226 protein-coding genes, 1 tRNA gene and 3 pseudogenes (1 of these 230 running past the window's edge) are annotated in these 227,330 nt (G+C 63.1%); 102 read left to right on the forward strand and 128 right to left on the reverse strand.

Annotated elements, in window-relative coordinates:
- Nucleotides 1–182 precede the first annotated feature (182 nt).
- Nucleotides 183–923, reverse strand: a complete 741-nt coding sequence (locus tag OB905_00005; protein ID MCU4924368.1) for an SDR family oxidoreductase — start codon at nt 921–923, stop codon at nt 183–185.
- 126 nt (nt 924–1,049) lie between these two features.
- Between OB905_00005 and OB905_00010 the strand changes: the two genes are divergently transcribed.
- From OB905_00010 to OB905_00040, 7 genes are all read left to right on the forward strand, one after another.
- A complete protein-coding gene (locus tag OB905_00010) occupies nt 1,050–1,346 on the forward strand; it encodes a hypothetical protein (protein MCU4924369.1) in 297 nt (98 codons plus the stop codon).
- A 36-nt stretch (nt 1,347–1,382) separates the two neighbouring features.
- Entirely contained in the window at nt 1,383–2,324 is a 942-nt protein-coding gene (locus tag OB905_00015; GenBank protein ID MCU4924370.1) for a VOC family protein, read from the forward strand.
- Between the two features lie 127 nt (nt 2,325–2,451).
- Complete coding sequence (locus tag OB905_00020) at nt 2,452–3,807, forward strand: divalent metal cation transporter (GenBank protein MCU4924371.1); 1,356 nt, start codon at nt 2,452–2,454, stop codon at nt 3,805–3,807.
- Between the two features lie 78 nt (nt 3,808–3,885).
- A complete protein-coding gene (locus OB905_00025; protein ID MCU4924372.1) occupies nt 3,886–4,935 on the forward strand; it encodes a zinc-binding dehydrogenase in 1,050 nt (349 codons plus the stop codon).
- Nucleotides 4,936–5,109: 174 nt separating this feature from the next.
- Entirely contained in the window at nt 5,110–5,601 is a 492-nt protein-coding gene (locus tag OB905_00030; protein MCU4924373.1) for an Lrp/AsnC family transcriptional regulator, read from the forward strand.
- Nucleotides 5,602–5,720: 119 nt separating this feature from the next.
- Nucleotides 5,721–5,972: a hypothetical protein gene (locus OB905_00035; protein ID MCU4924374.1), complete on the forward strand. Its 252-nt coding sequence runs from the start codon at nt 5,721–5,723 to the stop codon at nt 5,970–5,972.
- Nucleotides 5,973–6,815: 843 nt separating this feature from the next.
- Nucleotides 6,816–7,031 carry a hypothetical protein gene (locus OB905_00040; GenBank protein MCU4924375.1) on the forward strand — a complete coding sequence of 72 codons (216 nt, stop codon included), beginning with the start codon at nt 6,816–6,818 and terminating at the stop codon, nt 7,029–7,031.
- Nucleotides 7,032–7,077: 46 nt separating this feature from the next.
- On the opposite strand, the gene OB905_00045 is transcribed toward OB905_00040, so the two are convergent.
- Genes OB905_00045 through OB905_00080 form a run of 8 tightly spaced genes read right to left on the reverse strand, consistent with a single transcriptional unit; the run spans nt 7,078 to nt 11,766 of the window.
- A complete protein-coding gene (locus tag OB905_00045) occupies nt 7,078–7,368 on the reverse strand; it encodes a gas vesicle protein (protein ID MCU4924376.1) in 291 nt (96 codons plus the stop codon).
- The gene (locus OB905_00050) at nt 7,365–8,330 is read right to left on the reverse strand and encodes a GvpL/GvpF family gas vesicle protein (protein MCU4924377.1); all 966 of its coding nucleotides are present in this window, start codon (nt 8,328–8,330) and stop codon (nt 7,365–7,367) included. Before OB905_00050 ends, OB905_00045 begins: the two co-directional genes overlap by 4 nt.
- Before the next feature lie 40 nt (nt 8,331–8,370).
- Entirely contained in the window at nt 8,371–8,730 is a 360-nt protein-coding gene (locus tag OB905_00055) for a gas vesicle protein K (protein ID MCU4924378.1), read from the reverse strand.
- Nucleotides 8,727–9,236 carry a gas vesicle protein gene (locus tag OB905_00060; protein MCU4924379.1) on the reverse strand — a complete coding sequence of 170 codons (510 nt, stop codon included), beginning with the start codon at nt 9,234–9,236 and terminating at the stop codon, nt 8,727–8,729. Before OB905_00060 ends, OB905_00055 begins: the two co-directional genes overlap by 4 nt.
- Nucleotides 9,236–10,183 (reverse strand): hypothetical protein, encoded by a 948-nt coding sequence (locus tag OB905_00065; GenBank protein MCU4924380.1) that lies wholly within the window; start codon nt 10,181–10,183, stop codon nt 9,236–9,238. The genes OB905_00060 and OB905_00065 overlap by 1 nt, the downstream gene beginning before the upstream one ends.
- Nucleotides 10,176–10,886 carry an Hsp20/alpha crystallin family protein gene (locus tag OB905_00070; GenBank protein MCU4924381.1) on the reverse strand — a complete coding sequence of 237 codons (711 nt, stop codon included), beginning with the start codon at nt 10,884–10,886 and terminating at the stop codon, nt 10,176–10,178. The genes OB905_00065 and OB905_00070 overlap by 8 nt, the downstream gene beginning before the upstream one ends.
- Nucleotides 10,883–11,137, reverse strand: coding sequence for a protein gvpG (locus tag OB905_00075; GenBank protein ID MCU4924382.1), 255 nt, complete (start codon nt 11,135–11,137; stop codon nt 10,883–10,885). The genes OB905_00070 and OB905_00075 overlap by 4 nt, the downstream gene beginning before the upstream one ends.
- A 2-nt stretch (nt 11,138–11,139) precedes the next feature.
- Complete coding sequence (locus OB905_00080) at nt 11,140–11,766, reverse strand: GvpL/GvpF family gas vesicle protein (GenBank protein MCU4924383.1); 627 nt, start codon at nt 11,764–11,766, stop codon at nt 11,140–11,142.
- Between the two features lie 313 nt (nt 11,767–12,079).
- Between OB905_00080 and gvpA the strand changes: the two genes are divergently transcribed.
- From gvpA to OB905_00100, 4 genes and pseudogenes are all read left to right on the forward strand, one after another.
- Nucleotides 12,080–12,367, forward strand: coding sequence for a gas vesicle structural protein GvpA (gene gvpA / locus OB905_00085; GenBank protein ID MCU4924384.1), 288 nt, complete (start codon nt 12,080–12,082; stop codon nt 12,365–12,367).
- Nucleotides 12,368–12,372: 5 nt separating this feature from the next.
- Nucleotides 12,373–13,404, forward strand: coding sequence for a gas vesicle protein GvpN (gene gvpN / locus OB905_00090; GenBank protein MCU4924385.1), 1,032 nt, complete (start codon nt 12,373–12,375; stop codon nt 13,402–13,404).
- A 79-nt stretch (nt 13,405–13,483) separates the two neighbouring features.
- Nucleotides 13,484–13,609 (forward strand): annotated as a pseudogene (locus OB905_00095) (DUF5763 domain-containing protein).
- Nucleotides 13,607–14,023 carry a gas vesicle protein gene (locus OB905_00100; protein ID MCU4924386.1) on the forward strand — a complete coding sequence of 139 codons (417 nt, stop codon included), beginning with the start codon at nt 13,607–13,609 and terminating at the stop codon, nt 14,021–14,023. The pseudogene OB905_00095 and the gene OB905_00100 overlap by 3 nt, the downstream one beginning before the upstream one ends.
- Before the next feature lie 19 nt (nt 14,024–14,042).
- On the opposite strand, the gene OB905_00105 is transcribed toward OB905_00100, so the two are convergent.
- A complete protein-coding gene (locus OB905_00105; protein MCU4924387.1) occupies nt 14,043–15,434 on the reverse strand; it encodes a helix-turn-helix domain-containing protein in 1,392 nt (463 codons plus the stop codon).
- A 120-nt stretch (nt 15,435–15,554) separates the two neighbouring features.
- Between OB905_00105 and mutS the strand changes: the two genes are divergently transcribed.
- Nucleotides 15,555–18,305: a DNA mismatch repair protein MutS gene (mutS, locus tag OB905_00110; protein ID MCU4924388.1), complete on the forward strand. Its 2,751-nt coding sequence runs from the start codon at nt 15,555–15,557 to the stop codon at nt 18,303–18,305.
- A gap of 62 nt (nt 18,306–18,367) precedes the next feature.
- Nucleotides 18,368–18,733: a 4a-hydroxytetrahydrobiopterin dehydratase gene (locus OB905_00115; protein ID MCU4924389.1), complete on the forward strand. Its 366-nt coding sequence runs from the start codon at nt 18,368–18,370 to the stop codon at nt 18,731–18,733.
- A gap of 43 nt (nt 18,734–18,776) precedes the next feature.
- Here OB905_00115 and OB905_00120 read toward each other — a convergent pair whose 3' ends face one another.
- The 3 genes from OB905_00120 to nucS form a co-directional block, all read right to left on the reverse strand.
- Entirely contained in the window at nt 18,777–19,073 is a 297-nt protein-coding gene (locus OB905_00120) for a hypothetical protein (GenBank protein ID MCU4924390.1), read from the reverse strand.
- Between the two features lie 73 nt (nt 19,074–19,146).
- Nucleotides 19,147–19,845, reverse strand: a complete 699-nt coding sequence (locus OB905_00125) for a hypothetical protein (GenBank protein ID MCU4924391.1) — start codon at nt 19,843–19,845, stop codon at nt 19,147–19,149.
- Nucleotides 19,846–19,928: 83 nt separating this feature from the next.
- Entirely contained in the window at nt 19,929–20,666 is a 738-nt protein-coding gene (gene nucS, locus OB905_00130) for an endonuclease NucS (protein ID MCU4924392.1), read from the reverse strand.
- A gap of 414 nt (nt 20,667–21,080) precedes the next feature.
- Between nucS and OB905_00135 the strand changes: the two genes are divergently transcribed.
- From OB905_00135 to dhaM, 4 genes are all read left to right on the forward strand, one after another.
- Nucleotides 21,081–23,021, forward strand: coding sequence for a beta-CASP ribonuclease aCPSF1 (locus OB905_00135; GenBank protein MCU4924393.1), 1,941 nt, complete (start codon nt 21,081–21,083; stop codon nt 23,019–23,021).
- 363 nt (nt 23,022–23,384) lie between these two features.
- Nucleotides 23,385–24,386, forward strand: coding sequence for a dihydroxyacetone kinase subunit DhaK (dhaK, locus tag OB905_00140; protein ID MCU4924394.1), 1,002 nt, complete (start codon nt 23,385–23,387; stop codon nt 24,384–24,386).
- A 147-nt stretch (nt 24,387–24,533) separates the two neighbouring features.
- A complete protein-coding gene (dhaL, locus tag OB905_00145; protein ID MCU4924395.1) occupies nt 24,534–25,238 on the forward strand; it encodes a dihydroxyacetone kinase subunit DhaL in 705 nt (234 codons plus the stop codon).
- 37 nt (nt 25,239–25,275) lie between these two features.
- Nucleotides 25,276–25,665 (forward strand): dihydroxyacetone kinase phosphoryl donor subunit DhaM, encoded by a 390-nt coding sequence (gene dhaM / locus OB905_00150; protein ID MCU4924396.1) that lies wholly within the window; start codon nt 25,276–25,278, stop codon nt 25,663–25,665.
- Between the two features lie 103 nt (nt 25,666–25,768).
- On the opposite strand, the gene OB905_00155 is transcribed toward dhaM, so the two are convergent.
- The 7 genes from OB905_00155 to OB905_00185 form a co-directional block, all read right to left on the reverse strand.
- Entirely contained in the window at nt 25,769–26,065 is a 297-nt protein-coding gene (locus OB905_00155) for a hypothetical protein (GenBank protein MCU4924397.1), read from the reverse strand.
- 134 nt (nt 26,066–26,199) lie between these two features.
- Nucleotides 26,200–27,060, reverse strand: a complete 861-nt coding sequence (locus tag OB905_00160) for an endonuclease III (GenBank protein MCU4924398.1) — start codon at nt 27,058–27,060, stop codon at nt 26,200–26,202.
- 54 nt (nt 27,061–27,114) lie between these two features.
- Nucleotides 27,115–27,528: a DUF371 domain-containing protein gene (locus tag OB905_00165; GenBank protein ID MCU4924399.1), complete on the reverse strand. Its 414-nt coding sequence runs from the start codon at nt 27,526–27,528 to the stop codon at nt 27,115–27,117.
- Nucleotides 27,529–27,650: 122 nt separating this feature from the next.
- A complete protein-coding gene (locus OB905_00170; protein ID MCU4924400.1) occupies nt 27,651–28,019 on the reverse strand; it encodes a hypothetical protein in 369 nt (122 codons plus the stop codon).
- Nucleotides 28,020–28,069: 50 nt separating this feature from the next.
- Nucleotides 28,070–29,413, reverse strand: coding sequence for an alkaline phosphatase family protein (locus OB905_00175; protein ID MCU4924401.1), 1,344 nt, complete (start codon nt 29,411–29,413; stop codon nt 28,070–28,072).
- Nucleotides 29,414–29,508: 95 nt separating this feature from the next.
- Nucleotides 29,509–29,649, reverse strand: a complete 141-nt coding sequence (locus tag OB905_00180; GenBank protein MCU4924402.1) for a hypothetical protein — start codon at nt 29,647–29,649, stop codon at nt 29,509–29,511.
- A 109-nt stretch (nt 29,650–29,758) separates the two neighbouring features.
- Nucleotides 29,759–30,292, reverse strand: a complete 534-nt coding sequence (locus tag OB905_00185; GenBank protein ID MCU4924403.1) for an inorganic diphosphatase — start codon at nt 30,290–30,292, stop codon at nt 29,759–29,761.
- 202 nt (nt 30,293–30,494) lie between these two features.
- Here OB905_00185 and OB905_00190 point away from each other — a divergent pair, with 202 nt between their 5' ends.
- Nucleotides 30,495–30,854, forward strand: a complete 360-nt coding sequence (locus tag OB905_00190; GenBank protein ID MCU4924404.1) for a PadR family transcriptional regulator — start codon at nt 30,495–30,497, stop codon at nt 30,852–30,854.
- On the opposite strand, the gene OB905_00195 is transcribed toward OB905_00190, so the two are convergent.
- Nucleotides 30,848–31,477, reverse strand: coding sequence for a rnhA operon protein (locus OB905_00195; protein MCU4924405.1), 630 nt, complete (start codon nt 31,475–31,477; stop codon nt 30,848–30,850). The genes OB905_00190 and OB905_00195 overlap by 7 nt on opposite strands.
- An 82-nt stretch (nt 31,478–31,559) precedes the next feature.
- Complete coding sequence (locus OB905_00200) at nt 31,560–32,153, reverse strand: ribonuclease HI family protein (GenBank protein ID MCU4924406.1); 594 nt, start codon at nt 32,151–32,153, stop codon at nt 31,560–31,562.
- A 161-nt stretch (nt 32,154–32,314) separates the two neighbouring features.
- Between OB905_00200 and OB905_00205 the strand changes: the two genes are divergently transcribed.
- Complete coding sequence (locus OB905_00205; GenBank protein ID MCU4924407.1) at nt 32,315–33,277, forward strand: transcription initiation factor IIB; 963 nt, start codon at nt 32,315–32,317, stop codon at nt 33,275–33,277.
- 145 nt (nt 33,278–33,422) lie between these two features.
- On the opposite strand, the gene OB905_00210 is transcribed toward OB905_00205, so the two are convergent.
- A complete protein-coding gene (locus tag OB905_00210) occupies nt 33,423–34,037 on the reverse strand; it encodes a DUF4399 domain-containing protein (protein MCU4924408.1) in 615 nt (204 codons plus the stop codon).
- A 107-nt stretch (nt 34,038–34,144) separates the two neighbouring features.
- The gene (locus tag OB905_00215; GenBank protein ID MCU4924409.1) at nt 34,145–34,795 is read right to left on the reverse strand and encodes an orotate phosphoribosyltransferase-like protein; all 651 of its coding nucleotides are present in this window, start codon (nt 34,793–34,795) and stop codon (nt 34,145–34,147) included.
- 323 nt (nt 34,796–35,118) lie between these two features.
- Between OB905_00215 and OB905_00220 the strand changes: the two genes are divergently transcribed.
- Nucleotides 35,119–35,790: a helix-turn-helix domain-containing protein gene (locus OB905_00220; protein MCU4924410.1), complete on the forward strand. Its 672-nt coding sequence runs from the start codon at nt 35,119–35,121 to the stop codon at nt 35,788–35,790.
- A gap of 42 nt (nt 35,791–35,832) precedes the next feature.
- Here the strand turns inward: OB905_00220 and OB905_00225 are convergent, their stop codons facing one another.
- A complete protein-coding gene (locus OB905_00225; GenBank protein ID MCU4924411.1) occupies nt 35,833–36,066 on the reverse strand; it encodes a DUF5822 domain-containing protein in 234 nt (77 codons plus the stop codon).
- A 113-nt stretch (nt 36,067–36,179) separates the two neighbouring features.
- On the opposite strand from OB905_00225, the gene panB reads away from it, so the two are divergent.
- Nucleotides 36,180–36,980: a 3-methyl-2-oxobutanoate hydroxymethyltransferase gene (gene panB / locus OB905_00230; GenBank protein MCU4924412.1), complete on the forward strand. Its 801-nt coding sequence runs from the start codon at nt 36,180–36,182 to the stop codon at nt 36,978–36,980.
- A gap of 69 nt (nt 36,981–37,049) precedes the next feature.
- Here the strand turns inward: panB and OB905_00235 are convergent, their stop codons facing one another.
- Nucleotides 37,050–37,226, reverse strand: a complete 177-nt coding sequence (locus OB905_00235) for a hypothetical protein (protein MCU4924413.1) — start codon at nt 37,224–37,226, stop codon at nt 37,050–37,052.
- Between the two features lie 75 nt (nt 37,227–37,301).
- Nucleotides 37,302–38,066 (reverse strand): alpha/beta hydrolase, encoded by a 765-nt coding sequence (locus OB905_00240; GenBank protein ID MCU4924414.1) that lies wholly within the window; start codon nt 38,064–38,066, stop codon nt 37,302–37,304.
- A 295-nt stretch (nt 38,067–38,361) separates the two neighbouring features.
- Here OB905_00240 and OB905_00245 point away from each other — a divergent pair, with 295 nt between their 5' ends.
- From OB905_00245 to OB905_00255, 3 genes are all read left to right on the forward strand, one after another.
- Nucleotides 38,362–38,613 (forward strand): Hsp20/alpha crystallin family protein, encoded by a 252-nt coding sequence (locus tag OB905_00245; protein MCU4924415.1) that lies wholly within the window; start codon nt 38,362–38,364, stop codon nt 38,611–38,613.
- The gene (locus OB905_00250) at nt 38,610–40,874 is read left to right on the forward strand and encodes a CDC48 family AAA ATPase (protein MCU4924416.1); all 2,265 of its coding nucleotides are present in this window, start codon (nt 38,610–38,612) and stop codon (nt 40,872–40,874) included. Before OB905_00245 ends, OB905_00250 begins: the two co-directional genes overlap by 4 nt.
- 321 nt (nt 40,875–41,195) lie before the next feature.
- On the forward strand, nt 41,196–43,142 hold the full coding sequence (locus OB905_00255) for a PAS domain-containing protein (protein ID MCU4924417.1): 1,947 nt from the start codon (nt 41,196–41,198) through the stop codon (nt 43,140–43,142).
- Nucleotides 43,143–43,268: 126 nt separating this feature from the next.
- Here OB905_00255 and OB905_00260 read toward each other — a convergent pair whose 3' ends face one another.
- The 6 genes from OB905_00260 to OB905_00285 form a co-directional block, all read right to left on the reverse strand.
- Nucleotides 43,269–44,222 carry a hypothetical protein gene (locus tag OB905_00260; GenBank protein ID MCU4924418.1) on the reverse strand — a complete coding sequence of 318 codons (954 nt, stop codon included), beginning with the start codon at nt 44,220–44,222 and terminating at the stop codon, nt 43,269–43,271.
- Nucleotides 44,219–45,394, reverse strand: coding sequence for a DNA primase small subunit PriS (gene priS / locus OB905_00265; GenBank protein MCU4924419.1), 1,176 nt, complete (start codon nt 45,392–45,394; stop codon nt 44,219–44,221). Before priS ends, OB905_00260 begins: the two co-directional genes overlap by 4 nt.
- A 159-nt stretch (nt 45,395–45,553) precedes the next feature.
- Nucleotides 45,554–46,453 carry an acyltransferase gene (locus tag OB905_00270; GenBank protein ID MCU4924420.1) on the reverse strand — a complete coding sequence of 300 codons (900 nt, stop codon included), beginning with the start codon at nt 46,451–46,453 and terminating at the stop codon, nt 45,554–45,556.
- A 352-nt stretch (nt 46,454–46,805) separates the two neighbouring features.
- On the reverse strand, nt 46,806–48,245 hold the full coding sequence (locus OB905_00275; protein MCU4924421.1) for a Tat pathway signal protein: 1,440 nt from the start codon (nt 48,243–48,245) through the stop codon (nt 46,806–46,808).
- A gap of 10 nt (nt 48,246–48,255) precedes the next feature.
- Nucleotides 48,256–50,178, reverse strand: a complete 1,923-nt coding sequence (locus OB905_00280) for a hypothetical protein (protein MCU4924422.1) — start codon at nt 50,176–50,178, stop codon at nt 48,256–48,258.
- A gap of 317 nt (nt 50,179–50,495) precedes the next feature.
- A complete protein-coding gene (locus tag OB905_00285; GenBank protein ID MCU4924423.1) occupies nt 50,496–50,972 on the reverse strand; it encodes a GNAT family N-acetyltransferase in 477 nt (158 codons plus the stop codon).
- Nucleotides 50,973–51,129: 157 nt separating this feature from the next.
- Between OB905_00285 and OB905_00290 the strand changes: the two genes are divergently transcribed.
- The 3 genes from OB905_00290 to OB905_00300 all read left to right on the forward strand — a co-directional run bounded on the left by OB905_00290 (nt 51,130) and on the right by OB905_00300 (nt 54,319).
- Nucleotides 51,130–51,597 (forward strand): archease, encoded by a 468-nt coding sequence (locus OB905_00290; GenBank protein MCU4924424.1) that lies wholly within the window; start codon nt 51,130–51,132, stop codon nt 51,595–51,597.
- 58 nt (nt 51,598–51,655) lie between these two features.
- Nucleotides 51,656–52,756, forward strand: a complete 1,101-nt coding sequence (locus tag OB905_00295; protein ID MCU4924425.1) for a DoxX family protein — start codon at nt 51,656–51,658, stop codon at nt 52,754–52,756.
- 99 nt (nt 52,757–52,855) lie between these two features.
- Nucleotides 52,856–54,319 carry an RtcB family protein gene (locus OB905_00300; GenBank protein ID MCU4924426.1) on the forward strand — a complete coding sequence of 488 codons (1,464 nt, stop codon included), beginning with the start codon at nt 52,856–52,858 and terminating at the stop codon, nt 54,317–54,319.
- 14 nt (nt 54,320–54,333) lie between these two features.
- Here the strand turns inward: OB905_00300 and OB905_00305 are convergent, their stop codons facing one another.
- From OB905_00305 to OB905_00320, 4 genes are all read right to left on the reverse strand, one after another.
- On the reverse strand, nt 54,334–54,645 hold the full coding sequence (locus OB905_00305; protein MCU4924427.1) for an ArsR family transcriptional regulator: 312 nt from the start codon (nt 54,643–54,645) through the stop codon (nt 54,334–54,336).
- Nucleotides 54,646–54,722: 77 nt separating this feature from the next.
- Nucleotides 54,723–55,409: a helix-turn-helix domain-containing protein gene (locus OB905_00310; protein ID MCU4924428.1), complete on the reverse strand. Its 687-nt coding sequence runs from the start codon at nt 55,407–55,409 to the stop codon at nt 54,723–54,725.
- A 167-nt stretch (nt 55,410–55,576) separates the two neighbouring features.
- A complete protein-coding gene (locus tag OB905_00315) occupies nt 55,577–55,765 on the reverse strand; it encodes a DUF1328 domain-containing protein (GenBank protein ID MCU4924429.1) in 189 nt (62 codons plus the stop codon).
- A gap of 105 nt (nt 55,766–55,870) precedes the next feature.
- Nucleotides 55,871–57,718, reverse strand: a complete 1,848-nt coding sequence (locus OB905_00320) for a PAS domain-containing protein (protein MCU4924430.1) — start codon at nt 57,716–57,718, stop codon at nt 55,871–55,873.
- Nucleotides 57,719–57,807: 89 nt separating this feature from the next.
- Between OB905_00320 and OB905_00325 the strand changes: the two genes are divergently transcribed.
- Both OB905_00325 and OB905_00330 read left to right on the forward strand, forming a co-directional pair.
- Nucleotides 57,808–58,005 carry a hypothetical protein gene (locus OB905_00325; GenBank protein MCU4924431.1) on the forward strand — a complete coding sequence of 66 codons (198 nt, stop codon included), beginning with the start codon at nt 57,808–57,810 and terminating at the stop codon, nt 58,003–58,005.
- A gap of 126 nt (nt 58,006–58,131) precedes the next feature.
- Nucleotides 58,132–59,232 carry an archaeosine biosynthesis radical SAM protein RaSEA gene (locus OB905_00330; protein MCU4924432.1) on the forward strand — a complete coding sequence of 367 codons (1,101 nt, stop codon included), beginning with the start codon at nt 58,132–58,134 and terminating at the stop codon, nt 59,230–59,232.
- Nucleotides 59,233–59,301: 69 nt separating this feature from the next.
- Here the strand turns inward: OB905_00330 and OB905_00335 are convergent, their stop codons facing one another.
- The 4 genes from OB905_00335 to OB905_00350 all read right to left on the reverse strand — a co-directional run bounded on the left by OB905_00335 (nt 59,302) and on the right by OB905_00350 (nt 61,326).
- Complete coding sequence (locus OB905_00335) at nt 59,302–59,757, reverse strand: response regulator (GenBank protein ID MCU4924433.1); 456 nt, start codon at nt 59,755–59,757, stop codon at nt 59,302–59,304.
- 152 nt (nt 59,758–59,909) lie between these two features.
- Nucleotides 59,910–60,590: a phosphoribosylformylglycinamidine synthase I gene (purQ, locus tag OB905_00340; protein ID MCU4924434.1), complete on the reverse strand. Its 681-nt coding sequence runs from the start codon at nt 60,588–60,590 to the stop codon at nt 59,910–59,912.
- Nucleotides 60,591–60,842, reverse strand: a complete 252-nt coding sequence (gene purS / locus OB905_00345) for a phosphoribosylformylglycinamidine synthase subunit PurS (GenBank protein ID MCU4924435.1) — start codon at nt 60,840–60,842, stop codon at nt 60,591–60,593. It abuts the gene before it with no gap.
- Nucleotides 60,843–60,957: 115 nt separating this feature from the next.
- Nucleotides 60,958–61,326, reverse strand: coding sequence for a hypothetical protein (locus tag OB905_00350; GenBank protein MCU4924436.1), 369 nt, complete (start codon nt 61,324–61,326; stop codon nt 60,958–60,960).
- A gap of 105 nt (nt 61,327–61,431) precedes the next feature.
- On the opposite strand from OB905_00350, the pseudogene OB905_00355 reads away from it, so the two are divergent.
- From OB905_00355 to OB905_00365, 3 genes and pseudogenes are all read left to right on the forward strand, one after another.
- Nucleotides 61,432–61,775 (forward strand): annotated as a pseudogene (locus OB905_00355) (winged helix-turn-helix domain-containing protein).
- Between the two features lies 1 nt (nt 61,776).
- Nucleotides 61,777–62,085 carry a hypothetical protein gene (locus OB905_00360; GenBank protein ID MCU4924437.1) on the forward strand — a complete coding sequence of 103 codons (309 nt, stop codon included), beginning with the start codon at nt 61,777–61,779 and terminating at the stop codon, nt 62,083–62,085.
- A gap of 183 nt (nt 62,086–62,268) precedes the next feature.
- The gene (locus tag OB905_00365) at nt 62,269–63,216 is read left to right on the forward strand and encodes a formyltetrahydrofolate deformylase (protein MCU4924438.1); all 948 of its coding nucleotides are present in this window, start codon (nt 62,269–62,271) and stop codon (nt 63,214–63,216) included.
- Nucleotides 63,217–63,296: 80 nt separating this feature from the next.
- On the opposite strand, the gene OB905_00370 is transcribed toward OB905_00365, so the two are convergent.
- Both OB905_00370 and OB905_00375 read right to left on the reverse strand, forming a co-directional pair.
- Nucleotides 63,297–63,509, reverse strand: a complete 213-nt coding sequence (locus OB905_00370) for a hypothetical protein (protein MCU4924439.1) — start codon at nt 63,507–63,509, stop codon at nt 63,297–63,299.
- A gap of 128 nt (nt 63,510–63,637) precedes the next feature.
- On the reverse strand, nt 63,638–64,657 hold the full coding sequence (locus OB905_00375) for a phosphoribosylaminoimidazolesuccinocarboxamide synthase (protein MCU4924440.1): 1,020 nt from the start codon (nt 64,655–64,657) through the stop codon (nt 63,638–63,640).
- Nucleotides 64,658–64,872: 215 nt separating this feature from the next.
- On the opposite strand from OB905_00375, the gene cofH reads away from it, so the two are divergent.
- Nucleotides 64,873–66,276: a 7,8-didemethyl-8-hydroxy-5-deazariboflavin synthase subunit CofH gene (cofH, locus tag OB905_00380; GenBank protein ID MCU4924441.1), complete on the forward strand. Its 1,404-nt coding sequence runs from the start codon at nt 64,873–64,875 to the stop codon at nt 66,274–66,276.
- 626 nt (nt 66,277–66,902) lie between these two features.
- On the opposite strand, the gene OB905_00385 is transcribed toward cofH, so the two are convergent.
- The 3 genes from OB905_00385 to OB905_00395 all read right to left on the reverse strand — a co-directional run bounded on the left by OB905_00385 (nt 66,903) and on the right by OB905_00395 (nt 70,957).
- Nucleotides 66,903–68,006: a TrmB family transcriptional regulator gene (locus OB905_00385; protein MCU4924442.1), complete on the reverse strand. Its 1,104-nt coding sequence runs from the start codon at nt 68,004–68,006 to the stop codon at nt 66,903–66,905.
- Between the two features lie 667 nt (nt 68,007–68,673).
- Nucleotides 68,674–69,741 carry a glucose 1-dehydrogenase gene (locus OB905_00390; GenBank protein ID MCU4924443.1) on the reverse strand — a complete coding sequence of 356 codons (1,068 nt, stop codon included), beginning with the start codon at nt 69,739–69,741 and terminating at the stop codon, nt 68,674–68,676.
- A gap of 1 nt (nt 69,742) precedes the next feature.
- Nucleotides 69,743–70,957 carry an aminotransferase class V-fold PLP-dependent enzyme gene (locus OB905_00395; protein MCU4924444.1) on the reverse strand — a complete coding sequence of 405 codons (1,215 nt, stop codon included), beginning with the start codon at nt 70,955–70,957 and terminating at the stop codon, nt 69,743–69,745.
- A gap of 487 nt (nt 70,958–71,444) precedes the next feature.
- On the opposite strand from OB905_00395, the gene OB905_00400 reads away from it, so the two are divergent.
- From OB905_00400 to OB905_00425, 6 genes are all read left to right on the forward strand, one after another.
- Nucleotides 71,445–73,202: a PQQ-dependent sugar dehydrogenase gene (locus OB905_00400; GenBank protein MCU4924445.1), complete on the forward strand. Its 1,758-nt coding sequence runs from the start codon at nt 71,445–71,447 to the stop codon at nt 73,200–73,202.
- Between the two features lie 468 nt (nt 73,203–73,670).
- Nucleotides 73,671–73,793 (forward strand): hypothetical protein, encoded by a 123-nt coding sequence (locus OB905_00405; GenBank protein ID MCU4924446.1) that lies wholly within the window; start codon nt 73,671–73,673, stop codon nt 73,791–73,793.
- A gap of 57 nt (nt 73,794–73,850) precedes the next feature.
- The gene (locus OB905_00410; GenBank protein ID MCU4924447.1) at nt 73,851–74,024 is read left to right on the forward strand and encodes a hypothetical protein; all 174 of its coding nucleotides are present in this window, start codon (nt 73,851–73,853) and stop codon (nt 74,022–74,024) included.
- Nucleotides 74,017–75,624: a fibronectin type III domain-containing protein gene (locus OB905_00415; protein ID MCU4924448.1), complete on the forward strand. Its 1,608-nt coding sequence runs from the start codon at nt 74,017–74,019 to the stop codon at nt 75,622–75,624. Before OB905_00410 ends, OB905_00415 begins: the two co-directional genes overlap by 8 nt.
- Before the next feature lie 185 nt (nt 75,625–75,809).
- On the forward strand, nt 75,810–76,607 hold the full coding sequence (locus OB905_00420; protein ID MCU4924449.1) for a plastocyanin/azurin family copper-binding protein: 798 nt from the start codon (nt 75,810–75,812) through the stop codon (nt 76,605–76,607).
- 385 nt (nt 76,608–76,992) lie between these two features.
- The gene (locus OB905_00425) at nt 76,993–78,708 is read left to right on the forward strand and encodes a hypothetical protein (protein ID MCU4924450.1); all 1,716 of its coding nucleotides are present in this window, start codon (nt 76,993–76,995) and stop codon (nt 78,706–78,708) included.
- A 58-nt stretch (nt 78,709–78,766) separates the two neighbouring features.
- Here OB905_00425 and OB905_00430 read toward each other — a convergent pair whose 3' ends face one another.
- Nucleotides 78,767–80,545, reverse strand: coding sequence for a DUF4127 family protein (locus OB905_00430; GenBank protein MCU4924451.1), 1,779 nt, complete (start codon nt 80,543–80,545; stop codon nt 78,767–78,769).
- A 470-nt stretch (nt 80,546–81,015) separates the two neighbouring features.
- On the opposite strand from OB905_00430, the gene OB905_00435 reads away from it, so the two are divergent.
- From OB905_00435 to OB905_00445, 3 genes are all read left to right on the forward strand, one after another.
- Nucleotides 81,016–83,250, forward strand: coding sequence for an NEW3 domain-containing protein (locus tag OB905_00435; GenBank protein ID MCU4924452.1), 2,235 nt, complete (start codon nt 81,016–81,018; stop codon nt 83,248–83,250).
- A 176-nt stretch (nt 83,251–83,426) separates the two neighbouring features.
- Complete coding sequence (locus tag OB905_00440; protein ID MCU4924453.1) at nt 83,427–83,741, forward strand: hypothetical protein; 315 nt, start codon at nt 83,427–83,429, stop codon at nt 83,739–83,741.
- Entirely contained in the window at nt 83,738–85,105 is a 1,368-nt protein-coding gene (locus OB905_00445; protein MCU4924454.1) for a polysaccharide deacetylase family protein, read from the forward strand. Before OB905_00440 ends, OB905_00445 begins: the two co-directional genes overlap by 4 nt.
- A 52-nt stretch (nt 85,106–85,157) precedes the next feature.
- On the opposite strand, the gene OB905_00450 is transcribed toward OB905_00445, so the two are convergent.
- From OB905_00450 to OB905_00465, 4 genes are all read right to left on the reverse strand, one after another.
- Entirely contained in the window at nt 85,158–86,648 is a 1,491-nt protein-coding gene (locus tag OB905_00450) for a DUF1080 domain-containing protein (GenBank protein MCU4924455.1), read from the reverse strand.
- A 274-nt stretch (nt 86,649–86,922) separates the two neighbouring features.
- Nucleotides 86,923–88,677, reverse strand: a complete 1,755-nt coding sequence (locus OB905_00455) for a PQQ-dependent sugar dehydrogenase (protein ID MCU4924456.1) — start codon at nt 88,675–88,677, stop codon at nt 86,923–86,925.
- Between the two features lie 238 nt (nt 88,678–88,915).
- Nucleotides 88,916–89,098 (reverse strand): hypothetical protein, encoded by a 183-nt coding sequence (locus tag OB905_00460; GenBank protein MCU4924457.1) that lies wholly within the window; start codon nt 89,096–89,098, stop codon nt 88,916–88,918.
- A gap of 497 nt (nt 89,099–89,595) precedes the next feature.
- Nucleotides 89,596–89,769: a hypothetical protein gene (locus OB905_00465; protein ID MCU4924458.1), complete on the reverse strand. Its 174-nt coding sequence runs from the start codon at nt 89,767–89,769 to the stop codon at nt 89,596–89,598.
- Nucleotides 89,770–90,491: 722 nt separating this feature from the next.
- On the opposite strand from OB905_00465, the gene OB905_00470 reads away from it, so the two are divergent.
- From OB905_00470 to OB905_00495, 6 genes are all read left to right on the forward strand, one after another.
- Complete coding sequence (locus OB905_00470; GenBank protein MCU4924459.1) at nt 90,492–92,771, forward strand: malectin; 2,280 nt, start codon at nt 90,492–90,494, stop codon at nt 92,769–92,771.
- Between the two features lie 799 nt (nt 92,772–93,570).
- Nucleotides 93,571–96,144, forward strand: a complete 2,574-nt coding sequence (locus OB905_00475; protein MCU4924460.1) for a ThuA domain-containing protein — start codon at nt 93,571–93,573, stop codon at nt 96,142–96,144.
- A 523-nt stretch (nt 96,145–96,667) separates the two neighbouring features.
- Nucleotides 96,668–97,975, forward strand: coding sequence for an orc1/cdc6 family replication initiation protein (locus tag OB905_00480; GenBank protein MCU4924461.1), 1,308 nt, complete (start codon nt 96,668–96,670; stop codon nt 97,973–97,975).
- Between the two features lie 65 nt (nt 97,976–98,040).
- Entirely contained in the window at nt 98,041–99,003 is a 963-nt protein-coding gene (locus tag OB905_00485; protein MCU4924462.1) for a Gfo/Idh/MocA family oxidoreductase, read from the forward strand.
- Nucleotides 99,000–99,989: a Gfo/Idh/MocA family oxidoreductase gene (locus tag OB905_00490; GenBank protein ID MCU4924463.1), complete on the forward strand. Its 990-nt coding sequence runs from the start codon at nt 99,000–99,002 to the stop codon at nt 99,987–99,989. The genes OB905_00485 and OB905_00490 overlap by 4 nt, the downstream gene beginning before the upstream one ends.
- Before the next feature lie 93 nt (nt 99,990–100,082).
- Nucleotides 100,083–100,913 carry a PIG-L family deacetylase gene (locus tag OB905_00495; protein MCU4924464.1) on the forward strand — a complete coding sequence of 277 codons (831 nt, stop codon included), beginning with the start codon at nt 100,083–100,085 and terminating at the stop codon, nt 100,911–100,913.
- A gap of 116 nt (nt 100,914–101,029) precedes the next feature.
- On the opposite strand, the gene OB905_00500 is transcribed toward OB905_00495, so the two are convergent.
- Nucleotides 101,030–101,785 carry a hypothetical protein gene (locus OB905_00500; GenBank protein ID MCU4924465.1) on the reverse strand — a complete coding sequence of 252 codons (756 nt, stop codon included), beginning with the start codon at nt 101,783–101,785 and terminating at the stop codon, nt 101,030–101,032.
- 512 nt (nt 101,786–102,297) lie between these two features.
- Between OB905_00500 and OB905_00505 the strand changes: the two genes are divergently transcribed.
- The gene (locus OB905_00505; protein ID MCU4924466.1) at nt 102,298–102,594 is read left to right on the forward strand and encodes a hypothetical protein; all 297 of its coding nucleotides are present in this window, start codon (nt 102,298–102,300) and stop codon (nt 102,592–102,594) included.
- A gap of 80 nt (nt 102,595–102,674) precedes the next feature.
- Here the strand turns inward: OB905_00505 and OB905_00510 are convergent, their stop codons facing one another.
- Nucleotides 102,675–103,772: an Lrp/AsnC family transcriptional regulator gene (locus OB905_00510; GenBank protein MCU4924467.1), complete on the reverse strand. Its 1,098-nt coding sequence runs from the start codon at nt 103,770–103,772 to the stop codon at nt 102,675–102,677.
- A 128-nt stretch (nt 103,773–103,900) separates the two neighbouring features.
- Here OB905_00510 and OB905_00515 point away from each other — a divergent pair, with 128 nt between their 5' ends.
- Nucleotides 103,901–104,977, forward strand: a complete 1,077-nt coding sequence (locus tag OB905_00515; GenBank protein MCU4924468.1) for an anthranilate phosphoribosyltransferase — start codon at nt 103,901–103,903, stop codon at nt 104,975–104,977.
- A gap of 21 nt (nt 104,978–104,998) precedes the next feature.
- Here OB905_00515 and OB905_00520 read toward each other — a convergent pair whose 3' ends face one another.
- Nucleotides 104,999–105,994 (reverse strand): succinylglutamate desuccinylase/aspartoacylase family protein, encoded by a 996-nt coding sequence (locus tag OB905_00520; GenBank protein MCU4924469.1) that lies wholly within the window; start codon nt 105,992–105,994, stop codon nt 104,999–105,001.
- Nucleotides 105,995–106,116: 122 nt separating this feature from the next.
- Here OB905_00520 and OB905_00525 point away from each other — a divergent pair, with 122 nt between their 5' ends.
- From OB905_00525 to OB905_00545, 5 genes are all read left to right on the forward strand, one after another.
- Nucleotides 106,117–106,635 carry a peptidylprolyl isomerase gene (locus OB905_00525; GenBank protein ID MCU4924470.1) on the forward strand — a complete coding sequence of 173 codons (519 nt, stop codon included), beginning with the start codon at nt 106,117–106,119 and terminating at the stop codon, nt 106,633–106,635.
- A gap of 138 nt (nt 106,636–106,773) precedes the next feature.
- Complete coding sequence (locus tag OB905_00530; GenBank protein MCU4924471.1) at nt 106,774–107,721, forward strand: oxidoreductase; 948 nt, start codon at nt 106,774–106,776, stop codon at nt 107,719–107,721.
- 57 nt (nt 107,722–107,778) lie between these two features.
- Nucleotides 107,779–108,114 (forward strand): ferredoxin, encoded by a 336-nt coding sequence (locus OB905_00535; GenBank protein MCU4924472.1) that lies wholly within the window; start codon nt 107,779–107,781, stop codon nt 108,112–108,114.
- 173 nt (nt 108,115–108,287) lie between these two features.
- Nucleotides 108,288–108,842: a peptidylprolyl isomerase gene (locus OB905_00540; GenBank protein MCU4924473.1), complete on the forward strand. Its 555-nt coding sequence runs from the start codon at nt 108,288–108,290 to the stop codon at nt 108,840–108,842.
- A 57-nt stretch (nt 108,843–108,899) separates the two neighbouring features.
- A tRNA-Leu gene (locus OB905_00545) sits at nt 108,900–108,984 on the forward strand.
- 222 nt (nt 108,985–109,206) lie between these two features.
- Here the strand turns inward: OB905_00545 and OB905_00550 are convergent.
- The 5 genes from OB905_00550 to nadA form a co-directional block, all read right to left on the reverse strand.
- On the reverse strand, nt 109,207–112,629 hold the full coding sequence (locus OB905_00550; GenBank protein MCU4924474.1) for a PAS domain S-box protein: 3,423 nt from the start codon (nt 112,627–112,629) through the stop codon (nt 109,207–109,209).
- Nucleotides 112,630–112,845: 216 nt separating this feature from the next.
- Nucleotides 112,846–113,283, reverse strand: a complete 438-nt coding sequence (locus OB905_00555; protein ID MCU4924475.1) for a hypothetical protein — start codon at nt 113,281–113,283, stop codon at nt 112,846–112,848.
- 98 nt (nt 113,284–113,381) lie between these two features.
- Complete coding sequence (gene nadC / locus OB905_00560; protein ID MCU4924476.1) at nt 113,382–114,197, reverse strand: carboxylating nicotinate-nucleotide diphosphorylase; 816 nt, start codon at nt 114,195–114,197, stop codon at nt 113,382–113,384.
- Between the two features lies 1 nt (nt 114,198).
- On the reverse strand, nt 114,199–115,881 hold the full coding sequence (locus OB905_00565) for an FAD-dependent oxidoreductase (protein MCU4924477.1): 1,683 nt from the start codon (nt 115,879–115,881) through the stop codon (nt 114,199–114,201).
- Nucleotides 115,878–117,017: a quinolinate synthase NadA gene (nadA, locus tag OB905_00570; protein ID MCU4924478.1), complete on the reverse strand. Its 1,140-nt coding sequence runs from the start codon at nt 117,015–117,017 to the stop codon at nt 115,878–115,880. Before nadA ends, OB905_00565 begins: the two co-directional genes overlap by 4 nt.
- Nucleotides 117,018–117,237: 220 nt before the next feature.
- Between nadA and OB905_00575 the strand changes: the two genes are divergently transcribed.
- The gene (locus OB905_00575; GenBank protein MCU4924479.1) at nt 117,238–118,308 is read left to right on the forward strand and encodes a Gfo/Idh/MocA family oxidoreductase; all 1,071 of its coding nucleotides are present in this window, start codon (nt 117,238–117,240) and stop codon (nt 118,306–118,308) included.
- Between the two features lie 13 nt (nt 118,309–118,321).
- On the opposite strand, the gene OB905_00580 is transcribed toward OB905_00575, so the two are convergent.
- Entirely contained in the window at nt 118,322–119,080 is a 759-nt protein-coding gene (locus OB905_00580) for an E3 ubiquitin ligase family protein (protein ID MCU4924480.1), read from the reverse strand.
- Between the two features lie 136 nt (nt 119,081–119,216).
- Between OB905_00580 and hmgA the strand changes: the two genes are divergently transcribed.
- Both hmgA and OB905_00590 read left to right on the forward strand, forming a co-directional pair.
- On the forward strand, nt 119,217–120,449 hold the full coding sequence (gene hmgA / locus OB905_00585) for a hydroxymethylglutaryl-CoA reductase (NADPH) (GenBank protein ID MCU4924481.1): 1,233 nt from the start codon (nt 119,217–119,219) through the stop codon (nt 120,447–120,449).
- Nucleotides 120,450–120,654: 205 nt separating this feature from the next.
- Nucleotides 120,655–120,780, forward strand: coding sequence for a hypothetical protein (locus OB905_00590; GenBank protein MCU4924482.1), 126 nt, complete (start codon nt 120,655–120,657; stop codon nt 120,778–120,780).
- On the opposite strand, the gene OB905_00595 is transcribed toward OB905_00590, so the two are convergent.
- From OB905_00595 to OB905_00605, 3 genes are all read right to left on the reverse strand, one after another.
- Nucleotides 120,772–121,122, reverse strand: coding sequence for a hypothetical protein (locus tag OB905_00595; protein ID MCU4924483.1), 351 nt, complete (start codon nt 121,120–121,122; stop codon nt 120,772–120,774). The two genes, OB905_00590 and OB905_00595, sit on opposite strands and share 9 nt — an antisense overlap.
- Nucleotides 121,123–121,232: 110 nt before the next feature.
- Complete coding sequence (locus tag OB905_00600) at nt 121,233–121,766, reverse strand: DUF5817 domain-containing protein (GenBank protein MCU4924484.1); 534 nt, start codon at nt 121,764–121,766, stop codon at nt 121,233–121,235.
- A complete protein-coding gene (locus tag OB905_00605; protein ID MCU4924485.1) occupies nt 121,766–122,149 on the reverse strand; it encodes a helix-turn-helix domain-containing protein in 384 nt (127 codons plus the stop codon). Before OB905_00605 ends, OB905_00600 begins: the two co-directional genes overlap by 1 nt.
- 95 nt (nt 122,150–122,244) lie before the next feature.
- On the opposite strand from OB905_00605, the gene OB905_00610 reads away from it, so the two are divergent.
- Nucleotides 122,245–122,865, forward strand: a complete 621-nt coding sequence (locus OB905_00610; GenBank protein MCU4924486.1) for a hypothetical protein — start codon at nt 122,245–122,247, stop codon at nt 122,863–122,865.
- Between the two features lie 33 nt (nt 122,866–122,898).
- On the opposite strand, the gene icd is transcribed toward OB905_00610, so the two are convergent.
- On the reverse strand, nt 122,899–124,161 hold the full coding sequence (icd, locus tag OB905_00615; GenBank protein MCU4924487.1) for an isocitrate dehydrogenase (NADP(+)): 1,263 nt from the start codon (nt 124,159–124,161) through the stop codon (nt 122,899–122,901).
- Nucleotides 124,162–124,317: 156 nt separating this feature from the next.
- On the reverse strand, nt 124,318–124,578 hold the full coding sequence (locus tag OB905_00620) for a hypothetical protein (GenBank protein MCU4924488.1): 261 nt from the start codon (nt 124,576–124,578) through the stop codon (nt 124,318–124,320).
- Nucleotides 124,579–124,703: 125 nt separating this feature from the next.
- On the opposite strand from OB905_00620, the gene map reads away from it, so the two are divergent.
- A complete protein-coding gene (gene map, locus OB905_00625) occupies nt 124,704–125,600 on the forward strand; it encodes a type II methionyl aminopeptidase (GenBank protein ID MCU4924489.1) in 897 nt (298 codons plus the stop codon).
- A 54-nt stretch (nt 125,601–125,654) separates the two neighbouring features.
- Here the strand turns inward: map and OB905_00630 are convergent, their stop codons facing one another.
- Complete coding sequence (locus OB905_00630; GenBank protein MCU4924490.1) at nt 125,655–125,855, reverse strand: hypothetical protein; 201 nt, start codon at nt 125,853–125,855, stop codon at nt 125,655–125,657.
- A 216-nt stretch (nt 125,856–126,071) separates the two neighbouring features.
- On the opposite strand from OB905_00630, the gene OB905_00635 reads away from it, so the two are divergent.
- Entirely contained in the window at nt 126,072–126,611 is a 540-nt protein-coding gene (locus tag OB905_00635; protein MCU4924491.1) for an HIT domain-containing protein, read from the forward strand.
- Between the two features lie 192 nt (nt 126,612–126,803).
- Complete coding sequence (locus OB905_00640; GenBank protein MCU4924492.1) at nt 126,804–127,211, forward strand: hypothetical protein; 408 nt, start codon at nt 126,804–126,806, stop codon at nt 127,209–127,211.
- Nucleotides 127,212–127,383: 172 nt separating this feature from the next.
- On the opposite strand, the gene OB905_00645 is transcribed toward OB905_00640, so the two are convergent.
- Both OB905_00645 and OB905_00650 read right to left on the reverse strand, forming a co-directional pair.
- Nucleotides 127,384–128,637, reverse strand: coding sequence for a tRNA (N(6)-L-threonylcarbamoyladenosine(37)-C(2))-methylthiotransferase (locus OB905_00645; GenBank protein ID MCU4924493.1), 1,254 nt, complete (start codon nt 128,635–128,637; stop codon nt 127,384–127,386).
- A gap of 62 nt (nt 128,638–128,699) precedes the next feature.
- Nucleotides 128,700–129,722, reverse strand: a complete 1,023-nt coding sequence (locus OB905_00650; GenBank protein ID MCU4924494.1) for an AI-2E family transporter — start codon at nt 129,720–129,722, stop codon at nt 128,700–128,702.
- A 179-nt stretch (nt 129,723–129,901) separates the two neighbouring features.
- Between OB905_00650 and OB905_00655 the strand changes: the two genes are divergently transcribed.
- The gene (locus OB905_00655; protein MCU4924495.1) at nt 129,902–130,636 is read left to right on the forward strand and encodes a DUF547 domain-containing protein; all 735 of its coding nucleotides are present in this window, start codon (nt 129,902–129,904) and stop codon (nt 130,634–130,636) included.
- A gap of 127 nt (nt 130,637–130,763) precedes the next feature.
- On the opposite strand, the gene OB905_00660 is transcribed toward OB905_00655, so the two are convergent.
- The 8 genes from OB905_00660 to OB905_00695 all read right to left on the reverse strand — a co-directional run bounded on the left by OB905_00660 (nt 130,764) and on the right by OB905_00695 (nt 138,258).
- Nucleotides 130,764–132,002, reverse strand: coding sequence for a mandelate racemase/muconate lactonizing enzyme family protein (locus OB905_00660; protein ID MCU4924496.1), 1,239 nt, complete (start codon nt 132,000–132,002; stop codon nt 130,764–130,766).
- A 105-nt stretch (nt 132,003–132,107) separates the two neighbouring features.
- On the reverse strand, nt 132,108–133,178 hold the full coding sequence (locus OB905_00665; protein ID MCU4924497.1) for a glucose 1-dehydrogenase: 1,071 nt from the start codon (nt 133,176–133,178) through the stop codon (nt 132,108–132,110).
- A gap of 146 nt (nt 133,179–133,324) precedes the next feature.
- Nucleotides 133,325–133,981 carry a bifunctional 4-hydroxy-2-oxoglutarate aldolase/2-dehydro-3-deoxy-phosphogluconate aldolase gene (locus OB905_00670; protein ID MCU4924498.1) on the reverse strand — a complete coding sequence of 219 codons (657 nt, stop codon included), beginning with the start codon at nt 133,979–133,981 and terminating at the stop codon, nt 133,325–133,327.
- A gap of 137 nt (nt 133,982–134,118) precedes the next feature.
- The gene (locus OB905_00675) at nt 134,119–134,847 is read right to left on the reverse strand and encodes a nucleoside phosphorylase (protein ID MCU4924499.1); all 729 of its coding nucleotides are present in this window, start codon (nt 134,845–134,847) and stop codon (nt 134,119–134,121) included.
- Between the two features lie 116 nt (nt 134,848–134,963).
- Complete coding sequence (locus OB905_00680; GenBank protein ID MCU4924500.1) at nt 134,964–135,254, reverse strand: hypothetical protein; 291 nt, start codon at nt 135,252–135,254, stop codon at nt 134,964–134,966.
- A gap of 146 nt (nt 135,255–135,400) precedes the next feature.
- Complete coding sequence (locus OB905_00685) at nt 135,401–136,282, reverse strand: PfkB family carbohydrate kinase (protein ID MCU4924501.1); 882 nt, start codon at nt 136,280–136,282, stop codon at nt 135,401–135,403.
- A 105-nt stretch (nt 136,283–136,387) separates the two neighbouring features.
- Nucleotides 136,388–137,209 (reverse strand): DUF63 family protein, encoded by an 822-nt coding sequence (locus tag OB905_00690; GenBank protein MCU4924502.1) that lies wholly within the window; start codon nt 137,207–137,209, stop codon nt 136,388–136,390.
- An 83-nt stretch (nt 137,210–137,292) separates the two neighbouring features.
- Nucleotides 137,293–138,258, reverse strand: coding sequence for a ribose 1,5-bisphosphate isomerase (locus OB905_00695; protein ID MCU4924503.1), 966 nt, complete (start codon nt 138,256–138,258; stop codon nt 137,293–137,295).
- 71 nt (nt 138,259–138,329) lie between these two features.
- Here OB905_00695 and deoC point away from each other — a divergent pair, with 71 nt between their 5' ends.
- The gene (gene deoC / locus OB905_00700) at nt 138,330–138,968 is read left to right on the forward strand and encodes a deoxyribose-phosphate aldolase (GenBank protein MCU4924504.1); all 639 of its coding nucleotides are present in this window, start codon (nt 138,330–138,332) and stop codon (nt 138,966–138,968) included.
- Nucleotides 138,969–139,023: 55 nt separating this feature from the next.
- Here the strand turns inward: deoC and OB905_00705 are convergent, their stop codons facing one another.
- Entirely contained in the window at nt 139,024–140,205 is a 1,182-nt protein-coding gene (locus OB905_00705; GenBank protein ID MCU4924505.1) for an NAD-binding protein, read from the reverse strand.
- A gap of 117 nt (nt 140,206–140,322) precedes the next feature.
- On the opposite strand from OB905_00705, the gene OB905_00710 reads away from it, so the two are divergent.
- The 4 genes from OB905_00710 to OB905_00725 all read left to right on the forward strand — a co-directional run bounded on the left by OB905_00710 (nt 140,323) and on the right by OB905_00725 (nt 144,487).
- Nucleotides 140,323–140,598, forward strand: a complete 276-nt coding sequence (locus OB905_00710; GenBank protein ID MCU4924506.1) for a MoaD/ThiS family protein — start codon at nt 140,323–140,325, stop codon at nt 140,596–140,598.
- 83 nt (nt 140,599–140,681) lie between these two features.
- Entirely contained in the window at nt 140,682–141,533 is an 852-nt protein-coding gene (locus OB905_00715) for a VOC family protein (protein ID MCU4924507.1), read from the forward strand.
- Nucleotides 141,534–141,765: 232 nt separating this feature from the next.
- Nucleotides 141,766–142,194, forward strand: coding sequence for a universal stress protein (locus tag OB905_00720; GenBank protein MCU4924508.1), 429 nt, complete (start codon nt 141,766–141,768; stop codon nt 142,192–142,194).
- Complete coding sequence (locus tag OB905_00725) at nt 142,187–144,487, forward strand: amino acid permease (protein ID MCU4924509.1); 2,301 nt, start codon at nt 142,187–142,189, stop codon at nt 144,485–144,487. The genes OB905_00720 and OB905_00725 overlap by 8 nt, the downstream gene beginning before the upstream one ends.
- Nucleotides 144,488–144,569: 82 nt before the next feature.
- On the opposite strand, the gene gatD is transcribed toward OB905_00725, so the two are convergent.
- Nucleotides 144,570–145,814 (reverse strand): Glu-tRNA(Gln) amidotransferase subunit GatD, encoded by a 1,245-nt coding sequence (gene gatD, locus OB905_00730; GenBank protein MCU4924510.1) that lies wholly within the window; start codon nt 145,812–145,814, stop codon nt 144,570–144,572.
- Between the two features lie 101 nt (nt 145,815–145,915).
- Here gatD and OB905_00735 point away from each other — a divergent pair, with 101 nt between their 5' ends.
- Nucleotides 145,916–146,515, forward strand: coding sequence for a DUF456 domain-containing protein (locus tag OB905_00735; GenBank protein ID MCU4924511.1), 600 nt, complete (start codon nt 145,916–145,918; stop codon nt 146,513–146,515).
- A 13-nt stretch (nt 146,516–146,528) separates the two neighbouring features.
- Here the strand turns inward: OB905_00735 and OB905_00740 are convergent, their stop codons facing one another.
- Both OB905_00740 and OB905_00745 read right to left on the reverse strand, forming a co-directional pair.
- The gene (locus OB905_00740; GenBank protein MCU4924512.1) at nt 146,529–147,194 is read right to left on the reverse strand and encodes an ArsR family transcriptional regulator; all 666 of its coding nucleotides are present in this window, start codon (nt 147,192–147,194) and stop codon (nt 146,529–146,531) included.
- 93 nt (nt 147,195–147,287) lie between these two features.
- Nucleotides 147,288–147,929, reverse strand: coding sequence for a hypothetical protein (locus tag OB905_00745; protein ID MCU4924513.1), 642 nt, complete (start codon nt 147,927–147,929; stop codon nt 147,288–147,290).
- Nucleotides 147,930–148,183: 254 nt separating this feature from the next.
- Here OB905_00745 and OB905_00750 point away from each other — a divergent pair, with 254 nt between their 5' ends.
- The 3 genes from OB905_00750 (at nt 148,184) to OB905_00760 (ending at nt 150,591) form a co-directional block, all read left to right on the forward strand.
- A complete protein-coding gene (locus OB905_00750) occupies nt 148,184–148,561 on the forward strand; it encodes a DUF5802 family protein (protein ID MCU4924514.1) in 378 nt (125 codons plus the stop codon).
- A gap of 28 nt (nt 148,562–148,589) precedes the next feature.
- Nucleotides 148,590–149,534: a Vms1/Ankzf1 family peptidyl-tRNA hydrolase gene (locus OB905_00755; protein ID MCU4924515.1), complete on the forward strand. Its 945-nt coding sequence runs from the start codon at nt 148,590–148,592 to the stop codon at nt 149,532–149,534.
- 91 nt (nt 149,535–149,625) lie between these two features.
- On the forward strand, nt 149,626–150,591 hold the full coding sequence (locus tag OB905_00760; GenBank protein MCU4924516.1) for a hypothetical protein: 966 nt from the start codon (nt 149,626–149,628) through the stop codon (nt 150,589–150,591).
- Between the two features lie 211 nt (nt 150,592–150,802).
- On the opposite strand, the gene OB905_00765 is transcribed toward OB905_00760, so the two are convergent.
- Both OB905_00765 and OB905_00770 read right to left on the reverse strand, forming a co-directional pair.
- Nucleotides 150,803–151,072 (reverse strand): hypothetical protein, encoded by a 270-nt coding sequence (locus tag OB905_00765; protein ID MCU4924517.1) that lies wholly within the window; start codon nt 151,070–151,072, stop codon nt 150,803–150,805.
- Nucleotides 151,073–151,177: 105 nt separating this feature from the next.
- Nucleotides 151,178–152,230 carry a hypothetical protein gene (locus OB905_00770; GenBank protein MCU4924518.1) on the reverse strand — a complete coding sequence of 351 codons (1,053 nt, stop codon included), beginning with the start codon at nt 152,228–152,230 and terminating at the stop codon, nt 151,178–151,180.
- A 136-nt stretch (nt 152,231–152,366) separates the two neighbouring features.
- Here OB905_00770 and OB905_00775 point away from each other — a divergent pair, with 136 nt between their 5' ends.
- Nucleotides 152,367–152,888 carry an FxLYD domain-containing protein gene (locus tag OB905_00775; protein ID MCU4924519.1) on the forward strand — a complete coding sequence of 174 codons (522 nt, stop codon included), beginning with the start codon at nt 152,367–152,369 and terminating at the stop codon, nt 152,886–152,888.
- Between the two features lie 45 nt (nt 152,889–152,933).
- Here the strand turns inward: OB905_00775 and OB905_00780 are convergent, their stop codons facing one another.
- Nucleotides 152,934–153,488: a plastocyanin/azurin family copper-binding protein gene (locus OB905_00780; protein MCU4924520.1), complete on the reverse strand. Its 555-nt coding sequence runs from the start codon at nt 153,486–153,488 to the stop codon at nt 152,934–152,936.
- Nucleotides 153,489–153,615: 127 nt separating this feature from the next.
- Here OB905_00780 and OB905_00785 point away from each other — a divergent pair, with 127 nt between their 5' ends.
- A complete protein-coding gene (locus OB905_00785; GenBank protein MCU4924521.1) occupies nt 153,616–154,188 on the forward strand; it encodes an HPP family protein in 573 nt (190 codons plus the stop codon).
- A gap of 133 nt (nt 154,189–154,321) precedes the next feature.
- Nucleotides 154,322–155,035: a hypothetical protein gene (locus OB905_00790; GenBank protein ID MCU4924522.1), complete on the forward strand. Its 714-nt coding sequence runs from the start codon at nt 154,322–154,324 to the stop codon at nt 155,033–155,035.
- A 123-nt stretch (nt 155,036–155,158) separates the two neighbouring features.
- Here the strand turns inward: OB905_00790 and OB905_00795 are convergent, their stop codons facing one another.
- The 4 genes from OB905_00795 to OB905_00810 all read right to left on the reverse strand — a co-directional run bounded on the left by OB905_00795 (nt 155,159) and on the right by OB905_00810 (nt 159,577).
- Complete coding sequence (locus OB905_00795; GenBank protein ID MCU4924523.1) at nt 155,159–155,983, reverse strand: PspA/IM30 family protein; 825 nt, start codon at nt 155,981–155,983, stop codon at nt 155,159–155,161.
- Nucleotides 155,984–156,085: 102 nt separating this feature from the next.
- Nucleotides 156,086–157,966 carry an ATP-binding protein gene (locus OB905_00800; GenBank protein ID MCU4924524.1) on the reverse strand — a complete coding sequence of 627 codons (1,881 nt, stop codon included), beginning with the start codon at nt 157,964–157,966 and terminating at the stop codon, nt 156,086–156,088.
- Between the two features lie 87 nt (nt 157,967–158,053).
- Nucleotides 158,054–158,788: a cohesin domain-containing protein gene (locus OB905_00805; protein MCU4924525.1), complete on the reverse strand. Its 735-nt coding sequence runs from the start codon at nt 158,786–158,788 to the stop codon at nt 158,054–158,056.
- Between the two features lie 186 nt (nt 158,789–158,974).
- Nucleotides 158,975–159,577, reverse strand: a complete 603-nt coding sequence (locus OB905_00810) for an ArsR family transcriptional regulator (GenBank protein MCU4924526.1) — start codon at nt 159,575–159,577, stop codon at nt 158,975–158,977.
- A 172-nt stretch (nt 159,578–159,749) separates the two neighbouring features.
- Between OB905_00810 and OB905_00815 the strand changes: the two genes are divergently transcribed.
- A complete protein-coding gene (locus tag OB905_00815; protein ID MCU4924527.1) occupies nt 159,750–160,088 on the forward strand; it encodes a hypothetical protein in 339 nt (112 codons plus the stop codon).
- 142 nt (nt 160,089–160,230) lie between these two features.
- Entirely contained in the window at nt 160,231–160,746 is a 516-nt protein-coding gene (locus OB905_00820) for a hypothetical protein (GenBank protein MCU4924528.1), read from the forward strand.
- A gap of 47 nt (nt 160,747–160,793) precedes the next feature.
- Here OB905_00820 and OB905_00825 read toward each other — a convergent pair whose 3' ends face one another.
- On the reverse strand, nt 160,794–162,062 hold the full coding sequence (locus OB905_00825) for a DNA double-strand break repair nuclease NurA (protein ID MCU4924529.1): 1,269 nt from the start codon (nt 162,060–162,062) through the stop codon (nt 160,794–160,796).
- Nucleotides 162,063–162,167: 105 nt separating this feature from the next.
- Between OB905_00825 and gpmI the strand changes: the two genes are divergently transcribed.
- The 5 genes from gpmI (at nt 162,168) to OB905_00850 (ending at nt 166,671) form a co-directional block, all read left to right on the forward strand.
- Nucleotides 162,168–163,694 (forward strand): 2,3-bisphosphoglycerate-independent phosphoglycerate mutase, encoded by a 1,527-nt coding sequence (gene gpmI, locus OB905_00830; GenBank protein ID MCU4924530.1) that lies wholly within the window; start codon nt 162,168–162,170, stop codon nt 163,692–163,694.
- Nucleotides 163,695–163,828: 134 nt separating this feature from the next.
- On the forward strand, nt 163,829–163,996 hold the full coding sequence (locus tag OB905_00835) for a hypothetical protein (GenBank protein MCU4924531.1): 168 nt from the start codon (nt 163,829–163,831) through the stop codon (nt 163,994–163,996).
- 81 nt (nt 163,997–164,077) lie between these two features.
- Nucleotides 164,078–165,364: an O-acetylhomoserine aminocarboxypropyltransferase/cysteine synthase gene (locus OB905_00840; protein MCU4924532.1), complete on the forward strand. Its 1,287-nt coding sequence runs from the start codon at nt 164,078–164,080 to the stop codon at nt 165,362–165,364.
- 84 nt (nt 165,365–165,448) lie between these two features.
- Nucleotides 165,449–165,838 (forward strand): hypothetical protein, encoded by a 390-nt coding sequence (locus OB905_00845; GenBank protein MCU4924533.1) that lies wholly within the window; start codon nt 165,449–165,451, stop codon nt 165,836–165,838.
- A gap of 326 nt (nt 165,839–166,164) precedes the next feature.
- Complete coding sequence (locus OB905_00850; GenBank protein MCU4924534.1) at nt 166,165–166,671, forward strand: DUF5813 family protein; 507 nt, start codon at nt 166,165–166,167, stop codon at nt 166,669–166,671.
- 54 nt (nt 166,672–166,725) lie between these two features.
- On the opposite strand, the gene OB905_00855 is transcribed toward OB905_00850, so the two are convergent.
- Entirely contained in the window at nt 166,726–166,956 is a 231-nt protein-coding gene (locus OB905_00855) for an Lrp/AsnC ligand binding domain-containing protein (GenBank protein ID MCU4924535.1), read from the reverse strand.
- Nucleotides 166,956–167,675 (reverse strand): TrkA family potassium uptake protein, encoded by a 720-nt coding sequence (locus OB905_00860; protein MCU4924536.1) that lies wholly within the window; start codon nt 167,673–167,675, stop codon nt 166,956–166,958. Before OB905_00860 ends, OB905_00855 begins: the two co-directional genes overlap by 1 nt.
- A gap of 123 nt (nt 167,676–167,798) precedes the next feature.
- Between OB905_00860 and OB905_00865 the strand changes: the two genes are divergently transcribed.
- Complete coding sequence (locus OB905_00865) at nt 167,799–168,029, forward strand: Lrp/AsnC family transcriptional regulator (protein MCU4924537.1); 231 nt, start codon at nt 167,799–167,801, stop codon at nt 168,027–168,029.
- 81 nt (nt 168,030–168,110) lie between these two features.
- On the opposite strand, the gene OB905_00870 is transcribed toward OB905_00865, so the two are convergent.
- On the reverse strand, nt 168,111–169,823 hold the full coding sequence (locus OB905_00870) for a PQQ-dependent sugar dehydrogenase (GenBank protein MCU4924538.1): 1,713 nt from the start codon (nt 169,821–169,823) through the stop codon (nt 168,111–168,113).
- Between the two features lie 109 nt (nt 169,824–169,932).
- A complete protein-coding gene (tmk, locus tag OB905_00875) occupies nt 169,933–170,529 on the reverse strand; it encodes a dTMP kinase (protein ID MCU4924539.1) in 597 nt (198 codons plus the stop codon).
- 84 nt (nt 170,530–170,613) lie between these two features.
- Here tmk and OB905_00880 point away from each other — a divergent pair, with 84 nt between their 5' ends.
- The 5 genes from OB905_00880 (at nt 170,614) to OB905_00900 (ending at nt 175,387) form a co-directional block, all read left to right on the forward strand.
- The gene (locus OB905_00880) at nt 170,614–171,549 is read left to right on the forward strand and encodes a complex I NDUFA9 subunit family protein (protein ID MCU4924540.1); all 936 of its coding nucleotides are present in this window, start codon (nt 170,614–170,616) and stop codon (nt 171,547–171,549) included.
- Between the two features lie 224 nt (nt 171,550–171,773).
- A complete protein-coding gene (locus tag OB905_00885; protein ID MCU4924541.1) occupies nt 171,774–172,958 on the forward strand; it encodes a tubulin/FtsZ family protein in 1,185 nt (394 codons plus the stop codon).
- A 58-nt stretch (nt 172,959–173,016) separates the two neighbouring features.
- Entirely contained in the window at nt 173,017–173,679 is a 663-nt protein-coding gene (gene cofC, locus OB905_00890; GenBank protein ID MCU4924542.1) for a 2-phospho-L-lactate guanylyltransferase, read from the forward strand.
- 62 nt (nt 173,680–173,741) lie between these two features.
- Nucleotides 173,742–174,881, forward strand: coding sequence for a 7,8-didemethyl-8-hydroxy-5-deazariboflavin synthase subunit CofG (gene cofG / locus OB905_00895; GenBank protein ID MCU4924543.1), 1,140 nt, complete (start codon nt 173,742–173,744; stop codon nt 174,879–174,881).
- 179 nt (nt 174,882–175,060) lie between these two features.
- On the forward strand, nt 175,061–175,387 hold the full coding sequence (locus tag OB905_00900; GenBank protein ID MCU4924544.1) for a hypothetical protein: 327 nt from the start codon (nt 175,061–175,063) through the stop codon (nt 175,385–175,387).
- Nucleotides 175,388–175,411: 24 nt separating this feature from the next.
- Here the strand turns inward: OB905_00900 and OB905_00905 are convergent, their stop codons facing one another.
- The gene (locus OB905_00905; GenBank protein ID MCU4924545.1) at nt 175,412–178,516 is read right to left on the reverse strand and encodes an FAD-binding protein; all 3,105 of its coding nucleotides are present in this window, start codon (nt 178,514–178,516) and stop codon (nt 175,412–175,414) included.
- Nucleotides 178,517–178,684: 168 nt separating this feature from the next.
- On the opposite strand from OB905_00905, the gene OB905_00910 reads away from it, so the two are divergent.
- Nucleotides 178,685–178,858, forward strand: coding sequence for a hypothetical protein (locus OB905_00910; GenBank protein ID MCU4924546.1), 174 nt, complete (start codon nt 178,685–178,687; stop codon nt 178,856–178,858).
- A gap of 117 nt (nt 178,859–178,975) precedes the next feature.
- Nucleotides 178,976–181,459: a glycosyl hydrolase gene (locus OB905_00915; GenBank protein MCU4924547.1), complete on the forward strand. Its 2,484-nt coding sequence runs from the start codon at nt 178,976–178,978 to the stop codon at nt 181,457–181,459.
- A 96-nt stretch (nt 181,460–181,555) separates the two neighbouring features.
- On the opposite strand, the gene OB905_00920 is transcribed toward OB905_00915, so the two are convergent.
- The 3 genes from OB905_00920 to OB905_00930 all read right to left on the reverse strand — a co-directional run bounded on the left by OB905_00920 (nt 181,556) and on the right by OB905_00930 (nt 184,689).
- Nucleotides 181,556–183,496 (reverse strand): chromosome segregation protein SMC, encoded by a 1,941-nt coding sequence (locus OB905_00920; protein ID MCU4924548.1) that lies wholly within the window; start codon nt 183,494–183,496, stop codon nt 181,556–181,558.
- Between the two features lie 80 nt (nt 183,497–183,576).
- Nucleotides 183,577–184,191, reverse strand: coding sequence for a hypothetical protein (locus OB905_00925; protein ID MCU4924549.1), 615 nt, complete (start codon nt 184,189–184,191; stop codon nt 183,577–183,579).
- 51 nt (nt 184,192–184,242) lie between these two features.
- Complete coding sequence (locus OB905_00930; protein ID MCU4924550.1) at nt 184,243–184,689, reverse strand: universal stress protein; 447 nt, start codon at nt 184,687–184,689, stop codon at nt 184,243–184,245.
- A 234-nt stretch (nt 184,690–184,923) separates the two neighbouring features.
- Between OB905_00930 and OB905_00935 the strand changes: the two genes are divergently transcribed.
- Complete coding sequence (locus tag OB905_00935) at nt 184,924–185,583, forward strand: helix-turn-helix domain-containing protein (protein ID MCU4924551.1); 660 nt, start codon at nt 184,924–184,926, stop codon at nt 185,581–185,583.
- Between the two features lie 382 nt (nt 185,584–185,965).
- Nucleotides 185,966–186,562, forward strand: coding sequence for a hypothetical protein (locus OB905_00940; protein ID MCU4924552.1), 597 nt, complete (start codon nt 185,966–185,968; stop codon nt 186,560–186,562).
- Here OB905_00940 and OB905_00945 read toward each other — a convergent pair.
- Complete coding sequence (locus tag OB905_00945) at nt 186,528–186,992, reverse strand: hypothetical protein (protein MCU4924553.1); 465 nt, start codon at nt 186,990–186,992, stop codon at nt 186,528–186,530. The genes OB905_00940 and OB905_00945 overlap by 35 nt on opposite strands.
- Before the next feature lie 105 nt (nt 186,993–187,097).
- Between OB905_00945 and OB905_00950 the strand changes: the two genes are divergently transcribed.
- Nucleotides 187,098–187,829 carry a GNAT family N-acetyltransferase gene (locus OB905_00950; GenBank protein ID MCU4924554.1) on the forward strand — a complete coding sequence of 244 codons (732 nt, stop codon included), beginning with the start codon at nt 187,098–187,100 and terminating at the stop codon, nt 187,827–187,829.
- A gap of 89 nt (nt 187,830–187,918) precedes the next feature.
- Here OB905_00950 and OB905_00955 read toward each other — a convergent pair whose 3' ends face one another.
- A complete protein-coding gene (locus OB905_00955) occupies nt 187,919–189,265 on the reverse strand; it encodes a TIGR00341 family protein (protein MCU4924555.1) in 1,347 nt (448 codons plus the stop codon).
- 87 nt (nt 189,266–189,352) lie between these two features.
- Entirely contained in the window at nt 189,353–189,793 is a 441-nt protein-coding gene (locus OB905_00960; protein ID MCU4924556.1) for a DUF2267 domain-containing protein, read from the reverse strand.
- A gap of 153 nt (nt 189,794–189,946) precedes the next feature.
- On the opposite strand from OB905_00960, the gene OB905_00965 reads away from it, so the two are divergent.
- A complete protein-coding gene (locus tag OB905_00965) occupies nt 189,947–191,125 on the forward strand; it encodes a redox-regulated ATPase YchF (GenBank protein ID MCU4924557.1) in 1,179 nt (392 codons plus the stop codon).
- A gap of 36 nt (nt 191,126–191,161) precedes the next feature.
- On the opposite strand, the gene OB905_00970 is transcribed toward OB905_00965, so the two are convergent.
- From OB905_00970 to OB905_00980, 3 genes are all read right to left on the reverse strand, one after another.
- The gene (locus tag OB905_00970; protein MCU4924558.1) at nt 191,162–191,656 is read right to left on the reverse strand and encodes a hypothetical protein; all 495 of its coding nucleotides are present in this window, start codon (nt 191,654–191,656) and stop codon (nt 191,162–191,164) included.
- A gap of 127 nt (nt 191,657–191,783) precedes the next feature.
- Nucleotides 191,784–192,644 (reverse strand): UbiA family prenyltransferase, encoded by an 861-nt coding sequence (locus tag OB905_00975; protein MCU4924559.1) that lies wholly within the window; start codon nt 192,642–192,644, stop codon nt 191,784–191,786.
- 86 nt (nt 192,645–192,730) lie between these two features.
- Nucleotides 192,731–193,858 (reverse strand): pyridoxal phosphate-dependent aminotransferase, encoded by a 1,128-nt coding sequence (locus tag OB905_00980; GenBank protein MCU4924560.1) that lies wholly within the window; start codon nt 193,856–193,858, stop codon nt 192,731–192,733.
- A gap of 125 nt (nt 193,859–193,983) precedes the next feature.
- Here OB905_00980 and OB905_00985 point away from each other — a divergent pair, with 125 nt between their 5' ends.
- The gene (locus OB905_00985; protein ID MCU4924561.1) at nt 193,984–194,727 is read left to right on the forward strand and encodes a DUF6517 family protein; all 744 of its coding nucleotides are present in this window, start codon (nt 193,984–193,986) and stop codon (nt 194,725–194,727) included.
- Between the two features lie 117 nt (nt 194,728–194,844).
- On the opposite strand, the gene OB905_00990 is transcribed toward OB905_00985, so the two are convergent.
- Together OB905_00990 and OB905_00995 are read right to left on the reverse strand one after the other, a co-directional pair.
- A complete protein-coding gene (locus OB905_00990; protein ID MCU4924562.1) occupies nt 194,845–195,708 on the reverse strand; it encodes a 2-oxoacid:ferredoxin oxidoreductase subunit beta in 864 nt (287 codons plus the stop codon).
- Entirely contained in the window at nt 195,705–197,462 is a 1,758-nt protein-coding gene (locus tag OB905_00995; GenBank protein ID MCU4924563.1) for a 2-oxoacid:acceptor oxidoreductase subunit alpha, read from the reverse strand. Before OB905_00995 ends, OB905_00990 begins: the two co-directional genes overlap by 4 nt.
- A 153-nt stretch (nt 197,463–197,615) precedes the next feature.
- On the opposite strand from OB905_00995, the gene OB905_01000 reads away from it, so the two are divergent.
- Entirely contained in the window at nt 197,616–198,260 is a 645-nt protein-coding gene (locus OB905_01000) for an FAD-dependent oxidoreductase (protein MCU4924564.1), read from the forward strand.
- A 120-nt stretch (nt 198,261–198,380) separates the two neighbouring features.
- Entirely contained in the window at nt 198,381–198,764 is a 384-nt protein-coding gene (locus OB905_01005) for a hypothetical protein (protein ID MCU4924565.1), read from the forward strand.
- Between the two features lie 10 nt (nt 198,765–198,774).
- Here OB905_01005 and OB905_01010 read toward each other — a convergent pair whose 3' ends face one another.
- The 3 genes from OB905_01010 to OB905_01020 all read right to left on the reverse strand — a co-directional run bounded on the left by OB905_01010 (nt 198,775) and on the right by OB905_01020 (nt 200,438).
- Nucleotides 198,775–199,077 carry a hypothetical protein gene (locus OB905_01010; protein MCU4924566.1) on the reverse strand — a complete coding sequence of 101 codons (303 nt, stop codon included), beginning with the start codon at nt 199,075–199,077 and terminating at the stop codon, nt 198,775–198,777.
- A gap of 61 nt (nt 199,078–199,138) precedes the next feature.
- Nucleotides 199,139–199,522, reverse strand: coding sequence for a methylmalonyl-CoA epimerase (gene mce, locus OB905_01015; GenBank protein MCU4924567.1), 384 nt, complete (start codon nt 199,520–199,522; stop codon nt 199,139–199,141).
- 76 nt (nt 199,523–199,598) lie between these two features.
- Nucleotides 199,599–200,438, reverse strand: coding sequence for an aldo/keto reductase (locus OB905_01020; GenBank protein ID MCU4924568.1), 840 nt, complete (start codon nt 200,436–200,438; stop codon nt 199,599–199,601).
- Between the two features lie 78 nt (nt 200,439–200,516).
- On the opposite strand from OB905_01020, the pseudogene OB905_01025 reads away from it, so the two are divergent.
- Nucleotides 200,517–201,173: pseudogene (locus OB905_01025) on the forward strand (Vms1/Ankzf1 family peptidyl-tRNA hydrolase).
- Nucleotides 201,174–201,215: 42 nt separating this feature from the next.
- On the opposite strand, the gene OB905_01030 reads toward OB905_01025, so the two are convergent.
- From OB905_01030 to OB905_01075, 10 genes are all read right to left on the reverse strand, one after another.
- Nucleotides 201,216–202,898 (reverse strand): methylmalonyl-CoA mutase family protein, encoded by a 1,683-nt coding sequence (locus OB905_01030; GenBank protein MCU4924569.1) that lies wholly within the window; start codon nt 202,896–202,898, stop codon nt 201,216–201,218.
- A 48-nt stretch (nt 202,899–202,946) separates the two neighbouring features.
- Nucleotides 202,947–203,267 carry a hypothetical protein gene (locus OB905_01035; GenBank protein ID MCU4924570.1) on the reverse strand — a complete coding sequence of 107 codons (321 nt, stop codon included), beginning with the start codon at nt 203,265–203,267 and terminating at the stop codon, nt 202,947–202,949.
- Nucleotides 203,268–203,270: 3 nt separating this feature from the next.
- Nucleotides 203,271–203,882: a GNAT family N-acetyltransferase gene (locus tag OB905_01040; protein MCU4924571.1), complete on the reverse strand. Its 612-nt coding sequence runs from the start codon at nt 203,880–203,882 to the stop codon at nt 203,271–203,273.
- 139 nt (nt 203,883–204,021) lie between these two features.
- Entirely contained in the window at nt 204,022–204,531 is a 510-nt protein-coding gene (locus tag OB905_01045; protein ID MCU4924572.1) for a DUF892 family protein, read from the reverse strand.
- Nucleotides 204,532–204,640: 109 nt separating this feature from the next.
- Complete coding sequence (locus OB905_01050; GenBank protein ID MCU4924573.1) at nt 204,641–205,369, reverse strand: hypothetical protein; 729 nt, start codon at nt 205,367–205,369, stop codon at nt 204,641–204,643.
- 1 nt (nt 205,370) lies between these two features.
- Nucleotides 205,371–206,522, reverse strand: a complete 1,152-nt coding sequence (gene dnaJ / locus OB905_01055; GenBank protein MCU4924574.1) for a molecular chaperone DnaJ — start codon at nt 206,520–206,522, stop codon at nt 205,371–205,373.
- A 121-nt stretch (nt 206,523–206,643) separates the two neighbouring features.
- A complete protein-coding gene (gene dnaK / locus OB905_01060) occupies nt 206,644–208,575 on the reverse strand; it encodes a molecular chaperone DnaK (GenBank protein ID MCU4924575.1) in 1,932 nt (643 codons plus the stop codon).
- 162 nt (nt 208,576–208,737) lie between these two features.
- Entirely contained in the window at nt 208,738–209,112 is a 375-nt protein-coding gene (locus tag OB905_01065) for a cupin domain-containing protein (protein MCU4924576.1), read from the reverse strand.
- 138 nt (nt 209,113–209,250) lie between these two features.
- Nucleotides 209,251–210,507, reverse strand: a complete 1,257-nt coding sequence (locus OB905_01070) for an amino acid ABC transporter substrate-binding protein (GenBank protein ID MCU4924577.1) — start codon at nt 210,505–210,507, stop codon at nt 209,251–209,253.
- A 217-nt stretch (nt 210,508–210,724) separates the two neighbouring features.
- Nucleotides 210,725–211,339 (reverse strand): GAP family protein, encoded by a 615-nt coding sequence (locus tag OB905_01075; GenBank protein ID MCU4924578.1) that lies wholly within the window; start codon nt 211,337–211,339, stop codon nt 210,725–210,727.
- A gap of 505 nt (nt 211,340–211,844) precedes the next feature.
- Here OB905_01075 and OB905_01080 point away from each other — a divergent pair.
- Nucleotides 211,845–213,302 carry a DUF1214 domain-containing protein gene (locus OB905_01080; GenBank protein MCU4924579.1) on the forward strand — a complete coding sequence of 486 codons (1,458 nt, stop codon included), beginning with the start codon at nt 211,845–211,847 and terminating at the stop codon, nt 213,300–213,302.
- 103 nt (nt 213,303–213,405) lie between these two features.
- On the opposite strand, the gene OB905_01085 is transcribed toward OB905_01080, so the two are convergent.
- Entirely contained in the window at nt 213,406–214,293 is an 888-nt protein-coding gene (locus tag OB905_01085; protein MCU4924580.1) for a DUF4397 domain-containing protein, read from the reverse strand.
- 220 nt (nt 214,294–214,513) lie between these two features.
- Nucleotides 214,514–215,272 (reverse strand): nucleotide exchange factor GrpE, encoded by a 759-nt coding sequence (locus OB905_01090; GenBank protein MCU4924581.1) that lies wholly within the window; start codon nt 215,270–215,272, stop codon nt 214,514–214,516.
- 87 nt (nt 215,273–215,359) lie between these two features.
- Here OB905_01090 and OB905_01095 point away from each other — a divergent pair, with 87 nt between their 5' ends.
- Nucleotides 215,360–216,817, forward strand: coding sequence for a DEAD/DEAH box helicase family protein (locus tag OB905_01095; GenBank protein ID MCU4924582.1), 1,458 nt, complete (start codon nt 215,360–215,362; stop codon nt 216,815–216,817).
- A gap of 172 nt (nt 216,818–216,989) precedes the next feature.
- Nucleotides 216,990–217,916: an AEC family transporter gene (locus OB905_01100; protein MCU4924583.1), complete on the forward strand. Its 927-nt coding sequence runs from the start codon at nt 216,990–216,992 to the stop codon at nt 217,914–217,916.
- 26 nt (nt 217,917–217,942) lie between these two features.
- On the opposite strand, the gene OB905_01105 is transcribed toward OB905_01100, so the two are convergent.
- From OB905_01105 to OB905_01130, 6 genes are all read right to left on the reverse strand, one after another.
- Nucleotides 217,943–218,338, reverse strand: a complete 396-nt coding sequence (locus OB905_01105; protein MCU4924584.1) for a sensory rhodopsin transducer — start codon at nt 218,336–218,338, stop codon at nt 217,943–217,945.
- Entirely contained in the window at nt 218,335–219,618 is a 1,284-nt protein-coding gene (locus OB905_01110) for an FAD-binding protein (GenBank protein ID MCU4924585.1), read from the reverse strand. Before OB905_01110 ends, OB905_01105 begins: the two co-directional genes overlap by 4 nt.
- Nucleotides 219,619–219,620: 2 nt before the next feature.
- On the reverse strand, nt 219,621–219,989 hold the full coding sequence (locus tag OB905_01115; protein ID MCU4924586.1) for a sensory rhodopsin transducer: 369 nt from the start codon (nt 219,987–219,989) through the stop codon (nt 219,621–219,623).
- A 154-nt stretch (nt 219,990–220,143) separates the two neighbouring features.
- Complete coding sequence (locus OB905_01120) at nt 220,144–220,596, reverse strand: universal stress protein (protein ID MCU4924587.1); 453 nt, start codon at nt 220,594–220,596, stop codon at nt 220,144–220,146.
- 167 nt (nt 220,597–220,763) lie between these two features.
- Complete coding sequence (locus OB905_01125; protein MCU4924588.1) at nt 220,764–221,723, reverse strand: TIGR03885 family FMN-dependent LLM class oxidoreductase; 960 nt, start codon at nt 221,721–221,723, stop codon at nt 220,764–220,766.
- Between the two features lie 134 nt (nt 221,724–221,857).
- Nucleotides 221,858–223,915: a glycoside hydrolase family 15 protein gene (locus OB905_01130; protein ID MCU4924589.1), complete on the reverse strand. Its 2,058-nt coding sequence runs from the start codon at nt 223,913–223,915 to the stop codon at nt 221,858–221,860.
- 261 nt (nt 223,916–224,176) lie between these two features.
- On the opposite strand from OB905_01130, the gene OB905_01135 reads away from it, so the two are divergent.
- A complete protein-coding gene (locus tag OB905_01135) occupies nt 224,177–225,703 on the forward strand; it encodes a DUF790 family protein (protein ID MCU4924590.1) in 1,527 nt (508 codons plus the stop codon).
- Nucleotides 225,704–225,771: 68 nt separating this feature from the next.
- Here the strand turns inward: OB905_01135 and OB905_01140 are convergent, their stop codons facing one another.
- The 3 genes from OB905_01140 to OB905_01150 form a co-directional block, all read right to left on the reverse strand.
- Entirely contained in the window at nt 225,772–226,110 is a 339-nt protein-coding gene (locus tag OB905_01140) for a CHY zinc finger protein (GenBank protein MCU4924591.1), read from the reverse strand.
- 58 nt (nt 226,111–226,168) lie between these two features.
- Nucleotides 226,169–226,885, reverse strand: coding sequence for an energy-coupling factor transporter transmembrane protein EcfT (locus OB905_01145; GenBank protein MCU4924592.1), 717 nt, complete (start codon nt 226,883–226,885; stop codon nt 226,169–226,171).
- Between the two features lie 70 nt (nt 226,886–226,955).
- A protein-coding gene (locus OB905_01150) for a biotin transporter BioY (GenBank protein MCU4924593.1) crosses the window boundary here: on the reverse strand, nt 226,956–227,330 show its 3' portion. 210 nt of this gene lie beyond the right edge of the window; the window shows 375 of its 585 coding nt (coding positions 211–585); its start codon lies off the right edge, out of view; its stop codon occupies nt 226,956–226,958.

Raw genomic sequence — 227,330 nt, forward strand, 5'->3', positions numbered from 1 at the left:
TGATTAGCAGTCAGAACGCACGGCGTTCTGACGACATGAACGGGTTTTCGCCGAGCGGTGCGCGAAGCGCACCCGAGGCGAAAAGAGGTTCGCCTGTACTGAACGCGAGTTGCACAGAGAACGCCAAATAACGAAACTGTATTGCCAACTACTGGTACTCAGCCCGATTGCGGAGCAGAACGCTACTCGTCGGAGAGCTGATCTCGGGGATAGACGTCGATCTCGTGGACGGTCGCCGCCGAACTCTGTGAGCAGGCGAAGACGATACTCTCGGCGATCTCAGCCGGTTCGGGCGCCTCTCCCTCGTCGTAGCGTTCGGTCTGGGTCACGCTCCCGGCGAACTCGAAGGCGGTGCGGACGCCGCCCGGGTTGACCACGGTGACTGCGACGCCCTCCGAGCCGTAGCGCGCCTCGACGCTGTGGGCGAACTGGCGGACCCAGGCTTTCGTCCCCGCGTAGACCGGGTTCGCGGGAAAGGGAAACTGTGCGGCCATACTTCCCACGAAGACCAGGTTCCCGCCACTCTCGAGAAGCGTCGGAAGTACCTCGCGGGCGACGTAGAAGGTGCCGCCGACGTTCGTCTCGACCGCGCGGCGAAACTCCTCGTCTTCGATCTCGGTGACCTCGCCGTGGATGCCCGTCCCGGCGTTGTCCACGACGAGGTCGAGCCCGCCGTGGCGCTCGACTGCCGCCTCGACGAGTTCACGCACGGCCGTCGAGTCACGCACGTCCGTCGGAACCGGTTGGACGTCGACGTCGTGGTCGGCCCGAAGCTCCTCGGCGAGCGCCGCGAGTCGGTCGTCGCTTCGCGCGGCGATCGTCAGCGAGACGCCCTTGGCAGCGAGCGCGGCCGCGGTCGCCCGTCCGATCCCCGAACTCGCCCCGGTCACGATCCCGCACTGGCCTGCGAGCGTACTCATCATCGTCTCTCGTGGTTGTTCGTACGTCCCTATGGGTGCTTCGGACGGCTGGCTCCCAGCTCGTCTGCGTGGCCCGAGGGCCGCGCTCACCGAACGATTATCACACTCGAGTGCCTCCGCTACGGAACGATGGGACTCTTCGAATCGCTCGGGCGACGGGTCGAGCAGTTCAAACAAACGGCCAAAGAGGCCGCCGAGGAGAACGCGACCTACCGGTGTGCAGCGTGTGGCTCGCAGTTCAACGCTCACGACGGGACGTGCCCGAAATGTGGTGCAGATGCGGTCGTGACGGTCGAGACGGAGGCGGTTGAAACGGAGGAAGCTGAGCCAGAGAACGTTGGGACAGAGGAGGTTGAGACGGAGGAGACCGAAACGGAGGACGTAGGGATAGAGGAAGCCGAGCCAGAGGAGGGAGAACAAACGTAGCACAACTCCCTTGCCGACGCCGCCACAAGCGACCGTATGACTGATCGATCCGGCCACGGGCCTCCCGCCCGCTCCGACAGCGGAACCACCCCCCGCACCGACGGCGTTTCGATCGACCACGTCACGATCGCTGGCTCCTCACTCGCCGAACTCGAAACTGCCTTTTCCGACGCCGGAATCGACCCCGAGTACGGCGGCGAGCACGACGGGCTCCCGACGCATATGTCGATCGTCGGTTTCGAGGACGGCACCTACCTCGAACTGATCGCGAAGGCGGCCCCCGAGACCGCCCCGTTCTGGGACGACGCGATGGAGAACGACGCCGGTCCCTGTGCCTGGGCGGCTCGGTCAGCTGATCTCGACGCGGACATCGCCAGGCTCCGCGAGAACGGGATCGCGGTCGACGGCCCTCACCCATACACCAGGGATCGACCTGACGGCGAACCGGCCGAGTGGCGTCTCGCGTTCCTCGGCGACGGCGAACCCGGGAAGCTACTGCCGTTTCTGATCGAGGACGTGACGCCCCGCGAACGCCGTGTTTCGTCGACGCCGTCGGCTGCCGAGGCCGGACTCACCGGCATCGAAACCGTCGTCCTCGCGGTTGAGGACGTAGACGCCGCCGTCGACGCGGTCCGGCGCGCGTTCGACGCGCCAGACCCCGACAGACTGGTCGTCGACGCCGGTCCATTCGCCGGAACCGTCGTCGCGTTCGGGGACCTGCCGGCCGTCTTCGTCGAACCAAATCCCGACGATCCACTGGCCGAGCGTCTGGCTGCCCACGGCCCGGGTCCGTGCGGGTTCGTGGTGGAAACGGATGACCCCGAGACCGCCCGAGAACGGTTCGGTGCAGCCGACCGCTCCCAGCTCGGTGCCCGTGAGGTCGATGTAATCGAACCCGACTGTATCGGCGGGATCGAGTACCTCTGTCTGGGCGTGGATGGAGCTCCATCTGACCCGTCGCCAGCTCCCTCGAACTGAGGAAGCGACCGCCGACTTTCGTCTTCGAAGCTGTGATAGCAGATCATGGAGTCGATCGGCGTCAGCGATCCCCTACCTACGTTGCACACAACCCCGTCCTCATGTGGCTCCAGTGCCACGCGGGGGTATGGGATCCGAATCGACGACGTCGTGGAATCCACCGGATTCGCTGCTCCCGAAGATCAAGTACGTTCTGTTGGCTGTCGGGCCGATGGCGATCCTGATGAGCGCGTCGATGGGTCCGGGGTCCATCTCGTCGCTCGTGGTCGCCGGCTCTGAACTCGGCTACACCGCCGTCTGGCTCGCGCTTATCAGCGGCTGGCTGGCGGCGTCGGTCTACTACGTCAGCGGCAAGGTCTGTACCCTGACCGGGGAGACGCCGGTCGAGGTCGTGACTCGATACACCCACCTGATCGTCTCGATCTTGCTGTTCGCCGGGCTGCTGTACGCCTGGTACTTCGTCATCTCGGTGCAGGGGTACCTCCTGTACAGCACCACGGACGTGCTGCTCCCCGGACTCGGATCGCTCTTGCTCCCGCTCGTCCTGTTTCAGATTCTCGTTATTGCGGCAATATTCACCGGGGGCTTCGACATCGTCAAGGCCGTCCTCGGCACGCTCGTCGTCTCGCTCGCGATCATCTTCTTGGTCAACACCTTCTACATCGGCCCCGACCCCGCCTCCGTCGGTGAGGGACTGATGCCGACGCTGCTCGAGCCAGGAATCGGTCAGATTGGCTTCGCCGGCATTGTCGGCGGCTCGATCGGCGTGGGTCCGGTCTGGTACGCCTACATCGTCAAGGACAACGGGTGGGGTCGCGACGACCTCCCGTTCATGGCGTGGGACCAGGTGATCTTCTACGGGATCCTGTTCAGCGTGTTCAGCGTCGGAATCTACCTCTCGGCGGCCGCGACCCTTCAGGGCGTGGAGGTCGGCGGCGAGTTAGATGCTGCGACCTCGCTCGAACCGATCGCCGGCCAACTCGCCGCCACGCTGTTCACGCTCGGCCTGTGGGCGGCGGTCTTTACCACCATCGGCGGCATGTCCGCCATCGGCGCCTACCTGATCGGAGACGTGATCAACAACCTGCCAGGCGAGGTCGACATCGAACTGAGCCTCGACAACCGGGCCACGAAGGCGCTCACGCTCTTCGGCATCTTCCTCAGCACCGCCGGCATCTCCTTCGAGGGCCAGCCCCCGCTCGAGATCATGGCGGCCGGAATCGGGCTGCTCACCCTCGTCGCGCCCGTCACGATCTTCATCTTCACGGTCGCGACGCTTCGCTCCCAGGACGTCGGCGAACTCACCGGACCCTGGTACCTGATAGCTGCGCTGACTGCCGCCTTCCTCGTCTCGCTGTACTCGGCGTACCTGACGAACCAGTGGTTCGCGGTGATCGGGATCGTCCTCGTCGTCGCCGTCGCCGCGAACACGCTCTACCACGAGTGGCAGAACACCGATCACCTGGCGCCGACGGCCGACTGAACTCTCGGCTGTCTCCAACGCCGTCTCACCGCCCTTTCCGCCGGCTATATACTCCCGGAATCCGAACCCACACGGACGATGACCGAACACATGCAGGCCGTCGGATTTCACGAACACGGCCCCGTCGACAACTACGAACTGCTGACCGTCGACCGCCCGGAACCAGCCGCGGACGAGGTCGTCCTCGACGTGCGAGCGTCTGCACTCAACTACATGGATCTCTTCGCGGTCCGCGAACTCGACCACTACGTCCCCGACTACCCCTTCTGGACCGGCGGCGACGTCGCCGGCACCGTCGCCGAACTCGGCGACGATGTCTCCGGCTGGACGGCGGGCGACCGCGTGCTGGTCGACCCCTTCCTCTCCTGTGGCGAGTGTTCGGCCTGTCGCCGAGGCGAACGGCTCTACTGTGACGACTTCCGGATGCTCGGCGAGATGCGCCACGGCGGCCACGCCGAGTACCTCGCGATTCCCGCCGACGCGCTGTTGTCGATCCCCGAGGACGTCTCCTTCGAGACTGCGGCTTCGATTCCGACCGCCGGCGGAACCGCCTGGCGGGCGCTCACCACCCGCGGTGACCTCCGGTCGACCGAGGAGATGCTGATCGTCGGCGCGACCGGGGGCGTCGGCACCTTCGCCACCCAGATCGCGACCGAGGTGTTCAACGTCCGCAAGCTCTACGCGACGACGAGTACCGACCAAAAGGCCGACTTCCTCTCCGATCTGGGCGTCGACCACGTCATCAACTACACCGAGGAAGACTTCGACCGGCGCGTCTGGGAGCTAACGGACAAGACCGGCGTCGACGTCGTCTACAACTGCGTCGGCGGCCCCACCTGGACCCAATCGATGCGCGCGCTGCGAAACGGGGGCCGGCTGATCACCTCCGGCGCCACTGCCGGCCCGAACCCCGAGACAGAACTTCGATTGCTGTTCATCCGCCAGCTCGAACACATCGGCAGCTCGGGGGCGACCGCGACCGAGCTCGAGTCCCTCTGTGAGTACGTCTGGGACGGCACGATCGAGCCGGTGATCCAAGAGACGTTCTCGCTCTCAGAGTACGAGGAAGCCTTCCGGAAGATGGACGACCGCGAACTGTACGGCAAGGTGCTGTTCGTTCAGGACTGATCCGTCTCGGACCGGTCGTGGTCCGTCTCGACGCCGTAGATCCCGAACGTCGTGCTCTCCGTCTTCCTCCTCGGGAACCTCCGTTCTACGTGACAGGTACCGCTGTGACGGTTCGACCCGTCTCAGGCGGTACCGATAACTACCTGCACCGCAACACCACGTGGTACCTATCCGATGTCCCAGGACTGTCTTGAACTCGACGAGATCGATAGCGGTGTACTCCAACTGCTCCAGCAGGACGCGCGCAACTACACGACGCGGGAGATCGGCGAGCACATCGGTGTCTCCGGCTCGACCGTCAGCAACCGAATCTCGAAACTCGAAGACGACGGCGTTATTCTGGGGTATACGATCGATGTCGACTTCGAGCAGATCGGTGTCAACCCGAAGATGCTCCTCGTCTGTACTGCACCAGCTGCCGAGCGCGAGGCCGTGGCGAGTGAGGCGATCGATATCGACGGCGTCGTCGACGTCAGAACCGTTCTGACGGGGGCGCGAAACGTTCACGTTACCGCTATCGGCCGCGACATCGCGGCCCTCTCGACGGTGACGCAGGCGCTCGAATCGATCGGTCTCGAGATCGTCGATTCCGGAATCGTCAACGAACAGCATCGGTCCCCGTTCGACCACTTCGGCGAGGATGCAGTCGATGCGGGCTCGCTGTGACTGACGGCGGGATTGCGGGGCTTTCTTTCGTTGACGAGTGCTTGAAACGTAGATGTTTTCTTGCAACCCGTGATGGACCGCTCCAGAGCCTTCAACTGCGTTGGAGCACTACACACTCTATGACATCTCGCACAAGTCCTCCACCAAGCGTCGCGGTTGTACAGGAGGTCGCACGTCGGGAGGGCGTGTCCCCAACGGAGCTCCACCCCCCGCTGTGGAACGCGGTCGACTCCGATGCGCTCGACCGACTCGTTACCGGGACGGACGCACCGTGCGTCGTCGAGTTCTCCTACCGGGGCTACACCGTTCGCGTCGATTACACTGACGACGACCGCGTCCAAATTTCGACCCGCGCCGAATCGGCCGGCTGACGCGTCCCCACCCGAATGCGATAATCCCCCTCCCAAATGCGATAGCAGCCATCGACCGCGTGATAGCGTTATTCCCCACGACGGTTGCTGCTCACCGCTCACGAAAGACGTTTGTTCACGACAGTTTACGCGGCTGTACTGTCCGATAATTCTGGTAAAGTACGAATAATTCGGTCTCAGAATCACCCCCTTCAATATGGTGGCCTCCCCTCGGCGAATCTGCCCGCAAGGGCGCAGAGGAACTGGACCACAACCCACACCAGGGACCTTCCCCCACCATCACCATCAACACCTTCCCTGGATCACTCACTTCCCTCTCGGTACCCTCGTACGTACCAGCGTCGGCGATGTCGTCACTTGTTCGGATAGCAGAACGCGTATCATGGTGGGCACATCGACCCGACGGGCCACCTATCGATTCGTGCGTGAACCCGGGCGGGGGGACCGCCCTGGGCTGAGAGACATGAGCACACTCGAAGCGGGGCGAGTCCACTACCGAGCGATCCGGGCACGGCCGCGATCGGTTGTACGTCGCGGTCGGCGAGTGCGTACCCAGCGGGGCCTTTGGTCCCCGCATTCGAGACATTTCTGACGATGTGCTTTGTTATGGGGATGTTTGCTCGCTGTAGCCCCTCCAAACTGCCGTCGTGAGGAGCTGGACCAGACCGTCGCACGATTCCACTGTCTTGCGTAGTCGGCCCTTACTTCCCCTGAAGTGCCCGTCGAGGACACGTACGCCGGTGACTCGACAGGACCGGTGGCCGCCGGTAGGACGTCCATAGCGGACACTGCTTTCGGTTACAAGCCGGATAACTACAACTGGTCCCGGCGGACTCTCTCGCCATGATCACCTGCACTAACTGTGAGACGCCACAGTTCCTCCAGATCACGCAGAGCCGGGTGTACTTCGAGGACGGCGAGATGATAAACGAGATTTCAGAGCACTACGAGTGTACGCTCTGTGGCGGGACCGGCCAGTACGACTACGACGACGAGCGCAATGCGGGGAACGTAACTGGCGAGGTCGAACTGACCAAAGAACGGCCGAAACACGCCTGAGGGGTGGGGGCGGGGCTCGACTGTCGAACGCCGACTGCGCCGCCCCCTACTGACCCTCCCCTGGCGCCGGTCGCCGTGGACGAGGCCGACTCCGCGGTTCGTCCGGAAGCGCTCGCCGAACCCGCGACTCGGCTCGCGTCCGGTACTCGACGTCCCACTTTTCGAACAGTCCGTACTCGGTCATCGTTTCCATACCGGCGATGGCCGCCGACAGCCTGAGCCCGACCAGCGGGATCTCGGCGACCGTGACGATCACGTCGGCGCGAACGATGGCGCCGTCTCGCAAGATCACGTCGACGAGGTCGACGAGCGCCTCGTCGTCCCGCCGCGGCCTCATGCCTCACCCCCTTCGGTCGGCGCCTCGTCACTTCCCTCCTCCGCGTTGCCCAACTCGGGTGCGAAGGTGTACGGCGGCCAGGGCCCGGTAAACCGAACAGCGAGGGTCGGATTGGCGGCGACGTCGTCGAGTACGGACCCGATCGCTCCTTCGGACGCTTCGGGTGCTAGCAGCGTCAGCCGACAGCACGTCTCGCCGTCGAGCGCAGAGCCGTCGCCGCCCGACTCGCCCGCATCTCCCTGATCGAGCGAGACGCTCGGGCTCCGGTCGAGAGCGTGTACCTCGCGAGTGTGCGGTTCGAGTCGCTCGACGAGATCAGCCTCGACCGCGTCGCGGCGGGCCGCCCGCCGATCCGCCAGTCGCTGTTCATATCGTCGCTCTAGGAGGTACGCCGTCCCCTCGTCTGCGTCCTCGATGCGCGCGTTGAGGTCGGCTAACGTCTCGTCGCGCTCGAGAACCGTCTCCTCGTCTTCGGGTTCGGTCTCGACCACCGTGATGCGGTACTCGGCGTGGCCGGAAAGCGACTCGAGAGCCGGTCGTAGTCGGTCGCGTGCGTCTTCGAGCCAGTTTCGTAGTCCCGAATCGCCGCCGTCGACGATCGTGTCGAACTGGAACGGAATCGGCGTGCCAAAGGCCTCTGCGGCCGCATCGACGACCGACTGGTGGCGCACGAGCCACCGCGTCACCTGCGTCGGGTCGGCCGAGTCGTACAGTCCGTCGCAGGCGTGACAGACGATCCCGACGTCGCCGACCGCGACGACGGAGACGGGGCAGTCGTCGACGCCGGTCGCCTCGAACTCCGGATCCGCCTCGTCGACGCGAACCGCACAGTAGAGGTACCGTCCGTCGTCGATTTCGACCGAGGCGCCCGCCTCGCCATCGCGTTCGCGGTCGACGTCCGCGGCGGTGGCCGCGGTCCCAATGCCACGCCCGCCGCCCGAGCCCGGCTCGCCACCGCTCACGGACCGTCACCTCCGTGAACGACACGTCTCGTGTCTTCGATCACGCGTCCTCACCTCCAGCATTCGCTCCCTCAAACACGGAGTAGCCGGGCCCGCGGTGGTCCGAGACGTCGCCCTCGACTTGCTCGATCGCGTCCGAAACCAGCCCGTCTAGGTCGCCACGGAGCTCGTCAACGCCGTCTTCGATCCCCTCGTCGGCTTTTAGCTGCTCGACCTCGTCGACGATGGTCGCGATCTGTCGGCCGAGGCGTTCGATCTCCTCCTCGTCTAACGAGCCGGACTCCATCCGCCGGACGGCCTCGCGCTCTAGGGCCTCGACAAGGAGTTCGACGACCGTGATGACGAGCGTCATCAGCCCGTCGCGGGCGTCGTCGCCGTCGCCGACGTCGATCGTCGTCACGAGTCGCTCCCCTCCGTTTCGTCGTCTGCCGTCTCTGGCTCCTCGTCGCCCGTCCCGCCGCCTCCGGAGCCGTCGGCTCTGGCTTCCTCGGCCTCGTCAGACTCCGCGTCTTCGTCTTCGCCGTCAGCCTCGCCGTCTGCTTCGTCCTCGTCGTCCGGCTGACTCTCGTCGTCCTCATCCGTGTCGTCGGTCGCCGCTTCCTCGGCGGTTACGTTGACCCCCCGCGTCGGATCGATCGCCGGGTTCGGTCGTTCCATCTCGGCGAGCTCCGGGTCGCCAACCGCCTCCGCAAGGCGATGCATGTCGGTTCCCTCGGGGAACTCGAGGCCGTACTTCGCGGCGGTCTCGAAAGAGGCGATGGCGGCTCGGAGCTGAATGCCAAGCAGCTGTGTGTCCCCGATCGAGACCGCAATGTCGGCGTTGATGACGATCCCCTTGTCGAGGAGCATCTCGACGACCTCGGCGAGGTCGGTCTGCTGTCGACTCGGCTGGAAGTCGTCGACCATCAGTCGTACCCCCGTCGCTTTCGCTCGATTTCGAACCGCCGTCCGTAGATGCGCTTACGAGTGGGCGCGGTCGAGTACCGAACCTGGCGGGGAACCGTCGAGTGTCGCGCCCCACCACCCAAGTCACGCCTGTCGACCGGCATCGTCGACGTCGCGGTGGGATTGCGAGAGTTGGTACTCCGATCTTGCATGCGCATCTTCTCGCGGTTTACCTCGTAGAGGCGCTCGAACTTGCCGTGGGTCTTCAGGAGGGCGTCCCGGAAGGCGTCGATTCCCTCCATCGCCCCCTGCTGGATGAGTACCTGGTACACCTCGGGATCGCTCGCGACGTCGACGTCCCCGAGTGCCTCCATCGGGTCGACGTCGTCGACTAGATCACCCGCATCGTCGAGCAGACCGTCGTCGCCCATTACACCGCCGTCGTCAGTGAGTCCCCCCTCGCCGGTCAACCCGTCATCCCCGGTCAAGCCGTCTCCCCCCTCATCCGTCACGCTGGCGGCGACTTCGCCGATCACGCCGCCGTCTTCGTCGTCTGCGAGGTCCGAGACTGCAGCCTCGAGTTCGCGCGTGTCCTCCCAGAGGTCGCCGATGTCGGCCGCGTCCCAGACCTCGAGCAGATCGAGCGCGCTGACGACGTGTGAGAGGTCGACGGCGTCGAAGACATCGCCTTCGCCAGACAACGCGTCGGGGACTTCCTCCGTATTGACTGCCTCTCGGAGTTCGTCGGCGTCGATCGCCTCCGGTAGCGAGGCGGGATCGATCGTTTCGAACAGGTCGGCCAGTTCCTCGACGGCCGTCGCGAGCGTCTCGACGTCGCCGAGGAGCGTTTCGACTCCCTTGTCGTCGAGTTTGGAGAGCGCTTCCACGTCGCCGCCGTGTTCCTCGAGCGACGCGATCGCATCCTCGGCGTCCCCAAGCAGTGATTCGAGCTCCGGGTCGTCACTCACTCTCCTCACCCCCTGGCGTGATTCTCACCGAGAGCACACCGTTGTTGAGCTGTGCGTCCGTCGTCGGCTCCGGCCAGGGGACCGCTACACGCTCGATTTCCCCCCCTTCGACGCCGATGATCAGCCGATCCTCGTCGAATCCAACCGTCACCGAGTCGGGGTCGACACCGGCGAGGTCGGCGGTGACGAGCACCCCGTCGTCTCGGCGCTGGACGGTCGTGGGGATCGACGAGGCGGGACGGCGCCGGCGTGTCCGTCGGCTACGAGAATGATCGTCACCCCGACCGCCGGTTTCGCGTTCGGGGAGCCCTCCTCGTCCGCGGCCCGATTCGAGGTCGCCGATCCCGGTGTCGATCGAGATGTCGTACTCGAGTCGCCGATTCTGACCTCGATGGCTGCTTCCCGAGATTCTGTCTAACGAATCAAGCGCCCGTAGCAGGCTCGAGAGCAGGCTTCGGCCGTCGCCGCCGTCGTCGGCCCAACCGCCCGCCGGTCGCCCAGAGTCGACGGGTGAGACCGTTTTGTCTGGCTGCTCTCCATCCACGTCGCGGCGCCCGTCGGCGTCGTCGGATTCGGCTGGTGGGCTCTCCGCGTCGTCGTCGGATCGATCGGTCGGTGGGTTGTCCGCATCGTCGGTGGATCGATCGGTTGGCGGTTCGTCCGGATCGTCGTCGGGCGGGTGCCCGGGTTCTGGTGGCGTCATCGTTTCACCTCGATTCGACCGCTGGTCAGCTCCTCGTGGACCTCGCGGGCGATTTCGAGTTCGGCCTCGATCGCTTCTTTTCGGCTCTGGTACTCCTCCTCCGAGCGCTCGCCGAGTTCGTACAACAGCTGGTTCTCCTTTCGCTCCTCCTCTAGGGCCTCGACGTCGTACAGCTCCTCCAGCGCGAGGTCGTGGAGGGCGCTGACGATGCCCACGAACGGCCGGAACAGGAGATCGTCGAGGACGAACATCGTTACTGGGCTCCGATCGCGACGTCGACGAAGCTGTACGGTGCAAACGGGCCGGTGTACTGCACCAGCACGTCGTCTCGTTCCGCCTCGAAGCGCCCGACCGCCTCGTCGAACGCCTCTCGGTCCTCGCGCTCGACCAGGTACGACCGGTTGAGGACGAGGCGATCGCTGAACAGGTCGTTATCTATCGACTGGGCCGCGAGGGGGTCGAGATCCGCCGCCACGTGCTCTGTCACGGCCTCGGGGTCGACGTCAGCGTCCGTCTCGCTGACGAGCTTGAGTCCGAGTTCGACCCGGCCCTCGACGTCTCGCATCGCCCGGCGGAACGCGGACTGAGCGCCCCGGAGGACGTTCTTCAGCGCCCGCTCGCTCTCGAAGGCCATCCCGAACTGCATCGGGACGATCGCCGTAACTCCCTCACGATCCATAATCTCTCGGAGCAGGTCGTCGTGTCGCGTGGCCGCCTCGTCGGTCTCCTCCGGTTCTGTCGTCTCGATATCAGAGACGACGGCGCCGAGGCGACGGTGGGAGACGGTATAGATTCGGTCGCCGTCTCCAACGGGCTTGGTTTCCGGCTCGAACTCGACGCCGTCGCCCTCGAGGACGCCGTACACGTAGCGATTACTCACCGCGTACCACCTCCGGCTCGCCCTCGTTCCGGACTTGGAATCGGGTGTTGGATCATGGTTCGGATGGGTGCACGACGGGATCCCCCGCCGGCAGGGCTCACCGGGATCGCCGGCCCGCGCATCGATAGTGCGGGTCGACTCGACGCTCTTCGACCCGCGCCCCGGTGAGTCGGTTGCACGTGCAGTTCTCGCCCGGCCTGCCTCACCGTGGTGCTTGCAGGCGCAACCGAACGATGGCCGCGAAAACCGGCTCGAGGGGGCTTGCAAGCGCAGCGAAAGCCGTCAACCGAACGCGAGGCGGACGGTACGTCGCATGGCATCACCACAACGCAGACCCGACTCGTCGAGTCTCGCAGAGGTGCTCGACCGCGTCCTTGACAAGGGCGTCGTCATCGACATCTGGGCGCGCATCTCGGTCGTCGGGATCGAGCTGCTGACGATCGAAGCGCGGGTCGTCGTCGCCTCGGTGGACACCTTCCTGCACTACGCGGAGGAGATCGCCAAAATTGAGCAGGCGACGGCCGAGGGCGATCTGGAAGATCTCGAGGAGCTCGAGATCGAAGAGCGACCAGAATCGTCGCCACAGTCGGCCGCCCAGTAATCTCGATGGCCGACGACTCCTCGCGAAAGCGGAAGGTAAGAGGGACAAAGATCCGAAGCGACCGCAATCAGAAGCGCGGTCGCCGGGCAGAAAAGGAGCTGCGGCGGAAGGCAGCCGCTGCGGGCGAACGAGGCGGCGACGCGCCGCTGTCGGCGCCCGAAGAGGTTGCCCCCGAGCCGTTCGTCCGAACCGACGAGATCGAATCACTCGTCGGACGCGTGGGCGGCTGGCTCGACGCCGAGCTCCCGGTCCACCTGATCGGCCCCACCGGCTCCGGGAAGACGTCGCTCGCGCTGGCGGCGGCAGCCGATCGAGGCCGACCGGTCGTCTGGATCAACGGCGACGAGGCCGTCGACACCGAGGCGTTAGTCGGCGCCCACGCCGGCGGCGAGCGCTACCAAGAGCACGACCAGTTCGTCAGCGGGGTCAGCAAGAAGACCCAGATTGTCCGCGAGCGCTGGGTCGACAACCCGCTGTCGGTGGCCGCCCGCGAGGGCGCGACGCTCGTCTACAACGAGTTCTCCCGGAGCGACCCCGTCGCCCACAACGTCCTGCTGTCGGTGTTCGAGGAGGGCGTCCTCGAACGGCCGGGCAAGCGCGGTGAGGATCGGACGATCGACGTCCACCCCGAGTTCCGGGCGATCCTCACGTCGAACGACGTCGAGTACGCGGGGGTCCACCAGCCCCAGGACGCGCTGCTCGATCGGGTCGTCGGAGTCCACATCGAACCCTACGGCGCCGAGACCGAACGGGAGATCGTCGCCGCCCACGTCGACCTGCCATCCGGCGAGGTCGAGCGCATCGTCGCGGCGACCCAGGAGTTGCGCGACCAACTCGACGACTTAGACGTCGTGATCGGCACTCGCGCTGCCATTACGGCGGCGAAGGGCGTGGCGGCCTTCCGAAACGGCGACGACGAGGTGGCAGACGACGTCCTCGCGGACGTCTTCACCGACGTCCTCGCACCGAAAGCCGTCGGCGTCGAAGAGGGAGCCGGCGTCGGCGAACTCCGCAGTCGAATCGAGAGCACGCTCTGACGGTCCACCCTGGGCCGGCGTGTGAGAAGACGACAGATTGCGTTCGACGACGAACGCACCCGCCAAATCCACCCTGCACATGGCCGACGCCAAGACGGAATCGACCGACCGCTGCCTGGCGCTCACTGCGGACGACGAGCGCTGTGCTCGGCCCGCCCAGGAGGACGGATTTTGCTATCAACACGACCAGAGTGATCCAACCGTGAGCGACAGTCAAACCGCACAACAGGAGGAGCAAGAACAGGACAACCAGCAAAGCGAAGCCATCGCCCCCGAGGGAACGACCGATCCCGAGGACGTCGATGCGGACGAGCTTGCCGACGACGAGCTCGATCTCGACGACGCCGACGAGTCGAAGATCGAAGGTGTCCTCGCCATCCGTCGAACGGTCAAATCGACTGCAGGCGCCCTCGTCGGCCACCCCTTCGACGGTGTTAGCGAGATCACCCCGATCGACGACGGCTGGCGGGCGACCGTCGAGGCCGTCGAGCGCAGAGCCGTCCCCGACACCCAGGACATCATCGGTCGGTACGAGATCGAACTCGACGAAGATGGCGTCGTCCAGGGCTACCGCCGGCTCGACCGCTACCGCCGGGGCGACACCGCTTCCTTCGAGTGAGCGCCGCCGGCGACCTCGCTCAGTCGTCGGCGGGTAGCGACCGCTGTGTGCGCTCCGGTTGTTCCTCCTCGCGATCCTCTGTGTCGGCTCCGCAGGGCGGTTTCCTCTCTTCGCTGCCCTCGTCCTTCGAAGCATCCTCCTCGCGCGCTTCTGGAGTCGTCGGCTCGACGAACTCTCGTGCGATCGGCGTCAGCTCGTTGACCGTCGCACGCCCGTCGCGCTCGCGGGAAACCAGTCCGTCCTCGGATAGCGACGAAAGGTGGTGTGAGACCGTACTCGGGTCACGATCCAGTTCCTCCGCGAGGCGACCGTTCGGTACCGGCCCCAACTCCGCGAGTGCCGTCAACACGTCGCGTTTGGCCGGCTCCGCCATCACCGCTCGCACCTCGGCGTCGACGTCTTCGCCGATCGGGTAGTACCGCCGCTTTCCGTTTGCCTTCACCGAGGTGACGAGGCGCTCTTCTTCCAGAATTCGGACGTGGTGGCGGACCGTCGAGAGCGGAACGTCGCTCGCCTCGCTGACCGCAGAGAGGTACCGGCCGGGCTCGGCCGTAATCGTCTCGTAGACGGCGGCTCGGCGCTCGTTCTCGAGTGGGTCCGAGTCGTCGTACCGGCTGTACTTGAGGACCGCGAGCAGCTCCCAGGGAAGCCGTCGCAGCCGGGAGAGCGCCTCGCCAACCAGCGGCGATCGAATCCGCGAGCGCCACCCCGCCGTCGACCCACTGGCGGCGCTGGACGCTCCGCTCGCCCCACCGGCGGCCGCCCCCGAACCGCCAGCAGCCGCCCCCGTACCACCTGCGGTGGCGCCACCGGCGGCGGCTCCGCCCGCCGCCGCGCCGACAGTCGCAGAACCGCCGGCGAGACCGCCCGCGGCGCCGAGTGCCGTCGTCGCGCCGAGCATCCCGACGAGGACCGCGTCCGCCGTGGCGCTGGTGGCGACGCCGTCAGGTCCGGCGATCGCCTCGCCGACGTCGCCGAGATCGACGACGCCCGCGCCGGCGCCCGCAGCGTCGACACCGACCGGGAGGCGCTCTCCGAGGTCGGCTGCAAGGCCGCCGAGTTCGTCGCTCGTCTCGTCTGTGGCCCCTTCGATGTGGTCGCTTGCCGATCCCACAAGACCGTCAACCGCGCCACCGAGGCCACGCTCGTCGTCTCCATCATCGTCGGACCCGGCTCCACCGACCGTCTCATTGGTCGCGTTCTCGAGATCGTCAGTAGTCCCGTCGATGGTGTCTCCGAGACCAGCGTCCGACCCCGTCTCGTTGAGGGGACCGACATCCAGTTCCACCTCGTCCAGTGTGTCGACGTCATCCGACGGCGTGCCGACTGCCGCGACGGACCCGGCTGTGGCTCCGAGAACCACCACAACCAGCAGCGCCACAGCCACTCGCCGGAGGGATGACGAACGCATGGTTCGGAGAAAGACATGCGCGCCTGATTCTAATATCTTGTTACTCGTCAGGTGAGCAGAGGATGGCATCCCAGCACCGATCCAGCAAGCTATTTCCGCACTCGGCGGCCCCTGTGAGACATGGATCAGGCGTGTGGCCCGCCACCCGAGATGGCCGCAAAGCGCGACGAGCTCACGCCCATGATGGCCCAGTACCACGACCTCTGTGCGCGCTACGACGACGCGCTCGTGCTCTTTCAGGTCGGGGACTTCTACGAGACCTTCTGCGGGGCCGCCGAGCGCACCGCCCGCCTGCTGGAGATCGCGCTCACGAGTCGGGAGGATTCGACCGGCGAGTACCCGATGTCCGGCATTCCGATCGACAACGCGGAGTCGTACATCGAGGAGCTGTTAGACGCCGGCTACCGGGTCGCCATCGCCGACCAGGTCGAAGAGCCCGGCGAGACCGCGGGCGTCGTCGACCGCGCGGTAACCCGGGTCATCACGCCGGGAACGCTCACCGAGGACGAACTGCTCGCCGGCGACGACAACAACTTCGTCGCGGCGCTCTCCCGGGTCGGCGAGACGACCGGCCTTGCCCTGCTCGACGTCTCGACCGGCGACTTCCTCGCGACGAGCGCGACCACGGCGGACGCGATCGCCGACGAGATGAGCCGGTTCGACCCGGCCGAGGTCATCCTCGGTCCCAACGCCGACGCGGGGCTCGTTCCCGACACCTGTATGGTGACGCCTTTCGACTCCGCCGCCTTCGACACGGAGCGGGCGCGAGAGCACCTCTCGGTGTACTACGGCCGGCCGGAGTCGCCACTGGCCCACGACGCCGAGGTGCGGGCCTGTGGCGCCCTGCTCGCGTACGCCGAGTACGCCCGCGGCGGGGTCGGCGAGGCAGCTGACGGCGAATCGACGGGAGCGGAGGCCACAGATACGGAGACCTCCAATCCAGCCGCCGTCCTCGCGGAACCGAAACTCGAGTACCTCACCCACCTCACGCGGTACGATCCGCGGGAGTACCTGCTGTTAGACGCCGTCGCCTTGCGCAGCTTAGAGCTGTTCGAGCCCCGATCGGTCCACGGCCGCGAGGACGCAACCCTGATCGGCGTCCTAGACGAAACCGCGAGCGCGCTCGGCGGTCGAATGCTCCGCGACTGGCTGCGCCGGCCGCTGCTCGACCCCGACCGGATCGAGGCCCGCCACGACGCCGTCGACGAGCTCGTCGGCGCCGTCAGAACGCGCGAGCACTGTCACGACCGTCTGCGCGAGGTCTACGACCTCGAACGGCTCATCGGTCGGATCTCCCGCGAGCGCGCCAACGCACGCGACCTGCGCTCCCTCCGGGACACGCTCGCGGTCGTCCCCGAGGTCCGCGAGGCGCTGGCCGACGCCGAGTCGCCGCTGCTCCGGGACGTCCGCGAGCGGATCGAGCCCCTGTCGGACCTCCGAGAGCTGATTGAGGACGCAATCGTCACCGAGCCGCCAATCGAGATCACCGAGGGCGAAATCATCGCCGACGGCTACGACGCCGATCTCGACGAGCTGCGGTCGACGGCCCGCGAAGGAAAACGCTGGATCGACGAACTGGAGGCTGCCGAGCGCGAGCGAACCGGCATCGACTCACTGAAGGTCGGAGACAACGCCGTCCACGGCTACTACATCGAGGTGACCAACCCGAATCTCGATTCGGTGCCCGAAGACTACCAGCGACGCCAGACCCTCAAAAATTCGGAGCGGTTCGTCACACCCGAGCTGAAGGAGCGAGAGGAGGAGATCGTCGGCGCCGAGCAACGATCCGACGACCTCGAGTACGAACTCTTCTGTGCGGTCCGCCGCCAGATCGCCGACGAGGTCGAGCGCGTTCAGGCGCTTGCCGACGGACTGGCGACCCTCGACGCGCTCGTCTCGCTCGCGAGCGTCGCGGCCCAGTACGACTACTGCCGCCCGGAGCTGGTCGACCCTGACGCGGTCGACGGTGGCCAGCGGATCCGCATCGAGGGCGGGCGCCACCCCGTTGTCGAGCGCACCCAGGAGTCGTTCGTCCCTAACAGGGCCGACCTTGACGCCGGGAACCGGCTCGCAATCATCACCGGGCCGAACATGTCGGGGAAGTCGACGTACATGCGCCAGATCGCCCAGATCGTCCTCCTTGCCCAGGTCGGCAGCTTCGTTCCGGCTCGGACCGCCGAGATCGCGCCCGTCGAGCGGATATTCACCCGTGTGGGCGCCTCGGACGACATCGCCGGCGGCCGGTCGACATTTATGGTCGAGATGGACGAGCTCGCGACGATCTTAGAGCAGGCCGACGAGCGCTCGCTGGTCCTCCTGGATGAGGTCGGTCGGGGAACCTCGACGGCCGACGGGCTCGCGATCGCGCAGGCGATGGTCGAGCACATCCACGACGCGGTCGGCGCGATGACGCTGTTCGCGACCCACCACCACCCCCTGACTGAGCTCGCAGACGAGCTTCCAGGCGCCTTCGCCCTCCACTTCGAGACCACCCAGCAAGAGGGAGAGGTGGTTTTCGACCACGAGATCGCCCCCGGCGCGGCCGCGGGCTCCTACGGCGTCGCGGTCGCGACCGCGGCCGGCGTACCAGACGACGTCGTCGAGCGCGCCCGCGAGTTGGTCGATGCTGACGCAGCTACTCGCAATCCCGCCGCCGACGCGCCGTCCGCAGCCGCAGAGTCGTCAGCCAACCCCGCCGCGGACGGTGCGCAAGCCGCCGACGGCGGCGAGCCGGTATCCGATCTGAACCAGTCGGCTGAGGCCGAACTGGCGACCCTCGCGGCCGAACTCCGCGCCCTCGATCTGGCTCACCTTACGCCCGTCGAGGCGCTGACCGAACTCGATCGCCTCCAGCGGTTGGCAGAGGAGTGACGCCGACTGAGGGGCTTCGTTCGACCCCCACCGTTTTGCGACTGGGCGACACACAGTCAGGTATGAGCGACGTCGAACTCGCAGACCAGGAGTGTGAAGCCTGTACCAGCGACGACGAACCCCTCGAAGGCGAGGCGATTGAGGAACTGTACGAGCAGGTCGACACCGACGTCTGGGCGGTCGTCGACGAACACCATCTCGAAGGCACCTACGCGTTCGAGGACTTCCGAGACGCTCTGGAGTTCACCTACGAGATCGGCGAACTCGCCGAGGAGGAGTGGCACCACCCCGACATCCACCTCTCGTGGGGCGAGGTCGTCGTCGAGATGTGGACCCACAAGATCGACGGGCTCCACAAGACCGACTTCGTGATGGCCGCCCGGATGGACCGAATCCACGAGGAGTACGCGCCTGAAGGAGACGACTGATCGGTAGCTGGTTGTGAGCGCCGTTCTGTCCTTGCTGACGCACTCAGCCCAAGAGCCGTCTGAAATGCCAACCTGCAGCCGCGACTAATCCTGCACCGAGGGCAAAGAGCATCCCTCTGGCCTGTTCGAGACCACCGTCACCGGTCCAGTGACTCCCCGCTCCCTGAACGCGATAGTTGAAATAATACGTTCCCTCGTGTTCGATCACCTCGCTTTGCTCGAACGCTGCGACGTCTTCGCCGTAGACGGTAACTGATCCGGTTTCGATCGCTTCCTGAACGGCTGCCGATTGTTCGGCCGCGGGGACGGCGAGTTCTGAAACTCCCTCGAGCGGGCCCACTCACGTCTCTCGGCTCTCGAACGGAGTACTCACTCTTTCGTTGGTGCGAGTGAGACGAACTCAAGGCTGTTCGTCAGGAGTCGCGGTCGTTCCAGAAGCAAGGGGCGAAATCAGCCACGGTCTGTCCTACCGAGACGCCGTCGGCTGATACGGTGAGGTGTCCGCCGAGGAACGACTCGCTGACACGAAACGAGTCGGTGTGCGGCTCTCTGCTATCGGTCCGAACCGTAACGGTCAGTTCGTAGTTGCCGAACCGATCGGTTGCGTCGAGTTTCTTCCGGTCACCCGGTTCAACCGTTACGGTTTCGTCAACGAGCGTCTTCTCGCCCGTTAGCTCGATGTGAAGTTCGTGCGTCCGTTCGTCGATGTTTCTAATACTGAGTTGCCTGGGTTCCGGCGTTCTCATCGCCTCGACCGCCTGGAGGGCAAGCGTTTGCGTTTCACCGCTGCGCTCTACCGTCGGGGTGTACGGCGTCTCGTCGACGACGACGTAGGAGCGCCCCGGGTCGATGACCTCTGCCAGCAGCACCCGTTCTGCCTCGTACGCTCCCTCCGAGAGCGCGTCGTCGACTTCGTCTCGAATTGGCACGGGAAACCGTTCGTACGCAATCGCGACTCGCGAACACTGCTCGTACGTTCGCTCTGTGGCGGGTTCGGTCTCAGTCGCAGGCCGGTCTTTCGCTCGGTCGGGATCGTCTTCACTCCTGAGGTACCCTGCGAGGGGAACTGCGGCGGCGAATCCGCCCGTAGCCAGCAGCGTCCGGCGTTTCATACCGATTCCTTTCGGACAACGTCGAATAACCGTTCTCCAAGCTCAAATGGTTCTTTCACCGTCTCCGATCGACGCTCCCGCACTCACCCCTCCGTCGGCGCGAGTGAGACGAACTCGAGGCCGTGCTCTGCGAGCAGGCGCTCGGCCCGATCGGTGACCGAGGGCGCGACCAGAATCCCCCTGACTGCGGCGTCGGCGTGGAGGTCTCGAGAGAGCGCATCCACGTACCGCCGGAGCTGGCTCACCGCGTCGGGGCCGACCCGACGGCGCTTGAGCTCGACGACGACCGGTCGCCCCTCATCGTCCTCGCCGTAGATGTCGACCGCGCCGGCAGGGGTAGCGCGCTCGGTCGCCAGCGGACGAAAGCCTGCTTCGAGCAGGGAGGGGTCGTCGAGGATGCGCCCGCGGAGGTCGGCTTCGGTGCCGACGACAGACAGCTCGGCAGCCTCGCCGATCGGAAAGACGCCGACGTGTGCGACGTCCTCGAAACGGACGACCAGCCGCTCGTCGGGCGCTTGTCGCACGCTCTGGAGGGTGAGTGTGCCATCCTCGCGGAGGACGTCGTGCTCGCAGCCGGGGGGCTGCCAGTTGACGGGTTGCTGTCCCTCGCCGGTGTGGACCAGCGCGGCGCCGTCGGGTTTGCACATCACGTGGCGGTCGCCGGCGTCGAGTTCGCTCGCCGCCCGCCCCTCGTACTCGACCGTACACCGCCCGAAGACGGTGACGAGGGCGTTCCGGCTGAGTCCGTCCCCGATCGCTTCGGCGGCGGCGGCGAGCGACGGCTGATCTACCGTGACTGGCTCGGCGTGGTCGATCGTCACTGGCGGGAGTAGCGGCCGTCCGAGTAAAAAGGACGCGAGTGCCGACGCCGAAACGAACCGGTTACGGCAGGCTCGACCTCGATTCAGCGTGTTAGCTGACCGTCACCCTTTGCGAAGGCTTTTATACGACGCACGGGATAGGCTCAGGTAAGCGGGTTCTCCCTGGAATCTTCCCGCACGGACCAGGACAACCGACCTGGGAGCGTGCTCGTCACAGCATGGAGACGATTACGGAGCGATGATTCGAGACGATACCACTCAGACAGACCGCCGACGGCCGGCGGTTTCGTCTCGGGGGCGATCGTCCCGGCGCCGCGATTGTGGCGCGAGGCGAGTCGTCCTTCGATCCCGTCTGTCACTGTACGAGTGTCGCCCTCCGTCGGCGAGTTCACGCAAAGCCACATTCGGCGACCTATGAGCACTGTAGAGCAGCAACTCGACGATTTGGAAGCACAGATCACGAGCGAGCTACCGAGCGATATCTCGGTCTCCTCGGTGAAGTACGAAGGGCCGGAACTGGTCGTCTACACGCGCGACCCGAAGAAGTTCGCCCAGCAGGGCGACCTCATCCGTACGCTCGCGAGCAAGCTTCGCAAGCGAATCACCGTCCGCCCCGACCCGAGCGTCCTCTCACACCCCGACGAGGCACGCGAGCAAGTGATGAACGTCGTTCCCGAGGAGGCCGGCGTAACGGACTTAGACTTCCACGCCGACACCGGCGAGGTCGTCATCGAGGCCCAGAAGCCGGGCATGGTGATCGGACGCCACGGCTCGACGCTCCGAGAGATTACCAAGTCCGTCGGCTGGACGCCGGAGGTCGTTCGCACGCCCCCGATCGAGTCCTCGACGGTCTCCAACGTTCGAAACTTCCTCAAACAGGAGCGCGACGACCGGCGAGATATTTTAGAACGGGTCGGTCGGCAGATCCACCGCGAGGAGATGTCCGACGACGAGTACGTCCGCATCACGACGCTTGGGTGCTGTCGCGAGGTCGGTCGCGCTTCCTTTATCCTCTCGACGCCCGAGACGCGCATCCTCATCGACTGTGGCGACAAACCCGGCGCCGAGGGCGAAGTCCCGTACCTCCACGCCCCCGAAGCGCTCGGTGCGGGTCCACAGAACATCGACGCCGTCGTCCTCACCCACGCCCACCTCGACCACTCCGCGCTCATTCCGCTGCTGTTCAAGTACGGCTACGACGGACCGATCTACTGCACGGAGCCCACTCGGGATCTGATGGGACTGCTCACCCTCGACTACCTGGACGTCGCCGCCAAGGAGGGGCGAGCCCCACCCTACGAGTCCGAGATGGTCCGTGAGGCGATCAAACACTGCATCCCTCTAGAGTACGGCGACGTCACGGACATCGCGCCGGACGTCAAGCTCACCTTCCACAACGCGGGGCACATTCTCGGCTCGGCCGTCTCGCACTTCCACATCGGCGACGGCCTCTACAACGTCGCCTTCTCGGGTGACATCCACTACAAGGATACGCGGCTGTTCAACGGCGCGGTCAACGACTTCCCGCGTGTCGAGACGCTCGTTCTGGAGTCGACCTACGGCGGTCGAAACGACTACCAGACCGATCAGGAAGACTCAGAGGAGAAGTTAAAGAAGGTCATCAATGAGGCCTACGACAAGGGCGGCAAGGTCCTCATTCCGGCGTTCGCCGTGGGTCGCTCCCAGGAGATCATGCTGGTCTTAGAGGAGGCGATGCGGTCCGGAGATATTCCCTCGATGCCCGTTCACCTGGACGGAATGATCTGGGAGGCGACGGCGATCCACACCACCTACCCTGAGTACCTCCGGGACGATCTTCGAGACCGAATCTTCCACGAGGACGAGAACCCCTTCCTCGCCGAGGAGTTCAACCACATCGACGGCGGCGAGGAGGAACGCCAGGAGGTCGCCGACGGCGAGCCCTGCATCATCCTGTCTACCTCCGGGATGGTTACCGGCGGCCCGATCATGTCCTGGCTCGGCCACATCGGCCCCGACCCGGACTCGACGCTCGTCTTCGTTGGCTACCAGGCCCAGGGAACGCTCGGCCGACGCATCCAGAACGGTTGGGACGAGATCCCGACCAGCGAGGTCGGCCACAGCGGCGGTCGAAACAGCAACGGTCGCGGCACCCTCTCGTTGAACATGGACGTCGAGACCGTCGACGGCTTCTCCGGCCACGCCGACCGCGCCGGTCTGGAGAACTTCGTCAAGACGATGAATCCCCGTCCGGAGAAGGTGCTCTGTGTCCACGGCGACGAACGCTCCACGCAGGACCTCTCGAGCGCGCTGTACCACGAGTACAACATGCGGACGTTCGCGCCGAAGAATCTCGAAACGTTCCGGTTCCTCTGAGATAATCGTCGACACGAGTTCGGACTGTTCCCGACGACTCGACGTCGACGCACGGTATCGAGTCCAAACCGGTTTGAGACCGCGATCCGTTCTGTCAGTCTCGAAGTCCGAGCGCATCTCGAACCTCCGCGTGCGTCTCTGACGCCATCCGTCCGTTCGACGAGTTCTCGAGTGCGCTCGGCCCATCGTTCACACATGGCGTCCGTTAGACGAGGGCCGACACCGCACTCACGCAGCGTCCGTCGACGTTCAGTCCGACGAACTCGCACGGCGAGTTAGGCACCGACACGTTCCAGAGACAGTCTCTGCGCTGGCCAGTGCACCCCCCAAATCCTTATCGCATGGCAAGTGCAACAATTGTTGATGAAGAAACTGATCAACGATCCCGAGAACGTCGTCGACGAGATGCTCGACGGGATGGTCGCGGCCCACCCCGACCGGTTCCGGCGGCTCGAGGGGCTCGAAGTGATCGTCCGTGCGGATGGCCCGGTCGACGGAAAGGTCGGGCTGATCTCCGGCGGCGGCAGCGGGCACGAGCCGACCCACGCCGGGTTCGTCGGCGACGGGATGCTCGACGGGGCGGCGGCTGGCGACGTTTTCACCTCCCCGACGGCAGATCAGATCGCAGAGTTGATTGAGGCCTGCGACGGCGGCGAGGGGGTCCTCTGCGTGGTGAAAAACTACGAGGGCGACGTGATGAACTTCGACACCGCCGCCGAGATGGCGGAGATGGAGGGCGTCGACGTCCGGCAGGTGCTCGTCAACGACGACGTTGCGGTCGAGGACTCGCTGTACACGAGCGGTCGACGCGGCGTCTGTGGGACGATCCTCGTCCACAAAGCCGCGGGGGCGGCCGCAGCTGACGGCGCTGAGTTAGACGAGGTCGTCCGAATCGCCGAGAAGGTCGTCGACAACGTTGGCACCATGGGGACGGCGCTTACCTCCTGTATCACCCCCGAGAAGGGCGAGCCGACGTTCGACCTCGGCGAGGACGAGATCGAACTCGGAATCGGGATCCACGGTGAACCTGGGACTGAGCGCGTCGAACACATGTCTGCCGACGAGATCACCGATCACCTCACGGAGGCCGTTCTCGCCGATCTCGACCTCGAGGCCGGCACCGAAGTGTTGACGATCGTCAACGGGATGGGCGGAACGCCGCTCTCAGAGCTGTACGTCGTCAACCACCGGCTCCAGGAGCTCATGGGCGAGCACGAGCTCACGGTCTGGGACGCCTGGGTCGGCGATTACATGACGTCGCTGGATATGGACGGCTGTTCGATCACCGTCGCCGCTGTCGACGACGAACTCACGGAGCTGCTGGCGGCTCCCGCGGACACGCCAGCGTTGACGGTCCGAGAATGAGCCAATCGGCCGTAATCTCGCCGCTGTGCCATTGCGAGAACGCGACTGCGAGAGTTCCGCCACGTAGCTCCGTGAACACGACCGCGAGAGCGCCGACGCGAAGCTCCGGAAGTGCGCCTATACAGTTGCTCAAGCGGAGGTGTGCCCATGGTTGACGAGGCCACCCAGCGCGAGGCGATCCGGGACGCCGTCGAGGCGATCGCCGAACGAATCGAGGCCGAACGGGAGCACCTCACCGATCTGGACTCCGCAATCGGCGACGCCGACCACGGGGCGAACATGGACCGCGGGATGCGTGCCGTCGTCGAACAGATCGACGACCTGGACGACGCCGATCCGGCGACGATGGTCAAGACCGTCGGAACGACGCTGATCAGGGAGGTCGGCGGCGCTGCGGGACCGCTGTACGGCGGTTCGGCGATGAGTGCCAGCACCGCGCTGTCAGACGGTGTGACGGCTGACTCGACCGTCGCGTTTGCCGAGGCGTACCTCGAGAAGGTCCAGGATCGCGGCAATGCCCGCGTCGGTGACAAGACGATGGTAGACGCGCTGACGCCGGCGGTCCATACCTACAAGAAGTCGATCGAGCAAGACGACCTCGACCCCCTGGACGCGCTCGCCAAGAGCGTCGACGCGGCCGAGCGCGGCGTCCGGTTCACCACACCGATCCGCGCCTCGAAAGGGCGGGCGTCCTATCTGGGCTGGCGATCGGTCGGCCACCAGGATCCAGGGGCGACGTCGACGCTGTTGATCCTGGAGGAACTGCTCGCCGTCGCCGAGGAGTACCTCGACGGGGCGGGCGAGCGTGACGCGGCCTCTCCAACCGTTCCCGAGGAGGAACCGACCCAATGAGCATGACACGACCCGAGGACAGCCAAGGGTGGCGACCGTGATCGGACTCGTCGTCGTCTCTCACAGCGCGAGAGCCGCCGAGGGAATCGTCGAGGTCGCGACGGAGATGGGCGGTGACGCGCGACTCGTCGCGGCCGGAGGCGATCCTGGCGGCGGAATCGGGACAAGTGCTCCGGACATCGAAGCCGCCATTCTCGAGGCCGACGACGGGGACGGCGTCGTCGTGCTCGTCGATCTGGGGAGCGCGGTAATGAACGCCGAACTCGCGATCGAGACTCTCGAGGAACCCGTCGAGGTCCGGGTGGCCGACGCGCCGATCCTCGAGGGAGCGCTCAACGCCGCCGTCGCGGCGACGTCGCCGAAGGCGACGCTCGCGGAGGTCGTCGGACGAGCCGAGGAGGCACGGCAGTACCGAAAGCTCGATTGAGAGTCGTCGCCCTGCTGGACGACCCGTTCACGACGACACTCGTCGCCCGTCTCGGGATCGCTGCTTACCTCGCTCGGGTTTCTGTGCCCAGAACGCGGACGGTTCAGCGATTCTCGTCGAGTAGCTCCTCGACGTGACCTCGACAGAGGATCGGCTCTTGGTCAGTCACAATATCGATACCGCCGGAATCATTCGTCTCCGTCCGCTGGACGAGTGCGACGTACTCCGGTGAATCGGTACACGCCTCGTGGAATCCACACTCGGCCCCCTCGCTGCCGTTTTGTCCGAACAGTTCCTTGCAATCGTAACAGACGATGCCGACGGACTCTCCAGACTGCGGCTGAGCTGCAACCTCGTACATGTGTTTGGCGATGACGCCACAGTTCAGACACCGGGACATGCGTTCCCGTACGACCTGTTCGTCCTATATGATACCGATCTATGGCCGAGGGCTCACCACGGGACAGTCGTTTGGCTCATCTCTATCTGGGCGCCGTCTCCGCCTCCCTCACTGACGTTGCCTGCCTCGCCCGGTTACCTCTCACGTTCGGCGGTCACGGCCGGATCGACGACCGCACCAGTCGCCAGATCAACGCCGACCTGTTCGCACCGACCGGCCAGGGGACAGGCGTCTGCTCCCTCCAGGCAAGCCGGGGCTTGCGCCGTGCAGTACTCGCGACCGAACTGGATCGTCGCAGTGTGGCCGAAGCCGCACTTCTCCGGCGGGACGTCCCGTTCGAGAACTTCACGGACCGTCTCGTGATCGGCCTGAGCCGGCGCGATTCCCATGCGGCGATACAGCCGATGGACGTGCGTGTCGACGGGGAAGACGCCGTTTCGACCGCCAGCAAAGAGGAGGACACAGTCCGCCGTCTTCGGCCCGACACCGCGCACGCCGAGAAGAGTGTCGCGGACCGCCGCCGGATCCGCTTCCCGCACGAACGCGTCGAACGCCGCCGCCGAGCCGAACGCCTCGCAGACCCACTGAGCCGCCTCGACGATCATCCGGGACTTCTGGTTGTACAGCCCCGCGGATTCGATCGTCTCAGCGACCGTCTCTTGGTTTGCGGCGGCGAGTGCCGCGGCGAGATCTGCCGCCGGTTCGGCGCTCGCGTTGTCTTCGGTGGTGTGTTCCCCACCGCCCCCGTACCGCTCCATCAGCGCGTCGTGGGCAGGCTGGCTGGCGACGTCGCTCGTGTTCTGGCTCAGGATCGTCCGGACGAGGCAGGTGAAGGCGTCCTGTCCCCCGTAGCTCTTCTCCCAGTATAGCTCTCCGAGGCGATCGACGACGGCCTCCGCGCGCGTCTCGGCGGTCGCCGGGTCGAACGCCGCGGTCTCGCCGCCGCCGTCGAGCCCGCCGCTGATGTTTTCGGCCGGTTCGGGATCGTCGCTCATGCTCTGGAACGAGTACCGGACGGCCAAAGGTCCAGCGTCCACCGCACGGCTGCCCTACGAAACGGTGATCGTCACCGTCACGTCGGCGCCGTCGGCGAGCGTCTCGACGAGGTCGCGGTCGAAGCCTTCGGCGGCGAACTCGGCGCCCAGCAGGATCGTCCGGTCGTCGACGTAGTCGCTGGTTCGCCCGACGGCGCTTCGCTCGTTAGTGAACTCGAGATCCGGGTCACCGCGACCGGTCACCGAGTCGGTGTGGTTGCCGGCTTCGATCGTGACCTCGATTGTCGCCGCCTCGTCTCGACAGGCCTCTACGAATTCGGGGTCGAAGTCGGCAGGTGCGCGGTCGGCGTCGGTGGCGAGGATGCAGTCCCCGGCGGGGGTGAGGTAGTCGTCGGTTGTCACCTCGAACGTGCTCGCGTGCTCGGCGCTGACGTTCTCGTGACCGCGGGCGTGAATGACTTCTTCCATGACCGAGGGTACGCGGCCGGTCAGAAAACGGACTCGAATTCCGACACGGGTGGACGTCCTCGGTTCCTCGTGTCGCGCTCTTTCTCTGGTGTGGGATCGCAGAGCTGTCGTACGCCAGCCCGCTACGAGCGAGCCCGGTATCCGGCACGGAACTCCCGGACGATCGCACCTAACACGCTGCCGAGGACGACGACGAACAGCAGGACGCGGCCGACTCCCGTTTCGGCGGTCGCCGACCCGAGCGCGAGACTTCCCAGTATCGCGAGGACGCCGCCGGCGATCGAGAGCGCCGCCAGCCCAAGTTGGGCAGGGGAGCCAGTCTCACGCGAGAGGACGTACTGTGGCAGGGCGACTCCGACGACGAGGTAGATGGCGATTCCGATCGGTGTCGCGCCGAAAACCGTCGCAGTGCTCCCGAGCAGGAGTCCCGTCGCCCCGGCCGTCACTATCGCCAGCCCCAGACTGCCCCCGATGACGACGGCTTCTCTCATACGCGATGCTACCAGTCAGATTGTGTAAGAGTTTCGGTGCGAACCCTAGGTTAGACCAGACTTGCGCCGTCGAACTCGCCGCGGTTGTACTCGATATCGAGCAGATCGAGGATCGTCGGCGCGATGTCGAGCAAGTCGGCGTTTCCGATCGAGGCGTCGGGTGTGTCGATGTATAGTGAGGTGTCGTCGAAGCTGTGCATCCCGTTTCGCGGTCCTGTGTCGAATACCTCGGAGTCGGCCTTGAAGCCCGCCTTGAAGTCAAAGCCCTTGGCAGGAATCGCGACGAGGTCGGGAGCGATCTCGTCGTGGTCGCCGCGGAACGCTTCTTCTTTCTCGACGACGCGGTCGACGACGGGCTCGCCATCGGGGCCCTCGATGGCTTCGAGTTCGGCTTTGAGTTCGTCGCGGACGTCGTCGTACTCGTCTTCGGAAACCGAACCGCGGGGCTCGCGGCCCTCGAGATTCAGGTAGAACCGGCCAGGGATGAACGAGTACGCACGGGTATCGTCGCTGATATCGTCTAGCTCCTGGGGCTCGTCGGTTTGGAAGGAGAGCCAGCCGTTCTCGCGGAGCCACTCGTTGCAGTGGAACTCGTAGTCTAAGCTCGTAAAGCCGTGGTCGGAGGCGACGACGAGAGTGACATCCTCGGGGAGGGCCTCGCGGAGGCGGCCGACGTAGTCGTCGACCTTCTCGTAGAACTTGAGGAACTCCTCGCGGTACTCGCCGTCGCGCTCGTAGTCGCGAAAGAGGAAGTGGTTGACCCGGTCGGTCGTCATGAAGACGCCGAAAAAGAGGTCCCAGTCGTCTTCCTCGATGTAGTGGGAAAACGCCTCGAAGCGGGCGTCGAGCGTCGCGTGGGCGTCCTCGATGAACTCGGCTTTCTCCTGTTGGTGGCCGAGTTTCGGGTTGACGTCGATTCGGTAGTCGATTTCTTCGAGCGTCTCGCGGACGTCGTCGGGGTAGGCTGCCTTCTCGAGATCTGGCGAGAGAAAGCCCGAAACCATCCGCTGGACGTTTCGTTGTGGCGGAAAGGTAACCGGAACGTTGAACACCGACGCCTTGCGACCCGCCTCCTGGACGCGGTCCCAGACACGGTCGGCCTGGACCTCGTTGCCCATTGGAACGTACGTGTCGTACGTGCCGACTTCGCGGTCCTGGAAGCCGTAAACGCCGGTCTCACCGGGGTTCATACCGGTCGTCAGTGCCGGCCAGCAGGCGCTCGACTCCGGCGGGACGATGCTCGAAATCTCGCTTGCGGTTCCTTCCTCCGCGAGCTCGGCGAAGTTCGGGAACCGCTCTTCGTGTTGGCTCAACAGACTGTACGGCACACCGTCGACGCCGATAAACGCGACCCGAGGGCTCCCATCGCCCCGTAATCGGTCGAACAGACCCATGGCGGGTCGTAGTCCGAGGGGATACAAGAAGCTTCGTTTCGAGACACTGTTTCCGACACTAGCCGACGGGGTCAAGGGAGGGGCTACAGCGCCCGTCAGGGGGGTGACTCTTCCGACTCCGAGCGGGCGGTCTCAGGATCGAAGTTCGTGGGGACGACGGTCAGGTGTGCGATGCCGATCGCCGCGTCGGAATCGGTGTGGTGGGCCGTCGTGCGTCGGGGCGTGTTCGATGCCATTGCGGTAGAATAGACGCTACCGACGTGGATAAAATTACCCATGCTCATAATGCATCTCCGCCGCGGGGTCGGATAACCCGTACGAATCGAGAGAGTTGCCGGAACCGGATTAGCCGAAGTGCTCCTCGTAGAGCTCCTGTGCGTGTTCGATCGCGTCGTATGCAGCCTGCCGGTCTTCCCAGCCGAGCGTTTCGACTTCTTTGCCTTCCTCTAAGTTCTTGTAGGTCGCGAAGAACTCGTCAATCTCGTCGCGCTGTTGTTGTGGGATGTCTTCGAGATCCTCGATATGGTCGTAGCGGGGATCCTCGCTTGGGACGGCGATGACCTTGTCGTCCTGCTCGCCGTCGTCGTCCATCTTCATCAGCGCGACAGGCCGGGCCTCGATGACACAGCCGGGGAACGTCTGATCCTCGACGAGCACGAGCACGTCGAAGGGGTCCTCGTCGTCGTAGTACGATTGCGGAATAAATCCGTAGTCGGAGGGATAGTGAACGTTGCTGTGGAGCACGCGGTCAAGGACGACACCCGGTACGTCCTTATCGTACTCGTACTTGTTGCGCTCGCCTTTCAGACACTCGACGACGGCGTAGATCTCTTCCGGTGCGTTCGGTCCCGTCTCGAGGTCTTCCCAGAGATTTACCATACCGGAGCATCCACTGTCGATCAAAAAGTACTTTCCTAATCCCACTGAACCGAGTAAGCGGTGGCTACCGGCCGTCGACAGCGCGAGTGTCGTCACGAATCGACAGCTTGCCACACACCCAAAACAGAGGGAAGGCGGCCTGGCTGACCGAAATTGCGGATAGTTGGCAAGTCTTAAATAGCTTGGTGACATTTACAAACCTATGTCAGAGGCACGAACGATCAGCGGTGAACAGCGTATTGCGCGCGAGCTAACGGCCTTCCAGAACAACATTCTCGTTATCCTCGCCAGAGAACCGATGTACGGCCTGGCGATCAAGCGAGATCTGGAGGACTACTACGGAACGGAGGTCAACCACGGCCGACTCTACCCCAACCTCGACGAGCTCGTCGAGCTCGGCCTGGTCGAGAAGAGCGAACTCGACAAGCGAACCAACCAGTACTCGCTGACCGACGACGGCTACGCGGCCGTCTTAGACGGCGTCGAGTGGGCGCTCTCGAACATCGTCACGAACGAGGCGCGCGCCGACGAGATCCGCGAACTCGTCGACAGCAGCTACTGATACTCCGGTACCCGTTTTCCGGCCGTCTCGTAGACGAGTGCGATCGACCGGTCGATCGTCTCTCGCTGACGAGCTGACGGCCACGCGTTTCGAACGAAGTACTCGGTCCGAAACTCGGCGAGCTCCGCCGCCGTCGCCGACTCGATCGGCTTCGCGTAGTGGTTGCCGAAGAAGTCTGCAAGCGCCGCCGCGTTGTCGCCGTGGATCTCGCCGTGCTCGTCGCGAACTGCCTCGACCAGCGTCCGATTCTCGCGGTCGACGGCCGTCCAGTCGTCGGGATTTTCGGTTCCCTCGAGGGGAATCTCGATCGCCCGCGAGAGGTCCTCGATCCGGTCGGTCCGAATCACGTCCCCGTCTCGCCACTCCGCGGGATGACAGACGAGCACGTCCCCGCCATCGTCCTCGCGAATCCGCGCCGCAAACTCGTGGCGGTCGAGCAGGTCGTCCCGGTGGTCGCGATACTGTTCCGATTCCGCTGGATCTGCAACGGCTCGGGCCAGTCTAGTCAGTCGCTCTACTTCCTCGACTGCGTCGTCAGGGAGCGTCGATCCGTCCGTGGAGGTCGTCGACTCGTCGGCGTCGACTCCGTCTTCGGGTTCTCCGCCCTCGGTTGCGTCGCGCATACGCGTGGTTCTCATCTCGGCGCTCGAACGGTTTTCGCCTGTCGGTTGGCGGTCTCGTGTGGACGGGCGCTGCAGGATTGGCTCAGGCCTGATCCATCGCCTCGTTGGCCAGCTCGTCCGCGCGCTCGTTGACCGACCGAGGGACGTGTTCGAGTGTCCACTCGTCGAACGCAGAGAGCAACTCCAGGGCCGTCACGCGACGCTCGCGAAGCTCCGGGTTGTTGGTGTCGTACTCCCCGCGGACCTGCTTGACGATCAGTTCAGAGTCTCCTCGAACGTGGACTTCCTCGTAGCCGTAGTCCCGAGCCGCCTCGAGCGCCGCGATAAGCGCCTCGTACTCCGCCTGGTTGTTCGTCGCGCGCCCGATTGTCTCACAGCCCTCGCCGACGATTCCCTCGCTCGTCACGATCACCCAGCCGATTCCTGCAGGGCCGGGATTCCCGCGCGCGCCGCCGTCGAAGTAGACGTGTGCGCGTCCGCCGCCCTCCCGGAGCAACGCCTCGAGTGCACGCGGTTCGGCTCCCTGAATCACGACCTTGTTCTCGTAGGCAACCGCCGTCGCACCGTCGCGGCGCGCGCGCCACTGTTCGTGGTCGGTGTTTCCCGGCTCGACGGAGACGTCGGCGTCCTCGAGCCGGCGACGGGCCTCTTCAACGTCACACTGGATGACCGGCATTCGTCGGTTTCTCGGCCAGAACTGGATAAAATTGTTCTGGTTTCGTATCACAATTCTCGAGTGTGGTGTCCGCTATCGTCCGTTTTCAGCGGATTCGACGTGTACGGTTGTGTTTCGCCCCAAGGGTTTATATACTGTGGTGATACTACTATAAAAGTGCGATGACACGGTCCACCCGCCAGCGGGAGCGAACGCGTGAGATGGACGAGACCGAGGATCAAGAGGGGGTACGCGCCTGTCCTGAGTGTGAATCGGACAATCTCGTAAAGGACTCCGACCGGGGTGAGCTCATCTGTGAGGACTGTGGGCTCGTCGTCGAGGAGGAGAAAATCGATCCGGGTCCCGAGTGGCGAGCATTCAACCACCAGGAGCGCCAGCAGAAGTCCCGTGTCGGCGCGCCGACGACGCAGACGATGCACGACAAGGGGCTGACGACGACGATCGACTGGAAAGACAAAGACGCCTACGGCCGCTCTATTTCGTCGAAAAAGCGCAGTCAGATGCACCGGCTGCGAAAGTGGCAAGAACGGATTCGGACGAAAGACGCGGGCGAACGCAACCTGCAGTTCGCCCTCTCCGAGATCGATCGGATGGCGAGCGCGCTCGGCGTGCCGCGCTCGGTTCGCGAGGTCGCGTCGGTGATCTACCGGCGCGCGCTGAAAGAGGACCTCATTCGAGGGCGCTCGATCGAGGGAGTCGCCACGAGCGCACTCTATGCAGCCTGCCGAAAGGAGGGGATTCCACGCAGTCTCGAGGAGATTTCGGAGGTCTCGCGGGTCGAGCGCAAGGAGATCGGCCGAACGTATCGATATATTTCTCAGGAACTCGGCCTCGAAATGCGTCCCGTCGACCCCAAGAAGTACGTCCCGCGGTTCTGTTCTGAACTGGAGCTCTCCGAAGAGGTCCAGACGAAAGCCAACGAGATTATCGAGAAGACCGCCGAGGAGGGACTGCTCTCGGGGAAGTCCCCGACGGGCTACGCCGCGGCTGCGATCTACGCCGCCTCCCTGCTCTGTAACGAGAAGAAGACCCAACGCGAGGTCGCAGACGTCGCGCAGGTGACCGAAGTCACCATCCGGAATCGCTACCAAGAACAGATCGAAGCGATGGGTATTCACGGCTAACTCGGTCGCCCCACTCTGAGATCTTCGGTGTGATCGCCGCTGTCGCCAATCAGTGGCATCTCTCTGCGCGAGTGTGGGCCGGCAAACGGCGTCAGTGCCACTCGAATCCCGTCGTTACTCGTCTTCGACCGACGGGATTCGAGTGTTACTCGTCTTCGACCTCGATCGAGATCTCGTCGGTCATGTCGTAGGCGATGTGGTCGCCGTCGCTGGCCTGTGCACACAGGTCGTACTCGCCCGGTTCGAGGTCGAGCGTGATATCGGTCCCACCCTCTCCCAGATGGTGGTATCCCTCCTCGAACGGGATCGGTTCGATGGGCTCGACGCAGCCGACGTCGACCAGTACGTGGAGGTGGCCCTGCCCGTCTTGAACGGACTGCTCCTGGCCCTCCTCGTCTCCATTGGTCTCTCCGTTTCCATTGGCCTCTTCGTCCTCTCCAGTGGCCTCTCCGTCGTCGTCTCCTTCATCACCCGTCCCAGCTACCGGCTCTAGCTCGAACTCCTCGACGGCCATCGAGATCTCGACGGGACTGGACACGGTCTCACCGTCCTCTGGCTGTTCGAACCACACCTCGCCCTCCGGGTTCTCGTGGTCTACCTCTTCGTCATCCTCGCCGGAATCGTCGGCTCCGGGCTCCGTATCCGACTCATCCGGCGGTTCGTCCGAACCGGGGCCGCCGTCGAGACAGCCACCGAGTGCTGTCGCTCCGATTCCGGCCATCCCGGCGACGTACTGTCGTCGATCGAGGTGGCGTGTCATGGGTGAGTCGTTGGACAAGGAGGTGACCATCGCTCGCGATTCGATTGCAGTGACATTGCTGTCTTTCCGTGACCTGGTCAAAAAAGGCCAGAGCCTGCCTGTGACGGTCAGTCGCTCTTGCCGACGCTGATGACCTGTAACAACGAGTAGACCGGGACGCCGTCGATCTCGTCGATTCCCTGTTTGTCTGCGAGCACGACACAGGCCAGTGGCTCGCCGCCCTTCTCGCGGATTGCGTTGATCGTTTCCCGCATCGTCGTTCCGCTCGTGATCGTGTCGTCGACGACGTAACACTCTCGGTCGCGAATCGACGCGAAGTTCCGGCTGAAGGTTCCACCTAGGTCCTCGATATCGCCTTCTTCCCACTGGTGTTTTGCCGGCGTGTACGTCCCGAGGTCGCTCCCGAGTTCACGCGCGATCAGGGTCGCGATCGGACCACCTGCCTTCTCGATCCCGATCGTGAGATCGACTTCCTCACCGTGTTTCGCGAGCAGGTCGGCCATCGCCGCTGAGATAGCCTCCATGCGCTTGCTGTCCCGGCCGACTGCAGACCAGTCGACGTGGATGTCCTGTGGACTGCCACCGGCCGCCTCGTCGCCACGGCGGCGCCCCGTCGGCTCTGGCGCTGCGTCGCTGCGCTCGACCAGCCAACTGGCAGTCTCGCGCGAGACGTTCAGTTCGTCCGCAATCTCTCCCTTCGAGAGCCCCCGATTTGCGAGCTCCGATGCGCTCTCGATCAGATCGTCGACGTTCTTCATGGGCGTGAATTCGGTCGCCGTTTTTATAGGCGTATCGTCGTAGTAGCATTCCTGCAACCGTGACCCCGAACACCGAGTGTCCCATCGGCGCCGTCGTCTGTTCCTCGCGTCTGTGAGGTCCGACCCGGTTCTTAAACCACTGGAACAGACAAGCCTGCTTATCAAGCGTCTCGGAAGTGTCCGTTGGGACCAGTTCGATCCGCACTCGGCACGACCGGGCCACCCCCCAGCGGATCGAGTACGCCCACAATGATCTCACTCGAGCATCACACCCCTTGTACCCGAATCGCGTTCCGACCAGGGTCGCCTGGAGGTGAGTTGCGGTGACGACGATTACCGAAGTATCGATCTCGGCCGACGAGTTCGCTCTCGCCGAGACGTTGCGATCGGTTTCGGACCTCGAACTCCGCGTGGAGAGCGTCGTTGCCGAGGGACCGTCCCGGACGATGCCTCTCGTGTGGTTTTCGAACACCGACCGAGCGACACTCGAGGAGACGTTAGCAGCCGATCCGTCCGTCGAGACCCACCGGCGACTGCTCGAGGCGTCGGATGGCGAGGAGTGGTTGTATCGACTCGGATATACGGACCAGGTCGACGATATCTGCCACTGTATCTTCGACTACGACGGGGCGATCCTCGACGCGCGCGTCTCCGAAGAGCGATGGACGCTTCGACTCCTGTTTCCCCAGCGCGAAGACCTCTCAGACGCCATGGGAGCCGTCGAGGAACGAGGCGTCGTCACCGACATCAGACGGATGGTCGAAGCCGACCAAAACGCCGATCTCGAGGCGACCGCCGCGCTGACCGATGCCCAACAGGAGGCGATCAGCGAGGCCTACCGACAGGGCTACTACGACGTTCCTCGCGAGATATCGCTCGAGGATCTGGCAACGAAACTCGACATCTCTCACCAGGCGCTCTCCGAGCGGTTGCGACGGGCGAATCGTGTCCTGGCCGGCGAACAGATCGACGAACCGCCGAAAGCGTCTGATTGAGCGTCGCTCGAGAGGTGGGCTGTGGTATCCTCGAGACGACAGCTACCGGCCGGTTCGCTTAGCGTAGGCAAACACGGAAAGGGCGACGATTACCCAGACTACGGCCCCGACGCGAATCGCGAACTCTGCACGCGAACCCCAGGTCGGGAGGTCGGCGGGCAACGATAGGAGGGCGACGGCGGGTGCCCCGACGAGGATCGTGAGCACGAACGTCATCTGCATGACCCAGCCGTAGTCGAGGCCCTCGGGCGAACTCGTTTCGACGGGCTCTGGCACGGTCGATTTTCGGCCCGGAATCGTATTAAGTGCCTCGGGACCGCCTGCAGGCACCCCCAGTAGCGGCCACTCGAGAGCGGTGACGTTTACTTCCACGCGCCGAAGGGAGACGTATGGTAACCGTACGCAGCCTGCAAGAACGGGCGGGCTCGGAGCAGATCACCATGCTGACCGCCTACGACGCCCCGTCGGCCGAGATCGTCGACGCAGCCGGCGTCGACGTCGTTCTGGTCGGCGACAGCGTCGGAAACACGGCGATGGGCTACGAGACGACCCTTCCTGTGACCGTCGACGAGATGGCGAGCGCGGTCGGCTCGGTAGCGCGCGCGACCGAGGACGCGCTCGTCGTCGCAGACATGCCGTTTCTCTCGATCGGCGTCGACCGGGCGACGAGCGTCGAGAACGCGGGTCGGATGATCAAGGAGGCGGGTGCAGAGGCGGTCAAACTCGAAAGCGGGCCACACACCGTCGAGCTCACCGAACACCTCTCTCAGCTTGGTATTCCGGTCATGGCTCATCTCGGTCTGACCCCTCAGCACGTCAACCGATACGGTGGCTACCCCCGACAGGGAACCGACCGCGATGCTGCCGATAGAATTCTCGACCTCGCACGGGCCCACGACGAGGCGGGCGCGTTCTCACTCATTTTAGAGCACGTCCCCTCGAACGTGGCTCGCGAGGTCACCGACGCGATCGACTGTCCGACGATCGGAATCGGTGCCGGACCCCACTGTGACGGGCAGGTTTTGGTCTTCCACGACGCCGTCGGCCTGAGCGAGTGGACACCCTCGTTCTCGAAACAGTTCGGCGATGTCCGATCAGAGATGGAAGACGCGGTCGACGCCTACGTCGAGGCCGTCGAGAGCGGCGAGTTCCCCGCCGAGGAACATAGCCACGAGGTCGACGATCTATAGCAGCTCGGTCGCTGCGAGGCCAAAACTGATCCGCCACACCAGTCAGCAGTACGGCGCCAGGAAGCGCCGTCAGCAGTAGTAGATCCAGACGGTGTGCCCATTCGCGCATTCGACCGTGCTGTACTCCCCGAAGGCGGCCACGTACGGCCTGACCACCAGCTCCACGTCCTCGTCGGGAACCGGGACGGCTCGCTCCCGTCCACACGTTGGGCAGGTGATCTCCTGTGTTTGTACTGTTTGTGCCATCAGCTAGCGGACCACACGAGAAGAGATAAACCACACTCGTGATCTCCTGACAGGTGGTCGCCGCCGGCCCCGTGATTAGGATAGAAATGACCGTACGGCGTCGTTGAACGCCCCTGGACGCTCACACATCGGAAGGTGGGCAGCCTCCCGGACCTCGACAAGTGAGGCGCGCTCAAGCGCCGCTGCGAGGCGCTCGTGCTCGTGTGGGGGCGATAGCTGATCGTACGTCCCGTAGACGGCGAGCACGGGTACCGACACGGCGCCGAGTTCGCCCCGAGCGTCGAAGGCGTGGTAGGTCAGGAAGTCACGCTCCGTGACGGCTCGGCCGGTTTCGAACAGCTGCTCGATCGAGCGCTCTCGGAGCGCCGACTCGGGATCGTGAAAGAACCGATCCGGTTCGTGAAGGAACTCCACCGCGCGCTCGAAGTCGCGCGCGAGCCACTCGATGAGATCTTCGAGCACGCCGGGTCGGGGGCCGACCCCGGTGACGATCACGGCCTCGGGATCGAACTCGCGCTCGAGCAGGACGTGCAAGACGACGGCACCGCCCAGCGAGGCGCCGACCAGCACGTCGGCATCTGTCGCCCGCGCGACCGCGATCACGTCGTCGGCGTACGCCGACAGCGTCGTATAGCCCGGCGCTGCGTCGATATCTGCGGATGCGCCGTGGCCGCTCAGGTCGACCCCGACGACCGTGTGCGCGTCGGCGAGCGCGTCCTGCCCGGACCAGGTCGCACTCGACCCCCCACTTCCATGCACCAGACAGACCGTCGAGCCGTCGTCCGGGCCAGAAACGACCCGGTACGCCGTCTCACGCCCGTGGTGGTCGACGGTTTCCATACGTTTCCCAGGCGGACGACGAGTATAAACCCACGAGTCGGTTCCGGACCGCGGAGTCAAGTAGCCGACGCCGACGGCTCGATTCGACGGTCGCGTCCGGCCGACCCGATCGCGGGCGGTACCGTAGCCGAGAGAGGCCGATGGCGACCATCCTCCTCTCATGACCACATCGCGGTACAAACGGCTTCTATTCTCTCTGAACTGCGATCAATCCTTTATCGCTAGACCAGCCGCTGTACGGCGATTCTTCGGGGAAAGATATTTATACTAGTAGGACTAACATTGGGTTAGTTAGATGACTCAGAAGACCCCACTCAGTCGCGACGAACGGTTCGTCCGCCGATACGAGTACGGCGACGACTCGGTTCTCGCTGTCGACCTCGGTGCCGAGCGCGAAGACGTCTCGGCCGAGGTCCTCGGAACGACCGTCATCGTCGCCGACGACGACGAACAGTACGAGTTCGAACTCCCCGAGGCGGCCGACGCCGACGCGCACACGTTTATCAAAAACGGCGTGCTCACTATCGAACTGGAGGACACTGCATGAAACTCACGGTCAAACCCCTAAAACAGAAAGACGCCGGTCGCGGACTCGCCGCGATCGATCGCGTCGCGATGCGCGAACTGGATCTGGAGAACGGCGACTACATCGTGATCGACGGCGCTGGCGACGGGCAAGCGGTCGCCCGTGTCTGGCCCGGCTACCCTGAGGACGAGGGACGGGGCGTGATCCGGATCGACGGCCGCCTCCGACAGGCGGCAAACGTCGGGATCGACGACCGGATCTCCGTCGAGCCTGCGGACGTCCAGGCCGCCTCGACGGTCACCGTCGCGCTCCCACAGAACCTCCGTATCCGCGGCGACATCGGCCCGCTGGTCCGGGACAAGCTCTCCGGGCAGGCTGTTTCGGAGGGACAGACGGTACCGTTCTCGCTGTCGTTCGGTCCGATGGCGGGCTCCGGGCAAGAAGTACCGCTGATGATCGCAGACACCTCGCCGTCTGGCACCGTCGTCATCACCGACTCGACCGAGATCGAGATCTCCGAGACGCCCGCCGAACAGATCGCGGCGAGCGCTGGCGCCCCATCGGCCGACGGCGTTCCCAACGTCACCTACGAAGACATCGGCGGCCTGGACAACGAGTTAGATCAGGTCCGCGAGATGATCGAGCTGCCGATGCGCCATCCCGAGCTGTTCCAGCAACTCGGCATCGAGCCGCCAAAGGGCGTCTTACTCCACGGCCCGCCGGGGACCGGGAAGACGCTGATGGCAAAAGCGGTCGCCAACGAGATCGACGCGGACTTCCAGACGATCTCCGGACCGGAGATCATGTCGAAGTACTACGGCGAGTCCGAAGAGCAACTGCGCGAAGTCTTCGAGGAAGCCGAGGAGAACGCCCCGGCGATCGTCTTCATCGACGAACTCGACTCGATCGCGGCAAAGCGTGAGGAAGCCGGCGGCGACGTCGAGCGCCGGGTCGTCGCTCAGCTGCTCAGCCTGATGGACGGCTTGGAAGAGCGCGGTCGCGTCACCGTGATCGCCGCCACCAACCGCGTCGACGACATCGATCCCGCCTTGCGCCGCGGTGGCCGATTCGACCGCGAGATCGAGATCGGCGTCCCCGACAAGGATGGCCGCAAGGAGATCCTGCAGGTCCACACCCGCGGGATGCCCCTCTCCGAGTCCGTCGACCTCGATCGGTACGCCGAGAACACCCACGGCTTCGTCGGCGCCGACCTAGAGAGCCTCGCCCGCGAGGGAGCGATGAATGCCCTGCGCCGGATTCGCCCCGAACTCGACCTGGAGTCCGAGGAGATCGACGCGGACGTCCTCGAATCACTCGAGGTCACCGAATCCGATCTCAAAGAGGCCCTGAAGGGGATCCAGCCCTCCGCAATGCGCGAGGTATTCGTCGAGGTGCCCGACGTCACCTGGAACGACGTCGGTGGCCTGGGCGACACCAAAGAGCGCCTGCGCGAGACCATCCAGTGGCCGCTTGACTACCCGCAGGTCTTCGAGCAGATGGACATGCAGGCCGCAAAGGGCGTCCTCATGTACGGCCCGCCAGGGACCGGGAAGACGCTGCTCGCCAAAGCGGTGGCGAACGAGGCCCAGTCGAACTTCATCTCGATCAAGGGTCCCGAACTGCTGAACAAGTACGTCGGTGAGTCCGAGAAGGGAGTCCGTGAAATCTTCGAGAAGGCGCGGTCGAACGCCCCGACCGTGATCTTCTTCGACGAGATCGACTCGATCGCGGGCGAGCGCGGCCGGACGACCACCGACTCCGGCGTCGGCGAGCGCGTCGTCAGCCAGCTACTGACCGAACTCGACGGGCTCGAAGAACTCGAGGATGTCGTCGTCATCGCCACCACGAACCGACCCGACCTGATCGACGCGGCGCTGCTCCGACCCGGACGCCTCGACCGCCACGTCCACGTCCCGGTTCCCGACGAGGAGGGACGCCGGAAGATCTTCGACGTCCACACCCGCAACAAGCCCCTCGCCGACGCGGTCGACCTCGAGTGGCTCGCTGCCCAGACGGAGGGGTACGTCGGCGCCGACATCGAGGCGGTCTGTCGCGAGGCCTCGATGGCCGCCAGCCGCGAGTTCATCAACTCGGTCGACCCCGAGGAGATGGGTGACACGATCGAGAACGTCCGTATCAGCCGCGAGCACTTCGAGCACGCTCTCGATGAGGTCCAGCCGAGCGTGACTCCCGAGACCCGCGAGCGCTACGAGGAGATCGAAGCCGAGTTCCAGTCCGCCGAACCGGAGGGACAGGAACAGCTCGGTCGAACGTTCCAGTAGGCGACGCTCGTCGCAGACGGTGTGACAGCTCTTTTTGTTCTGTAATGGCGGCTCTGTTGAACATCTCTCTACCTGATAAGAGAGACGTGCCGAAGAGAGAGGATGTGTTCATCACGGACGACTTCGGTTGTTTCATCTCTGAACCCACGGATCACCCACGCGCGACACATCCACGAAACCAGACGTGCCTCGTCGTCCGCCAGCCTCCAACGGCGGAGCGCTTATCCGTTCGTGTTGCCACCACCTGAAGTAGTGACTGAGCCACAGTTGACCGACGTACTCCGAGAGACGCTTGCCCTCTTCGAAGCGGGAGGGGCACCAATGACGACAACCGAGGTAGCCAGCCAACTCGACCTCGGCCGCCGGAGTACCTACGAGCGACTCAAACGACTCGTCGATCACGACCGGCTCGAAACCAAGAAAGTCGGGGGGAACGGACGGGTCTGGTGGCAGCCAGTTACGGACGGACAAGCAATCACCACAGGACAAGAGATGGAGGCGCTAGACAGCGACCTCGGCGCAGTATACGATCGAATCTCGGACAGTTTCTACGCCCTCGACGAAGAACTCCGTTTTCGCTATCTGAACGATCACGCAGTGGACTTTCTGGGACTTGGTGCGGACGCAATTGGGTCTGACATTCGTGACCAGAAGCTCACAGAGACGTTCGAAAGCGCGCTGTATGAGGCGCTTGAGACACAAGAGGCCGTGGTCTTCGAAGACTACTATCCACCGTGGGACAAGTGGTTCCAGAACGCGATCTATCCCTCGGAATCTGGCCTGTCAGTCTACTCCCGTGATATCACCGAACGGAAACGACGTGAACGAGAGCTGTCTCGCTACGAAACGATCGTCGAAACGAGTCCGATCGGGATCACCATCGTCGGCAGCGACGGCAAGATGCAGTTCGCCAACGACCGCGCTGAGGAGATCTACGGGCGGAGCAAAGACCAGATCAACGAGCTCACCTTCGACGACTCCGACTGGAACGAAGTCAGCGTTGACGGTGAACCGATCCCTGATGACGAGAAACCCTTCCCGAAAATTATCGAGTCCGGTGAACCGGTGTTCGATTATGTTAGTGGCGTGTCCTGCCCGGATGGAGAGCGCGTCTGGATCTCCGTCAACGGAGCGCCGGTCTCCGACGACAGCGGAAAGATCGAGAGCGTCGTATTCGCCATCGAAGACATCACTGAACGACGGGACCAACAGCGCGCGCTCGAGGAGAGCGAACGTCGCTACCGGACACTCGTCAAAAACTTCCCGAACGGCGCAGTTGGGCTCTTCGACCACGACATGCAGTTTACGGCCGTCGGCGGGGAGTTGCTGGATGCAGTCGGTGTCTCTCCGGGAGATCGAATTGGAAACAGCATCTACGACAGTTACCCAGATGATCTGGTTGAGGAGATCGAACCATACTTCGAGGCCGCCCTGGAGGGTGAACCGAACTCGTTCGAACTCGAGTATTACGATCGAAACCTATCCGTCTACACCCTCCCCGTCAGAAGCGCCGACGACGAGGTCTACGCAGGGATGGTCGTCACACAAGACGTTACCGAACGACGGGAGTACCAGCGCGCTCTCGAGGAGTCGAACGAACGCTTAGAGCAGTTCGCCTACGCCGCGTCCCACGACCTTCAGGAGCCACTACGGATGGTTACGAGCTACCTCCAGCTGCTCGAGCGCCGACACGGAGATACGCTCGACGAAGATGGTGAAGAGTTCCTCGCGTTCGCCGTTGACGGCGCCACGCGGATGCGCCAGATGATCAACGGGCTACTCGAGTACTCGCGCATCGAAACGCGTGGCGATCCGTTTGAACCGGTCGATCTCAACGATGTCCTTGATGACGTTCGCAAAGATTTGCAGATGCAAATCGAGGAGCGTAACGCCGAGATCACAGCCGACGATCTCCCCGAGGTAGCTGGCGACGACAGCCAGTTACGCCAGGTCTTCCAGAATCTGTTGGGGAATGCGATCGAGTACAGCGGGGACGAGCTACCGCAGATCGACATTTCCAGCAGGCGTGATGACGACCAATGGATCATTTCAGTGGCGGACAACGGTATTGGAATTGATCAAGACGATCAGGAGCGTATCTTCGAGGTGTTCCAGCGACTCCACACACACGAAGAACATTCGGGGACGGGCATCGGCCTCGCGCTCTCCCGGCGGGTCGTCGAGCGCCACGGCGGCAAGATCTGGGTCGACTCTGAGCCCGGCGAGGGAGCAACGTTCTCGTTTACCCTGTCGGCTATCGATACCTAGACGGCCTGTGCTGACATTTCCATCTCGGTAATGTATATTCAGAGAGTGCTGTATTCGCGCTCTCTATGCAGCACGGTTGCTCAACCCTCTCTCCGATTGAGGGGTTCAACAAGGCCGTAAAATCGACTACTCGAGGGCCTCGGCCGCGTCGCGTTCGACCAGCGGTGTGGCGTTTCGCTCGGGGAGGGTGACGACGTCGTCGTTCGAGAGGGTGTACTCGCGCTCGTCGACGCCGAGGATGGAGCCGACGTCTCGCGTGATTCGGACGGTGACGCGCTCGATATCTGCGCCCGTCTCGGACGAGACGGTGTTTGCCGAGCGCTCCTGGGATTCGCCGGCCGACGTGTTTTGTGAGTCGTCCGACGATGCGTCCGAACCCGAGACGGATTCCGGTGTCGGGTCGGCCGGCGCTTCAGACCGCTCGGCCGGCGCCGGCCCCTCGCCGCCCATTACGTCGGCGGCAGTCACGCCCGTCTCCGATCCCGGAACGGCCGACTCTCCGTCAGGGCCGGTCGGCTCAGCGTCCGGAGCGTCGGACTCGCCCGCTTCCGCCGGCGGCGCAGGCGGCTCTTCCGGCGGAACCGGCGGTGCGTCGGCGTTGGCGCCCGGTTCCACAGTCCCCGCGTCCGGTGTGCTCCCGGCCGTCGCCGATTCGGCGTCCGGTTCGGGCCCGGCTTCCCTATCGTCCACCGTCGCGCCCTCTAAGACGTCGAGCACGCGGCCCTTGTTGTCTCGGATGTTTCCGACGAGCGTCTCGAAGAGTTCCTCCTCCTCGGCGGTAAGCCCCTCGGCGTCGGCAGACATGCCGGCCGCCGCGAGGCTCGCCTGCTTGACGAGCTTGCCCATCCGGCGCTCGTAGATTGCCTCGACGACGTCCTTGGCGGTCTCGATCTCGTCTGTGAGGCGGCTGACTTCCGGCGAGGCGAAGGGGTCGTCGGTGGCTGCGGCCGCGCGGTCGCGCTCGGCCTCTAAGTCGGCGATGTAGTCGCCGACTTCCTGGTAGAACGACGGGCGGAGCTGCTGGAGGCTATCCGTCCGGCGCTCTTTGCTCTGGACCGTGCGCAGCTCGTCTAAGTTCATTCTTTCTCCTTCTCGGCGCGGCCGCGAGCCATGAGGAACATGGCGACGTACTCTGGGAGTGACTGGTCACCCTCTGAGACTGTAAAGATATCGCCCCCGAGTTCGATCTCGCCGCCCTGATCGACGTCGACGGTAATCTCGTGGCCCGTGAACGTCTCGGGGACAGCGTCGACCAGCGGGTCGAACGCGTCGAGGTCTTCACGGGCGATACGCCGGGTTTCTAGGGCGCTGCCGCCGTGGAGACTCCCCGGCAGCCGGATGAGCCGGTTCGTGTCGGTCGTCACCGGCTCGTCGATCGGGGCGTTGTCGCGTTCGACCGCGAGCGCGGCGAAGCGCTCTGCGAGCTGGGCGACTGCGGTGTGGACCGTGACGTTGCCCGCCTCGAGCTCGCTGCGGTTGTTCCTGGCGGCGGCGAGCGTCGCCTGCGCTTTCCCCTCACCGATGCCGTCGAACTCGCGGAGCCGATCGATTGCCGCCTCCGCCTCGAGTTCGAGGAGGTCGTCGACGAACGCCATGAAGTGGTCGTGGGTCCGCGCGCCCCAGCCGCCGTCGATCCGGAGCGTTCGGCGCTCAGTCGGCGTCTTTCGGCCGAGTCCGGCGACCGTCTCGGTCTCGATCAGCTCCTCGAAGTCGAGGCCGATCCCGCGGACGTAGTCGACGATCTCGCGGCGGTGTTCTCGCTCTAAGTGCCGGACGCACTCGTCTCTGACGTGAACGTGGTAGCCTCTGCCCCCGGAGAAGACGACTTCGAGGTCGGTAAAGCCGAAGTCGTCTTCCAGAAAGTCGAGCAGCCGTCGCAGGGCGTCCTGGCACTTCGCGAGCATCTGGGCGTAGCTGTCCTCGCCGAGGGTGACCGAGGGGAGGTGGTCGGCGTCTAAGTCGAAGACGAGATCCGAGGAGCGCCAGTCTTTCTCGCTCATCGACCCAGCACCGGGGTCCCGATAGCGCCCCGCAGAGAAGTAGACGTGCTGGGGGCGCTTGCGGACGAGAAACTCGGAGAGGTCGCCGAGTTCGAGTAGCGAGCGGTGGCGAACCATCGTCGTCCCTGGCCCGTCCGTCCAGGGGATGAATCCCCACTCGCGCTCGTTTGCGTCCGGCGGCGGCGTGATCTCCGTGCGGCGGTAGTGATCCCGGAACCGCCCTCGGAGGTACGCTCTCGTCCGTTCTTCCATACGTCTCCGGTAGTCAGGGAGCGCGGACTATAGTCGTTTCCGAATGTACGCGATAGGAGAGACGGTGCCCCCGAGAGAGACCGGTCCTCCTGGCGACTGCCGAACCGACCGTTCGTACCCGGCGATCGCGAACACTGGTGGCTATCGACGCGGCGTGGGTTATGCCTCGCCAGGTGGTACGAGGTTCCGGCCAAATTCGTCGAACTCTTCGAAGGCGTCCGGGAATTCGCGATCGAGCGTCCGGCTCTCACGGTTGTCGGTCAGCGGGCCGAGATCGGCCGCGACCGCCTCCCAGCCCGGCTTCACTTTGACGCTCTTGGCAGGCGAGCCAGCAGCGATGTGGTGGGCTGGGACGTCGCCCAGCGTCATCCCGGACGCACCCACCATGGCGTTTTCACCGATTCGACAGCCGGCGCTGATCATCGCGCCGTAGCCCAGCCGAACGTCGTCTTCGAGGATCGTCTCGAAGGTCGTGACGTCGGTCTGGTCGACGGTGTCGTGGCCATGCGTGTGGACGTGGGCACGATCGGCGATGGAGACTCGGTCACCGATTGTGAGCTGCCCGCGGTCGTCAAGCAGGACGTCGTTGTGGACGACGGTGTTGTCGCCCATCACGATGTTGTTGCCACACTGGATCTTGATGCCGCCGAACAGCCGGAGATTGTCTCCCGCCTCGGCGAAGAGGTGGTCAGCGAGGAGCTGCCTGAACGGCAGCGCGAACGCGAGGTTGGTGGCCAACGGTGATCGATCGAAGCCGGCCCACAGGTATCGTAAGTACTTCGCCTCGCGGAGTTCCTCGAGTGGCTGTTCGGCCCAGTGTTCGGTCTCGACCAAGGCGTTGCGTGGATCGTAACTCGCCACCCGGATACGGGTCGTTGGCGACAGCTTCTCACTGCGTTGATAGCGCTCGTACGCCTGGAGATCTCCGAATAGTTCAGCCAAGAGTTCGCCGACCACGGCTGCCGTCTCCCCACTGGAGAGGCGCTCGTCGATCGATTCGATCGCCGCGTCGACGGTCGCTTCGACCGCATGCGGTGGTGAAACCTGCCGTTTGGTCATGGCACCTGCCTCCTTTCAGCCGAGTGACCTGGAGCTTCATACGTCCATTCTAGACTACTATCTGTGTATGATTGTGTATTCATATATCGATTAAGTGGTTATTTGGCATAACACTACCCCTAATACTGTTATTACCTCCTACGAGACCATTCATCGTGGGCAGTTGCGTGTTCCCGATCGATCACGGCAGACCACGGATCGGCCCTGGCGGAGCATCGATCTGGACCGCAGCGGAGCACCGATCTGATGGGGTCAACCCGGCACTCTCACAATAGCGTCCGTTCACCCGGGTGGCCGTCGCGCCAGGAACTCGAACGATCGTCCAGTGTGTGGAAATCAGACTCCCCCCTAACTAGCCGATTGGATTCGGGTTCGGGAGCGAGCGGTGCTCGCGCGGCGGGAGCAGGTAGTGGCCCCACTGGGAGACCGTGATGTACTGGAGGATGCCGTTGTTCTGGCGCCGGCCGACGGACAGTCCAATGCGGTCGTCGCCGTCGAGTCCCTCCTGAACGAACTCCTCGCCGGCCATCGCCGTCCTGAGACGGCGATACTCGCCGATATCGCGCTGGAGGGAGATGAAGTGCATGCCGGCCACGTCGTCGTCCGTCGAGTTGATGTCCCGACGTAGCAGTAACGGTTCACCGTCTTCGCGCTCTCGGGCGAGTTTCTGGGCGTGGCCAACGATTCCGTCCATCTCGGCGTGTTCGTCGATCAGATCGGCGACGTTGAGCGCACCGGTCTCGGTCTCGATGTGCTGGCCGTACGATCCGACGTCGCCCGTCGTGGCGTGGTCGGGGCTGAACATCCTCGCGATCCGACCGCTGTGCTCGTTGTCCTCGAACCAGATGTGTAAGTCGAGTTCGAGTGATTCGACGTGCTGAGTCGTTCCGCCGGCGAAGGGGCCGTCCTCGATGGTCACGCGGTCTTCGGTCGCCTGACTGGCGCGAAACCCCGACCGGAAGCCCATGAAAAACGGGGCCTCCTCGGGAACGGGCGCTCCGTCCGGGATTCCCTCGAGACCGTCCTGGTGGTCCGCCGGCAGGCCAGGGCCGACGAATCCGGTTCGCCGTTTCGTCCGTTCGAAGACCTTCTCGAGGGTCGCGTCCATCTCCTCACCGTTGAGTTCGTCGAGGGCACCGAACAGCGCCTCTTCGACGGCTAGCACGACAGTAGGGTCGTCGCTCGCGAGGTGTAACGCCGCGTCGTGGGTATCGATTCCGACGTCGTCAGTCGGTTCGATCGACGACAGCAGCGTCGGCTCGGGGAGATCGACGTGCTCGGTAAGGGGTTCGTCGAACCGGTCGAAATACGCCGGCGTGTATCCGATGGTGAACAGGATCCCGTCGGTGCTCCACGCCACAGCGCGTTCGACCGCACAGAAGGCACGCTCGAGGTCCTCGCGAGCGTCCGGGTCGTCTGGCTCGGCCACCAGCGAAAGGTCGAGCAGGACGTGATGTTCGGGTGGGAGCACGTTCCCGTCGTTGTCGGTTCCCAACACGTCGTTCCAGACGTGCTGACCGTCCGGCAACGACGTCGGATCGTCGACACCTGTCGGTGCGTTCAGATCAGACTCGTCGTCTCCAGTCGAACCGGTATCATCGGGGGTCGAATCGTCGGCTCCGTCGGACCGGCGGTCCTCACCGGCCTCGAGACAGGCTGAAAGTGCCGAAACGCCTCCCACGGCAACGGCGGATCGAGCGAACGCCCGCCGTGAGAGGGTCGTTTTGCCGGCGCAGGACTGGCTGTCGTCGTTGCCGTGCACATGGGATCGGTCGTCGTCGGGAGCCGTCATTTCAAGCGTCTCAGTACCCTAGGAGTCGAATCTGTTTGTTCGTCGCGAAGTTCGACGTACCGGAGGGGTACGGCATCTGATCGGTGGCACCCTGGATGAGCAACCAGACGATGACGCGCTCGCCCTGAATCGGATCGCCGTCGACGTACTGGGCCGGGTGGTACAGCTCCGACTGCTCCGCCTCGTCGACGCGCCGGTGTGCCGACGCCTCGCCAGGCCCAATCTCGTCTTCGTCCCGGGTGACGACGACCAGTTCCATGTCGTCGTCGAGTGGAACCTCGATCGTCTCCGGTCCGTCCGGGTTGCTAAAGCGGGCGACCATTCCACCTGCACCCTCGACGTAGAACTCCTCGTCGGGGTGACCCCACTCCTCGCCGTCGAAGAGTTCGATCTCGACGCCGTCTTCGGTCCCAGGAGTTACGTCCATCGCCTGGCAGGAGGTGTAGTGTTGGAGGACCGGTTGGACGTACTCGTCGCCGTCCATGTACGCCTCGCTGTCTTCGGTGACCATGTCGATGTACTCGGTGATGAATCCGGGTCCGGCACGCCTGAACAGCGGCATGAACACGCCGTCCTCGTAGAACTCGTAGGAAATGTCGTAGTTGTAGGGGCCGTACCGGAAACCCGCGTGGAAGTCGATGCTCTCGACTCCCTCCGCACCGGTGTGGTAGTGGCCCTTGAGCTGGAAGCCCGACGGCGTACCGTTGTCGGCGTCGAAGTCGAGTTTCCCCATGATTCCCGGCCCGCCAAAGTCACGCATGTGGATGTCCCAGAACAGCAAATCCCCGTTGAACATCGTATCGTGGTCCGGGAAGTACCAGTCGAGCGTGTTCCGGCCTTCACGGGGCGGCAGGTAGTAGCCCGTGTACGTAATCGGGCTGTTCATCGCCTCGAACACCGGCGAACCGTTGAAATCGGCCGAGACGGTAAAGCCCTGGTACTCAGCAGGATCGTACTCGATGCTCCAGCCGTCCTGTTCGAACTCCTCGTCGGGCCGTTCGATGCGATGCATCCCGTTGGGGGCGGTGTAGTAGGGGCGTTGTTCGAACTCGACATCCGGTACCACACCGAGGACGGACTCGTCGTACGGATCGACCGTCTCGGCAAGTTTCTGTGGCGGGTGTTCGACCTGATTGTCGACGATTCGAACGGTCAGCAGTTCAGCATCGTCCGCATCCGAGCCATCGATGAAGGCACTGAGAACTCTGACCTCGCCGTCGTCTTTGATGTACTGCACGGAGGTGTTGCCCTCCCCGTGAGCCAGCCCGAAGTTCCCCATTCCGCCGAAACCGCCGCCGCCGACGCCCTTCCAGGAGGGGTACCAGGTGTACTCCTCTAAGTCGCCGAACTCGTCTTCGACGTCTGGGTGCTCGTGGATCATCTTCCCGATCGCTATCTGCTCTTCGTCCTGCTCTTTCGTCCACTCGACATCCATTGGATCGGTGATCTCGAGCGCGAGAATCTCGTCCGTGTATCGATCGATCAGGCCGTACACGACCTGTCGGTCCTCCGCGGTCACGTCGAAGACGGCTTCGTCGGCGTCGTCGTAGAACCCACTCCGATCGACGCTAAAGTCGGGACATCCCTGAATGCTGATCGTCTCGATATGATTGTCCAACACTTCGTAGGCCTCGAACGAGACGATCCAGTCGCTGACGACGTCGTGAACCTCCGGATCTCGAAGGAGCGCTGTGATCGCCTCTGACTTGCGGTGGGTGTGAATGCGTTCGTACGAATGGGTGTCGAACGATCGAGCAGGGGCGTAGCCGGCCGTTTCGAGCCGAGGGGACGGCTCCATCTGCTCTGGTTCGTCGTCGTCGCCGTTGTCGTCGCCGTTGCCGTTCCCATTGCCGCCATCGTCGCCGTTTCCGCCGTCATCGCCGTTCTCGTCATCGTCACCGAGACAGCCAGCCAGCGCAGCGACACCACCCAAGGCACCCGCTAGCTGTAGATAGTCACGCCGTGGAACTCTTGACTCGTCGACAGTTGCTATTCTCTGCGAATTGTCATCTCTCTTTGACATCGGATAGGATCGGGTTTTTCTACTGTAAAGCCCTTATGTATGTTCAGTTTTATCTAGATTAGATCCAAGAACGTCTCAATACACTCTCTAGCAAACCGTGTTCGGAAAGTCCATTCATACACTGACCACATGTTTACTTTTGAGAAGTACAGCGGTAGCGGACCTACTCACGAATTGCTCGAACTGTACTTTCGCGGAAGCGTCGCCGTCGACACTGACCCAGCGCCTTATCGACGGATGAGTTCCGAGAGCCGATCGGTCAGACTACCGCTCGCACCGAGTTTGAGGTAGTAGGCGTCGCCGCCGTCCTCGTAGTAGCTGTCGATCTGGCGAGTGATTTCGAAGCCGAGGTGTTGGTAGAACTCCAGGGCCCCCTCGTTCGTGGTTCGGGCGTGGCAGGTGATCGTCTCGTGATCTTCGGCCACGCGGGCGAGCAGTTCCCGTCCAATTCCTTCGCCCTGACAGGACGGTGCCACGGCCAGAAAGAGCACGTAGCCGTCGCGTCGGACCGCCGCGAAGCCGATCAGCTCGCCGTTTTGTAACGAGCAGTGAACAGTCGACCGCCGGTAGGCGTTCGTAAAGAAGTTGCGCTGCTGCTTCAAGACACCCTCGAGGCGGTTGATCTCCTCTTTGAGCTCCCAGGCGTCGTCGACGAACTCGTCGCTTCCCGGAGAGACGACGCGACGGTCGATGTTGACGCTCACTACCACGACGTAACAGCGACGTCAATATAATTCCACCGGCAGCAGGGTGTCTACGGGTCGACGGTACGGATACCGATGGTCGACTCACCTTGCATACGACGGCACCGTCGGCGCCGAACCGACGACGCTACCACGGTGGTTCCCCAACTGGTGGTCGATGGGATTCGAACTCCGCGATCACACCGCCGACGTCGGCGTCGCCGCGACCGGCGCGGACATTGAGTCGGTCTTCGCCGCCGTCGCCGACGGACTGGTTGCCGCCTCCTGTGAGGACGTTCCGGCCGACGTGGGAGACCGCTTTTCGGTCTCCGTCACGGCCGAAAACCGCGAAGCGCTGCTGTTTGACTACCTCGACGAACTCATCTACCAGCGCGACGTTCGGGAGGTGATGCCGGTCGACAACCGGGTCAAGACGATCGAACAGGACAGTGACGAGACCCCGCCACACCACACTGACGAGACGGCCGAGCGCGAGGTCGACGCATCCCTCTCGATCGAAGCCAGCGCCCGCGCGATACCACTCGATCGCATCGACGCCCGCGAGGTCAAGGCGGTGACGTACTCCGAGATGCGACTGGAGCCCGTTGCGGACGGCTGGGAGGCCTACGTCGTCTTCGACGTCTGACTCGATCGGTAGCCGAACCAGTTCGTTTTTTCGCGCGGGCAGCGTACCGAACGATGTCATGTGCGTATTTCGCCCCGAATGGGGGTCGTCGCTCGGACGCAGACTCGTCGGTATCGTCGTCGCATCGGTCGCCCTGTTCGCTCTGTCGGGGACGGCAAACGCACACGAGGAGTACGTCGTCGACGAGGAGCGCGACGTTTCCGTCGGGGAATTCTTCGGTGATGCCCTCGCTGACCCCATGGTCGTCGCGCCCCTGGCTGTCGGCGGGTTGGCGGTGCTCGTCGTCGGCTTGGTCTACCTGCGCTACCAGCCGTTCTCGCGGGATCTTGCTGCCTTCCGGGCCGCGATGGCCGAGTACCACAGCTATGTCCCCTGGCTCCTGCGCATCTCGCTTGGCATTCCGCTGATTGGCGCCGGCTTTGCGGGCTACTTCATCAGTCCCGCTCTGGAGGTAGAGCTGCGGATTCTGCAGGTCGCACTCGGCTTTCTCCTGCTGTTCGGGCTGGCTACTCGGGTCGTCGCACTCTGTGCGCTGGCGACCTACCTCGTCGGCGTCGCAATATGGCCGATCCTCTTTCTCCAGTTCGAGTTCGTCGGCGGCCTGCTCGCGCTCGCGCTCGTCGGCAGCGGCAAGCCAAGCGCAGATCACGTCCTCCAGCGCGTCTCCGGCAGCCCCGAGACCGTCTACGGCCGGTTCGACGTCGTCTATGGGCCAGCTCGCTCGTTCCAGTCCTGGATCGAACCCTACGCACGGTATATGCCGACGGTTACCAGAGTCGGGCTCGGTCTGACCTTCATCTACCTTGGCGCGACCCAGAAGCTGCTCCAGCCCGGCCTCGCTCTCGCGGTCGTCGACCGGTATGACCTGACGGCCGTCGTCCCCGTCGCGCCCGAGCTGTGGGTCCTCGGCGCCGGACTGTCGGAGGTCACCCTCGGGATCGTACTCATCGCCGGCCTGTTCACTCGCGCGAGCGCCGCGACGGCGATCGCGATCTTCACGCTTACCCTCTTTGCCCTCCCCGACGATCCGGTTCTCGCCCACGTGGCGCTGTTCGGGATGGCGTCCGTGCTGCTGATCACCGGCGGTGGCCCTGCCGCCCTCGACAACCGGATCCAGGCGGCCGATCGGGACACCGCGTTCCGGCTGCCGACCCTCTAATGTGGCGACTGGGGCGGCTTCGAGGACCGACGGTCGGACATCGATCTCCGCCGCCTCTACGAAGGAACTTCTTTCAGCGTCGGCGTCGGATTGTTGGGTATGACCGAAACGTTCGACGCCGGCGACGTCACGCTCGAGCGAGTACGCGAGTTCGTCTGGGAGGTCCCCCAAGAAGGCGAAATGCGCGTCCCCGCCCGAGTGCTCGCGAGTCGCTCGCTCTTAGAAGAGATTGCCGAGGATAAGACCCTAGAACAGATCACGAACACGACCCACCTTCCGGGGATCACGAACTACGCGATCTGTATGCCCGACGGCCACCAAGGGTACGGCTTTCCCGTCGGCGGCGTGGGCGCGATGGACGCCGAGAACGGCTGTATCTCGCCGGGAGCGGTTGGCTATGATATCAATTGCGGCGTCCGGATGATGCGGACGAACCTGACCTACGACGACCTGAAAGGCCACGAGGAGGAACTCGTCGACTCCTTGTTTACCAACATTCCGTCAGGGCTCGGCGGCGGCGGGGTCGTCGAGGCGGGCGTCGATACTGTCGAGGAGATCCTTGCTCGTGGTGTCGACTGGGCGCTCGAGCACGGTCACGCCGTCGAGGAGGACCTGCTCCACTGCGAGGACGAGGGAATGCGGGAGGGGGCCGACCCCGACAAGGTGAGCCAGAAGGCCAAGGATCGGGGCAAGAACCAGATCGGCTCGCTTGGCTCGGGCAATCATTTCCTCGAGGTCCAGCGCGTGACGGACGTCTTCGACGACGAGGTGGGCGACGCCTACGGCCTCTCCGAGGACCAGATTGTCGTCCTCATCCACTGTGGCTCTCGCGGGCTGGGCCACCAGACCTGCAACGACTACCTTCGCCAGATCGAACAGCAACATCAGGGCCTGTTGAACCAGCTTCCCGACAAGGAGCTCGCCGCGGCGCCCGCGGGTTCGCAGCTCGCGGAGGACTACTATGGCGCGATGAACGCCGCAATCAACTTCGCGTGGGTCAACCGCCAGCTCATCATGCACCGCACCCGGAAGGTCTTCGAGCGGGTCTTCGACCGTTCGTGGGAGGAAATGGAGATGCACCTGCTGTACGACGTGGCTCACAACATCGCAAAGAAGGAAGTACATACAGTAAACGGCGAGCAGCGCGAACTCTACGTCCACCGCAAGGGTGCGACCAGGGCGTTCCCGGCAGGACACCCCGAGGTTCCAAAAGCGTATCGCGATGTCGGACAGCCCATCATCATTCCGGGAAGCATGGGTGCTGGCAGCTACGTCCTTCGCGGCGGCGAGCATTCGATGGATCTCACGTTCGGCTCGACCGCCCACGGTGCCGGCCGGCTGATGAGCCGTACACAGGCAAAAAACGAGTACTGGGGCGGTGACGTCCAACAGGAGCTCGAGGATCAACAGCAGATCTACGTCAAGGCTCAGTCGGGTGCGACCGTTGCGGAGGAGGCCCCGGGCGTCTACAAGGACGTCGACGAGGTCGTCCGCGTCTCTGACGCACTCGGCATCGGTGACAAGGTCGCGCGGACATTCCCCGTCTGCAATATCAAAGGGTGAGTGACTCAGCGGAACTACCGCCAGTCGTAGGGGAGCTCTTCGGCGTGTTCTTCGAACAGTTCGAGCATCGGTGTGATCTCTTCCCACTGCGGTCCGCGCTCGACTGTCCCCGCCTCACGGTTCCAGATCAGATATCCGCTGTCCTCGAGTTTCGGCAGGTGTGTGTGACGTAGCGCCACGGTTCGTCCATTCGCGTTCCCCAGCTTGGTTCTAAGCACTGTTACGTCGATCTCGTTGGTCTTCGAGGCGACTGTCCAGAGAATGCGCCGGCGGGATCGGTGGTCAAGTACCTTGAACGCTCGACTTGCGGCGGTCTGGTCCACCATTGTCTGGCTCTTGAAAAGACGCCCGGCCCAGGCATTTCAGTTACGGTGCATATGCACCTTCTTCTATACCTTTCTGTCTATGTTCGGTTTCCGGCTGACCGACCGAATTCACGTTCGAGAACCGCTGACAGCCCCCGATTCAGTCGCCGCGAGAACGCCTGTCGCGAAATCCCGACGAGCTCTGCGAGTTCGGTCAGATTCGTCTGACTCGGGACGTCGAAGTATCCGTCTGCCAGAGCCAACTCCAGCGCTTCGAGCTGTTTTTTCGTCGGATCGAACTGCAGGTTCGGTTCTTCCCGCGTTTCTGTGTAGAGGCGCTCAACGCTGATCTCTTTCGCGTTCGATCCGTCGACAGTATCGACAAAGCGATTGAGCGTTTCGCGCGACGGAAACCGCGCTTGAAGATGTAACCCTTCTGCAGTCCGCCTGGAATCAACGATAGTGACGTCTAGACGCCGACAGAGAGGGAAGACTAGCGGTTGATCGGGCGAAAACCGTTGTGTGTCGATCCGGTACAGCTGCCGGCCGTCGATCTCCGTGACCTTCCGAAACTCGTTGACGGTTTCGTCTACATCTAGCCCTTCTTCCCACTCTCTCACCGGACATCCGGACATCCAGATGAAGAATACGTACGCAGTTGCGCCGTTCTCATCGGAGAGATAATGGACGTCTTCAAAGGCGAACTCTGCTCTCGGAACCGTCTCGAACGTCGATTCGAAAAGAAGCAGTTCGCCAGAGAGCGTTATATCTGCAATGAGACTCACATTGGATAATGGATCTAAAGTCGTTTAGTCTTCTAGGCACACCCCTGACGTCTGGTAATTCTCTAGTCAGTTATATTGGCCCGGATTCGGCTTCGAGAAGGAGAGGTCGAACTCGGCACTTATCGCGTGTTCGTGGCGTTCGACTGACGGGCGCGAGCACGACTCGCCTACAACAACAGCGCGATAATCGCGAGCACCACGAAGATCAGCACGAAGATCCGTGCGATCTCCATCGAGACGCCGGCGACGCCGCGGGCGCCGACGGCGGCCGCGATGATCGCGAGGACGAAGAAGACGATCGCCCAGTACAGGAATCCACCGTCACCAACTTGAAACGGAACCGTCGACTCAATCATGATGGGACCCCACCACGACCCTGCTGATAAACGACGCCGACCGTCCGCGACCGTTCTCGCGACTAACCGCGGACTACAGATCAGTAAGACACCGTTCACCGCTCGCTACAGCCCGTAGTCGTCGCCAAAGAACGCCTGACACAGCTTTCGTTCCGCATTTCGCAGATGTTCGTGGAACGTCGGACGCGAGACGTCCATCGACTGGGCAACGTCCTCACCCGTCGCCGGCCGCGGCCACTCGAAGTAGCCTGCGAGATACGCTCGCTGTAGGGCGGTGAACTGCCGATCCGTCAGCTCGTCTTCGAGCTGGGCGATAAACTCCTGGCGAGTGTCCGGCTCGACCTCGCGGTGAGTGATCGAGACGACGTCACTTCCCTCGTAACGGTCCGAGATCGATTCGATGACCGAGCGAACGTTGGCCGATCGCGGCAGTTCGAGCGTCACCCGCGCCTGTCCGTCGGTCGCATCGATCGCCTTCGTTCGCACGCCTCGCTCTGCGAGCCAGGCGACGAGTCCATCCGCTTCGCTCACCTCGATCAAGCAGGCATCCTCTCGATCGACGAGTACGGATACGTCCAGTTCGTCCCGTTCGGCGCCCACCTCAACCAGCGTCGCCGCCGTGGCGCCCGTCGCAGTAAATAGCGATGCCGTCTGGGCACCGGTTCGGTGAACCGAGCGACGGTACTCGAGTCGGCAGTTGGCGGCCTCAGAGAGTGCGACCGGTGTGAGCGTCGGATCCGTCATATCGATGTCGACGGCGACAACCGCGTCGGTCGCGAGCGTCCGACTGGTCTCGCGGGCGTTGATCCCGCTGGCGACCGTCCGTGCAAGCGCCTGTAAGAGAGCGGTCTCTCGCTCATCGATCTCGCGGTCACCGCCTGTCAAGACGACTAACACGCCGTACTCGATCTCGTTGTACCGAAGCGGTACCGCGATGGTGGTCGTCTCGTCTTCGCTGCCGACAGCGACGTCGCCGGCCGCGAGCGCCTCGTCTGCGACGGGTTCGCTCGCCGGTAACGCAGGCGCCACGCCTGTGCTGGCCCGGATATCCATTGACGTCGTCCCCGGCTCACGCTCACCGATCCAGACGCCGTCGTAGGCCGGTTCGTCGGCGATTCGCTCACAAACTGCGGTCTCGAGGGTTGACCGGGAGGTCGAACCCGCAACGGCACTCGTTACGTCCTGAACGAGTCCGCCGACGCGTTCCAAGATGTACTCGAGTTGCTCGCGGCGCTGTTGGACCTCGAGTTCGGCCTCCTTGCGCGCCGTCACGTCGTTCTGGAACCCGACGTAGTTGGTGAGCGTGCCGTCGTCGTAGACGGGCGCGATCGTCACCTCGTTCCAGAACTCGGTGCCGTCTTTCCGGTAGTTTTTGATCTCAACGGTGATTGGTTCCTCCGCTTCAATCGCCTCTCGCATCTGCGTTACCGTCTCCGGATCCGTGTCTTCCCCTTGGAGGTATCGGCAGTTGCGTCCGATCGCCTCCTCGAAGCTGTAGCCGGTCACCGCTTGGTAGGCCTGGTTGACGTAGACGAGCGGATTGTCCTCCTTCGACGGATCCGAAATCACGACACCAACTGGCGTCTCGTCGACCACACGAGCCTTCGTTTTCACGTCTACTGCGTTCGAGGAGCGATCAGATGCACGCTCGTAGACGATCGTCGTCTCGCCGACCCCGCGGTAGATGCGCGCGTCGTACTGCTCCGTGGCACGGTCGACGGTGCGGATGGTTTCGGCGTCCATCTCGTCGATCGCTGCCCCGATTTGCTCCCAGCTAGGTAACGATCGTGGATCGGTTCCCTCGGATGCGTTCAGTTTCTCTCGCGCTGCTCGGTTTCCATACGTGACCGTCTTCCCGTCTACCCGGACGACCGGGTCCGTAATCGCCTCGAGCGTCATCGCTGCCTGCTCCGGCGAGCCCCACTCACCGTGCTCGCCATCGGCCGTGTCCATACGATGCATACGTGGACCAGCCTTTCAAACCGTCGCCTCCGCTACCCGTTCCCCCGATACTTATACTGACTCCGCGCCTATGATTGAGTATGTCTCACACGACTTACCGATCACCGTTCGACCGGCTTCGGCGAGCGCTTGACGACGCCGACTTTCGCTGTCTGGAGTGTGGTTTCGTCGATCAGGACGGGGGGTGGCGTGCGGTCACGACCGGGTCGGCCGTCACCTACCGCCGGAGCTGCCCCGGTTGCGGTGCGGTCGCCACGCGAGAGCTTCGCCTGCGGTGATAGCCTCGCCCGCTTTTTAAGGTAGGGTGCTCTCGCTGCCTACAGATAGCGGACGCCCGAGTGACACACACACGTTCGACGCCGAGCAACGAAGACGCTTTAGGCGCCGAGGCGCTTCTCTCGACAATGAGTACCCCCACGCCCGACGTTTACGAGCAGGGCAAGGGCATGGACGCCCACAACAAGGTGATGCGCGAGATCCGCTCGCGCAAAGAGGCCAGTTACGATCCCCACGAGCCCACTCGCGTCTGGCTCGACGAGGACAACACCCCCAACGGAGTCAAACAGAGCCTGACCATTATCCTCAATACGGGCGGCTGTCGCTGGGCCCGCGCCGGTGGCTGTACGATGTGTGGCTATGTCGCCGAGAGCGTCGACGGCGGCTCGGTCTCGCACGAAGCCCTGATGGACCAGATTCAGGTCTGTCTCGATCACGAGGACGAAAACGCGGACGAGCCAGCCGACCTGATCAAAATCTACACCTCCGGCTCCTTCTTGGACGAGCGCGAGGTGGGCGCCGAGACGCGGCGCACGATCGCCGAGACGTTCGCCGACCGCGATCGGATGGTCGTCGAATCACTGCCTGATTTCGTCGACCGGGAGAAGATCGCCGACTTCACCCAGTACGGCGTCGACACCGACGTCGCGATCGGTCTCGAGACGGCCACCGACCGCGTCCGCCACGACTGCGTGAACAAGTACTTCGACTTCGCGGACTTCGAAGACGCCTGCGCCGAAGCCGCCACGGCGGATGCGGAGGCGGGCGACGAGGCAGACGCCGGCATCAAGGCCTACCTGCTCATGAAGCCGCCCTTCCTCACGGAATCGGAGGCCGTCGACGACATGATCTCCTCGATCGAGCGCTGTGCCGACGTCGCCGGCTGTCACACCGTCTCGATGAACCCCTGTAACGTCCAGCGGTACACGATGGTCGACGATCTCTACTTCCGTAACGGCTACCGGCCGCCGTGGCTCTGGTCGGTCGCCCACGTCCTAGAAGAGACCGCAGACGTCGACGCAATCGTCGTCTCCGACCCTGTCGGTCACGGCTCCGATCGTGGTCCACACAACTGTACGGAGTGTGACGACCTCGTCCAGAAGGCGATCAAGGACTTCGGCCTCCGGCAGGACCCAACCGTCTTCGAGCAGGTCTCCTGTGAGTGCGAGTTGACCTGGGAGACGGTGTTAGAGCGAGAGACGAGCTTCAACCAGCCCCTGACCCGGTAACCCACTTCGAGAGCCCGCTTACACCGAGACTGGCGGAGAGCTATCGTCGAGGAGCGTTCGACGCACTCACTACTCCGTACGATCGGTACTTCTGGGGAGTGTAACGGCTGACAACCAGAAGTCTTCTAACGCTCGGATGGTCGCTTTTAGTTCGTCAGGTCCCGCCGGTTTCGAAATACAGGCGTTTGCGTTCGATTCGTAGATGTCACAGATCTCGCGTTCGGATACTGACCCGGTCGTGACGATCACGGGAATGTGTTTGTGGGCCGGATCACTCTTCAGTTTCGCTAGCACTTCGTTTCCAGCCATCTCCCGGAGGTGCCAGTCGAGGATAATGAGATCCGGTCGAGGAGTGTCAGCGTAGTCGCCGCGTTGAGTCACGGCATCGAGCGCGTCCGATCCAGTCGAGACGACGTGGAGAACCTCTCCGAGCCCCATCTCGTGACACACCTCCTCTACGAGTCGGGCATCACCCGAATTTGCCTCTACGAGCAGGACTTGCTCGACCTCGCTCGATCTGGTCATTAGTCCATAGTGACAGGCGCCACATATGGATGTTAGCATGCATCAGAACTGTTGAGAGCAGTGGTGAGTTGAGCGCCTCGTCTCGCGACAACTACTGACAGAACAACCGACACGGTGTCGGCTGCCGGGAGAACAAAACCGAGACGGTACGACTACGCCGTCTCGAACCCACACAGCACGCCCTGGCCATCCGTCTGTCCGATGTCGGGCAGCGTCGCGCGCTCGGGGTGGGGCATCAGGACCGCGACGGTGTCGCGCTCGCCTGTGACTCCCGCGACGTTGTGCTTCGAGCCGTTCGGATTCACGTCCGGTCCCACCTGGCCATTCTCGTCGCAGTATCGGAAAAGGACGCGACCCTCGGCTTCGAGTTCCTCGAGCCGACCGTCGTCGATCTCGTACCGGCCCTCGCCGTGAGCGATCGGTACCTCGATCACCTCGCCCTCATCGTAGGCCTCCGTCCAGGGAGTGTCTGTGCGCTCGACGCGCAGGTAGACGTGTTCACACTGGAAGCGGGCGCTCTCGTTGGTCGTGAACGCCCCCTCAGTGAGTCCGGACTCGCAGCCGACCTGGGCGCCGTTGCAGACGCCGAGGACGGGAACGCCGTCGGCGGCTGCCTCGCGGACCTCGTCCATGATCGGTGAGCGGGCTGCCATCGCGCCGGCGCGCAGGTAGTCGCCGTAGGAGAACCCACCGGGAAGCATAATCCCCGTCGTGTCTGCGGGAAGACCGTCCTCGTGCCAGACGATCTCGGCGTCGATGTCGAGGTGGGCGAGCGCGCGCAAGGCGTCACGGTCGCAGTTCGAGCCACCGAATCTGATGATCGAAACGGTCATCTACCGTTCTGCGACCTCCACGTCGTAGTCGTGGATGGTCGGGTTCGCGAGCAACCGTTCTGCCATCTCATCGGCCCGGTCGGCCGCAGCGTCTGCGTCCTCGGCGTCGAGGTCGACCTCGAACCGATCTGCAGAGCGCAGTCCCTCGAGCTCGAAGCCAAGCCGCTCTAGGGCCTGCTTCGTCGTCTCGGCCTCGGGGTCCAAGACGCCGTGTTTGAGTCGAACCGTCACCGTCGCGGTGTAGGCGGTCATCACTCGAAACCCCGTATCCGTGCTCAAAAACGCTTTCGGGTTTGATTTGTGATACACGTTCGTGGATATCGTCGGCAACCGGACGCTGGAAGCGGCTGTAAACGTAACCCAGCTCTTACGCCAGGGAAACGTTCAGGAGTACCAGCGCTACCTGGAGCGCCAGCAACACCACCAGGACGCTGGTTACGACCAGATCGTACACGAGGGCGGTTTCCGACGATCGGTCTCGGACCCGCGCGAAGGCGGCGGCGACCGCGAACGTCAGCACGGCCAGCAACGCCGACGGGAGCAGCACGGCCGAGCGAGCCGCCGTTCGCTCCGAGACCGTTCCGTCGAGCCCGAGTCGCCAGTGGATTGTCATCTGTTCGGGAACGGTGCCGTACCCCAGTACGGTCACCCCGACGACCAGTGCTGCGAGAGCGGCCCACGCCGTCGGGCCCGGGAGCGGAAACGGTACGCGCTGGTCGATTGATTCGTCCGTCACCATATTCGTCTCGACGGGTCGAAATCCAATAGGACGGTCCCCAGGGCTTCACGTGCTGAAGTTCCCATCACTCATTTATCAATGGCCCGTGTTAACGCAGACACTGTGAGTGAGGAGTGTGGGCTCGACGATCTCGCTGCCCTACTCGAAGATCCGACGGCACGGGCGATCCTCACCGAAACCGTCCGAGAACCCATGTCAGCACACGCACTTAGTGAGCGCTGTGACGCCTCGGAACCGACGATCTACCGCGACTCGAGGATCTGCGACAGTGCGATCTCCTCGTCGAGCAGACACGCGTCGACACCGAAGGTGGACACCATCACAGCGTCTACGCGACGAACTTAGCGCAAATCGTCGTCGATCTAGACGAGGACGGACTCACCGTTCGGATCGCACGACGCGAATCGATGACCGACCGGTTCACCCGGCTAATCGAGGGGATGTGACGTGGTCGACGCGCTCCTCGCGGTTGCGTCCGAACCGATCGAGCAGTTCAGCCTCGTCTCGCAGGTTCTGAAGGCGGCCCTCGGACTGACGATCGCGTATATCGCCTACCGCGGCTACCGATCGAATCGGAGTCGACCCATGCTCTTTCTCGCACTTGGGTTCGTGCTCGTCCTCGGTCTCCCGTTTGCGATCTTGCTCCTCTCGCTTTTCGTCCCCGGAATCTCGGAGTTGACGCTCGTCGCCGTGACTGAGGCGAGTCTGATTCTGGGTCTGCTCGTGATCCTCTCTGCCCTTCGAATGGACCCGTAATCGCTATCTGGTGGCCCCGTGATTGCTGTTTGGCTGACAGATGTGCGGGGGACACCCCTCGAACGAGGCTCTGTGGGACGACGCCTCCCCTCGCGAGACGCAACGAATGGCAGCGCTTTTCACGCTGCCCGCGCTCAGAAACGTACTAATGACTGCACACTCGCTCGAGTGGAGGTGGCTTCGGTGACGACCGACGTAACTGAGATCACGGTGATCGGAAGTGACGACACCGGACTCATCGCTCGCGTCACCAGCCTCCTGTTCGAGCGCGGGGTCAACATCGAGGACCTCGACCAGGCGGTTCGTGACGGCGTCTTCCGGATGTATCTGGCCGTCGATACGAGCGAGATGGTCTGTACCGAGGACACGCTCAGAAACGACCTCCACCAGCTTGGTGAGGATCTCGGCCTCGACGTTCAGGTGCGGTTCCCCGCCGATCGCGACCACCAGCAGATCGCCGTTCTCGTCACCAAAGAGAGCCACTGCTTAGAGGCGCTGTTCGAGGCGTGGACCAACGACGAGCTCGGTGCCGACATCGGTGTCGTCATCGGCAATCACGACGATCTGGAGCCGATGGCCGACCACTACGGCGTGCCGTTTCACGACATTGGCACCGAGTCGGGCGAGCAAAATGAGGACGAACTGCTCGAGGTGCTCGCCGAGTACGACGTCGATCTCATCGTCCTCGCGCGGTACATGCGCATCCTCGGACCGAACGTCGTCTTCCGCTACGAGGATCGAATCATCAACATCCATCCCTCGCTGCTGCCTGCCTTCCCCGGCGCAGAGGCCTACCGACAGGCCGTCGAAGAAGGGGTTCGCGTCGCGGGCGTCACCGCCCACTACGTGACGACGGACTTAGATCAAGGGCCGGTCATCACCCAGCGTGCGTTCGACGTCCCCGACGACGCCGACGTCGAGGAGGTAAAGCACCGCGGCCAGCCCCTAGAGGCCGATGCCCTGCTCGAGGCCGTCCAGTTGCACTTAAACGGCGACGTCTCCGTCCACCGCGGCCGGACGAAGGTTCGGGAGAACGGCGACCAGTATCAGCTGGGTCTCCCCGAGGAACTCGCGGAGTTTACGCCCGACCGCCCGATCGACGGAGTTGGCGACGTCCTCGAAGACCGATAGCACTAACGGTCGCGGCCTCTATAACACGCACTACGAAACGCTGCGAGGTAACTGAAAAATCGGCGGAGCGAAGCGGCCGATCAGTCGCCGCCGCTCGCGTCGCCGGTGGTCTCTACCGACGATCGCTCAACCTGTTCGCTTACCGAGGGTGAATCGACTGGTGCGAACGTGAGGTACGTCATGAACGCGACGATGAGCACGAGGGCGATACTCGCAACGACGGTGATGCCGACAGTTGGCTCGAACGGAAGGATGCTCGCCGTGAGCACGGTAGTGCTTTCAAGGGACGTCATGGTAGCCTAGTACCAGCTATCGACTGATCGTATATGGGCCTTACTTTCTCGATCCAGTCGTTTGGCACCTGTGAGAATGGTAGTGGATGATGAACCACTCTACCTGAACGCTGTCGGCGGCCAGAGAGTTACAGTCGACTCACGGCACCGACCGCTCTCGAGAGTGCGGGCGCATCGAAGAGCTCCCGTCCCGTGTAGGCGTTCGTTCCCGCGCAGTACATGTTGCGCGCCGTCTCGAGAATCTCGTCTGCGAGCGGTTCCGGGTCGCGGTCACAGAGGCGCTTCCAGTTGGCGACGTCCTCTCGTTTCGCCTGGACCTTCGCTGCTTCGAGCGCCTCGACCCACTCCGGTTGGGTCCGCTTGTGGTGCTGGCGCAACACCTCCTTGGACAGGGGCGTTCCCTCGTAGCTAAATCGGTTCTCGTCGAAGGTGCCGACGACGTCGGCCACCCGGATCTCTCCCTGGTAGTACAGACACTCGATCTTGCCGTCGTCGTGGGCGAGCCCTGCTGCCGTCGCCTGCTCGGTGACGACCTGGTTGACCTCACGAGCGCGTTCCTCGAGCGCTGCGATCGACGCCAGGCCGGCGATCTCGTCGGCTTCGTCCCGGCTGAGATATCGGTCGCCTTCCTCGTACTTCGTCGAGAACTCGACGATCGGTTCGTCCAACTCGACCGGTTTCTCGGGCCACTCGTCGAACGAGAGTCCGTGGTCTGCGGGGTCGGTGCGCCGGCGCAGGCTGGAGCCGATCGGAACGCGGTTGCGGAAGATGATCTCGAGTGGGATCAGGTAGTTCTCACCGGCCGCCTCGTGGTAGGCCACGTAGTCGTACTCTCGGCCCTCGTTTGGCAGCTCCGGTACCTGCGTGAGATCGATCGCCATCTCCCACGGTGGTCGCGTGGTTTCGTCGAGCGTTCGGACCTCGCCACCCTCGATAACGCCGCGGTAGTGAGTCGGGATTCCCGCAGCTTCGAGCAGTTCGAAGTTGTAGGCGCCCATTGTACAGAGGCTCGCACCCTTATCGGGGATCTGGTCGGGCATCTTCCCCCAGTCGAAGACGGAGTAGTCGTCGGTGAAGACGAACGCCCCTCGTCCCAGCTTCTCGGCGGTCGCCACCTCCTCGATTCGGAACTCCTTGACGCTCGTCATTCGAGACACCCCATCGTCGCGACACGCCGCGTCGTCGCCCGGTTTGCACCGGATCGACTCGGTCGACCCTCGATCATACTCGAACAGCCGGTGTCACGGCTCATGAAGGTTTCATTCTGTCCGTGCCGAGAGACAGCAGTCGATCTCAGCCGAATCGCGACCCGTGTGGACCCGATTCACCACGTTTTTCTCGTTGTACGCGGTTCGTTGTGACGATGGAGCGACCGGTCACTGACGCCGATCTCGCCTTCGAACACGTTCCCGAGACGGGCCAGTCTTTCGAGAACGCGCTCGCGAAGGCGCGAGACGGCGTCCGACTCTCGGTCGACGACGCGATCGAGCTGCTGACGACGGGGACGGAGGGCTCCGGAATCGATCCCCGGCGCAAGGAACAGGTGCTCGAGGCTGCCGACCGTCGGCGGGCCGAGGTCGTCGGCGAGGAGGTCACCTTCGTCGCGAACTTGAACAACAACGTCACCACCGCCTGTAACGTCGGCTGTCTGTTCTGTAACTTCAAAGATTCGGCCCATCTGTTCGAGTCGGACCGGCAAGAGGCATCCGGCCCCAAGACCGTCGGGTTCACCAAGACGCCCGAGCAGTCCCGCGAGATCGTCCGTGATGCGGTCGATCGCGGAACCTACGAGGTTTGCTCGGTTTCGGGCTTACACCCCGCGTTCGCCCTCGACGACGAGCACCGCGAAATTCTCGACGCCCGCGCGGCCGACGACCCCGAGGCGGCCGCCCGGGCGGTCAACTACAAATCCCCAGTGCGGTACGACACCGATCCCGGAACCTACGCCGACCAGATCGCGGCGATGAGCGTCGACGGTGTCCACGTCCACTCGATGACCCCCGAAGAGGCCTACCACGCCCGTCGAGGCACCGACTGGTCCTACGAGGAGGTCTATCGTCGACTCCGAGATGCGGGGCTCGATACGGTGCCGGGAACGGCCGCTGAGATCCTCGTCGACGAGGTTCGTGACGTCATCTGCCCGGGCAAGATCGACACTGACGGCTGGCTGCGCGCGATGGAGGCGGCTGCGAACGTCGGACTCGGGCTCACTGCCACGATCATGTACGGCCACGTCGAGAACGAAGCTCACCGTGCGATCCATTTACAACGGGTGCGGGACCTCCAGGAGCGCGTCGACGGCGCGATTACGGAGTTCGTCCCGCTTTCGTTCGTCCACCAGAACACGCCTTTGTACGAGCACGACGTGGTTTCGGGTGGTGCCTCCCAGGACGAGGACGAACTGATGATCGCCGTCTCGCGGCTGTTCCTCGACAATATCGAGCACATCCAGTCCTCCTGGGTCAAGTACGGCGACGAGGGTGGGCTGAAGATGCTCGCTTGCGGTGCCGACGACTTCATGGGGACGATCCTCTCTGAGGAGATCACCAAACGCGCCGGCGGCGAGTACGGCGAGTTCCGATCGGTCGCCGACTACGCCGATCTGATCTCCTCGATCGGGCGGATCCCTGTCGAGCGCTCGACGGATTACGAGCAACGCCGTGTCGTCGACCCCGACGAGTCGCCGCTTGGACCCCAACTCGGTCCGAAAGCCGACGGTACACCGCTGCTCGCACGTAACGAGCGCTCCCAGCTGGTCGACAATTGATCGCAACCGCTGTAGAGATCGGTGAGCCAAAGAGTGCCATCGTGATCCGATCGAGATTGTTATCGCTTTTAGTGTCGGTACTGGACGACCTACGCACCCACTCACAGCCGTCAGATCAGTGGCTGTGGCGGCTGAACAACGCGACCTAGAGAACCAGCGTTCTGTTACATAGGATTGTAATATGTCTACAATATCCTCTTCCTTGATTTTGAGGTGTTTCACCATTATCGGGGCTTTTCGGCAATTTTGGCAGTTTTATTGCGGTATCTCTAATCAAGGCATCTGTTCCGGACTGAATGATAGTGTACGAACTGAACAATTAAGAAGGGTGGTGTTGTTTCCCCTAGAACGAACTACCAGTTGCGTGGAAGAAGACAGGGAGTTCCCGAACGGGCGCCTTCAGAGCGCAACGCGTTTTGATGGACAACACGCGGGCTTCGATCTTGGGGACGTTTCTATCCGCTTGTTTTGCCACGTTTCTTCTAACTCTGCGTCGGAGCTCTCGTCAACCAGGTTTGCGAGTAACTGTTCAAATCAACTCAACGGCCCTGCTCACACACCTGAATGTCATACGGACCCCTTCTACGGAGGTGTGGACTGGAGCCAGTGATCTACTCTCCTCGCTTCTAGCTCACTCCTTCTTTGAGTTTCGTTTCGCTATACCGCTGTTCTTTGGCGTACGGCTGATCGTTGATCTCGATGGTTCTGGCTTCGACATCTTGGTGACTTGCGAACCGGTCGCCGATCAGCATCCTTTCGTTTCCGCTTTTGATGGCGAACGAATCGATGTGCGTATTGCCCGGATAGCCTTCGGAGTGGGTCAGTTCGACTTTTCCAGTGATTTCGCGCTGTTCACCGGTTAGTACGTCACGTCCGACGATTCGTGCGTACACGGGTTCGTCTAACACGGCGAGATCCCGCTTGCAGTGTTGGATGGACGCGTACTGTTGTGGAAATCCGATCTGTGTATTACTCGCCGAGAGTTGGCGCTCGGACGTCGTCCAAATAGTGCTCTGGAAGAACTCGATCGCGATCGACACCATCTCCGAGTCACAGAGGATGACTCCGTAGTCGTCGGTCTTGTTCTTGATCAATTCACGGGAAGCGTACACCAAGTAGCTGCCATCTGCGACGGCGACGACCGGGGTCGTGACACCACGGCGGGCACGAGCGTCTGTGGCGACACTATCGTAATCAAAGAATTCAGACGAGGATGCTCTGGAAGCCGGTGACACTATCAGACTCGTCGTGACATTCCGAGCTGCCGCGTCGCGAAGTTCGTCCTCGAACTTTTCTAGCAACCCAGGCGTAAGGGAGATGAACAACTCGCGCTCTGCGCTGGCAATCACTTCGTCGATATACCGGAGTATCGTCGACCGCGATTTCACGAGGGAGCCGTTCTCCATCTTTTCGGTCGGTGAATTATATTCCCGTTTCAGATCCTCGACAACGTTGTTCAACTCGCAGATATGCTTGGAAAAGGCTTCCTCAGGGTCAACTGCGACGATACGAATCGGTCTTGACTCGTGTACCTCCACCAATCCGGTCTCAGCCAGGCTTCGAGCGACGTCGTAGACGCGCGACTGTGGAATACTGGAGTGTTCTGCGAGTTCGCGCGCAGTCAACGCCCCGTGTTCGACGACCGTTACGTATCCCTCTATCTCGTATTTTTTGACGTCGAACTTCTGCATAATCTGCTGGAAGTCGGTCGATAGATCCTCTGTGGACATATGTTACTATTACACATACTATTCTATATAAAGATTTTGTCTAGATAAATATGCCATATTATACCACATCTCCAGTTCAGCGCTACGGACCTCGAGTTCCAGAGGGGTGATATAGATGACTTGAATTGGAGGGAGGAATCATTCGCAAATTTTCACCACAAGAAAATAACGAACATCGGCACGATGTGGGAAAAAGACGCCATCTCGCAACATACTGCGTTGCGCTTCACCAGCAAGCAGGGTGGTAGATTACCTCGAAACACTTCGATAGAGGGGTGTCAGTTGGAACGGCGGTGCGTGATGTCGCTGCTGCGGTGTGATCCCCTCCGATAACACTACGCAGATGCACCACACGCATATTTTCAGAATCTTCTCTACTCGCGGTAAAACTCTTAGCAACAGCTACCGTTTCCGTTCCTGGCTTGAGAAAACACATCGATAGGGGTGTGTGTGAAAATTGCCAAAACAATAGTTAAGAATCCTTCCACGGATATTTTCTCTCAAATAGTTAGAGATATTTTACTAGAGTGTGGTTGGCTCCTAGACACTGAATTGGGATTCGTGGACAATTCTTCGTAATATGACTTGGAGTAGATCTCTTTTTGGGTCTGGGAATTAGTCCGACATCAGAGAGATTTATTAACTGAATCTATATTATTTCGGTCTGTCACTCAAAAGAGACTGCGACCTTGATTCGGTCGTCACTGGTTTCGAAGGCAGTCGCGACATCGTCGGGTTCGACCACGTGAGTGATGATTTCGTCGGTAAACCAGTCCGGATAGCGCTGAAGCGTCTCGACAGCGGCCTCGAAGTGTGGGACGTGGGAGTTGACGCTGCCGACGAGGGCCTTGTTCTCGAGAACGAACTCCCGGTGGAACTTCCCACCGTCGATCTCGAACTCCCAGTCGCCCGGAATGCCCAGCAGGGCGCCGACGCCGTTTGGCGCCAGCGCCTCGACCGTCTCGAACGCGTGCTTCGCGTAGCCGGTCGCCTCGTAAACGAAGTCAAGTGGCTCATGAGCCTCGGGAACGTCGGTGACGGGCGTCTTCCGAGAGTCGACGTAGGTCGCCCCCAGCCGTTCGATGATGTCGATCGTCGGATCCGGCCGGTCGCGCCGGCCCAGACAGTACGTGCGCTCGAAGGGCTGGCCAGTGCCACTGAGCATCGCGAGCGTCAGGAGACCGAGTGGACCGTTACCCAAGACCATCGCGGACTCGGGCTGCCACTCGAACGATGACCGGGAGGCAGTTGCCAGCTCCAGGGCCTTCTCGGAGTTACTGATCGGTTCGACGAGGAAGCCGGTCTCTGCGAGTTCCTCGGGGATCGGAACCAGGAATTCGGGCTCGCTCGTGACGTACTCTGTCATGAAGCCGTGCGCACCGGCGATCCCGCGCTCGACGTACGCGCCGTCGGGAGCCATGTCGGGTTCGCCGCGCTCGAAGTACTCGTTGGTGCCGTCGGCCGGCGGACGCCGAACCGTCGGAACGACGTGCTGTCCTTCGGCGAGTGAGGTCCCGTTCGACTCTTCGACGACGCCGACGGCTTCGTGGCCGAGGATCTGGTAGTCCGACCCCTCGGGGTAGCCGCCGTGGTTGCCGTCGATGACCTCGTGGTCGGTTCCGTCGATGCCGACCCGGAGGATCCGTATCAGAACCTCCCCCTCCGATGGCTCCGGACGCTCGACGTCGATAACGCGAGGGCGACTCTCGCCCCGCTCGACGGCGATGGCGAGCATTTCAGCTTCCCTCCCCGTTTCGGAGATTCGTTTCGATTCGTTCGACGACGTACTCCGCCTCGGCGTCGGTCAGACACATCGGGCTGATGGTAAACCGACCGTCCGGGAGCGCGTCGGCGCCGACGAACACTCGCGGCTCCTCGCGACGGAGTGCGCCGACGAGATCGGTTGCAACCGCCGGGCCGACCTCGACTTGAACGTCGACTTCGGGGGCGACAGAAATGTCGGAGTTGTCGATCGACGGATCGAGGCCGTCGACGGTCTCGAGGCTGGTTGCGATTTCCTCGGCGCGAGCGAGCCACTCCTCACTGGTTGCCTCGTGGTCTTCCTCGCGGAACGCCTCGAGGGCCGCGAGGAGTCCGGCGAGTTCCTCCTTGCCGACCTTGAGCGGGCGGCCGATCCCCTGTTTGGGGACGCCATCGATCTTACTCGTGTCCATGAGTTCCTGTGGTGGTTCCCAGACATCCTCGGCGGCGTGCATGTCCAGGTGCTGGAAGGCGACGGACTCGATCAGGTCCGCTCGTCCAGCGAGGATCCCCGTGGTTTGGGGCCCGCGGATCCCCTTCCCGCCCGAGAACGCCACTAGATCCGCACCCTGCTCGGTGAACCACGAGAGGTTTTCGACCGGCGGTAGTTCTGCGGCAGCGTCGACGATCACCGGGAGGTCGTGCTCGTGAGCGATTTCACAGACTTCTGATAGCGGCGGCGTACCGTAGGCCTTGTAAATGTGGCCGATCGCGACGGTGTCCTCGGAGATTGCGTCCGCGTACTCCCAGGGTTCGACGTCGCGCGAGCCGGTACCGAGATACCGGTCGTTCGAACCGATATCGACGATCGTCGCGCCAGCCGTCCGCAGCGCGTGGTCGTAGCCGGTGCGGTGGGTTCGGGGCATGATGATCTCGTCGGCGACGCCCTCGGTGTCGGGCAGTCGCGCCATCGTTCCCGGATCGTCGCCCGCGATACAGGCGGCCGCCGAGAGGACGAGTGCCCCTGCGGCGCCGTTCGTGACGTAGCCGGCTTCAGCGCCGGTCACGTCGGCGATTCGCTCGCTAGCCGCAGCCTGAAGATCTGAGAGACGGACGAATCGCTGTGACGCGCGGGACATTGCGTCGACCGCCTCGGGACGGATGCGGCTCCCCCCAATTCGGGTTTTCGTTCCGGACGCGTTGATGACCGCAGGAACGCCGAACTCGTTGTATATATTCTCGTCTGGCATCTACTAGCCGCTTTTCTCCCACAGTAGTATAGTTTATCATATTTTGGTATCGGCTCGGAGATGAGTGCACATCAGTCACCGCGCTTCTCCACGTCCCGCTCCAGTCCGCTGGCTGGTTGGGCAATTATCTGCACTTGGTGAACTCACCAGCTATAAGAGTGGGACGCTCAGCCAGCGAGTCGTGGTCGATACTGTCGGTGCTGGAACCGATCCGGTCCGACCGTAGCCATTACAAACATAGGTGTGTAATTCACTCTGATTCAAATCCATCCTCTATGATCTGCCTTGAGACAGTTCTTTCACACGCGTCGTCACCCACTAACCGGCGCATAGCAACCGGCTATGACCGCACGCGAATAGTTTGTTGTGGCGGTACTACAATGCAGTTCAACTGAAATTAGACGGTGTTTTTCACAGAATAATATATATTCTATAGTGGTTGAATTATTATAAAATCTTTTTGATGAACAGCGGTAACTGATCTGATATGCCAAAGAGACCAATGGCTGATTCGGAACATACTGATTCTAATACGGGTCGGAGACTAGCCCAGGGGCTCGGTGGGCTGGGTGCGGTCGGACTGGCCGGCTGCCTGGGCGACAGCGACGACAACGGCGACGACGACAACGGAGAAGACGAGCCAAACGGGAACGGGCCAGAAAACGGTAATGGTCCAGAAAACGGCAACGGGAACGGTGAGCCCGAGCAGACGTACTGGCATCGGGAGCTGCAGCCCGAGTGGGGCGAGCCCGACCCAGAGGCGGCGACCGACTGGGATAACTACGAGATCAGCGCCGTCCTCGAGCAAGATTACCTGATGGCCATCGACACCGGCCCCGACGACCGCGTCTGGTACATCGAACGCGGCGAATCATTCCCCGTCTGGGGAGACGGGACGTGCGACGTGGGTTGGGTCGACCCCGATACCGAGGAACACGAAGCTGTCCTCGAACTCGACGTCAAATTCGGCTACGAGGACGGGCAAGACGTAGATCAAACGTCGCGTGAACTAGGCGGTCAGGGTATCGCGCTGGACCCGGCGTTCGGGGAGAACGGCCACGTCTACATCTGCTACCATCCTTCCTCGGAAGATATGGAAGACATCGGCACGAGCCCGTACGAAGAGTTCTACGACGGCGAGATCACATGGGGGTATATGCTGGTCTCACGCTTTGCGTTCGATGGCGACGTGATCGATCCCGCCTCCGAAGAAGAGATCATCCGCATTCCGATACAACTCGATGGCTGCTGCCACCACGGCGGCAGCATCCAGTTCGGCCCCGAAGGTCACCTCTACATCTCGACGGGAGATAATACGCAAGCAACACCAGATCTCGCGCCGCTTGACGACCGTGAAAGCGTGCATCCGGCGTTCGATGCGGCACGGACATCCGGAAATACGGCGGACCTCCGTGGCAAAATCCTTCGGATCACGCCCGACGAGGACGGGGGCTATTCCGTTCCGGACGGCAATCTGAAGGAGAAACACGAGGAGCATCTGGGCGAGGAGTTCGACGACGAGGAGTTCCGACCCGAGATTCACTCGATGGGCTTTCGAAATCCGTTCGTCTTCTCGATCGACGAACACACAGGAGCCATCTTCACCGGCGACTACGCTCCTGGGGGCGGTAATTGGAACACGGATCGTGGTCCAATGGGAATCTCCGGCTACCAGCTGATCTGTGAGCCGAGCAACGCGGGATGGCCGTTCTTCAAGGGGTACTATCCGTACCGTCGGTACGACTACGAAAGCGACGAGCTCGGGCAGCCGTACTGGATGGACAACCCGCGGAACGATTCGCGCAACAACACGGGGCTCGAGCGAATTCCACCGATCACGCCGGACTTGATCTGGCACCCCCAGACCGGCCAAGGCGAAGCGTATACTGACGCTCCCGCGTGGGTAGATATGCCCCGGCCTGGAGAGCGCACGTGGCCGATCGTCGAAGAGGCTGGCGGTGTGAACGGGGGACCGTCGTACCGGTACTCAGAGGAGTTCGGTGAGGGGGCGCTCGATCCGTACTTCGAGGGCAAGCAGTTCTTCATGGCGCCGTACGGGACGAACATCGGGCCGTTTTACATCACGTTCGCGGAGGACGGGAGTATCGAGATCGACGAGTTCTTGCCGGACGCGCCGTGGCACACACCGATGGAGATCAAGTACGATCCGCAGGGCCGTCTCTACGTGTTGAACTACGCTGAGGATGGCTCTGGTGCCATCTACATGGTCGAGTACGACGGCTGAGGAAACCGATACCGGCATCGGGAGAAAGGATCTTGTATCCTGAAAGAGAGCCACTGTGGGGACAGAATACACTTATACTCAGATCGACGTGAAATCAATCGATACACCACACGAGCCCAGCAAATAACCACAGTCAGGCTACCGATTTGCAAGTACAATTCGGTCAATTTCCAGCATAGAACCGTTCGATCAATCTGTACCGAGCTACTTTCGAGCGTTTCTCTGCAGACATACTCATCTGTTACCGGCGAGCGCCGATTGCTGGTTTAAACGAACCGAACAACTCTACCCGGTTCGTTCGTGGACTGAAGTTCTGAAAATAAGGAGTCTTATATACAATGAACAATTATGGCTAAAAGAGAGTTAGTAATGAACGACAGAGTATTTGACACGAGTACCGGAACCAACGACCGGACGGGGAAGCGTGACCGACGAACGTTCCTCCACGCACTAGGGATAACAGGCGTAGTGAGTAGTGCAGGATGCCTCTCCGACCTGAACGGTGACGAGAACGGTGACGATGGCGATGATGGAGAACCGTCCGCAGGTGCTACCTTCTCGGTCACCATTACAGATGCGTATGCAGAATAGCGAGTGACATTCAGTAACGTTCCAGAGAGACGATTGCAAAATATCGATACCAAACCCATGACTGACCTACAACCGATTATCAACAACTTGCAAGAGGAACGACAGCGGATCATTACGATTCGGAAGAAAATTCCCACCACAGAGTACGAGCGGATAAACCACTATCAGGCAGCTGAGGGCCGGATCAGGCAGGCGATCGAAGCGCTCGAAGAGGAACTTGAAGATGAGTGATGTATATCCGTACGCGTTGTTGCTGGAAGACCCGACATCGGAGATGGGGATCAGCTGGATCGACGACACGGGCGAGAGCGGTGGGGCGAGCCAGACGGTCTCGTATGGGACGGAGCCAGACGCATTGGCGGAGAGCGAAGAGGCCGAGGGCGAGGAGTTTCCGGAGTCTGACGGCGCCTACGTCTACCACACGACACTGACGGGGCTCGAACCCGACACCACCTACCACATCGAAATCGACGCCACCGACTCCCTCACCCACCAGTTCAACACGTTCCCGCTCGAACGGCCCGAAGAGATGCGGATCGGAATCACCTCCGATCATCACCCCTGGCGCGAGGGCATCGGGATGGCTGACGCCGGAAATGGGGCGGCCGTGATGGAGGAGTTCGGTCAGTTCGAACCGGACATCGTCTACTACCCTGGTGACTTCGTCACTTTTGCAACCAGCCACACGACCGAAGACACGGAAAATTGGCTTACGTGGTTCGACGACTACATGGGGGGAATCAACCAGGGCTACCTCAAACCGTTCTTCGCCGGCGCCGGAAACCATGAACTCGCCGAAATCGTCGGTTGTTGCTGGGAAGGGCGGAAGGAGGGATTCGACTACGAGGATCTAACGCCGGATGCGGGGTACTTCCAGATGCTCTTCCCGAATATCGTCGAGTTAGACCCGGTCGGGGAGAACTACGGGAGCGTGACGATTTCGGACTACCTGCAGCTGGTGATGCTCGACTCGCACTCGGCGTTCGTCGACGATCAAGCCGAGTGGCTCGCCGAGACGATCGATCCGTCGGTAGATCTCGTCGTGCCAGGCTGTCACCAACCCATGTTGCCTGGTGGTGACCGCGGCAGTTACGAGTTGATGGCGAGTATGCGGTCGCTGTGGGGACCAATCCTCCACGAGGCGCCGAACGTCCAGTGTTACTTCGTTGGCAATGAACACGCCTACAAGAATACGCTTCCCTGGACGATCGTCGACGACGAACCCGACCACGACAACTACTTCGACCTCGACGACGAGTTCTTCGACCTGGAAGACGTCGGCTACATGGTCGTCGATGACGGGGTGACGACGACCGAAGACACCATCACCAAAGAGAACGGCATCATCGAGTTCGGCGACGGCTGGCCGAACAATCGTGCGATCCCGTCCGAGGAGGGCGACTGGTTCCTCAATTATGCCGAAGGAGATAGTGTGGATGAGGCACAGTACCAGCTTCTGGACATCTATTCGGAGTCGATGACGATCTCGGAGGTGAACCAGGTCGGCGAGGCGATGGCAAGTTTCGACTTCGAACTCGCAAACGTCGAGGGTGACGGAGCGATCGTCCAGGCGGGTGAGACGCTCGTCGTCGAAGCAGAGGTCACCAACGACGGCGACGAGGCTGGAACCCAGGAGATCACAATGCTTCGGGACAGCTCGGTCGTCGATTCTGTCAGTGACGTCGAGATCGATCCTGGCGAATCGGAGACGGTCGTCCTCGAGTGGGACGTGATGAGCGGTCACGAGGGTACCTGGGAGATTGAGGTCGTAAGCGACGACGAGTCGGATTCGATCGAGGTTACCGTCCCGTCCAGTATCGGAGCAAACTGACGGAGAGCAAATCGGGTACGTTCTTGCTCGAGAGCTCTCCGTTCTTACGTACTCAGAGTGCCCCTCCAGTCGATACTGCTTCGATTCGTGGCTTCGATTCGTGTGTTGCTTCCGTCCGATCGTTTCACTCTCAGATACGCAAACTCGAACGAAACTTTATCTGTATAATACGTCTACGAGAGTGTATGCGACGTCGGTACGTTCTCGCCTCTAGTGTCGGACTGCTCGTCGGGAGCGCTGGGTGTCTCGACGAGGTCGACGTTCCGAGAGATGACGATGATGCGGAGGACGATACAAACGGCAACAAGACCGATGAAGATGACGACGGAGATACTAATGGTGAGGCTGCAAATTTCGAGGTTTTAGCTCTCGACCAGGCGACAATCGAGGTAACAGGAGAGGAACCTATCGACGTTCACGCGACCGTGACCAACACCGGCGATCGAGCGGGTGAGCGAACGGTCCGACTGTGGATCGGTACCGATGTCGTCTCTACACGAGAGATATCGCTCGAACCGGGCGAAGAGGAGACCGTCTCGTTCGAGGATGTCGCACTCGCTGATTTTGGACCCGGTGAGTACACGATACTCGTCACCTCGGGGAATACGGAAACGACTGGCACGCTACTAATAGAGCAATCCCTCGACCCCGACGACTGGGCAGATGTAACCTCAGTTCGGCTCTTGGCCCACAGTGCCGGCTGGATCGGCGTCGAACCGACAATGATCGAAGGAGTAGAGAACCCAACCGTTCTCCTGTCCGAGGGAGTCGAATACGAACTCACCTGGGAAGAAGACGACTGTAGCAGCCACAACATCGAACTCAGAGATGTGAACGATCAGGTCGTCGGTGAGTATGTGACACCAATCGAAGGTGGATGTGGGGTTACACAGTCGCTTACGTTCGAGGCAGACTCGGATATGCAATATTACGTCTGCGACCCCCACGCGAGTTCGATGCGAGGGAGGATCGAACTCGCGTAGTCTCGCCGCACGTCGATCGTTCAGAAACTGTCTTGCAGAGACGAACCAGGCATGCGTGGATCGCTCCCAACCCGTGGCTCTGTGAAATAGCTCGGTAGTGGCCAGTCTCTATCTCGCCTCAGGTAAATTCGATCGACGTATCGCACTGACCACGTGTTCCCCATACGAGAAACGCAGCGACACCATTTCCTCGAACTCCTCTTTGTCGTGGGCTGTTTTGCCCCATTCATAAATACTATCTGATATCAACCTAGTTACTTTCGTCTAAAATACTCGTTCAAATACCAAACCCCAGCACGATCTACCCCGGTTTGTTTTAAAAATAACAGTCGTCATGGGCAAGACATATATACATCAAATGTGAAATTCACTTGTACGTGAAACGATGACAAACGAAACAGACAGCAAGCGAAGACAGTTACTGAAGGCGGTAGGTGTCGTCGGGACGGCTAGCCTTGCCGGCTGCCTGGGAGACGACGATGAGAACGGCGACGACGATGAGAACGGCGACGACGATGAGAACGGCGACGACGAGGGAGAGGCTACGTTCGAAGTGACCGGACTCGAGCCGGGGGAGACGACAGTAACGTGGCACGATTCTGTCGGCGTCTCAGCGACCGTCTCGAACACCGGTGACGCGGACGGCGAGCAAGACGTCCAACTGCAGGTTGGCGACGACGAACACGGAACGGAAACCGTCGTGCTGGAGGCGGGCGCGGAGAGTGAAATTATCTTCGACGCCATCGAAACGGATTCCCTCGACGTGGGTGAACACACGTACGGAGTGTATTCGGACGACGACGACGAAACTGCGACGTTGACCATCGAGACCTTCGGAGACGACCCCGAACACGTGTTCTCGCTCGACGACGCGAGCGGCGATGTGATCGTCCTCTCATCCGGGACGGACACCCTCACCGGAACGCTCGCGAACCCGTTCCCGTTCGATCTCGAATCCGGAGAAGCCCAACTCGAGGCGGATGGAGTAGACGTATCGTCTGCGGATGGTGAACACTTTGATACGCTTTCGGCAGGCGATTCACAGACCGTCGAGTGGGACGTCGACGTTCCTGACGGTGCGGGGGAGGAGTACTCGCTTACGGTTTCCGTGACGTACGCCGCTGGCGGTGACGACGGCGAGGAAGAGCACTCGTTCACGGGCGTCGTCGAGGACGAGGCGTCGCTCTCCACACAGGATCTCTCACTCGACGAGTTAGGTCCGCAGTGGGTACACGCGTACGCCACTCAAACCGACGAGATGCCAACCGGCGAACCCGCGTTCAGTATGCCGGCGACTGACGACCACGTCGACTTCGAGGGGGACGACTGGGGCGGAGAGGAGGACCTCTCTGCAGAGCTCTACCTCGGATACAACTCGGACAACTTCTACCTCCGCGTTCTCGTCACCGACGACTACCACAATACCGTCGCCGGCGAGACGATGTGGGAAGGCGACTCGATTCAGTTCGCCACCGAAGAGGACCTCACCCACAGTGCAGACTACGCTGTCCGACACGACCCCGACGATGGCCCCGAACTACACCAGTACGTACCGCCTCAGGGCGACGGGGACATAGACGACATCGAGGCCCATACGGAGCGCGAGGGTGACGTTACGACGTACGAACTGGAGATCCCGTGGGAGGCATTCCGGAGTTCCACTCCGGGTCCTGGGGACAGTATCCCCTTCGACATCGTCGTTCACGAGCGTGACGAAGAAGACGACTGGCGTGGAGCGATCAGCTACGGCAACTTTTCGATCTTCTTCCCGCAGACACCCGAACACCAGGGCCTCGTCACACTCTCGAGCGATGGGGAGGATCTCCCGTGGGAGGTCGCACCGGTTCCGGAGGGGCCAGAGAGCCTCGATGCTGGTGAACAGGGAAGTTGGACATTCACCGTAGTCAACTGGGCGGAAACCGAACAGGAGATCTCGTTCGAAGCCCAGGGTACGGATAGTGCAGGTGATATCGTGATCGATGCGGAAAGTGCAGCGCAGGTAGTGCTCGACTGGACGCTGTTCGACGACGAGACGATCAGCGTCGAGTTCGACAACGGAGAGGAAACGGTCACGTCCGAGATCGACGTCTCGGTCAGCTAGAGTTCGGACCTCTGCTTTTTTCGACGTATCAACCGGCCCAGAGTGTAACGACAACAGGCTACTCGGGCAAACTGACGTCGAGTTCCGGTTCGAGTATCGTTTCGAACAATCGCGGCCACGGAAGCGATATTTCGAGAGTTGAGAGTTCGTCGATCGTTCCGTGTTTCAGTTCGCCATCCGAGTATCCGAACTCGACTGGCTCGCCGACAAAGTGATCCTCGGCGTACGTCTCGACGAACGGTCCCAGTTCGTCTTGGACGAACGCTTCGAGTACCTCCACTTCGTCGGGTTCTAAGTCGTACACGTTAGCGTCCATCGACCACCCCTCTGCGTACGCGTCCGGCTGGACGACGTTCTTCCAGTAATCGTCCTTCGTGAGTCTGTGCAGTAGATAGTTGACGTGTGCCTCGGCAGGGTCGTGGAGATCGGTAACGTCGGGGTAGTCGCCACTTTCCTGGAGAAATGCCCATCGGGAGAGGCCGTGGCCCGTCGCAATTCCAAGCGCATTGCCGGCGGTGTTCCACGCAGAGAAGGCGAGCAGCTGGGAGACGGCTATCTCGGCTTCCATCCGTTCGGTCAACTCTGGATCGGCCGCGTTCACCTCAACTGCATCCAATACGATGACTGGATCGTCGTTTTCGAGGTGTGTGGCGATGTCAGAAACGAACGCGTCTAGCTCGTCTGCCCGGCTTTCACCCTCTTGAGTGGGTGTGTTGACCATGAGGTGGATATCAGGGTCCGATTCGACGACCTGAGCGCCCGAGACTTCCAGATGTTTGGCGATGTTCTCGTCGTACGGAATATCTTCGTACACCGGGATCCAGTCTTCGCCGTGCACGCCGGAATACTCTACTGACACGCGAGGCGTTAGATCGAACAGCTCCGTGACGTATCGAGCAACGAACGTGGTGTCGTTTTCGTCCGCACCCGGGAAGACCTCAACGCGGTCGTCGACGCCGAGGTCGCCGATTAAATCGAGCAGTTCTTCGCGTTCAGGTCGGTGAAGGCCCACCTCGTCGGCGTCGTCCTGACCGAGAATGAGATAATCGATCTTGTCATCAGCCAGTTGTTCTATCACGTACCGATTGACCTCGTGGTTGCGCTCACGGGAGTCCAGATAGTCCTCGATGACTTCGTCTGGGAGCTGTTCTTCGACGTCCTCGAGGTCGTCGGCGTACTCTTCTTCGCCGAGGTTTTCGACGCGATCGACGAGCGTCGCCCACTCTTGAAGCAGACTTTCGTCGAAGTCATCACTCCCGAGGAATGTCGGCGCTAACCGCTGAATCGTGTCGTATACGAGTATTGTCGCATCCGGGTGCTCGTCGCGCAGTTCGGATAACACTTCGACGTTCGACATCGCCTCCTCTTGGGACATCTCCGGGACGCGGGAAGCTATCAATCCGCCGTAGACGAGCATATCGACAGAGATGATGAAGCCGTCGACGTCATCTACCGAGAGCAGCCACTCTCCGATCTCGTCTCCGTTCCCCGGCGTTTCGAAGAAGCCGATTTGATCCTCGGGTGGAAATCGAGTCTCTACGTCAGCCGTGGCAGCTGTCATCTCGGGAAAATAGATGTTCGCGGGTCGATCGTCGAGTGGAACGATCGCTAGCGTATCCTCGATAAGGTTGGATTCACCGTTTCCGTTGCCCAGACCGTTTTCCGTCCCGTTGCTAGTGTCATCGTCACCATTCCCGTTATCGGTGTCATCGTCCTCCAGATCGGAGAGACATCCCGCAGCAACGGTACCCGCGCTGGCTGCACCCAACAACCGAAGAAATCTTCTTCGATGGTTTTCGGACGTCTCCGTCTGACGATCGGTATTTCTCAATCGCATTGATGTGTACACATACCGATAACACGACCATATACATTGTGCTATTCTACACTGACGCGAATGATGATTTATTACTGAGGGTTACTGAATAGGCCAGTGGCCATCTGCGCTCTTCTATGAGTTTTGTTGGCCTCACTAGAGAAGCTACCGTTCTAACGCTTGTCGGTCCACCCCTCGGGAGCACTATAGACACACTCACCCCAGAACTGAAGAGAGAGGATGCAATCCACCCGTAGTACGGTTCGGATAGATTCACGAATAGTTCTCCAGCGTTCAGAACCCATAACGACTGCACAATAACTCACTTTGAGAGCGCTTGTTGGACTTCTAGTTGGACATGTTGTAAAATATTGGCCAAATTGAAAAAACCATAACCCAATCACATTAAGAGAATCTTGAACTTACGGTTGATGTATATGATATGAACAACAAGTTATATTTAAAATAGTATCTATGTAACGATCATTCGCATGAGTGACGAGCAGCACGAGCACTGTGAAGTTGGCGAGAAGTATCGACGACGGTTTCTAAAAGGAGTTGGTGCAGTGGGGGCGACTGGCGTCTTCGCCGGCTGTCTCAGCGATGGCGATGACGCCGACGACACTGGTGATGACCCCGGTGACGATACTGGCGACGACACCGGCGACGACGACCCGGCCGACCCCATGGAGTTCGGGGTAATCGACGTCCAACCGGGCGATCATACCGTGACCCGTACCGATCCGTTCGAGGCCACTGCCACCGTCGAAAACAGCGGTGGACAGGAAGGAGAACAAGATATCGAACTCCGCATCGACGGCGACGACATCAGCGTTCAATCGCTCTCGCTAGACGTCGGCGGCGCCGACCAGGTCACCTTCGACGCCGTCGACACCGAGGCGTACGATCCTGGCAACTACGTGTACGAAGTCGCCACCGACGATGATTCCGAGGACGCCACCCTCACTATCGATGCAATCCTCGGCGACGATCCCGACCCCTTGATCGATTTCGATACGGAGGTCGTTTCAGTCGAACCGGGATCACAGACAGTTACCGCGACCCTCGAAAATCCGTACAGTGTCGCCGTCGAAGGCGGGGACCTGTCTCTCAGCATGCCGGACGGATGGGAGATCGCAGATGAGAGTGGCACCTCGTTCGACACCCTCGATAGCGGTGCCACACAGGTCGTCGAGTGGGAACTCTCCGTCCCCGACGAACCTGGAAGCGAGTTCCAGCTCACAGGTACCGTCAGTTACGCCTCCTTCGGGGAAGAGGCAGATGTGGAATTCGAGCAGGCGATCTTCATCTCGGCAGAGGCTCCCGAGGGGGTCTCCTACCTGTGGGAGATGAGTGACGGTGAGGGAGACGCCACCACCGATGCGGTCTCGGGGACGGAGATGACGCTCAACGGACCGCGGTGGCAGAGTGGCGATGGCGTCGGCGACCACTACCTCGAGTTCGGCGAGTACGAGGAACTGTACGACGGGAGCGGTGATTTCGGTGCTGTCGACTACCAAGATGATTTCGACGGTCTGGATGCGATCACCGTCAACTTCTGGCTCAGAACCGACAACGAAAACCCCTGGGGCCCACCGAACGTCCTCGGAGTGAATCAAGAGGGAGGGACGACGTCCCCAGAAGGGCTAGCCTGGTTGTTCTACCAGCTATCCGGAGAAGGGGATCTCAAATTCGTTGTCAGTGATGGTGAGGACGTATCGATCGCTTCGGTCGAAGAGCCGTCGGCGTACGCCGACGGCGCCTGGCACATGGTCACCGGCGTCTGGGACGGCGATGCCGAAACCATCCAGTTCTACCTCGACGGCGAACTCGTCGAGGAAGAATCGGCCGTCGCCGAGATGGACACCGTCGAACAAGAACTGGCCATCGGTGCCACCCAGGGCGGACATATGCCCTTCGCCGACGATCTCGATCACGTCGAAATCGCTCCCGACACCGTCTGGGGCCCCGACCAAATCGCCGACCGCTACGACGAACTCGAAGAACACTACGAGACGGAGCCGCCGGCACCGGATGCTCCTGAGGGCGTCGCTTACCAGTGGGAGGTAAGCGAGGGTGAGGGTGACGTTACAGTTGACTCTGTGTCGGAAACAGAGATGGAACTGGAGGGTGCAACCTGGCAAAGTGACGACGGTGTCGGTGGTCACTACCTCGAATTCGGCGACTACGACGACATCAGCGACGGGAGCGGTGACTATGGTTCTGTCGAGTACCAGAGTGATTTCGACGGTCTGGATGCGATCACCGTCAACTTCTGGATCAGAACCGACACTGAACCTTGGTTCGGCCAGCCAAACGTGGTCGGAGTGAACGCGGAGGGCGGAACGACGTCCGCAGAAGACTTAGCCTGGCTATTCTACCAAGACCACGATGAGGGCGGACTCGACTTTGTCGTCAGCGATGGTGAAGATGAGTCGATCGCAGGCACGTCAGCCGCGTATGCTGACGATGAATGGCATATGGTAACTGGCGTCTGGGACGGCGATGCGGAGACGATCGAGTTCTATCTCGACGGTGAACAGGTCGAGGAAGCGTCGGCCGTCGCGGAGATGGACACGGTCGAACAGGAACTGGCTATCGGCGCCACCCAAGGCGGACACATGCCGTTCGACGACGACCTTGACCACGTCGAAGTTGCCCCGGACACTGTCTGGGACGCCGACCAGATTGCCGACCGCTACGACGAACTTCAGGAGAATTACTGAAGCCGCCGATAATAGCGCTCTGGATTCAACACGGTTTGTCGGCCCAGCACGATCGCCTCACAAAGTCGTGCAGTTTCCTGGCGTTTGAGTCCGTCTTACTGGAAGTTGGATACGCGAGTTTCACGCTGATCCGACCATCCTAATCATTTTATAGTTATGTTGTGTAATATGTTTGTATGTGTGACAACAGCCGTCAGGCCGAGACTACTGTCGGTGAAAACCGCCGTCGAGTGCTCAAAGGAATCGGTGCGACGGGCACCATGGGCCTCGTCGCCGGTTGCCTCAGTTGGATGGATGCAGAATCTGATGAGAATGATGACGATGGGTCCAAAGCAAACGGTAACGGGACCGACATTGAATGGCTGACTGTCACGTCGGGCGAAACGGAGACGCTCTCTGCAACGGAACTGAAAGCCATTACTGGCGTTACGCTGGAACGAGCCTCGTCAATGACGTTCGAGCGGGGGGCTACCCTCCGCGTGGAATCATGACCGTCGAAGAGATCGATATTCGCCACGAGGACGGGACGCTCACGTTCGTCGCGATCGACGAGAACGGAGACGAAACCGCGGCCGACATCGACGTCGGCGCACTCATCGCTGACGAACTTCAGAGCGACCTCAACGTGGGTGGGAACGAGCTTCGAAACGCCCGGTCGGTAGAGACGACCGGCCTGCACAGCGTGTCACCGGGAATCCGTTCGGGGACGCGTGGATTTGGGTACTACAACAGGGAGTTACGCTCGCTCGCACTCAATCAGCGACGGTCGACACACCAGAAGCCGGTGTTCCACTGGCAGCTAGATGATGGGTATGACTCGGTGTACGAGCATCGAGGCGTTTGGGACGAAAACGACGTGAAACCGTCCATCGCTGTCAATCCGGGATCGATGGGTGATCCCGGTCGACTGACCTGGGACCAGACCGCTGAACTCTACGAGCTCGGGTGGGAGGTCGCAAATCACGGACAGGACCACGACTCTTTAGCTGAACTCGATCCCGCGGAGATGGAGGCAGAGGTCGTCGACGCAATTCTCGAGCTAAACGAACACGGGATTGACCATCGACACTACGTCTACAGTCACGGTCACACCGGCGGGCGTCTCGGGAAAAATATCGTCTCGGAGCTGTATCCAGTCGGATGGGGAGTTATCGATCACTACCTTGCAGACTGGACCCCATTCGATGCACACAGGGTGAGTGCAGATGGGTGGAAATCCGTCGAGGCAATAAAAAGCAGCATCGACAGTGCGATAGAAGCGAACACCGGAATGGTCCTGCTCGGACACGTCGTCGTCGACGGAGATACTGACGAAGGGGGGACCCTCGAGCTGTCTACCGGTCGGATCGAAGAGATCACGCAGTACGTTCGAGAGCAGGGCGGTGAGTGGACTGATCGACTCGACGACGTTTTGCGACATTCGGAGCCGCCGTTAGAGAGTCAGACCGCTGTCCGGGCAGAGCTAACGGCCGACCAGTCTTCTGAAGCCGGCCAGTGGATCGAACAGCTCCCGTTCGACACCGTATCAAAAGACAACCTCGAGGAGTGGGATACTTCGAACCACGACTTCGTCCCGGAAGACACGGGAGACTATCTAGTCGATATCTCGGCCATGTTCACGACCGAGGACGACGACCAACTGCGACTTGAGTGGCAGGGCGACGGCGCTACCGATACGCTGATAGACGCGCGGGCGTCGGCCTCCGGCGGCGTGGAAACTGTCGTCTCGTCGTCGAAACGAGTTCGAATGACGGCTGACGAACGGTACTCCGCTCGAGTTCGGACTGAATCGAGCGCCGGGACACTGGAAGGGGTCCCCGAGGCGACCTACGTTACGATAACGCGCGTCGAGTAGCGGCTCCGGTACACAGAAGTGAAAACAGTGCCTCGCGAAAAACGGACTTCGCCTAGCCGAGCGACCGAACCCACGTATTCTGGAACTGGATTCGGCTATCCGCTTCGAGTAGTCGGAGTGGAAGTTCGGCCGAATGTTCTTCGTAGTCCCCGATGGTCCCGTCGGCGTTCGGCCCGTCGAGCTCGAGCCGAGCCTGGACAACGACCCCGTTCAAGATCGCGGTCACTCTGGCTGGCTTGTCCAACTCCCCGTCTGCAAACTGTGCAGATTGCCACAGGATATCGAACTGTTGCCACTCGCCCGATTCGCGAACGGCGTCGTGGTACGGCTCCTCGGGTGGATACGCACCGGCCCATTCGTCGGCCTCTGTCGCGTTGTCGTAGTTGTCCAGAATTTGGATTTTGTAGTCTCCGATCTGGATCCCGCTGTTGCCACGCTCTAGACCAACTGCTTCGACGCTGTCGGGGACACGCCATTCGAGGTGAATCTGCGAATCACCGTACTCGTCGTCGCTCACCCAGTCTCCGTCTCCCGGTTCGATGCTGATAGGGGCGTCGATCAACACCTCGGCGTCCTCCGGGGGCTCGCCTGCCGTACCGAGTCCACCTGCGTCGATTCGCTCTGGCTCTTCACTTCCACCGTCGGCGGACTCGTACTCGAGAATCGAATCCGGATGCTCGTGATCTTCAACCGGCCGCTCGGGAAGGTCACGATACCAGACGTTCCGGAATCGAACGATGTCGCCATGTTCTTGTAAGAAGAACGGCCACTCCATAACGAAATCTCCGTTCTCGTCGGTTGGGTGTCCGAGGTCAGGATCGTCGAAGTCGTTAACACCGCCCCAGTTGGTTCCCGGGACATCGTAGTGAACTTTGGTGGGAACTCCGTTGAAAAACACCGTCAACTGCGGGTATCTCACGACCTCGCCGTTTTCGAAGTGGGGGACACGCCAGAAGATATCGAAATCGTTCCACTCGCCTTCTGGCCGAAGTGGCAGGACGTGCGGTGCTGCGTCGGTATAGTACGTACCAGCCAGCTGTTCCGGCATCCAACCGCTGTCGTCGATAATCTGGATCTCGTAGCGCTCCATCATGAAGACGCCACTGTTACCCTCGTCGTCTTCTTCTGCCGGCTGCATCCACTCTACGTGGACGTGACAATCGCCCATCCCGGCACCGAGTTCGTCCATCTTTGGGCGCAGATCGCCCGTGTCCGGGACGACTTCGAAGTAGTCGTCTTCTTCGATCCATAACGGCTCTGCACCGTCCGGTTCGGTAGCCGACGGTGACCAACCCGAGTGTTCCCAGTCGTCGAGTGTCGCCGTCTCGCCGTCCCAGAGAACCGTCGCGTCAGACGGCGGTTCACTCCACAGACCCTCCGCACCGGGGTCGACACGTTCCGGCCAGAGTTCTTCCGGCGGTGGCGAATGACCGTTCTCTTCGCCATTCTCTGTATCATCCCCATCGTCATCGCCATTTGCGTCGTCACCGTTCTCGTCGTCGTCGCCCGATCCGAGACAACCCGCGAGACCTGCAGCCCCCACACCTCCGGCTAACTGAAGAACCCGACGTCGGTACTGTCCGTTCCGAGCGTTATTCTCGACTCTACTATTGGTATCCTGTGTCATCCGTTACACAATCGTATACTTCCTTCTCTCACATATATCTACTGGAGTATTATATGATTGTGGAGGATAACGATAGTACAAGACTGTTGGAATTTCTCTCTGTGGCAACTCGGACGAATCGCATACTCCGACGAGAACCGCGGTAATCTCGAAAAAGGGTCCTTTCTCCCGATGCCGGTAGGAGGTTGTCTCAGCCGGTGTACTCGACCATGTAGATGGCACCAGAGCCATCCTCAGCGTAGTTCAACACGTAGAGACGGCCCTGCGGATCGTACTTGATCTCCATCGGCGTGTGCCACGGCGCGTCCGGCAAGAACTCGTCGATCTCGATACTCCCGTCCTCCGCGAACGTGATGTAAAACGGCCCGATATCTGTCCCGTACGGCGCCAAAAAGAACTGCTTCCCTTCGAAGTACGGATCGAGCGCCCCCTCGCCGAACGCGTCCGAATACCGGTACGACGGCCCCCCATTTACACCGCCCGACAGCCCGACCTCGGGCCACGTGTGTTCTCCGGGCCGGGGCATATCTACCCACGCGGGAGCTTCGGAATACTCCGACTCCTGCCCGATCTGGGGGTGCCAGATCAGGTCCGGCGTGATCGGCGGGATCCGCTCGAGACCCGTATTGTTGCGCGAATCATTCCGTGGATTGTCCATCCAGTACGGCTGCCCAAGCTCGTCGCTTCCGTGGTCATACCGACGGTACGGATAGTACCCCTTGAAGAACGGCCATCCCGCGTTATCCGGTTCACAGATCAATCTGTACCCCGAAATTCCGACCGGGCCACGGTCGGTACTCCAGTCCCCGTAGCCGGGACCGTAGTCGCCGGTGAAGAGAGCCCCCGTGTGCTCGTCAACTGCAAAGATGAACGGGTTTCGATACCCCATGGAGTAGATCTCGGGTCGGAACTCCTCGTCGTCGAACTCCTCGCCCAGGTGCTCCTCGTGTTTCTCCTTTAGGTTGCCCTCGGGAACCGAATACCCACCGTCTGCGTCGGGCGTGATTCGCAAGATGCTGCCCCGGAGGTCGGCCGTGTTCTGGGACGAGCGAGCACCGTCGTACGCTGGGTGTATCTCTTCACGATCGTCGAGCGGCGAGTACTCCGAGACGATTTCGCAGTTGTCGCCGATTGAGATAAACAGATTCCCCTCGGGACCGAACTGGATGCTGCCGCCGTGGTGGCAACAAGAATCATGCTGTTGGGGAATGCGGATGATCTCTTCTTCGGAGGCGGGATCGATCACGTCGCCGTCGAACTCGAATCGTGAGACCAGCATATACCCCCACGTGATCTCACCATCGTAGAACTCCTCGTACGGGCTCGTGCCAATGTCTTCCATATCTTCCGAGGAAGGATGGTAGCAGATGTAGACGTGGCCGTTCTCCTCAAACGCCGGGTCTAGCGCGATACCCTGGCCCCCTAGCTCTCTGGTTGGCGTATCGACGCCCGCTCCCTCCTCGTTGCCGAATTTGACGTCGAGTTCGAGAACGGCCTCGTGAGCGCCAGTGTCAGGGTCGACCCAACCCACGTCACACGTCCCATCGCCGTACACGGGAAATGACTCGCCGCGTTCGATGTACCAGACGCGGTCGTCGGGGCCGGTGTCGATGGCCATCAGGTAATCCTGCTCGAGGATGGCGCTGGTCTCGTAGTTATCCCAGTCGGTCGCCGCCTCTGGGTCGGGCTCGCCCCACTCGGGCTGCAGCTCCCGATGCCAGTACGTCTGCTCGGGCTCACCGTTCCCGTTGCCGTTTTCTGGACCATTACCGTTTTCTGGCCCGTTCCCGTTTGGCTCGTCTTCTCCGTTGTCGTCGTCGCCGTTGTCGTCGCTGTCGCCCAGGCAGCCGGCCAGTCCGACCGCACCCAGCCCGCCGGCCCCTCTAAAGAACTGTTTAGTCAGATTCTGATCAGTGTCTGCGTCGTCTGGCGTCCTCTCGACCATATCACGTCCGATGATGTTATTGTATAAAAACGTATTAAAAAATATCCAATGAATTCTACCTAATTATTTAGTATGCGTGATTGTAATTTCCCGTAATAAGACTGTTCAGACACCGTGTTGATCTGTCGCCGGATTCTCAGGCGTCTCAAGCTATCCGAACGGGTGTCGAGTCGAGGTGCCCCGGGTCGAAGTGGACGTTCGAACCCTATACGGCTAGGGGCTACCAGGGGGCACCTCGTCAGGTAGGACCTCGCTTGATGAACGCGTCGTCGATGATGTTGTTGCACATCTCCACACCACCATCCGTCTCGACACTCTCCGTGATGATGTTGTCAGTCACGATCCCTCCGTCTGCGAGGTCCGTACCGTGCGTGGTAAGGTAATCGATGCGGTTCCCGCTGATGAGTACGTTCGCGGTCATTGACTCGCCCGCTCCGTTGAGACGAAGGCCCCGTGATCGCTGTTTAGACCTGTTTCGTCGAGGTGGCAACCCGTAATTGTGATCTCGTTCGCGCCACCATACCCCGCCCAAATTCCGGTATTGTTGGCGCGTTTGACGGTCACGTTGTCGACGGTCACGCCGGAACCGAACCGCTGTCTAGTTGTATGCCTCTGTTGGTGCTATCGTCGGGCCGTCCCCTGATAGTGGTACCGCTAATGGTGACCGACTCGAGTTCCTCCCCCGTATCGGAGAGATAAATGGCAATGCGGTTGTCCTCGAACAGGCAGTCCTTGATCTCGACGGATTCCCAGTTGAGGCCACTGATAGCCTCCCCATCGAGATCCCGAAACGTACAGTTCTCGATGGTGATGTTTCGATACGTTTCGCCTTCGCCGACCGAATGAGAGCCGATCGCGCATCCGCCACCGTTCTCGAAGCGGCAGTCTCGTATCGTAATATCCTCACAGTGAGTGCTATCATCTGCTCCAAACCAGGGGAACGCCCACTCCCCCGAGCGATCGTGCGTCGAGAGACTCGGCGACGAGATCACCGACGCCGATATCGGCACCGGTCTCGTCCCCGTTCTCGTCGACGGCGACGAACGCGAGCGCACCTCCTTCGTGACGGATGTCGATCTCTTCGGGAATCATGCTTTTGTGTGATAGATGTACGCTGGGTCGAGTCGGCTCGTAGAGGTGACGTCGAAATCCATGCCAACAGTACGATCTCTGCGGGCGACCGAATCACCCCAGTCTACTCCACGCCACCGACCCCTCCCAGTGAATCTGCACTCCGGGCGTATACCGGCCATCTGTATATTCCAGGAACGCACAACATCCATATAATGGTTTTATATTTATCCAAACACAAAGAGATGTGTTATATTCCGGAAGCGTATTTTTCGAGGATCACGAATGCCGACGGCTCCGGTTGAAGGGCCAACGTAGGCAGTGAAGGATTGAGGATATTGGTCCGAAATCGCTCGTATGCAAAGACAACCCCCTTGTGGCCGAGTCAGCGTCTATTGTGGCCGAGCCAACAAATCGACCGAACGGAGATACCGGGGCACATTCATGAGTTTCTCAGTATGGGCCGAGACTAACGCTCTCCTATCCATAGAGAGACGATTCGTCGGTAAACTATGTCGTCCATTACAACCATATGGTTGTAATTTACTCAGCTCAGAATCGTTCTCTTGTCGACTTGAAAAACAAACATCATAATATCGCTGACCATCTCCCCAAAAAATATAGCGGTCCACAACAATCAGAAACTGATGACGTTCGAAAATCGTAGCGATGGGAGTGAAAAGAGCGTTCAGATTGACACTAACAAACGTCTGTTTCTACGAGCAGCCGGTGCTGGTGGGCTGGTGGGGATTGCAGGCTGTCTCGGCGACGACGATGGTGGGGACGATACCGCCGATGACGGCAACGGGGACGACGACACCACGGGATCCGCCTCGTTTGAGGTTTCCGACGTCGATCCCGCAGAGATAACTGCCGGCGAGGGAGAGGCGATCGACGTGTCCGCAACGGTCTCGAATACCGGTGACGCAGAGGGCACACAGCTGATCCAGCTCATCGCCAACAACGAGATTCTCGACGAAGACGACCTAACGCTGTCCGACGGTGACGAGGAGACGGTGGCGTTCGAGCAGGTCGATACAGCCGGGTTGGCAGTCGGTTCGTACACCCTCACCGTCGCGAGCGAAGACGGCGAGGCTGAGGGTGAACTGAGCATCGTTTCCGACTACTTCTCGGTCTCTGACCTCGAGCCCGGTGATGTGACCATCGATCACGGCGATTCGTTCAATGTCGAAGCGACGGTTACGAACACCGGAGACGTCGAGGGGACACAGTCGATCCAGGTAGTCGTCGGTGGTGACACGGTCGACGAACAAGAGATCACGCTCGCGGAAGACGAGGATGAGACGGTCGTCGTCGAGGATATTGACACGAGCGAGTTCGGTGTTGGGAACAATGACTACGCAGTAGCAAGTGACGACGATACCGCGAGCGCAGTTATGACGCTCGATGGGGGACTCGAAGCACCGTACGCGCTCGACACGGGCGGTATCGCCCACGACGAGACGATCGAAATCGAAGGACTCGTGTTCGACGAATCGCCGGAGGACAACGAGTTCGTTGAACCGGTATACGGCGGCAATTACACGGAGGACTCGGGTCCGGTCGCCGCAGAGATCGCCGGGACGGAGTACGACGCGCTCTACCAGGCAGAAAGTCATGGGAACGACCTCGGATACGAAATCGGGATCCAAAACGGAACATATGATATCACCTTACACTTCGCCGAAATTTTCACCACAGCGATCGAGGAGGGCGAAGGCTTCCGCATATTCGACATCTACATCCAGGATGAGTTAGTGTACGAAGGGTTCGATATCCTGGCTATCGCTGACGGAAACGAGGCCGTCGTCGAAACGTTCCGTAACGTTGAGGTCACGGACAACGTCCTCCGGATCGAAACCGAGTGGGACCCCGACACGGAAGACCAAAATACGAAGTTCAGTGGCTTGGAGGTCCACCCGGCCCAGAACGAAGTTTCGGCCCCGTACGCGGTGAATCTCGGCGGCTCGGTCGAAGAGGAAGAGCCCCAGTCCAATCAGCCGGTTACGATCGACGGACTGCGGTTTGACGAGGTCCAGGATCCAGATGACGCTGAGTCAATCCCCCACCTGGAGATCTTCGGCGACCACCACCCCGACGAAGCCGACTTCTTCACACCACCGGCAAACAGAGGCGCTGAAACCGACGAAGAGATCGACGGAACGGATCACCCAGCGCTGTACCAGACGTACTTCTTCGGGAACAACTTCGGATTCGAGTTCGCCATCGAAGACGGCACGTACGACCTCGTGCTCCACAACAGCGAGAACTTCGCAGACGAGGAAGGTGGTCGAGTCTTCGATATTCTCGTCCAAGGCGAAATCGTCGCAGAGGAGTACGACATCTACGCGGAAGTCGGTGACTTTGCCGCCCACGAATTCGTCGTCGAAGACGTAGAAGTCGACGACGGGTCGCTGACGATCGAGACGGAAACGGTCGAAGATATGTCAAAATTCGCCGGGATCGAGATTCGCGACCCGAACGGCGACGATAATGGTGACGACGAAGACGATAGCGAACCGGATCCCGTCTCCGTTCCATATGGACTGGACGCCGGCGGTACCGAAAACGATGAAACGGTCGAAATCGACGGACTGGAGTTCGATGACTCGCCGGACGCCAACGACGCCGTCTCCGTGTTTGGGGACAGCGGCGGAACGAGTGGAATGGATCCGGACGATGACGAGACGGTGTTTGAAGGGACGGAGGACGACGTGTTGTATGCAAGCGAGATGAGCGGCGAAGACTGGGGGCTCGAGATCGGAATCGATGACGGCACGTACGACGTGACGCTGCACTTCTCGGACTGGCCGCACTTCGACGACAGAGAGCGGATCCAGAACGTCCTGCTCCAGGGAGAGGAGGTGCTCTCGGAGTACCACGTTGAAGACGGTGTCGCCCATCCCGAAACCTTCGAGGGCGTCGAGGTCACGGATGGCACGCTGGCGGTCGAATTCGAAGTCCATCCTGACTCCGACTCCAACACGAAAGTCAACGGGATCGAGATTCACGACGCGGAGTAACCGGCGACAGCGCCGATCCCTACCGCTGTTCGGACGGTCTTACGACGCACCCCTCGCCGTTCGTCGAGGGCTAGCAGTTTTTCGTTGCCTCCTGCGGCGACATCACGGACATCCGTTCGTACTTCGCTAGCGATTCTTCGTCGTGACAGAATCTACCTACCTCGCGGCCGTCCACGGAGCGGACTGGGACCGAGAGGAGTCGGTGTGATGGTTGTTCCAACCGGAGAACCCGTTTCAGATCGACACCCGAAAGACACATATACATAAATAATGGCAATATCTGCATAGATGACGGTTAGAGATAGTGAGACAGCCGATGTAGCGGTCGCGAATAATCGTCGTCGGTTCCTCCGGGCAGTCGGAACTGGTGGGATCATCGGAGTGGCTGGATGTCTGGGCGACGCCGACGAAAATGGCGACGGCCAAATAGCCACAATAGTCGCGTCTCGAGACGCCTGTCGTCACGTCTCTCTCAGAGTGTCGACTCGTCCGATTCGATGACGACGTCGACGGAATCGGTCTCGTCCTCGCTGCTGACTGTGACCGTCCACTCCCCCTCGTCGTCGTCCAGGCAGAGTTATGGAACCGATGTTCGTTCTACGGACAGTAACTATCGCATGATCCTCTCATTATTTAAAAATTAACCCGTTCCTGTGGAACGCGGGGGCTCGTGTATTCCGACGGGACCGTACGCCACCACTGGCCGTCGAGTGCGTCGTCGCTTCTCGTGACAGAACAGATCGAGAGACGGTTAGCCCTATCCGAATCTATAAATGGATTCTATAAGTATAAGTGAGGTATGGGTTCGCAGACCGAGCGTCTGAGACGGCGTGAGACATCACTACCAAGGCGGCAGTTGCTGATGGCGGCGGGCGGGACCGGTGCGGTAACGCTGGCTGGGTGTTTCGGGCTCGAGGAACTGGGCGACGATGACGGGGCGTTCTTCGACGTTTCCGAGATTACCCCGACAGAGACGACTGCTTCGCAAGGCGAGTCGATCAACGTCTCTGCGACAATTACGAACACCGGGGACACATCGGCAACCCAGACGATCGAGTGCGATATTGACGGGACCGTCGTTGCAGACGAAGAGCTGACCCTGGCCGAGGGCGAATCTGAGACGGTTCATTTCGACGAGATCAGTACATCGGATCTTGGTATCGAAACGCACACGTATCGAATTGCGAGCGACGACGACGAGAAAACAGGGGAACTGACGGTTCAAATCGAGGAGGTCAGTGTTCTCGTCTTTTCTGCGACCGACGAGACTCGTCGCGAGTCGATCGAAACGGGCAACGAGGCTATCGAAGCTCTCGCCTCAGACATTGCCGACGAGGTGAGCGCCAACGAAGTTACGATCGACGTCATCGAGGCTGATACCTCCGAGTTTCCGTCCAGCCACGACACCCTACAGGAGTACGACACTGTCGTCTGGAACAACACGACAGGTGCCGTTCTGAACGAAGAGCAGCGAATGGCGTTCCAGTGGTACATCCAAGGCGGGGGTGGGTTTGCCGGCATCCATGCTGCCGCCGAAACGCACCACGATTGGACGTGGTACGGCGAGCTGATTGGGGCTTACGCGGAGAACGCCCCCGACGTCCAGCCGGCCGACGTTCAGGTAACCGACCGCAGTCACCCATCTACCAGCGATCTTCCCGCTCGATGGGAGGTCGAGGACGAGTGGTACGATTTCGACCAGAATCCTCGCGGTGACGTCCACGTCCTCGCGAGCGTCGACGAGCGAACGTACGACGGTGCAGCGATGGACGGCGGCCTCGCGGACCATCCGATCAGTTGGTGTCACGAATTCGATGGCGGTCGAGCGTGGTACACCGCGCGCGGCCACACGGAAGATGCGTTCGAGGAAACTCACTTCCTCGAGCATCTGAAAGGTGGTATTCTCTGGTCTGCAGGCGTTCTAGACGGCGGTGCGACGGGAACTGTGTGGGACCAGTTCACTGTCGAGTCGATCACCGACAACACCGGGGAGCCGATGAAACTGGACGTCGGACCGGACGGGCGTCTCTTCCACAGCAGCCGCCAGGGGGAACTCTTCATCACCGACCAGGAGTCGGGCGAAACGACGACCGCGCTCGTACTCGACGTCTACACCGGCGAAGAAGACGGCGTGCAGGGAATCAGTCTCGATCCGAATTTCGAGGAGAACGGCTGGATCTGGGTCTTTTACTCGCCCGCGGAGACGCCTGGCTCACCCTACGAGTACAGTCCATACGAGGTGGAACGAGCCTCCCAGTATCAGAATCTCCCCTACTGTCGGCTGTCTCGGTTCGACGTGGACGGTGAGACGATTGATCCGGATTCGGAGGTCGAAGTTCTTCGCGTGGAGATGCAACGCGAATCGTGCTGTCACGTCGCTGGCGACATCGTGTTCGACTCGGAGGGATACCTCTACCTCTCGATCGGAGACGACACGAACCCGTTCGAATCCGACGGATACGCGCCGATCGACGAACGAGAGGGCAACGAGTACATCGATGCGCAACGAACGTCGGGGAACACGAACGATCTACGGGGCAGTATCTTACGCATCCGCCCCGAAGACGACGGTTCCTACTCCATTCCTGAGGACAATCTGTTTCCCGAGGCGGAGTACGAAGAGGCGATCGCAGAGAGGCTGGTTCGTCCCGAGATCTACGTGCTCGGACTCCGAAATCCGTTCACGATGGCCATCGACCCGGAAACGGACGACCTCGTGTTCGGCGATTACGGCGAAGGCGCCGGCGGGTGGAGCGACGAACGCGGGGCGCTCGGGCTGGTACAGTTCTATCGTACGTCGGAACCGATCTACGCTGGTTGGCCGTACTTTGCTGGACCGAACTACCCGTACACGGATTGGAACTTCGAGACCGAAGAGGTAGCGGGCGTCTTCGATCCGGAGCAACCGATCAATGACTCTCCGAACAACGATGGACTGACAGAGCTCCCACCGGCGACCAAAGCGACACACTGGTACCCAATGACGTGGAACTCCTATACTGGTGGCGGTGAACCGGATTACATCGAGCTAGAGGCAGGTCCCGATACAATCCCGCATCCGGGAATTCCCGGGGGAAGCGGTGGGCCGATGACGGGACCGATCTATCGCCACGACGAGGAGTTTGCCGACACGGCGCTTCCGGAGTACTACGATGGCAAACACCTGATTATGGACTACCACGATAACTGGACGCTCATCGCCACCTACGACGAGGATGACGAACCCCTGACGGTCCACGAGTTTCTCCCCGAGCAGTTGCTACTGGAGTCACCCTTCTACGCGACGATTGGTCCCGAAGGACACCTCTACGTGATGGAGTACGGGGCCGGCGCTTCCAGTCCACAAATCTATAGAGTCTATCATGAAGAATGAAGAGATATAGTGTATGAACACATACAATATTTTTAAGCAAAAGCGACCCTGTGGTGAGAGTGGGTCGAAACAGTGGCTCTCGACCGGCAGCCATGTCGATCCAACGGGTGTCAGACACAACCGTCCGGAATGCCGTGGCTACCACCGTTGCTGGCCACAGCAGTTCAGGACCATCACACTTGCACCATCAGTCTGTTCGCGATGACACCCGAACCACTTCTGGCTCGAAGGGGCTTACTCGGCCCCCCTCATCACGTTGAGATCGGTACGACTCTGTCGCCATCTTCTTATTTCAGTAGAAGTCTCTCAGAAAATATCTCCGTGTGCTGAGCAGGAACATTTTTAAAATACAGATACTATGAGTAATGATATGGTTGATGAAGATTCCCACGCGCCTGCTGATGGGCACGGGAACCATCTAGATACCGACTCACCCCCTTCCACACTCGCGGCAAATGAACGCACTCAATCGGGGAGTCACGACCAGAACTCCACGTCCACAGAGACCCAATCTATCGAAGAGATGATTCTCGAATTCGACAAGCAGGACAAGCTAATCAAGGATCGTTCGCTTCTGGACTCTACAAAGGTCGTCAAGGAGGATCGGATCGTCGGTCGAGACGATCAGCTTCAGGACGTCACGAAGATGCTTCGCGTTGCTCTCGGAAACAACCGCCCCCCGAATCTCTTTCTGTATGGCCCTTCTGGCACCGGAAAGTCACTGATCACAAAAGCAGTCTGTAAAAACATTTCGCGTATCTGTGAGACGCGTGATATCCGGTTTGGCACGATCGAAGTGAACTGCCAGGATCTGGATACCCTTGGTGTGGCCGTCTACGAACTGGCCAAGCGTGCTGCAGAGGAGTCAGGAGACGAGGTACGCGTCCCCAAGCACGGGATTTCGACCAAGGAGAAGTGGAACGAACTCTACCGCATCGTCAACGAGAACTTCGATTCTGCGGTGTTCGTCCTCGACGAACTCGACATGCTCGTCGGTCGGCGCGACAAGGATGAGCCCGCATTTTCCCGACTCCTGTATCAACTCTCTCGGGCTGGTGCGAACAATGAGCTGTCTGCGTTCGTCTCTGTCGTTGCCATTTCGAACAACGTCAAAATGATGGAGTACGTCGGGAGCCGCGCGCTGAGTTCGTTTACTCCAGAGGACGTTCACTTCGACGATTACGATGCAAATCAGTTACAGGCGATCCTTCACCGTCGAAAAGATGCGTTTTACGAGGATGTCCTCGACGAAGACGTTATCCCGCTGGCATCTGCCTTCGCGGCACAGACACACGGCGACGCGCGAAAGGCGATCGATCTGATTCGCGTCGCTGGGGAACTCGCCGAGCGCGAGGGAGACACTCGTGTTCGCGAACAACACGTCCGGCGGGCCCAGGATAAAGTGGAAAAGAATCGTGTTCTTGAGGTTATACGCGGCATCAGCACGCAAAAGAAGCTGTGTCTGTACGCAACCGCCTCAGTCGCAGCTGAAACAAATACTGGCTCTGCCCGGAGCACAATCGGATATCACGTCTACCAGTACATTACGAGCTCGATCGATGCAGATCAGTACCATCAAGAAACCTACGTGAATAAAATGAAGGAGTTAACGACGTACTCGCTGGTCGACTTCGAGCGTCGGAGTTACGGTCCGCGATCGGGAATGTTCCTCGAATTCCAGTTTGCCGAGCGACCACAAACGATTCTGAACACACTTCGGGAAGATTCGCGGCTGGATATGGTGTCCCACGAGGATGTCGTAGAAATTGTCACCACACAGTTACGCGATCAAAATACGCCGGCGAAGTCGAACGTTGATTGGCACGTGTGAACGCGTTTCATGGCTGTGGGGAATATATACAAAACATTATTATATGCAACTGAGAAAGACAAGTTATGCGAGTTGGTATCGCAGGAGCTGGCTTCATGGCTAGTACACACGCTACCGAGTATGCTGAGATGGATCTCGACGTTGTCGCCGTTGCATCACCCAGCGGTCCGGAGGAGTTCGTCGACGAATTTGGGTTTGAGGCTGACTCGTACACGGACGTCAGAGAGATGTGTCTTGATGCTGAAATAGACTTTCTCGATATTTGTACGCCGACGCACACACATCGAGACCTCGTCCAAACCGCCGCGGAAACCGGAGTCGATGTATTCCTCGAGAAACCGATTGCGAGGACCCTCGATGACGCCCACGAGATCGTCGATATCGTGAACAGTTCCGGAATCGTTTGTATGGTCGGACACGTTGTCCGATTTATGCCAAGTCACGAGAACGCGCGCACCCTCGACGTCGGTGAACCCGGCGTCACTCGAGCCCGGCGAATGGCGCCATTTCCCGACTGGGGATCGGCCGACTGGTTTTCCGACCGCGACAAGAGCGGCGGAATCTTTGTGGATCTGGCAATCCACGACCTTGACTATCTGCGCTGGTGCTGGGGCGACGTCGAGCGCGTGTTTGCTCGACGGCACCGAGACGAGAAGTGCGAACACGGGTTCGTGACGCTTCGCTTCGAAAACGGTGCAGTGGGGTACGTCGAGGCGTCGTGGGCACAGCCGGATTCTCGGCCGTTTACCGTCGAACTCGAGTTCGCCGGCGACGATGGACTCGTCGAATTCTCTTCGACGAACGAGATTCCGTACCTCGAGTGGGCAAACGGCGAGTGCAGTAAGGAAAGCCCAATTGCGAGAAACGGTTACCGACGTCAGCTCGAACATTTTGTAGACTGCCTCGAGAACGACACCGAACCGGCTGTGGGGCCCGAAGAGGCCCTCGCATCGTTGCGGTTGGCGCTGGCTGCCGAACGATCCGCAGAGCTGGGTGAATCCGTCGCCCTCAGCGAGGTGATCGCATGACGGTTTCAGTCGGCCTTCTCTCGGCGGCTCACGTACATACGGAAGTCTATGCAGAGTTACTCTCCGAGCACGACGACGCGACGCTCCACGGGGTTACCGATATCAACATCGAACAGGGACGCGAAACTGCAGACCAACACGATACCCAGTTCGTCTCAGACGCAGATGAGTTGCTCGATCAGATCGATGCCGCGGTTATTTGTTCGCCCAACGTTGATCACCGAGACTGGTTCGAACGGGCGGCTGCAGCCGACGTCGATGTTCTCTGCGAGAAGCCCCTCGCAACCACCGCCTCGGAGGCTGAGTCGATGGTCGAAACGTGGCGCGAGTCCGGAATCAATGCCGGTGTCGCCATGCCGCTTCGGTTTTGCGAGCCCGCCCGTCTTGCCAAAGAAACGATAGCGGACAACGGAATTGGGTCCGTTCTCTCGCTTTCTGGTACCAATCGCGGACTGATGCCGGGAGGCTGGTTCGTCGATCCAGAGGCCGCAGGTGGCGGAGCTGTGATGGACCACACCGTTCACATTGTCGATCTCGTGGCGCATCTCCTCGGAGAGTGGCCAGCCGAAGTGTATGCAGAGGTCGGTACTCGAATGCACGATATCGACGTGGAGGACGTCAACGTTCTCTCCATGGAGTTGGCCGACGGAACGCCGTTCCTTCTCGACGGATCGTGGAGCAAGCCCGACACGTGGCACACGTGGGGTGACGCGACGCTCGAGATAACCGGTGCCGAGGGAGCCCTCTCCATCGATTGTACTGGTCGCTCGATCGAGTACACCGTCGAATCCGGTCCGAAAGCGGGGATCAACCGGGAATCGTACGGTACCAGCGCAAACGCCGGGTTGATCGACGACTTCGTAGCTGCGGTGCGTGACGGGCGTAATCCTCAAGTCACGCCCGAGCAGGGTCTGCAGGCCGTTCGTGTCGTCGAGGCTGCCTACGAGTCGGCAGATGCTCAAGCGCCGGTACCGATTCAGCGGTGATCAGCCGACGCTGCTGGTTTTCGTCGTGTGACAGGCCCAAGAGGGTAGTGCCGTGATCCAAACTAGTCCGATCATCAACTTCGAGTCCCAAACGTGACTGAACAAACTCACCTGCTGGTCGTCGGTGCACATCCTGACGACTGCGAGATCAAGGCCGGAGGTATCGCTGCAAAATACGTCGAGGCAGGACACAACGTGACCTTTCTCTCGGTGACCGATGGCAGTGCGGGCCATCACGAGATGGATCGTGAGGAACTGGCCGCTCGACGAAAACGAGAGACCGAGGCCGTCGCCGAAACACTCGGCATATCGTACGACGTGTTCGACATTCCCGACGGCTGTCTCGAGCCGACACTCGAGAATCGGCGACGGCTCGTTCGGTTCATTCGCGAGATCGAGCCGGATCTCGTCCTCGGGCCACGCCCGAACGATTACCACCCAGACCACCGCTACTGTGCGCAATTGCTCCGAGACGCTGCATACATGCTGATCGTTCCGAACGTCTGCCCAGAGACGCCAGCCCTCGCCGAGAACCCGGTGTTTGGGTACATTGCCGATCACTTTCAAAAGCCCGCGCCGTTCGAGCCGGACATCGTCCTCGACGTCTCTGACGTTGAACAACGAAAGCTCGATGCGCTGCACTGCCACGAGTCACAGGTGTACGAGTGGCTCCCGTTCACGTTCGACGAAATCGACGACGTTCCCGACGGCGCCCAGGAACGTCGTCGGTGGCTCGCAAACGACGGGCTGAGTCACCTAGTCGAGCACACCGAAATGAACGTCGCGGATCGCTTCCGCGGGCAGCTCACAGAGCGGTACGGCGACGAACGCGGTAGTGCAGTCACGCACGCCGAGGCCGTAGAGATCTCCCCCTACGGTGCGCCGCTGACGGACGAGCGAAGTAACGAGCTATTTTTCTTCTAGTTCGATCTTCGTACTGCGTCGTGTTGGCTCACATACGAGACCGAAACTACTGTGAGATACCCTGCCAGACATTCCGCAATTCGTCTCGTGGATCGCGAAACGACCTGCAAGAGCAACTAGGGGAGATCTGCAACTGTCCGGAGAATCGTCCGCCGACACTCGTCAATGGTCGCAACCATCTCGAGACTGTCGCTCAACACCGGAAAGGTCACATCCATGTCGTGATAGAGCCAGGTATGAACCGCAAACAGGCCGGCCCGTGGAAACCGGCTGTTCAGCCGGTGGATCTCTCGCTGGCGCCTCTCTAAGAGATTCTCACAGCGTCGCCTTTCACGTCGAAGCGCCCGATCATGATCGACTAGTTCCGAGAGTGGTTCCTCGAGGAGTGTCGGTGCTGTGACCTCGTCGATACCGTCAGTTACCTCTCGCAACGCTTCGCGAGCGCCCGTTATGGAGCTGCGTTCGCGATCGAACGTTTCGATCATCTCTTCGCGTCGTTGTGCAGCCGCGCGCGCTTGTTGGACGAGCACTCGTTGAAGCGTTCTATTGAATTGGTGACCATCGAGAACCGCTTCAGCGACTTCATCGCCGAGCTCTGCCGACATGTTCTCGCGGAGGGACTGCCCAAAATTGACCTCGTACTTTGGAACATCCATTACGGTGTTTCGGTACTGATCTCGGACGTTCTGTAACTGATTGGTTGTGGAACTGGCACTCATCGATCCGGAGACAGCTACGTGCACGCGTTTCTGGGGTGGCATCGACAGCGTCTGCACCTCGTCGGTGAACGTAGCGAACGCATCACGCTCCGCTACCAGATACGACCGCTCGCGGTCGATGGCTGTGAGGGCTTCGGATACGTTACCAGTCATAGCTCTCCCCTGAGAAGTGTCGTCGGTTCGCAACACCAGTTAGGAGACGTGACGTACTCACTGCGCCGTCCGCTGAGAGCACGTGTACCCGATTCAACCGACGTCACTGCCCCCACTGCGATCAGGAGCACGGTACACAACAGACACCCGATACTGTTCCCCTCGATATGCTGAGTAGTATCTAATTGTATCGAGTCCCCGATCATACCAGTCGTTGTGGCTAATCAGTAATAATACTACTCCAAACAGCCCCATAATGAACAGGAACTCGTCCTCTCTGAGAGGATCAGGATCGGCGACTCGATCACACTCTCCTCAATTCATCTGGCCCCTGGATAGCTCTATCTGTCGATATCTGTTGTCTCTTGTTTCGGAACTGTGCTTCCGGCCTCCGGTGCGTTCTCCATCCGTTAGCAACGACGAGGTATATGTAGGGCGAGACATCCCTATCCACAGACCCAATAAACCAGAGCAGATCGCATAAATGACAGAGTCAGAATATAGTATTTTAGATGTCAGTTGTGAATGTGTATGGAGATCTCAGTACCTTTTCATCAAGTCGGTGTTGTGAACTATCCGCGGCAGAGGTCCAGGAGCTAGCCGCAATTCACGTCTTCGGTAGCGAACCCGCCAATGACGACGCCGAGTTTACGATGATTTGTCCGGATGCTCTAGTTCGGGCAGTTGGTGAACGCCGACCCCACAAGTTCTACGTCGATTCTCAGGTCGAAGACGAGGACAGAACAATGGTGAAGACGACGCTGATCGATCACGAGGGCGTCTGGGTGAGCGACGAACAGCAGTGGTAGACGTTCACCGATACAGACGGCTGTATTCCGTCTTCTGTGTCTCTGTGGCTCCGTCCGCGGGTACACCGTTTCGAGTCAGCTCACTTCCGGTCGACGAGTTCTTCGTACCGCGCGCCAGTTTGTTTCAGCGTCTCCGTCGAGTAGAGGCGTTCGTGAGTGACTGGCAGATACTCGGCGGCCAGCTCGTCGATCTTGGCGTCGACGGCCTCGGGGTCGCGGCCGTGAATCATGGTAAAGAGATTGTAGGGCCAGTCGAGCTCCGGGCGCCGCGGCCGGTGGTAACAGAGCGTGACGTAGGGCAGCCCGCCGGCGCGCTCGCCGCGCTCGTCTAGCTCCTCGTCGGGGACGTCCCAGACGACCATGCAGTTTGCGTCGAAACCCGTCACGAGGTGATTGACGATACAGCCGATGCGCTTGATGCAACCGTTCCCGCGTAGCCGCTCGATCGCGCGCAGGACGTCCTCGACCGGTACGTCAAGTTCTGCCGCCACGTCTCTGTACGGCGTCGTCGAGAGCGGGAATCCGTCTTGAATCGACAGCAGCAGCTCGCTTTCGAAGGCGGAAAGATCGCTCGTCGCCGACTCGCTGATTCGGGTCGCCGAGGCGTCCGTCCCGGCTGCCCTCGAGACGGCGTCGGGTTGGCCATCGGTTGCGTCCCCATCGGCGCCCGACACCAGGCTCTCGCGCGCGAATCGGTCCGCGTTGACGACCGGGAACTCGAGGTCGATATAATAGTCCGTCAGCATCGGAAGGACGAGGACGGCACAGCCCGTTCGCGCCTCGATCTCCGCGAGAATCTCGTCGCGTCGCTCACGCGAGCCGGCGGTGACGACGAACCACATGTTCCACTCGTGGTCGCGGGCGTAGTTGTGGTTGACCTGTCGATATCCGTTGATTACGTCCGCGATCTCGTCGAATCGATCCTCGGGTGCGCGGACAGCCGCGAGCGTCGAGGAGCCGATCACCGGCGGATTCAATACCGGTCCAAATCGGCGCAGGATGCCGGCCGACCGCAGCTCCCGGACCCGTTCGATCGCCTCGTCCTCGTCGACGCCCAGCTCCTCGCCCACCTGGTGGAAGGGGCGCTCCGTGATCGGAAAGCCGCTCTGGTACCCGTCGACGATTGCGGCGTCGACGTCGTCTATCGACGAGTCCCAGTCGGCCGACGGCGTGGTCATTAGCGGCCCTAGGGAGGTCGACACCCTATCGCTTTCGGCTTCGCGTGCAGCGCCGATTCCGTCGGCGCCCCTCCGCTCGTGCCGGCCGAAGCGGGATGTTTTTGCGCCGTGCCCCGAAACTATCGTACATGGCGACAGCAACTCAGGAGTTCGGCGAATGGCCGCTCAAGCGGCTGATGACCGAGGTCGTCGGGACGGGGACGAAATCCGCAGAGGACATGTCCCGCGAGCAGGCGAGCGAGGCGTTCGAGCGCATCCTCGCGGGCGAGCCCGACGAGACGACCCTCGGCGCGTTCTGGCTGGCCAACCGGTGGAAGCACAACACGCCCACGGAGCTCGCGGCGTACACCGACGTCATGCGCGCAGAGAGCGTCGTGACAGCCGAACCCGACTGCGATCCGATCGACTGCGGGGCGAACTACGACGGCAAGCACACCTCAGCCCTGCTCGGCGTCGGTGCCGGAGTCGTCGCCGCCGCGGCCGGCACGCCGGTCGTGACTCACTCGGGCGACCGCGTGCCAACCCAGAAGGCCACCGCCTACAAGCACGTCTTGGACGAACTCGGCGTTCGCACCGAACTCGAACCCGCGGAGAGCGCCGAGATGGTCGACGAGACCGGCTTTGGCTTCTACTACCAGCCGGCGTTCAACCCGGGCGTCGATGCCCTCTGGGACCGGCGCGACCAGATGGGCGTTCGCACGTTCGTCAACACTGTCGAGACGATCGCCAACCCGGCGAACGCCGACGTCCACCTCGGCTCCTTCTACCACCTCGCGTTCGCGAAGAAGATGACCCAGACGATCGAAGGCAGCGAGGCACTCGACTTCTCGCGGGTGATCATGTTCCAGGGGATGGAAGGCTACGACGATATCCGTCCCGGCTACACCAAGGTCGCCGAGTGGGACGCGGGCGACGACGAGCCAACGTTCGAAGACTACGAGATCGAGACGCCGGAGTTCGGCATCGACCTGGAGAGTGAGGATCTCGAAGTCGATGACGTCGACGCCGACTCAGCCCGGATCACCGAGGAGGTTCTCTCGGGCGAGCGAGATGACCAGTTCGCGGACGCGATCCGGCTGAACGGCGCGTTCCGGATCTACGCCCGCGGCGACGTCGACTCTCTCGAGGAGGGGCTCGAGACCGCGGCCGCAGTTATCGAAGACGGCAGTGCCGAGGCGGTGCTCGAGGACCTGAAAACGTTCTAATCCTCTCGGCTTTTCCCGCGCTCAGCTCTTCGCTCTCTCTCCCCCGTCTTCGGCTTTCACGTCGGCGACGCTCGCGAGCTGGTCGCCCGCGACGACCGTCGCCTCCCTCGTCAGCGCGTACAGAACTCCATCCCGATCAGCTGTGGCCTCGTCAAGTGGCTCGTAACTCGTCGGATCGTACACCGTTCCGAGGCTCGTTCCGGCGGTGACACGCTCCCCGACAGCAAGATCGGGGTTCGGCCGAAAGAGGCCGGACGCATCGGCGTCGACTGCGCCGATGTGGTTGCGGGCGATGGTCAGCTCCCGATTCGGTACCTCTCCAGGGAGCATCTCGAGTTCGCACAAGACGTCACACAGCCCGTCGACGCCCGCCTCGACCACGTCTTCGATAATCTGTTTGTTGTGTGCGAGTTCGGGCGTGATCGTCGGAATTCCTTCCCGCGCGGCGACGACCCGAAACTTGCCTGCGAACCCCCGCTTGTGCCACTCCTCGGGTGCGTCTTCGTCGGCGCGCTCGGCGAGCAGCAGGTCGGTCCCGAAGGCCGTCGCCAGCCGTCGGGAGTCCTCGTCGCCGTTCAGGTAGATGACGTGGGGGTACATATCGGGGCTGCCGGTGTGGAGGTCGACCGCGGCGTCGGCGTCGCGAACGTACTCCCAGAGGCGAGCAGCCATGCGCTGGTGGAGCGTCCCCTCCTCGTCTCCGGGCCAGACTCGGTTCATGTTCGGTGCGACGCTATCGAACGCCTCCGGCGTCGTGTAGGAGACGCGGTCGAAGGTCAGTGGGTTCGCGACGGGGACGGCGATCACCGTACCCGTCAGATCTGCGAGCGAGAGTCGGTCGTGAAACCGTCGCAACACCTCAGCACCGTTTACCTCGCGGCCGTGCTGGGCCGCCTGAACGTACAGTGTCGGGCCCTCGGTCGCCCCCTCGTAGGTGTGGACCGTCGTCGAAATCGAGACGCCGGATGGGAGCCGCTCGAGCACGAGTTCCTCGGCGGTGTGCGTCCCGGAAGTCATACGTTCCTCTTTGTGGGCCGGCGGTATGTAGCTGCGGGCGGTTGGGACCGATTACATCCGGCCGGCACCGAGTACGGCGACGTACCACTACTGTTTTCACTCGCCCCGTCGTCGGCGGGTGTATGGGAGACCTTACAGCGACCCTGCACACGAGCAAGGGCGATATCGACGTCGAACTCTACGACGAGCGCGCGCCACGGACGGTCGGTAACTTCGTCGGCCTCGCCACCGGCGAGCGCGAGTGGACCGATCCCGAAAGCGGCGACCGGATCACCGACGAACCGCTGTACGACGACGTGCTCTTCCACCGTATCATTGATGGCTTCATGATCCAGGGCGGGGACCCGACGGGGACCGGTCGGGGCGGCCCCGGCTACCAGTTCGACGACGAGTTCCACGACGAGTTGCGCCACGACGAGGCGGGCGTGCTCTCGATGGCGAACTCGGGACCGAACACGAACGGCTCGCAGTTTTTCATCACCCTCGACGCTACGCCCCACCTAGACGGCAAACACGCCGTCTTCGGGAAGGTAATCGACGGGATGGACGTCGTCCAGAATATCGGCAGCGTCGAGACAGACGCGCGTGATAAGCCGGTCAACGACGTGCTGTTAGAGTCCGTCACCGTCCACGACGAGTAGTCGACCGCTCGCAAGTAGTCGACCGCTCGATTCGTTTTGCAGATCGCTCCACCCCACCGGACGGTCTCGAATCGACCCCGCAGACAGTGTACACTGCCGACACACAGCTTTAGAACCGTTGCTCCCGACGAGTAGCGTATGGGCTGGACAGCTGACGACGTCCCCGACCTGCATGGGCAGACGATTCTCGTCACCGGCGCGAACAGCGGTATTGGTCGCGAGGCGACCCGCGAACTCGCACGAAACGGGGCGACGGTGATCATGGCCTGTCGAGACGTCGGTCGCGGCGAGGACGCGGCGCGAGACGTTCGCGAGGACGTCTCCGGCGCCGACCTCCGCGTCGAGGAGTGCGATCTCGCGAGCCTTGCCTCCGTCCGCGACCTCGCCACCCGCCTCGCGGAGGCGGGGACGGAACTCGACTGTCTGGTGAACAACGCCGGAACGATGGCGATCCCGCGCTCGGAGACCGAAGACGGCTTCGAGACGCAGTTCGGGGTCAACCATCTCGGTCACTTCGCGCTCACCGGACTGGTCCTCGAACTCCTCACCCCCGACGCGCGGGTCGTCACCGTCTCGAGCGCGATGCACGAGCGCGGCGAGATCGACTTCGACGACCTCCATAGCCGCCAGCAGTACGATCCGTGGGACGCCTACGCCCAATCGAAGCTCGCGAACGTCCTGTTCGCCTACGAGCTTGAGCGCCGGTTCCGCACCGCTGGACAGGATCGACTGAGCGTCGCGGTCCACCCGGGCTACGCTGATACGCGGCTCCAATTCCGCGGTGTCGACGACCGTGCGCGCCTGGCCGCGCTCGGACGAGGCGTTCGGTGGCTCGCTAACTCACTGCTCGCGCAGTCCGCCGAACGGGGCGCGTTGCCGACGTTGTACGCGGCGACCAACGCGGACGCCGAGGGCGGGGCGTACTACGGTCCCGACGGGCTGCTTTCCATGCGCGGTCAGCCGGAACGACAGGCCTCCTCGGACCGGTCGTACGACAGGGAGGCCGCCCGTCGCCTCTGGAAGATCTCGAGTGAGCAGACCGGGGTCACGTACGACCTCCCCCGACCTGCCGTCGAGGCGGCGTGATCTCGGCGATCCGTGGGAACCGTAACGTGAAAGCCGACGCAGGCTAACACCCTCTCAATGAGCGACGAGATCCAGCAGCCAAGTGACGTCGGCTCGGACGACGCGCCGCCCGTCGCAGAAAAGCCCTACAAGATCATCTTCGAGGCGAACAAGTGCTTCGGCGCGGGCAAGTGTGCTGAAGTCTCAGACAACTGGACGATGAGTATCGACAGCGGCCTCGCAAAGCCGACGTCGTACTTCGTCGGCGAGGACGACGTAGAACACAACGTCCGCGCTGCAGAGGTCTGCCCGGCGAAGAAAGGCGACGGCTGCATCCACGTGATCGACCGACGAACCGACGAGGAGATCGCCCCTGATCCCCACGGCGACGGCACTCTGAGCGTCGACTGGTAGGTCCACACCGCCGAGTCAGCTACCCGGATCGCTACCGTTATGTGTCGAATCGCGTATTGACGCCTATCAACCGACGAACGCTACTGACGGTCCCAGCCGCACTCGCAGGTGCCACCCTCGCCGGCTGTCTCAGATCGACCGGAACCGACGAACCGGCGCAGACGACGGCGACCCTGCATACGAGCAAGGGCGATATCGACGTCGAACTCTACGACGAGCGCGCGCCACGGACGGTCGGCAACTTCGTCGGCCTTGCCACCGGCGAACAGGAGTGGATCGACCCCGAAAGCGGGGAGGAAGTCGAGGATGAACCGCTGTACGACGACGTGCTCTTCCACCGTATCATTGATGGCTTCATGATCCAGGGCGGGGACCCGACGGGGACCGGTCGGGGCGGCCCCGGTTACCAGTTCGACGACGAGTTCCACGACGAGTTGCGCCACGACGAGGCGGGCGTGCTCTCGATGGCGAACTCGGGACCGAACACGAACGGCTCGCAGTTTTTCATCACCCTCGACTCCACCCCTCACTTAGATGGCCGTCACACGGTCTTCGGGAAGGTAACCGACGTCTCCGCGACCGGTGCGAGCGAAGGCCCGGAAGACGAGCGACGCGAGTCTTCCGGTGGCATGGACGTCGTGCGCGACATTGGGGACGTCGAGACCGATGCTAACGATCGGCCGGTCGACGACGTGCTGTTAGAGTCCGTTACCGTCCACGACGCGTAATCGATCCACACCGAAACGCACATCCCCCACCGGTGGATACCACCGAGTGCGTTCTGCGCGAGGGTAGCCAAGCCAGGCCAACGGCGGTGGGCTTAAGACCCGCTCCTGTAGAGGTCCTTGGGTTCGAATCCCAACCCTCGCATCTCACCGCGAACAACCCGTGAGCGGTGACTGCGTGACGCGGAATTCGAACCAGGGAGGTCCCACCCGCGAGCGAAGCGAGCTGGAACGTCCGACCGTGGTTCGAATCCCAACCCTCACATTGGTCGTGGCGTACACTCACGCCGCGCTAAATCGGTACGTGGGATCGAAGTACGCAAGACGACCGATATTCGAGTTCGAGAGGCGACACTCGAGTGGACACTTACTCGACTGCCGGAAGCGTAAACGAAATCGTCGTTCCCTCATTGGCCGCTGAGTCGACCCAGATGTCGCCGCCGTGGCGCTCGACAATGCGCTGACAGAGCGCCAGCCCGATACCGGTTCCAGCGTGGTCTTTGCGGCTGTGAAGCCGTTTGAACACCTCGAAGATCTGGTCGTGGTATTCGGGATCGATCCCGATTCCCTCGTCGTGTACTGAAACGGTCTGTCGGCTACCGTTTCGGTCCGCAGACACCGTGATCTGCGGTGGCTCGTCGCCGCTGTACTCGATTGCATTGCTGAGCAGGTTCTGGAGGAGCTGGCGGAGTTGGCTGGCGTCTCCCTCGACGCGAGGGAGCTGTTCGACCGTGATCTCGGCGTCGCTCTCTTCGATCTGGAGCTGCAGATCCTCGCGTACCTCCTCGAGAACGGTGTCCAGTTCGACCGGCTCGACTGGGTCACCACGCGTCTCGACGCGGGAGTACTCGAGGAGGCCGTCGACCATCGCGCGCATGCGCTCGGCGCCGTCGACCGCGAAATCGAGAAACTCCGCACCCTCGTCGTCGAGTGCGTCCTCGTAGCGCCCCTCGAGTAGCTGGAGGTAACTCGAGACCATCCGCAGGGGCTCCTGGAGGTCGTGAGAGGCGGCGTACGCGAAGTGCTCTAACCGTTCGTTCGAGGTTTCGAGTTGCTCAATCGTCTCCTCGAGGCGGCGCTGGTACTCCCGACGCTCGGTGATGTCGGTGAGGGTGACGACCGCTCGACTCACCTCGCCGTGCTCGTCTCTGACCGGCATTCCGTGTTCCATGATGACGCGGCTCTCCCCGTCGAACGCCTCGATCTCGTAGATGTTGGGGTCCGTTACCGCCTCGCCGCGAAGCACCTGCGCCATCGTCCACTCCCCGGGGGCGACCGGCTCGCCTGAGTCGGCCCACACTGCCTCGTACTGCTCGTCCTCCGAAACCGACTCTACATCGAAGACCTCCCCGCCCCAGATCTCCCTGGCGGTGTCATTCGTCCGACGGATCGAGCCGTCCGCGTCGGCGACGACGATGCCGACTGGGAGTACCTGGAACAGCGTCTCGAGCTGCCGGGTCTGCTTTTCGGCCCTGATCTCGGCCCGCTTTCGTCTCGTAATGTCGGTCAGCGCGCCGGGGAACGTCCGGGGCGTTCCGTCCTCCTCGCACTCGACGTGTCCGCGGGCGACCACCCAGCGCCACTCGCCGTCGGCGTTTTGTACGCGGTACTCCGTTTCGTACTCGCCACACGACTCGAGGGCCGCCTCGATCTCGGCGACGACGCGGTCGCGGTCGGCTTCGTGGACCGACGAGAGCACCCGCTCGAGTGGGATCCCGTCTCTCGCGTCGTCGGGATCGATCCCGAAGGTTTTGGCGAACGAGGAGCCAGTGATGAACTCGTCTTCTTGCACGTGCCACTCCCAGGTGCCGACCGCGCCGGCTTCGGTGGCCGCCTCCAGCTGCGATTTTGCGTCCTCGAGATAGCGCTCGCGCTCTTTCTGTTCGGTGACGTCCTGGGCCATCGTCATACCGGCGAAGACCTCGCCGCGTTCGTCGGTGATCGGCACCACGTGGAGGATCCAGTCGCGGTCGGCATAGGCGAGTTCGACCGACATTTCCGTTCCATCGAGTGCGGCGCGAAACGCGGGTTCGAGCGTGTCGGCAGTGGACTCATCCCAGGCGTCTCGAAACGGCTTCCCTTCGAGATCGTCGGGTTCGACCGGAATTCGATCGAATCCCTGGCCTGCCGCCAGGGTGTACTCGAGATCGTGATCGAACAGCGTCACGAGCCCGTTCGGGAAGTACTCCGCGAGTGTCCGGTAGCGCTGTTCGGACTCTTTGAGCGCCTGTTCGCGCTCCTTGCGGTCGGTGACGTCGCGGAAGTAGACCGAAATGCCGGTTTCGGAGGGGTAGAGGTTCGCCTCGACCCAGAAGTCGAGCGTGTCGTAGTACAGTTCGTAGCTGGTTGGCTGCTGGGTTTCAAGCGCCGTGTGGAACGCATCCCAGACCTCGTCGATCTCGACGAGATCCGGAAACACGTCCCAGAGTTGCTCGCCGAGCAGGTCCGCAGCGTCGTGTTGGAGGAGCTCCTCGGCGCGCTCGTTGACGTGGGTGAATCGGAACTCCTCGTCGACGCCGTAGAACGCGTCGTCGATCCGACCGAAAATGTGCTCGAGTTCGTTTTCGAGCCCCTGCTCGCGTTTCCGTTGCGCGGTTATGTCCCGAGTGACTTTCAGATATCCGCGGTGCTCACCCTCGCTCCCCCGAATGGGGGTGATCGTGACGTTGGCCCAGAACCGCGTCCCGTCCTGTCTCAGGCGCCACCCCTCGTCTTCTACCGAGCCGTGCTCGGTCGCCGCCTCGAGATTCCGTTCGGGAACGTCCGCATCCCGATCCTCTTCGGTGTAAAATCGAGAGAAGTGGTCGCCGACGATCTCCTCGCGGTCGTAGCCTTTGATCTGTCTCGCACCTTCGTTCCAGCTGGCGACGTACCCGTCAGAATCCAGCCGAAAGATTCCGTACTCTTCGACGGCGTCGACCAGCGAGTGAAACTCCTCCCTGCTGGCCTGTAAGTCGCTTTCCGAGTATTTCCTGTCGGTGATATCGTAGTAGAGTTCGATCCGGCCGCCGGCGTACTGGCCCGACCCGATGGGCTTGCTGTAGTGTTCGAGCCACCGTTTGTCGCGGTCCCCGGCCGCCGTGACGAGACACTCGAACCGCTCGACGTAGTCGTTGTCCTCGTAGGTAGCCAAGATCGTCTCGACGACCTGTGTTGGATCCTCGAACGTGTGCTGTATCGTCTCGTCTAGGACCTCCCGCTTGTTGCGTCCGATGATCGCGTCTCGGTCGACGCCGAAGTAGTGTTCGACGGACTCGTCCGCCCACGCGATGTCGAAATTATCATCGAGGACGAAGACGCCGATGTCCGCCTCGTCGAGAACGGTACTGATCGATTTGTACGACGTCCCTGGTGCCTCGGCCGTTTCCAGCGCCTGGGTCGGTGTCTCTCGCTCTCGAGCAACACCGATCGTCCCGCGGAACTCGTCGCCGTCGACGAGCGGCGTGACCCGAAGCTCGCAGGGAACGTTCTCGCCGGTGGCGGTTCGAAGCGACAGCTCGAACGTCGTGAGCTCGCCGTTTCCCCCGTCGAGTTGGCTGGATACCTCGCGTTCGATTGCGGCGTGATCGTCGTCGTCGATAATTCGTGAGACGTCTTCGCCCAGCAGTTCGTCGCGGGCGTAGCCCGTCGCCTCGACGATGGCGTCGTTGGCCGCGACGATAGTTCCGTCCGCATCGAGCTGATAGATCCCGTCGTCGATCGTCTTGACGAGCGTTCGAAATTGCCTCAGCGCCGCATCGTCGTCGTCCCGCAAAAACATCTCCCCCTCATCTCCCGATCGCGCACCCATACTCTGTGATTGCTGTTGAGAGGGATAAGTTCCGTGCCACTGTCGTAATTGTACACACGGTCTAGTTGCTACCCGACCCTCCCAGACGCTCCGTCTCGAACAGTTTGGAGACGGTGAATGAAAGCCTGCATCGGCATCCGAGCGCCGAATCGGGAGTACACCGTCCGGTCTGTGGGTCTGAAACCAGGTTTTCGGCGCTGTCAGCTCTTGAGGTCGTTATCGCTGTAGCTGCGCGTTCGGCATCACGAAGCCGGCGGCGATGTAGATAACCGCTGCCGCCACGATCGCGCCGAGAACGCCGATGTAGAGTTCGAACTCGGCAAAGGCGCTCGCAAAGAGGACGATCCCCGACGCAGACAGCGCGTAGCCCGCAGCCAAGCGGTGAAAGCCCCGAAGCGGCGCGGCGTCGTTCTCCGGCACCAGGTCCGAAAGCTCCCCGTCTTCGCCTGACTGGAAGAACACGGGCAAAATGAGGTAGACACCGAGCCCGACTAGCAGGCCGGAGAGCCCGCCGACCAGAACGTTCTCGAAGACGAGATAGCCGATAGCCGCGAAGACGACGACGTCCATCACGGCAGCTCCGCCAGCGATTCGGGTCGGCGTCAGCGGTCCGTTCTCGAACGCAGTCGTTTCGCTTTCGTGCGTGCCTGACATACTGGTGACGTGACGCTTCTGTATGTTATGTATTTCTATTGGCGACTCTTGAAGCCGCGTCTCGGAATCAGACGCGTCGTCTCCGCGCCGACACTCGCTCAATCGTCCGTCCGAAACGAGAGATCAAGCGACGGCGCGGAGTGGGTTAGAGAGCCCATCGAGACGACGTCGACGCCCGTCGCGGCGTACTCTCCGACTGTCTCCAGCGTGATTCCACCGCTTGCCTCCGCGAGCACGCCGTTGTACTCGGAGAGCAAGGCGACGGCCTCCCGCGTCTCGGAAGGGGACATGTTGTCGAGCAAGACGACGTCTGCACCGGCGGCTGCGGCCCGCGGAGCGTCCGCGGCGGTCTCCACTTCGACTTCGATCTTCGTCGCGAAGGAGACGCGCTCGCGGAAGTGGTCGATTGCGCCCTCGAGTCCCATCTCGGCGACGTGGTTGTCCTTTACCATCACCATATGGGAGAGATCGAGACGATGGGTGTCGCCCCCACCGGCAACCACGGCGCGCTTCTCCAGTCCCCGGAGTCCGGGCGTGGTCTTTCGCGTCGCTGCCACGCGAACAGTGTCGGACTCTGCCCGGGCGCGCTCGACGGCCGCGGCGGTCCGGGTCGCGATCCCCGAGGCGTGGCCCGTGAGATTGACCGCGACGCGCTCCCCGCGAAGCACGTCGCGGGCCGGCCCCTCGACGCGGAGGAGGTCGTCGCCCGCCTCGAGTCGCGCTCCGTCGGCGACCGAGTCGGTGACGGCGACGTCGAGGTACGCGAAGACCGCCGAGGCGGCCTCCATCCCCGCCGCGACGCCGTCTTCCTTCGCAACGAGTCGCCCCGTCGTCTCGCCGGGAACCTGGTTCGTCACGTCGTGGTGACCGACGTCCTCGCGGAGCCAGCGCTCGATCTGTGTGTCGGTGATCACGTCAGCCCCCAGCCGGCGGCTCGGGTTCGGCCGCCGATTTGGTTTCCACAGATCCGTCGGCGTCGCTCACGACGTGGTGACAGCCCGCCGACTCGCGGTTCTCGCCAGCCGCGCGCGCGATCAGCAGCGCGGTGACGGTCGCGTTTCGCAACTCGTAGAGGTCCCGGGCCGTCCGGGTTCGCACGTAAGCGTCGAGTTCGCCCTTGAGCCGACGGAGCGCCGCCCCAGCGCGGGCGATTTCGTCGGGATCGCGCTCGAGCCCGAGGTACTCGTCCATCGTCCGCTGCAGTCTCACGGCCTTCTCGGTCGCGAAGCGCTCGGGGAGTTCCGGATCGCTGTCGCGAAGGTCGGGTGCCTCGATTGGCTCCGGCTCGGCGTCCCGCGTTGCTGCATCCGAACCCGCCCGCAGCCCCCAGACGAGTCCCTCGAGCAAGCTCGTGCTGGCGAGGCGGTTCGCGCCGTGGACCCCCGTCCTGGAACACTCGCCGGCAGCGTAGAGGCGGTCGAGGCTCGTCCTCCCGCGCTCGTCGACGGCGATCCCGCCACAGAGGAAGTGTTCGCAGGGGGCGACGGGGATCTCCTCGCCCTCGATTCCGTGCTCGCGGCAGGTCTCGGCGAGGTCCGGGAACTCCTCGGCGAACTCGACGAGGCTCACGTCAAGTACGACCTCGCCGCTCTCCTCGCGCTCCGCTGCGACGGCGCGGGCGACAACGTCCCGCGGTGCGAGTTCGGCGTCCGGGTGGTACTCGGGCATGAACCGCTTGCCCTCCGCGTTCCGGAGGACGGCGCCCTCTCCCCGTAGTGCCTCCGAGAGGAGGAAGGTGCCGTCCTGCTCCGCGGCGCGTTCCGCCTCGCTTCCGTCGTAAGCGGTCGGGTGAAACTGCACGTACTCCATGTCTGCGACCTCGGCACCGGCCAGGGCGGCCATCGCGATGCCGTCGCCAGTCGCGTCGTCGGGGTTCGTCGACCGCGAGTAGAGTGCGCCGATCCCGCCGGTCGCCAGGATCGTCGTGCCGGCGTAGATCGGCCGGCCGGTCGCCCGCTCGTCGGTGAGAACGCCGTGGACGCGCCCCTCGTGGGTGAGCAGTTCGAGCGCGGCCGTGTCCTGACGGATCTCGACGCCCTCGCGGTCGTCGAGGTGGTTCAAGAACGGACGAAGAATGTGCGTCCCCGTCGAGGCGTCGACGTGGAGGATGCGCGCCTCGGAGTGGGCCGCTTCGCGGGCGTAGTCGAACTCGCGATAGGCGGGTTCGCTCTCGCCGTCCACCTCGCCACTTTCGACAGCTACCTCGTCGCCCTCGCGGGCGGGCCCCCCGCCTGCCGTCCCGTCCGCGACGTCGAACGGGATCTCGAGCGTCTCGACCAGCACGTCGCGGACGGCCGCGTCGGCGTTTGCGACCAGCACGTCGACGGCGTCTGGATCCGCGGTGTCGTCGCTGGCTGCGATGATATCCCGCTTCAACGCCGTGGGGTCGCCGCGGGTTGTCGAGATGCCGCCCTGGGCCCAGTCAGTGCTCGTCTCCTCCGGGCGTTCGGCCTTGGTGAGCACGAGGACGTCGGCGCCCTCCCGGGCCGCAGCGAGGGCGGCCGCACAGCCCGCGATGCCGCTGCCGACGACGAGGACGTCGACGGATTCGGACGCCGGCTGAGCCGCCGCCTCGGTCGATGGATCGCTCCCGCTCATGGCTGGATCTCGAGCATCCGCTCTAGGGCGACGCCTGCGAGTTCTTTCTCCTCGGGAGCGACTTCGATCACGTTGCGCTCGCGTCCCGCGACGAGCTCTTCGAGGACCCACGCCAGGTAGTTCGGGTCGATCTGTCGCATGGCGTTGCAGTCCATGCAGGCATCGCCACAGAGCGGAATGACGTTCACATCGGGGTACCAGCGCCCGAGGTGCTCAGTCATGTGGATCTCGGTGCCGATCGCCCACGTCTCGCCGGGGTCGGCTTCTTCGACGGCCTGCCGGATCTCGGCGGTCGAGCCAGACCGATCGGCAGCCTCGACGACCTCGCGGCGACACTCGGGGTGGACCATCACGGTCGCGTCGGGGTGGCCCTCGCGTACCGCGTCGACGTGGTCGACCCGGAAGCGCTCGTGGACCTGGCAGTACCCCTCCCAGAGGATGATGTCGCTCTCGGCGACCGTCTCGGCATCCTTCCCCTCGGGATCCCACGGATCCCACGCGGCGATGCGGTCTTCCATGCCCAGCCGGTGGGCCGTGTTCTCCCCTAAGTGCTTGTCGGGGAGAAAGAGAACCTTGTCCCCGCGTTCTAAGGCCCACTCGAACGCGTGATGGGCGTTCGAGGAGGTACAGACGAGCCCGCCCTGGCTCGCACAGAACGCCTTCAGATCAGCGTAGGAGTTCATGTAGGTGATCGGGATGATCTCGGCCTCGGGCGCGGCCGCCGTGATTTCGGCCCACGCGGCGTCGACCTGCAGGGCTTCAGCCATCCCGGCCATCGGGCAGGAGGCCTCCATCGACGGGAGGATCACCGTCTGGTCGTCGTCCGTAATGATGTCCGCCGACTCGGCCATGAACGTCACGCCGCCGAAGATTACGTACTCGGCGTCGGCCTCGGCGGCCCGCTTCGAGAGACCGTAGGAGTCGCCGACGAAGTCGGCGTGCTCGACAATCTCCTCGCGCTGGTAGTTGTGTCCCAGGATCACCACCTCGTCGCCGAGCTCCGCGAGTGCCGCCTCGATTCGGGCCGTTCGCTCCTCCGCATCGAGCTCTCTGTACCGGGGTGGCAGTTGCTCTAAGCTATCGTACTTAAACAGGCTCAACTCGGTCTCTAACTCGACAGATTCCATCGTTACCATTCGAACACCCTGTGATTGAACCTACCTCACAACCTCGTATTGAATAACTTTTTCCTTCAAAGGCGCTGGTTGGGTGCCGAGCATGCATCGACGTGCAACTCATTAGGGCCACAAGTTCGACAACCACGTCCATGAACCGGTTTTGCGAACCGGTCTGTACTCGTGACCATCAGCGAATCGATGAACTGTTTCCTTGGGTGCAGAGCGCGTACGTCACGTCATGCCAATCGAGAACGTGTTCGAAGACTTTCAGCGCCGCGACTGGGAACGTCGGTCGCCGGAGGGGACGGTTCGGCTCGCGATCGTCGGCGTCGGTCACTTCGCCCGGACACGGGCACTGCCAGCAATCAAAAGCGCCACCTACTGCGAGACGACGGTTCTGGTCACCGAGTCGTCCGAGCACGCGGCCGAAACTGCAGACGAGTTTGACGTTTCGCACGTCCTCGACTACGACGCGTTCCTCAGCGGGGAGCGCGCAGACGCCTACGACGCAGTCTATATCGCCACTCCAAACGCACTCCATGACCGGTACACCCTCGCCGGCGCCGAGCACGGCAAACACGTTCTCTGTGAGAAGCCGCTGACCGTCGACCGGGACCGGGGCCGGGAGCTCGTCGAGGCCTGCGACCAGGCGGGGGTGACGCTGATGACGGCCTACCGTCTCCAGATGGAGCCCACCGTTCGGCGATCGCGCGAGTTGATCGCCGACGGCGCTCTCGGCGACATCGTCCACGTCCACGGCGGCTTCTCCCATCCACTACTCGAGTACACCGATTCCGACACCTGGCGACTCGACCCTGAGATCGCGGGCGGGGGCGCCCTCGTGGATCTCGGAATCTACCCGATCAACACGACGCGGTACGTCCTCGGAGACGATCCGGCCGCAGTCTACGCCTCGACGCACTCGAGTGGCGGCCCCTTTGCGGCCGTCGACGAGCACGTCTCCGTCCAACTCGAGTTTCCGTCGGGGGCGATGGCCGCCTGCACGGCCAGTTTCGACGCCCACGCCAGCAGTCAGCTCCAGTTCGTCGGCACCGACGGCATGCTCTCGATCGCCTCGCCGTTCGGCGGCGTTGTCCCCCAAGAAATCGTCGCCGAGAGCGGTGACATGCGTATGGAGTACACTGGCCCACCGGTCGACGAGGTCGAAGAGGAGTTCGACTACTTCGGGTACTGTGTACTCACAGGCACTCGCCCGGAGCCCGACGGTGAGGACGGCCTCGCCGATATCAAGATCATCGAGACGGCCTACGAGGCCGCGGAGACGGGACGGAGGATCGAATTAGAATAGCGTCTCACTTACCTCAAAACAGCAGTCCTGAGGCGGTCAGCCAGCCACCGCCGGCCGCCACGGCGAGCCCGAGTACGAGCCACGTGAGTGGCTCTTTCGCGAGCAACCAGGCGGCCCCATCCTGTGAGGAGTCAGAGACGACGAACGTCGGCGCACCGTCCCCCTCCACGACCGCGTTCACGTCTCGCATCGTCTCTCGAGCCTCGACGTCGTAGGTGGAGCGGCCGATAACGTACGCCTCGCCGTCCGGGTCGAGGCGACGCTCGTGGTACTTCCGATCGTTGCCGGTCGCAATCTTGACGACGCGGAGATCGAGCGAGGAGTTCTCCGACTCGAGATCCGACTCGTGCTCGAGAAATCTCCGGATCGGCTCTGGCTCCGGTTCGCCGCCGTCGACGCGGACCGTCGTGTCCGTCGAGAGCGCGAGCGTGGCTCCCGCCGGATCGACCCGGACACTCGCCGTCTCGTCGTCGAGCCGGAACGGGACGGCGCCCGCTCCCTCGTCGACGGTTCGCCACGAGGAGTTCTTGCCGCTCGACTGATACTCCTCGACCTCGTACTCGTAGGCGAGACAGTCCGAACCGGTTAACGGGGCCTCGATGGCTCCATCGATCGGGCTCGCCGTCCCCACGAGTTCGACGGTTCCCTCGGCGTGTTCGATCCCGACGATATCGTCGGTCTCCCCGCGGTAGACGTGGTAGGCGGGACGCAAGCCCCAAACGCTGTACGCGACGAGACCGAGACCGGCGACGAGGAGCGCTATCCCGAACATCGTTCGACACTTCTGACAGGATATTATAACGATGTCGAATCCGGTTGCGGCGCTCGTTCCGGTTGGGGGACCCCGTCCACTCTCCCAATGGCACGAATCAGCAACTGTTAGGACACCGGCCCGTCTCGGTCCACGCATGACCGACCCGGAGGACCTCGCCGAACGCGTCCGCGCTGGCGAGTTGCGCCTGCACGAACTCGAGGAGTACGCCGACCCCGACGACGCCGCCACGGCACGGCGCCTGCTCGTCGAGCGCGAAACTGACGCCGACCTCGACACCGTCGGCGAGTACGCCTTCCCCGCCGAGCGAGCCGAGCCGAACATCGAGAACATGATCGGCGCCGCCCAGGTGCCGATGGGCGTGGTGGGACCAGTTCCAATAGATGGCGGCGCCGCCACAGGCGAGTACTACCTGCCGCTGGCGACGACGGAGGGCGCGCTGCTGGCCTCCGTCAACCGCGGTCTCTCGGTGATTCGCTCGACCGGCGGCGCCGACGCTCGCGTCACCAAAAACGGGATGACCCGAGCGCCGGTCTTCCGGGTTTCGGGCGTCGCCGAGGCTGCCGAGACCGTCGAGTGGGTCGGCGAGAACGAGGGCCGACTGCGGGAGGCTGCCGAGGCGACCACGAGCCACGGCGAACTCCTGGGGATCGAACCGTACGTCGTTGGCGACGCCGTCTACCTCCGCTTTGCCTACGACACGAAAGACGCGATGGGGATGAACATGGCGACGATTGCGACCGAAGCCGCCTGCGAACTCGTCGACGACGAGACCCCAGCCTCCCTCGTCGCGCTCTCCGGAAACCTCTGTTCGGACAAGAAGCCGGCTGCGATCAACGCCGTCGAGGGTCGGGGGCGCTCGGTGACGGCCGACGTCGTGATCCCCGGCGACCTCGTCGCAGATCGGCTTCACACCACGGCCGAAGCCATCGCCGAGGCCAACACCCGCAAGAACTTAATCGGCAGCGCGAAGGCCGGCAGCCTCGGCTTCAACGCCCACGCCGCCAACGTCGTCGGCGCAGCCTTCCTCGCGACCGGCCAGGACGAAGCGCAGGTCGTCGAAGGCGCCAACGCGATCACGACGATGGATACGCGCGAGTCCGATGACGGCGACGGACCGGCCGATCTCTACGCCTCGATTTCGCTGGCCTCGCTCGAGGTCGGCACCGTCGGCGGCGGAACGTCGTTACCGACCCAGTCCGAGGCGCTGGACGTGCTCGGCCTGCGTGGCGGCGGCGATCCCGCCGGCAGCAACGCCGACGCCCTCGCGGAAGTGATCGCCGTCGCCGCGTTAGCCGGCGAACTCTCCCTGCTGGCCGCCCTCGCTTCCAACCACCTCGCGAGCGCCCACGCGGAGCTGGGTCGGTAGCCCGATCGGGCGATTTCGAGGACTACTTTCACTCCCCAGTTACTCACGCTGTTCCCGATTTTGGCGGGCTCTCTCGCTGTGTCCCAGTGACTCGTCTCCGACGATTACGTTCACTTTCACCGTCCGCTGTTGGCGATGGTATTTCCGGTAGCGTCCGGTAGCAACGAAGGCGTCCGTTCGGCGAGCACCGGCGGACGCACCACCCATGTCGGATCGAACGCCCACCTCGCTTGAGTCACGTCGCACGTATCGGTATCTGGTCGTCCTCGAGTTGGCGCTTTCGGCCGTCGCGCTCGCCCTCTCGATCGCGGTCGTCCTCGGGCTACTCTGAGGACGCTGCCTCGCGTTCGGCGAGCGTCAATCGGACGATGTAGACGCCACCCAGCCCGAGTAACAGCAATCCGAGGGCGCTGCGAAAGCCGCCGTCGCTCAGCAGGATCAACACCCAGCCGAACGCTGCGCCGGTGTACGCCAGTGCCATGTCGGATCGCCCGTAGAGATAGTGGACGAGGGCGACGAGTCCGAACGTCCCCGCAAGTGCCCACAGCGCGAGTGTGAAGGTCTCGTAGCCGGCGACCGTCGGCGAGATGATCGCCCCGTACGCCAGCAAGAGACCGGCGACGAGAATCCCTATCGCGATCGCCTGCCCCTGCAGATCGACCGTCTCTTCCATCGAGCGGTGATTTTCAGTCCGTAGACATAGCTGTGGTGTATTCGGTCCGAACGGGTTGTGGTCAGGTACGTCGGTAGAGGGAGCGAGACAGGCGAACGAACGGAGCCGAGTTAGAGCGATCGGTACCGACCCTGACTCTCGCTGGCCGCGCCCCGCCGGACGAGCTTTTCGAGTGCGGTCTGGACGTAGTCGGCGGGGACGCCCCGTTCGCCGGCGTACTCGATCACGTCGTCTTCGGTCGGCCGGTCGAGTTCGTCCAGCGCTCGCTCGACGATCTCCTTGCGACTCCCCTGGGTAGCGGGCTGGCGGGGATCGCGCTCTCCTGCAGCCGCCACGCTCTCGACGTCGAGTCCCGACGCCGCGAGGTACTCGTCGTCGTCGACGACGCCGTCCTCAACGGCAGACTCGAGATCAGCGAAGGAGTCGACTGCCGCGAAGGCGTCGCCCTCGCCCTGTCGGTTCGCGAGCATCGACGCCCGAACCTCTCGGGCGTGGTCTATGTCGTCAGTTTCGACGAACTTCTTGCGCCGCTCGTAGGGTCGGCGCGAGCCACAGCGGGGACACTGGGTCGTCTCCGACCGTCCCTCGAGGAGCCAGAGGTGTGAACACTCGCTGCAGCCGACGACGGCGTACGTCCCTCCCATCAGGCGTACGTGTCGAGCGAGTCCCACTCGCGGGCCATCAGTTCGCGGACGCCCTCCGAGAGGATTCCCTCGCCGAGCGCGGTCGCCCGGTAGTAGGAGTACAGGCCGTCTTCGTCGGGGCCCTTGCGCTTTCTGTTCTCCACAAGCCCGACGTCGACGAGCTCGTCCAGGTGGTAGTGCAACGCGTTCGACCGAACGCCGATCGCCTCGCGTAGCTCGCTTGCACTCTGGGGCCCCTCCTCGACGAGTTCGTCGAGCACCCGAAAGCGCGTCTCGTTGCCGATCGAGCGCTGCATTGCGAGGTACTCCTCGAGCGAGAGGACGCTGTGCTCGGGGAGCAGTCCCCGCCGGTCGTGTCCCGCCGCACCGCCGGATTCAGCCATGGTGCGTCCTTTGCCTGCCGCCGGCTTAAGCATTTACTGACTCAGTAGTTACTGAAACCACGCTATTTTAACTAGCCCTCGGACACACAGTCGGTATGCGCGACCGACTCGTCTCGGAGCTGGGCGACCTGCCTCGCTCCCGCTTTCTCGTCTACCTCATGGGGCCATACCAGGCGTTCGACGTCGACCGCGCGCTCGAACACGCCACCCCGGAGACCGTCCCCGAGTCGGTCGACTTCGGGACGCTCGTCGGCTCGGAACACGCCTTCGATCGCGACGAGGCCGCCCTGGATCTGCTACTCGACGTTCGCGACCGCCTGCGGGCCGATGCGGGCGTCAACGCCTTCCTGGCGATCGACGCCGACGTCCCACTCTCCGAGATGGACGCCGCCAGTCAGAGCATCGCTTTCGCCCGGGCGAGCAACGCTGTCGTCTACGTCGTTCCCGCAATCGGCGACAACCTCGGTGTCGGGATCGAAGTTGGCGCCGTCCTGGAGGCGCTGTTTGCCGGCGAGACGCCGGATCACCACCGCGAGCGCGTCGTCTTCGTTCACGAATCCGGCGTCCGCAGCGCGATGATCGCCGCGGTTCGCGACCGCTGGGAGGCGCGAGTCTACGCCTACGAGAACCGCGCGGATCTCGCCCGCCAGCTCCGGCTGTTCGTCCGCGATCTCATCCGCAAGGAACGAACCGGGAAGCTTCCCCAACTCGACTAAAAACAGTCAGCGGCTGTCGGTCGAAGCCCAGTCTTAGGCCAGCGTTTCGATATTCTCGACGACTTCGTCGGCGAACTCGCTGGTGGCGAGTTTCTCGGCGTCCTCGAGGTTGCGCTCTAGGTCGTAGGTCACCTTGCCCGACGAAATCGTCTCCTCGACGGCGTCGCGGACGAGGTCGGCGGCGTCGTCCCAGCCCATGTACTCGAGCATCATGCGACCCGAGAGGATCATGGCAGTCGGGTTGACCTTGTCCTGGCCCTCGTACTTCGGTGCGGAGCCGTGGACGGGTTCGGCGAGCATGCGACCCTCACCGAAGTTTCCGCCGGGGGCGATGCCGAGGCCGCCGATCTGGGCGCCACAGGCGTCGGACATGTAGTCGCCGTTTAGGTTCATCGTCGCGACGACGTCGTACTCGTCGGTGCGGGTGAGAATCTGCTGGAGCATGTTGTCCGCGATGCGGTCGTTGACGACCACGGCGTCCTCGGGCGCGTCGCCGTCGCGCTCCTCCCAGAGGGTGTCCTCGGTGATGACCTCGTCGCCGTACTCCTCTTCTGCGACCTCGTAGCCCCAGTCGCGGAACTGGCCCTCGGTGAACTTCATGATGTTACCCTTGTGGACCAGCGTGACCGAGTCGCGGTCGTTCTCGAGAGCGTAGTCGATGGCCTCGCGGACGAGGCGCTTCGTTCCGAACTCGGTGATCGGCTTGATGCCGATGCCGACGGGGCCGTCGTGGATGACGCCCGTCGCGCCCATCTCGTCTTCGACGAACTCCTTTACCTGCTGGACCTCGTCGGTGCCAGCCTCCCACTCGATGCCGGCGTAGACGTCTTCCGTATTCTCTCGGAAGGTGACCATGTCCATCTCGCCGGGGTTTTTGACCGGCGACGGAACGCCGTCTAAGTGGTAGGTCGGGCGGACGTTCGCGTAGAGATCGAGCAGTTTGCGCAGGCCGACGTTCAGCGAGCGAAAGCCGGCGCCGACGGGCGTCGTCAGCGGACCCTTGATCGCGACGCGGTGTTCCTTGATGGCCTCGACGGTCTCGTCGGGGAGGTTCTCGTCGTACTTCTCCCGGGCGCTCTCGCCGGCGTAGACGCGCATCCAGTTGATCTCGCGGCCGGTCGCCTCGGCGGCGGCCTCGAGTACCTGCTGTGCTGCGGGGCCGACGTCCTTTCCGACGCCGTCACCGTAGATGATTGGGATGATCGGGTCGTCGGGAACTTCGAGGTCGCCGTCCTCCGTCAGCGTGATCTTCGAGCCCTCCTCGGGAACGTCGATGGTGTCGTACTCGGAACTCATCTCGTCCCTACGGTTCTCCGTTGGGGGTAAAAGGGCTACCATTTCCGCTCGCGTTCTTTCGCTTTCGGTCGCCAAACTACGACCCAGCGTTGACGATCCAGGAGTCAACCGGCGCCGGTCAAGCACATTGCCCGCCTCGTCCGCCCGACCTCCATGTCACTCCCAGTGTCGTATCATCAACCCGATGCCCGTCGCGGCTAACAGGAGGCTACTCCCGCCAAGCCCCACGACGAGTCCCTCCGTTAGCGAGTTCGATTCTATGCCGAGCCACAGCAACACTCCCAGCGTGATCGCGACGGTCAGCAGCGCCGAACCGACAGCGACGGGGTCCATTTCCTCGGAGACCACAGCGCGCCCGACTGCAATCGCGGCCATCACCGCACAGAAGACGAACAAAAATCCGAGCAGTGACTCCATCGTCGCCGGGCTACGTAGGGGGGTACTGTAAGTGTACAGGAATCCGCGACCACCGACAGTGGGTCGAAGACGGGATCGCTCTCGGAGACGGAACCTCTTTTTGTCGACCGGTGTAACCCTGAGACATGGCCGAAACCGAGATCGACCTCGAGTCCGAGCAGTACGAGAAACACCGCGAGGCGGGCGAAATCTTAGCCCAGGTTCGCACGGAGACCGCCGACCGCGTCGAGATCGGTGCGAGCCACCTCGAGATCGCCGAGTACGCCGAGGACCGTATCCGTGAACTGGGTGGCAAACCGGCGTTTCCGGTCAACATCTCGATCGACGAGGAGGCGGCCCACGCGACCCCAAGCGTCGACGACGAGTCGACGTTCGGCGAGGAGATGATCAATCTGGATATCGGCGTCCACATCGACGGCTGGCTCGCCGACACTGCGATCACCGTCGACCTCTCTGGCAATCCCGAACTCGCCGAGGCCTCCGAACAGGCCCTAGAAGCCGCAATAGACGTGATCGAGCCCGGCGTCGACACCGGCGACATCGGTGCCGAGATCGAGGACGTCATCGACGGCTACGGCTACAACCCCGTCGTCAATCTCACCGGACACGGGCTTGGCCACTGGGAGCAACACACTAGCCCGAACATCCCGAACCGGGCGGTTTCGCAGGGGACGACGCTCGACGTTGGCGACGTCGTCGCGATCGAGCCGTTCGCGACCGACGGCGGCGGAAAGGTCACGGAGGGGGCAAGCGAGGAAATTTTCGCCCTCGAACGAGAGGGATCGGTTCGCAACCGTCAGGCCCGCGAGGCCCTTTCACAGATCACCGAGGAGTTTCGGACGCTGCCCTTTGCTACCCGCTGGCTCGAGACCGACCGTCCGGAGATGGCGTTGCGCCGACTCAAGCGCGGAAATATGGTCCACGGCTATCCGGTGTTAAAAGAGGACGACGGCTGCCTGGTAAGCCAGAAAGAACACACGGTGATCGTCACCGAGAGTGGCTGTGAAATCACGACCGAATAGCCAGCTGGTAGGGGGGCGACGACTGACAGCGACAAGGCGTGTCGATACCGTTCCTCAGGCGTTGTTCATCCGCTGTTTCCGACGGGAGCCACAGCGGTGGCACTCGGTAACACGGTAGGGTTCGCGTGAAAACTGCGCGTTCTCCGGTTTGAGACTCTCGGTTCGAATTTCGACTGAGACTTCGTGAATGGTCTCCACCCCACAGTCATCGCAGACTTCTGTAACGTTAGTAACCGATTCGTCCGTCGTCGCCATTGTCCGAGTTCTTTGGATAGAAACCCTATAAACCTATGTCTCGCTGAACGTTCTCTGATCGGTAATAGCCACCAATCATACCATTGATATGACTCGGCACGACCGATCGGCTCCGTTCCGCTAAGGAATTCAAACCGGCTGAGCACGACCCTCTGACGGACTGTCTCTGGTCCATCGGGGTGAAACCCTTTATCCCTCCCTCGACAGGACGCACGTATGGAACAGGTGTTTGCCCCCTGGCGAATCGAGTGGATTAGACGTGAGGAGAAGAACCCCGACGTGGCAGAGTGTGTCTTCTGTGAGCTGCCCGAGCGCACGAACGATCGCGAGAATCTGCTGGTCGCCCGGAGCGAGCACGCGTTCGTGTTGCTCAATAATTACCCGTACAATCCGGGCCACGTCATGGTGATTCCACGAATTCATACTGGCGAGTACGCCGACCTCGACGACGCCCAGCTACTCGACCACGCCCGGCTGAAACAGCGGACGTTCGAGGCACTCGACGACGCGATGGCACCGGACGGCTTCAACGCCGGTCTGAACCTCGGCGAGGGCGCCGGCGGCTCCATCGGCGACCACCTCCACACCCACGTCGTCCCGCGCTGGAAGGGCGATACGAACTTCATGCCCGTTATTGGTGAGACGTCGGTGATCGTCGAGGCGGTCGACGAGACTTACGGGAGCCTCCACGAGGCGTTCGCGACGCAGGAGGGAGCAACCGTTCCTGATTCGGACCAAGCGGTCGTTTTCGAGTGACACTGCGCTACGGATCCTGGCTCCGTACGGTTTTACTGTAGTGTCTCGTGGTCGCAGATAGCATGCTCTTGGTCATGCCGTACGGGACAATCGACCAGTGGGTGTGATGTGCAGGATGCAACGGCGCCTCGGCGAGGAGAACCTGATCTCAGATCGATACGTATTTCTACATGTCAGAAACAATCTGGATTAATGGACACCTTATCCTCGCCACCGCCCCCGCCGCCCACCGAATCGTGGCCGACGGGCGACTCGAGCGACAGATCGCGTTCGCCGTCGCGGTCGAACGACGGCCTTCCACTCGGATTGTGGATTGTCGTCGGCATCGGCTTCCTCGGCGTTTTTCTCGGCCTATTCGCATCGTTCATACTCATCGGCAAAGGGGCCGTCACCATCGGCGTGCTACTTCTCGCATTGACCGCACTCAAGGTCATTGTACTCGTTGGACTCCTCGGATTACGGTTCTGGGCGCTGGTACTCGCGCTCGTGGTCTACAGCGTCGGTGCGCTACTCGATCTGCTGACGGGTGAACTGTTGAGTCTCATCGTGAGCATCGTCATCATCGGCTACTTGCTCTCGATTTCGGGGCGGTTCGAGTAAGTCCGTGACCTCGGAGGTAGCGGTATGCCTGAACGGACGAACTAGCACCATAGGATGGTCTACTATCACGTGTGCCACGAACAGTTCTCTCTGCCGAACGCCTGCAACTACTGTGGCGAGTACTATCGTTCGGCAGTGACGGTTCTATTTCGGGAGGGAAAAACAGCCCCGCTCACAGCGGTTTCCCGAACGCGTACATCGTCTCGTGGGCCGTCACGTCGAGATCGACGAAGTCGCCAGGCTCGAGTCCGTACTCACTCGCGTTCTGGACGATGATCTGTCGGTACGCCGAATCGCGACACTTCACGGAGTCTGCGGTTCCGTGCTCGACGACCAGACAGTCCTCGCGCCGCTCGCCGACCATCGACTCGTAAGCTGTTCCGACGATCTCGCGCTTGGCGGCGCTCATCTCCGTCGAGCGCTCTTTCTTTACCGTCCCGCCGAGCCCCTTCATATTCGCGGCGTCGGTGCCCGGTCGCTTCGAAAAGCGGGTGACGTTGACCTTCTCGGGGCGAGTCTCGCGAAGCAGGGCCATCGACTGGGCGTGGTCGTGGTCGGTCTCGGTGGGGAAGCCAACGATGAAATCGGTCGACAGCGTCCAGTAGTCGAGGACGTCGTCGAACGTCTCGACGACCTCGAGATACTCCGCGACCTGGTGCTGGCGGCGCATATCTCCCAGAACGTCGTCCGAGCCCGACTGGACGGGCGCGTGCAGGAAGTTGTACAGCTCGTCGTGTTCGGCGAACACGTCGGCCAGCTCTTCACGGATACCATGGACGCCCTTCGGGTTGGCCATCCCCACTCGCACCCGGAAGTCGCCGTCGATCTCGCAGATGCGATCGAGCAGCTCGTGGAGTTTGCGCTCGCCCGTGTCCCAGCCGTAGACGCCCGTGTCCTGCCCGGTGATGCGAAGCTCCGTCGCGCCCGCGTGGATCAGGGCGCGGGCCTTCTCGACGTTCTCCTCGACGGGGGGAGACTCGATCTTTCCCGTCGCCTGTTTCGTAATGCAGTACGAGCAGTCACTCATACATCCGCGGGCGATCGGAAGGATGCCGACGACGCCGTCTAAAATCGGCTCGGCGTCGGGAGTCGTCGTCGGACACTCTCCGTTTGTCACGGCCTCGGGAACCTCGTCCCAGTGGAGTACCTCGCCGTCGACCTCGGCAGCGGCGAACTCCTCGCCCTGCGCTAAAGCCATGCAGCCGGTAATGTAGAGGTCTGCGGTCTCGTCGGCCAACTCCTCGGCTCGCCGGAGCATGTTTCGCTCGGTCTTCTCGACGACCGTGCAGGTGTTGAGGATGGCCACGTCGGCTACCTCGGGGCCATCAACGCGGTGGTGCCCGGCGTCCCGGAGCCGCCGCTCGATCTCGCGGCTCTCGCCGCGGTTCGAGGTGCAGCCGTAGGTCTCGATGTGATACCGGGCCATCTACGACGTACTCCGGCCCCGCGAGCCAAAAGCCCGACGGATTCGGTCCCGGCGACGTGCTCTCACACCCCCTCTGCTTCCTCGCCTCCCAGCCGATCGTAGTGCTCGTCTGCGACTTCCACGATCGCGACGAACGCGCCGACGATCACCGGCCCGAAAAAGAGCCCCATGATCCCGAAGGCGTAGATGCCGCCGAGGACCCCGATGATGATCACCGCCGGACTGAGGTCTGCGTACCGATCGACGACGATCGGTCGGAGGTAGTCGTCGGAGATGCCGACGACGATCGCGCTGTAGACGAACAGACCGACAGCGAGCAGCGGTTCGCCGGTCACCAGGAGATAGAGCACTGCAGGCCCCCACACCACGAACGCGCCGATCAGGGGGATCAATGAGAGGACGATCATGATCGCCGTCCAGAAGGCGGCGTTCGGGATGCCGGTGACGAACAGCCCGATACCGGCGATCGCACCCTCGATAATCGCGATCAGCACGTGGCCGAGCAACACCGCGCGCGTGACCTCGTCTACCTGCCCGTACAGGTCGTCCTGTACGTCCGCGGGAAGCGGCGTTACGTCACGGAGCCAGGCGTACAGCGAGTCGCCCGCTTTGAGGAGGTAGTACAGCAAGAACAGCGCGAGTCCGAGGCCGATCAGCGCGTGGGTCGCCGCACTGAACCACGCCGCCGACTGTTCGAAGACCGCCGTGCCGACCTCCTGGCCCGCGGTCGCGGCGTGCTCTGCGAGGTTCACGTCGATTCCCAGTTCGGCCTCGAGTTGCTCCTCAAAGTCGGCGATCCCGACCGCCTCGGGGTCTAGATCTTCGGCCAGCCGAGCCGCATCGTCGGCGACGGCTGCGATCACAGCTACGATCGGAACGACGACCGCGACGACGGCCAAAGACACCAGCGAGAGCGCCGCAATAGTCGACGACACGCGTTCTTCGAGCCGGCGTTGTAGCGGCGCAAGGACGTACGCGAGTAACACTGCGAGGAGCACGTACTGCAGGAAGGGGAGGACGACCTGCAGCGAGAGGTAGCCAAACGCGAGGATCAACGCGAGAAGGTAGCCGATGCTCCGGTTCACACCAACCCCCTCCCACGCTCGGCGGAATAAGCGTTCGCCGTGTTCGTTCCGCTAGAATCGTATTACTCGCAGTTACTTCATCGGCACACCGAACCGACGGCGTGACGTGTTCGTTCCGTAGACAGTCGCCGTGACCCGTCACAGTCCTTCAAGACGCTTGTGCACCTATCACTAGGTGGATGCCGACCCAGATCGATCCCCTCTCGCTGTCGGGCGATCTGTTGTACGCGGTCAAGACCGACGGCGACATCGACGAGTTGCGGACGCACCTCGCGACGCTGGACCGCACGCGCCTGCGGCGGGCACTGTCCGGCCGAGAGCAGCGCCTCGCGTTCTGGCTCAATACATACAATGCTTACGCGCAGCTACTGCTCGAGGCAAATCCCGAGATCGTCGATGCCGGACACCTAGAGCGCTGGCTGTTCGTGATCCGCGATCGGATCCCCGTTGCGGGGGTCTGGCTCAGTCTCTCCGATATCGAACACGGACTGCTCAGGGGGTCGCGACATCCGTGGGGACTTGGCTACCTGCCACGACCGTTCCCCTCCTCGTTCGAACGCGAGTTCCGTCTCGAGCGCGTCGAGCCGCAGATCCACTTCGCGCTGCTCCAGCGGGGCGAACACGGCCCGCCCGTGACGGTCTACTCGCCAGGAGACGTCATCGAGGAACTCGAAATCGCGACGGCCTGGTACCTAGAGGAGAACGTCGTCTACGATCGCGAGACGAACATCGCAACCATGCCCCGGCGGTTTCTCTGGTACCGCGGTGACTTCGGCGGGAAGCGAGGGATCGTCTCGCTCCTCCGGAAACACGACGTCGTCCCCGCGGACGCCTCGCCGACGATCGAGTACGACGAGTTCGACTGGTCGGTCGACATTCACGATGCGGGGGTCGACATCCGTGATCATGAGTAAGCGGTCCGCGCCCTCGAGCATTGCTCGGCACGAACTGAATTGTCCCGGGAAAACGGCGCGTCGCAGCTAGAACTCTTGCGCTTCGTCGAACGATGTTGAGCAAGGCTCAACCAGCGTGACGTCGGGCTTACGCCTCGTCGAACAGCTCCTCGCCCTCGACCATGTGCTCCTCGACGGCGTCCATGTCGAGGGTGACGCCCAGGCCGGGCTCCTCGGGGATCTCGATGTAGCCTTCCTCGATGACGTCCTCTTCGACCAAGTCCTCCCACCAGCCGAGCTCGTAGGAGTGGTACTCGACGGCCAGCGAGTTCGGAATCGCGGCGCCGACGTGGGCGCTGGCGACCGTTGCGACCGGCGAGGCGACGTTGTGCATCGCGACGGGGACGTAGTACATGTCCGCCAGATCCGCGATCTTCTGGGTCTCACGCATGCCGCCGACCTTGGGCATGTCGGGGGCGATCATGTCGACGGCCTGCTCCTCGATGAGGCGGCGCTGGCCGTGCTTGCGGTAGACGTTCTCGCCGGCGGTGATCGGCGTCGAGGTGCTCTGGGTGACCTCGCGCTGAACGTCGTGGTTCTCTGGGGGAACGGGGTCTTCGAGCCACCAGACGTCGTAGGGTTCGAGCGCCTTCGCGAGGCGCTTTGCGCTGCCACCGGAGAACGTCCAGTGGCAGTCGAAGGCGACGTCGGCCCGCGAGCCGACGCGCTCGGTGATCGCCTCGACAATGCTGACCTTGTGGGCGATTTCGGGCTCGCGAAGGTGGCGGTTCGCACGATCCTTCTCGTGGCCCGAAGGCACGTCTAAGTCGAACTTCAGGGCGTCGTAGCCGAGCTCCTCGACGACGCGTTCGGCCTCGTCGGCGCAGGCGATCGGGTCGGCCTCGTCCTCGGTGTGACAGTCACAGTAGACGCGCATCTTGTCGCGGTACTTGCCGCCCAGTAGCTGGTAGGCGGGGACCTCGAGAATCTTACCTGCGAGGTCGTGGAGGGCGACCTCGACGCCGGCGATTGCGGTGACGGTGACGCCGCCAATCGAGCCCTCGCCGGACATCTTCTGGACGAGGTGCTCGGTGAGACGGTCGATGTCGAGGGGGTTCTCGCCCTGCAGGAAGGGCGTCATTCGCTCGATCAGTTCGGGTGCGCCCGCACCCCAGTAGGCCTCGCCGGTGCCGACGATACCCGCATCGGTGTAGATCCGAACGAGCGTCCACGGGAAGTTCCCGTCGACCATCGTCGTCTGAATGTCCGTGATCTCTACGTCGCGCCCGCCGCCGCGCTCGCCGGTGACCTGCATCGTCTCGGCAGAGAGATCCCGCATCGTATACTCCGCGTTCGGGTCGTGTAGCTGCGAATAATCGACTCCCATAGGAACTGCTTACTCGGGGCGAAGTAATACCTTACCATCTCCTCGTTCGACCGTCAAAGAATCGCCGTCGCTCACCGGAACCAATCGCCACCGACGTCCTGACGGTTAGAGCGTGTCGAACTCGACGGCGCTTTTGATGACCTCGTCGCCGGTCTCGAAGGCCTGTTCGAACTCCTCCAACTCGTAGAGGCCGGTCACCAGGTCATCGAAGAGCCACTCCGGAAGCGCCTGGATCGTCTCGACGGCAGCCTCGAAGTGACCCCGATGGGAGTTGACGCTGCCGACGAGGGCCTTGTTCTCGAGGACGAACTCCCGGTGGAGCTTCCCACCGTCGATCTCGAACTCCCAGTCGCCCGGAATGCCCAGCAGGGCGCCGACGCCGTTTGGCGCCAGCGCCTCGATCGTCTCGAACGCGTGGACCGGGTAGCCGGTCGCCTCGTAGACGAAATCGATCGGCTCGTGAGCCTCGGGGACGTCGGCGACGGGCGTCTCCCGGGAGTCGACGTAGGTCGCGCCGAGTTTCTCGATAATGTCGATCGTCGGATCCGGCCGGTCGCGCCGACCCAGACAGTACGTACGCTCGTAGCCGTAGGCGTACTGGAACATCGCGAGCGTGAGGAGGCCGAGCGAGCCGTTTCCGAGTACCATCGCGGATTCGGGTTGCCACTCGAACGCCGACCGGGAGGCGTGGGCGTGCTCGACCGCCTTCTCGCTGACGCTGATCGGTTCGACGAAAAAGCCGAGTTCGGCGAGTTCCTCGGGGATCGGAATCAGGTACTCCGCGGGACTGGTGAAGAACTCGGCCATGTAGCCATGGCCGCCGACGATTCCGCGCTCGATGTACGCGCCGTCGGGAGCCATGTCGGGTTCACCGCGCTCGAAGTACTCGTTGGTGCCGTCGGCCGGTGGACGCCGAACCGTCGGGACGACGACGTCCCCAGCCTCGAGTTCGGTGCCGTTTGGGTCCTCGACGACGCCGACGGCCTCGTGGCCCAGCACGATGTGGTCTTCACCCTCGGGAAGTCCGCCGTGGCCACCCTCGATCACCTCGTGGTCCGTGCCGTCGACCCCGACCCGGAGCGTCCGAACGAGCGCCTCACCCTCGCTCGGCTCGGGGACCGGTTTCTCGAGGAGTTGTGGGCCGTCGCTACCGGGCTCGACTGCGATAACCTTCATTGTCGGACGCTCCGAACCCGCCAGCAATAAATGTACCCGATGTCGAGTAAATCGTCGTCTCCGTGCCGTCGTGTCCTCGAATTGCCACGGCGGTGGCGCCGCTGTGAACGCGACGGTGTCACAGAAGTCGACTGGCTCGCGCCGCGCTACTGCCTCGCACGCGCCTCGTCGACCGTCTCGACGAACGCGGCGGCGGACTCGCGGACGGCGTCGAAGTCGCCCTCGGCGATGGCGTCGTAGTCGACGAGCGCGCTGCCGGCGCCGACTGCGATGGCGCCTGCATCCAGGTAGTCGGCCGCGTTCTCCGTGGAGATGCCGCCGGTCGGGATGACGTCGACGTCGCCGAGCGGGCCGCGAAGCGCGCCGATGTGGCCCGGGCCGACGGTCGAGGCGGGGAACATCTTCAGGATATCTGCGCCCGCCTCCATCGCTTCGATCGCCTCGGTCGGCGTCATCACGCCGGGGGCCGAGAGCACGTTCTGGCGGTTACAGACCTCGACGACCTCGCGCCGGCAGCCGGGCGAGACGACGAACTCGGCGCCGGCGTCGATCGTCGCCCGGGCAGCCGGGCCGTCGAGGACTGTCCCCGCGCCGACGATCGCGTCGGTGTCGGCCAGTTCTCGGTCGACGGCGGCGATCTTCTCGGTCGCGCGCGTGCCGTCGGCCGTGATCTCGATGCCGACGACGCCACCCTCGTAGATGGCGCGGGCGGCCGGCACGATGTCTTCCTCGTCGATTCCCCGGAGGACGGCGAGGACGCCGCCCTCGACGATCCGCTCTCTGACCTCGGTCGGAGCTGTCATCTGTCCTGTGATAGTCGGTGGCCGGTATTTGTTCCGTTCGGTCGACCGTCGGTCGCCAATCTGCACGCGCCTGGCTCGGTATCTTTGCACACGCCCGGCTCGGTACCGGCCGTTATAGAATACGAATCCCTGCGCGCTTACAGGCTCGCTACTGCTTCGAGAGCAATCTCGATGGCGCGGCCGACGTTGTTCTTTGCCTTCTCGGGGAGCTCGTCGTCCTCGGTGTCGGTTCCCTTCTGGGTTCCCTCGACGAGATTGCCATCGACGGTACAGATGGCGCCCGCACGAAGCCCCTTCCGGCGTGCCAGCGTGAACAGCGACGCCGCCTCCATCTCGACGGCGAGCAGCCCTGCAGCCTCCCAGTCGGCGACTGCGTCGTCGCTCTCAGCGTAGTAGGCGTCGTCGGTCGCAATTGGGCCGACGTGTATCTCCTCATCGTTCGCCTCGGCGGCCTCGACCAGCGCCGAGAGCGCCTCGTAGTCCGGCACTGCGGGGTACTCGACGCCCTCGTACCGTTTGGTCGTCCCTTCGTTTTTCGCCGCGCCGGTCGCAACGATCATGTCGCCGATCTCGATTCCCGCCTGCAGCGCCCCGGTCGTCCCGACGCGCACGAGCGTCTCGACGCCGACGGCCGCCAGTTCCTCGACGGCGATCGCTGCCGAGGGGCAGCCGATTCCGGTCGAACAGATCGTGAGGTCCTGGCCGCCGTAACTCGCGTTGACGAGCTTGTACTCTCGGTTTTCTGCGATCGTTTCGACGTCCTCACAGTAGCTCGCGATCCGATCGACGCGGCCCGGATCGCCGGGGAGGAGTGCAATCTCGTGTACGTCCCCCTCGTCGACCAGCAGGTGTGGTTGTGTTGCCATACCGCCGCTTTCGGTGGCGGCGAGAAAAAATTTCCCTGACGCGTCGGCCACCGCTGGCGACGTGAACTGGTGAGTGGTGCCCCTCGGACCGCAGCGATCGTCGCTACCGCGCTGGATCAGTAGACGTGGACGCTCTCCGGCCGTACGACCACGGTCGCGTGATCGACGTCGAACCGGACTTGGCCGTTCGCTCGTCCACTCCCGACGCAGGTATCGGCGAACAGCGCGTCGAGCGCCTCGGGATCGACGTAGTCATACAGCCGCGTGCTGGATGCCGTCACGTCCTCTCCGTGAAACTCCGCGAGCGCCGTTGCAACCGCCACGCTCGCCGGTTCATCGTGGTCCCGATCGTACCGAACGCGTCGTCCGCTATCCCCGTTCGAAACCGCGCTGGTCCTTGGTTTCATCATGTCTCTCACACTGTCACGGATGTGTGACTGTGTGGATGATATGCCAACCTCTCACAACATATATCTATCGTCAGACAGCACCGTCTGAGAACGACACTGGTGTCTGCCCCAACATAGCTTCGACACGGGAATAACCGTACTGGTCAGCGACGTGTCGTGAGAATCCGTTCGACGGCTGCGACGGACGGGGCGCTGCGGGCACCCTCGCTGGCAGCGGCCAGCGCGCCGCAGGCGTTCGCGTATGCCAGCGCCTGCTCCGGCCCTGCAGATCGAAGCCGCGCCGCGATGAACCCCGCGGCGAATGCGTCGCCCGCGCCGGCCGTATCGACAGAGTCGACGTCGAACCCGGGGTGGGCGTACGTGCCGCTCGGATCGTGCAACTCGGCGCCGTCACCGCCGTACTTGACGACGACGGTTCGATCGTCGAACGTCGACTCGTCGCCCTCCGCGTTGAGGACTGCCTCAACCTCGCTGTCGGTGGCGAAGATGACGTCCACAAGCGCCAGCGTCTCTCCGTAATCGCGCTCGCGGAGTCGGCGGCCGGGATCGAAGCTGACGGTCACGCCCGCCGTCGCGGCGATTCGGGCGATCGCCGCGGCCGTCTCGGGGCGCTGGCTCGTGAGATGGACGTGTGATGCCGACTCGATCTGAGATGCGTCGACGTCTTCGGGAGAGATTGCCTCGTTGACGCCGTCGTTTCCGAGGACCGAGACCTCACCGTCGTCGTCGACGAGCAGGTACTTCACTGCCGTCTGAGCGCCTTCGACGACGCGCAATCCTGAGAGTGAGACACCCGCCTCGCCGAGTTCACGTCTGGCGAGCAGTCCGTTGTCGTCGTCGCCGACGCTCCCGATCAACCCGACGTCGACGTCCAGTGCAGCGAGAGCGGCCGCCACGTTCGCGGCGCTCCCGCCGCCCGACTGGCGCTGTGTTCGTATCGCCGCCTCGCCGTCGGGTTCGGGCAGTCGGTCGACCCGCAGCGTCACGTCCCAGTTGACGTGACCGGCGGTGAGCACCGTGACCATTCGTCGGCCGAATCGTCGTGGTCGGACGAGAAAACGCTGGCGCTCGCTCTCGCGTTCGGTCGGCCGGCTGGATGGGGCTGAACACTGTGCGTGAGAAAAAGGCGACTATGCGACCGTAAACAGCAACACGTTGTGGACGGCCGGTCCGAGACCGACCGCGGCGACGAGTGCCAGCAGCAGCCGCGCTCGCTTCGGATCTTCGCGGACGAAGTCGGCGAACAGGCCGACCACTACAAGCGAGAGCCCGACCTTCACGAGGACGAACAGCCAGCCAGCGCCGATGAGGTCGTACGTCGGGAGTGACTCGGCCGCTTCGAGGATCGCTCTCGAAGCGGGGACGGTCTCTGCCGCGCCGAGGATGTCGTAGCCGATCGCAGTCGAGACGCCATCTAACGTGTGGCCGACGACAACGACGACGCCGGTCGCCCCGGTGACGGCGGCGACGTCTTCGAACCAGTTCGCGAGTGCCAGCCACGCCATCACGGAGACGAGCGCCGCCAAGACGATCGAAACGACGGGCCAGAAGGGGCTGAACGTGCCGCTATCCCACCCCACGAACAACACCGCTGTCGCGGTGGCCCCAAAGAGTGCGACACCCACCATGCCGAGCAATCCCTCGATCGAGTCGAGCAATCCACTTCCGTAGAGGTAGATCGCGACGATCCAGACGAGGCCGGCCAGCGCTGCCGTCGTCAGGTAGACCGTCGGCGCGCCGAACAAGTCCGCGAGGATGCCAGGTGCGGCATCGATCTGATAGAGGACGTGAAACGTCGATCCGAGCACCATCCACGGAACCAGCGCGAGCACCGTTCGGTCGGTCACCGGCGGTCCGAGCGTCCACAGTATCGCCGCGAGGGCGACGAGCAGGACCACGAGCGGAACGAGGAGTTCCAACGCCGGTAACGCGAACCCGTCGGGAAGTACCATACGCCCGAATAGTTCGGAGCACCGACTAACAAGTTCCGGTTAGTCCGGTTGTCCACCAGCCCCTGCCCGCACGGCCCCGACCGCTACAGCTCCCAGGGGGCAGCCGTCGTCTCGCCAAAGAGCTCTCGCATCAGCGTGACGATGCTCTCGGGTGGGAACTGGCCGCGCTCGGTAACGATCGCGTCGACGTATCGCGGCGGTGTGACGTCGAACGCCGGGTTTTCGACGGTGAGCCCCGAAGCTGCCTCGTCGCTCTCGATCTCGGAGTGCTCGTCGGCCGAGAGTACTTCGGCTGGTTCGCGCATCTCGATTTCGACGGTGTGTCCCGTCATCGTGTCCGGGTGGAGCTTGATCGTCTGAGCGGCGACCATCACGGAGGTTCCACGTTCGCGGGCAATCACGGCCAGCCCGCTGGTTCCGATCTTGTTGATCACGCTGCCGTCGGCTGCGATGCTGTCGGCGCCGACGAGGAGGTGGTCTGCCTCTCGGAGGTAGCGCCGGGCCGCGTTGTCGACGATCATCGTCACTGGAACGCCCCACTCGCGCAGCTGTCGGGCCGTGAGGTGACCCTGCGTTCGCGGGCGCGTTTCGGGGACGATCGCCTCGATGTGCTTGCCGTCGGCCAGCGCCGCCTCCACGCAGGCCAGGGCGTCCGTCGAGTGGCAGTGAGTCATCACTACGTCGCCATCACGCAGTCGATTCGCGCCGATCTCGCCCAGTTCGTCCTGGGCGCGTTCTAGATCGCGCTGGAACTGCTCGGCGCGCTCGACCGTCGCAGACTGTAGCTCCGGGACGCGCTCGCCTTCGACGCCGCGGAGAACGTACCGAAGGGCGTTCGGCAAGCTGACCGCGGTCGGTCGCGTCTCGTAGAGTTCCCGCGCGGCGGCGCGGAGTTCGGCGCGAAACGCCTCGGGGGTCTCGGCTGTCGACTGCTCGGCCTGGGTCGCCAGCGCTTCAGCGGCGGCGCCGGCGATCGTCGCTGCTCCGCGGATCTCCATCTCGGCGATGGCGGTGGCAGTGGTCTCGACGCTCGGGTCGACTCTCGTCATCACCGGCCGTTCGAGCCGGGGCACAAAAAGGAACCGGGCGGATTTTTACCGTCTCGGCTGCTGGAGCCCGTATGAACCGGCGCGAACTCGCCCCGCTGATCGATCACACCGCCCTCGGCCCCGAGACGACACCCGCGGCCGTCGAAACCGTCGTCGACGAGGCCCAAGCGCGGGGAATGAACGCCTGCATCCCGCCCTGGTCCGTCGCCGCGGTCCGCGAGCGTGCCCCCGATCTCACGATCGCGACGGTGGTCGGCTTCCCCCACGGACAGCACGACTCCGACGTCAAGCGACACGAGGGCGTCCGCGCCTGGAAGGCTGGCGCCGACGAGCTCGACGTCGTCATCAACGTCGGTCGCCTCCGGGCCGGTGAGGACGACGCTGTCCGGGCCGAAATCGCAGAGCTCGTCGCCGCGGTTCCGATTCCGATCAAAGTCATCGTCGAGACCTCGCTGCTCGACGACGAGGAAACCCACCGCGCATGCGAGGCTGCTGCCGCGGCGGATGCGGCGATGGTCAAAACCGCAACAGGGTTCGCAGAAGGGGGTGCGACCGTCGCGGACGTCGAACTGATGAGTGAGCACCTCCCCGTCAAGGCCAGCGGTGGAATTGGGAGCTACGAGGAGGCGGTGGCAATGCTCGATGCCGGCGCGGCGCGGATCGGTGCCTCGAGCGGTGTCGAGATTGTAGACGGCGCACCGGAATCGTAGCGGAGAGATCGGGGTTCGAGACGGCACAGTAGCACCCAATCTGTCGTGTCGAGCGCTACTCCGTCTGCAACAACTGCTCGATGGCCGACGAGTCGTCCGTCCCGAGCGCCGAGCGGACGAGCAAGTGGCCGCCGAGCTCCGCGAGTCCGATTACGTCGTCCGCGCCGGCGCGACGGAGTTTCTCGACGTTTCGGCGATCGGTAGCGGCCGTGACGATGCGGACGTCGGGATTCAGCTCACGGGCCGTGAGGACGCTCAGGGCGTCTTCGGCGTCGTGGTCGGTCGCCACCAGTACCGCCTTCGCCCGCTTGATACGGGCACGCTGGAGAGGCCCCTCGTCGCTCGGGTTCGCAGTCAACACGCGGATGTCCCTGCTCGAGAGGTCGCTCGCTGCAGACTCGTCTCGGGTGATGACGACGAAGGGGACGCCACTGTCGTCGAGTTCGGTCACGATCGGTTCCGTCAGGTCCCCGTAACCGAGAACGAGGACGTGCTCGTCTAAGCGTTCGAGTTCTGAGTCGGTCATCTTTCCTAAGGTCTTCGTGATGCGTGCCTGGATCGCTGGTCCGACGAGCGCCCCGATGGCGATACCGAAGCTGGCGACGCCGAGGACGACGACGGACATGGTAAACAGCTGTGCTTCGGCGGTTTCGGGGCCGATATCGCCGTAGCCGACCGTACTGGAGGTGATCAAGGTGAAGTAGAAGGCGTCGAGAACGGTCTCGACGCCGTCGAACTGCTCTCGCAGCGCGTACGCGCCGAAGGTCCCGTACAGCTGTACACCAAGCAGCGCCCCGCCAGCGGCGATCTGGGTCGTCGTCAGCGAGAGCGATCTGTCGAACCGGTTTCGCGTGGCGAGCAACAGGGGGATCGAGAGAAGCGAGAGGACGACGAGCGGCAGGGAGTACTGACTCACCTGAAGCAATCCCTGGACCGCCGTCACTGGCATCAGTATCAGGGTCGCATACCAGCCGGCCCGCAGCCCGCGCCGGAGTGCGAGCGCGCTCCCGACCATCAGAAATCCCGTGAACGCGCCGGTGAAGCCGACTGTCTGTTGGACAGCGTCCGGAACCTGTCCCGCGAGCGGCCCGTAGTCGACGGTCTCCTGGCCGATGTTGAAAACGCCAGTGACGACAGAGAGCAACGCCACGGCCAGCGCGAGGGCGACGGCTGCTCGCGTGGTCACGATCCACCGCCAGTTGTCGGGCAACCGCTCGACGACGCGCTCGCCAACCATACATACCGGTCTGCGACGCGCTCAGTTAAACGTCTCCGTCTCGGTCACTCCCCCATCTCGGCCACTCGAGGATCCGGGAGCGGTAGCTACTTGCCCGCGGCGGCGATATCGACGCACATGGAGTGGAAGCTGTTCGCCGATCTCGCGGAGGTCGCCGGAGATCGCCACGTCGCCGTCGACGTCGAGGACGGTGCGACCGTCGGAGACGCCCTCGACGCCCTACTCGCAGACCGGCCGGCGCTCGACGAGCGCGTCCGAACCGACGGCGGCGAGTTGCGCCCGCAGATCAACGTGTTGCGAAACGGGACCGACGTCGACGCCGACGACGGACTCGGCGATCCGGTCGAAGAGGGCGACGAACTGGCCCTGTTCCCGCCGGTCAGCGGCGGGTAACGATGTCCCAGATCGGCGGACGGTCGGCACGGTAACGCTTCTGGTTACCCAGCGGTTTTCTCGTCTCTCCGCCAACGGACCGTATGGTCGACGTCGAGAGCCCAGCCCCAGACACCCGAATCGGCCGAACCGCGCTCCGCGTAGCTGAACGCGAGGAGGTCACGGCGTTCTACCGGGACGTCGTCGGGCTCACGGTGCTCAGCCGTGAGGCGGAGCGGACGGTACTCGGTGCGGACGGGACGGAGCTTCTGGTCCTCTCGGGCGGCGGTACGGCCGCCCCCCGCGGGCGATCGGAAGCCGGGCTCTTTCACACCGCGTTCGCGGTTCCGACGCGTGCCGATCTGGGCGACGCGCTGCGTCGCGTTCGCGACCGCTGGCGCCTCGACGGCGCGGCCGACCACGGCTTCAGCGAGGCGCTGTATTTTACCGACCCGGAGGGTAACGGCGTCGAGGTCTACCGCGATCGGCCTCAGGAGGCGTGGCCCAGAACCGACGGGGGCGACCTTCGGACCATCCAACAGCCCCTCGGTCTCGAAAGACTCGCGGCCAACGCAGCTGGAGCCGACCGGGCGCCGGCCGGGACCACGGTGGGCCACGTCCACCTCGAAGGGACCTCGACCGCCGCCGCCAGATCGTTCTACGTCGACGCGCTCGGCTTCGCCGTGACGATCGACCTCGCCCCGTCGGCGCTGTTCGTCGCGGCGGGTGGCTACCACCACCACGTCGCCGTGAACACGTGGAACGGGCGGTCGAGCCCGAAGACCGCAGACACCCGTGGGCTGGCCTGGTTCGAGCTCGTCGTCCCGGACGCCGCCGCACTTGGGGCGCTTCGCGAGCGCTTCGGGGAGCGCGACGTTTCGGCTCGGGACCGTACAGAGGGGATCGAACTCGCGGCGCCCGACGGGATCTCGGTTCGGGTGCGACGGGAGGGCTGAGTGTGTCCCCCGGCCCTCGCCGATCGTTTGACGGCAACGCCCGATGGGTGCGACTGGGAGCGAATCGGTCTCCGCAACGTCGTCATTTCGACGCACTGGCCGGTCATCTTCCGGCAGCTCTGTCGACACCAACGTCGTTGCCCGCTCACTGAACGTCAGAACACATCTTCATTCGAGACTGATTTTCCATGAAATGCGTAACCTTATTTCCCCTTCGGCAGCAGACCTGCGTATGGACAAGGGAAACCGGGAGATCGTAGCGCATGTCCTGCTTCCGGTCGCCAACGAGGAGGACGCTCGCGCGACGGCTCGGACGTTAGAGCCGTATCAGCCCGATCGCGTAACGGCACTCCACGTGGTCGAAAAGGGCGAGGGGGTTCCGGACAAGACGCCCGTCGAACAGTCCGAGGAGATCGCGGCCGACTCGTTTGTAGCCGTCCGAACGGTGTTCCCTGACGCCGACGGACGAAAATCGTACTCACGAGACGTTACGGAGGCCATCTTCGACGTCGCCGATGAGATCGACGCGACCGCCATCGCCTTTCGCTCGCGAGCCGGTAGCCGGATCACACAGCTCCTCTCCGGAGACCGGTCACTCAAACTAGTTACGCAAACCGATCGGCCGGTTATTGCACTTCCACGGCAGGATACAGATGACTGACAACGACGAAGAGCTCGCCAAAGACATCGGGCTCGTCTCCGCGATGACGATCGGCATGGGGACGATGATCGGGGCGGGGATCTTCGTCCTTCCGGGCGTCGCCGCCCGGGAAGCCGGCCCGATCGTCGTTCTCTCCTTTATTATCGGCGGCATGATCGCGATGCTAAACGCACTCTCGGTGTCGGAACTGGGGACGGCGATGCCGAAAGCCGGCGGCGCGTACTACTACGTCAACCGCGCTCTCGGGCCGGTGTTCGGCTCGATCTCTGGGCTTGGGGACTGGCTCGGGCTCGCCTTCGCGTCTGCGTTCTACACGATCGGCTTCGGGCAGTATCTGGGCGAGTTACTCGAGTTGCCGTCGATTCTCTTTCTCAACAGCGTTCAGGTCGGGGCCATCCTCGCCGGTGTGATCTTCGTCGGCGTCAACTACATCGGCGCCAAAGAGACCGGCGGCATCCAGACGGTGATCGTGACGATTCTGCTCGTGATCCTGGGCGTCTTCGCGCTCGTCGGCTGGTTCTCGTTCGACTGGGCGACGGTGACGGGGTCGGGTGGCTGGGCGCCCGAAGGCACGGCCGAGATTCTGCCCGCTACCGGGCTCGTGTTCGTCTCATTTCTCGGGTACGCGAAGATCGCAACCGTCGGCGAGGAGATGAAAAATCCCGGCCGGAATCTCCCGATCGCGATCGTCGGCAGCGTCGCCATCGTCACCGTCCTCTACGGCATTCTCGTGACGATCATGCTCGGAATCGTCCCGTGGCCGGACCTCAGCCGCGACGCGCCCGTCGCGCAGGCGGCCGAGGTGGCGTTCGACGACTTCCCCGGCGGTGCTGCCGGCATCGCCGCCACGGTCATGACACTCGGCGCGCTGCTGGCGACTGCCTCCTCGGCGAACGCCTCGATTCTGGCGTCGGCCCGGATCAACTTCGCGATGGGACGGGACAAGATCGTTACCGACTGGCTGAACGAGATCCACCCCCGCTTTGCGACGCCGTACCGGTCGATCGCCGTTACCGGCGCTCTGATCGTCGGCTTCGTCATCCTGCTGGGGACCGATATCGAGGTTCTGGCAGAAGCCGCGAGCGTCCTCCACCTCATCGTCTACGCGCTGTTGAACGCCGCTTTGATCGTCTTTCGGGAGACCGACCACCCGAGTTACGACCCCGAGTTCCGGGTGCCCCTGTATCCGATCGTCCCGATTCTCGGGATCGTCCTCTCGCTCGGACTGATCTACTTCATGACCCCCGAAGCACAGATCCTCGCCGTCCTGTTCGTGGTCGGTGCGCTCCTCTGGTACGCCCTCTACGCTCGCCGAAAGACCCCCATCGAGGGAGCACTCGGCGAGTACGTTCGCGAGCGACCCGACGAGATGCCCGACTTCGCCGTCTCTGCTGCAGAAGCTGCCTCTCCCGAGGGAGCACAACCCTACTCCGTGATGGTTCCCATCTCGAACCCTCGGACGGAGACCGAGCTGATCTCGCTGGGAAGCACGCTGGCAAAGCAACACGACGGCGTGGTTCACGCGGTCCACATCGTACAGGTACCCGACCAGACGTCGCTCGAACACGTCTCCGAGCGACTCGACCGATTCGACCCGAACTCGGAGCAGTTGATGGCGAGCGCTCGAGAGACGGCCGCAGAGCACGGTGCTGAGATCGAAACTCACACCGTCGTCTCTCACCGCTCCTTCGAGGAAATCTTCGACTCGGCCGAACGGCTGAACGCCGACAGCGTGGTCCTCGGGTGGGGTCCCGACCGAGCGTGGTCCAGCGGCCGAACCGGTGGCGCACTGGACGAGCTGACGATGAACCTGCCCTGTGACTTCCTCGTCTTCAAGGATCGCGGGTTCGACCCCTCCCGTATCCTGCTGCCGACCGCCGGCGGTCCCGACTCGGACCTGAGCGCGGAGGTCGCCAAAGCGTTCCGCGACGTACACGGCTCCGAGATCTCCGTGCTACACGTCGTCGACGAACAGACCCAGCGAGGGAAAGGGATGAGCTTCGTCGGCGAGTGGGCCGACGACCACGGCCTCGGCGATGCGAACTTCCTCGTCGGAACGGATGGCGACGTGCAGGGAGCTATCGCCGACGCAGCCGAAGACCACTCCCTCGTGTTGCTCGGTGCAACCGGACGTGGACTGCTCTCGCGGCTGCTCGGCGACTCGCTCGTGTTCGAGGTTGCTGACGAACTCGAATGCTCGGTACTGCTCTCCGAACGGCCCACGTCGGAGTCCCTTCGCGAACGGGTGCTCGGACGGTCCAAAGACGAACGGGCCGACGCTGTCGAACAGTAGGGCTCGGCCGGCGCTGTGTCGGCGGCCCGATTTCGGATCCTCTCGGCTTCGAACGCTACAGCAAGAACTGTACTGTCAGTCGCTACGTCCAGGGAACCGAGCGATCCTGAATCTCGCCGGCCAGCGAGGTCCCCATCGCCTCCTCGACGTCCTCCGCGTTGGCGAGCGCCCACATGAGCTTCACTGTCGCCGTCTCGGGGAGTACGTCCTCTCCTTCGACGACGCCCGCCTCGAGCAGGTCGCGACCGGTGTCGTAGACACGGTCACAGACCCGCCCCTCGAGACACTGGCTGGTCATCACGACGGTCGTCCCGTCCGCGATCAGCGACTCGATTTTGGGGATCAGGTCCGTGTGGACGTGGCCGAGGCCGGTCCCCTCGACAATCAGCCCTGCCGAGCCCTCGGCGACGTCGAAAAAGGCGGGGTCCATCCCCGGCGTGAACTTCACGAACTCGACGTCGGTCGCTACGTCCGATGCGATAGCAAGGTCGGCCTCGCCCCGCTCGCGGTGCTCGCGGCGGAAGGACACTTCCTCGCGTTCGTAGTCCACCTCGCCGAGCGGTTCGGCGCCGACGGTCTCGAAGGCGCTCCGGCGCGAGGTGTGGCTCTTGCGGACCCGGGTCCCGCGGTGGAGCGCACAGGTCGTGTCGGACTCGCTCGCGTGCATGCAGACCAGCACCTCCGCGCAGTCTGCTTTCGCGGCTTCGACGGCGCAGACGGCGTTCATCACGTTGTCCGAGGACGGTCGGTCCGCGGAGCGCTGGCTACCCGTAAAGACGATCGGGACCGGCGTCTCGAGCATGAAAGCAAGCGCGGCGGCCGAGTACTGCATCGTGTCCGTCCCGTGCATGACGACGACGCCGTCGGCGCCGGCTTCGATCTCTTCGTGGACGGCTTCGGCGAGTTCCTGCCAGGTCGCCGGCTCCATGTTCTCCGAGAGGATGTTCGTCACGACGCGCCCGCGGTAGTTCGCCCGGCCCGCGAGGTCCGGAACCGCCCGGAGGACGTCCTCGGCGTCGAACTGGGCGGTGACCGCGCCGGTCCGGTAGTCGATCGTCGAGGCGATGGTGCCGCCCGTCGAGATCAGCGAGATCGTCGGCAGTTCCTCGTCGAAGGTGATCTCGGAGCCGCCCTCGTCTGTGCCGCCGTCTTCGACGTCGTAGACGTCGCTCTCGATGACGTCGACGTCGGCCCCCTCGCGTTCGACACCGACGTTGTAGCCGCCGTCGAGTTTCACGACGAGGTGGTCGTCGGTACTCGAGGGGAGTAAGACGCCCTCGTAGCTGCGCTCGTCCGCGTCCACGCTGACGCGATCGCCTGGATTCATGTGCCCGGGTTGCGGTCGCGCGGACTTGAAGGCACCCTTTCGATGGGCGAAGCTATCGCCGCAGGGAAAGGTCCATAGTCCCGGCTCACCTCGCCTGACACATGAGTGATCGCTCGGAGGAGGTGACGACCGATCGGGACGAGCCCTCGACCGACGAGCTCGTCGCCGAGACAGAGCGGCTTCTCTCCGGAGACGCCGATCTCGAAGCCGACGAGGCGACCGAGGATCGGTCGAGGGGTGTCGACGGGCTGTCCGATTCGTGGTCCGGGTCTCCGTCCGAGGAAGCGGCGACGGACTCCGAGACGTCGGGCGACACCTCGACGTCGCGGCTGGGGTCGCTTGGCGCGCGACTCTCACCAACGCGGTACTTTTCGGTGGGTGCCTTCCTCGTCTGCTTACTCGCCGTCGGGACCGGACTGTTCGTCGGCGATCTGCTCGTTCCGGTCGCCGGTCGTCTCCTCGGCATGTTCCTCGCGGCGCTGCTGGCCGGACTCGTCGCCCCGACGCGACGGTACCTCGAAGTGGCCGCCGCCGGAATTTCCGTCGGTGCCGTCTCGTCGGTGTTCAACTACGCCGTGCTGACGCTGATCGGCGGTATCGGTTCTCCACTGGCACTCGGCGCGACGGCTGGGCTGGTCGTCTGCGTCCTCGGCTACTACTTCGGTCGCGACATCCGTGACGGCTTTTTGCGGGAGGTGTAGCTGCTGTCGCCGATTACTGATCACTTCTTGTCGCCAGTTCCCAGCCGCGTTCCGTCCGCGTGACGACTCCTTCGTCGGCCATCGTCTCGAGTAACTCCGCGACCAAATCGCGAGGCGCGTCGACGTCGCGGGCGAGGTCGTCGACGCCCTTGGGCTCCGAACGGATGCTCGCCAGTAGATCCGCATAGATGCGACTCTCGGGGCCGCCGCCGACGCTCTCGGAGATGTGATCGAGCGTGTCACAGAGTCGGCCCTGTACCCACCGCTGGGCCAGCGAGAGCTCGTTTTCGAGCTGTTCGAGGCGCTCGACGGTTCCCAGCAGATCTGCGAGTTCGTCGGTCTCTCCGTCGGCGACTTCAAGCGAGAGGTGCCGGCAGGTGGTGATGTCGAAGCTGTTGTTCGACGGATAGGCGCTCTTGCTCGCGAAGCCGTACGGCGAGACGCTGACCTCGAGGCGGACGTTTCTGGCGATGTGAAAGTACTTGCGACGCTGATCGTCGACGCGGCTCTCGACCATCCCTGCTTCTTCTAGCTTGCGGAGGTGTTCGATGACCGCCTTGGGGCTGACGCTTAGATATTCGGAGATCTCGGTTACATAACACGGTTTCCGCGCGAGAAGCCGCAGAATGCGCCGCCGGTTCTCGTTTCCGAGGAGGTCCAACAGCGCAGCTGAGTCCATCAGCGGCCGCTAGGCGATGGGTGATCAAAAGCGTGTCTCTCCGTCCGACGAGGGGGCCGATATCGGTCGCCCAGACGGCATTCGACCCGGCGCTCAAGGACCGGAGTCCGCAGGTGGCCCGGCTTCGTCCGGCGGACCGGACTCGGTTTCAGCAGACGAGTTCTCCGCAACCGCTGTGCCAGGTGAAGGGTCGACTCCCGCGAGTTCGGTGGCAATGGCGGCCACCTCGGAGCCGTTCAATGCGTCGGCGTTCTCTCGGAGCTCAGCGAGGGCGTCAGTATCGACGTTCGCGTCCTTAGCGCGCGTCTCGGCCTCGTCGATAGCATCCTGGATGGTGGTGAGTTCGACGGCGTGTCGGGTCAACCGCGCGTTGTAGACTGTCTCGTTCACCGCCCCATCCCGTTCGTCGATCGCGTTTCTGTCGGCCGACATCGACTCGAGACGTTCTTCGAGGGTCTCGATCCGGTCTGTGACGATCGCCTCCTGCTCCGCTTCGGACGCGTCCTCGAACATCCCCTCGAAGATCGCCGCATCAACCGTGCTCTCCGTTTCTGCGGCGTTCGATTGGACGAATTGAGCCATATCCGTTCCGCCCTCGGTGGGCGCCGCCTCGTCGGCTGGCTCGACTGCAGACGGAGCTGCGTCGTCGACGACGGCGACGCTCGCCATCGGCGCGATTGCCAGCCCAATCACGGCGCTTGCAATCAACAGAGCAACACCGCAACTCGCTCTCATCACATCCGGATCGGCTCGTTACTCATAAATAGGCAGGCTTTCGTTCTGACCGTTTCGCGTCCGTTCACGTCCGTTTGAACCTGGCGTAAGCGGTCGTCTCAGACACTCAGACCGTTTTGTCCGTATGACTGTACGTCTTCCCGATACGTCACTCGTCTCCGTTGCCTCTCGCCGTAGCTCGGTGGTCGAATTGCACGTCGATATAAACGATGCGCGCAATAGTTATGCGTGACGAGACCATGGTGGATGATAGCATGTTCGAGACCTTCTCGCGCAGCTACTATCTCGGACGCCTCTACGTGACCCCCACCGAGGGCGACCGTGCGCTCATGCACGGCGAGCAACACGAGCGAATCAACGAGGAAGTGTATGCCACCGGCGAGGGCGTCGAACGCCTCGACGCCCCACTCGTGATGAAACTCGAGTCGAGTCACTTCCCGGTCCACGGCACCGATGCCGTCCCCGCGAACACGCTCGCGGTGCCCGAGCCCCTGCTCGCGGCGACCGACATTCGGAATCCACCCTCCCTCCAGCAGGTGTTACTCGCCCGCCGCGAACGGGCGCGCCAACTGCTCGCGTTCGCGGGTTGGGGCGGCCCGATGACGTCAGGCTCCGGCGAAACCGGGGGTTAGAAGTGCCCCGCGGCCGCGTTTTTGCGCGATGATCGACGAGCTGCTGGGTCGCGCGTCGCTCAAAGAGCGCATCGACGAACTCGAGGCGGAGGCCGAGCGGTTGCGTCGACGCTACGAGGCAGAGTCCGAGCGCCGATCCGAAGCCGTCACGGCGAAACAGACGGCCGAGGAGCGCCAGAATCGGTTAGAAGACCGTATCGCACAGCTCGAAGGGGAACTCGAACGCCGAGAAGGTGATGGCAGGACGGACCTCGAGTTTCGACGCCGGGAACAGCTACGCGGGAGCCGTCTCCGATCTGTCCTCGATCGCCTCGAGTCCGTGCGTGCCGGTGACGAGGGTGCGTTCACGGCGACCATCGATGACGACGGCGAGGTCGAGACCGCCGTCGGTGCCGATGGGCAAGTTCCGGACGAAGTCGCGACCGTGCTGGGAGAGCGAACCGCGCTTCTCGCCGACGCCGGCCCCTGTCTGCTTTGCGTCGACGACGCCGGACTCGTCGCGACGACGCTCGACCCCCCGCTGTTGCCGTCGGTCGACCCCGTTTGGGACGATCGCTTCGCTCTCGATCGCTCGTGGTTTCTGCCGACGGGACGGTACGCACTCGCGCTCGTCCGGACGGACCTCTTCGCGGTCGGCGTCTACGAAGACAGCGAGTGCGTCCGCTCGCGGGGCTTCGAGAGCGACGTCAAAGGGACTCACTCGAAAGGCGGCTTCTCTCAGGCTCGCTTCGAGCGCATCCGCGACGAGCAAATCGACGCCCACCTAGACCGCGCTGCAGACGCCGTCACGGACGTCCGGGCCGACGTCGATCAGTTCTACCTAACCGGCCAGCGCGGCGTTCTCGAGCCGTTCGCGACGGAAGCCGGCCTCGAGCCGGATGCGAGCGTCGCCGTCGACGCGACGGGCGATCCCGAACCGGCACTCGACGACGCCTTCCGATCGTTCTGGACGACGGATCTGCAGACATTGTGAGCCGTCGGCGTCGTGTAAACCATAACGACGACACTGGTCGCCGAAATCCGGGAAGCGATTTAGGAGCATCGAGGTGGTGTGATTCGACGCGATGTCCGACGAGCACACTTCGATTCGACGGCGAACGCTGTTGCGCACGGCGGGGAGTGCAATCGCGGTCGCGCCGGCCGCGTCGGTGACGGCTGGAGCGGCCGACGACAGTGGGGACCGGCGCTCGTTGCACTCCTGGGGCTGTCCCGATGCGACGACCGAACCGAGCATGGGTGACTGTGCAGGCGCAAGCTGGGGCGGCTGTGCCGACGATCACCCCGAAACCGAGGCCTTGCAGGACGCGGTTCGGGAGACCCTCGAAACCGAGTATCCCGACGTAGGTGCGCTGGTTGATGCGGGATTCAAACCGTACTTCGACACCCTGATCGACGGCGAGGACGGCTGGTCACACTGGCTCCACCCCGACCATATCGGGGACAATCGGGTTCTCGACCCCGAGCGGCCCGAGTCAGTGCTGGTCGACAACGGCTCTTGGCGGTCGATCGGCGCGATGTTCATCGCGGTCGAGGACGGCGAACCGGTCGACCGGCCGCCGGCCGTCTACGAACTCGACGAAGAGGATGGAGATAGCGACGACCGCGATCACGACGATGCAGACAGCCATGCGGACAATGACCGCGATCACGACGATGCAGACGGTGACGGTTACGACCACGGTGACGGTCACGACCACGGCAACGGTGACGAGCAGCGATGTTCCCCGTGGCACTACCACGCCGGGCTCCCCGGTCGGTTCGCCTGGTGGTTCTATCAGCAGACCTACGCCGACGACGCGAATGCGGGGCTGGCACTACCGTGTCGGACGCCCTGTATGATGCACGTCTGGACGGTCGACCACCCTGACGGCGTCTACGCACACGGCGGTCCGCCGCCCGAGAATCGCGGGCGCTCGCCCGCGGCGGAGACAGGGTTCGAAACGAGTGCAACTCCCGGCGAGGATGAACTCGGGTGGGACGTACTACCCGACGACCTCGTTCCCGACGCGTTGCCGGACGATTTCCGGTGAGACGCCCGAATATGCTAACGAATGTGTTCGTACGGACTCTTGACAATATAATTCCTAGGATATTTCATTGAAACAATAGTGCGCTGTTACATGTGGTCACAAAGTATTTACCGGGCGGATAGTCACTGGAGGATGACGATCGAGGAATGACGTTGATCGAAAACTTGCTGAACCGAGTGCGGTCGCCGGGGGGCGGGGGAAGCGACGGCTACTACGAGTGTCGACAGTGCGGATGCACGCTTTCGAGAACGGACGACGCCTGTACGGCCTGTGGCTCCGAAGACGTCGCCAGCTTCATGCTGTAGATGCCGGAAGCGGACTCTGTTGGCCAGTCGCTCACCGAGTGACCGCCGAAGCAGACGGTTGTACGCGCGACCGCGACTGTCGTCGTCGCTGCGACGATCCAGACCAGCACGTCGACGCCGAGTACCGTCCCGGTCGCGGCGCTCGCGTCGAAAAAGAGGATCATCGACGCCGTCACGATCAGCCCGATGGAGGCAGTCTCACCTCACTCCTGTTCGCTTGCGCTAGCCGAGATCCTCGTCTCGCTCCGACTCTCGGAGAATGAACGGCCCCAGGAAGCGCCTCAGTCGGACTCCTCCCCGTAGCTGACGTCGAACGGTCCCTCATCGGGGTCTTTCTGCGGAAGCATCGGACCGACTGAGGCCGTCCGCCGGGTCACCGTCGCGGTTCGGAGAATGTACGACGTCAACAGCGCAAGCGGCGAGACGACGACCGCGAGGAGCGCGCTGACGACCCACGGGAGATAGTCGGCGCTGATTGTCGCCCCACCCAGATCCGCGTACAGAAAGCCGATGAGCATCGCCGAGAGGATCGCCGGCACGCCACAGTAGATCGTCAGCTGCGAGAATCGGGTGAGCTCGCGCTGGAGGTACGTCGTCTTGAAGTGTTCGCGGGCGACCGAAAACAGCTGGAGCGCGTCGATCAGCTCGTCGAGTGCCGCCTCCGCCTCCGGCGACAGCCGGTCGCCATACCGTCCCCGGAGGTGTCTGGCGGCGTACAGCTGCCAGGCGTCGTTGTAGCCGATCGCCGCTGAGACTGCCCCAAACGTGCCGAATTTCGTGTTTTCTAGGGTCTCGTCGACCCGTTCGGTGCTCTCATCGACGCGGTTCGTATACTGCTGTATCTCTGTCACGGTTTCGTCGTCGTGATCGGCGACGGCTTCGCCGAGAGTTTCGGCCCGGTCGTGGATCGACGCCACGAGCAACTCGAGTAGCCGCGTCGGTGACGCGGGAATCGTCGGCACCTCAGCCGTGTCGGCGGCGTCCTCACGAAAGGAGAGGACACCCGCGAGCTGTTCTTCTGATTCGCCGGCCGCGGCGAACTCCCGCGAGAGGATGAGCTGGTTGATCGAGACGACGAGCGTGACCAGCGAGAACGTCCCCGCGATCATTCCGCCTGCGAGACGAGTGATCGAGTCGTCGTTGACGAACGCGATGACGTCGATCTCGCCCAGTGTGAGAAATAGGACGAAGGTGCCGACCGAGAGCAGGGCTGCGATGAACAGCCGATCCGCCTCGACGAGGAACCACTCCCGAAGGCGGGTCCACGAGTTCGTCCGTTTGCCGATATCGGCTCCGTGGGACTCGACCGTCTCGTCGGTATCGGACGAACTCATATGGCCCCACGTTCGCCGTTGCCGACAATAAGGGCCTGCGTTGCACATCACGACGTGGGCTGTCTGACCGGAGCGGCGGTTCGCCGGGCTCGGTGCAAGGTCCGAACTAAAATGCGTTCGTGCGGTCACATCGTCTATGACCGGACAGCGAACGTCCACGGACGCGGTGAGGACTCGACCGACTCGCCGTCGCGTCCTCGCGAGCTTTGGGGCGGGCGCTGCTGCCGTGATCGCCGGCTGCAACGGCGTCGGTAGCGACGCCGCGCCGAGCTACGAGACCGGAACGGTCGGCGATATCGAGGGCGACGATCGAACAGCCGAGGAGATGGCCGCCGCGGAAGCCGTCGCCGAACAAGAGATCAACGAGGGCGTCACGCCGATCGACGCACTCTCCCTCAGCGATCACGAGTTCGTCCACGAAGACGACTACCGGGGATCGACCGTACAGGGAACCGCCGAGAACACCGGAGACGATCGGATACAGGTCGCCGAGGTTCGCGTCCGTGTCTCCAACGACGACGGCGAACACCTCGGCCGGTACCTCGATACCACTGGAGACCTCGAGCCGGATTCGACGTGGGCGTTCGAGGCGATCCTGCTCGAATCGCCCGCCGATATCGACGCCTACGACGTGACGGCGCTCGGAACGCCGACCTGAACTGGCTCGGTTCGCGAGGCCGTTTGCGCCGCGGATGTGGAGTGGCTACCCCTGTGTGTCTTCTAAGAACTCGCGGACGCGATCGTCGTGGCGTCTGAGCGCGTCGATCGCAGCGTCGGGATACTCCTCCGAGGGCGATCCGAGTCCGGGCTGTTCGTCCGGATTCGGCCATCCGACGACGATGCTCCCCACCGCACCCTCGGACTCGTGAGTCCTACACGCGTAATCGTATACACCTTCGACGTCGAACGTTCGGCCGAACGTCTCGCCCTCAGAGAGCGGTCCGCTCACCCAGGGGTCGGCGTCGTCTGGGATTCGCCGCTGCTCACCGTGGGTGGCCGGATGGTACGCAACCGTCTCTTGGCTTCCCGTCTCGACGACCCACTCGACCGTCCCGCCCTCGACGAGGTGGATGGCTGCCGGGTCGAGGTGGCCCGCCGCTGCGTCGCTTCCGACCTCGACGTCGACGTGTGGCTCCGGATCGCCCAGCTGTGGATCGTCCTCGCCCGGACTCTCGTCGAGACAGCCGGCAACCCCCGCCGTGAGGGTCGCCCCGCCCGTCGCGAGCAGTCGCCGACGCGTGGTCCATCGCCCGCTCATACCGTTCGTTCGGGCGTGGCTGCAAAAAGCGCCTGGCACGTCGTTGCCAGGTGAGGCGGTGACAGCACAGGGACACAGTTGCAGCGTGAGCGCTTTTGCGGGTTCGGAACGTACTCCAGTGACGCCTGTGCCAGACGTCGACGTCGATTTCGACGAGTCTGCCAACGAGCTAGATCTCAAAGACGAGTACAGCGCGACGGTCAACGTCTTCTTGCACTTTACCGTTCTCGGGTTGATCACCCTCGTCACCGGGCGACCGTTTCTCTTCCCCAGTCTGGGTCCGTCGGCGTACCTGATGGCGACCGGCGAGAAGGCCCGGGCCGAAGGGGCTTACCACGTCATCGGCGGTCACGCGGTCGCCGTCGCCTCCGGGCTGATCGCGTACGCGCTGCTCGGCAACGAGGTCAGCGCGTACGTGGTTTTCGCCCAGCCCGACCCCGCGCTCTCGTGGGACCTCGTCTATCTCTGGGCGAGTGCGACGGTCGCGATGATGCTGACGACCACAGCAATGTTGCTCACGAAGACGAACCACGCCGCCGCCTGCGCGACGACGCTGATCGTCGCGCTCGGTCTGATGGGCGGACTCGAAGATGCAGTCATCATCGTCACCGCCGTCGCGATCCTGTGGACCTTCCACGAGTGGGTCATCTCGACGCTCGCGGAGCGCTACGGCTTCAAGCCGCGAAACGCACGAGAATGACGGTCGTTCGTCACGTGCCACCCTCGTTCAGCACCACTGGCGAGAGTCGGGTCAGTAGCAATAATTAGGGGGTGTGTAAATAACAATTTTAGTTTACGGGCAGATATTTGTATATCTTCCTATAGTATCCAGTATGAACCGCCGAGAACTGCTCACCGCAAGTAGTACAGGTGTCCTTCTTGGGGTCAGTGGGTGCCTCGATGAACTAGAATCACAACCCGAAAACGGGGAACAGAAGGATGACTTGGAAATACAGGACGATGTAGAGGGATGTACTGCAAAAGAGGCGTGGGGTACTGAGGCCACCAGCGGGCCGGAAGACCCAGATCCGGGGTCGATTGCGGATCGGTTCGACTGTGCATCCGCGAGTAGACCTGAGCCAACAGGCGACGTCTGCAAGCGGTTTGTGGTCAGTGACGGAGGCGAATATGAAAGTCACGGGATCGAACCATACCCTGATCCACCAGCTGAATTCACCGATGCAACGCTCACGACGTTCGTTCACGACTACGAACAGGCTCGTTTCGCTAACGGACAAGTCACAGCTTCTAAAGAACAGTTCGTCGGTGGCGGTCTCAGCGTAGATGAAGACGACACACGGATACTCGATTTGTATCCAGATATCACTAGCATCCGCATTCAATATTCGACCACTGTAACTCGCTTCGAGTACGACTCACACAATCTGAGTGAAGGCCACGGTCCAGGGGCCGCAGTATACGGAATCGACGAGACCGGAGTTGTTCGTACGAGTACAGACCCCGTACACAGCGACGAACTGGATGATCTCGACCCTGAGGACGTGCCAGATCCGGTCGACGAAGGTACTCTCCTCGAATGCTTGTGATCGATACGCACGTGTGCTGACCGAATCGAGTCTCCAGTTTCGTCTCGGCTAGTAAAAAATACCGCCCACCTTTCCAACAACTGGCACTCTCATCTCGATCGGGTCACGACTCTGCTCTTCTAGCTAGCGATTCTCCTCTTCTTGGAGCTCCGCAAGCTCCGCCTCGACCTCCTCGTCGGGGACTGCTGCCTCTAGGTCTTCGATCTCCGCTTCGGAAACCTCGCCCTCGACGTCGTCTGACTCCGGCTCTCCGCCGCCAACCTCGGATTTGAGCGTCTCGAGTTCGGCCTCAACACCGCTGCCGGTGGAGAGTTGCTCTAACTCGCGGTCGATCGAGTCCTTGTCGGAGAGAACGTCCTCGAAGGCACCCGACTCGTGGAGTTCGTCGAGGGCGGCCGCCCGCGCCTCCATATCCTCGGTCTGCTCTTCGGCGCGCTCGATGGCCCGGCCGACGTCCTCGAACTCCTCGCCCGTGGCGGTCATCGCCTCGGAGACGGTCGAACTGGCCTCGGCGGCCTCGTACCGGGCTTTCATCGTCTCCTTTCTGGTTCGGAACTCCTCGATGCGGTTCTGAAGCTCGTCTTTCTGCTCGATGAGCCGGTCCTGCTGGCTCTGGAGCTCGCTAACCTGGCGCTCTAGCTCTTCGATCTGGGACATCTTCGTCTTCTTCTTCTCGAGTGCGCGACGCGCCAGGTCCTCGCGATCCTGCTGGACTGCCGTGCGAGCCTGCTCGTTGTGCTTGTCGACGTTCTCCTCGAGGCGACGCTTTTGCATCTCGAGGCGCTTTTTTTGCGTCGTCAGGTCTGCAATCCCCCGCTTTACTTGCTGGAGTTGATCGCGCATCTGCTCGTATGAGTAGTCGAGCGTCTGCGTCGGATCCTCCGCCCGGTTTAACACCGAGTTGATCTTCGACCGGATGACGTACGAGGTCCGAGAGAGGATGCCCATGCTAGGTACGTAACGCTCGCGGCCCTTAAAAACATCACATCAGCGACAGTCCCCGACGCTGTCTGCGGGACCATTCGTCGAGTTCAGTCGGTGAAATGCAGCTCAGTCCCGACCGTGCCGCGTCAGACACTTCGAGAGCCCGATCAGCTCGACGGGCTCTGAGTTGTCCGGCGAGTAGACCACCATCTGTCCTTTCTCCATGTAGGGCACCTTCGACTCTAGATTGGAGGGGATGTTCACGCTCTTGATCGCGTCCTCGTCACCGAGATTGAGCACGACGGTGGTGTTGATCTGCTTGAAGACGGCGTCGTCGATATCCTGGGGGTCCTGCGTGATCAGGAACAGCCCGAGCCGCTCCTTTCGACCCTGCTTTGCGGCCTCGGTGAACTTGGTGATCACCTTCCGCGCTTGTACCGAGTCGGCGTCGGTGAGAAAGTTGTGGGCCTCGTCCATCCCCAACACCAGGGGCGTCTCTTTGATCCGCTCGTAGGTCGGATCGTTCGAGAGCTTCTCGTCGATCAGCAGCGAGGAGAGGGCCAGGACGACGGCCTCCGTGGCTCTGGTGTCGTTGACGTGGTAGGTCGGGACGACCGAGAGCCCGCCGGGGCGGACGAACTCGTGGATCAGCTCGGTGATCGGCCGCGCGTCCTGGTCGAAGACGTCGTCGAAGCCGAACACCCGCCGCCGGACCGCGTCGTAGGTGGCCTCGTGAACCCGTCCCGACTCGTCTAGCTCCTCGCGCAAGGCGGGGTCGTCTAAGAACGTCTTGAACTCGGCGTAGCCGCCATCCGATCCGTACTGTTTGAAAAAGCGGTCGATCAGGTAGGTGAGCGCCCCGTACTGGTTGTCGTTCAACGAGCCGCCGGAGACGAGCCACGGCCGACTCCGGCACATCGAAAAGGGGATCGTGAACTCGACGCGCTCGGCCCGGTGGTGGCCGCCCGCGTAGGAGGCCGAACCGACTTTCGGCACGAACGCGGTCGTATCAGAGACGCCGCCGTGGGCGACCCCTTCGCGATCGAGTTTCCGGGCCAACTCGTCGTCCAGGTCCTCGTTGTCGTCGTGCATCTGGGCGTACTCGTCTTGCGGGTCGAACTGGACGACTGCCGGGTTGACGTTCGGACGCCCCTCCATCGGATACTGGCGCTCGTCGGCGAGATACTGCCGGAGCACGTTCTTGGCGGCGTGGGTCTTTCCGGAGCCGGTCCCGCCCGCAATCAGGGCGTGGCGGAAGATCAGCGGATCGCCGGCCTCGTAGTCGTCTTTCAGCCGGTAGTCGATCGTCGGCGGCGAAGCCGCCGTCCGCACCTTCTCACCGCCGACCGAGAGGTGGCCGAGGAAGACGCCGTCGTCGGGCATCTTGAGGCCGGTCTTGATCTTCTCGGTGTCGTCGGCCTGTCGGATGACCGTCTCGGGCTTCGGGACGCGGTCGGTCATCCGGCGCGTGAGCTCTCCTCCATCTTCGTAGAGCACGGCCATCGGCTCAAGCGAGGCGACCAACTTGTAGTCGGCCTCGTCGATTCCCTGTTGGCGCATCGCCCGCCGAGCGTGGATTTCGGTGGCGTCGTCGGCGTGGTACTGCTGGGCGTACTCGAGACCGGTAACCCGACAGAACAGCGTCTCGCCGTCCGGGTACGGCGCGAGCAGATACGAGCCGAGTCGAACCGTCGAGCGGTTCTCCCGGGTGACGTACGCCCGCAGTGTCGTCTCGTCGCCTTCCTCGTCGACGCGAAGCCCCTGGGAGACACAGATCGTCCCGACCCCGTTGTCCTCGCCACTGGGTTCGACCGACGTTCGCTCGAACGAGCGCTCGTCGCTTCCCTCGGCGACGCTCGGGTCGGTAGCAGCACCTGCGGTCTCGGTCTCCCGCCCGTCTGCACTCTGCGGAGGTCCGGACCCCGAGGCCGCGCTCTCGGGGCTCTCGTCCCGGCTTCCGTCGCCGGGACGATCGGAAAAGTCAGTGAAATCTCCCAGATCGCTCATATACACGCTATCCGACCCATCCCACAAACACGTTTCCCTCGGGTCCTCAGAGGCAACGCTCGAAGCTATCCGATTAAGAGAGGGGCGTCAGCCGCCGCGACGACCGCGCAGTGCCGCATAGATCAGCATGATGAGCGCTGCCACGATGGTCGTCAGTCCAACGCCGGTGATCGCGTCGCTAGTTGGATCGTGCTCCGTTTGGGTCCCGTCTTCATCGTCGATCTCGCTTCCGCCTCCATCGTCCACCTCACTTGCGTCTCCGTCGACGACGACTGTCGCGGTCCGCTCGTTTTGGATCGGAAGTGGCCAGTCGCCGGCCGGGTCGATCGTCGACTCGGCGAAGCTAATCGAGGTGGAGCCAGCGGGTGCCCGCTCGTCGACGACCACCGTAAGCGTCGCCAGCTCGCCACTGCCCGTCGCGCCCGTCTCGGTTGACTCGCGCCACTGGTCTAGGATCGCCACTCCGTTCGAGTGGTCGAGCGTCTCCACCTGGCGAACGTCGGCGCCGCCGGCGTCGAGCCACGGGCCGCGCTCTACTGCGGTGATCTCCACGTACTCGGGGTCGTACTGTGCGACGAGTTCGACGCCGTTGGCACCGTCACCGTGGTCCCCGGAGACGGTCAGTCCGACGGAGACTGTGACCGTCTCGCCGGGCTCGGCTTCGACCTCGCTCGGTGACGGCGAGAGAATCGCACCCTGGTCGAACGCGACGGCGCCGCCGCTCAGAAGCGCTGCGGCGCCGACTGCCGCAACGGTAATCGCGAGGATGCGTCTAATCGTCGCCGCGGACGAGCCGCCGAACCGTCGCCTTGTGGCACCCATGTTCTCCCGACGTCTACTCGTTCGAACATGGGTTGGGAACGCCGTTATCTATTGCGGTGAGGCGAAACGGACGTACAAGAGATGGGCGTACAAGAGAGAGAGAGACGGACGTGCAGGTGAACGGACGGATACGTGGTGACGAGCGGTTCGAGGAGGAGAGGGGTTCCCAGACAGTCAACCGAAGAGCTACTCGAGTACCGGAACCGGATGGTCGGTCGTTCGAACCATTCCAGAATCGTACGTGAGGACGCCGAGTTCTCGCATCGCAGGCAGGTGGGAGTGGTGGAGCATCACTTTCGCCTCCCGGGGGTCGGAGGCATCGGTGCTGCCCAGTAGCGCCAGTTCGGCGGCAATCGTCTCGATTGCACACGAGCCGTTGCGCTCTTCGAGCAAGCTGAGAATCGCCATCCGGTCGGGATGGACGAGCGCGTCGAGCACTCGATCGCTCGAGGCATCCGAGTCGAGCAGCGCCATCAGCCGCTGGGGTGGGACTGCGCTCTCGTTGGCGAGCGTCGCTTCCTCGCCGTCCCACTCCACGAGGCCGACATCGTCGAGTTTCGGCAGGTGGGCGTGAACCAGGCTGATCCGAAGCGACTGCTCGTCCGCGCTGTCGTCTCGGTCGTGTAACTCCCTCGTCAGTTCGTCTACCGAAAGTGGGCACGCAGCCGCGCCGAGAACCTCCAGAAGGTGGAGGCGACGTCGATCGCGGAGCACGTCGTAGCACTTCGCCGGGACGGTGTTCAACAGACGTCGAGTGCTGTCTCCGCCGAAGTGAGTATTCGAACTCATTATCACCACTGACCCAACCCAAAGGGATAAACCCGTTTCCAAAACGATTTGGGCGCCGTCGAACGGACCGTCTGGGACGCTGTCGTGTCCGCCACGTCGATGGCGACGCCCCCGGACGATCTCGGTGGTTCTGTCCGCGGTTTTTTGCTTCCAGAGGCCGTCTAGTGATCACATGTTACTGGTTCGCGGACGGGTAGGTGAGACCGAACTCACCGGAACGCTCTACGAACGCGGCGAGCGAACGCCCACGTTCCGCGGAGCACCCGACGAAGACGCCGCCTACGTCTGGATCTGCGACGAGTTCTACGAGGTCGATAGCGGCGGGACGAGCCAGCTGGTCGACGGCCGCGAGGTGAACGTCGCCTTCGAATCACCCTTCCCGCGTGGGTTTGATACCCGCGAGCAGGCGATCGAGGCGGCCAAAGAGCACGTCCGCACGCAGTTCGCTCGAATCGGCGTCGATCCCAAGGCGGTCGAAATCGAGGTGGAAACCGGCGAACTCGATCGGTGATCCTCCCGTACAACGGGAACACTTGAGATCCAGCCGTCGAGCCATCCGGCGCACGCTCGGGTCCGGAATATTATTATATCAACTATTCCTTCGTGGATTAATGTCTTGCCCTACGTCGGAGAACCCAATAGGGAACGCCCTGATGTTCACGTTGGTCGGTGGAACCGTGTCGGTTCTATTTCTCATCGTGACGGTTGCGCTCCCCGGCTCACTCGGTGTGGTTATCCTCCCCGTCTGGATCTTCGTTCTGTTGACGGTGCTGTTCGCACAGATCGATCGGATTATCAACGACAAGCTGTCACAGCTCGAGACGACGAGCGCGTCCGGCCGTGGGGCTCTCGGATCGGAGCCCGAACCGGCGAGGACTCCGGAGACGGTCGTCGAGCAGTTCTACTCGGCGGTCGCGTCGGGCGACGACGACGTGCTCCGCTCGCTCTCTGCAGACAGCGGTTCGTGGGGGCACGCGCTCCTGAACGACGAGATCGACGGAATTGGAGTAGCCGACATCGACGTGCTTCAAGACGAGTCGGAGCCGATTGAGATCCGGGCACGGCTCATCGTAACTGTCGACGGCGTCGACGAGGAGCGAGTCGAATCCGTCGAACTGCGATCAGAGGGGGGCGAGTGGCGGATCTGGAGCGTGGCACGGTCGGCGTAACGTACGACAACGACCCCCGCACACCGATCTCCTGTATCTCGCCGCCCTCACGCGTACTCCTCGTTCCAGCGGTGGTCGTCGTAGGTCCGATCCTGTTCTGTGTCGAACTCGGTCTCCAGTCGGTCGCGAAGCGATGCCTTCTCTGCGGCGCTGATCCGGGCCAGCTCGTCGGCTTTCTCGATGATCGTCGGCGGTCCGTGGGCGGTGGCCACCTCGGCTAACAGCTGCCGAGCGAGGCGCTCTCGCCGGTCGGCGTCTCGCGTGAACGCGTACGGTGCCTCAACTCGGTAGACGAGGTCGTCGCGCGGATCGTAGATGACGAAGAAGGTGACCTCGTACGCGGCTGGCTCCAGTTTGCGCTCGATTCCCAGGGCGTCCCCGTCGACCGAGAGCGGTCGGTCGACCCCACCCCGCGACCGGAACCAGTTGGTGTACGACAGCGCCGACGTCTCTCGCTCCCAGCGCGTTCCCTCGACGTCGTCGACGTACGATCCCCGCTCTAAGACGCGCGAGAAGAACGCCGAATCGTCTGTCCACGGGGCGTCCTCAGCGCCTCTGACCGCCCGGGTGATCACCTTCGTCGCGGGGTTCTTAACGAATCCGACGAGGGGAACGTCGCGCTCGACGAATCGCTCGACGAGTCGGACGTAGTTCTCGACGACTGTCTTCGGTTGGGGCTCCTCGTGGAGCACCCGTTCTAACGAGGGGTGGAGGTCCTCCCACCGGAGCAGTCCGCGCGGGTACAGCGGCCCATCTAAGACGAGCAGATCGGCGACGCGGTCGGCGTTCTCCAGGGCGTGGCGACTCTCTGCCAGATACAGCGCCAGCGCGTGGACGACGCCCTCGGCGAACCGATCGACGCGAGGAATCTTGATCGCCCGGCGGTGGCTCTCCCCCTCGTCGAACGGTTCCCACCCCTCACGATTGATCCGGGTCGTCGGATCGTTCGAGTGGACGGACATCACCACGCTACGCGAGCGGTGGAGGTCGAGGTCGCTGGGTGTCGCGCTCATCGCGGCCTGGGCGATGTCGATCACCAGCCCGTTTCGGAACGTCGTCGGGTTGATCGTCCCTGCGTCGAGGCCGTTGACGGTCGGAAACGGCCGCTCACAGAGGGCGACGGACTCGCAGTTGACCAGTCGGCGCGAGCGCTCGCCCAGCGGTTCGAGGATCGTTCGCCCGTCGTCGCGCAGTGGCTCGAGACGCGACTTCCAGACAGTCTCGGCAAACGACCGGTGGTCGCGCTCGTCGGCGCCCGGATCGATCCGTCTGGCGAGGCCCGCGATGCCGTCGAAGTGGACCGGATCGAGAGTCATAGCCGTCACCTCCGAGGCCATCCCCAAATAGCTCGCGGTCGTGACCGTCACGCCGGCACGAATTCGAACGACAGCTAGTTACGTTCCGACTGTTTCGACCCCCACATGAAGGCGGCACTGATCGTCCTCGACGGCTGGGGAATCGGCAACGACGCCGGCGGCAGGGACGCGGTCCGGGCGGCCGAAACGCCGACCGTCGACCGGCTCTCGTCGGTCGGCGCGGCCGGTACGCTCGAGGTAGCGGGCCGGCGAGTCGGCCTCCCCGACGGACAGATGGGAAACAGTGAGGTTGGCCACCTGAATATCGGCGCCGGACGGGTCGTCTACCAGGAGTACACTCGGATCGCAGACGCGATCGACGACGGCTCCTTCCGCGAGAACGACGCGATCGAGGCGGCGTTTGCGCACGCGAAAGACAACCACGGCCAGGTGCACTTCGTCGGCCTCGTCAGCGACGGCGGCGTCCACTCGGACCACGAGCACCTCCACGCGCTAATCGAGCTCGCCGCAGATCGGGACATCGACGCCGTCACGCACGCAATCACGGACGGTCGAGACACCTCTCCGACGGGCGGCCGCGAGTACCTCGCGGAACTCGAGGGCGTGATCGACGAGCACGGCACTGGCGGCGTCGCGACCGTCACCGGGCGCTACTACGCGATGGACCGCGACCAGAACTGGGGGCGGACGAACCGAGCCTACGACGCAATGGTGAACCGCGAGGCCGAGTACGAGGCTCAGTCGGCGCTGGCGGCCGTCGAGGAGTCGTACGATCGCGGCGAGACCGACGAGTTCGTCGAGCCGACGCTCGTGTCGGACCAGCCCGCGCTACAAGACGGCGATTCGGTCGTCTGGTTTAACTTCCGATCGGACCGCGCTCGACAGCTGACCCGGATGCTCGCCGATATCCGTTCGGCGGACTGGGAGCCCGAAATCGAGACGAGCCCGCCGGCCGTCGAGGTCGTCGCGCTGACCCAGTACGACGAGACGTTCGATATCCCGGTCGCGTTCCCGCCGAACCAGCCCGAGCAGGTCCTCGGTGAGGTGCTCGCCGACGCCGGGCTCACCCAGCTCCGGATCGCCGAGTCCGAGAAGTATGCCCACGTCACCTACTTCCTGAACGGCGGTCGAGAGGTCGCCTTCGAGGGCGAGCGCCGCGAAATCGTCGAGAGCCCGGACGTGCCGACCTACGACGCCACGCCCGAAATGAGCGCCCCGGAGGTCACCGATACCGCCATCGATACGATCGAATCTGACGACCCGGACGTGCTCATCCTGAACTACGCCAACCCCGATATGGTCGGCCACACTGGCGACTTCGACGCCGCGGTGCAGGCGGTCGAGGCCGTCGACGCACAGCTCGCCCGTCTCCTGGCGACGCTCGCGGCCCACGATTCCCACGTCCTCGTTACGGCCGACCACGGTAACGCCGACGATATGGGGACCGAAGCCGACCCGCACACGGCACACACCTACAATCCCGTCCCGTTCGTCTATGCCAGTCCTGACGGCACCGGGGCCGGCCGTTCGGTCCGCGACGGTGGGACGCTGGCCGACATCGCACCCACGCTGCTCGAACTGATCGACGTCGACCAGCCACCGGAGATGACCGGCGAGCCGCTGCTGGAGTAAGCGGCGTCTCAGAGTAGCCGAATCCCGAAGACTGAATCTCCCGAGACGAAGGGCTAACTCGGAGCTGTCCCTACATACAGCCACGTGGGAACAGGAACGTAGAGTTATAATATTTGGAGCAAAAATACCCCCGTATGAGCCAGCACGAATCCCTGATGGCCGAAGAGGACGAAGAATTCATCCGCCCAATCATGTACCTCATGATCGTTTGGATTCTTGTCGTGGTAGTGGCCGGCGTCGCACTCGTCCTCCTCCGTGATCCCTTCGCGAGCCTCTTCGCGCTGTCGGCGGTCGGATTCTGAGCTGCGGTCGGGCTCGGGGCTGTAGACTCGCTCTCGAACGTCGATAGGATTATTGGGTCGTTGTGATAACGTCACCCACGTATGAGTGAGAACCCAGACAGCCGCGAGTTTGCGACGAACAGCGTCCACGCGGGACAGAAACCGGATCCGACCACTGGCGCACGGGCGCCGCCGATCTACCAGACGACGTCCTACGTCTTCGACGACACCGACCACGCGGCCGACCTGTTCGGCCTGCGCGAGTTCGGCAACATCTACTCACGGATCATGAACCCGACGAACGCGATGTTAGAAGAGCGCATCGCGACCCTCGAGGGCGGCGTCGGCGCACTCGCGACCTCCTCGGGGATGGCCGCATTCGACCTCGCGACGTTCATCCTCTGTGAGGCCGGCGACAACATCGTCTCTGCCTCCTCGCTGTACGGCGGCACCTATACCTATCTTACCCACACCGTCGAGAAACGTGGCGTCGAGACCAAATTCGTCGACACGCTCGACTACGACGCCTACGAGGAGGCGATCGACGACGACACATCCTTCGTCCACTTAGAGACGATCGGCAACCCGGCACTCGACACGCCCGACATCCAGCGCGTCGCCGACATCGCTCACGAGAACGACGTTCCACTGATGGTCGACAATACCTTCGCCACGCCGCATCTGTGTCGACCGATCGAACACGGCGCGGACATCGTCTGGAACTCCACGACGAAGTGGCTCACCGGCTCGGGATCGACCGTCGGCGGCGTCCTGATCGACGGCGGCACCTTCCCGTGGGACGAGGGCGACTATCCCGAACTCACCGAAGACAATCCGGCCTACCACGGCGTCAACTTCTACGAAACCTTCGGCGAGCAGGCGTTTGCCATCGCCGCCCGGACGCGCGGACTGCGCGACCTGGGCAACCAGCAGGCGCCGTTTGACGCCTGGACGACTCTCCAGAAACTCGAGTCGCTGCCGCTGCGGATGGACCGCCACTGTGAAAACGCCGAGATCGTTGCCGAGTACTTAGACGACCACCCCGACGTCTCCTGGATCAACTACCCCGGACTCGAGAGCCACGAAACCCACGACAACGCAAGCGAGTACTTAGACGGTGGGTACGGGAGCATGATCACGTTCGGACTCGAGGGCGGCTACGACGCGGCCGAGACCGTCTGCAACGAGGTCGAACTGTTCAGCCTGCTGGCGAACGTCGGCGACGCCAAATCGCTGATCATCCATCCGGCAAGCACCACTCACCAGCAGCTCACGGACGAGGAACAAGCCGCAAGCGGCGTTACCGACGACCTGATCCGCCTCTCGATCGGCATCGAAGATCCCGAGGACATCCTCGCGGATCTGGACCAAGCGATTTCGGCCGCCTGATCGGCGGCTGCCCGCGCTGGCGATCGGTGCACTGCGTCGCAGATCGCCCTCGTCGTTAAGGGCTCTGAGAATGTTGGTCCGCATATGCCCACCGGGCTCCTCTCGGCGGACGCAGTAGATCAGATCGTCACCACCGCCCGTACCGCGATCGGCGACGACGTACGCTCCGTGACGTACTTTACGAAAGACGACTACGAGCAGCTGTACCTCCGGGACGATCTGGCACGCGACGCCGATCTCTCGACGTTTATCGGCCACGAGTGGCGCGGCTTCCAGATCGCACAGGCTGCCTACGGCGATTCGGAACTGGGCGACTACAACTACACCGTTCGCGTCTTCGATAACGGCTTTCTCGTCCGGATCACCAGCGACCGCGAAGGTGTGTTCATCACGACGGACGGCTTTACCCTCTCGCGGTTCGAGGAGGTCGCGGCCGCACTGGGGCCGTTCCTAGAGAAGCGAGCGATGGACTGAGACGCGATCAGGAATCAGAGTTGCGGGTTGTGTGCGAGTTTTCGTCGCTCCGATCGCGGTCCGTCCGCGGCCCGATCGGCAGCCCAGAGCCGTCCGCGTCGTCGATACCCAGCAGGCGCGCAAACCGACGTCTATCCGCCTCGTGTCTATCAAGACTCATGCCGGCTACGGATGGCGACGCCCCTTGTAGTAATGGACCTCGTTTGCCCGAGAAATCCGGCACTTCCTGTCGAAACGGTTCGAAAGCCGACTGGAACGAGTCGGGAAACGAGTGATCCACCTCGACAGCGTAACATCCTTGCCCAGGACGTGCCTCCAGTTCGACGATGACCGATCAGCTCAATCCCGTTGAACGCGCTCTCGACGCCCACGATGCATTCGAGCGCACCGACGCGGGGTACGATCTCCGTACGACCGTCTTCGAGACGACCGTTGCGCCAGCCAACACAGGGGAGTCGGCGCTCTCCGTTACCGTCTCCCTGCCAAGCTTGTCGGCCGCGACGGTCGACGACGTCGCACCAGTCGTCGCAGACGACTGGTTCGAGACGCTCGAACGACGGCTCGCGGACGTGTTTTCGGTCGCGAGTCCGGTAGCACACGACGAACCGACGCTCGAACGTCAGGACGACGAGGTGCGCGTCCGACTAACCTACACCGCGTCCGGGCCAGCGAGCGGTGTTTCCGACGCAAAAGCGCTGATCGAGTACGTCGAAGGGACGTACGCACAGGGAGTAATACCGGGTTACGAGTACCGCGGCCCCGCCGAAACGCTGCTAGCTAACGCGAAAAACCGTGGCAACGAACGTGCCGGCGACACCGGACCGCAGCCCTGATCACCACTGTGAGATGGTATTCCAGCGGTCCAGAGCGTAGTGTCTCGCGACCGCTCAATCCATCGCGATATACGTCTGCGTATCTTCGACGCCGGAGATACCCTGAACGTGCGTCGCCGCGATCTCCTTGACTGCAGCAGGGGTCTCGACGGTCGCTTTCGCGATGATGTCGACGTCGCCCGCGACGATGTGTGCGCTATCAACACCATCGACTTCCTCGATGTTGGTTCGGAGCCGATCTGCTTCTCCTGTGTTCGCCTTGACCATGATGAATGCGGTAACCATCAGTTGACACCTCCCGTATTGACGTCCGTGTTTGGAACCGTCGCGGTCGAGCCCCGCTCGTTGGCCGTGCCGACGAGGATCTGGCGGACGTCGTTCAACACCGCGAAGTCCGCAAGCACGACGACCCGGTCGCCGGGTTCGAGCGATTCGTCATCGGTTGGAATTTCGAGTGCGCTGTCGTGCTTGCCGAACGCCAGAATTCTGGCGTCGGCCGGCAGCTCCAGCTCACTGATCGCGTACCCGTTTATTGGTGCCTCCTCGGTCACGGTCAGCTCGACGACCTGGAGGTGCTGTGCGATGTCGGCGATCGCTCGAATCGTGCCGCCGAGCATTGCGTTTTTCGCCCCGATGGCGCCCAGTCGTTCGGGATAAATCACCTCGTCGACGACGTCTGCGTACTTGCGGTAGATCTCCTCGCGGTACCCTTCGTCGATGCGAAGCACCGTTCGACAGCCGTGGTGGTTCGCGATCAGACACGCCGAGAAGTTTGTGTTCAGATCGCCGGTGAGCGCACCCAGTGCGTCGGCGCCGCTGATCCCGGCCTCCGCGAGCACCGACTCCGTGGCGCCGTCACCATGAACGACCGTAAACCCCTGATTACGGGCTCGTCGGACCAGCGTCTCATCGCGCTCGATCACCGTCACCTCGTGGTCTTCCTCGCGCAACACGCGAGCGGTGCGCAGACCGACCCGTCCTGCCCCAAGTATCACGAACCGCATGCCCGGGGATACGGCCGCCCTGGCTAATAAGCTTGCCCCATGTTACCGTGTATACGCCCCGCCCTGATCGGATCGACCGGGCAAACGCTTTAGTCATGATACTGCGTACCATAGGGGAGAGCGATGGTTCATGCCTTCATCATGGTGAAGACGGCTGCGGGAATGTCCGAGGGGCTGCTCGACGTCGTCCGCGATCTGGCCTCCGTCGAGGACGCACACATCGTCGCGGGCAACTACGACATCATCGCGGAGGTCGACGCTCCAGAGATCTACGACGTGTTGCAGGCCTCGTCGTCGAGCATCCAGCAACTGGAGGGAGTCACCGAAACCAAGACCTACATCGCGATGGACTGAGCGGCCGGTTGGCCCGCCGTCGTCTATCTTCCCGGCCGGCTCGCTCCATCCAGATTCCCGGGCGTCCCGATTCCAACCGTCCTACTCCTCCCCTGTCGGCGCCAGACGATAGACGCCGTTGTCCGTGAGTGCGTACAGTTCGCCGTCGGAATCCTCGGCGAACGAAAGGAGTTGTCCGAACGTACCAGCGTCCGCCGCTGCAAACGAGACGATCTCGGTCTCCCACTCTGCCTGTAGATCCGTCGGATCGGACGGCACTGACGCGAACACGCGCTCGCCGTGTTGGAGATCGCCGAAGACGTACCGACCGCCGAATCCGGGGACCGCCTCCCCACCGTAGACGTGTCCACCGATGACGCAGACGCCGTTGACGTCGCCCTCCGTGGGTGGCTCGTTCGGATACTCGATGATGGGGTCGACGAAGGACTCGCCCCCGCGAGCGTCCGTCTCGCTGGGGCAGTCGTCTCCGTGCAGGCAGTGACTTCCCTCCGTGACGTTCCAGCCGAGGTTCATCCCCGACTCGACCAGATAGACGGCCTCCCAGGTGACCTCGCCGACGTCGCCGACGAAGTACCGATCGCCGTCGAAGCTGGTTCGCCACGGGTTTCGCAGCCCCCAGGCGTAGTACTCGTCGCGGTGATCCGGGTCGTCGGAAAGCGGGTTGTCGTCCGGAAGTGCGTATCCGTCCTCGCCGTCTGGGTCGTCGGGCCCGTCTGGATCGGTTCGTGGATGGTGAGTCGGATCGCTGTCGACGTCGAGTCGGAGGATGCCGCCGTGCGGGGTCCCATCCACGCCAGTCTCCTGGCCGAAGTGGGCCGTCCCGAAGCCGCCGTCTCCCATCGGCACGTACAGGTAGCCGTCCGGACCGAAGCGAAGGTCGCCCGAGGAGTGGATGTCCTCGGGATTGGGCGTCTCCATGATCGTCCGCTCGGAGGTAAGCGACGCGCCGGTGTGGTCGTCCTCGACGGTGAACTCGGAGAGGACGGCCGTGTGGCTGTAGTCGTCCGGTGTCCCCTCTCGCGAGGGGGCGCTGTACCGGACGAACAGCCGCCCGTTGTCTGCGAACTCGGGGTGGAGTTCGATCCCGAGCAGCCCGATATCGGCGCCGGCGACGGTGATCTCGTCTCCGAGGTCGAGCAACGGCTCGTCGAGTTGCTCGTCGCCGTCCCACACCGAAATCTCCCCATACAGCGAGGCGACGTACCGCAGATCCGAGCCGGGAACGAACTCGAGGCCGACGACCATGTCGATACCGGTCGCTACCGGCTCGAGCGCTACCGTCTCCGGGAGCTGGGCGTACTCGATCGTCGCCGATGCCGACTCGGTATCGTCGGCCGTATGGACGGTGATTTCGTGGTCTCCGACTGCCAACCCGGCCGTCTCCAGATCGAACTCGACCGCCTCCTCGGTATCCGGTTCGAGAGTGAGCGACTCTCCCGCTCGCACGTCCCCGTCGACGCGGAACTCCACGTCCTGTGTTCCCTCGCTTCCGCCCGTGTTCTCGACCGTCGCGGTGACCGTACTCGTCTCCCCGTACGCGACCGCTTCCGAGGAGAGTTCGAGCGACCGGAGATCGAAGACTGCGGCCCCGTTCTCGCCCTCATCGCCTGGCTCCTCCCCGTCGTCGGATTCTTCATCGTCGCCTTCGCTGTCGTCTCCCTCCTCGCCGAGTTCCTCATCCAGAACGTCCGCACAGCCGGCGATGCCGACGATTCCGGTCGCCGCCGCTACTCGAAGAAAGTGACGTCGCTGACCGTCCTGCGCGTCGTCGTCGACGCGCTCCTCTCGTGACATGGGCTGTCACTTTCACGGTTGCGTATATATGTATTGGCCGTAGTCACGCACGATGTGAACGACGGGGCTCGTGTGGCCGTGCTCACTTCTGAACGACGTCCGCGGGTACTCACTCCTGAACGACGTCAGCAAGCACCGATTCGACGCGTTCCCGGACGTCCGTCGGTGCTCGCGTCGCGTCGATGCGGACGAACCGGTCTGGCTCCTGGTCGATGAGTCGCTCGTAGTTTGCCCGTACCGACGCGAGGTAGTCAGCGCGCTCGAACTTGTTCGTCGCGCCCGCCCGAGAGGCTGCGGTCTCGGCGTCGACGTCGAGGTAAATCGTCAGGTCCGGTTCAATCGAGAAGGGTCGGTGAACGTCGCGGACGTACTCGAGTGGGTCCGGGACGTCGAGCCGCTCCACCGTTTCGAGGGTCGCCCCTTGATAGGCGTACCGGGAGTCGGCGTAGCGATCCGAGATCACGAGGTCGCCCCGATTCAGTGCGGGTTCGACCACCCGCGAGAGGTGGTCTGCGTGATCTGCTGTGTACAGAAACAGCTCCGCGAGCGAATCGGCGTCGTCGTCCTCGATCGAGCGGTAGACGGCGTCGCCGTACCAGGAGTGGGTCGGCTCGCGGGTGAACGTCGCGTCGGGGTAGGCCTCCTGTAGTCCCTCCCAGACGGTGGTCTTCCCGCTGCCGTCTAACCCCTCGAGCGTGACGAGCATACCCCGACATGGCCGCGGCCGGTACTAGAATCTACCTTTCCTGTTCGGGCCTACCTATTTGTCTCCCCAGACGCACTATCCCGTATGAAGATACTCGTTGCAGGCGGTACTGGCTTCATCGGCTCGTCCCTGTGTACGGAACTGGTCAGCCGGGGCCACGAGGTGACCGCACTCTCACGACGTCCAGACGCGAGCGCGGTTCCCGAGGCCGTCGCAGTCGAGTCAGGCGACGTCACCGACTACGATTCGATCGCCTCGACCGTCGCGAGCCACGAGGCGATCGTCAACCTCGTTGCCCTCTCGCCACTGTTCGAACCACCGAGGGGAACGACTCACGAGGCGGTCCACCTCGACGGCACCGAGAATCTCATACGGGCTGCCGAAGATGCCGGTGTCGACCGGTTCGTGCAACTGAGCGCGCTCGACGCCGATCCGCGGGCCGACACCGACTACCTTCGGGCGAAGGGGCGCGCCGAGGCCGTCGTCGAGGCCGCCAACCTCGAGTGGACGATCGTCCGGCCGTCGATCGTCTTCGGCGACGGCGACGAGTTCCTCGGGTTCGTTCGGATGGTGACGACACCGTACCTCACCGGACTTCCCGGAGGTGGCACGACTCGGTTCCAGCCCATCTGGATCGGAGACTTCGTCGAGTTGCTCGCTGCGATCCCCGAAGACGACGCCCACGTGGGTGAGACCTACGAGATTGGCGGGCCCGAGGTACTTACGCTTGCAGACGTCACGCGGCTCGTCCACCGCGCATCGGGGCGGTCGGTTCGGATCGCACCGGTTCCGATGCCACTGGCGAAAATCGGGCTCTCAGCACTCGGTCCCGTCCCCCTCGTCCCGTTCGGGCCGGACCAGGCCCGCAGCCTCGGGATCGACAATACGGTGGCGGATAACGACATCTCGGCGTTCGGTCGCTCGCCAGAAGACCTCACGACCCTCTCGGCGTATCTCTCGTCCGACGTCGGCGCGAGGAGTCCCGGCGCGGCGTCGTCGACTCCCGCGCCGTCCGAGTGAGTGGTGCGTGTTCACTCGAGTCACATCTCATCGATCGGAAACGTGGCTGATCGTGAACATGAATATCGAGGGAGCTGTTCTCACAGAACGGTCCCAAATTGGGGACTTTCCGGCGCCTGTCCGGTGATCTGTGGCGATATCCAATTATGCGAGAAATTCACATTATCACAAGGCTTATAAGCTTCATTGCTCTGGTATCAAGCCACGGAGCCCCCTGACCAACAATGAAGCTGGCGATGATCGGATTCGGACAGGCCGGTGGCAAGATCGTCGATCGATTTCTCGATTTCGACGATCGGACCGATAGCGGGATCGTTCGTGCGGCGATCGCCGTTAATTCCGCGAAAGCGGACCTCATGGGACTGGACCGAATACCAGAGGAGAACCGCGTGCTCATCGGCCAGGCCCGGGTAAAGGGCCACGGCGTGGGCGCAGACAACGAACTCGGCGCGGAAATCGCCGAAGAGGATATCGACGAGGTACAGAACGCCATCGACGCGATCCCGACCCACGAGGTCGACGCGTTTCTGGTCGTCGCCGGCATGGGCGGCGGGACGGGCTCGGGCGGTGCCCCGGTTCTGGCCAAACACCTGAAGCGAATCTATACGATTCCTGTCTACGGGCTGGGCGTTCTCCCCGGCACGGACGAAGGCGGCATCTACACGCTAAACGCCGCGCGTTCGTTCCAGACGTTCGTCCGCGAAGTCGACAACCTGCTGGTCTTCGACAACGACTCTTGGCGACAGACCGGCGAGTCCGTCGAAGGCAGCTACGAGCAGATCAACGAGGAAATCGTTCGACGCTTCGGCGTGCTGTTCGGCGCCGGCGAGGTCGGCGACGGCCAGGAGATCGCCGAAAGCGTCGTCGACTCCTCGGAGATCATCAACACCCTCTCGGGTGGCGGTGTCTCGACGGTCGGCTACGCCTCCGAGGAGGTCGATCTCGACACCGGTGGCGGCGGTGGCCTTCTCGCACGATTTACCGGTGGCACGGGTGGCAGTGACGCCTTAGACGCCGCGAACACGACCAACCGGATCACGAGTCTGGTCCGAAAGGCCGCCCTCGGTCGACTCACGCTTCCCTGTGAGATCGAAGGCACCGAGCGAGCGCTGCTCGTTCTCTCCGGCCCCTCCGAGTACTTAAATCGGAAAGGCATCGAACGCGGCCGCAAGTGGCTCGAAGAGGAAACCGGCAGTATGGAGGTCCGCGGCGGGGACTTCCCACGTAACGAGCCCGAGGTATCGGCGGCGATCCTCCTCTCGGGCGTCACCAACGTCCCTCGAATCAAGCGCCTCCAGCAGGTCGCGATCGAGGCCCAGGACAACATGGAAGACATCCGCGAAGAGAGCGACGAGAACCTAGAGGACCTCGTCGAGGACGAGGAAGACGAACTCGAACCGCTGTTCTAGCCGTCTTTCCACTGCTCGTCCGACGCGCTTTTGCTCGCGTACTGAGAAGCCAGACAGCATGCACGTCGTCGTCCCGTATGCCGCCGATACTCCGAAGACGCGCCTCGAACCGGCACTCGACGCCGGGGAGCGCCGCCGGCTGGCACGGACGATGCTCGAAGACGTGATCCGCGCGATCCGGGCAACCGATCGCGAGCCGACCGTTCTCGCAACCGGCGCAATCCAGTCACCTCTCGGCGCGTCAGTCACCGTCGACGACCGTCCGCTCACAGAGGCGGTCAACGCCGTCCTCGGGGATCGCCTTCCCGAGGGACCGGTCGCCATTGTGATGGCCGACCTCGCACTCGCGACTCCCGACGCGCTCGGACGTCTCTTCGACGCCTCCGGTGACGTCGTCGTCGCCCCGGGGCGGGGCGTCGGCACCAACGCGATCGTGGTCCGCCATCCATCGTTCCGTGTCGACTACCACGGTGGCTCGTTCGTCGATCACGAGGCTGCTGCCCGGGAGTGTGGCGCCGCCTTCAACACAGTCGACTCCCGGCGGCTCGGAACCGACATCGACGAACCAGCAGACCTCGTGGAGGCGTTCGTCCACGGTCCGGGTCGGACACCCGATCTCCTCCGGACGTTCGGTTTCGAACTCGATCGCGAGAAGGGCCGAGTGTCGATTCGCCGTAGTGGGGAGGGTGTCGATGTCGCTGACCGATCGTCGTCGTTCTGAGTCGATCCACAATATCGGTCGAAGTGAAGGGCTTATGTCCCGAGCAACGCCACCAACTGGTAATGATCCCCGGCGCGGACGAGTACGGCGTCTCCCTCTCGATCGACGACGCAGTCGTCGAGGAACTCCTCGCGACCACTCCAGCCGACGTCGCGGCGCCCGCGGAGCTCTCGTTCGCCCGGAACGTCTTCGTCCCACTGACCACCGCCTGTCGATACACCTGTACCTACTGTACCTACTTCGACCCGCCGGGAGCCGCCTCGCTGCTCTCTCTGGAGGAGGTTCGCGAGATCTGCCAGCGCGGTGCCGACGCCGGCTGTACCGAGGCGCTGTTTACCTTCGGCGACGATCCCGACGACCGCTACACTGAGATTCACGACCAACTCGCCGACTGGGGCTACGATTCGATCCACGAGTACCTGCGGGCGGCCTGCGAGGTTGCCCTGGAGGAGGGGCTGCTTCCCCACTCGAACCCCGGCGACCAGACCCGCGAGCAGATGGCGACCGTTGCGGACGTCAACGCGAGCATGGGCGTGATGCTCGAGACGACCGCCGACGTCGGCGCCCACGCCGGCTCCCGAACGAAATCGCCCGGCCAGCGCCTGCACACGATTCGCACCGCGGGTGAGCTCGACGTCGCGTTCACCACCGGCATTCTCGTCGGCATCGGCGAGTCCTGGCGCGACCGCGCGGAGAGCCTGCTCGCGATCTCCGAGCTCCACGCACGCTACGGCCACGTACAGGAGGTCATCGTCCAGCCGGTCGTCGACAACGAGCGCTGGTCGGGGGGCACGCCGGACGTCGAGACGATGCGCCGGGTGACGGCGATGGCTCGCGCCGCCTTGCCCCCAGAAATTTCGGTCCAGGTGCCGCCGAACCTCGCACCTGCTCGCGAGCTAATCGACTGCGGCGTCGACGACCTGGGAGGCGTCTCACCGGTCACCGACGACCACATCAACCCCGACTACGCTTGGCCCGCGCTCGAAGAGCTCGAAGAAATTGCCGACGCCGCCGACGTCCCCCTCCGTGAGCGGTTGCCAACCTACGAGCGCTTCTTCCCTGCGGACCTCCGAACCGACGCGTTCGACGGCCCACTCGCCCCAGGTGCGGACGACGGGGCCTGGCTCTCTCCGACAATCCACGAGGCAATCGCGGCCGACGGCGAGGCCGGCCGACGCTACCGGAGGGTTCTCCGCGGATGAGTTCGGGGTCGCGTCTCCGGGGCAAATTCTAGCGCTTCAAATCCCCTCTCGTTCTCTCAACCCGAACTGTATCCGTATTTGATGTATCACCTCAATTCGAACCAGTTCGATGTTCTCTGCCCGAACGCGAGCGCGCTGACCGGTAGAACCAAGTCGATTCCATCCACTCGAGAGTGTGTATGAGCGACGATATCGACGACGAATCCGATCAACTGACGGTCGTCACTTCCGGCGACGCCCTCTCCTCAATTCCGGTTTCGGCCGTTTCCGAGACGGCCCACGAAGTAGTCGTTACAATGTTATTACCGAGTGGTGATACGTTTTCAGACAGGTTCTCGAAGCCACCGGTGTGGGGATCGAACTGCGATCTCAAACGGCTGCTCGACCACGTCGGAATCGGACCGGACGAGATGGACGACCTCGTCGGTGAGAAGCTGCCCTGCGACCGAACGATCTACGAGACCGGAATCGAGTTCGAGATCGATCTCGACGCACTCTCCGAGTAGCGCTAGTGGCGTCGGAAGCGCTCCTCACTCGGGCAGTGCCTGTGCCACCAGTTCGATCGGCGTCGGCGGCGCGTCGTCGGCGTCTGGACGCGTCTCGAGTTGGGTCCGACAGGACGCACCGGGCGCGACGACGCGCTGGCCCTCACTTTCGTCGACCTGTTCGAAGAGGATCGCGGCGATGGCGTCGCTCATCGAGGCGTGCTCGGCCTCGTAGCCGAAGCTGCCGGCCATCCCACAACAGCCCGAGTCCAGCGGATCGACCGCGTAGCCCGCTCGCCGGAGCACGCCGACCGCGTGGTGGTCTTTCGCGGTCGCTTTCTGGTGGCAGTGACCGTGGTAGGTGAGCCGGTCGAGCGGTTCGTCGCGGGCTAGCGACTGAGACGAGGTGCCCCCACCGCGAAACGCGATTTGCTCGTCCAGCCGGAACGTATCGACGTATTCGCAGACGCCGTAGGCGTTGGCTGGGAGGGGCTCGGCGTCGTCCCCGAGGAGGTCGCGGTAGTCCGACTGGAACATGACGGCGTCGGAGGGTTCGACGACGACGACGTCGCACCCGTCCTCGACGTGAGCCGAGAGCGCCTCGACGTTTTCCGCGGCGATTTCTCGGGCCGTGTCGAGAAACCCCTTGGAGAAGGCGGGGCGGCCCGTGTCGCCCAGGCCGGTCGGGACGGTGACGTGGACGTTCGCGGCCTCGAGAACCTGTACCGCGGCCTTCCCGGCCTCGGGGTGGCTGTAGTTCGTGTAGGTGTCGGGGTAGAGGACGACCCGCCGGTCGGCTGTCGCCTCCTCGACCGCCGCGCCGCCTCGGCGCTCAAACCAGTCCGAGAACGTCTCCGAGTAGAAGGTCGGCAGCGGTCGGTCGCGAGCGATACCGACGGTTCGCTCTAACAACCGGCGCGCGCCCGGTACCTTCGGGAGCAGATTCGACAACGGGGCCGCCCGGCTTCCCCATCTCGAGAGGGTGGCGACGTTGGCGAACAGCCGGTCGCGCAGCGAGGCGCCGTTTCGCTCGTGGTACTCGTGCGTGACTTCGGCTTTGAGTTTCGCCATGTCGACCTCGCTCGGGCAGTCGATCGCACAGCCCTTGCAGCCGATACAGAGATCCATCACCTCCTCGACGAACTCGTCGGAAAACGCCTCATCGGGCTCGAGATTTCCGCTCATCGCCTGGCGGAGCGCGTTCGCTCGGCCCCGCGTGCTCGTGATCTCCTCGTCGGCCGCGCGGTAGGTCGGGCACATCACGCCGCCCGTCGTCGACTGCTCGCCCCGGCAGCCGCCACAGCCGTGACAGAGCTCGGCCATCCCCTGAACGCCGTTATCGTTTTGCCACTCGAGGGTCGGCTCGAACCCCGCCTCAAACTCGTAGTCGGGGCCGAACCGAAGGTGCTCGCGCAGGTCCGTCGGGTCGTCCTCGCGGAAGACGACCTGCCCCGGATTCAACAGCCAGTCGGGGTCGAAGGCCGTCTTTAGGTCCTGAAACACCTCCCAGACCTGCTCGCCGTACAGCTTCCGATTCCACTGCGTTCGGGCGCGCCCGTCGCCGTGTTCGCCCGAGACCGAGCCGCCCAGGTCGACGACCAGGTCCGTCACCTCGTCGGCGATCCCGTAGAGCTGGTCGAGCCCGATCTCGGTCTTCGTGTTGATCAGCGGACGGACGTGGAGTACACCCGGACCAGCGTGGGCGTAGAAGCTCGCGTAGGTGTCGTAGGACTCGAGGATCGCCTCGAAGCGCTCGACGAACTCGGGGAGGCGTTCTGGTGGTACTGCTGTGTCCTCGATAAAGGAGATGTGTTTCTCGTCGGTCGTCCGCGAGAGCAAGATCGGAAGCCCGGACTTGCGTAGCTTCCAGAGTTTCGTGCGCTCGGCCTCGTCGTAGGCTTCGAGTGCGTCGGCCGCGCGAACGTCGCTGGCGTTCTGTATGCTCTCTGCGGACGCCTCTCCGGCGGAGTCGGCTGACGGACACCGGTCGGCGAGCAGCCCCGCTACCCGCTCTCGTCCTTCCTCTTCATCATCGGCGTAGAACTCCACGAGGAGGGTGGCGTTGGTCTCCTCTGGGAGCATCTCGACAACCGGGGCAAACTCCGCCGTCCCCCGGGCGAGGTCGATAAGCACGTCGTCTAACACCTCGACTGCGGCCGGGTCGTGTTCCAGAATCGGTGCGACGTCTTCCATCGCCGCGTGCAGGTCCCGATAACACAGCAGCGCGACCGCCTTCGCCTCCGGGATCGGCTCCAGCGAGACCGTCGCCTCGGTGACGATTGCGAGCGTCCCCTCGCTTCCCGCGAGCAGACGCGCGAGGTTGACGGTTCGCGCCTCCCCTGTCTGCTCTCCAGCCGGGAGCTCCTCCCCCCTGACTTCCGCGACGAGCCGGTCGACGTTGTAGCCCGAGACGTTGCGCTTGAGAGCCGGATACGCCTCGGCGATCGTCTCGGTCTCCTCGTCGACGATGCGGGCGATCTCGGCGTAGATCCGACCTTCGAGGTTGCCCGCTGAATCGGCCCGCGACCGGATCTCCTCGACCGTCACCTCACCGAATGTCGTCACCGTGCCGTCGGCGAGGACGACCTCGCAGGATTCGATGTAGGCGTCGGTCTTGCCGTACTGCAGGGAGTGGGCACCGGTCGAGTTGTTGCCGATCGCGCCGCCGATCGCGCTCTTGTCGCCCCAGGCGGGATCGGGTGCGAACTTGAGATCGTGTGGGGCCAGCGCCTCGTTCAAGGACTCGAGGATCGTCCCCGGTTCGACGGTCGCCGTTCGACTGTCGGGATCGAGCTCGCAAATCGCGTCCATGTGCCGGGTAAAGTCGAGGACGACGGCCCGGTTTACCGTCTGTCCTGCCAGGCTCGTGCCGCCGCCGCGTGGGAGGACCGGAATCTCCCGTTCGGCGCAGTACTCGACGACGCCGGCGACGTCCGCGGTCGACTCCGGAAAGACGACCCCGATCGGTGTCACCTCGTAGGCGCTGGCGTCGGTCGCGTACAGCTGTCGCGAGTACGAATCGAAGCGGACGTCGCAGTCGACCAGCCGCTCTAGGTCCCGAACCAGCGCAGGGCGGTCGACGCGACCGCCCGTATAGTCGTAGGTTGCGCGCCGGTCCCCGGCCGGGTCCGTCCCTCGATCCGTGGCCATACAGGCTCTTACGCGTCGACGGCTTAAATCGTAGGCATCGGCCCCGGTCGCCATCCCCTCGTGTCACGAGTTGCCGTGAGTAACGTTCTTGGTGTCTCACCGGCCACTCACGGACGGCATGGATCGCACGGCTGCGTTCGAATCTCTCGTTCGACCCGGGTGTCGACTGTGATCGGCGTTCTCGATCGGTTCGATGACGACGAACTCGTTGCACTCGTGACGGCCGTCTTCGTCGTCACCGGCGCAATAACCTACGTCGTCGACGCGCTCGCCGTCTGGATCGGCTGGGCCGCCGCGATGGTACTTTTCGTCGGGGTCGTTATGATCCAGCTCAATCGGTGAACACCACGACAATTTTCGTCCCGATTCGGCTGTACCAATAGTTAAGTATAGTGTCAAAGTGTATGAGGGTATGGTCTCGGAACATGGCTGGGAATCCGACCGACGCACACTTGATCTATGAGTGATTCGAACCTCCCTGCGCTCTCTCGGCGACGGTACTGTGCGGCCATCGGCGCAGCGGCGGCGACCGGACTCCTCGGTTCGACGTCCGGGCTGGCCGAGGAGTCGGTCGGCAGCGGCGGCTATCACCTCGACCCACCTGAGGGCGCATCCACGCACCAGTACGATCGGCACACGACCGAGAGCTTCGGCGACGGCCCGATCCCGACCAACGACTGGTACACGACGATTCCGATGGAGGGAATCACCGGCGACGGGACGTTGATCGCGGCCCACCCCCTCTTTTTCAAGACCCAGGAGACCGGTCTCGAGGTCGGCCATCCGACCACCTGGGAGACCAGCTGGAACGAGAGCGCGCAGGTCGGCGACGCCTGGATGGACGACGAGATGCACCTCTCGATCGCCCACGCCGACGCCGAGGACTACAACGACGTCGCACTCGACGCCCACGGGGACTGGTCGGCGAGCGCGGTGTGGGGCGAGGGGACGGACGCCGAACTTCGAACGACGATCGCCCAGGGGTCGCCGTTCGTCTTCTGCGAGGCGGCCGAAGGCGGCGTCGCCGTCGCCTTTGACGACGACCCAGACATGTTCACCGCCGACGGCGCCGTCGTCGGCGTGACCGTCGATGACGTCGACTACGGTCTCTACGCACCAGCAGACGACGCCTGGGATCTCGACGGAGACGTTGCGACTACTACGGGCGAGTACTGCACCGTCGCCGTCCTGCCCGACGCGGCGTTCCTTGATCCCGTCGCCGACTACGCGTACAACCGAGTCACGAACACCGTCTTCGACTGGGAGTACGACCGGGAGGGTGCGCAAGCGATCACGTCGTTTTCGTTCGAGACCGAGTCCGAACCCGAGAGCAACGCGTCGGGGACGCTTACGGCGCTGTACCCCCACCAGTGGAAGGACGCCGACGACGACCTGCTGGCGGCCGAACTGGACGTCGAGGCGACCTATCCCTCCCCGCGCGGCGAGATGCGGCTGGTGGCAGTCGAGTCGTTCGACATCCCCTATCGCTACGGCGGCACGTTACCCTTCCTCCCTGACGAGGGCAACTACGATCGGGATCAGATAGAAAGCGAAATTGCGGCCGTCGACACCGGCATCGCGGGTGGCGTCGATCAGGATACCTACAACTTCGGGAAAGAGGCCGCAAGCCGACTCGCAAAGACCGCCGCGGTCGCAGACCAGCTTGGCATGGACGACGAGCGCGACGCGATGCTCGACGCCGCTCGCGAGGGACTCGAGGAGTGGTTTACGCCCAGCGAGTCGGCGACGTTTTACTACGACGATTCCCTGGGCGCGCTCATGGGCGTCCCGGACAGTCACGGCTCGATTACCGAGCTCAACGACCACCACTTCCACTATGGCCATTACGTCTGGGCAGCCGCGCGGATCGCCCGCCACGACCCCGACTGGGTCGACGACTGGGGCGAGATGGTCGAGGAGCTGATTCACGACTACGCCAGCCCGCAGCGAGATCACGACCGGTATCCGTTCACTCGGAACTTTAGCGTCTACGCCGGCCACTCGTGGGCGCATGGCTCCGGTGGCTTCGACCGCGGGAACAACCAGGAGTCCTCCTCGGAGGCGCTCATGTCCTACGCGGCGATGATCGAATGGGGCGCACACACCGGGAACGACGAGATCCGGGACTTCGGGATCGTCCTCTACTCGATGCACGTTCGGGCCATCAGAGAGTACTGGTACGACGCCGACGAGGAGCACTTCCCGGCGGAGTGGGAGTCGGCGTTTGCCGGCATCGTCTGGGGCGACGGCGTCGCCCACTCGACCTGGTGGACCGACGACAGCGAGGCAGTTGTCGGCATCAATATGCTTCCGCTGGCGGGCTACTCGCTGCACCTCGGCCGGGACCAGGAGGCCGCCGAACGCACGTTCGACGCCATCGCCGAGTTGAAAGACGACGAGTTCACCTACTGGCCGGACGTGATGTGGATGTACCGCGCCTTTTCCGATAGCGAGGACGCCATCGACCGCTTCGAATCGCGCCTCGACAGCTACGATCGAGAGAGCGCCCAGGAGACGGCTCACACCCGCTACTGGCTGTACGCACTCGACGCAATGGGTTCGCCGACCACGAGCGTAACAGCCGACACGCCGTTTTACACCGTCTTTGACGACGGCGACGAGCTGACGTACGCGGCCTACAACGCGACCGACACAGAGACTACGGTGACGTTCTCCGACGGCGCCGAGCTCACCGTTCCGCCGACCGAACTCGTGGCTTCCCGCGGACCGCCCGAGTCGGACAGCGATGGTGGAAACGGGGACGAGAACGACGACAACGGTGAGGGGAGTGGAGACCGCGGCGGCCAGAACGGGGCCGACGACGCGGACGACGGAGATGACGACGCGATTCCCGGTTTCGGCCTCCTGACCGGAGCAGCCGGGGCGGCCGGCGGCGCCTACTACGCGGCCCGGCGACGTGGTGGTGACGAGTCACAGGAGTAAGTCGGCCGCTTATCAGCTGTGAGAATCGGTTTCTGCGACGAGCGGCGAGAATCGGTTTCTGTAATGAACTGCGAGAATATGTCGAACGTCGGTCGATCAGATCTCCTCGATGTAGTGGTACTCTTCCGGGAGCGCGGCGGCGTCCTCGGGCAGTAGCGCCACGACGAGACAGTCGACGTAGGACTCGAAGTACTCGACGAGCGCCGCGATCCGATCGGAGTCGATCGCCTCGAGGGAGTCTAAGAGCATGAACGGGACTTCTTCGTAGACGTCGTGGACCAGATACCCCGCAAGTGCAAAGACCAGCCCGGTCACCTCCCGCTCGCTCTCCGAGAGATGTTCGATCGTGTCCTCGTATGCGGTGCCGTCTTCGGCCGCACGGACGATGTGGAGTTCGAACGTACTCGCTGTGCCGGGCGATCCCTGTCCGCCGTTCGGTTCGAGGCGCTCGATCCAGATCCGGTCTAGGTTCGCATACTCGAGCAGCGAGAGCAGCGACTCGATATGGTCGTTGAACGCCTCGATCGCCTCGCGCTCGATTCGCTCGACGCGCGTCCGACACTCTGCCAGCTCCGACTCGACCTCGCTACGGCGTTCTGCGAGGGCCTCGCGCTCTTCGATCCGTTCCTCGAGAGACTCGATCCGCTCTGTCACCGACGCCAGTTTCTCCTGGTGCTGTTCGCGTTCGAGTTCGGCCCGGTTCAGTTCGCGGTGGGTCTCTAAGACGTCGCTGTAATTCGTCTCCTCGAATTCGTCGGTCCGCTCCTCGAGCTCCGCGACGCGTTCGCGGTGGTCGGCTCGCTTCTCGCGGAGTTCGGTGACCCGCTCTCGCTGGCGCTTGAGTTGTGTCGCCGTGCGCTCTCTCTCCTGTTTGAGTTGATTGCGGCGTTGTTCGCGCTCTGCGATCGCAGAACGCCGGCTTGAGAGATCGTCGATCCGGTCCTGTACGTCGGTTCGCTCTTCTAGCGTCTCGCGGTGGATCTCACGCAGTCGATCGAGTGTCGATTCGATGTGTGAACGGCCGACCTCGGTGCCACAGGTCCAGCAGACGACACCCGGGTCGCTCTCGAGGAGTCGATCAGTTACGTCGTCGGAGGTCGATCCGAGTGAGGCTTCGATCGCGGATCCATCTCCTTCGAGTCGACGCTCGTTGAACTGAATGACGTTCTGGAGTTCGCCGGCGGTCGAGTCGAGTGACTGTTTTCTGTCGCGCAGTTCCGCGATTTGTCCCTCGAGCTGGGCTGCGGAATCGACGTCAGCCTCCTCGAGTGCGTCGATTTCGTCGGCCAGCTCCTCACGTTCGCGCTCGAGTTCGCTGAGGCTCTCCTGTTCGGTCTCGAGATCGTACTCGACGGCCTCTAACTCCTTGCGAGCCGTTCGAAGCTCCGTGAAGGCATCGTCGATATCTTCCTTTTGGGTCCGGCTCTCGTCGACGTTGAGTTCGTGGTCGTCCAGATCGGATTCGAGCGTGTCGATCCGTTCGGTCGCCGCCTCAATCTTCTTCGCCAGAGACGTCCGCTGTCGCTCGAGGTTGGGAAGCTCGTCTTCGAGACGGTCGAGCTCTGCGATCGATTCGTCCAGGTCGCGCTTTTCAGCCTTGAGCAACTCGATCTCAGCTCGAATTTCGTCCGTATCGACCGGTCGCATGATGAGATCTCGCAGCTCTGCCCCCTGCTCGACGGCCCGCCGTGCGTCGTTCGATTCGAGGAGACACGCAAAGAGATCGGCGAGTTCCGGGTCCGAGAGATAGGGTTCTCCACCGAACGCCACAGTGCCGTTTTGCCGCCCCAGCGAGCGGGTGTACCGGTTCTGGTCGAGTTGCAACTCGACGCTTCCGGTCGTTGCATCGCCTTTCAGCGACGGTCGTTCGCTCCCCAGTGCCGCCATGATCGCCTGCAAAAACGATGTCCGGTTGGTCGCGTTTCGCCCTGTCAACACGTTCACTCCCTGACGGAGTGTGACGGTAGTCTGATCAATCCCGCCGACGTTCTCAGCGGTGACCTCGATAGTCGAACCGGACGACCGCTCTGGAGACATTGGTAGCCCGTTGGACCTCCACGTACAAATACTCTCCAATATCAGTTAGGAATCCGTACTGACTATGGCCTTCACCTCTGTCACGGACAGTCACAGCCGCCCTCCTCGATCAGTTCGGCTGCCGTGTACGTCCTTCCACAGGACTGACAGACGGCGGTTACCGTTACCAGAACGTCGTACGTGCGGTCAGTGAGGAGCTCTGCACGTCGGAGTTCGTCGAGGGTCGACTCCGTGACGACCTCCGTTCTGCTCGCGAGTCGTTGGACCGTCTCGCGCTTGCGGTTGCGACGACTCTGCTCGTCTTCGTCCCGTTCCAAGACGGCCCCTCGAACGCGCGTGAGATAGGTGTGGACCGCCTGATGGGTGACGAAATCCGACTGGATCTCCTCGACATCGACCCCCGAACGCTCGAGTTCGCGTTGCGTTCGGACTCGCTCCGTGGAGGATCCGTCATCGTCAGTAAGCGCCTCGTAGAACCGATCGACCTCGGATTCACGAGGGTTCTCACCCGCTGCCTGTAGCGCGGCACGAAGCGTCGCGGTGTTCAGGCGGTCAGCGAGCGCCCGAAGGCTCGTCCGCTCGCCGGACTCCCCCAGCCACTCCGATTCGAGCCGGGCACCCCACTCCTCGAGTCCGTACGTCTCGATCACACGCTCGACTTTGGTCTGCCGTCGCGATCCCGCCTCGTCGGTCATACTCCGGATCTGTCTGGGGGGAGTACAAATCTTGCGCACCTGGTGGCTGCGTCATCGGTCGGAAGTCCGCCGATCAGCAACGTCGGCGCCGACCGTGAGGACCGGGACCGGGGAGTCGCGGATCACCTCCTCGGCAACGCTCCCGAGAAGGACGTGATCGATGCCGGTCCGACCCACCGTGCCCACGACGATCGCGTCGACACCAGCCTCCTCGGCGTATCGGATGATCGCCTCCTGTGGGACGCCCTCCCTCGTCTCGCCGGTTACCGGAACGTCTAGCTCGGCGGCGGCGGCTTCGACCGCCGTGACGGCCTCGCGGGCCTCTGTCTCCGGATCAGCTCGCATCTCATCTCGCTTCATCGCACCGTGTGGCCCCTTCGGGATCACCGAGAGTGCGTGAACACCGGCCCCCAGCCGATCGGCGAGTGTGAGTCCGTGCTCGACCGCGAGGTCTGACACGTCGCTTCCGTCGGTCGCGACGAGGATTTCCTCGTACATCAGTTCCGCATTCGGCCGCCAGCACAAAGTACCGACCACCTGCCGCTGCCTGATACTGAAACTGCGCAGTATCTGGGGACTCGATGTCGGAACCGAGATCCGTCACTCGATACCGAACCGAGACGGGTCACAGCCGATGACGGTGTCGATCCGATGAGTGTCCCAGACTCGTGGTGGCGGGAAAGGCTACCGGTAACCCAACGCGTCTATACGCAGTTGTGGTTGGTGCCTGTGATGACCACCGTCGTCGAACTCGAACTCCCGGCGGCACACCTCGGGCTCGAGCGCACGTTCGATCGCGTACCGTCCTTCGAGTTCCAGCTCACCGGATCGATCGGCGATTCCCCGCCGCTCGTGTACGCGTCGGGCCCGGATCGAGGTGCAATCGAGTCCGCGATCTCTGCAGACGATTCGGTCGATTTGCTCGCGAGCCTCGACGACGCTAGTGACGATCGGTGGCTGTTTCGCCTTGAGTTCGGCCGTCAGCTGAAGGTGTTTCAGCGGATCGTCGCGGAGCACGAGGGGATTATTCTGGATGCTCGGGGGCAGGACGCACGCTGGTCGGTCGAGTTGCTCTTTCACGACCGGGCAGCGGTCTCGAACTGTCACGCTCTCATCGGCGAGTACGACTTCCAGGCCGAAGTAACTCGGGTGAGCGCGGTGAACGGACACCTCTCGGAACATACGCCGCTGACCAAGATACAGTACGAGACGATCCTGAAAGCTCACGAGCTCGGCTACTTCGACGTTCCGCGACAGGTGACCTTAGAGGAGCTCGCCGCAGAGCTCGACGTCTCCCACCAGGCCCTCTCCGAGCGCATCCGGCGAAGCCACGCTGCGCTGATCAGCGCCGAACTGTCGAATCGGCTGACGCCGATGGGGGCTAACACCTAGGCAGACAGGGTCGTAATACGACACTATTCTGTTGATGTCTGAGTATATGGGAGGATAACGAGACGAATGTGCATAGATTCAATGAGTGGGTAGCAATCGCACCATCAAATAGCTTTAACTAGGGTACTATCTAAAGATAGCGTGTCGGTGTGGAACCGACCCCAACCTGACCGTTACCACGTCTCGGCGTTGTGCCGTGACGCCGGCCGTCGGAGCGGTCTCGGATCCCGGTTACGATCGTCGGCTATTCGTGGCTGTGTGGCCGACGATTCGTCATCTGTCCCTCCGGGCCTCGACAAGTGAGTAACCGATGACGGCTGCACCTGTGTTGTACATACTCTTTCACGACCTTTATCACAGTGGGGTTCCATTGGTAATTACGATGTCCGATGGTAATCTCGTTGGAGACGGACGGACGGCAGCCACTCGAGATGCTCCGTCCGCGACTGCTGGGGCGTCCGATCAACAGACGATGGACGCCTCGTCGCCAGAGCTTTCGTCGGACGACGTCTTTCACCTGTTACAGACCAGCCGCCGGCGCGACGTACTCACACAGCTGCGTGAGGCAGATAACCCTCTAGATATTCGAACGCTCTCCGAACGGATCGCCGCCCGCGAACACGACACGACCGTCGAAACGCTCGATTCGACCCAGCGCCAGCGTGTCTACATCTCGCTGTATCAGACGCACCTCCCAAAGTTAGCCGAACACGGTGTGATCGATTACGAGAAAGATCGGGGCATCGTCTCCCGCCGTCCTGAGGCGGACGAACTCGATCCGTATCTCGAACTGTCGGCCGATGCTGCCCAGCGGTTGAACCCGTGGCCACGGCGGTACGCCGCTGTGACGGCTCTCGGACTCGTGGCGCTGGCTGCCACCCAACTCGTCTCGACGCCACTCTCGAGTACCGGAATCGCGACAGCAGTTCTCGGCGTACTCGGCCTCACGGCGCTTGCTCACCTCCGGACGGCCGAGTGAGCTCCGTCGGCACCGTCTCCGCGTGCTCATCGATCAGCCGATGGGCGTAGAACACCACCGAGAAATCCTGCGGGCTGGGCAACGCACAGGCGACCCAGCCGACGACCGCCGCGGTGTACACTGGATGGTCGGCCCTAAAGCCCCCGACTCCGATAGCGAGAGCGACCGGGAGCAGGAGGGTAAGCGGTGCGAGTGCCGCACACCGGAGGATCCACGGCGCCTCGCGACCCGTCAGTCGCGGTTCGACGACGGCCCAGGGACAGCTCATGACGAGTGACAGTACTCCGTCATCGCGGCCTGGGAGAATCCGAACCGCGTACTCGATGCGCGCCAGTCGGAGGACCAGCGCGTGACTCCACTCGTGGACGAGCAACCCGCCACAGATACCGACGAGGAGGGTGAAACCGGCGAACAGTAGTGAGGGATCCATCGATCTCCGAGTTGCTCTCGTTCTCGAGGATGTCGTTATCAATCCGTTGGTAGCCGGTTCGAGGAGGGGTGAGGATTAAAGTAGTGAGGAGTGGTATGATACAACATGGCATTCGGCGAGACACTCGAGTTCGGGCACAACGATCGCAGGCGGATCTACGAGTACGTCGAGCGCAACGGCGCTGTCGATCCAGACAGCGCCCGCGAGGCACTCGGAATCGAGCCGGCTGGCTTTCGACACCACGCCGCGATCTTAAAACGGGACGGGCAGTTGCAGCTTAAACACGGAATGCTCCGGGTCACCATCGACGCCGGGACGACCGAGGAGTACGTCTCCGAGGAGCTATCCTTTCATATCCGGCCGGCGAAACAGGAGGATCTGACGGGGATCGTCGGTGCGATTCGACAGGTAGCCGAGGAGCGCACCTACATCGTCGCTGAAAGTGTCGCCGACGAGATCGACCATGAGAGCGCGCTCCTACGGTACAACGAGATCGAGTCGCGGATGTTCTTCGTCGCGACCGTCGAGAACGAGGTCGTCGGCTGGGTTCACCTGAACGCGCCCGAGTTGGACAAACTGAGCCACACTGCGGAGGTTACCGTCGGCGTCTTAGAGGAGTACCGTGGCCACGGAATCGGTTCACACCTCCTCTCGCGCGGACTCGAGTGGGCCGGCACGAACGGCTACGAGAAAGTCTATCAGAGCATCCCATCGACGAACAAAGAGGCCATCGGATTCCTCGAGACCCACGGCTGGGAGACCGAAGCAGTGCGCGAGGATCACTACAAGCTCGACGGACGCTACGTCGACGAAGTCATGATGGCGATCGAACTGTAAGCGGTCAGGGCCGTCAGGTGGGCAACAGCGCTCCTGTCGCCTCGATCACCCGGATCTCGCGTTCGAACTCGCGTCTCGGCAGTCGTCGGTCAGGAGGAATCAGGACTGTGGGTGACATAAACGTCGAGTTCGTTCACGTCGTCGCTTCGTTCTTCGGCGTGACTGAAACGGACCTCAACGGCGACCGCCTCGTCCGTGTCGGTTGTGATCCCTTCGTGGAGACGATCCGTCAGCTCCGGTAGCTGGTCGGGATCGTCGCCTGAGACGGTGACGACGACTCGATCGATCGATCGGATCGGATACTCGTCGTCGAGTATCACCTCGGTGGATTCGGCCTCGAGATCGGCATACTCGGGCTCTTCGAGTGCCGCCTCGATCTCTTCGTTCGCACTCGAGGTTAACTGCGTCGCGTGGAAATCCAGCAGAGTGACGCTGACCAGCGGTGCGGCGAGTACGAGAAGCCCGACACCGAAAATCCCCGCGTACGTGTAGGTCGGTCGGCGGGTCGGCGAGACGTCGAACAGCCCCTGGGGACGGTAGCCGGCGATCCACAGCGTAGCCAGCGCGGCGAGGTTTATCGAGAGGACGTTCACCACTACGAGGACGGCCGCCCCGACCGCCGCCCCATACATCCCCCAGGCGACCGTAATTCCGACTGCGGCAGCGGGTGGAATGAGCGCCGCGGCGATCATCACGCCGACGATGGCCTCCGAGAAGCCCCGCGTCAGACTCAAAATTCCGGCGACGCCGGCACCGAGTGCGACTGCCAGAGAGAACAGGTTCGGTGAGACTCGCTCTTGTAGTTCGGCGGCGACGACGATGTCGACTCCGGCCGGTTCGAGACCCGCCAGGCGGGCGAGGGTGGCGAGGCCGATCGAGGCGACGATTACGAACGCGAGCCCGACGAGCTGGTAGGTAAACCCCGTCGACTTGAGACCGTCGTCGCCGGTTACGATCCCGACGTTCGCGGCAAGTGCCGGGCCGATCAACGGAGCGATTACCATCGACCCGACCACCACCGCCGGCGAGTCGGCCAGCAGCCCGGACGTGGCCACGACGGCACTGATGAACAACATCGTCACGTAAATCGAAAACGGCGGCGTGAGTTCCTCCGATCTGGTCCTGAGTACCTGTCTCGACGTCCGCTCGCCCCCCTGCACACTCGAACGCTGTCGTTCTAACAGGTCGTCGAACCGGTGTGAGATCACCGTTTCGGCGTCGACGACGATAACGCGCGCCTCTTCACCGACCCCGACTCGCTTCAGACGATCGAGGACGGGTTCGACGGCTCTGGTCGGAAGCGGGAACCGCACTACTGCCGCGTACCCTCGTCCGCTCGTCTCGTCGCTTACGACGTAGTCGATTTGTTCGTCCTCGAGAACGTCGAGCACGGTCTGCCGATCCTCCTCCGGGACCGTGATCTCAAGGTATCGCATGGGTTTGGGACCACCCCGAGAAATATATGGGTTGGTCCCAGCGGCAGGGAGACCGGAGCGTGAGTCACAGACGAGTCGTTTGCAGCGTCACTCCTCCGGGTTGGGGCCGGCAGTCGCCTCCGCCTCCTGTAGTTCGAACAGACCGTCGTACTCGGCGGGCAGCTGCCTCTTGAGTTCGTGCATGACGCTGTCGTCGACCGCCTCGTCGACGACCTCTATCACGACCATCGCGCGATAGGCCGCGTCCTCGTGGCCCTCGCTGCCGAGTTCTTCGGCCGTGGTGACGTGGTCGACGAACTCCTGCCAGTCGAAGCGCTCGACGTGGTCGACCTTGGTTAAGTGGCGGCCGATCTCGTCTGGAAGTTGCGCACCAATGTTCTCGGCCTCACCGGGCTGGAGACGCCGGCTGAGCGTCTCGAGGGTCCCCGCGTCGAGCTCAGCGCTGCCTCCCGGGAGTCGAGCTGTGCGCGGTGTTGGACCTCGCCGATGAATTCGTCGTACTGCATGTGCGGGCGTTGGCCGGCTCATCGTGAGGGGCTGCTACCTTCAGGTGAAGGGGCCAACAGTAGATGAGCGACCGGTGTCGCCGACAGCTCTCCTCGCGAGCGGCATCGACCAGTCCCGTCGTCGAGAACTGTGAGAATCGAAAGACAGTTTTCCGAACGGCGGCTACGCCGCGGTATGCTCTCGATCGCGCTTGCCGGAAAGCCAAACGCCGGCAAGTCGACCTTCTATACGGCGGCGACCATGGCCGAGGTTGACGTCGCCAACTACCCATTCACGACGATCGACGCCAACCGCGGTGTCAGCTACGTCCGGACCGACTGCCCCTGTCTGGACCGCGCGCAGCGTTGCAACGCCGACAACTGCGAGGACGGTAAGCGCTTCGTCCCGATCGAGCTGTTGGACGTCGCGGGCCTCGTCCCCGGCGCCCACGAGGGGAAGGGACTGGGCAACCAGTTCTTAGACGAACTCACGAACGCGGACGTCATCGTCAACGTGATCGATGCCTCCGGAGGGACCAACGCGAAGGGCGAACCCGTCGATATCGGCGCACACGACCCGATCGAGGACGTCGACTTCGTCGAGGAGGAGATGGACCTCTGGCTCGCGGGCATCGTCGACCGAAACTGGGAGTCCGTTGAGCGAAAGTCGCGCTCGCCCGATTTCGACATCGACGACGTCCTGGCGGACATGCTCTCGGGTTTTGGTGCGTCTCCCACCCAGATCGCGACCGTCCTGCGCGAGCTCGACTACCCCGAGGATCCGATCCAGTGGGAAGACGAGCATCGCGAGGAGCTCGCGCGACTGGTTCGGGAACGAACGAAACCGATCGTCGTCGCCGCGAACAAGATCGACGTCGCTCCCGAGGAGAACGTCGAGAAACTGCTCGAACTCGACAAACCCGTCATCCCCACGACGGCGGAGGGCGAACTCGCGCTCCGGCGGGCCGCCGAGGGCGGCCTCGTCGACTACGACCCCGGCGACGAGCACCTCGAGATCGGCGACGACGTCAGCGACGCCCAGCGCGAGGCCTTAGAGGGGCTCCAGGAGACGATGGCCGAGTGGGACGGCACGGGCGTTCAGGGCGCGCTCGACTACGCAGTCTACGAGCTGCTCGATCACCTCACGGCTTACCCGGTTGAGGACGCCGCGAAGTGGTCCGACGGCAGCGGTAACGTGCTCCCCGACGCTCTCCTGTTACCCCGTGGCTCTACGCCTGTCGACCTGGCTTACGCGGTCCACTCCGACATCGGCGACGGCTATCTCCACGCCGTCGACGCCCGCTCGAGCCGTGAGATCAGTGATTCTCACGAACTCGACGAGGGTGACGTGATCAAGATCGTGAGTACGAACTGACGGCGCGGCTCGTAGCTTCTCAGCGCGTTTCCGGGCTCAGACGTACCCCTCGATATCGACCGATATCGATTCGGGCTGGCCCGCTACCTCGTCGGTGATCCTCACCAGTAGCGAGTGGGTGAGCAGGTCGTCCTCGACGCCCCGCCACCACGGGTGCTCGACGGCGACGTCTATGTGCAGGCCATCGTCCGTGCGAGAGATCGCCTCTAACGCGAGGTCGGGCTCTGACTGCATCCCGGTCAGGACGGCGACGAGTGCGGACGCGTCGAAGTCGGTTTCCTCGGCGAAAGCGACCGCAGTCTCGTCGCGTTCGATTTCGGCCGCGGTACGGACCAGTTCGTGATACTGTTCACGGGGTCCGGGCTCGCGGCCCTCGGGTGCCGGCTCGCCGAAGGTGTTCCCCTCGAGGTACAGCGTGTCGACCTCGATTCCATCGGGGAGGGTAGGCGACCGATGGCGGTTCCAGGCGAGATAGCCGCCGGGGACGCCGACGCCCACGCCGAGCAGACCGAGTGCGGCTCGTCGGTTCATCGGTGCTTCGATTGTGACACGGATTCATGAGTATTCGGTATCTCTTCAAAACGCGGATGTCGTCACGACTCGCCGGTGTCGGCTCGAAGAGGGGATGATCTGGTGTCATTGCACCCGTTTCAGACGGTCAGGCGAGCCCCGCAAGCGGCTCGAACCAGACCGCCGCGATGAGCACGGCGAGAAAGACGTACGAGCCCCTGATCAGCAACATTGTCGCGATCGTCGGCGTCGCGCGCCGAGCCGCGAGTCCGACGGCGCCGAACGCCAGGGCGGCGAGCACCGCGGTCGGCGGGAAGACGTTCGCGACGGTAAACGCCACGACCGCGAGCAGCGCGAACGCCATCAGCCCGAAGGCGATGTCGGCCGCGCGATTCGGTCCCAGCGAGACCGCTACCGTCTGCTTTCGAATCGACCGGTCGTACTCGTAGTCCTGGGCGTCGTCGACGATTTTGATCCCCGACAGGAGAATGAGGAAGACGAGTGCAAACGCCCAGACGACGGGCGTGATCGCCGCCGCCTGTGCGTAGAACCCACCGACGATGGCAAGCGCAATTCCGAGCGGGTAGCCCGCCGTCGCGCCGACCGGGTGCATGTCCAGCTGTGGCGCGTGGAAGTACGCGATGACCCACGTCGGCGCGGCGAGCGCCACGGCGACGCCGTCGACGAGCACCCAGAGACCGAGACAGCAGAGCACGAACACCGTCGTCGAGGCGACGAGGCCGATCCGACAGCCCCGCTCGGTTAGCGGGTGGTCGTCGTCCTCATCCCTGACGTGGAAGTCGACGTAGCCGTCTTTGATGTGGGCGGTGTAGACCGCCGCGAACATCGCTAGCACGTGGAGTCCGGCGACTGTCGGATCGCCGGCGCCTGCGAGGATCGCGCCGAACAGCGAGGCGGCAAGCGGCGGCAACATAAACACCGGATGGACCTGCGACCAGTACGCCCGACCCGTCGCATGCGGACTCGACCCGTGTCTCGCGAGCCCCATGGGTCGTGTGACGGCGCGCTGACGGATAATACCGCAGGTGGCGGGTGACGGCAACGGGCGGACGGTCGGTGACTATTCGAGCCGACTTACCGCCCGCGAACCGCCCGCGTCGCGTCGCCGATGATCTCGAGTGCGTCTTTCAGCTCCTCGACGCCGGTCGCGTACGAGAGGCGGGCGTAGCCCGCGCCGTTCTCGCCGAAGGCGTCTCCGGGGACGACGATCACGTCCCGCGCGAGTACCTCTTCGCACCATCCTTCAGGGACCTTTGGCATGACGTAGAACGCACCCTGGGGCGTCGGCACGTCGAGGCCGGCGTCTGCGAGCCCGTCGAGGACGACGTCACGGCGCTGCTCGAAGGCATCGACCATCTCGTCGACGGGTTCCTGGGGCCCCGTCAGCGCTGCCTCGGCGGCGTACTGAGCGGGTGCGGAGGCGCAGGCCTGGGTGTACTGGTGGACCCGGAGCATTCGCTCGATTCGCCGGTTCGAACCGACGACCCAGCCCAGCCGCCACCCCGTCATCGAGTACGTCTTCGAGCAGGCGCTGACGACGACGACGTTGTCGGTTTCTGCGAACTCGAGTGGCGATCGGTGAGCCCCCTCGAAGACGATGTGTTCGTACACCTCGTCGGAGAGACAGAGCACGTCGTGCTCGTCCGCGATCCGGGCGAACTCTCGCATGTCTTCTTCTGTCTGGACCGCACCCGTTGGGTTCGCGGGGCTGTTGACGACGAAGACGGCGGTGTCGTCGGTGATCGCGTCCTCGACCGTCTCGGGGTCGAGTGTCAGGTCGTCGCGCAGGGGAACCGGTTTTGGGGTACCGTCGGCCAGGTGAGTCAACGCGTCGTAGGAGACGAAGCCCGGATCCGGGAAGATGACCTCCTGGTCCGGATCGACGTGGGCCTCGAGCACGAGGTGTAGCGCCTCGCTCCCGCCCGACGTTGCGATGACGTCTGCGGGATCGAGATCGATCCCGTAGTCGCGGTCGTACTTCGCCGCGACCGCTTCACGGAGGCTGCGCGTGCCCTTGTTCGACGTGTAAGCGTCCGTCAGCCCGTTCTCGATCGCCTCGATCGCCCCGCGCCGGGCGTGGGCGGGCGTCGGAAAGTCCGGCTGACCGATTCCGAGGTTAATGGCGTCCTCGCCGGCAGCTTCGAACACTTCGCGAATGCCGCTTATCGACACCTGTTCGACCCGACGTGCGAACTCAGTCATGCCTCAACGGGCGGGGGCGATCCCGATAACTCTTGATGTCGACAGTCCGCCGTTCGTGATGGTCTTCTGTTACAATTGGTCGTGGCCGAAAGGAATATCTGCTGTGACTACTCATACAGTACATCATGGATATATCACGGCGTACATACCTCGCCGCCGGCGGTGTGGGTGCACTCGGTCTGACGGCCGGGTGTCTCGACTTCGTCCTCGGCGACGGACCGCTCTCCTTCGAAGCCGAACAGGCAGTTCCGGGTGAGGCTGCGCTCTCGGAAACCGACTTTGCAGAGTTCGAGATCACCGAAGAGACGATGGAAGATTCGGTCAGCGCCGCCGGAATCGAACGAGATGTCGAAGCGAGTTACTGGATTTCCGCGTACATCAAGGAGGTCGAAATCGAGGGTGAGGCCGAGGATATAAGTGCCTTCGCGGCCGTCTCGACGCCGGACGTCAGCGTGGCCGGACAGTCGTTCAATCCCGTCGCGGAAATGGACACCGACGAGCTACTCGATGAGTACGGCGGCGAAATTAACTCCGACCGGGATCTGTCGGATGCCGAATATGATCGAACCGAGACGTTCTCGGTTCTTGGCGAGGACAGGGACGTCGACGTCTACGTCGGCGAACAGGAGTACGAGGGCGAAACCGTCACGATCGATATCTACGTCACCAACTTCGGACACGACGACGATTACCTCGCGATCATCGGCGTCCATCCACACGCCGACTCGCTCCGAGAGGCCGCCGAAGCGATTCACCTGCCAGACGGTATCGAGGGTGACGAGGCAGACGAGCACCTCGACTCGGAAATCCCCGACGGTCTCGACGAGGACATCCAGACGCTGTTCGAATCCGTTGAACACCCCGCCTAATCGCTGCCCTTCGTTCTGAAATCGATCGAATTCGAAGCGGTACTCAGAATCCGTGAGACGACTGAGAAGTGCGCGTTTTCATCCGGACGACCGAGGCCGATCCAGACCGGGAAAGCGTCAGTAGAACTCGCGAACGAGATCCATCGCGTCCTCGGGCGCGCCATCGGGAATCTCGGACATGTCCTCGGTGACGCCGTGTTGCTCGTGGTACGGCACGGAGTTTTCGTCCTGGTACATGATGCCCTGATACTCCTTCTCGCCGTCCAAGATGACCTCCTTTGCGGTCTCGTAATCGTTCGGGTCGTGGCCCTCCTCTTTCAGATCGACGAGCGTGTCGCGGAAGTAGTCGTAGGTGTCGACGTCGTTGAATGTTACGCAGGGGCTGAAGACGTTGACGAAGCCGAAGCCGTCGTGCTCGACCGCCGCCTGGACGATTTCCTGGTGGCGAAGCGCGTCGGAGGCAAACGACTGGGCGATGAACGTCGCACCCGAGGCGAGCGCGAGCGCGAGGGGGTTGACCGGCGGCTGCTGTGGCCCCTCGGGGGTCGTCGAGGTCTCGAAGTCCGACCGCGAGGTCGGCGAGGCCTGCCCCTTGGTCAGTCCGTAGATGCGGTTGTCCATGACGATGTAGGACATGTCCACGTTCCGGCGGACGGCGTGGACGAAGTGACCGGCGCCGATCGAGTAGCCGTCGCCGTCCCCACCGGCGACCATCACTTCGATGTCGGGACGGGCCATCTTGACGCCCGTGCCGACGGGCAGGGCGCGACCGTGGACCCCGTGTAGGGCGTAGCTGTGCATGTAGGTCCCGATCTTGCCCGAACAGCCGATACCGGCGACCACGAACGTGTTGTCGGGGTCGTTACCGGTTTCGGCCAGGGCTTTCATCATGCCGTTCATCGTCCCGAAGTCGCCACAGCCGGGACACCACGTTGGCTGCTTGTCGGATTTGAAGTCGGTGAATCGTACGTCGGAGCTCATCGTGCTGGTACCTCCGTTGCGAGTTGGTCGGTGATCTCTTCGGCTAGTTCGTCCGCCTTGAAGCGGACGCCAGTGTACTTGTTGATGCGCTTGACGCGGGTCAAGGTGTCGTGTTCGATGAGATCGGCGAACTGCCCGGTCGCGTTACACTCGACGACGATCGTCTCCTCGGCGGCCTCGACCTCCTCGGTGAGGTCCGGACGCGGGGAGATGTACGGAACCGAGATGACACGGACGTCGATACCGTCCTCGGCGAGGTAGTCGAGCGCCTCGACGAGCGCCCCTTCGTTCGATCCCCACGAGAGGATGAGCGTGTCGGCGTCGGGATCGCCGAACTCCCGGTACTCCCACGCCTCTTGCTCGCGGGCGGTCTCGACCTTTCGGTATCGTTTGTCGACTTGCTGGACGCGCTCGCCTTCTTCCTCGGTCCGGCGACCGAGTTCGTCGTGCTCCAGCCCGGTCGACATGTGAGCGCCGTCGACCGTCCCGGGGATCGCGCGCGGGCTGACACCGTCGTCGGTGACGGCGTGGGCGCGGAACCGACCCTGCTCATCGAGCCACTCGTCGACCTCCTCGTCGTCGACGAGCTTGCCGCGGTCGATCTCGACTGCGTCCATGTCGAACGCCTCCGGCGGGAACGTCTGTTCGGTGACGGACATCGCGAGGTCCGAAATCAGGAACACTGGCGTCTGGTACTTCTCAGCCAGGTTGAACGCCTCGATCGTCTTCCAGAAGCACTCGGTGATCGACGTTGGCGTGATGACGAACCGCGGGACCTCGCCGTGGCCGCCGTACAGCGCCATGTTCAGATCGCCCTGCTCCTGTTTCGTCGGCATCCCGGTCGAGGGACCCGAGCGCTGGACGTCGGTGATGACCAGCGGGGTCTCGCTGGTCGCGATCAGTCCGAACGTCTCGGTCATCAGGTCGACGCCGGCCCCGGAGGTCGCGGTCATCGACCGAGCGCCAGCGCGCGCCGCGCCCAGCGCCATGTTGATCGCCGAGAGCTCGTCTTCGGCCTGCACGACGTGGCCGCCGTAGTCTTCGATCCGGCCGGTCAGGTACTCCATGATCGTCGTCGCGGGCGTGATCGGGTAGCCGGCGTAGAACCGGCAGCCGGCGGCGATCGCGCCCATGCCGATGGCTTCGTTCCCGTTCAGGAGGACATAGTCCTCATCGGTCGTCTCGAGATTGTAGCCGAGATGATCCAGATCGAAGTTCTCGCGGACGTGATCACGACCGAGACGGGCGGCTTCCTTGTTGTTCTCGACGATTTTCGACCCCTTTCCGCCGAAGCGCTTCTCGAGTGCCTCGTCTAAGTACTCGACGTCGAAGCCGGTGATCTCACAGGCCGCACCGAGCGCGACCACGTTGCGCATGATCGCGCCGCCGGCATCCTCGGCGAGGGATTTCAACGGGACGTCGACAGCCGTCATCTCGTCGGGGATCTCGGCCTCCCAGGACCGTTCGCCGTCGTAGACGATGGCGCTGCCCTCGTGGAGTTCGTCGAGATTCTCGTCGATGGTTCGCTGGGTGAGCGCCACCAGAATGTCGAGTCTGTCGACGACGCTTTGCACTTGGTCGACCGACGTGCGGATCTTGTACGCCGTGTACCCACCGCGGATGCGCGATGCGAAGTCCTTGGAGGTGAACACGTGACGGCCGGCTCTGGACAGAGCCTGTGCGAAGATTTTGCCGGTGGAATCGATTCCGTCACCGGCCTCGCCTCCCACCGCCCAGTTGAGGTCCCTAGCCATGTTGTGGCGAAGTTTGCCCCAACAAAAGAAAAGGCTTCTGAAAGCCCCCTTTGTCGTGTGTTCTTTCGCTACAGTCACGCTGCCGTGCCGGAGTCCGTACCCAGTAGGGTCGATAACGGAACGCCTTTTCGATTCGGTGATCAAGGTTCTCACATGGAAGGAACGCCAGTCGCCGTTGCCGACGTTCGCGGGGTCGGTCTTGGGACGATCGCGCTCGAACTCGAGACACCACCCGACTTCGACCCCCTCCCTGGGCAGTTCGTCTTGCTCCGGGCGGTTCCGGACGGCGTCGACGAGGAGGTCGCCCGCCACTACACGCTCTCCTCGCCCGCGGCCGACGAGACGTTCGAACTCACCGTCGGGATCGATCCCGACGGCGACCTCTCGCCGTGGCTCGCCGACCTCGACGGCGGCGAGACGGTCCACGTCGACGGTCCCTTCGGCACGATCACCTACGAGGGCGAGGACGACATCGTCGCGATTGCAGGCGGCCCAGGCGTCGGCCCCGCGGTTGCCATCGCCGAAGCGGCCCATGAGGCGGGCCACGAGGCCACCGTCGTCTATCAGGACGACGAACCCGCCCATCGCGAGCGCCTCGACGCGCTCGCCGCGGATGGGGCGGCGATCACCATCGTTGGTGCGGACGAAGACGACGAACTCACAGACGCGATCGAGACCCACGTCGACGACGGGCAGATCTATGCCTTCGGCTTCAGCGAGTTCGTGACGACCGTCGCCGACGCGATAGACGCGGCCGGCGGCGATTCGGACGAGGCGCTGATCGAGAACTTCGGTTGAGGGACGCCCGTTTCCCGCCGACATCGGCCGAAGAGACCCCGCCGTGACCGTTCGGTCACGGGAACCACCGCGCGCATCGCAAGCACAGCCCATACCACCGCTCGCCCGCAACCGTCACTCATGGTTGACGAGGACCTCGAACTCGAGCGCGATCTGGGCCAGGCGACGATCGTCTACGAGGAACCGGACGAGGGAACGGTCAGGAAGACGGTCCCGAACGAACACATCGCGTACTTCCAGGACCACTGGATCGTAAAGACCGACGAGGACGACGAGGGCAACGACATCGTCCGCCGGATCCCCTCGAAACGCGTCCACTACGTCGAGCGCTCCGTCGAGCAGTTCGAGGAGGAAGTCGAGACGCTAGTCGATCGGGTGCAGTCGTTCGCCAGCTCGATCCAGACGAAGATCCCCGTCGGCGGCGGCGACGACGAACCCGAACACGTCGAGCCCCATCGCATCGACGTCACGCAAGGCGAGCCTGAAGAGCGCCAGTCCGACTGAGTCGCCGGCGTCAACGTCCGGACGCGCCGGCCTCGGCCTCTCTTTCGGCCTCCCAGTGCTGCGCGTACGCCGTCCGCGCCGCGTCCCACGTCGGCGCCCGCGCGAGGATTCGCCAGCGCTGTGCTTCGGGGTCGAAGTCGTACCCCACGTACTCGCCGTCGACCTCGAGAAACAGATGCGTCACATCGGCTGTTTGACATGAGCAGCCGTCGAAGACGTAGGGGATGGCGCTATCGACCCCGTCACGCTCCTCGAAGGCGTTCGCCTCTGACATATCGAGCGATCGAGAGGGAAACGCGTCGAGCGAGACCATAGCTCCGTTTTCGAACCGCGATTCATAAGCATTCGGGCCGTTCGACCTCGATGCGACCTACTCAGTGCTCGACGAACTCGAACAGGATCCCGCCGGTGTCTTTGGGGTGGAGGAACGCGACGTCGTGACCCCAGGCGCCAGGTCGTGGCTCCTCGTCGACGAGTCCGACGTCGTGTTCGCGAGCGGTTTCGAGTGCGGCCTCGATATCGTCGGTCTCGAACGCGAGGTGGTGGATTCCCGGGCCATTTCGATCGAGGTAGCGCGAGATCGTCCCGTCCTCGACCGGTTCGAGTAGCTCCACGTAGCCGTTTCCGCAGTCGAGAAAGACGACTCGAAGCCCGTCGAACGTTTCCTCGTGAACCGCCTCGATACCGAACAGTGCGCCGTACAGGTCCGCGAGTGCGCTCGCATCCTCGGTCGCAACGCCGGCGTGATCGAACTGCATAGCTCGACAGTGGGGCGGGCGGTGCCTTACTGTTGTGCTCTGTCCGTGGCCAGGCTGGTCCGACGTCGAACCGCCCTCACCGCAGCCCGATCTTCGCCGCGAGCCGCTCCCAGCGCCCGTCGCCGATCTCGCCGACCGCCGCCATCTCGTCGTTCGAGAGTTCGAAATCGAACACGTCGGCGTTCGTCTCGATGTGCTCGCGGCTCGCGGCCTTCGGAATCGCCGCGACCGCGGGTTGTTGAAGCAGCCACCGGAGCGCGACCTGTGCCGCCGACTTCCCGTGGGATTCGCCGATCGCCGCGAGGCGGTCGTCGCCCGGAACGGCGCCCTCCGCGAGGGGGCTGTAGGCCGTCAGACAGATTCCGTTCTCGGCGCAGTACTCGAGCAGGTCGTCCTGGTGGTGGTACGGGTGGTACTTCACCTGGTTCGTGACGATCGGCGTCTCGGAGTGCTCTCGCGCGCGGTCGAGTTGGTCCCGCGAGAAGTTGCTGACTCCGATGTGTGCGACTGCACCGTCCGCCTGGAGCTCGTTCATCGCCCCGATCGTCTCCGAAACGGGCGTGTGGGGCCGTGGTGCGTGGATCAACAGGAGGTCGGCCGTCGAGAGCCCCAGCCGATCGAGGCTCCGCCGGGTCGACTCGCGGACGGCCTCCGCCGCGAGGTTTCCCGTGTTGACCTTGGTCGTCACCCAGACGTCCTCGCGGTCGACGTCGCTCGCGGCGATCGCATCGCCGACGGCAGCCTCGTTGTCGTACATCTGGGCGGTGTCGATGTGGCGATAGCCGACCTCGAGGGCGGCCTCGACCGCCCGCCGGCACTCCTCTCCCGTCATCCGCGCGGTGCCGAAGCCGAGGACAGGGATTGCCGCCCCCTGCGCGTCGACCGTCGCGGTCTCGATCGTCTCGCCGGTGTCCATACGCTTCGTTCTCCCGAAACCGTATTCAAGGCCCGGCAGGCATTCAACGTCCGGGACGTCCGGAAGCCGTGAGCGGTCGCGGCGCTCGGTCGCCTCGACGGCGAGGGCGTCGAGGTGATCGAGCGCTTCGACAGCGACGTCCCCGGCAAATCAAGTGCCGAGGGGCAGTCCGCCGAGCGGTTCGAGCGCGACCGCGAGCGGCGCAAGCGGGAGTTCTTCGACACCGTCGCCGAGCGCGCCGCGCAGTCGTTTCTCGGGAACGAGCCCGTCGACGGCGTCCTGCTCGGGGGCACCACCGGCACGGTCGAGCGCTTTCGTGAGGAAGCCGAGCTCGACCACCACCTCGAGGAGCGCCTCGTCGACGCCGAGTTCGCCGTCGAGTACGCGACCGAGCAGGGGCTGCGCCAGCTCGCCGAGAAGGGGCGCGAACACCTAGACGAACGCGAGCGCGAGGGGCCCCGCCAGCGGCTGGCGGACTTTTTCGACGCGATACGAGACGACGAGGAGGCTGTCGCCTACGGGCGTGAGGAGGTCGACGACGCCCTCTCGTACGACGCCGTCGAGACGCTGCTGCTTTCGACGGCTGCAGATGGCCGGGTCGGGCGCGAGTTCGGCGACCGGGCCACAGAACAGGGCAGCGAGACGGTGCTGATCCCGGACGATTTCGCAGACGGAGAGCGCTTCGCCAGCGCCTTCGACGGCGTCGGCACGCTGTTGCGGTTTCCGATCGAGTGAGAGTGCATCCGCCGACGCTTAGACCGCGGCCCCTGCTGGCGATTAGACCGCAGTACCTGCCTGGTACTCGCCGAACTCATCGCGGAAGACGTCACAGATTTCGCCGACGGTCGCGTACGCTTTCACCGCCTCGATGATGTACGGCATGAGGTTTGCCTCGCCGCGCGCGGCGTCGCGAAGTGCTTCGAGCGCCGCCTCGACCGCCTCGTCGTCACGCTCTGTCCGGACCGATCCGAGACTGTCGAGTTGGCGCTGCTGGTCTTCCTCGGTGACCTCCTGGACGTCGACTTCGGGCTCTTCGTCGACCTCGAACTCGTTGACGCCGACGATGATGCGTTCACCTTCCTCGATCTCCTTCTGGCGATCGAAGGCGGTGTCCTGGATCTGGCGCTGGACCCACTGTTGCTCGATCGCCTCGAGCATGCCGCCCCGGTTCTCGATCTCGTCGAGGAGTTCGTAGGCCTCGGCTTCAACCTCGTCGGTCAGGCTCTCGACGTAGTAACTTCCCGCGAGGGGGTCGACGGTGTCTGCGGCACCGGACTCGTGGGCCAGGATCTGCTGGGTCCGCAGGGCGGTTCGAACCGACTCCTCGGTCGGTAAGGCAAGCGCCTCGTCTTTTCCGTTCGTGTGGAGGCTCTGCGTACCGCCGAGCACGGCCGCAAGCGCCTGGTAAGCCACCCGAACCACGTTGTTCTCGATCTGCTGGGCGGTGAGCATCGAGCCTGCAGTCTGGGTGTGGAACTTGAGCTGCTTCGATTTGGGGTCCTCGGCGTCGAAGCGCTCGTCGACGATGTCGTGCCACATCCGGCGGGCCGCCCGGAATTTGGCGACCTCCTCGAAGATGTTGTTGTGGCCGTTGAAGAAAAAGGAGAGCTGCGGGGCAAACTCGTCGACGTCGAGGCCAGCCTCGATCGCACGCTCGACGTACTCGATGCCGTTGCCCAGCGTGAAGGCGAGCTCCTGGGCGGCAGTCGAGCCGGCCTCGCGAATGTGATAACCCGAGATCGAGATCGTGTTGAACTTCGGCGTCTCGGAGGCACAGAACTCGAAGATGTCCGTGATGATCCGCATCGAGGGCTCGGGCGGGTAGATGTAGGTGTTGCGCGCGATGTACTCTTTCAAGAGATCGTTCTGGATCGTTCCTCGCAACTGCTCGCGGTCGACGCCCTGCTGGTCGCCGACCGCGATGTACATCGCGAGCAGTACCGACGCGGGTGCGTTGATCGTCATCGACGTCGAGACCTCGTCTAACGGAATCCCCTCGAAGACGGTCTCCATGTCCGCAAGCGAGTCGATCGCGACGCCGGCCTTGCCGACCTCGCCGGCGGCCATCGAATCGTCCGAGTCGTAGCCCATCTGGGTCGGCAGGTCGAAGGCCATCGAGAGGCCGGTCTGTCCCTGATCGAGCAGGTAGTGATACCGCTCGTTGGTATCTTCGGGCGTCGAGAAGCCAGCGTACTGGCGCATCGTCCAGAGCCGTCCCCGGTACCCCGTCGAGTAAACGCCGCGGGTGTACGGCGGCTCGCCCGGAAAGCCAAGCTCCTCTCGATACTCGAGGTCGTCGACGTCTGCGGGCGTGTAGAGTCGGTCAACCTCCTGTCCCCCCGTGTCGGTCGTAAACGTCTCTCGGCGCTCGCCGAAGCGCTCGACGACGGGCTCGACCGATCGCCCGTGCCAGTCTTCCCTGTCGGCGCGGATCTCCGCGAGGTCTTCGGCATCGAACATACTCAGTATCGATGGCGCCCCGGGGCTTGAAGCTTGACCTCCGCACCCTCAGATCGCGTCGTCCGGTTCGTGGTCGGCTGCGATCCGAGTGGCTTCGGTCTCGTAGCGCTCTCGAGTCTCGGCGTCGTCGACGGTTCCGAGCGCACCGTCCGGGACCACGAGCCCGGCTTTCGTCTCGCGTGCGGGGCCGGAAAAGCTGGTCAGCGCCCGCTCTCGACGGTGGTACTGGCGGCCGTCCTCGGTCGCGTAGACGAGAATGATGAGATTCAACTCGTCGTCGGAGTAGGTTCGCTCGACGAGCCACACCCGAGTCTCGTTCGGGTCGCCGGCCGTCGGACGCTCACCCTCGGGGCGGTCTTCCGGCGCCATCGGTCACCGTCCGGTGTCGTACTTGTACGTCGCCGTCTCCGGATCGATACCGAAGTCTTCGGCAGCTTCGGCGTCGTCGGGCTCGTCTTCCTCTCGCGCGCTCGCTTGCTTGAACGCCTCCCGGAAGCGGTCGGGCATCTCGAACTCGTCGACGGCGATCGAGAGTGGAACCGCGTCAGGATCGGTCCGCTCGCGCTTGTCCGCAAGTCGCTCCTGCAGAACCGCCGGCAGCGCCGACTCTTCGATGCGCCGGAAGCCAAACTGTGCGAGGTAGTCTGCTTCGCCGGTCAGCGAGTAGACGGTCTCGAACCCGTCGTCTGCGGCGTACTCGACCAGTCGCTCGATGACGTGTGCGCCGATCCCCTGGCCTCGCCAGGACTCGACGACGCCGATACTCGTCAGCTCACAGATGCCTGTCGCGCGCTCGGCGTCAGCCGATTCAGCGCCGTCGACCTTGTGGACGCGGATGCGGCCGAAGCCGGCCTTCTCGTTCGACCGCTCGTCGATCGCGATCACGTAGTCGCGGGAGCGAAACGCGGTGTCGTCGAGTCCCATCGACTCGATCTCCTCGAGAAGCCAGACCTCCTCTCTGTTTTTCGCGTCCCGAACGTACATGGTCTGAGGTAGGATCCCTGCGTGCAAAAGCGTTTGTGACGCACGAGCGCGCTCTCTCGACCCGATCAACCGATTTCGTGCGACCGATTCCGACGGACGCCACCGTCACTAACTGGGAACGGAACGGCCCGTCGTGACGTTACGACGGCGTGATCCGGTCCCAGAACGCCTTCATATCTGACGCCGTCGCCATCGCGTCGAGTTCGCGGTAGGTCGACTGTTCCTCGTCGTGGTTCGCCTCGAGTAGATCGGTCACCGCACTGTCGTGGCCCAGCTTTTTCGACAGCATCAGCAGGTTCTCGTACCCCGTCATCTCGATGCGCTCGGTGTGCATTCCTGCGCCGATGTATGCCATATTCAACAGCTCGTCGTCCTCGATCTGCTCTTCTAACGTCTGGCGCTCGGTCTCGAGTCCGTCGAAGACGGCGTCCTCGGTCGGGGCCGGTGTGGCGCCGATCTCGTCGAAGACGTCCTCGAGCCGAGAGACGTGTTCGCGGGTCTCTTCGCGGTGTTCGGCGAACCCCTCGCTGATCCGGTCGTTGGTCGCGTTGATCGCCATCTCGTCTAGAGCCTCGACGAGCTGGGTCTCGACGTAGTACATCTGGCGGAGCGCGTGTTCGAACATGTCCTCGAGCGTGTTCAGCGTCATCGTAGGGACGGGCGCGAGCCGCGGACAAAGATCTGGGGCCCGCGGTTGCAGGCAGGCGCTGCCGGCGTTCGAATGGACTCACTGTCGAGGCGCTTCGATCCCGAACGAACTACGCGATCTCGACCGATGCGGGATCGATCCGCCGTGGCTCGGGAACGGACGCCTCCCCAGAGACGGCGACGTCGGCGGACTCGGTCTCCGAGCCCGGAAGCACGATCACCGCGTCGGCGAGCAGCGGGGCCAGCACGCCCGCGACGACAGCGGCCGGGCTCCACGGCGCCCGGAGCGCGACGCGATCGCCAGCCGCCAATCCACTCTCGTCGACGACAGTTCTGGCGGCGTCGAGACACCGGCCGCGTCCGAACTCTCGATCTCCGTCCGACAGCAGCCCCGTCTCGGGATCGACCTCGACGGGCGGGAACGAGGGGTTCTCGCTCCAGAGGCCGCCCTCGAAGTGACGGATGGACGGGTCCGAGGGGGCGTCTCCGTAGCCGACGCGCTGGCCCCCCGGCGCCAGCTCGTACTCCTCGATCGTCTCCGTCGGGGCGACGACCGTCCGGACGTCCGTCTCCGCGGCCAGCTCCGTCGGCGGCTCGAATCGGGTCGTCCCGCCAAGCAGTGCCGTCCCGAAGAACGCGAGCAGCGCGAGCTGGCTGCTACCGGAAACACCGACGGTCACGCCGCGTCGGACGCCGGTGTGACGCAGAAAGTTGCCGGCTTTCCACGCGCTCGTCCGGAGCCAGTGGGCGTCGTACACCCGGCCTGTGGGGTCTTCGAGTGCCGGCTGCTCGGAGCGTCGGTCCCGGGCGAAGAGCTCACCGAGTGTCGGCTCGCCCATCTCAGAACGCCCGCTTTATTCGCTCGAAGAATCCCTCGTTGACGTCGATCTCGTCGCCGCCGGCTTCGGCGAACGCCTCGAGCGCCTCTCGTTGCTCTGCGTTTAAGCTGTCGGGGGTGACGACCTGCACCTTCACGAAGAGGTCTCCGTGGCCTCGCCCCCGGAGTCGTGGCATTCCTTTGCCGCCGAGACGGAACGTCTCGCCGCTCTGGGTCCCCGTCGGGATGTCGAACTGTGCCGCGCCCTCGATTGTCGGCACCTCGACCGTGTCGCCGAACGTCGCTTGCGGGAACGAGATCGGCATTCGATAGCGGAGGTCGTCGCCGTCGCGCTCGAAGTCCGGGTGGTCGGCCACCGCGACGTCGATCAGGAGGTCGCCGTTGAGGCCACCCTCCGGACTCGGAGCGCCCTCTCGTTCCATCCGGAGGGTCTGGCCGTCCCGAATTCCCGCTGGCACGTCGACGGTCAGCGTTGCCTCGGCTCGGACGTAGCCTCGGCCACGACAGTCACTACACTCCTCGGAGTAGAGGGTGCCGTCCCCATCGCAGCGCCGACAGGACGTCGTCTGCTGGACGCGTCCCAGCGGTGTCTGCTGAACCTGGGTGACCTGCCCGCGACCCTGACACTCCGGACACGTTCGGGCGTCGGCATCTGGGGGGTGACCCTCGCCGTCACAGGTGTCACAGCCCTCGGGTCGTTCGATGGTGAACTGCTTTTCGACGCCGTTGTAGGCGTCTTCGAGTTCGATCTCAAGTTCCGTCCGCAGATCCTGTCCCTTCTGGGGCCGGCGCCGGCCGCGTCCGCGTCCGCCGCCGCCGAAGACCTGCTCGAAGATGTCGCCGAGACCGCCACCGCCGCCCATGCCACCGAACGGATCGCCGCCCATGCCGCCGGCACCGCCCTGGCTGGCGTCGTAGCCGTGCTTTTCGGCCTGTTCGTAGCGGTCGTGGCCCATCTGGTCGTAGGCCTCGCGTTTGTCCTCGTCGGTGAGAACTTGCTTTGCCTTCTGGATCTTCTTGAACTTCTCTTCGGCGTCCGGATCGTCGCTGACGTCTGGGTGGTACTCCGTGGCCTTCTGGCGATAGGCCTGTTTGATCTCCTCGGGGGAGGCGTCCCGACTCACGCCCAGAATATCGTAGAAGTCCTCGCTCATTCGTTGTCACCCGCTAATCCGTTGGGACACTTCAAACGACCGTTCTCGCGTTCCCGTTCCCGACGTCACTCGTTTCCGTTCCGAACGTTGCTCCTCGAAGAGACGTCCGCAGTCGACGACGCTATTCCTCGTCTTCGTCTTCGTCCGCGTCGTCGGCGACGTCCTCGAAGTCCGCGTCGACGAACTCCTCGCCCTGGGCGTCTGCGCCGGCTGCACCGCCCATTCCGGCTCCAGCGGCGCCGCCCATGCCGCCAGCGCCGCCCATACCACCGGGACCGCCAGCGCCGGCACCAGCCGCGCCTTCGGCGCCGGCTTCCTGGTAGAGCTGCTTGCCGATCTCCTGGAGCTCCGTGCTCAGCTCCTCGACTGCGGCCTCGATCTCTTCGGCGTCGGCCTCGTCGTCGTCGATCGTCTCCTCAACGTCCTCGACGGCGGCCTCGATCGACTCGCGGAGTTCGTCGTCGACCTGCTCGTCGTTCTCCTCGAGGAGGGTCTCGGCGCGCTGAATCGTGGCCTCGGCAGTGTTGCGGGCCTCGATGCGCTGTCGGCGACGCTCGTCTTCCTCGGCGTGTTCCTCGGCGTCCTCTTGCATCCGCTCGATCTCCTCGTCGGAGAGGCCGGCGCCGCCCTCGATCGTGATCTCCTCGGAGGTGCCGGTGCCTTTGTCCTCAGCGGAAACGTTGACGATGCCGTTCTCGTCGATGTTGAAGGTGACCTCGATCTGTGGGGTTCCCGCAGGTGCCGGCGGGATATCGGTCAGGTGGAACTCACCTAACAGCTCGTTCTTCTCGGCGAGCTCGCGCTCGCCCTGGAAGACCCGCACCTGGACCGCCGTCTGGTTGTCGGCGGCGGTCGTGAAGATCTTCGACGCGTCGGTCGGGATCGTCGTGTTCTTCTCGATGAGGCGTTCGAAGAGGCCGCCTTTGACCTCGATACCCAGCGAGAGCGGCGTCACGTCGAGCAGGACGATGTCGTCGACGTCGCCCGAGAGGACGCCACCCTGGATCGCCGCGCCCAGCGCGACGGCCTCGTCGGGGTTGACGTTCTTCTGGGGCTCCTGACCTGCGAGCTCTTCGACCTGCTCTGTGACCTGGGGCATCCGGGTCGAGCCGCCGACCAGGATGACCTCGTCGATGTCGCCCTTCTCGTAGCCGGCGTCCTCCAGAGCCTGCTCCGTCGGGCCGACGGTGCGCTCGATCAGGTCGCTGGTCAGTGACTCGAACTTCGCGCGGGTCAGACTCTCCTCTAAGTGGATCGGGCCGTCGTCCGTGGCGGTAATAAAGGGGAGGTTGATCTCCGTCTCCTTCCGGCTCGAGAGCTCGATCTTGGCCTCCTCGGCGGCGTCTTTCAGTCGCTGGAGGGCCTGACGGTCCTCGCGGAGGTCGACACCGTGGTCGGCCTCGAACTCCTCGGCGAGGTAGTCGATGATCGCCTCGTCCCAGTCGTCGCCGCCGAGGTCGTTGTCCCCGTTGGTCGCGACGACCTCGTAGACGCCCCCGCCGAGGTCGAGGATGGAGACGTCGAAGGTACCCCCACCGAGGTCGTAGACGAGAACCGTCTGATCGGAGTCGTCGTCTAACCCGTAGGCCATCGACGCCGCGGTCGGCTCGTTGATGATGCGCTCGACCTCGAAGCCGGCGATCTCGCCGGCGTCTTTGGTCGCCTGACGCTGGCGGTCCGAGAAGTACGCAGGCACCGTGATGACGGCCTTTTCGACTTCTTCACCAAGGTACTCCTCGGCGTCGCGCTTGATCTTCCCGAGGATCATCGCGGAGATCTCTTCGGGCGTGTGCTCCTCGCCGTCTACCTCGACGGTGTAGTCGTCCTCGCCGATGTGGCGCTTGATAGAGGCGATCGTCCGCTCCGGGTTCTGAATCGCCTGATTCTTCGCTGGCTTCCCCACCAGGCGTTCGTCGTCGGTGAACGCGACGATCGACGGCGTCGTTCGATCTCCTTCTCCGTTGACGATGATCTCCGGGTCGCCACCCTCCATGACGGCGAACGCGCTGTTCGTCGTTCCGAGGTCGATTCCGAGAATCTTGTTACTCACCATTGTCGTTGTGGGAGCTATTGTTCGCACTTTGTTTTAAAGCTTACTAGCTCGTCCCGAGAGCCGAATAAAACGCCGACGCGGCCGATATCGGCGTCGCTGATGCACTTGGATCGACGATAAAATTCGCTTGGGGCTCCACTCAGTGGAATCTCTTTTCGGACCCTATGGAGACTCCAGAACGATCAGCTCACCATCTCCCGGTTCAGCGAGGAAGTAGACGTGACTGAACGACGATGTCGTCTCCGCTTTGTTCCCATGCCAGTGCTCTTCACCGGGAGGGAACACGATTAAATCACCGTTTGACACCGTACGCTCTTCGTCGCGCGTCGCCACGATGCCCTCTCCCTCGGTGACATACAGCACTTGTACGCCGGAGTGAGTGTGGAACTTGGTCCGCTCACCCGGCCGAAACGTTACTTCTGCCGATCGAACGGTATTCCCGTCGAACTCGCCCTCAACGCTTTCGGAGAGCAGTGCCAACGTCTCCTGTACTGGATGGTCCCACTCGTTCTTTTTTGCGGCGTTCGTTACGTTCATCGTTCGTACCCAACCTCATTGCCCATTCCCAGCAGGGTAAACTGCTATTCGACCTGTAACTGACAGTCATTCTCTGTGAAGAACGAATTCTGCCGTTCGTCGCGGGTGGGGAGCACCAGTTTTCACAGCCCGACCGATTCACCGCTTGTCCCAGGCCGGCGCCGGGTAGAGAGGGTCGGCTTCGCTGACCTGCTCTGGCCACACGAGTTGCTTGCCTGTGTCCGGCTGCCACTGGTAGACGACCATCCCTCTCGGTATGGTGCCGTCTTCGTTGAACTGCACGGACCCGTAGAGGCTCTCGAACTGGATCTCGCGAATGGCGTCGCGCACGGTCTCCGGACTCAGTTCGGCGACAGCGATGAACGCGCGCTGGAAGGTCTGAACGACGGCGCTGGCGGCCGCACTGTGGTAGCTGGGTTCGTACCCGTACTCATTTTCGATGGCCGAAAGAAACTCGCTCGTCGATCCGAAGACATCGTCCGCGGAGTCGACGGTGGTCGCCCACGGCGACGGACCGTACCAGTAGTCGCCGTTCTCCCCGGTCTGTGCCCTGAACGAGTCGGTAAGGCTACCCCCCGGCGCCCACACCATGTCGACGTCGACGGTCTCGCTCGCCAGTTGCTCGGCCGCGATCACCGCGTCGTCCTGATAGCCACACAGGAAGAGCACGTCCGCGTTGGTATCTTCGACGAGCGCGAGATACGCCGAGACATCGGTCGCCTCATCCGGGATCGTCTCGTCGACGACGATGTCGACTCCCGCTGACTGCAGGTTTCCGCGTGCGCCCTCCGCAACGTCTTGGTTGAACGGATCCCCTTTGACCAGGATCGCCGCCGATGACGGTTGATCCGGCTGCGCCACCGCCATCTCGATATTCGTGGTGGCGTCGGTGTCGGCGGTCGGTACCAGGCTGAAAATCCACTCGTTGTCGCGCTCGAATATCTGGCTGCTGGCGCCGCCACCGGCAACCATCGGCCGCTCGGCGCTCGCCGCCACGTCACTGGCCGGCAGCGTAATCCCGCTCGAGTACGGTCCCACCAGGTAGTCGATCCCCTCTTGCTCGACGAGGCTCTGGTAGATGGCTTCGCTCCTCGAGGAGTCGCTCTGGTCGTCTCGCAGGACCAGCTCGAGCTCGTAGGTAGTACCGTCGCCGGCTTCGACGCCGCCGGCGTTGTTGATGCGCTCTATGGTCAGTTCGTATGCGTCCGCATACAGCCGTCCGAGGTCGGAGAGGTCGCCGGAGAGACTCATCGATCCGCCGAGCGTGATCGTGTCCGTCGGCGTCTCGTCACCCCCGTCGTCTTCGTCGCTCCTATCGTCAGCCTCGGAAGTGGTGGCGGTTGCCGTCGACTTGCCACTCAGACAGCCTGCAAGGCCGGCGACACCTGCTCCCACGGCCGCTTTCAAAACCCGTCGGCGATTCGTACTCCGCCGCCCCTGTCCACTGGCGTTAGATCTTCGCGACATCTTCCACTCCAACTCCCCACAAAGTTTGCAAAGTAGCTTTCCAGCGGTTAGCGTGAGTTTCCCTGCCCTGTACCTGTACTCGAGGAACGTCGACAGTACCGTCTCAGTGCCGACCGCGACGGTCGCTATTGCCTGCGATAGAGAGTCACCCGACGATGTTGTTGATCGTGATAACGACAAAGATCAGGATCACGATTTCGCTCACGATCCACGAATGTGTGTTTATCCACGTGCGAACCTTCGGAAGGATCGTCTCCGCACGGTCGCCGATCATAACCAGGGATAGCGATGGAACGGCCAGAAGCAGTAGCGTCAGTAAGACAAACCCGGTTGCGTGCCACAGCGGATCGCCGTGACTCGCGAGGTAGGTCCCGACGGTGATCGACGTGAGAATGTCGGTCGGAAAGAACCCCATCAGCAGGAACCCCAGTTGGAACGAGAACTTCGGGGTCGCGGTCTCGAGTTTCCCCATCCACGTTGGGGGTTCGGATTGCTCGCGTTTCAGGTAGACGTTCACCATCGCGGCGAGGAGAACGACGAGCACGAGCAGTTGCAGCATGCGGTTCGACCCGCCCTGACGAACGCCACTGCCGAGATAATACGCGAGCGTGACGACGAGACTGATCGAGAGGGAGGCCCCGAAGACGAACGCGGCCGAATTCCGCCGCCAGTCCTCGCTCGTGGCCAGAAAGATGGCGCTGAGAATTTGCGGCCCACCGATCATAACGAATACCAGCGGGAGAATCACCAGGAAGTTCATCGTTCGAGGAGTACACGCGTAATTGCGGCCTGTCCGTCGACACTCGAGATTTTTGGCTCACGGTTGTGTCTGACGCCGATTGGAACGCCACGGTTCGAGTGTTGTTGGATATCAACCGTGCTCATGCAGCCTTCGACCGAATACACGTTCTACCGACATTATACCCCGTTGTTGAGAAGGTGATTGTTACTATTGCTAGCCAGCGCTGTCGCTGAAGGTCGAAATGAAGAGTACACCGTTCACGCGGTGGTAATCACGACGAGTCGAATAGAAGGCGCGAGTGAAGCACGAACTACGGTCCGTGGTCGGTCACTACAGAATCAGGTAGTCGATCGAGAAGTCAGAGACAGTCATCCATCGATCACTATCATCGTGCCATGAAATCCTTCTCGAGTAGCGGCACCGAATTATATGGAATGTTGGAGTGGAGGCGTGTGAGTCGGTCGTACCTGCTGCGATGGGCCCTGCTGCGATGGGCCACTCAGAGAGGCATGAGCCATGAGCCATGAGCAACGAAACAAACCGCACGACGTCAGAAGGTAGTCAGGACAGCGATACGGCTAGCAGTATAGCATCGATCGCAGAAGACGCGTACCGCTACGGACTCCAACAGGTCATCTACTACGTGACGCGCTTCAACTACACGCAGAACGAGGACAGCGACTTCTTCGTGGGCGTCGATCGATTGTACTACCCCAACGAGGGGCGACCGATAACGGCTGACTTCACGGCTGTCGTCACTCCGAACGCCACCACCCTCTATGGAATGGGCTTTCTCGACCTGCAGGACGAACCCATCGTCATCGAGATGCCCGAAGTCACCGACCGCTACTTCTCGCTACAGTTGATGAATCAGTACGGAATCTTTCCCCTCTACGCCGGGAATCAGTTCAACGGCACTGACGCGCGATCATACCTGATCCTGCCGTACGACTACGAAGGCGAGATTCCAGGCGACTTCGCCGCGACAGACGTTGTTCACGCAGGGACGAATACCCTGGCAACCGAACTCCGGTACGCGCTTCGCGACCCCACGGACGAATCCGAAATTGCGTACATCAACGACCTGCAGGAGCAGACGACCATCACCCCGCTCAGCGAGTGGCTCGAAAACGACCGCTCGGGCGTGCCGCGGGTGGAACAGTCAGTCGTCCCCGGCGACTACGAGACGATCCCGCGAATGGCGGAGCTCACAGCACAGCAGGTCGAAAATCAGACGGCAGCGGACTTCTTCACCCTCCTCAACCTCGTCCTGAACGACCCGAGCATGCCGCTCATCGACGACTCCCGAAAGGAGGCTGCGATGCTCGAGCGGCTGGAGCAGGTCGGAATCGGCCCGGGTCTGGAGTTCGACTGGTCCGCCCTCGAGACTGACGTACAGGAGGCGCTGACTAATGGATTCGAGAACGGGTTCGAGCGCGTCAGAGCCGCCGTCGTGGAAGGTAACAGCGACATCATGGTTGACATGAACGGCTGGAACGTTCTTCAGAACACGGGGGACTTCAGAACCGACTGGTTGACCCGGGCTGCCATGGCCGACTTCGGCTTCGCGGGCCCCGACTCGCCCGCGTCTCACGTCGGTGGGATCATATTTACTGACGCGAACGGCGACCCACTGGATGGGTCGAACCGGTACACCATCACGTTCGACCTCGATGACTTGCCACCAGTCACCGAGTTCTGGGAGGTCCCGATCTACGATGCGCAGGGCTACTTCGTCGAAAACGACCTCGACCGGTACAGCATCAACAGCTACATGCTCGAAGAAGGGCTGTTGCACACCGACGGTGACGAACTCGTCATTTACGTGCAACACGAGGAACCGGACGATCCCGAGCAGGCGACGAACTGGCTGCCAGCTCCTGAAGGGGGCATGCGCTACACAGCGCGATTCTACGGCCCACACTGGTCGCTGGTCGACGGGTCCTACGACATGCCCGAAGTCGTCCCTGCGGAGGAGTGAGGCCTTCTATAGTAACAACTGAAACAATTCACACACTGATCGCCGATCAGTCTGGCGGTCGAGTGTGCAATGACTTTCAGTGGCTACTATACCTTCATCCTAACTAAAACGTAGCCTTCTTCTCTTTCTCGTCCTTCTCGCAGTCTTTCTCGTCTTTCTCCGGTTCGTCTTCTTTCGGCTCCTCTTCATGCTCTTTCTCCGGTTCGTCTTCTTCAGGCGTCTCTTCCTCCGGCTCAACGTCCTCGTCGTCCGGAAGAGCATCCTCCGTGAGGAGGATCTCGAACGGTTCATCGGCGGGTGCTGCCTCCGGCTCGAGGTAGCCAATCGCGAACGCGGAGTAGACGGTCCCTCCGGCGAGGGAAACGTCGATGTCGAAGACGCTGGTCTCTCGGTCGCCCGCAGGATAGATGGCGATCGGATACTCGCCTTCCGGGACTTCGATGTAGCCGGATTCGCCGAACGCGACGTTCTCGAACAGCGCGTCCCCGTTGTCACCGGCAACGACGTCCACCGCAGGCGCGTCGGGTGCGGCGTGGACGACGCGAACGCGGGCAGTATCCGCATCGACCGGGCTGTTGTCGTCCTCGAGTATCAGCGCTTCGAGGGGCTGATTCTCGGCGGCCACTTCGCCGATTGCCGCGAGGGTGGAGTCCACCTCGCCGAGTTCGACGGTCTCTTCGAGCACTGCTTCGGCCGGGTCTTCGCCGACGGGAACGACCTGGATCGTGTACGTGTCGGGCTCCAGGTCGCGGTAGTCGGTGACCGTCCCGTACGCAATGTCCTCGCGGACCAACTCTCCATCGACGTAGACGTCGATGTTGGGTGCATCGGGTGAGAGGTGTGCACTTCGAGTTTGGACCGCGGTATCGGTCGGCTGGTCGTTCGCTTCGTGATCACTCGCGGCAGCCGTGGCACTTCCGAGACCACTCGCCACTACGAGGCCGCCACCGATCTGAATAATTCGCCGCCGGCTCATGTCTTCTCCAGTCATGCACCTGTCATGAACGACGATATCGATAATAGTGCTACCACTTGCAGGTGCCGGTTGATGAATGCTCGAAGCCCGGTACCCAACGATTTGAGCCGTCTGAGCGACCTGACCAGTATCGAAGAAGGCGGTCGCTTCGGATCTGGAACCAACACTGGGAACCGAGCCAACGGTTACCGGACTTTCCCGAACCGTCGTTGTTGAGTACAGAGAGATCCAGCCGTTACTCCTCGTCAGCGTCACTCGTTGCCTCGGCCTCTCCCGCTGCGGACTCGGCATCAGCAGCCGTCTCGTCGCTGGGCTCCGCATCGGCGAGTTCGCCGTTCGAAACGGTCACCTGGGCGTTCTGGACGACCTTCTCGCCCATCCGGTACCCCGGCGTGAACACGCTGGCGATCGTCCCCTCCGGCTCGTCGCTGTCGACGCGGGCCATCACCTCGTGGCGCTGGGGGTCGACCTCCGAGCCGGGTTCGGGGCTGATCTCCGCGACGTCCTCGTCGGCCAGCACGCGGTCGAACTCTCGAAGCGTCATCTCGACGCCCTCGCGCAAGTCCTCGACGCTCCCGTGTTCCTCTTCTAACGCCCGAGTGAGATTGTCGCGAACGCCGAGCAGCCGGGAGACAAGGTCCTCCGTCGCTCGATCCTTGATCTGCTGCTGGCGCTTTTTTGCGCGCTTCTTGTAGTTCTGGAAGTCGGCCTGCTTGCGTGCGAGCTTCCCCTCTAGCTCCTCGATACGCTCTTGATACTCGGCGATCTGGTCGTCGCGCTCCTCGATCGCCGCGTTGAGTTCCGCAACTGACTCGTCGCCCGCGACGGCGTCGCCCTCGTCGCCAACTTCTTCGCCGTCCTGCTCGACGTTCTCCGCCGCCGGAGCCGCCTCCTCCGGGGCGTCAGAGTCGGTTATGCGGTCGGACTCGTTCTCGGGTGCTTCCACGGACGAACCATCCGCCGCGTCCGGGTTCGTGGCCTCGTCTTCGCTCATGTTCCAGCCAAGGCACAGGGCTGATAAAAGGGTTGAGATACGCGCCCTCCGGACAGTATATGTGGCTCCCGGCGCGACCTGGGAACGATGACGTCTCAGTCCGGTTCCGTCGCGCTCGCCTACGAGGACGGGACCGTCCGGATCACGGCCGGGGACGGCACCGATGCAGAGACTACGACGGAGCCGCCGTTCGACGCGACTACGTTCGGAGTCGCCGATCTCACCTACGATCCGCGCACCGACACCCACCGCGTCCCCGCGTTCCGGTACGCCGAGGTACGGGCCGCTCTCCAGCGTGCAGGGGCTGGAGTCGACGACCGCACGCTCGATCTCGAATCCTTGCCCACCCTCGAGTCAGCCTACGAGCTGCGCGACTACCAACAAACGGCGATAGACGCCTGGCTCGAGACCGATCGGTGGGTCCCCTTTGCGGATTCCCCCTCCCCGGTTCCCGCAGCTCCCGCCGGCGTCCTCGAACTGCCGACGGGCAGCGGAAAGACGGTGATCGCACTGAAGGCGATCGAACGTCTCTCGGTGCCGACGCTCGTCGTGGTCCCGACGATCGACCTTCTGGAACAGTGGCAACGCGAACTTGAGCGCGAGTTCGATGTGCCGATCGGCCGCTTCGGCGGCGGCGAGCAGCGCTTCGAGCCGATCACGGTCTCGACGTACGACTCGGCGTACCTCAAGGCCGACGCGGTCGGCGACCGGTTCGGCCTCGTCGTCTTCGACGAGGCGCATCACGTAGGTGGCGAAGGCTATCGCGAGATCGCCCGTCTACTGGCCGCACCGGCCCGACTCGGACTGACGGCGACGTTCGAGCGCCCCGACGGCGCCCACGAGACAATCACGAAACTGGTCGGGCCGCTCGTCCACCGCGTCGACGCCGACGAACTGGCGGGCGAGCATCTCGCCCCCTACGACGTCAAGCGCCTCGAGGTGTCGTTGACGCCCGACGAACGCGAGGTCTACGACCGAAACCAGGAGGTGTTCGCAGACTACCTGGCGACGTCGAACATCAGCATGCGAAGCGGTTCGGACTATCAGGAACTCGTCAAGCGCTCCGGGAGCGACCCGCGGGCCCGCGAGGCGCTCCTGGCGCGCCAGCGCGCCCGGTCGATCGTCCACGGGAGCGAAGCCAAGGTCGACGCGCTCGGCGAGATCCTCGCGGACCACCCCGACGACCGGACGATCGTCTTCACCGCCCACAACGACCTCGCCTACGACGTCAGCGAGCGCTTTCTGATCCCAACGATCACCCACCAGACGGGCGCCGCCGAGCGCCGGGAGATCCTACAGCGGTTTCGTGAGGGGACCTATAGCCGCGTTGCGACCTCGAACGTGTTGGACGAGGGCGTCGACGTCCCCGACGCTTCGATCGCGGTCGTCCTCTCGGGCAGCGGTAGCGAGCGCGAGTTCACCCAGCGCCTCGGACGGATTCTCCGCCCGAAGGCCGACGGAGGCCGGGCGCTGCTCTACGAGGTCGTCAGCCGGGAGACGAGCGAGGAACGAACTGCAGACCGGCGCCGGAACGGGTCGGCGTAGCGCGGAGCGAGCGGAGTCGCGGTCACGCGGCGCGAGTGGATTCGCGGTCACGCGGCGGGCCGATTGGCCGCGTCGTCTCGCAGCGGGCTCGATTCGGTCAAATCGCCCGATGGGACCCACGCCGTCATAGCCAGCCCGGTGGTACAACCGTTCGCGGCGAGTCGGGTTCGGTATGGATCTCGGGCTCGACGTCGGCGTTCTCCTCAGGCTGCTGGTGCTGCTCGTCGTGCTTCTCCTCGGGACGGGACTTCGCGTGTCAGGAATCCTCGATGCGCGGCGCACCGACCGGCTGAACGCCGTCGCCTACTACGTCGCGCTGCCGGCGCTGATCTTCGTCTCCACCTACGACCAGGCGATCGGCGAGCTGCTGTCGGTGGCGCTGGTTGCGGGGCTGCTGATCGTGCTGTTCGCCACAGCCGCACTCGCGTGGGTCCTCAACCGCGACCGAGAGGGGGCCGATCGCCGGAGCGTCGCGATCGTCCAGTCGTACCACTCGAACCTCGGCTACCTCGGGCTGCCGCTTGTCGCCGCGACGTTCGGCGCCGAGGTGACCGCGATCGCGAGCGTCATCCTGGGCGTCGTGACGCTTGTCCAGGTCCCGATGACGATCCTCGTCCTCTCGACGGCCAACGGCGCCAACGCAGAGCTCGCCGAGGAGCTTCGCGGGCTGGCGGCGAACCCAATCTTGCTCTCGCTGGTCGCCGGCCTCGGGATTGGCTCGATCGGCCTCGCCGTTCCGGGCACCGTCGCGGTCGGGCTCGATGCCGTCGGTTCGCTGGCGCTGCCGCTGGCCCTGCTCTGTGTCGGCGCCTCCCTCGACGTCGACCTGCCGGGAATCGACTACGCTGCAACCGGCTCCGTCGTCGCACTGAAGATCGTCGCCATGCCCGCACTCGCGTGGATCGTCTTCTCTGCACTCTCGGTCGACGCCGCGACGTTCACCGCGAGCGTCGTCATGTTCGCGACGCCCACCGCCGTCTCGACGTACGTCTTCGCGGCCGAACTCGAGGGCGACGAGGCGTTCGCGTCGCTCAACGTCTTCACCACGACGCTCGTCTCGGTCGCGACGCTGCTCGTTCTGATCACGCTGCTCACGTGAGCTGGGCGTCACCGATTTCTGGACCGTTACTCCCCGTACGCGATCGTCGAGAGCGTCGCGTTCTCCGTCTGGCGCGTGTCCTGTCGGCCCCACTGGACGACGATCGGCACGTTCGACTCGACGACGGCGCCGCAGTCTCGGCCCAGCGGCGGCGCGTACGGATCGATCAGGTCGTTGACCCGGACGCGACGGACTCGCTCCGAGGCGACGGTGAGGGGATACGGTCCCGCCTCACGGCCGTCTGCGTAGTGGAGGGTTACCTCGACGGTGGCCATCTCCGGGCCGGCATTGAGGAGGCAGAGTGCCTCGTGGCTGATCATCTCCGGTTCAGGTCCGGTGCTGTCGACGGGGACGTGTCCGCCCGGAATCTCCCAGCGGGTCTGGCCGATCGGCTCGTCGGCGTCCGCGCCGGAGTCGGTCACACCCCCTCACCCCTGGCCCGTTCGTCCACTGTTGACTCGTCGGCGTCCCCCTCGAACAGCTCCTCGAGATACTCGGTCATGAACACCCCGTCGGGATCGAGTTCGCGGCGGATCTCCTGAAACCGGTCCCACTCGGGGTACAGCTCCCGGAGTTCGGCCGCGCGGAGGGTGTGATTTTTGCCCCAGTGCGGGCGGCCGTCGTACTCCCGGAAGAGCGGCTCGAGATCCTCGAAGTAGGGCCAGTGTTCGAGTTCGGCGTTCTGGATGCACGAGATGGTCATCACGTCGCGGTCGTACTCCGTCGACAGCATGGCGCCGTCCGCGGCGACGGTGCGCACGAGCATGCGCCAGCCGACGTCGCCGCGCCACTCCTGGCGGACGCGATCTTTCACCTCCGCGAAGCAGTCGAGGCCGTCCTCGCGGGGGACGGCGTACTCCATCTCGTCGAACTCGCGGCCGATGTCGTCGTGTTCGGGGATCGTCTCCTGCCACCAGCCGGTCTGGTCTTCGACCATCGTGGCGTACGAGATGTCCTCGTGGTCGGTGCCGCCGCCGGGACCGTTCAGCAGGCGAAGTTTCACCTCGTTCGAGCGGGGGTACCAGTAGAAGTCGAAGTTGCGGTTCTCCGCGATCAGGTCCGGGATGTGCGCTTTGCACTCTCGCCAGGTCGTACAGTACTCCCGGCGCTGGATCTTGTAGGTCGGAACCAGATCGAGCGTGATCTCGGTGAAGATCCCGAGCGCGCCCAGCGAGACCTGTGCGGCCCGCAGGAGGTCGGGATCCTCCTCGGCGCTAAACTCGCGGATCTCCCCAGTGCCAGTGACCATCCGCCCGCCGATCAGGGAGCCGGCGAGATTCTCGAACTTGGCACCAGTGCCGTGCGTTCCCGTGCCGAACGCGCCCGCGACGGTCTGCATCGAGACGTCGCCCAGGTTCGGGAAGGCGAGGTTTCGGTCGTGTAACTCGGTGCCGGCTTCCTCCAGCGTGGTTCCGGCCAGAAGCGTCGCCGTCCCCGCCTCGGGATCGTGGTCGACGACGCCGGTCATGTTCGTCAGCGAGACGATCACGTCCTCGGTCTCGACGACCGGCGTCCAGGAGTGGCCCGCGCCCGCGACGCGGACGGTCTCACCGGCGTCAGCGCACTGACGGACGATTTCCTGGAGTTCGGCTTCGGTCTCCGGTTCGAGGAGCCGATCGGGCTCGGCGGAGACGCTGCCGGACCAGTTCGTCCACTCCGCTGTGTCGGGCTTTTCAGTGCCCGGTTCGTGTTCCTGGGCCACGACTATTCACCTGCGTACGCCATCGTCGAGAGGAGCGCGTTCTCGGCCTGGCGCGAGTCCAGTCGCGTGTGCTGGCAGACGACTGGCGTGTCCGACTCGAGGACGCTCGCGAAGGGTTCGCCTCTCGGGATCTCCTCGGGGTCTTCGAACTCGTTGAACCGGAAGTGTCTGGTCCGCTGTGCCGGCACCGTCTTCTCGTAGGGGCCGACTGGATCGCGGTCCGTAAAGTACACCGTGATCTCGACGGTCGCCGCCTCGTCTGTCGTATTGAGGATGCAGACGCTCTCGTGGCTGACCATCTCCGGCTCGGGTCCGTTGCTCTCTGCGGGGATGTAGCCCTCTGGAATCGCCCACGTACGTTTGCCGGTCATCATCTCTGTTAACGACAGAGATGCGGAAAACACGGCGGCCTGTACCCGCAGGCGGGTCGGGGCGTCCTCGGGAGGACACGATACCGTTTTGGAGACGATCGTCCTTCAGACGGAGCGGTGAACGCAGCTGCCCCAGCTCGAACCGTTCAACCGGCTAGTTCCCATCGGAGTGCTCTCCATCTGGTCGGACAACGGTGACAGGGACAGCCGACCGCCGGACGACCGTCTCTGCAACGCTGCCGAACAAGAACCGTGCCACCCCCTGTCTCCCGTGACTCCCGACCACGATCTGACTCACGGGATTCGCATCAGCGTACCCGATGATGGTTTCGGCGGGACTGCCAGCCTCGATCTCGGTATCAACCGACAGATTCTCTGGAAGCGTCTCGAGAGCTGATTCGAGCACATGTTCGGCCTTTTCACGCTCGTTCTTGAATTCACCTTCCCCCGTGTAGCCAGGCGACGCTCGGCGGCGACTGTAGTCGACCATCGGATCCATCACGTACAGGAGTGTCAGCGTCGCCTCCGGAAACTGCTCAGAGGCGTACACAATTGCCTGTCGGGAGGCTGGTGATCCATCAACCGGAACGAGAACGTGGTTGCTCATGTGTTACTGTTTGTTCTCGAACGTAAAAATCAAAGCTCACAGCATATCCAGTGGATTGGTACCACTCGACAGCGGTTCAGTCGGTAGAACAGACACACGAGTGACTGGAACGGGCCTCCCTCTTCCAAAGAGAATCTCCCCTATTCTGACCCCTCGAAACAGGGGCACTACTGGAACTGCGGCAGCACTTCCTTGCCGAACGTCTCGATGAACGCCTCTTGATTCGTGTTGACGTTGTGGACGAAGACCCGATCCACGTCGAGCTCGACGTCGTTCTCGAGCCATTCGACGTGATCGTCAATATCGCCGGAGACGCGGACGTTCGCCTCGATCTGTTCCTCGTCGACTGTCTCCGATAGCTCGTCGTACTGTTCGGGCGTCCGGAGCTCCTGGGTTACGGTTCCCGGCACGCAGTTCGTGTGCCACTGGTCGTAGGCACCGTCGAGGGCGGCGTCGTCGCTCTCGTCGTAGGAGTGCTGGGCCTTCAGATAGACTGGCTTATCGGGCGCCTTCTCCCGGAAGGCGTCGACGCGGGCGGCGTCGTCTTCGTGATCTGGCGTCGCGATCGTGATCATACCGTCGGCCCAGTCGGCGAGCCACGACGCCGTCTCTTCGGAGAGGGCGGCCCCGATCAGCGGCGGCGGCGTCTCGGGCCGCGAGTAGAGTTGCGCCTGCTCGACGTCGACCCGGCCGTGATGGGTCACCTGCTCGCCGTCCCAGAGCCGCCGCATGACGTCGGCACACTCCTCGAGCCGGGCGTTTCGTTCGCGCTTGACGGGCCAGTCGGTACCCGTGATCCCCTCGTTTAAGAGCTGGCCGCTGCCGACGGCCAGCCAGAACCGTTCGGGGTACATCTCGCGCAGCGTCGCGGCCCCCTGGGCGATGATCGCCGGATGGTACCGGTAGCCCGGCGCGTTGACCGTCCCGAATCTGAGGTCGGTCGCCTCGAGCGCCGAGCCGAGCCACGACCAGACGAGCCCCGACTCGCCCTGACGCTCGCTCCAGGGGTGGAAGTGATCCGAGGCGAGCGCGTGATCGAAGCCTGCCTCGTCCGCGAGCTGGACGTACTCGAGGGCCGCACTCGGAGCGAACTGTTCGTGAGAGACGTGGTAGCCGAGTTCAGTCATCGAGACCCTCCGTCGGAGTCGACCGTTGTCCGCTGCGAGCGGTTCGCGATCCGTTTGCGTGGCTCATCACGGTCGGATCTGCGACGGATCAGCACTTAGTTTTCCGCCGTGGTTGTGCCAGACGCCGAGTCGAATCACTCGGAGCCGTGCCGCTTGAACAGCGGCGCAGCGGCCCCGCCTTCGAGCGCTTCGGGCGGGAACTCGTCTACATCACTCGCGCTCGCGAGATATATCGCGCTGTTTATCAGCCCGATATGGCTGAATGCTTGCGGAAAGTTCCCGAGGAAGGTACCGTCGTCGGCGTGGATCATCTCCGAGAGCAGGCCGAGATCGGAGGTGTGCTCAAGCAGGGACTCGAAGATTTCGTTGGCCTCTTCGAGGCGTCCCGAGAGCACCAGCGCGTCGACCAGCCAGAACGAACAGAGGACGAACCCACCGGGCTCTCGCGGGCGGGCGGGACTGTTCCCGAACCGGAAGACGAGCCCGTCGTCGGTCGTCAACTCCTCCATGATCGTATCGATCGTGTTCTGGACGCGCTCGTCGTCGGCCGGCAGGAAGTCGTAGAGCGGAATCAACAGCGCGGTCGCGTCGAGCGCGTCCTCGGCGCCGAAGAACTGGACGAAGCTCCCCTTCTCTTCGTTGTAGCCGCGCTCCTCGATCGTGTCCCGAATCGTCGAGCGCGTGGTCTCCCACCGATCGATCGGCGCGTCGCGCTCGTACTGGCCGGCGAGTCGAATCGCGCGGTCGAGCGCGACCCAGCAGAGTAGCTTGGCGTGGACGAAGTGCTCGTGTAAGTCGCGAAACTCCCAGAGGCTCTTGTCCTGTTCGTCCCAGTGCTCGCAGACGTAATTCGCGAGCGCGCGGATCGACTCCCAGTCCCGATCGGTGAGGCCGTTTTCGTATCGAATGGTCTCGTAGATTCCCTGAATGATCGTACCATAGATGTCCAGTTGCTCCTGTTCGGCCGCGGCGTTGCCGATTCGGACGGGCGTCGAGTCGCGGTACCCCGAGAGGTGGTCGAGGAACTCCTCTCCGATCTCCGCCTCGCCGTGGAGACCGTACAGCGGCTGGATCTCCGCAGGCGTCTCGTGACCGATCTCCCGGAACCACTCGAAGTAGCTGTGGGCTTCCGCCGACTGGCCGACGCTGTGTAGCGCCTGGATGGTGAACTTCGCGTCTCGGATCCAGTTGTACCGGTAGTCCCAGTTGAGTTCTCCGCCGATCTCCTCGGGGAGGGAGGTCGTCGCGGCGGCCGGGATCGAGCCGGTCTCGTCGTGGATCAACAGCTTGAGCACGAGCGCAGAGCGCACTAAGACGTCGCTCCAGTCCTCCTCGTACTCGAAGAGATCCGCCGCCGACTCCTCGCAGCTGTCGAGCCACGCCCGCCAGTAGTCGACGGTATCCGCGAGTAGCTCCTCGTACTCGTCCGGACTTCCTGGCGCACCCTCGTACGCGCCGGCGGACGCTCCCCCAATTTCGTCGGCTCCCCGCTCGTCTGCCGTCCCGTACTGCAGTCGGAACCAGTAGGTCTCTCCCTCGTCGACGGTCACCGTCCCCGTCGCGACTTCGCCGTCGTCGATTTCGAGATCGGTCTCGAGATGAAGGGCGAGCGCGCTCCGGCCGTCGTCGTGGCCCAGTTCCGCTTCGCCGACCGTTTCTGATCCTCCTTCGTCGTCGGCGTCCGATCCATCTCGATCTGCCTCCGTCGCGACGATCACGCCCTCGTCCGGCTTGTCGAGGGTGGTCTCCGAGCGAGCGTAATCGAACCGTGGCTCGAAGACGACGTCCAGTTCGACGGCTCCCGAGACGCCCTCGACTTTGCGGTAGATCGCCTGCTGGAGGCGCTCGTTCGTCGATTCGCCGTTGTCGCCGTCGCGCTCTGAGATCTCGCGCTCTTCGTCGGCGCGGGTCGGCATGAAGTCCGTCACGACCACTGTCCCGTCGTCCGTCTCGAACGTCGTCTCTAAGACGTTCGTCCGGTCGACGTACTCGTGGCTCGACTCGAAGGGACCGCTGGGATGGATCGCGAACCGCCCCCCGTTCTCCGGATCGAGCATCGCCGCGAACACGCTTGGTGACTCGAGGTGCGGAACGCACCACCAGTCGACCGAGCCGTTCTGCCCGACGAGCGCACAGCGGTTGTCGTTCCCGATAACACCGTAGCCGTCGATTGGAAGGAAGTCGTCGTCCATGAATTGAGTCGTCGAGGGGATCGCCGTCCGTGTAATCGAGGCACGTCGCGTGGTTCGCGTGCAGTGTCGGGAACTGCACCACGAGCCTCCGTTGACGGTCGGTTCGTTCCACGCGAATCGGCAAAAGCGTGGGTTATTGGGAGCCAAGACTGTCTGTTCTCGAAGACGATCTGTCTTCCTCTCTGATGGGGACGAGCAACTCGCCTCGCCGATTCCCACGCTCCGGACGATTTTTGCCCCCGTCGCCCCCAGTTCGAGCCGATGCTGACCAAGGACCTCCTGTGCGTCTCTCGGGCGGGTGGGAGCTATGCCCCCCAATTCGCTGGCCGGGAGCACCGACCGCTGGCAGCGCGGGCGATCGGGGTCTTTCAGGGTCACGTGGACGAGACGCGGGCCGCGCTCGAGGAGGCCAGGACCGACCTCGAACGCGGAGACGCCGATTTCAAGCTCGTTCGCGGTCTCGCCGCCCTGCTCGAGCGCGAGGCGACCTTCGAGACCGACGCGCCGGTCGACCCGGTCCGGGCTCGCCGGGCCGCCTTCGAAGCTGCCGAGGCCGTCGGCGTCGTCACCGCGGACGACCGGGCGATGGCGCTCGTCCGCGCCGGCGAGTCCCTTGGGCTCTCGGCAGACGCCCTCGAGGAGGCGCTGTACGCCGACTTAGCGGAGCGTCAGGTGCTGACCGCGTTCGACTCGCGCTGGGATCCGGACGAGCTCGTCGCCCAGTACAACCTCTCGCTGGCCCAGACGGCACTGTTCGACGCGACGGAGGTGCGGGTGCGATCGACCGATCCGAAGGCGCTCGTCTCGGCGGTCAAGCGCCTCCGGCTGATGTACGAGATTCGGAAGACGGGGGGAAGGGATGACGCCGAACTCCCCAGCGAGCGCGAGGTGATCGTCACCGGGCCGACGCGGCTCTTCCGATCGACCAGACGCTACGGCACCCGGTTCGCGCGGCTCCTCCGGACGGTCGCGGCCGCCGACCGATGGCGCCTCGAGGCGACGATCGACGACCGCGGAACCGAGCGGACGATGACCCTCTCGGACGCGGATCCGGTGGCGGTTCCCGACACCGACCCCGTCGCCGACGTCTCCTACGACAGCGGCGTCGAGGCCGACTTCGCCGGCCGGTTCGAGGCCCTCGACTTAGACTGGGAGCTAGTGCGCGAGCCCGAACCGCTCGCGACCGGAACGCGGGTGATGATCCCCGACTTCGCTTTCGAGTACCAGTACAGCGACTTTCGACTCTTCTTCGAAATTATGGGCTTCTGGACCCCACAGTACGTCAAGAAGAAACTCGAACAGCTCGACAAGCTCGAAGACGTCGACATGCTCGTCGCGGTCGACGAGAGCCTTGGCGTCGGCGAGGAGATCGCTGCCCGCGACCACCGAGCGATCCCCTACTCGGGGTCAGTCCGGCTGAAGGACGTCGCCGCCGTCCTCCGGGAGTACGAGGCCGACCTCGTCGCCGAGAGCGCGGCGGCGCTGCCCGACGAACTCGTCCCCGAGGCTGACGCGATCGATCTCGCGACGCTCGCAGCCGAGCGCGGCGTCTCCGAGACGGCTCTCGAGGCGGTGGCGTTCCCCGCGCACGAGCGCGTCGGGCGCACCCTCGTCCGCCCTGCACTCCTCGACGAGCTGGCCGCCGAGATCGACGACGGGATGACGCTCGCCGAGGCCGAGCGCGTCCTCGACGACAGCGGAATCGACGACGCGAGCGCCGTCCTCTCTCGGCTGGGCTACCGCGTCGAGTGGGAGGGCCTTTCCGGGGGAACCGTCCGATCGCAGTAGCGGGAAACGCAGAGTCGACGGGAGACGGCGGAAACGAAGGCCGAGATGTCGGGGGTGGATCGTCGGTCCTAGCCGCCCTCGAAATAGTGGTCGTAGTGTGCGACACAGCCCGGATTGAACGCGACGCCACAGGACGGACACGCGTGGTCGCAGGCGAGGTACGCCGTCGACGTAAGCGTCGTGCCACAGCTGCCACAGAGTACGGCGGGTTCGTCGAACCGGTCGCGGGGCCACGGTTCGGCTTCGTGGTCGGCAACAGCCTCGTGGCACGCGTGACAGGGGAAAAACGCCTCACAGCAGCCAAACCGAAGGGCGATCACGTCGCGCTCGCCGTCGTAGTGCGCACACCGGGTTTCGGGGCCAACCTGGACCCCGCGGACCTCGTAGCCGCCGACGAGACGATCCATACTGGGGTGTGTGAGCCGGATTGCTTCAGTAGCTCGGATCGTTCCAGTCCCCCGCATCTCAGTAGCCCGGTAGCACCGGGAGCACGCCCGCCAGGAGCAACGCCCCACTCACGACGAGCGGGATCGCATCGATTCGCCGAAACTGCAGGGCTGGCAACGTCGGATTCCACGAGAGACAGCGCGTCTGTAGTGCCAGGGCGAGTCGGTCCCCACGCTGGAAGGCGCGTGTGAGCCCCGTCGTGGCAACCGGACGCATCCGTTCACGGATCGGCTGCTGGTCGCCCAGGCGCGCCGTCATCGCGTCGCGGATGGCAAACAGGTCACGACGCAATACGGGCAGAAACCGACAGACGAGCCCGACGCCCAGGCTGAGTACGCGACCGACGCGGCCGGGAACGAGCCGTGCGACTGCCGCCTGAGACTCGCGAACGGCGGTCGTCCTGAGGTACACACCGCTGACGACCAACACGAGGAGGACGCGATAGCTCGAGAGCAGCGGATCCACTGCATCCGACAGGCGTATCCAGGGCGAGCCGAACGTGAACGCGCCGATCAACGGCGCTGCGAGGAGAAACGGGAACACGAACCGGTTGGACCGAAGCACCCCCCTCGGCGAGACCCGTGCAGCGAAAACGACGAGGCCGGTAATCACTGTGAGGACGGCGAGTGCGCGCGGATTCGTGTGTGCAAACGCTGCCGCAGCGAAGCCAATCTGGCCCAGCAGCTTCGTCCGCGGATCGAGTTGGTGCAGTATCGTCCGGCCAGGCCTGTACATGCCGCTCAGGAGTCATCGTCTACGTGGCCGGATCGGCTCTGGCTGCTGATCGATCGACGATCTACCCCTGTCATGCGGGGATGGCCAGATCGTCGCTGCGAATGATGCCGATGGCAGCAAGGATTTTGACCGCCTCGGCGGGGATGAACACGATTCCACCGGTTACGAACGCTTCCGCCGGTCCGAGTCCGAGAACGATCATCATTCCGGCGATGCCGCCGGCGTAGATGACGACGGTCCCAGCGATCATGGCGCCGACGAGCACCGGAAGGTTTGCCCTGCGATACTCGCGAACCTCGAGACCTCTGTGGACGAGCACTCCGATGACGAACGCAGCGAAGGGGTACGAGAGCAGGTAGCCGCCGGTCGGCCCGAGTAGCGCGCCGAACCCGGCTGTCCTGCCGGCAAACACCGGGACACCGACCGCGCCCGCGAGCAGATAGAG

It is taken from the genome of Halobacteria archaeon AArc-dxtr1 (assembly GCA_025517425.1).
Taxonomy (GTDB): Archaea; Halobacteriota; Halobacteria; order Halobacteriales; family Natrialbaceae; genus Halostagnicola.

Excerpts from the sequence above, each read along its gene's own strand:
- OB905_00005 (MCU4924368.1), bottom strand. The coding sequence starts at position 923 with ATGATGAGTACGCTCGCAGGCCAGTGCGGGATCGTGACCGGGGCGAGT.
- OB905_00010 (MCU4924369.1), top strand. The coding sequence starts at position 1,050 with ATGGGACTCTTCGAATCGCTCGGGCGACGGGTCGAGCAGTTCAAACAA.
- OB905_00015 (MCU4924370.1), top strand. The coding sequence starts at position 1,383 with ATGACTGATCGATCCGGCCACGGGCCTCCCGCCCGCTCCGACAGCGGA.
- OB905_00020 (MCU4924371.1), top strand. The coding sequence starts at position 2,452 with ATGGGATCCGAATCGACGACGTCGTGGAATCCACCGGATTCGCTGCTC.
- OB905_00025 (MCU4924372.1), top strand. The coding sequence starts at position 3,886 with ATGACCGAACACATGCAGGCCGTCGGATTTCACGAACACGGCCCCGTC.
- OB905_00030 (MCU4924373.1), top strand. The coding sequence starts at position 5,110 with ATGTCCCAGGACTGTCTTGAACTCGACGAGATCGATAGCGGTGTACTC.
- OB905_00035 (MCU4924374.1), top strand. The coding sequence starts at position 5,721 with ATGACATCTCGCACAAGTCCTCCACCAAGCGTCGCGGTTGTACAGGAG.
- OB905_00040 (MCU4924375.1), top strand. The coding sequence starts at position 6,816 with ATGATCACCTGCACTAACTGTGAGACGCCACAGTTCCTCCAGATCACG.
- OB905_00045 (MCU4924376.1), bottom strand. The coding sequence starts at position 7,368 with ATGAGGCCGCGGCGGGACGACGAGGCGCTCGTCGACCTCGTCGACGTG.
- OB905_00060 (MCU4924379.1), bottom strand. The coding sequence starts at position 9,236 with ATGGTCGACGACTTCCAGCCGAGTCGACAGCAGACCGACCTCGCCGAG.
- OB905_00070 (MCU4924381.1), bottom strand. The coding sequence starts at position 10,886 with ATGACGCCACCAGAACCCGGGCACCCGCCCGACGACGATCCGGACGAA.
- OB905_00075 (MCU4924382.1), bottom strand. The coding sequence starts at position 11,137 with ATGTTCGTCCTCGACGATCTCCTGTTCCGGCCGTTCGTGGGCATCGTC.
- gvpA (MCU4924384.1), top strand. The coding sequence starts at position 12,080 with ATGGCATCACCACAACGCAGACCCGACTCGTCGAGTCTCGCAGAGGTG.
- gvpN (MCU4924385.1), top strand. The coding sequence starts at position 12,373 with ATGGCCGACGACTCCTCGCGAAAGCGGAAGGTAAGAGGGACAAAGATC.
- OB905_00105 (MCU4924387.1), bottom strand. The coding sequence starts at position 15,434 with ATGCGTTCGTCATCCCTCCGGCGAGTGGCTGTGGCGCTGCTGGTTGTG.
- mutS (MCU4924388.1), top strand. The coding sequence starts at position 15,555 with ATGGATCAGGCGTGTGGCCCGCCACCCGAGATGGCCGCAAAGCGCGAC.
- OB905_00115 (MCU4924389.1), top strand. The coding sequence starts at position 18,368 with ATGAGCGACGTCGAACTCGCAGACCAGGAGTGTGAAGCCTGTACCAGC.
- OB905_00125 (MCU4924391.1), bottom strand. The coding sequence starts at position 19,845 with ATGAAACGCCGGACGCTGCTGGCTACGGGCGGATTCGCCGCCGCAGTT.
- OB905_00135 (MCU4924393.1), top strand. The coding sequence starts at position 21,081 with ATGAGCACTGTAGAGCAGCAACTCGACGATTTGGAAGCACAGATCACG.
- dhaK (MCU4924394.1), top strand. The coding sequence starts at position 23,385 with ATGAAGAAACTGATCAACGATCCCGAGAACGTCGTCGACGAGATGCTC.
- dhaL (MCU4924395.1), top strand. The coding sequence starts at position 24,534 with ATGGTTGACGAGGCCACCCAGCGCGAGGCGATCCGGGACGCCGTCGAG.
- OB905_00155 (MCU4924397.1), bottom strand. The coding sequence starts at position 26,065 with ATGTCCCGGTGTCTGAACTGTGGCGTCATCGCCAAACACATGTACGAG.
- OB905_00160 (MCU4924398.1), bottom strand. The coding sequence starts at position 27,060 with ATGAGCGACGATCCCGAACCGGCCGAAAACATCAGCGGCGGGCTCGAC.
- OB905_00165 (MCU4924399.1), bottom strand. The coding sequence starts at position 27,528 with ATGGAAGAAGTCATTCACGCCCGCGGTCACGAGAACGTCAGCGCCGAG.
- OB905_00170 (MCU4924400.1), bottom strand. The coding sequence starts at position 28,019 with ATGAGAGAAGCCGTCGTCATCGGGGGCAGTCTGGGGCTGGCGATAGTG.
- OB905_00175 (MCU4924401.1), bottom strand. The coding sequence starts at position 29,413 with ATGGGTCTGTTCGACCGATTACGGGGCGATGGGAGCCCTCGGGTCGCG.
- OB905_00180 (MCU4924402.1), bottom strand. The coding sequence starts at position 29,649 with ATGGCATCGAACACGCCCCGACGCACGACGGCCCACCACACCGATTCC.
- OB905_00185 (MCU4924403.1), bottom strand. The coding sequence starts at position 30,292 with ATGGTAAATCTCTGGGAAGACCTCGAGACGGGACCGAACGCACCGGAA.
- OB905_00190 (MCU4924404.1), top strand. The coding sequence starts at position 30,495 with ATGTCAGAGGCACGAACGATCAGCGGTGAACAGCGTATTGCGCGCGAG.
- OB905_00195 (MCU4924405.1), bottom strand. The coding sequence starts at position 31,477 with ATGCGCGACGCAACCGAGGGCGGAGAACCCGAAGACGGAGTCGACGCC.
- OB905_00200 (MCU4924406.1), bottom strand. The coding sequence starts at position 32,153 with ATGCCGGTCATCCAGTGTGACGTTGAAGAGGCCCGTCGCCGGCTCGAG.
- OB905_00205 (MCU4924407.1), top strand. The coding sequence starts at position 32,315 with ATGACACGGTCCACCCGCCAGCGGGAGCGAACGCGTGAGATGGACGAG.
- OB905_00210 (MCU4924408.1), bottom strand. The coding sequence starts at position 34,037 with ATGACACGCCACCTCGATCGACGACAGTACGTCGCCGGGATGGCCGGA.
- OB905_00215 (MCU4924409.1), bottom strand. The coding sequence starts at position 34,795 with ATGAAGAACGTCGACGATCTGATCGAGAGCGCATCGGAGCTCGCAAAT.
- panB (MCU4924412.1), top strand. The coding sequence starts at position 36,180 with ATGGTAACCGTACGCAGCCTGCAAGAACGGGCGGGCTCGGAGCAGATC.
- OB905_00235 (MCU4924413.1), bottom strand. The coding sequence starts at position 37,226 with ATGGCACAAACAGTACAAACACAGGAGATCACCTGCCCAACGTGTGGA.
- OB905_00240 (MCU4924414.1), bottom strand. The coding sequence starts at position 38,066 with ATGGAAACCGTCGACCACCACGGGCGTGAGACGGCGTACCGGGTCGTT.
- OB905_00245 (MCU4924415.1), top strand. The coding sequence starts at position 38,362 with ATGACTCAGAAGACCCCACTCAGTCGCGACGAACGGTTCGTCCGCCGA.
- OB905_00250 (MCU4924416.1), top strand. The coding sequence starts at position 38,610 with ATGAAACTCACGGTCAAACCCCTAAAACAGAAAGACGCCGGTCGCGGA.
- OB905_00255 (MCU4924417.1), top strand. The coding sequence starts at position 41,196 with ATGACGACAACCGAGGTAGCCAGCCAACTCGACCTCGGCCGCCGGAGT.
- OB905_00260 (MCU4924418.1), bottom strand. The coding sequence starts at position 44,222 with ATGAACTTAGACGAGCTGCGCACGGTCCAGAGCAAAGAGCGCCGGACG.
- priS (MCU4924419.1), bottom strand. The coding sequence starts at position 45,394 with ATGGAAGAACGGACGAGAGCGTACCTCCGAGGGCGGTTCCGGGATCAC.
- OB905_00270 (MCU4924420.1), bottom strand. The coding sequence starts at position 46,453 with ATGACCAAACGGCAGGTTTCACCACCGCATGCGGTCGAAGCGACCGTC.
- OB905_00275 (MCU4924421.1), bottom strand. The coding sequence starts at position 48,245 with ATGACGGCTCCCGACGACGACCGATCCCATGTGCACGGCAACGACGAC.
- OB905_00290 (MCU4924424.1), top strand. The coding sequence starts at position 51,130 with ATGGGATTCGAACTCCGCGATCACACCGCCGACGTCGGCGTCGCCGCG.
- OB905_00295 (MCU4924425.1), top strand. The coding sequence starts at position 51,656 with ATGTGCGTATTTCGCCCCGAATGGGGGTCGTCGCTCGGACGCAGACTC.
- OB905_00300 (MCU4924426.1), top strand. The coding sequence starts at position 52,856 with ATGACCGAAACGTTCGACGCCGGCGACGTCACGCTCGAGCGAGTACGC.
- OB905_00305 (MCU4924427.1), bottom strand. The coding sequence starts at position 54,645 with ATGGTGGACCAGACCGCCGCAAGTCGAGCGTTCAAGGTACTTGACCAC.
- OB905_00315 (MCU4924429.1), bottom strand. The coding sequence starts at position 55,765 with ATGATTGAGTCGACGGTTCCGTTTCAAGTTGGTGACGGTGGATTCCTG.
- OB905_00320 (MCU4924430.1), bottom strand. The coding sequence starts at position 57,718 with ATGGACACGGCCGATGGCGAGCACGGTGAGTGGGGCTCGCCGGAGCAG.
- OB905_00325 (MCU4924431.1), top strand. The coding sequence starts at position 57,808 with ATGTCTCACACGACTTACCGATCACCGTTCGACCGGCTTCGGCGAGCG.
- OB905_00330 (MCU4924432.1), top strand. The coding sequence starts at position 58,132 with ATGAGTACCCCCACGCCCGACGTTTACGAGCAGGGCAAGGGCATGGAC.
- OB905_00335 (MCU4924433.1), bottom strand. The coding sequence starts at position 59,757 with ATGACCAGATCGAGCGAGGTCGAGCAAGTCCTGCTCGTAGAGGCAAAT.
- purQ (MCU4924434.1), bottom strand. The coding sequence starts at position 60,590 with ATGACCGTTTCGATCATCAGATTCGGTGGCTCGAACTGCGACCGTGAC.
- purS (MCU4924435.1), bottom strand. The coding sequence starts at position 60,842 with ATGACCGCCTACACCGCGACGGTGACGGTTCGACTCAAACACGGCGTC.
- OB905_00370 (MCU4924439.1), bottom strand. The coding sequence starts at position 63,509 with ATGACGTCCCTTGAAAGCACTACCGTGCTCACGGCGAGCATCCTTCCG.
- OB905_00375 (MCU4924440.1), bottom strand. The coding sequence starts at position 64,657 with ATGACGAGCGTCAAGGAGTTCCGAATCGAGGAGGTGGCGACCGCCGAG.
- cofH (MCU4924441.1), top strand. The coding sequence starts at position 64,873 with ATGGAGCGACCGGTCACTGACGCCGATCTCGCCTTCGAACACGTTCCC.
- OB905_00385 (MCU4924442.1), bottom strand. The coding sequence starts at position 68,006 with ATGTCCACAGAGGATCTATCGACCGACTTCCAGCAGATTATGCAGAAG.
- OB905_00390 (MCU4924443.1), bottom strand. The coding sequence starts at position 69,741 with ATGCTCGCCATCGCCGTCGAGCGGGGCGAGAGTCGCCCTCGCGTTATC.
- OB905_00395 (MCU4924444.1), bottom strand. The coding sequence starts at position 70,957 with ATGCCAGACGAGAATATATACAACGAGTTCGGCGTTCCTGCGGTCATC.
- OB905_00400 (MCU4924445.1), top strand. The coding sequence starts at position 71,445 with ATGCCAAAGAGACCAATGGCTGATTCGGAACATACTGATTCTAATACG.
- OB905_00410 (MCU4924447.1), top strand. The coding sequence starts at position 73,851 with ATGACTGACCTACAACCGATTATCAACAACTTGCAAGAGGAACGACAG.
- OB905_00415 (MCU4924448.1), top strand. The coding sequence starts at position 74,017 with ATGAGTGATGTATATCCGTACGCGTTGTTGCTGGAAGACCCGACATCG.
- OB905_00420 (MCU4924449.1), top strand. The coding sequence starts at position 75,810 with ATGCGACGTCGGTACGTTCTCGCCTCTAGTGTCGGACTGCTCGTCGGG.
- OB905_00425 (MCU4924450.1), top strand. The coding sequence starts at position 76,993 with ATGACAAACGAAACAGACAGCAAGCGAAGACAGTTACTGAAGGCGGTA.
- OB905_00430 (MCU4924451.1), bottom strand. The coding sequence starts at position 80,545 with ATGCGATTGAGAAATACCGATCGTCAGACGGAGACGTCCGAAAACCAT.
- OB905_00435 (MCU4924452.1), top strand. The coding sequence starts at position 81,016 with ATGAGTGACGAGCAGCACGAGCACTGTGAAGTTGGCGAGAAGTATCGA.
- OB905_00440 (MCU4924453.1), top strand. The coding sequence starts at position 83,427 with ATGTGTGACAACAGCCGTCAGGCCGAGACTACTGTCGGTGAAAACCGC.
- OB905_00445 (MCU4924454.1), top strand. The coding sequence starts at position 83,738 with ATGACCGTCGAAGAGATCGATATTCGCCACGAGGACGGGACGCTCACG.
- OB905_00455 (MCU4924456.1), bottom strand. The coding sequence starts at position 88,677 with ATGGTCGAGAGGACGCCAGACGACGCAGACACTGATCAGAATCTGACT.
- OB905_00460 (MCU4924457.1), bottom strand. The coding sequence starts at position 89,098 with ATGACCGCGAACGTACTCATCAGCGGGAACCGCATCGATTACCTTACC.
- OB905_00465 (MCU4924458.1), bottom strand. The coding sequence starts at position 89,769 with ATGATTCCCGAAGAGATCGACATCCGTCACGAAGGAGGTGCGCTCGCG.
- OB905_00475 (MCU4924460.1), top strand. The coding sequence starts at position 93,571 with ATGGGTTCGCAGACCGAGCGTCTGAGACGGCGTGAGACATCACTACCA.
- OB905_00480 (MCU4924461.1), top strand. The coding sequence starts at position 96,668 with ATGATTCTCGAATTCGACAAGCAGGACAAGCTAATCAAGGATCGTTCG.
- OB905_00485 (MCU4924462.1), top strand. The coding sequence starts at position 98,041 with ATGCGAGTTGGTATCGCAGGAGCTGGCTTCATGGCTAGTACACACGCT.
- OB905_00490 (MCU4924463.1), top strand. The coding sequence starts at position 99,000 with ATGACGGTTTCAGTCGGCCTTCTCTCGGCGGCTCACGTACATACGGAA.
- OB905_00500 (MCU4924465.1), bottom strand. The coding sequence starts at position 101,785 with ATGACTGGTAACGTATCCGAAGCCCTCACAGCCATCGACCGCGAGCGG.
- OB905_00505 (MCU4924466.1), top strand. The coding sequence starts at position 102,298 with ATGTCAGTTGTGAATGTGTATGGAGATCTCAGTACCTTTTCATCAAGT.
- OB905_00510 (MCU4924467.1), bottom strand. The coding sequence starts at position 103,772 with ATGACCACGCCGTCGGCCGACTGGGACTCGTCGATAGACGACGTCGAC.
- OB905_00515 (MCU4924468.1), top strand. The coding sequence starts at position 103,901 with ATGGCGACAGCAACTCAGGAGTTCGGCGAATGGCCGCTCAAGCGGCTG.
- OB905_00520 (MCU4924469.1), bottom strand. The coding sequence starts at position 105,994 with ATGACTTCCGGGACGCACACCGCCGAGGAACTCGTGCTCGAGCGGCTC.
- OB905_00525 (MCU4924470.1), top strand. The coding sequence starts at position 106,117 with ATGGGAGACCTTACAGCGACCCTGCACACGAGCAAGGGCGATATCGAC.
- OB905_00530 (MCU4924471.1), top strand. The coding sequence starts at position 106,774 with ATGGGCTGGACAGCTGACGACGTCCCCGACCTGCATGGGCAGACGATT.
- OB905_00535 (MCU4924472.1), top strand. The coding sequence starts at position 107,779 with ATGAGCGACGAGATCCAGCAGCCAAGTGACGTCGGCTCGGACGACGCG.
- OB905_00550 (MCU4924474.1), bottom strand. The coding sequence starts at position 112,629 with ATGGGTGCGCGATCGGGAGATGAGGGGGAGATGTTTTTGCGGGACGAC.
- OB905_00555 (MCU4924475.1), bottom strand. The coding sequence starts at position 113,283 with ATGTCAGGCACGCACGAAAGCGAAACGACTGCGTTCGAGAACGGACCG.
- OB905_00565 (MCU4924477.1), bottom strand. The coding sequence starts at position 115,881 with ATGAGCGGGAGCGATCCATCGACCGAGGCGGCGGCTCAGCCGGCGTCC.
- nadA (MCU4924478.1), bottom strand. The coding sequence starts at position 117,017 with ATGGTAACGATGGAATCTGTCGAGTTAGAGACCGAGTTGAGCCTGTTT.
- OB905_00575 (MCU4924479.1), top strand. The coding sequence starts at position 117,238 with ATGCCAATCGAGAACGTGTTCGAAGACTTTCAGCGCCGCGACTGGGAA.
- OB905_00580 (MCU4924480.1), bottom strand. The coding sequence starts at position 119,080 with ATGTTCGGGATAGCGCTCCTCGTCGCCGGTCTCGGTCTCGTCGCGTAC.
- hmgA (MCU4924481.1), top strand. The coding sequence starts at position 119,217 with ATGACCGACCCGGAGGACCTCGCCGAACGCGTCCGCGCTGGCGAGTTG.
- OB905_00590 (MCU4924482.1), top strand. The coding sequence starts at position 120,655 with ATGTCGGATCGAACGCCCACCTCGCTTGAGTCACGTCGCACGTATCGG.
- OB905_00595 (MCU4924483.1), bottom strand. The coding sequence starts at position 121,122 with ATGGAAGAGACGGTCGATCTGCAGGGGCAGGCGATCGCGATAGGGATT.
- OB905_00600 (MCU4924484.1), bottom strand. The coding sequence starts at position 121,766 with ATGGGAGGGACGTACGCCGTCGTCGGCTGCAGCGAGTGTTCACACCTC.
- OB905_00605 (MCU4924485.1), bottom strand. The coding sequence starts at position 122,149 with ATGGCTGAATCCGGCGGTGCGGCGGGACACGACCGGCGGGGACTGCTC.
- OB905_00610 (MCU4924486.1), top strand. The coding sequence starts at position 122,245 with ATGCGCGACCGACTCGTCTCGGAGCTGGGCGACCTGCCTCGCTCCCGC.
- icd (MCU4924487.1), bottom strand. The coding sequence starts at position 124,161 with ATGAGTTCCGAGTACGACACCATCGACGTTCCCGAGGAGGGCTCGAAG.
- OB905_00620 (MCU4924488.1), bottom strand. The coding sequence starts at position 124,578 with ATGGAGTCACTGCTCGGATTTTTGTTCGTCTTCTGTGCGGTGATGGCC.
- map (MCU4924489.1), top strand. The coding sequence starts at position 124,704 with ATGGCCGAAACCGAGATCGACCTCGAGTCCGAGCAGTACGAGAAACAC.
- OB905_00630 (MCU4924490.1), bottom strand. The coding sequence starts at position 125,855 with ATGGCGACGACGGACGAATCGGTTACTAACGTTACAGAAGTCTGCGAT.
- OB905_00635 (MCU4924491.1), top strand. The coding sequence starts at position 126,072 with ATGGAACAGGTGTTTGCCCCCTGGCGAATCGAGTGGATTAGACGTGAG.
- OB905_00640 (MCU4924492.1), top strand. The coding sequence starts at position 126,804 with ATGGACACCTTATCCTCGCCACCGCCCCCGCCGCCCACCGAATCGTGG.
- OB905_00645 (MCU4924493.1), bottom strand. The coding sequence starts at position 128,637 with ATGGCCCGGTATCACATCGAGACCTACGGCTGCACCTCGAACCGCGGC.
- OB905_00655 (MCU4924495.1), top strand. The coding sequence starts at position 129,902 with ATGCCGACCCAGATCGATCCCCTCTCGCTGTCGGGCGATCTGTTGTAC.
- OB905_00660 (MCU4924496.1), bottom strand. The coding sequence starts at position 132,002 with ATGGGAGTCGATTATTCGCAGCTACACGACCCGAACGCGGAGTATACG.
- OB905_00665 (MCU4924497.1), bottom strand. The coding sequence starts at position 133,178 with ATGAAGGTTATCGCAGTCGAGCCCGGTAGCGACGGCCCACAACTCCTC.
- OB905_00670 (MCU4924498.1), bottom strand. The coding sequence starts at position 133,981 with ATGACAGCTCCGACCGAGGTCAGAGAGCGGATCGTCGAGGGCGGCGTC.
- OB905_00675 (MCU4924499.1), bottom strand. The coding sequence starts at position 134,847 with ATGGCAACACAACCACACCTGCTGGTCGACGAGGGGGACGTACACGAG.
- OB905_00680 (MCU4924500.1), bottom strand. The coding sequence starts at position 135,254 with ATGAAACCAAGGACCAGCGCGGTTTCGAACGGGGATAGCGGACGACGC.
- OB905_00685 (MCU4924501.1), bottom strand. The coding sequence starts at position 136,282 with ATGGTCACGGTGCTCACCGCCGGTCACGTCAACTGGGACGTGACGCTG.
- OB905_00690 (MCU4924502.1), bottom strand. The coding sequence starts at position 137,209 with ATGGTACTTCCCGACGGGTTCGCGTTACCGGCGTTGGAACTCCTCGTT.
- OB905_00695 (MCU4924503.1), bottom strand. The coding sequence starts at position 138,258 with ATGACGAGAGTCGACCCGAGCGTCGAGACCACTGCCACCGCCATCGCC.
- deoC (MCU4924504.1), top strand. The coding sequence starts at position 138,330 with ATGAACCGGCGCGAACTCGCCCCGCTGATCGATCACACCGCCCTCGGC.
- OB905_00705 (MCU4924505.1), bottom strand. The coding sequence starts at position 140,205 with ATGGTTGGCGAGCGCGTCGTCGAGCGGTTGCCCGACAACTGGCGGTGG.
- OB905_00710 (MCU4924506.1), top strand. The coding sequence starts at position 140,323 with ATGGAGTGGAAGCTGTTCGCCGATCTCGCGGAGGTCGCCGGAGATCGC.
- OB905_00715 (MCU4924507.1), top strand. The coding sequence starts at position 140,682 with ATGGTCGACGTCGAGAGCCCAGCCCCAGACACCCGAATCGGCCGAACC.
- OB905_00720 (MCU4924508.1), top strand. The coding sequence starts at position 141,766 with ATGGACAAGGGAAACCGGGAGATCGTAGCGCATGTCCTGCTTCCGGTC.
- OB905_00725 (MCU4924509.1), top strand. The coding sequence starts at position 142,187 with ATGACTGACAACGACGAAGAGCTCGCCAAAGACATCGGGCTCGTCTCC.
- gatD (MCU4924510.1), bottom strand. The coding sequence starts at position 145,814 with ATGAATCCAGGCGATCGCGTCAGCGTGGACGCGGACGAGCGCAGCTAC.
- OB905_00735 (MCU4924511.1), top strand. The coding sequence starts at position 145,916 with ATGAGTGATCGCTCGGAGGAGGTGACGACCGATCGGGACGAGCCCTCG.
- OB905_00740 (MCU4924512.1), bottom strand. The coding sequence starts at position 147,194 with ATGGACTCAGCTGCGCTGTTGGACCTCCTCGGAAACGAGAACCGGCGG.
- OB905_00745 (MCU4924513.1), bottom strand. The coding sequence starts at position 147,929 with ATGAGAGCGAGTTGCGGTGTTGCTCTGTTGATTGCAAGCGCCGTGATT.
- OB905_00750 (MCU4924514.1), top strand. The coding sequence starts at position 148,184 with ATGTTCGAGACCTTCTCGCGCAGCTACTATCTCGGACGCCTCTACGTG.
- OB905_00755 (MCU4924515.1), top strand. The coding sequence starts at position 148,590 with ATGATCGACGAGCTGCTGGGTCGCGCGTCGCTCAAAGAGCGCATCGAC.
- OB905_00760 (MCU4924516.1), top strand. The coding sequence starts at position 149,626 with ATGTCCGACGAGCACACTTCGATTCGACGGCGAACGCTGTTGCGCACG.
- OB905_00770 (MCU4924518.1), bottom strand. The coding sequence starts at position 152,230 with ATGAGTTCGTCCGATACCGACGAGACGGTCGAGTCCCACGGAGCCGAT.
- OB905_00775 (MCU4924519.1), top strand. The coding sequence starts at position 152,367 with ATGACCGGACAGCGAACGTCCACGGACGCGGTGAGGACTCGACCGACT.
- OB905_00780 (MCU4924520.1), bottom strand. The coding sequence starts at position 153,488 with ATGAGCGGGCGATGGACCACGCGTCGGCGACTGCTCGCGACGGGCGGG.
- OB905_00790 (MCU4924522.1), top strand. The coding sequence starts at position 154,322 with ATGAACCGCCGAGAACTGCTCACCGCAAGTAGTACAGGTGTCCTTCTT.
- OB905_00795 (MCU4924523.1), bottom strand. The coding sequence starts at position 155,983 with ATGGGCATCCTCTCTCGGACCTCGTACGTCATCCGGTCGAAGATCAAC.
- OB905_00800 (MCU4924524.1), bottom strand. The coding sequence starts at position 157,966 with ATGAGCGATCTGGGAGATTTCACTGACTTTTCCGATCGTCCCGGCGAC.
- OB905_00805 (MCU4924525.1), bottom strand. The coding sequence starts at position 158,788 with ATGGGTGCCACAAGGCGACGGTTCGGCGGCTCGTCCGCGGCGACGATT.
- OB905_00810 (MCU4924526.1), bottom strand. The coding sequence starts at position 159,577 with ATGAGTTCGAATACTCACTTCGGCGGAGACAGCACTCGACGTCTGTTG.
- OB905_00815 (MCU4924527.1), top strand. The coding sequence starts at position 159,750 with ATGTTACTGGTTCGCGGACGGGTAGGTGAGACCGAACTCACCGGAACG.
- OB905_00820 (MCU4924528.1), top strand. The coding sequence starts at position 160,231 with ATGTTCACGTTGGTCGGTGGAACCGTGTCGGTTCTATTTCTCATCGTG.
- OB905_00825 (MCU4924529.1), bottom strand. The coding sequence starts at position 162,062 with ATGACTCTCGATCCGGTCCACTTCGACGGCATCGCGGGCCTCGCCAGA.
- gpmI (MCU4924530.1), top strand. The coding sequence starts at position 162,168 with ATGAAGGCGGCACTGATCGTCCTCGACGGCTGGGGAATCGGCAACGAC.
- OB905_00835 (MCU4924531.1), top strand. The coding sequence starts at position 163,829 with ATGAGCCAGCACGAATCCCTGATGGCCGAAGAGGACGAAGAATTCATC.
- OB905_00840 (MCU4924532.1), top strand. The coding sequence starts at position 164,078 with ATGAGTGAGAACCCAGACAGCCGCGAGTTTGCGACGAACAGCGTCCAC.
- OB905_00845 (MCU4924533.1), top strand. The coding sequence starts at position 165,449 with ATGCCCACCGGGCTCCTCTCGGCGGACGCAGTAGATCAGATCGTCACC.
- OB905_00850 (MCU4924534.1), top strand. The coding sequence starts at position 166,165 with ATGACCGATCAGCTCAATCCCGTTGAACGCGCTCTCGACGCCCACGAT.
- OB905_00855 (MCU4924535.1), bottom strand. The coding sequence starts at position 166,956 with ATGGTTACCGCATTCATCATGGTCAAGGCGAACACAGGAGAAGCAGAT.
- OB905_00860 (MCU4924536.1), bottom strand. The coding sequence starts at position 167,675 with ATGCGGTTCGTGATACTTGGGGCAGGACGGGTCGGTCTGCGCACCGCT.
- OB905_00865 (MCU4924537.1), top strand. The coding sequence starts at position 167,799 with ATGGTTCATGCCTTCATCATGGTGAAGACGGCTGCGGGAATGTCCGAG.
- OB905_00870 (MCU4924538.1), bottom strand. The coding sequence starts at position 169,823 with ATGTCACGAGAGGAGCGCGTCGACGACGACGCGCAGGACGGTCAGCGA.
- tmk (MCU4924539.1), bottom strand. The coding sequence starts at position 170,529 with ATGCTCGTCACGCTCGAGGGGTTAGACGGCAGCGGGAAGACCACCGTC.
- OB905_00880 (MCU4924540.1), top strand. The coding sequence starts at position 170,614 with ATGAAGATACTCGTTGCAGGCGGTACTGGCTTCATCGGCTCGTCCCTG.
- OB905_00885 (MCU4924541.1), top strand. The coding sequence starts at position 171,774 with ATGAAGCTGGCGATGATCGGATTCGGACAGGCCGGTGGCAAGATCGTC.
- cofC (MCU4924542.1), top strand. The coding sequence starts at position 173,017 with ATGCACGTCGTCGTCCCGTATGCCGCCGATACTCCGAAGACGCGCCTC.
- cofG (MCU4924543.1), top strand. The coding sequence starts at position 173,742 with ATGATCCCCGGCGCGGACGAGTACGGCGTCTCCCTCTCGATCGACGAC.
- OB905_00900 (MCU4924544.1), top strand. The coding sequence starts at position 175,061 with ATGAGCGACGATATCGACGACGAATCCGATCAACTGACGGTCGTCACT.
- OB905_00905 (MCU4924545.1), bottom strand. The coding sequence starts at position 178,516 with ATGGCCACGGATCGAGGGACGGACCCGGCCGGGGACCGGCGCGCAACC.
- OB905_00915 (MCU4924547.1), top strand. The coding sequence starts at position 178,976 with ATGAGTGATTCGAACCTCCCTGCGCTCTCTCGGCGACGGTACTGTGCG.
- OB905_00920 (MCU4924548.1), bottom strand. The coding sequence starts at position 183,496 with ATGTCTCCAGAGCGGTCGTCCGGTTCGACTATCGAGGTCACCGCTGAG.
- OB905_00925 (MCU4924549.1), bottom strand. The coding sequence starts at position 184,191 with ATGACCGACGAGGCGGGATCGCGACGGCAGACCAAAGTCGAGCGTGTG.
- OB905_00930 (MCU4924550.1), bottom strand. The coding sequence starts at position 184,689 with ATGTACGAGGAAATCCTCGTCGCGACCGACGGAAGCGACGTGTCAGAC.
- OB905_00935 (MCU4924551.1), top strand. The coding sequence starts at position 184,924 with ATGACCACCGTCGTCGAACTCGAACTCCCGGCGGCACACCTCGGGCTC.
- OB905_00940 (MCU4924552.1), top strand. The coding sequence starts at position 185,966 with ATGTCCGATGGTAATCTCGTTGGAGACGGACGGACGGCAGCCACTCGA.
- OB905_00945 (MCU4924553.1), bottom strand. The coding sequence starts at position 186,992 with ATGGATCCCTCACTACTGTTCGCCGGTTTCACCCTCCTCGTCGGTATC.
- OB905_00950 (MCU4924554.1), top strand. The coding sequence starts at position 187,098 with ATGGCATTCGGCGAGACACTCGAGTTCGGGCACAACGATCGCAGGCGG.
- OB905_00955 (MCU4924555.1), bottom strand. The coding sequence starts at position 189,265 with ATGCGATACCTTGAGATCACGGTCCCGGAGGAGGATCGGCAGACCGTG.
- OB905_00960 (MCU4924556.1), bottom strand. The coding sequence starts at position 189,793 with ATGAGCCGGCCAACGCCCGCACATGCAGTACGACGAATTCATCGGCGA.
- OB905_00965 (MCU4924557.1), top strand. The coding sequence starts at position 189,947 with ATGCTCTCGATCGCGCTTGCCGGAAAGCCAAACGCCGGCAAGTCGACC.
- OB905_00970 (MCU4924558.1), bottom strand. The coding sequence starts at position 191,656 with ATGAACCGACGAGCCGCACTCGGTCTGCTCGGCGTGGGCGTCGGCGTC.
- OB905_00975 (MCU4924559.1), bottom strand. The coding sequence starts at position 192,644 with ATGGGGCTCGCGAGACACGGGTCGAGTCCGCATGCGACGGGTCGGGCG.
- OB905_00980 (MCU4924560.1), bottom strand. The coding sequence starts at position 193,858 with ATGACTGAGTTCGCACGTCGGGTCGAACAGGTGTCGATAAGCGGCATT.
- OB905_00985 (MCU4924561.1), top strand. The coding sequence starts at position 193,984 with ATGGATATATCACGGCGTACATACCTCGCCGCCGGCGGTGTGGGTGCA.
- OB905_00990 (MCU4924562.1), bottom strand. The coding sequence starts at position 195,708 with ATGAGCTCCGACGTACGATTCACCGACTTCAAATCCGACAAGCAGCCA.
- OB905_00995 (MCU4924563.1), bottom strand. The coding sequence starts at position 197,462 with ATGGCTAGGGACCTCAACTGGGCGGTGGGAGGCGAGGCCGGTGACGGA.
- OB905_01000 (MCU4924564.1), top strand. The coding sequence starts at position 197,616 with ATGGAAGGAACGCCAGTCGCCGTTGCCGACGTTCGCGGGGTCGGTCTT.
- OB905_01005 (MCU4924565.1), top strand. The coding sequence starts at position 198,381 with ATGGTTGACGAGGACCTCGAACTCGAGCGCGATCTGGGCCAGGCGACG.
- OB905_01010 (MCU4924566.1), bottom strand. The coding sequence starts at position 199,077 with ATGGTCTCGCTCGACGCGTTTCCCTCTCGATCGCTCGATATGTCAGAG.
- mce (MCU4924567.1), bottom strand. The coding sequence starts at position 199,522 with ATGCAGTTCGATCACGCCGGCGTTGCGACCGAGGATGCGAGCGCACTC.
- OB905_01020 (MCU4924568.1), bottom strand. The coding sequence starts at position 200,438 with ATGGACACCGGCGAGACGATCGAGACCGCGACGGTCGACGCGCAGGGG.
- OB905_01030 (MCU4924569.1), bottom strand. The coding sequence starts at position 202,898 with ATGTTCGATGCCGAAGACCTCGCGGAGATCCGCGCCGACAGGGAAGAC.
- OB905_01035 (MCU4924570.1), bottom strand. The coding sequence starts at position 203,267 with ATGGCGCCGGAAGACCGCCCCGAGGGTGAGCGTCCGACGGCCGGCGAC.
- OB905_01040 (MCU4924571.1), bottom strand. The coding sequence starts at position 203,882 with ATGTACGTTCGGGACGCGAAAAACAGAGAGGAGGTCTGGCTTCTCGAG.
- OB905_01045 (MCU4924572.1), bottom strand. The coding sequence starts at position 204,531 with ATGACGCTGAACACGCTCGAGGACATGTTCGAACACGCGCTCCGCCAG.
- OB905_01050 (MCU4924573.1), bottom strand. The coding sequence starts at position 205,369 with ATGGGCGAGCCGACACTCGGTGAGCTCTTCGCCCGGGACCGACGCTCC.
- dnaJ (MCU4924574.1), bottom strand. The coding sequence starts at position 206,522 with ATGAGCGAGGACTTCTACGATATTCTGGGCGTGAGTCGGGACGCCTCC.
- dnaK (MCU4924575.1), bottom strand. The coding sequence starts at position 208,575 with ATGGTGAGTAACAAGATTCTCGGAATCGACCTCGGAACGACGAACAGC.
- OB905_01065 (MCU4924576.1), bottom strand. The coding sequence starts at position 209,112 with ATGAACGTAACGAACGCCGCAAAAAAGAACGAGTGGGACCATCCAGTA.
- OB905_01075 (MCU4924578.1), bottom strand. The coding sequence starts at position 211,339 with ATGAACTTCCTGGTGATTCTCCCGCTGGTATTCGTTATGATCGGTGGG.
- OB905_01080 (MCU4924579.1), top strand. The coding sequence starts at position 211,845 with ATGAGCAACGAAACAAACCGCACGACGTCAGAAGGTAGTCAGGACAGC.
- OB905_01085 (MCU4924580.1), bottom strand. The coding sequence starts at position 214,293 with ATGACTGGAGAAGACATGAGCCGGCGGCGAATTATTCAGATCGGTGGC.
- OB905_01090 (MCU4924581.1), bottom strand. The coding sequence starts at position 215,272 with ATGAGCGAAGACGAGGCCACGAACCCGGACGCGGCGGATGGTTCGTCC.
- OB905_01095 (MCU4924582.1), top strand. The coding sequence starts at position 215,360 with ATGACGTCTCAGTCCGGTTCCGTCGCGCTCGCCTACGAGGACGGGACC.
- OB905_01100 (MCU4924583.1), top strand. The coding sequence starts at position 216,990 with ATGGATCTCGGGCTCGACGTCGGCGTTCTCCTCAGGCTGCTGGTGCTG.
- OB905_01115 (MCU4924586.1), bottom strand. The coding sequence starts at position 219,989 with ATGACCGGCAAACGTACGTGGGCGATTCCAGAGGGCTACATCCCCGCA.
- OB905_01120 (MCU4924587.1), bottom strand. The coding sequence starts at position 220,596 with ATGAGCAACCACGTTCTCGTTCCGGTTGATGGATCACCAGCCTCCCGA.
- OB905_01125 (MCU4924588.1), bottom strand. The coding sequence starts at position 221,723 with ATGACTGAACTCGGCTACCACGTCTCTCACGAACAGTTCGCTCCGAGT.
- OB905_01130 (MCU4924589.1), bottom strand. The coding sequence starts at position 223,915 with ATGGACGACGACTTCCTTCCAATCGACGGCTACGGTGTTATCGGGAAC.
- OB905_01135 (MCU4924590.1), top strand. The coding sequence starts at position 224,177 with ATGCTGACCAAGGACCTCCTGTGCGTCTCTCGGGCGGGTGGGAGCTAT.
- OB905_01140 (MCU4924591.1), bottom strand. The coding sequence starts at position 226,110 with ATGGATCGTCTCGTCGGCGGCTACGAGGTCCGCGGGGTCCAGGTTGGC.
- OB905_01145 (MCU4924592.1), bottom strand. The coding sequence starts at position 226,885 with ATGTACAGGCCTGGCCGGACGATACTGCACCAACTCGATCCGCGGACG.